Raw genomic sequence first — 230,686 nt, forward strand, 5'->3', positions numbered from 1 at the left:
CTCAAATTGTTGTTATCCTGCCCGGTGGCCATGGCGGGGCGCCCCCACCCGATCCCATCCCGAACTCGGAAGTGAAACGCCCCTGCGCCAATGGTACTTCGTCTCAAGACGCGGGAGAGTAGGGCGCCGCCGGGCATGATAACAACAATCAAAAACCTCTCCAACTGTCCAAGCCAATCAGCTTGAACACAAAACAAGGCCCAACCACGGGCCTTTTCGTGTCTCTTCATACACGAAACTAAAAGTTTGTCGCGGTGGAACAGCCCCGCATCGCCCGCAAGGCCACTGGCCTGAGTGAGGACGGGCAAACCAAAAAGACCGGGCAACGCCAACGCCCGGCTGGGCACAACAAAAGCCCAAAAAAGAAGTTTATCGCGGGGTGGAGCAGCCCGGTAGCTCGTCAGGCTCATAACCTGAAGGTCGTAGGTTCAAATCCTACCCCCGCAACCAAAGATTAACCCGCTAACTCATCGAGTTGGCGGGTTTTTTGTTCTACGGTCAGGTTCACAGATGCGTCTTCTGCAGTGCGCATGTGGGTAGCGACCTGACCTCGGCTGCCACAAAAGGCCCAAGGGCCCCGCATCACACGGGGCCTGTGGTTCTTGTCATTCCGTCCGGGTTTAGGCGCCGAAGCTCAGCTCTCTGTTTGTTCTTTGATCAACTGCATTGATGTTCTCTTATTGGTATGGAGCTTCTTGGCGAAGGCCAGAACAAACATTGCCGTCAGGATCAGGATGATCGTTGGTGCGGGGGCACTGTCGAGGAAAAAGCTCAGGTAAGTCCCAAGGATCATGGCAATCATGCAGCTGAGCACGGCTACAACAAGCATGTGGCCAAAGCGGCGGACCAGCAGGAATGCAATGGCACCAGGCGCGATCAGGAGACCGATCGCCAGAATAAGGCCCGCGGCTGCAAGGGTGGCAACGATGGTCAGGGATAGCGCGGCGAGCAGGCCGTAGTGCAAGACATTTACTGGTAAGCCTGCGGCCTGTGCCTGCGCCGGATCAAATGCATGCAGCAGAAGATCTTTCCATTTCAAGGCAATGGTTCCCGACACCAGCAGCGAGATGATGCCGGCGGTCCAGAGCTCGTGTGCTTCAACGCCCAGCATGTTGCCGAACAGGATGTGGTCCAAATGGGCGTTCGTCTCAATGGAGACATAGAGCACGATGCCGAGACCAAACATGCCTGAAAAGACAACGCCCATGACCGTATCTTGTTTCACTCGGCTGTTATGGGAAAGATACCCTGTGGCAAGGGAGCAGGTCATTCCCGCAAGAAAGGCACCGATGAGAAGCGGGATGTTGAGGATGTAGGCCAAGACAATGCCCGGCAAGACGGCATGGCTGACGGCGTCTCCCATGAGCGCCCAACCTTTCAGCACCAGATAACAGGAGAGCAGGGCTGTTGGCACCGCCACCAGCAGGGAGATGTAGAATGCGTTCTGCATGAACGGAAATTGAAACGGAAGGAGCAGCTCATCCATCGACATCAAAAGCTCTCCTTTGCTTCAGGGGTGCCGCCCTGTTGATCGGCCCTTGCAAGGGCAAGCCGCGCCTTTCGGCGTGCGGCAAGCAAGCCGTGTTTGGGCGCGAAGATGAAAGCAATGAGGAAAATCAGCGTTTGTAGGGTCACGATGATGCCCCCCGTCGCGCCATCCAGGAAGTAGCTGATATAGGCGCCGAAGAAACTAGTCAGGCTTCCAATCAAGACAGACAGGATGATGAGGCGCGGGAACCGGTCACAAAGAAGGTAGGCGGTGGCGCCGGGTGTGACCACCATGGCGATGACGAGGAACGCGCCCACAGTCTGCATGGCAGCCACTACAGAGGCCGAAAGCAACACGAAGAAGGTTGCTTTCAAGAGGCCGGGATTGAGACCGGTGGACCTAGCATGGTTTTCGTCAAAGAAGGTCACCATGAGATCCTTCCACTTTGCCAGGAGAACCGCGAGGGACACAAAGCCGATGATGGCCAGCTGCAAGGTATCTTCCGGCGTAATCGCCAGAATGTTGCCCATGGTGATCGTCTGAATGCTGACCGACATGGGGTTCACCGAGACCATGAAGAGGCCAAGGCCAAAGAAGGAGGTGAAGATCAGGCCGATGATGACGTCCACTTTCAACCCGGAGCGCTCGGAAAGGAAAAGCATGGCACCTGCTGCCAGTCCGCCAGCGATGAATGCTCCGAGAGAAAACGGTAAACCCAGAATGTAGGCCCCGGCGACGCCTGGCACTACGGAGTGGGAGAGCGCATCACCAATCAGAGACCAGCCCTTCAGCATGAGATAAGCGGAAAGAAACGCGCAGACCCCGCCAACAAGCGCGGACACCCACATGGCATTGGTCATGTAGCCGTAGTTGAATGGTTCCAGCAGGTACTCAAGCATCGTTGCGCTCACTTACTTGAGTCTGCTCGCCATATTGAACAAACGGGCGTTCATCATCTGTTAGAATGGTCACTTGACGGGGATCGCCATCCTCATGCAGAGCCGGGCCGCCGAGCGTGAAGTGACGAAGCGCGCCGCCAAAAGCGTGCTCCAAATTCTCGGGAGTGAAGGTGGTTTCCGTTGGCCCATACCCCAACACTGTGCCCTTCACCAGAACGGTTCGGTCACAGAACTCGGGAACAGACCCCAGATTGTGCGTGGATACCAACATCACACGGCCTTCGGCACGCAGCTCGCGCAACAGTTGGATGATCTGGTCCTCGGTCTTCACGTCCACGCCGGTGAAGGGCTCGTCAAGGAGAATAACCTGGCCATCCTGAGCCAGCGCGCGCGCCAGAAACACACGTTTTCGCTGACCGCCGGACAATTCGCCAATCTGGCGATGGCGGTAGTCCTGCATGTTCACGCGCCGAAGTGCCTGCTCCACGGCATCATGGTCTGCTTTGGAAGGGCGGCGCAGAAAGCCCATGTGCCCATACCGGCCCATCATGACCACATCTTCCACCAATACCGGGAAGGCCCAGTCCACTTCCTCTGATTGCGGAACATAGGCAACGAGGTTCTCTTTCAGAGCTTGTTTGACCGTCCGGCCCAAAAGGCGGATCTCGCCGCGGGCAGCAGGAACAAAGCCCATGATCGCTTTAAACAACGTGGATTTGCCTGCGCCGTTCACGCCAACAAGGGCGGTTACCGTGCCCCGTGGAATTTCAAAGCTGGCGTCAAAAAGAGCTGTATGGCCATTGCGATAGGTCACCGTAACGTTGTCGGCAAGAATGCCGCCGCCTGAGCCGTCGTCGGCGACCCGTGTTTGAATGTCTTCAGGCTTGGCTAACATGTGTTGGACCTCTGGAAGAATTGCTTCCGTAAAACCGGGAAAAGCCTTCGCGTCTCGCAAGTCGCGAAGGCAATAACTGTATTGGGAGCGACGACCTGTCAGTTTGTGTGGGTGGTAAGACCCTTGGCTACTGTCTCGGACGTCACGCGTAGAAGGTCCAGATAGGTTGGAACTGGGCCATCTGGCTCACTCAGTGAATCAACATAGAGCACGCCTCCGTAGTTGGCACCGGTTTCACGGGCCACCTGTTCTGCGGGCGCGCTGCTCACCGTGCTTTCACAGAAGACTACCGGGATATCGTTCTCCTTCACCCCGTCAATTACCTTGCGCACTTGCTGTGGGGTGCCGTTTTGGTCTGCATTCATCGGCCACAAATAGAGTTCCTTCATATTGAAGTCCCTGGCCAGATAGCTGAAGGCCCCCTCACAAGTAACAAGCCAACGGCTGTCCTCAGGGATTTGCGAGACCTGCTCGCGCAGCGGCTCGAGTGTTGCGCGTAGTTGGTCTTTGTAGGCGGCTGCGTTCTTCACATATGTCGCTGCGTTTTCCGGGTCGTGTTCAGAAAACGCTTCCACGATATTGTCAATGTAAATCAGAGCGTTGTCGAGCCCCATCCAGGCATGAGGGTTTGGCTTGCCTTCATAAGCACCGGACGCAATGGAAATTGGCGTAATGCCATCCGTCAGGGTTGCGGAGGGAACATCGCCCATGTTTGACAGGAACTGCTCGAACCACAGCTCGAGGTTCATGCCGTTCCAAAGGATCAAGTCAGCATCGCTGGCGCGGACAATGTCCCGCGGTGTGGGCTCATACCCGTGGATCTCAGCCCCGGGCTTTGTGATGGAGACAACCTCTGCCGCATCGCCTGCAACGTTTGAGGCCATGTCGGCCAGCACGGTAAACGTTGTGACGACTTTCATCTTTTCTTCCGCTTGCGCAGAAGACGCAATCATGGCCACGAGTGCTGTGCCTGCCGCCAGACCGCTAAGAATTTTTGACATGTAGTGACTCCTGATGATGCTTTGGTTGATCCGTATGATTCCGGTAGTTGCAATTGCGAGTGACTTGCAAGTATTATTGCAATTGCGAATGATTTGCAAGTTCAATAGTGGGCCACCGGCGCCGAGCCTCTTGCCTGAAGCCGGTTCGGGTAACGTGGAGGTGAGCTCTCCATGGCCACGTGTGCACCTCATCCAGAAATGTAAGGCTCGCAGTTAGCACTCCCAAGGCGATCCATCCTATTGATTATCCTCATGCGGCGGGCCATCCGACGGCAGCCATCAATCTGGCGAAGGATCAGCTCCAGAAGCCTACAGTATCCTGATCCTCTGTCCATCGAAGTCTGGCTTGGAAGGTGTCGGCGCAGACCGCGTAAAGCCTGCATTTACACGTCGTGACAGCCATCAAAAAGCTTCCGACCGCAGCCAGGTTGTCACCCTCTCAACAGACAGGGCCGCGAAGTCATTGAGATCGCGTCGGAAGAACTGCGTAGGCTCAGGGGAGTGTTCAATCAAAAGCCCAGCCGCGCGCATCACAATGGTTGGCGTGGTACACGGGGCGGGCAGATAACATCAAGGCAAGTTACTCGAACTTATCCTCGACAAAATGCGTGCTACTCGGCCTAACCTATTGAGAATGATAGTGAATAGCCGAAATGATTCGCTTCGTCCGCTAATCGGATGAATAGGGCGCGAACCCTGCGCTATTGGCGTCAATCTCGATGGACTTACCCACCATCGGAAAGGCGCGTTGCGTGCACTTTTCCCTTGGGCACATCTTGCAGCCCGCGCCGATTGGCGTAGCGGCCTCTGGGTCACTGAGGTCCAGACCCTTTGAGTACACCATGCGGCTCGCGTGTTGAATGTCGCAGCCAAGGGCGATTGAGAAGAACTTGCCCGGTGCGCCGTAGCTGCCATAGCCGCTGGCAACCGTGCGCGTCACCCAGAAGTAAGTACGCCCATCGGGCATTTGTGCAATTTGAGTCAGGATCTCTCCCGGCTGATCAAAGGCGGCATGGACCTTCCAAAGCGGACAGCTGCCTCCAACTTTGGAAAAGTGGAAGTCCGTTGCCGATTGGCGTTTTGAGATGTTGCCAGCCCGGTCTACCCGCAAGAAGAAGAAGGGGATGCCCTTCTGGGTGGGGCGCTGAAGCGTGCTGAGCCGGTGGCAGGTGGTCTCAAAACCGGCTCCGAATTGTCGGCTGAGCCACGCGATATCATAGCGGCTCTTTTCCGCCGCCTTCCAGAAGGCGTTGTAGGGCATGATAAGCGCCGCTGCGAAGTATTTGGCCAAGCCGATGCGCGCCAGTTCTCGTGTTTCGTTGGTCGCAAACTCCACCGTCGAGACTTGGCGTTCAATTTCGCTTTGTGCTTCCAGAAGGCCGATCTGGAGCGCGATCTGAAAGGCGCGCTGACCGCCACGCAGGCTTCTGGCAAGCTGCAGGACGTGCTCTTGCGCATTGTAGTGGCGTATCTGACCGCCCTCTGGCATGTCCACGAGCGCCACTTCAATGTCATGTCGGTTGCGCAAGCGCCGGGTTAGTCCATCCAGTGAGTGGCCAATGGACAGCGAGGCGTTTTCGAAGATGGCCTCCGCCTTGTTGTCGAGCTGCTCGAAATAGTTGCGCTTGTCGTAAAAGAAATCTCGCACGTCCTCAAAGGCGGTGCGAGCGTTTGCTGCTGAGTTGGCTGGCGTACCGCCCAGTACCTGAGTCTTTGCCAACTCGTCCGCCTCGCGATAATCGCGGTATAACCTAACAAAACGTCTAGCCACAGCCGGTGTGTTATCAACAAGGTCGCGTAATTGCGCGGCTGTAACAGCATCCTCTTGCATTTCTGTGTGAAAAACTTCACGCAGCTCTGCGAGCAATCGGGCGTCTCCCTCCTCCGAAAAGAACTGGATATCCAGCCCGAATTCCTGATTGATTTTGAGCAAAACCTGCACCGTCAACGGGCGTTGATTTCGCTCCAGTTGGTTCAGGTAACTTGCTGATATATCAAGACGTTGAGCCAGCGCCGCTTGTGTGAGTTTGTTTTGCTCACGGAGCTGTCTCAGACGCCCCCCAAGAAATGCCTTCTTCATCACTGCACCTTCGCAACCTTCGCACTTCGCAAGATCATGCTTTGCAAATCTTCGCTTTTTCAGGCGTTTCACACAAAATGCGCTGCAAATACAGTAATGGCAAGCCGCTTAACCGAAGGTAGGAAAAGGAAAAACAAAAACTACGTATGCGATCTTCGCAAATCGACACAAAGGTCGAAGTTTTTGTTTTTTACAAACCTGCCGAGACGTTTGAGGCGCCAGAAGAGAAGTTTGCAAAGGGCATGAGCTGGGAGGCTTTGACCCGGCGCACCATGAAATTTGAGGAGGACACAACATGGCTTCAACTTATTCCGAAATCCGTCAATCGGTACTGGAACGCTACCCGAGCGGTCAGACCCCGGGCGGCGTATCCGTGGACGACATCGTTCAGCTGAAAATCCAGAACACCTACGACACCCATCTGGATATCGCGCGCGACATGGCGAAGGTCATGCGTGAGGACATGGCGGCCTATGACGCAGATCCTTCACGTTTCACGCAGTCTTTGGGTTGCTGGTCCGGTTTCCACGCACAGCAGATGATCAAGGCTGTAAAGCGCCAGCGCGGCACGGCGAAGGGCACTTATGTCTATCTCTCCGGTTGGATGGTTGCTGGCCTGCGCAACACCTGGGGTCACCTGCCAGACCAGTCCATGCACGAGAAAACCGCCGTTGTTGATCTGGTTCAGGAAATCTATACCTCTCTGCGTCAGGCCGATGAAGTCGCTCTGAACGATTTGTTCAAGACACTGGCTGCGGCACGCAACGAAGGCGACGAGGTTGCCGAGAAAAAGGCGATCGCAGAGATCGACAACTTCGAAAGCCACGTTGTTCCGATCATTGCCGACATCGACGCAGGTTTTGGTAACGAGCACGCCACTTACTTGCTTGCTAAGGAATTGATCAAGGCAGGTGCATGCTGTCTGCAGATCGAGAACCAGGTTTCCGATGCAAAGCAGTGTGGCCACCAGGATGGTAAAGTAACCGTACCGCGCGAAGACTTCATTGAGAAGCTGCGTGCGTGCCGCTTGGCCTTTGAGGAACTCGGCGTTGATGAAGGGGTTATCGTTGCGCGCACCGATAGCCTCGGTGCAGGCCTCACCCAGAAGGTCCCAGTAAGCCAAGAGCCGGGTGATCTTGCGTCTGAGTACATCAAATGGCTAAAGACCGAGCCGATCACTGAAGAGAACCCAGCCCGTGATGGCGATCTGGTTCTGGCGCAGGATGGTGGCTATGTGAAGCCGGTTCGCCTGCCGAATGGTCTGTTTGCCTTTAAGGAGAACACCGGTCGCGAGCGTGTTATTGAAGACTGTATCTCTTCCCTTAAGCAGGGCGGTGCAGACCTTCTCTGGATTGAGACCGCAACACCGGATGTAACCGAAATTGCATCCATGGTTGAGGAGATCCGCAAGGAAATTCCGAACGCGAAGCTGACCTACAACAACTCTCCGTCCTTCAACTGGACGCTGAACCTTCGCAAGCAGGTTCGTGCTCAGTGGATCGAGGAAGGCATGATCAGCCCGGATCAGTACCCAGACAGCACGCAGCTCATGTCTGCAGAACTGGATGATACCGATCTTGGTCGTGAGGCAGACAAGCGCCTGCGTGACTTCCAGTACGACATCGCAACCCGCGCTGGGGTGTTCCACAACCTCATCACGCTGCCAACCTTCCACCTGACCGCAAAGGGCATGGATGAGCTGTCCAAGGGCTACTTCGGTGAGGACCGCATGCTGGCCTATGTTGCCACCATTCAGCGTGAAGAAATCCGCCGGAGCATCTCCGCGGTTAAGCACCAGCACGAAGTTGGTTCTGACCTCGGTGATACTTTCAAGGAAATGGTCGGTGGTGACCGCGCCCTCAAGGCCGGTGGAACCAAGAACACCATGAACCAGTTCGAAGCAGCTTAACCAAGATGGATCGCGGGCATCAAGACAGCCCAGCTATGAAAGGAATGCAATCATGACGAACCACGCATTTCAGCGCATTGACCTTCCAACGACCTCTGAGCAGGACCGTGCAGTTCAGCGCATTGCAGAAGCGACCCACCGGGTGAACGAAGCCGTTCAGCGTGCGGTTGACCTGGGTCTGTCCGTTGAGCTGATCCGCGTATCCCGCTGCCACAATGGTGGTGGCAGCTATGGCGATCAGGTTGTTCCAACCATTCGTGAAAAGACCAACGATCAATAAGATCGCAAAAGATTGACCGATTTTTTCCTCTAAGTGGTCGGTCAGTTGAATGGCCCCGTCGCATAGGTGACGGGGCCTTTTGCTGTTTTACGAAATGACGATTGAAATTGAATCGGGAAACTGGCATCGCAGCCTCATTCAACCGGTGGGGAGGGCGCGATGAGTATCGAGATCAAAAGGCTGGCGGAAGCGCGAAACACCCTGCCAGAACTGGCGGCGTTGTTTGAGGCTGAATGGAGCGAATGGTACGGAGCCGCCGGAAACGGCGATGCGCATGCCGATCTGGAGGCGTGCTGCAATGGGTCTTCTCTCCCAATTGGTCTTGTAGCTCTTGGTGAGCAGGGGCAGGTTTTGGGCACAGCTTCCTTGAAACAGGCGTCACTTGGCAGCGAGTTCGGTCATACCCCTTGGCTGGCCGCAATGGTTGTAATGCCAGCCCATCGCGGCAAGGGCATTGGTGACGCGCTGGTCGGCGCAATCGAGAGTGCCGCTCGTGAACTGGGGTACGGAGCGCTTTACACGACCACAGACAAAGCGGAACGGTTGATCCTGCGACGCGGCTGGGTGCCAACTGGGGAAGTGGCAACGTCACAGCGCGGCAGGATCAAAGTCTATCGCATCACTCTCTAAAGCCCTTTCAAGTGGCCACTTTTTATCCAGAGCCTTGCACCTTGGCTTTGGCTTTTTGCTTTAAAAACAGCGCCATCCGGGAGACGGAACCAGGTGCCAGTGGTCAGCAGCTCACCGCTTTCTTCGATTGATCCGTCTAGAACGTATCCTTCAAGACCTCCCGCGCAGTGCTGTGTTGCGACGGTGTTAGGGGCCCAGTCTTCCATCTGAACCGTTTCTCGCGCATCGTGATAAAGCGGCATGATGCTGACCCCCGGCCGATCTGCTGCGCATACGGGTTTCAAATTCTGAGTGGCGATGCGTACATGGGTTCGGTCTTCTGGATCAAACTGATTCAGTTTCACCAATATAGTACAGCCAAACTCGGAACCGGGTGTATGCCGTGATGTCGGCGGGTTGCGCACATAGGTGCCCGCAGTAAAATCGCCGTGTTCGTCTTGGAAGACGCCTTCCAGCACCAAAAACTCTTCTCCGCCGTCGTGGGTGTGGGCGGAAAAGTGACTGCCCGGCGCGTAGCGCACAATCGTTGTTGCTCGCGCGACCTCGTCTCCGATGCGGTCCAGCATACGACGTTCCACCCCCGCCATGGGCGAAGTGACCCAGTTCATCTTCGTGGTGTCTATGGTGACGCGTTGAGAAAAATCCGCGTTTATCTTCATGGCGTTTCCAATTGGTGATCGGTCTCTACCTACCAGTAGATAGAATGGTGCCGGTTGGTGTCAAGCACCCCGTCTTTCCAAGAATTGACCCCCGCCCTCTAAAGACTGAAAGCTAGGCGCGTTCGAGAACAGCGCTCATGGTGCCCACATGGTGCACCGAGTACTCTTGATCTGCCAACAGAGGTGTCATGGTCTGGCTTTGGGCGTGTTTGCTCCTGCTATTGATGTGGTTTGGTTTTGGCGTCGCCGTGACCACCATGATCGTCTATGGCGTTTTTGAAGGTGTCGCCCTTGGTCCGTCAGTCATGGCAACCATCGTTGCCACCGGCACCTGCTTCCTGTCCGCACTCGCTGTTCTTGTGGTCTTACTTTTGGTTCGGAAGGTTCGACCTCCCCAATAACTGGCGTAGAGGAACGCAAGACCATGGCAAAAGCCCTAACCAGACGTGCAATGCTAGTGTGGGCTCTGCTGTTGGCCGGCGTGTGGTGGGGCAATGCCAACGCGCAAGGTTGGGGGCAATATGGCGGCCAGCCGGGCGGTGGTCAGTACTCTGAAGCAGCGGAGATTACCCCGGCGAACATCAAGGACCTTGAACAGGTTTGGGTGTTTAACACCGGTGACTTTTCAAACGGCGAGAACGGCACGCGCAAGACCACGTTTGAGGCAAACCCGATCTATGCAGACGGCAAGCTCTTCATCTGCACGCCTTACAACCGCGTGATTGCCGTGGAACCGGAAACGGGCGGCGAACTTTGGAGTTTCGAGCCGTCTCCGCCCTTGCCGCGAGACTATGATCAGCAGCATTCTCTCATTTGTCGTGGTGTCAGTTACTGGGAAAGTGGCGTGGATGGGTCTTGCCAGAAACGGGTGATCGCACCGGTGCTGGATGGCCGTCTTGTGGCTTTGGATGCGCAAACGGGAGACCTTTGCACTGATTTTGCCGAGAACGGCGTACTGGATCTGAACACAACCTTCGATAATCAGGGGCAGGGCGTTGTAAATATCACGTCGCCTGCCGTGATCTTCGAAGACTTGGCCATCATCGGAACAGCCATTGGCGACAACCAGAATGTCGACATGCCGGATGGCATTGTGCGCGCGGTGGATGTGCGCTCGGGTATAGAGGTCTGGTCCTGGAATCCAATACCGGCGGAAGAGCGGAGAAAATCCGGCGCGGCAAATGCCTGGGCACCCCTCTCAGTGGATGAGGAAACGGCAACTGTTTTCATTCCAACCAGCAGCCCCAGCCCGGATTACTGGGGCGGTTTTCGAAAGAAGGACTTGGCACGAACCAACGCCGTGGTTGCACTCGATGCACGCACGGGAGAGGAGCGCTGGGTTCGGCAAATCGTTCATCACGACCTGTTCGATTTGGACATGCCCGCTCAGCCGGTGCTCGCCCACAAGGAGACGTTGGTAGGCCGCGTTCCTGCGGTGGTGCAGGTCACCAAAATGGGCAGCATCTACGTGCTCGACCGGGCAACCGGCGAGTACCTGTTCCCAACCCGCGAGCAGGCTGTGCCACAGACGGATGTTGAGGGCGAGCAGACGTCTCCAACCCAGCCAATTCCCATCCTTCCCAAGCCTGTTGCGCAGCAAGGCTTCTCGCAGGCGGATGCGTGGGGCATCACGCCTTTGGACAAGGCATGGTGTGCAGATGAAATGGCGGATATGCGGGCTGATGGGCTATACACCCCGCCCAGCCTGCGCGGTTCGGTGCAAATGCCTTTTTATGGCGGCGGCAGTAACTGGGGGGGTGCCGCCTATGATCCGGAACGGCGGATGGTGGTGACGAATGTCATGAACCTTGCGCAATGGGTTAGGTTGATCCCCGCGGACGCCAATGAAAGTCACGGAAGCGGGCCCGGCGAGCTGGGGCGTCAGAAAGGCGCGCCTTACATGATGCGTCGCGGTGTGCTGCTTTCGCCGTTAGGGGTGCCATGCAACGCCCCGCCTTGGGGCGAGCTCGCTGCGGTGAACATTGATAGCGGAGAGTTGAGATGGCGCGTGCCTCTTGGAAGGGTTCCGCTGGCCATGGGTCTGGAAGGTCCGAAGGCGTGGGGCAGCCCGAACATCGGTGGCGCGATCATCACGAAATCAGGCCTCGTCTTCATTGCAGCGACCATGGATGCACGAATCCGCGCTTTCAATATCTGGACGGGCGATGAGCTTTGGTCACATCCCATTCCCTTCGATGGCGCAGCAACGCCCATGACTTTCATATCGGAAGAGGATGGCCGCCAGTATGTTGTAATCGCAGCAGGAGGAAGTGCATTGCTCCGCCCGCGCTTGGGGGATGCCCTGGTCGCGTTCAGATTGCCGTGAACTCATGTGACGGAGGGCGTTTCGGCCTTTTCAAGTTGGCTGACAATCGGCGCTGCGACCGAGAGGATCGTGCTGAGTTCAACATTATCGTTGACCAGATCAGCGAGACTGATGCCATCCAGATAGCTGTAGAATGCGCCAAGCGCCCCCACCAGATAGGTTGGTAAACGGCAGCTGTTCGCCAGCGGGCACGTGTTGTGGTCTCGGTCGAAACATTCGGTAAGCGGCAAATGCGCCTCAAACTTCCTGAAAACAGCTCCAACGGAGATATGGTCTTTTGCCTTGGCCAGCCGGATGCCACCATTGCGCCCGCGTACGGTCTGCAAGTAGCCGGTCTGGCTCAGAGTGTTGACCACCTGCGCCAGATGGTTCTCCGAGGCGTTGCATGCCTTGGCCATTTCACTCTTCCGGACAATGCGGCCTTCGTTCACCGCACAGAACATCAGTGCCCGCATGGCAAGATTTGTCCGAGTCGTTAGACGCATCAATTGTTTCCCAGTTGCCGTTACGGTCAGCATATACAAAAGTACCTGCGACAGTTTGACATAGGTCATGCAACGCCACTCTTTAAGCGTTCTAACGAGAGGAGATGCATTTTCTGTTGAAAATCCTTCCTCAGTAGATGTTGAAGTTTCAGCCAACCCGCAGTAACCCCTGTCCTTTGAGAGTGGCTTAGGAGTTCAATGCCCGTGGCTGATGCTGCCAGTGAAAAGCTGAAACTGTTGCTTGCGCCCGTGCGCAAGAGGCTAAAGCTGTCTGGTTACCTGACAACTGTAGCGTCCTTGCTCTGGATCGGTCAGGCCGCGCTTGTCGCAATGCTTGTTGCCAGTTTGCTGCAGCCTGAGCTCCATGACCTTTCCGTTTGGGCAGCAGCGCTCGGTTTTCTCGCGCTCGGAGCCTGCCGCATTGCGCTGGACACAAGCGCCGGGCGGATCAGCTTCAATGCGGCAGATGACGTCATTTCCAAAGTACGGGCAGAGGTCGCTCAACAGGAAGCTCTGCGGTCGCCGCAATGCGCGGGCAATGAAAACTCCGCCGCCCTTGCATCCCTTCTTGCCGAAAAGCTGGACAGCCTTCGGGTTTACATCACGCGCTATCAGCCTGCGCAGGTTCGCGTTGGCATCGTGCCGCTGGTCATCCTCGGCTTCGCCCTTTGGCATTCGTGGGTCGTTGCCCTCATCCTGTTCATCGCAGGGCCGCTCATACCCGTTTTCATGATCCTCGTCGGCATGGCGGCACGCAGTGCCAGCGAAAAGCAGATGCAGGAAATCGGCAGTTTGAATGCTCTGCTCATGGAGCACTTGTCAGCAGCCGTTGACATTCGAGCCCTTGGTGCGGTGGAGCGCAGCGAAGATGCTTTTAAAGGCGCTGCGGATACGCTTCGCCAGCAAACCATGAAGGTGCTCGGCATCGCTTTTCTGTCTTCCACGGTTTTGGAGCTGTTCGCGGCGCTGGGCGTTGCAATGGTCGCCGTGTTCGTGGGCTTCACCTTGCTGGGAGAGATCACCTTCGGGTCCTACGCCACGCAGTTGACGGTGTATGAAGGCGTGTTCCTGTTGCTGTTGGCGCCAGACTACTTCCAGCCCCTGAGGGATCTGGCGGCTGCATGGCATGACAAGGCCTCGGCGGTGGCTGTTGCCGGTGAGTTGGCTGAACGAGAGAAGCAGGAGCTGAAGCCTATTCTGGGTAGGGGCGGTGCAGTGGAAATGCCACGCGCGCCAGCCCCTGTGGCGTGGTCTGGGCTGCACTTCAGCTATGGCTCGGAAGAGCCAATGCGATATCAGGAGGCGAAAGTGCCAGCAGGAACGTCTCTGGCGATTGTTGGCGCAAGTGGTTCAGGAAAATCGACCCTGCTGGCTTTGATCGCGGGCCTCATCCCGCCAAGTGGCGGCACCCTTCGCATTGGTGAGTTCGAAATGACTGCGGAAACGGCAGACCAGCTGCGCAGCAACATGGACTGGGTTGCGCAAACTCCGCATTTCCTGGCGGAAACTGTGCGCCGCAATCTTTCTCTCGCCAGAGGGCATATTCCCGCGGACGAGATTGATGAGGCGCTGCAATCTGCTCAGGCCAATGGCGTGGTTGAGCGCCTGCCAGATGGACTGTTTACTCGTTTGGGTGAAACTGGCGCCGGCGTTTCCGGTGGGGAGGCCCGCCGGTTGTTGCTCGCCAGAGCCATGCTTTCAGATGCCGGCATCATTTTGGCTGATGAACCCACTGCCGACTTGGACGGCGATACGGCTCGCCAGATTACCGAGAGCCTGCTTGCGTTGAAGGACAAGGGCGCAACGCTCATCGTTGCCACTCATGACAAGGCCCTTGCGGACAAGATGGACCAGCAGCTCGTTCTGGAGGCTCAAAATGCGTGACATTCTCACCATCTTCGGTCTCATCGTTCGTCAAGAGAAGCGCCCGTTTCTAACCGGTTTGCTGCTGTCCTATCTGGTGCTGATCGCAGGCCTTGCGCTGTTGGGCATCTCGGGCTGGTTCATCACAGCCACGGGCGCAGCGGGTCTCGTCGGCATCGGCATTCAATTTGATGTCTTCCGCCCAAGTGCCGCGATCCGTTTTCTCGCGCTGGGCCGTGCGGCTGCCCGCTATGGCGAGCGTATGCTCACCCATGATGCCACGCTGAAAAGCCTCACCATTCTTCGCCTTCAGCTGTTAAAGGCAATCAACCGATTTTCTTACAGCAAAATCATCGGCTTCCGAGGTGGGGAGCTGCTGAATCGCGTCACAGCAGATGTGGACGCGCTCGACGGTATTTCTCTTCGCCTGATCATCCCGATTCTGGCGGGCGGGCTCACTTACCTTACGGCGTTTGCAGCGCTTTATCTGTTTGTTGCACCCATAGTCGCTTGGGTCACCATTGGCCTGTTCCTTTTGGGGACCGGGTTAACACTATCCATCGCCATGAAACTGGCCAAAGCACCCTCGAACCGAATTGAGCGCGCTCATCAAAGCCTTCGCCTGCGTTTGATCGATCTGTTCCGCTCAAAAACGGACCTGATCGTTACGGGCAACCTTCAGGCTCAGCTAGCGAAGGTTGGCGGAGCTGACCAACGTTTGCGTGCCAACCAGCGCCACGTGGACACCATTGAGCTTGTTGTGGGTGTGGCGCTCTCCTCCACCAGCCTCATTGCTGCCGTCATGGCCCTCGCACTTGGCGCGGACTTGGCACAAGCTGGCAGCATCTCGGCAGCTCAGGCGGCGCTTGGCTTCTTTGCCATTCTGGCGCTCAATGAAACAATGGGGCCACTGCGCCGCGGTGTCACCGAATATGGCCGCATGCAAGCTGCGGCTTCGCGTGTAAACCGCTTGCTGGAGCAGGGGCCGGAGCAGCGTGAGCAGCAGCCTTGCGCGTCAGCATCTGCGGTTGGCGCGAACGCATCTCCAGCCCTCAGCTTTCAAGATGTTCACTACACGACGGAAAGTTCGGCCCGTGAAATCCTGTCGGGCATCAGCTTTGATCTGGAACAAGGTCAGCGCCTCGCTCTCACAGGCCCCAGTGGCGGGGGCAAGAGCACCGTTCTCCATTTGGCCGCGCGTCTGCTGCAGCCAACGTCTGGCAGTATCACGCTGTTCGGCGCGCCTTTGGCCAGCCTTGATGAAGCGGAACTGCGTGCCCGGCAAGCCTTTCTTCCGCAGCGCTCCATGCTCATGCATGGCACCATCCTGGACTGCCTGCGTCTTGCCAATCCGGCAATCTCAGAGGCAGAGGCTTGGGAGCTGCTGAAAGTGGTCGCGCTTGAGCGCACAATCAAGGAACGTGGCGGCCTCTCATGCGCTTTGGGTGAGTCCGGACTGGGGCTCTCTGGTGGACAAAAACGCCGTTTGTCCTTGGCTCGCGTTCTTGCGCGCCATCCGCGCCTTGTGCTTTTGGATGAGCCTACTGAAGGGTTGGATCAAGAGACAGCAAACGAAGTTTTGGCTGGAATTTCCGATTATCTGCCGAACTCCGCCATTTTAATCGCTTCGCACCGGGATGCTGAGTTAAATTGGGCTCACTCTGAGCTTAGAATTAGAAAGAATATATTTTGCAATTAGCGCGCTTATTTGATTGAGATCAACGCGCCATACCCCCTTTAAGAGCCACAAGGCCTGTGAAGTAGCATCTCAGATGCACCTTTAACCAGCTGTGTTCACAGGGGGTAAATCACCATGGAACTGGACATTGTGGAGCTCTCCCGGCTCCAGTTCGCCATGACCGCAATGTATCACTTCCTCTTCGTTCCGCTCACGCTTGGCCTGTCGGTCATCGTGGCGATTATGGAGACGGTCTATGTGATGACCAATCGGCCAATCTGGCGACAAATGACGAAATTTTGGGGAACGTTGTTTGGCATCAACTTCGTTCTCGGTGTTGCAACTGGCATCACCATGGAATTTCAGTTCGGCATGAACTGGAGCTACTATTCCCACTATGTCGGAGATGTCTTTGGCGCGCCTTTGGCCATTGAAGGTCTCATGGCGTTCTTTATGGAAGCTACCTTTGTCGGTCTGTTCTTCTTCGGATGGGACAAGCTCTCTAAGGTTGCTCACCTTGTGGTCACGTGGCTGGTGGCGATTGCCTCCAACTTCTCTGCGCTCTGGATTTTGATCGGCAATGGATGGATGCAGAACCCGGTAGGGGCCGAGTTCAATCCCATGACCATGCGGATGGAAATGACCAGCTTCTTTGAAGTGATGTTCAACGAGGTGGCGCAGGCCAAGTTCGTGCACACGGTTTCCGCAGGATATGTGGTTGCGGCCTTCTTCGTGCTCGGCGTGTCCTCTTGGTATTTGCTGAAGGGACGCCATATCGAACTGGCGCGGCGCTCAATCGCCATTGCCGCAAGCTTTGGTCTTGCGGGAGCATTGTCCGTGGTGGTTCTGGGCGACGAGTCCGGCTACTCCGTAACGCACTCCCAGAAGATGAAGTTGGCGGCTATTGAAGCCATGTGGGAAACGGAACCTGCACCAGCTTCCTTTACCGCATTCGGGATACCCGACACAGAAGCGCGTGAAACCAAGTACGCCATTCACATCCCTTACGTGATGGGTCTCATTGGTACACGGTCTTTTGACAAGGAAATTCCGGGCATCAAGGAACTGGTCGAACAGGCGGAACAACGCATTCGTTCCGGCCTGATCGCCTACGATGCGCTGATGGAAATTCGTGCCGATGTTCACAACATCGCCCCCGAGGTCCGTGCGCGGTTTGAAGAGCACAGTGCAGACCTTGGCTTCGCGTTCCTGTTGAAGCGCTACGTGGAAGATCCCCGTCAAGCCACCGAAGAACAGATACAGACGGCAGCAAATGATACAGTGCCGCAGGTTGGTCCCCTGTTCTGGGCGTTCCGCATCATGGTCGGTCTGGGCATGCTGTTCATCGTAACCATGGCCTTCTTCTTCTGGAAAGCCTCCGTTTCCGGCATGCAGTTCCCAAGATGGTCGCTCTGGTTGGCGGTGCTGCTAATTCCAACGCCTTGGATTGCCGCAGAAATGGGTTGGTTCGTAGCTGAGTACGGCCGTCAGCCTTGGACGGTAGACGGGGTCTTGCCGACTGCGTTGTCCGTCTCCCAGCTGAGCATAGGGCAGGTTGCCCTTACCCTTGCAGGCTTCACCCTGTTCTACTCCGTCCTGTTTGTCGTCGAGATGGGCTTGATGATCAAGTACATCCGAAAAGGGCCATACCTCGATACCGCAGAGACAGAAGAATGGTTTGAACAACGTGGCCGCATTGCGGCGCAGCCAGCGGAGTAAGCGCCATGATCATTCACGAATTCATTGACTTTGAAACGCTTCGCGTCATCTGGTGGGCCTTGTTGGGCGTGTTGCTCATCGGCTTTGCCATGACTGACGGCTTTGATATGGGCGTTGGGGCTCTGCTGCCCTTCGTCGCCAAAACCGACCTGGAACGCCGTGTTGTCATCAACACGGTGGGACCGGTCTGGGAAGGAAACCAGGTCTGGTTCATTCTCGGAGGCGGGTCCATTTTCGCTGCATGGCCACCACTGTACGCAGTCAGCTTTTCCGGCTTCTACCTTGCCATGTTTGTGATCCTTGCAGCGCTGATCTTGCGGCCGGTTGGCTTCAAGTTCCGCTCCAAGCGCGAAGATGTGCATTGGCGGGCGACATGGGACTGGTGCCTGTTTATTGGCGGTGCTGTTCCAGCGTTGATCTTTGGTGTCGCCGTGGGCAACGTTCTGCAAGGTGTACCTTTCCGGCTGACGGAAATCCTGATGCCGATCTATGAGGGCTCGTTCTTCGGTCTGCTCAACCCATTTGCGCTGCTGTGTGGTTTGACCTCGTTTGCCATGTTGGTCATGCACGGCGGGGCCTGGCTCACCTTGAAAACCGAGGGTATCGTTCAATCACGTGCCCGCGTGTTCGGGTCTTTTGCGGCAGTTGCGGTCATCGTGCTGTATGCGGTGGCAGGCATTTGGCTCACCTATGGGGTGGCGGCCTTTTCGTTCGCTGGTCCGGTAGTGACTGACGGGCCCTCCAACCCACTCATGTCTGAAGTGGTCCACGGCGGCTCTTGGATTGCAGCCTACAGCGAACGCCCATGGATCATCATCGCGCCCATACTCGGTTTTGTCGGCGCCATCGGTGCGCTGCTCGGCATGCGGGTTGGCAAGGAAGGCCTGACGCTGATCGCGTCAAAGCTCTCCATTCTCGGGATGATCTCATCCGTGGGCCTGACAATGTTCCCGTTCATTCTGCCATCAACGGCGGACCCGAACTCTTCGCTCACCGTTTGGGATGCGTCATCATCCCATCTCACCCTGTTCGTGATGCTGGTTGTCACCCTCATCTTCCTTCCGCTCATCCTCGCCTACACCTCTTGGGTCTACAAGGTGCTGTGGGGCAAAGTGACCGAGAAGGACGTAATCGAGCAGTCGGAAACTGTCTACTGAGCTGAAAGGAGAAGCACATGTGGTACTTCGCTTGGATTTTGGGGCTCGGTTTTGCCGCGCTGTTTGCAGTGGTCAACGCCATGTGGCTGGAGTTTCGTGAGGACGAGCGCAACGCGCCTGCCTTAAAAAAACAAGTCAGCCCTGAGCGGGTGCAACGCATCCAGTCTTGAGGATTATCTAGCATGAAACGGCGGGAAACCGCCGTTTCTCTTTTGTACTTTCGCTGTTTAAGGCTGAAGCCCTTTCAGGGCCTCCGGATCCACTTCCTGTGTGTAGTCAACATTCTCTAGGCCAAAGCCGTTGAGCGCCAGAAACTCTTGCTTGTATCCGGCATAGTCGCCAATCTCTGCAAAGTTCTCCGGCGTGATTTGAGAGAGCAGCTCCTTCGCCTCTGCCTGAACATCTGCGCGCAGTTCCCAGTCATCCAGGCGCAACAGATTTTCCTCATCCACGATATAGTCCTCAGGGCCGTAGATCTTTTCTACAAACATTCTTTGCATTTGCTCGATGCAGCCTTCATGCAAGCCCTTCTCCTTCATCACGCGGAACAGCACTGTAATGTAGGGAGAGAAGGTTGGGATGAAGACGCTGGCCTTGGTTACAAGCGCCTTGCATACAGCCACATGGGCTTGCCCGCCAACCGGCTTGAGCATCTCGGTGATCTGGTCCGCAGTGGCATGCAGATGAGCCTTGGCATGCCCCAATGTCCCGTCATGATAAATCTCGTAGGTGAACTCAGGGCCGACATAGGAGTAGGCAAGCGTTGCGCAGCCCTTCGCCAGAACGCCCGCATCCGCGAGTTCCGAAATCCAATCGCGCCAGTCTTCGCCGCCCATAACCCGAACAGTATCTTGGACTTCCTGTTCGGTTGCCGGGGGCAGGGTCATCTCATCCAGGCGGTCATGTTCCAGGTTGATGGTGGTCCCTGAAACCGGTTCGCCAAGGGGCTTGATAGTCGAGCGCATTCTCTCGCCCGTCTCCGGGTCGGGGCGCACGCCCGTGGCCAGGCTGTAAATCACCATGTCAACGGTGCCACCAAACTCCGTCCGGATGAAGTCAATCACGTCCGCCCGCATTTGCGGCGAAAAGGCATCCCCCACGAAGTTCTTGGCAATCAGGCCCTTGCGTTCGGCTTCCTCGCGGAAGAACACATTGTTGTACCAACCTGCCGTACCGATGCCTTTATCACTAGGGCCGCGTTCGAAGGAAACGCCGATCGTGTCCGCAGCGCAGCCGCCGAAAGCTAGGGAGATTCTAGATGCCAGCCCATATCCGGAGGAGGCACCGAGAATAAGAACCTTTTTGGGACCACCTGTTATCTGCGGAGCGCCTTCAACGAAAGCGATCTGATCAAGAACAGCTTGTTTGCAGCCCAGGGGGTGGCAGGTGCGGGCGACGACGCCGTCAATCTTGCTTTCGATAATCATGGCGGTTTCCTCAAATCTTGAAGTCAAAATGGCTTGATCGCTGCCTGCAAACCAATGCAGGCAGGCTCCATTGTGCACTGCATCATTTTTTCTTCAAGAGGAAATGACCGTTGGGGAAGTGGTTTACGAATAATAGAATTCTGTTTCCATATACAATTTTTGAGAGAACAGCATACTCCGGCATAAACGCCGCTGCAGCGGTCGATGCTGCATTGCACTGCTCTTGCAGGCAGCCTCTTGGCTGCGCTGATTCTGGCGATTCTGCTAAGTGGGTCTTGAAATCCTTCCCCAGAGAGAGGCAGGCCTGTTGGTACTGTAAAAAATGCGAATGCAAGTGTGGCAATGCCGCAACTGAGAGTCGCTCTTTAATGAATTCGAAGTCAACCAATCCCAAATTTCTTGGATTTTTAGGTGGTTATCGATGACATGTGCGTTAGGAATAGTTAATGTTTACGCAGCGTCAAAAATATGCATCTGACAATTCAAGTAAACATCTGGCGGCCGAAGAGCCAATATGGCTTGTTTGGAAGCTTTCAATTTTAACAAATCCCAACAAGTCAGTTGATAATAAACGCATTTCATGTTTTTACTAATGCCAACTTTTATTGGCATTATTCTGGATTATTGAGACTCCTTTGAAGGCGTGCTGGGGCAACGAACACGCAACATCAAGGAGGCAGGGGATATGCAGATCCACCTGCGACCAGGAGTAGATTGGAGAGTCGGGGGATGAATTTTAGGGGTCTAACCGTCGCAGTGGCGATTGCGATGCTGAGCACAGCATCTGCGCATGCGATTTCTATGCGTGATGCTGTAGAAGCAGCAGTTCATACAAACCCGGATATTCAAGAATCTTCCGCAAACCGCCGGGCGCGGGATCAGGAGCTGCGGGCCGCACAAGGTGCGTATTTGCCGAGCCTGTCCATTGCGGCTTCGTATGGCGCCGAGCAGCTGGATCGTCCTGCTGACAGCTCTGTGTCCGATGGCGAGTGGCGTGCAGCCAAACAGTTCGACATCACGGCGGAACAGCTGATTTTCGATGGCTTTGGTTCTGTAAACGAGATTTACCGTCAGGGCGCCCGTGTTGACGGCGCTGCTTACCGTGTTCTTGAGCGCTCCGAAGCGATCGCGCTGGATGCCATCGAAGCTTACATCGATGTGATCCGTCATCAGGAAATTCTGCGCAAGTCTCGCGAAAACACTGCAAAGCACGAGCGCATTTATAATGAAGTGCGGCAGCGCTTCGAAGGCGGCGAAACCGGTGCAGCCGATTTGGCTCAGGCGCAGGAACGTGTGGCCGCAACGCGCATCATCACATCGACCGTCCGCAAGTCCCTTCTGGACACCATGGCAAAGTACCGCCGTGTAATTGGATTGGATCCGAAGAACCTTGTGCCGGTTCAGGCTTCGTCCTTGCCGGGTGCCACTTTGTCAGCCACCATCGCGATGGCGCAGCAAAACAACCCGCAGATCCTTGCGGCACAGGCTGATACAGATGCTGCGGATTTTGAAGCAGAAGGCACCAACGCGCCGTTCCTGCCACGGGTATCCGTTGAAGGTCAGGCTTCCTTCGGCGATGACGTGAACGGCTACGATGGCCGGAACGATGAATATCGTGTCATGCTGCGCATGCGCTGGAACCTTTACAACGGCGGCACAGACACCGCGCGCAAGAACCAGGCTTACGAACAGCTTGCAGAAGCGCGTGCCCGTGTCGATCGCGCGCTTCGGGAGACCGCTGAAGGTGTAGAAGTCGCATGGGCGTCTGTTGACACAACGCGTGAACGTATCGCCGCTCTGCGTCAGACCGTTGCGGCGAACCGCAAGGTGGTTGAGGGCTACCGCGATGAGTACAATATCGGTCAGCGTACGCTGCTCGACCTCCTGAATGCTCAAAATGCGCTGTTCAACAGTGAGATTGATCTGGTGTCCGCACAGGCGATCCTGAAATTTGCGACCTATCAGCTTCAGGGAACCACGGGTAACCTTCTGGCACACTTCAACATTGAACCACCAGCCGAAGGCACTGCCGGGCGTCGCGAGACGGTTTCCGTCTTCCCGCAGCCAGCAGGGTTCAGCATTGAGCCGCTTCGTTAAGGCATTGCCAAGCGAAATAAATGAGATATGAAAGCAGCAGGGAAGCTCGGCAGAGTCTCCCTGCTGCTTTGTTTTATGGGAATGTGGTTTGGGGCAAGCAATGTCACAGGATGAAGGTGTGCAAGACGTTGGTGAACGTCTGGATCCGCTGGTTGAGGCCATCAAGTACATTGCAAGGACCTACGGCAACTTCGCGACGGACTCCGTAATTCTTGCGGGTTTGCCGCTGGACATGGGCGGGTTGCCCATCAAGCTTGTCGAGCGCGCCGCCGCCAATTGCGGAATGCGCGCGCTCACCGTCACGAAGTCAGTCACTCAGATTCCCGCGATCTCGTTGCCCGCCTTGCTGGTCATGGAAGATTCCACCCTGCGGGTGCTGGTGGACATCAATCAGGATCATGCGGAGGCCACGCTGGTGGACCCTCTGGCCCCTGATCAAAAGCAAACGGCATCCTTCGAGGCTTTGAAGGCGCTTTACAGCAACCACGCCATTTTCTTCAAGCCGACGTCCCGCTCCGCCGAGAACGAAGGACTAGGCAATGAAGGCGGCGGGCACTGGTTCTGGAGCACCATCAAGAGCTTTTGGCGCGACTACACCCATGTTGCCATTGCAGCTCTGGTCATAAACACGCTGGCGCTGGCCTCGCCGCTTTTTGTCATGAACGTGTATGACCGGGTGCTGCCCAACTTCGCCATTCCCACGCTCTGGGCTCTTGCAGCTGGCGTGATCCTCGCGCTTGTGTTTGACGCGGTTTTGAAAACCGCCCGCACATCAATCATCAATGTCACCGGCAAGCAGGCAGATCTGGCGCTGGCCTCAAAGATCTTTGCCCACGCCCTGTCAATCGACATGCAGAACAGGCCGTCGTCAACGGGTCAGTTCGCAAATCACATCAAAGAGTTCGAGGCAGTTCGGGAGTTCTTCACGTCCTCATCTCTCGTGGCTTTGATCGACCTGTGTTTCATTGGTCTCTTCCTTGCGATCCTCTTCGTCATTGTTGGACCCATTGCCTACGTCCCGATGGCGGCAGTGCCCATTGTCATCATCATCAATCTGCTCGTACAGCCCGCGCTCGCTGGCTCCGTTGATCAGGCAACCAAGGAAAGCGCGCTGCGCCACTCCGTGCTGGTGGAAAGTGTTGCGAACATGGACACCGTCCGCGCGCTGAACGCCGAAGGTGTCATGCAGACCAAATGGGAGCGCTCGGTTGCCTCCAGCGCCGCCGCCATGCTTCAGGGGCGCTTTTGGTCAACGCTCGCCCAATCGCTTACCGGGCTTGTTCAGGCCATGGTCTCAGTGGTGATCGTTATCTGGGGTGTCTATCTGGTCAACGAAGGGCTGATCAACATGGGCGGCATCATTGCGGCCATGATGCTGTCCGGGCGCGTGCTTGCGCCGCTTTCGTCTGTGGCCAACACACTTACGCGCCTGCGCCAGACCATTCATGCCTACAAGATCCTTGAGGACCTGATGGCCATGCCGGCCGAGCGTCGGCCGGGGCGGACCTATGTAAACAGCAAGATCGCGACCGGCGCCGTCAAGTTCGAAAAGGTCACGTTTCGCTATCCGGGTGCATCCGATGACTCCTTGCGCGATGTGTCGTTCTCCATCAACGCGGGCGAGACCATTGGCTTGATCGGCCGTGTCGGTGCGGGCAAGTCCACCATTGGGCGTCTGCTGTCAGGCCTTTATACGCCGACCAATGGGGCGGTCCTGGTAGATCTCATAGATACCCGGCAATACGACCCCGCTGACTTGCGTGATGGGGTCGGGTTCTTGTCTCAGGACAATGTGCTGTTCTCCGGATCGGTGCGTGAAAACATTGCCATCGGCCGCCTTCAGGCCAGCAATGAGGAAATCCTGCAAGCCGCGCGTATTGCAGGGGTCGAAGATTTCGTCAGCACCCATCCGCAGGGCTTTGACATGCAGGTGGGTGAGGGCGGTCGCTTGCTCTCCGGCGGTCAGAAGCAATGTGTAGCGCTGGCCCGCATGTTGTTGCGCAGGCCCAAGGTTCTGTTCCTTGACGAGCCCTCCAGCAACCTGGACATGGCATCCGAACGCCGCCTGTTGGCGCGTTTGGAGAAGTTCAATCAAATCGGCACGACCGTGATCATCAGTACCCATCGCACATCGCTGTTGAAGCTGACGCAGCGCATTATTGCCGTGGACTCCGGCCGTGTCGTTGCTGATGGGCCACGTGATGCCGTGCTCAGTGAGCTGAAGCAGCAAGGAGAGGCGCGCATGCGTACCCGCAAGTCGGAGGAGATGGTCTGATGAGCAACTGGGACTACGCCACAGACATTCGCGCAAGCCTGCAAACACGGCCGCCGCGCAGATCCGCCAACATCATCCTGATCTCGCTTGCCGTAATCATCGTGGCGCTGATCTGGGCGTCTCTGGCAGAGTTGGAAGAGGTCACCCGCGGCGATGGACGGGTGATCCCGTCCCGCCAGATTCAGGTTGTTCAGGCACCTGAGCGTGGCATCGTCAATCAGGTGCTGGTCGAAGAAGGGCAAATCGTTGAGGAAGGCATGGTGATCGTACGTGTAGACGACACCGGCTTTTCATCCCAGCTGGGCGAGATCCAGCAGCGTCAGAGCGCGCTTCAGGCCAAGGCGGCTCGGCTGGAGGCCGAGGCCCTCAACAAACCGCTAGTGTTTCCGGACGCGGTACGCACGCATGCGCTCCGGTTTGCTCTTGAAGAAGAACAGGTGTTTCTGGCCAACAAGCAACAGCAGGAAACCGACATTTCTGTCTTGAGCCTGCAGAAGCGTCAGAAGGAGCAGGAGCGCGAAGAGCTTCTTGCCGAGGAGCGCAAGCTTCAAAGCGTTCTGGAAACCATGGCCCGCGAGGTTGAAATCAACCGCGCCTTGTTTGAGCGCCGCGTGCTGCCGGAAATCGAGTTCCTGCGCTTGCAACGAGAGTTTCAGGAGCGAAGTGGCCAGCTGGAGATCATCAAGGCGTCGATCCAGCGAGTTAAGGCCAGTGAAGAGGAGTTGGCGGAACGCATTGAGAGCGCTCGGCGGACCTTCTATGCCAAGTCTCGGGCGGAGTTGGCCGACACCCGCGCGCAGCTCGCCATTGTCGATGAAACTATTAAGGCCGCTCAGGATCGCGTTAGTAGAACGGACCTGCGCTCCCCCGTTTATGGGGTGGTGAACACGCTGAATATCACAACTCTGGGTGCGGTTGTTCAGCCTGGTGAACCATTGGTGGAGATAGTGCCCCTAGATGACACACTTCTGATTGAGGCCAGAATCCGCCCTCAGGACGTCGCTTTTTTGCATCCCGGTCAGGAAGTGACGGTGAAGATAACTGCTTACGATTACTCAATTTATGGCGGTTTGAAGGGTAAGCTGGAGCGCATTGCTGCAGACTCTGTCGAGGATGAAAAAGGCAACCGTTTCTTCGAGGTGACAGTTCGTACCAATAAAAACTACCTGGGAACTAAAACGGATCCTTTACCAATAATGCCAGGAATGGTTGCTTCAATTGATGTTTTAACCGGTTTTAAGACCGTACTTCATTACCTTCTGAAGCCTATCAACAAGGTGCAATCGGAAGCGCTGAGGGAGCGGTAACCGAGGGCGCCTATTGAGGGGCGTTCAAAATGAATACAACCCTTGCGAGGGGCGCCGCCAAGCGCGGTGCAACAGGTGCAGAAGGTACAGTTGGATTCTCGGTTTCATACCGGTTGATCTTGGCGTGTTCTATTTGGCTTGTGATGGGTGTTTTAAGCCTTGCTTACGCCAAGGTCGCAGACGGCGATCATGCCGTTGAGAGCAGGGCTAGGCTTGCGGTAGACGAACCCGTGACTTGGTTTGCAGCGCATGTGCCGCAGCCCAGAGCCAAACCGCAACGCATTCACCTGACGAAGCTTGCCAGCGCGAACCCCGCGGTGACAACGAAAACCGTCAGTAAGGCAGACCTCTTGAACAGCCGCTGGGCTCAGATCAATGAAAAGATGGAGGGCTATCTAGCCGATCCGCAACATTGTCTGAACACCCTTGGAACCTGCAAGGATCCGGTCTTCAATCAGTGGGTTGGCCTTATGAAAAGCGCTGAAAAGCTTCGTAAGGCCCGGCGTCTACCCGTAATAAATCGCGGCATCAACGCCACGCTTTCTTACACGCTCGATCGCCAGAATTGGGGCGTGACGGATTATTGGGCGTCTCCGGAAGAAGCCCTTACCCGCAGGCGCGGTGACTGTGAGGATTATGCAATCCTCAAGTATTGGAGCCTGGCACTACTTGGATTCGATCGCGACGATATGGAGGTCGTGGCGGTTTTTGACCAACGCACGAAACAATATCACGCAATCCTGCGAATCAAGCAGGCAGGTGCAACGTACATCCTAGACAATCGAACCGCGCGAATCCGTTTGCCACAGGATTTACCTTTCTACAAGACAGTATTCACAACCTCCGAGGGAGCGGATTTTACGGTCGCGTCCAATTTCAGGACACTGTCTAGCCTCGTTGATATTGCGACATCTGGTTCAAAACAGGACAACTGAACAACGCAGACTCAGTAGAGTTATGTAAGGGCATTCCGAGGGCGTCTTCGGGGTGCCCTTTTTCGTAACTGCTTGTCTCAGTTGGTCAATCAACCTTCCAAAGTATCGCTAAAAACGCAGGCAGAAGCTTATACACCCATTAAGGTTATACAAAAGTTAACGGAACACAAGTGTTTCGTTGAGCCAAATTGAACCATCCCCGTGCCAGCCTGAAACGCCGTTTGCGCCAATTTACCCTGCGTATCGAGCCGTTTGCAGTTAACCCTAAGATACTCGTTAAAATTTTATAGTTTGACTTTTTTCGACCCAGATAACAGAACTCAATTTAATTAAAATTTTAGTCGTATCTGAATGAATTTGGGGTTGCGTACCATGACTGCTGACAATTCGGGAATCCAAACCTCTCCATTGCTCGTTGCACGGGTAGAAGGCACAGAAACCGCAGTCTTGACCCGCGCACCGGGGCAGTTGGTTGACTTCAGCGCAATGCTGGATGTCCCAGTCTCCCTCTTCCGCGTTGAGGACAGCCTGCAGGTCTTGTTCGGCGAAGGCGGCTCACTTGTCATCGAGGAGTTCTTCGTTGGCGATGAGAGCGCAGAAGTTGTGGTTGTCGGGCCAGAACGGGCCTTGTCTCTGGCAGACTTCGGAAGCCTTGTAGAAATCGTGCCGGTCGGTGAGTTCCAGACCGCAGCGGGAGAGGGGTCTCCGCTGGACAGCCAGTTGGATGGACCGCAGAGCAGTGGCTCCAACTTTGATGACGACGCCAATGCTGAAGACCTCGGTCCGGGGCTTGGTGTCACTGATCTGCTCCGCCCAGAAGAGCTTTCTGAAAACGCCGACGCCACTGATGATCTGGATGTTCTGGAAGGTGACAGCGAGCCCACACTGCTGGCGCCTGGCAGCTTTGATATTGGCGATCAGGATCTTTCCGAGGCAGACCTTGCAGATGATGGAACCGTAACGGCAATCGGCAGCCTTGGTGTCGATTTCGGCCGGGACGGCGATTTCGGTCGCGGAGTGGCTTTTGTTCTGGAAGACGGCGTGCCGGTTGATGCAGATGGCAACCCACTGGCGCTGACCTCGGACAATGTCGCGCTTGAGTACAACACCTCGACTGTTTTGGAATCCTCCGTAGAAAGCGGCTTCACGGCTCAGCGTCTTGAGGCGGTAAAAGCGGATGGCTCCGGCGAAGTGGTCTTCACCGTTGAGCTGACTTCAGACGGCAACGGCGGCTACACCTTCACCCTTGTTGGTAATCTCGATCACCTCGGTGATAACGGCGACAACGCTCCAGTCAGCTTTCAGGTACTCGCAACTGACCGCGATGGCGATGGTGTCGTAACAACACTGCTTGTGAACGTCGCTGACGACCAGGCCGTGATCAATGCGGTTGAGGCTCTCACAGTCTCTGAAGAAGCTCTGGTTGCGGCAGATGGCGATGGCATTGGCAGCCTCACAGGCACGCTCGACATCGATTGGGGCGCAGATGACAGCGATGCAGGAGACGTTGGCGGCCAGCAGGACACCCCCGGTGGCGTTGGCAATCGCTCCCTCACTTTTGCCGAAACAATGGCGGGCGACAGCGGTCTGACAAGTGCTGGCGAGCCTGTGACCTATGCGCTCAACGAAGCAGGAACGGAGCTCACTGCATCGGCCGGTGGCACAACCGTGTTCACCGTAACCCTGTCTGACGATGCATCCGGCGGTTATGTGTTCACTCTGTTTGAGCCGGTGGATCATGACGGCGACACGCTTCCTGTGTCCTTTGACATCCAGGCGACCGACGGAGACGAAGACGTCTCATCAGGTTCCTTCACCGTTGACGTGGCGGACACAAATCCGGCTTTTGGGGAAGCTCAAGCGCGCACCATTCAGGAAAATGATTTGCCGGACGGCACGTCTCCAGATGCAGGTTTGACCACCAAGACTGGGGAGCTGAACATCGATTGGGGTGCAGATGACGCCGACAACGACGCCCTGGAAGGCGCTACCGGCGACCGCACCCTCACATTCCAGTCCGTCGACAACCAGCCAGACGCAACGTCTGATGGTGTGCCTGTGCAGTATGTGCTCAGCGAAGACGGTACAGTGCTGACGGCTTATCGCGGCGACGAACGCGGCGAAGACGGCAAGGTCTTCGAAGTTTCCCTGAACGACGATGGCACCGGCTCCTACACATTTGAGCTTCTCGGCGCGCTGGATCACAATCCTCCGGGCTCCAACGGTCAGATGGTTTCCTGGAATCTGGACTTCAACATCACAGCCAAAGACGCCGATGGCGATACTGTCAACGGTGACTTCCGTGTGGTTGTGGCTGATGATGAGCCTGTCGTATCGAACCCGGATGGCGTTGCCCCGGGCGTCTCAAACGCAATCGTGAATGAAGCAGACATTGAGGCTGGCGTTGACAACAGCGCAAGCGGCTCGCTCAAGGTCGATTTTGGTGCAGATGGATTTGGCTCCGTCAAGTTCTCCGGCATGTTTGATGTGCCGAACGAAAAGAGCGGCACGCTGACAGAAGGTGGTGCGCCGGTAGATACAGGACTGACCTCAGAAGGTGTTCCAGTTGTCGTGTCCTTGTCTGAAGATGGGCTCACCCTCACGGGCTCTGCTGGTGGCGAAGACGTTTTTGTTGCGCAGCTTAATGAAAACAGTGCCGACTACACTGTCACGCTTTACGGCCCGATTGATCACCAGGCGGGTGCAGACGGACGTGGCAATGGCCAGTCGCTGAACTTCAAGGTCACTGCCACTGACGGGGATGGCGACCCACTTGAACTGACGCTTTCCACGCGTATCATTGACGATGCGCCTGTCGTATCGAACCCGGATGGCGTTGCCCCGGGCGTTTCAAACGCAATCGTGAATGAAGCAGACATTGAGGCTGGCGTTGACAACAGCGCAAGCGGCTCGCTCAAGGTCGATTTTGGTGCAGATGGATTTGGCTCCGTCAAGTTCTCCGGCATGTTTGATGTGCCGAACGAAGAGAGCGGCACGCTGACAGAAGGCGGCGAGCCAGTCGAGACAGGACTGACCTCAGGAGGTGTTCCAGTTGTCGTGTCCTTGTCTGAAGATGGGCTCGCCCTCACGGGCTCTGCTGGTGGGGAGGACGTTTTTGTTGCGCAGCTTAATGAAAACAGTGCCGACTACACTGTCACGCTTTACGGCCCGATTGATCACCAGGCGGGTGCAGACGGACGTGGCAATGGCCAGTCGCTGAACTTCAAGGTCACTGCCACTGATGGCGATGGCGACCCGCTTGAACTGACCCTTTCCACACGCATTATCGACGATGAGCCAACCGCGTCCTTCTCTGGCACCTACGATCTGCCAGAAGCAACGGATGCAAATGGCGATTTCGCTGCGCAGACCGTCACCGGCACCCTGAAGTTCGATGGCGGCGCAGACGGTGCGAAAGTCACCGCAGTCAATTATCGCTTCGACGGCACCATTATGGAAATGGGCGAAAACGGTGAAGGTATTGAGTTCCACCCGTTTGTCACATCCGGCGGCGAAGAGATTTCTGTAGTTAACTCTGCGGGTGAAAATGGCCCGATTGTCACCGGTTGGGCGATGATCGACGGCGTTGAAACCAAGATCTTTGAGTTCACTGTAACCAATGCAGAAACCGGTGCTTTCGAGTTCACTCAGTATCAGGCCATCATGCACCCTGACCAAGGCGCAGATGGTGTCGAAACCGGTGCATCAGATGAACTTCGCATGGTGTTCGACTTCCAGGTCACCGATGGCGACGGCGACACCACGGACATCTTCAATGAAGGAACCGTGCAGATCGACATCCAGGACGATGGCCCGTCCATTGGTACCCCTGAAGATGGCTCAGTGGACGAAGATGGTATCGTTCTTGTAGGCGAAAACCTCATCGTCAATGGCTCCTTCGAGCAGCCAGAGCTGGGCGATGGCAAGTGGCGCAATTACAAGGAAGGCCAGGGCGTTGAAGGCTGGGGCGGCACCGATGTCGAGATCCAGAACCAGTATGAAGGCCGCGTAGCTTCTGATGGCGAGCAGTATCTTGAGATTGATGCAGCTGGCGACGTCGATGTTGTCAGCCAGTCTGTTCAGACTGAAGCTGGCGTGTCCTATCAGCTCTCTTTTGATGTGGCTGCACGCGGCAATGGCGCAGAGACCATCGAGGTTTATTGGAATGGCGAGTTGGTCTCAGTTGAACAGGCAGAGGGCGCTGACTGGAGCACCTTGACGTTCATCGTCAAGGGTACAGGCGGTATGGATACGCTTGAGTTCCGCGAGCCAGCTGGTGAGAACAACAGTCGCGGCGGTTTCATTGACAACGTCAGCCTCTACAAGATTGCCACGCCGGATGCTGGTGATGCGATCATCGACGGCTTCGCGCGTCAAGCGGAAGGTGATCTGGGCATCGATTGGGGTGCAGACAACGCCGACAATGATGCACTGAACGGCGCCGATGGCGATCGCTCTGTCAGCTTCTCCGGAGCAAATTCGGAAGACGGGGCTCAGGTGCAAACGGTCAACAATGGGCCGCTGACGTCAAAGGGCCAGCCAGTGCTGCTGACCGAATTGGCAGATGGCACACTCGTTGGCTATACCGGCACCAAGCCTACGACTGCGGATGCAGATGGCGTCGTGTTCAAACTGAACCTGTCGGACGATGGGTCCGGATCCTACACATTCACGCTGGTTGGCAGCGTAGATCATCCGCTGGCTAACGTAGAGGATGATCTGGCCATCGATTTTGGCTTCACCGCCAAAGACAGCGACGGTGATACCGTTGAAGGTGATTTCACCATTACAATCAACGATGACCTGCCACTTGTTGGGGGTGTCTCCACAGGCACGGTCGATGAAAGCAACCCGTCAACTGCTGATGGCACGCTTGAGAGCGGCGAAAAACTGTCGCTGACTTCCATGGGCGACTACAGCGATCCAACCACGCATGTGTTCCGCGTCACCAACCCGACTGATGAACCGGTTGAATACACCTACGAAATCTACAAGGGACAAAAGGTTACGGCAGTTGCTCAGCCGGGTAACTCCTATTTCTCTGTTGAAACGAATGGGTACAAGCCAACAGTTATCATTCGCTACGACGTAGATGGCGTCGAAAAAAGCCAGACCAAAGCCGCAGGCAACCCGTCTCAGGTCGAAGGTGAAGCCATTGTTCCGATGAACGAAACGTATGGCACGCTGAACATCGACCTTGGAGCCGACGATCAGCCACTGGCAGATGCGTTCAGCTTCGACTTTTCTAATCTGGATGGCATCAAGACCTCTGCAGGTTCCGAAGTTACATTTACGCAGAGTGCAGGGGATCGGTTTGTAACGGCAACCGGCACAGATGCAGAAGGCAACCTGGTCGCAGAGCTGGTGTTCGATGGCCAGACACAGCAGTGGACATTCCGCCAGTTCGAGGCTCTTGAGCATTCTGACCAAACTGATGCGAATGACGGTCTGCCGCTGGACTTCGGCTACACAGTAACCGACGCCGATGGCGACACCGCATCCTCTTCCATCGTTGTGACCGTCAATGACGATGCGCCGACACTGGGTGAAGCTCAAGCGCGCACCATTCAGGAAAACGATCTTGCGGATGGCACGTCTCCAGATGCAGGTTTGACCACCAAGACTGGGGACCTGAACATCGATTGGGGTGCAGATGACGCCGACAACGACGCCCTGGAAGGCGCTACCGGTGACCGCACCCTCACATTCCAGTCCGTCGACAACCAGCCAGCCGCCACGTCTGATGGTGTGCCTGTGCAGTATGTGCTCAGCGAAGACGGTACAGTGCTGACGGCTTATCGCGGCGACGAACGCGGCGAAGACGGCAAGGTCTTCGAAGTTTCCCTGAACGACGATGGCACCGGCTCCTACACATTTGAGCTTCTCGGCGCGCTGGATCACAATCCTCCGGGCTCCAACGGTCAGATGGAATCCTGGAATCTGGACTTCAACATCACAGCCAAAGACGCCGATGGCGATACTGTCGATGGTGACTTCCGTGTGGTTGTGGCTGATGATGCTCCAACGGCTGACTACTCCGGTCGCATCACACTGACCGAGACAACTGATGAAGACGGCGATTTCGTCGAGCAATCTGCTTCCGGTCAGATGATCTTTGATGGCGGCGCAGATGGTGCGACAGTCACCGAGATCCGCTATGAATCCGGTGAGGTCGACGGTAATACCGCGATCATCGATGGTGATGCAGACAGCTTCACCCGGGTTGAGTTCACTTCTGGCGGAGAGGACGTCATCGTTACTCAATCCGCCGACGGTCTCACTCTTACTGGTGAAACCTCCAGTGGTCTCAAAGTCTTCACTCTGACAGTAGATAGTGTCGAAACTGGTGAGTACACCTTCACACAGCACGCCGCTATTGATCATCCAGATGCAAATGAAACAGGTGCTGAAGATCCGCTGCGCATGAAGATTGGCTTCACCGTGACGGATGGCGATGGCGATACGGCAAGCCGCAGTTTCCAGGTTGATATCAATGACGATGGCCCGTCTATCGGTGAACCAACCGCAAAGACCGTCTCTGAAGTCAATTTGGACTACGGTTCAGACACCGGCTACTCCATCAGCATGGACACCAATGGTGGGGCAAACAGGTTCTTCATCGAGCCGGGCGCTGACTTCTTCAAAGTTAGCGGGCAGGGTGTTGGGGGACAGCAGCCTGTAACTTTGGAACTCCTGGGTGAGCTGTGGAATGGTGAGATCGTCACACGTAGTAACGGTAGCGAAGTACGCGGGAACTTCTCCAAGAATGACCCTGACGCCAAGATCAGCGTGAATGACAACCACATCGTCAACATCGGTGGCAGGGACACCGGCGGCAACTACAAGTTCCGCTTTGATAATGAACAGGATGCCAAAAACTTTGCTGAGTTCCTTAAGGACATCAAGGCAGATGGGTATCTGAACGAACTGTTCTCCGATCTGGGCCAGCTCAAGGTGAAGGGTGATCTGGACATTGATTGGGGCGCTGACAGCGTTGATGCTGCTGGCGACAGCAAGACCGCGCAAGATGATGCTTCTGTACTGGAAGGCAACCGCGCAGTAACGTTCTCCGACACGCAAACGCCGGGCAACAACGTGGTTGTCAAGAACGGTGATGCCGTTGTCGATACACTCATGTCCCGCGGGGAAGAAGTCACTTACAGCCTGAATGGAGATGGCACCGTACTGACGGCTTCTGCTGGTGCACGCACGGTCTTCACCGTCACCCTGTTGGATGATGGCTCTGGCAAGTACATTCTTGAGATGGTTGACACTCTGGATCATCCAGCTGGGGCCGAGGACGATCTTGCACTCTCCTTCGACTTTACCGCACGCGATAGCGATGGCGACACAGCGGATGGCCGTTTTGTCGTGACCGTGAAGGACGATGTGCCGACCACATCAGACAGCGCGACGGTCGTGATTACTGAAGATGCGGAAGCGAATGGCGACTTCATCACTCAGTCCGACAAGGGACGCATGTTGTTCGAGGGCGGTGCAGATGATGCAGAAGTCACCGAGATCCGCTACGAGACTGACACCGTTGCGGGCAAGGCAGGCATTGCTGACGGCGAGAGCGGAGAGGCCATTGGCTTCACCTCTGGTGGTGAGGAAGTAATCATCACTGCGTCCGACGATGGCTTGACACTGACCGGTACCACGGTTGGCGGCACCAAGGTGTTCACCGTCACTGTCACCGACGCTGAGACCGGCCGCTTCACCTTCACCCAGTATGAAGCAATCGATCATCCGGACGCGAATGAGACCGGCGCTGCCGATCCTCTGTCCATGACCATTGGCTACACCGTGACGGATGGCGATGGCGACACAGCAAACGGCACCGTCGAGGTCACCATCAATGATGATGGCCCGTCCATCGGCACGCCGAGCTCCAGCACCATTTCCGAGGCTGACCTGGCTGTGCCAGGCGAAAACCTCATCGTCAATGGCTCCTTCGAGCAGCCAGAGCTGGGCAATGGGAAGTGGAGCAACTACAAGGATGGCGCGGGCATTGAAGGCTGGAATGGCACTGATGTCGAGATCCAGAACCAGTATGAAGGCCGCGTAGCTTCTGATGGCGAGCAGTATCTTGAGATTGATGCAGCTGGCCAAGTGGACACCGTAAGTCAGTCCGTCCAGACTGAAGCTGGTGCTCAATATGAGTTGTCATTCGACATCGCGGCTCGCGGTGATGGTGCTGAAACCATTGAAGTTTATTGGAATGGTGTACTGCTCTCTGCTGAACAGGCTGAAGGCAGCGACTGGACAACCGTCTCCTTCGTGGTGACGGGCACAGGCGGCGAAGACACGCTTGAGTTCCGTGAACCAGCCGGTGAGAACAACAGTCTCGGCGGTCTCATTGACAACGTCAGCCTCTACAAGATCGGCAACACCACGCCGGGCGGTGCCGTGGATGGCTATGCCCACAGTGTGGATGGCGACCTCAATGTGGATTGGGGCTCAGATAGCGCCGATGCCGGTGACGATGTGCAGGGCTCTCAAGACGACGCCTCTGTTGTTCTGGGTAACCGCGCGGTCCTGTTCACAGACGACAGTGTCTCGGTGACGCAGGGCGGTGAGGCAGTTTCCGAACTCACTTCCAAGGGCGAAAAGGTCGAGTTCGCGCTTAGCGAAAACAACACGGTTCTTACAGCGACAGCTGGTGGGCGTACGGTGTTCACCGTCACCCTGCTGGATGATGGCTCTGGCCAGTATATTCTTGACATGCTGGACACCCTTGACCATCCAACAGACAATCCGGGTGTTGCTGGCGAGGACCTGGAGCTAAGCTTCGAGTTTGTTGCACGCGACAGCGATGGTGATCTATCTGCACCTGGCGAGTTCACGGTAACTGTTGCTGACGATCCGCTTGCGGACCTCAGCGTGGTCAAGGTGGGTGACGGCGTTCGCAGCACCCACTACACCACCGACGAGCGGGACGCGGGCGGCTTGTCCGACAAGCTGGGCCAGCCGATCCAGCCAAACGCCGTTCCAAATGAAGCCGTGATCACGATGGAAGATGGGGTAGAGGTCGTCGCAGCGGACAGCTGGAATGCCGCGAAGAACGTCTTCTACACTTCAGGTACCGAGTCGTCTGACAAAGTGCGCCTTGAAGACTTCGTTCATGTGGATGCGGATACCCGCCTCAAGGACGAGGGTGTGTCCCTTGACATCGACAACGCAAAGCGCGGCAACATTGCCATGGGCGATGGCGACGATCAGCTCGACATCTCACTGGCAACCAACGGTTCGGGTTACTCCAACAAGTTTGTCATCGACACTGGTGACGGTAACGACGAGGTCATCATCCAGCCGGGTGAAGCCCAGCCATCCGCTGGCATCACCGATGGACGCTACACTGAAGTTGAAATCAAACTTGGTGATGGCGATGATGTCTATGAGAACACAACCGAGGCAAGCGACACTGTTTACGGCGGTGAAGGCAACGACATCGCAAGAACGGGCGCTGGTGATGACGCGATGTATGGTGGTAGCGGCAACGACACCTTCTACGGCGGTGCAGGTGATGACACCTACTTCATGACAGATGCCTTTGGCGATGATCATGTGGATGGCGGCTCTGCAGGATCTGACATGGATACTCTTGACATGTCAGCGGTGACGGAGGACCTGACCTTCACCGGCACCAATCTGTTTGAGACCAAGATGGCAACGGTTACCGGCGACGCCGGAACGGCAACCTTCACGGAAATCGAACAGATTGTCAGCGGTGGCGGAGACGACGTCTTTACGTCAGGCTACACTCTCAGGGATATCCAGAAGATCTCCATGGGTGGCGGCAACGACACCTTTGCATGGTTGACCTTCAACAAGGATCAGCTGGAAATCGATGCCGGTGAGGGTGACGACACAGTCAACGTTGGTGGCGCCATTGGCGCAGGGCACACTGGCCTCATTGATGGTACCGTAAACGGTGGTCTGGGAACGGACACACTTGCGGTCCAGTTCACCCTTGGACGCGGTACCGGATTTAACGTCGTCTTTGATGGCGACAACAGCGGGACTGTTGGCTACATCGACGGTGAAACCACCCAGACCCGGTTCGAAAGCTTTGAGGAGTTCACATTTGGTGACTTCAAGAATGACCAGTACAACCATGATCATGTGGACGCGAGCGCATCGAATGCTGATCTGAAGATCAGCACGGCACGAGGTGATGACACTGTCATCGGCGGCGCTGGTAACGACACGATCGATGGCGGTAAGGGTAATGATGTTCTTGAAGGCGGGGCTGGTGCCGATGCGCTTTACGGCGGTGAAGGCAACGACACGGCCAGCTATGCCGGCTCCAGTGAAGCGGTAACAGTTAACCTGGCGGATGGCACCGCTTCTGGCGGAGATGCAACCGGCGACACGCTGAGCAGCATCGAAAACCTCATCGGCTCTGATCACGACGACACTCTGACCGGCGATGATAATGCAAACCAGATTGAAGGTGGCCTTGGCGCCGACCTTCTGACCGGTGGTGAAGGCAACGACACCATCAAGGGCGGCGAAGGCACAGACACGGCGGTCTACACCGGTTCTGTTCTGGACTATCGCTTTGGCCATCAGACTGGCTTCATTGAAGTGGTCGACGGTGTTGCTGACCGCGATGGAGCGGACAAGGTCTCCGGCGTTGAGAAGCTCACTTTCGCAGAAGGCACTTATGTTTGGACCTATGGCCACAACGCAACGGACACGTTGGTTGCCGAAGACGGGGTGAACACCCTTCTCGTTGGCTTCCACGACAACGACACCTTGACCGGCGGCACGGGCGACGATGTTCTCTTCGGTGATCATGGTGTGGACTTCAATTGGCAGCCGGGCAATGACATTCTGGATGGCGGTGCTGGCAACGACATCCTCGTTGGCGGTGGCGGTGATGACCTGCTGACCGGTGGTGAAGGCAACGACACCATCAAGGGCGGTGAAGGCACAGACACGGCGGTCTACACTGGTTCTGTTCTGGACTATCGCTTTGGCCATCAGACTGGCTTCATTGAAGTGGTCGACGGTGTTGCAGACCGCGATGGAGCGGACAAGGTCTCCGGCGTTGAGAAGCTCACTTTCGCAGAAGGCACTTATGTTTGGACCTATGGCCACAACGCAGGTGACACGCTGGTTGCCGAAGACGGGGTAAACACCCTCCTCGTTGGCTTCCACGGCGACGACACCTTGACCGGCGGCACGGGCGACGATGTTCTCTTCGGTGATCATGGTGTGGACTTCAACTGGCAGCCGGGCAATGACATTCTGGATGGCGGTGCTGGCAACGACATCCTCGTCGGCGGTGGCGGTGATGACCTGCTGACCGGTGGTGAAGGCAACGACACCATCAAGGGCGGCGAAGGCGTTGACACGGTTGTCTACAGCGGCTCCGTGCTGGACTACAACTTCCAGCACTACGGCAAGATGATCAAGGTCACCGACACGGTCTCTGGCCGCGATGGCGTAGACAAGCTCTACGACTTCGAGAAACTGACCTTTGCTGAGGGCACCTTCACCTGGCTGCGCGGGCATAATGCTGGCGACACCTTGGTGGCTCAAAATGGGGTCAACACGCTTCTGGCTGGCCTGCATGGCGAAGACAAGCTTCAGGGCGGCACGGGCGATGATGTTCTGATCGGCGACAATGGCGTCAACTTCCACTATCAGGGCGGAAATGATGAGCTCGATGGCGGCGCTGGCAACGACATCCTGATCGGCGGTGCTGGCAATGATGTCATCCGGGGCGGCGAAGGTGTTGACACGGTTGTCTACAGCGGCTCCGTGCTGGACTACAACTTCCAGCACTACGGCAAGATGATCAAGGTCACCGACACGGTCTCCGGCCGCGATGGCGTAGACAATCTCTACGACTTTGAACAGCTGGTCTTTGCTGAAGGCACCTTCACCTGGCAGCGTGGGCACAACGCTGGCGACAACATGGTGGCTCAAGATGGGGTCAACACGCTTCTTGCTGGCCTGCATGGCGAAGACACGCTTCAGGGCGGTTCAGGCGATGATGTTCTGATCGGCGACAATGGCGTGAACTTCCACTATCAGGGCGGAAATGACGAGCTCGATGGCGGCGCTGGCAACGACCTCCTCGTCGGCGGTGGTGGCAATGATGTCATCCGGGGCGGTGAAGGCACCGACACGGCGGTCTATTCCGGCTCTGTTCTGGATTACCGCTTCGGCGATCAGACCGGCTTCACTGAAGTGGTGGACGACGTTGCGGGCCGCGATGGATTTGACAAGGTCTCGGATGTTGAGCAGCTCACGTTTGAGGAGGGCACCTTCACCTGGATGCGTGGTCACAACGCAGGCGACACAATGGTTGCCGAAGATGGGGTGGACACCCTCCTCGTTGGCTTCCACGGCAACGACACCTTGACCGGCGGCACGGGCGACGATGTTCTCTTCGGCGATCATGGTGTGAACGTCACTTGGCAGCCGGGCAACGATATCCTTGATGGCGGTGCTGGCAACGACATCCTCGTTGGCGGCGCAGGAAACGACACTCTGATCGGCGGCGCTGGCAGCGATACGCTGTACGGTGGAGACGGCGAAGATGTGTTTGTGTTCGCGGCCCTTGATGGGGGCATGGACACTGTCAAAGACTTCGATGTTTCCGCACCAGAGTTCGACCTTGACGGCGATACCATGGATGTTTCTGGCCTGCTGGATGCGATCTATGGCGATGCCACCGCCAAAACGGCTGATATGGTTCGTGCCATAGAGGACGGTTCTGGAACGGGCACCAACTTCCAGGTCGATACAAACGGTTCTGGCAACTGGCAGACCATCGCCTACCTTGATGGCGTTCACGATACCGACGTGATCAACGTGGTTCTGGACGATACACATCAGTCAGACACAGCGGTCATGGTTGGCTAAAAAACGCTTTAGCGAGTGAAAAAGAAGCCTCGGCATTTCGTGCCGGGGCTTTTTTGTGCGCTCGGCAACGCGTTCAACTTGTTCGCTGGGCACAGGCGCGTTAAGGCATTTGCAACGGCAGTTTGGTGCGGAGGCAACTTTCCATGATGGCGACAGGCGGCATTGATCTTGGAGGCTCAAAGATTGAAGCAACCGCCTTCTCGGAAAACTGGCAGGTGCTTGCCTCCCGCCGGGTGGCAACACCGGCAGGTTCTTTTGAGGCATTGCTGGATGTGCTCGCGGAAGAAGTCCGATGGCTCCTCACACACGCCGCCCAAGACCAATTGCCCATCGGTATTGGTACGCCGGGTTTGAAGGCACGGGAGCAGGGTTTCAGCTTTGCGGCAAACCTTTCTGGCGGCACACGCAACCTCAAACAGGAGCTGTCAGACCGGATCGGTTTTCCCATCTGGTTTGAAAATGACGCCAACTGTTTTGCCCTGTCAGAAGCAATGCTCGGCGCCGGGCGGAGGTATTCCTCTGTGTTTGGCCTGATCATTGGCACTGGTGTGGGCGGTGGCTATGTCTGCAATGGAACGCTGCCGCCAGACCGGAATGGCGCATGCGGTGAGGTGGGGCATCTCAGCATACCGGCCATTGAGGCGCAAAGGCTGGATCTTCCTTTGGTCACATGCGGCTGTGGCAAGACCGGTTGTTATGAGACATTGCTGCGCGGTCCCGGCCTGTCGCTGATCCATGAGCATTATGGGGGAAGGCCCCTCAGTCCCAAGGAGTTGATTTCTCTGGAGGCAGCAGGGGATCAGCTGGCAAGGCGCTCGCTTGCGTCATGGGCAGAGCTGCTGGCCAGCTTGGTCGCAGATTTGCAAGTCACCTTTGACCCAGAGGTGGTCATCTTCGGCGGGGGGCTGTCAAACCTCCCGGATCTGACCAACCAAATAGCCGAGCCCCTTTCAAAAAAGCTGCTGCCGAAGACAGAAGCCCCCGCGCTCTGCTTGGCGGAGCACGGGGACAGCAGTGGCGCATGGGGCGCAGCACTTGCAGCGCGTAATGCTTGGGCGGGCTAGTCCAAGGTGCGTTTGAAACGCAATAGGGCCAGCACGGCAAATCCCAGCACAAACGCAAGGAGCGCGTAGCTCGACGCTGCCACGTCAGGCCATTCGGCCCCTTTCAACATCACCCCTCGGATCACCCGCAGGAAATGGGTGAGCGGAAAGATCTCTCCCAGCACCTGCGCCCAGTCCGGCATCCCGCGAAACGGGAACATGAAGCCGGAAAGCAGCAGAGAGGGCAGAAAGAAGAAGAACGTGATCTGCATGGCCTGCATCTGGGTCTTGGCAATGGTGGAAATGAAGTAACCCAGCAGAACCAGCGCAAACACAAAGATGATGGTCGTGGCAAACAGCAGGCCGACGCTGCCCACAAACGGAATGTCAAAGACAAGCCGCCCCGCAACCAACACCACAACCACCTGCACGGCACCAACGCCCAGATAGGGCAACACCTTGCCCAGCATGATTTCGGCGGGCGTCGCGGGCATGGCCAACAGGTTCTCCATGGTGCCGCGTTCATACTCCCGCGTCAGCGCCATGGACGTCATCATCACCATCGTCAGCTGCAAGATCACACCCAGGAGCCCCGGAACCACATTGTATTGCGATATCGCCTCCGGGTTATAGCGCCGGTGCACCACCACCTCGAGCCCCCGCTGTTCTTCAGGGGCGGTCATGTTCACGCGGGAAAAGGCCTGACGCGCAATCTCCGGCAGGGCGGATATGGCAGCGCTGGACGCCGCAGGGTCGGTGGCATCTGCTTCCACGAGGATCTGAGGTTTTTCCTGCCGCTCCATGCGAACGGCAAGGTCAGAGGGAATGGTGACCACAAACGCCACCTCGCCGCGCACGAGCATTTGATCTGCCTCTGCAGCCGAGCCATTGACCGTGGTAAAACGGTAGTAGTCCGATACCTCCAGCGCCTGCACAATGGCGCGGGTGTAAGGCTCATTGCCTGTTGCGACCAGCGCGGCGGGCAGGTCGCGTGGATCGTTGTTGATGGCATAGCCAAACAAGAGCAGCTGCATGATCGGGATGCCCAGCATCATGCCAAAGGTAATGCGGTCCCGGCGCATCTGGACGAATTCCTTGAGGAACAAGGCCCATAAGCGGGTGAGAGAAAACCAGCCGGTCATGACATGTTGTCCTTGCTGTCACTCATGAATTTGATGAAGACGTCCTCAAGGCTTGTTTCGCCGGGTTTCACGGTAATGCCCGACCGGCCCTCCAGCTTGCCAAGCGCCCGTTCAAGCGCCGGTCTTTCCGTGCCAACCACATGGAGAGACGCGCCAAACGGGGCCACCTGTTCCACCCCGTCTTCTGCCAGCAAGAGAGCGCTCACGCCCTCCAGCTTTTCGCCGTGCACCAGATAGGTGACCAGACCGGAGTTGGCGATCACACTTTCAATGGTGCCCTCGGCGATCATCTTGCCGTAGGAAATGTAGCTGATGCGGTGGCAGCGCTCGGCCTCATCCATGTAGTGGGTGGAAACAAGCACCGTCATGCCTTCAGCGGCCAGATGGTGGATCTCATCCCAGAAGTCGCGCCGAGCTTTGGGGTCCACGCCTGCTGTGGGCTCGTCAAGCAACAGCAGTTTTGGCCGGTGCATGGTACAGGCGGCGAGGGCAAGGCGCTGCTTCCAGCCGCCCGAAAGCGAGCCTGCAAGTTGGTGTCGACGGGTCGTCAGGCCCAGTTGATCCAGCGTCGAACGCACTTGGTCTTTTGCTGCTTTGAGCCGGTAGAGCTTGGCGACGAAGTTCAGGTTCTCTTCAATGGTCAGATCCTCATAGAAGGAGAATTTTTGGGTCATGTACCCCACCTCCTTCTTGATGCTGAGCTGACTTTTCTCAAGGTCAAACCCCAGCACAGAGCCGCGACCGGCGTCCGGCCTCAGCAATCCGCACATCATGCGAATGCTTGTGGTCTTGCCGGAGCCGTTCGGCCCCAGAAAGCCGATGATTTCTCCGGTCTTCACCTTCATGGAGACGTTGTCGACCACCGTCTTGTCGCCGAAACGCTTGGTCAGGCCTGTAACATCAATGGCGTACATGGCATCAATCCAGCGTCACATCGACAATTTGGCCGGGTTTCAGCTGTTCCGAGCCAGATGTGGGGCGTGCCTCCACCAGGTAGACCAGCTTGTCTCGTGTATCGACAGAGAAAATCACCGGTGGGGTAAACTCAGGCTCTGCGGAGATGTAGGTCACAATCGCTTCAAGGCCGCTGGGGCACCCCGAGCAGGCAACTGATAGCTTGTCTCCCATGTCCACGGCGGAAAACGCAGCCTCCGGCACATAAAGGGTGAGTTTCGTAGCGCCATCTGGCAACACGGAGACGATTGGCGCACCGGGGCCTGCCATCTCGCCAACCCGGCGAATGACGTCGGAAACCTCGCCATCCTGCTGGGCGCGGATCACCCGTTTGTCGAGCAGCCATTGTGCCCGTTCCACACGCGTTTGTGCCTGCTCAAGCTTTTTTTCTGCCGCCTCAATCACAGAGGCCCGTGCAGGAAGCTGCGCCACAGCAAGGTTCGCCTCCAGCTCGGCCACGCGGGCGATGGCCATGTCATGGGCGGTGGACGCTTCGTCCAACTGCGCTTGCGAAGCGACAGCGCGGGCGTGCAGCCCCTCCAGTCGTTTCATCACGCGTTTGGCTTCCTTTGCCTGTGCTTCCGCGGAGCGCAAAGTGGCTTCAATCACCGAAATCTCTTCCGGCCGCTTGCCAATCAGCAAGTCTTCCAACTCGGCTTTCGCTGTGGCCAGTGACGCCTCCGCCTCACTTAGCGCAATCTCGGCATCTTCTGTTTCGAGACGGGCGATCACCTGCTCGGCTCCAACCCGCTCTCCGCGTTTTACGGCCAGCTCCAGAATTTCTGCCTGCTCATTGGCGGCGATGTGGGTGTATTCGCCCTCCACATAGCCAGGGATAACCACAGCATCCGCCCCGCATGAGCCTAGCAAACCCGCCAACACAGGGATCACGCAGAGATCAATCATCTTCAGCCTCCGACCTTGCAAGCGCCAGTGTCGCCCTCAGATTGAAAGTCACAGCGGTTGCCAGTTTCTTTGCCTCCACAGGGGTGAGGCTCTCCCAGTCCAAGCGCTGCAAGATCACATCCTGCGTCATGCGGAAGTAGAAGATCTGGCCAACAAAGGTAAAGACAGCAAGTCGAGTGCGTTCTTCCTCGGCCCCCCAGCCGGATGCCCTGGCAAACAGTTGGCAAATGGCCTTGTGCGCGGGCTCGATCAGGTTGCTGTAAACATGATCCACGACAGCGGAGGGGGAGGCCATTTCCATTATGAGAAAGCGCACAAACAACCGCGCCTTTGGGTCCAGCAGCACAAAGAAAACCATACGCTCCAGCTGCTGCAGCAGTTGCTGCTCTGCCTCCTCGGGCGTGCTTGTGGTCAATTCTTCCATGTAGCCATGCAGGTGCTGGATCAAAGCCTGCCGCATGACGGCAACAATGAACACGGAACAGGCATCTCGCAAGCCTTCCTTTCCTCCAAAGTGATAGGAAATGGCGGCAATGTTCGCCTCCGCCAAGCTGGCAATCTCGCGCGTAGACGTGGCGGCATAGCCGTTCTTGGTAAAGGCCTGCAAGGCGGCTTCAATCAACGCCACCTTGGTCCGGTCAGAGGCGGAGGTGGGGTTCAGCAACGCCTCTGCAGTCCCAAGGTTTAGGTGTTGGGTTTGGGCGGGATCGGCAGCTGCGTTGCTGAGACGGTCGGTGTCCACGAGGGCACTCCTTTCAATCAATCGAATGATTAAAACAAACGTTTGAATTGTTTGTAGAGGGATATTCGTCAAAACGCAATCGCATTTATCTAAGTAAGTTTACGGAAAAGGGGGCTTTCGTCAGGCACCGCATTGGGGCAGTCTGAACACAGCAAACTGCGGCACAGGCTCACGTCAGCCCTTCCGGTGCCTAACATCGAGCGTCCCGTCCAAGAAGGAACCGCCTGCAATGTTAAGACGGCTCTACAGTCCCGCTGCGTTTGATCCCAATTTGCCGGTTGGTACCTATTGGTCCGAAACCGTTGACGAAACTGGGGGGCGCTTCACACCGCCCGATGGCGCATTGGCGGTGGACTTCGCCGTGATTGGCGCAGGCTACACGGGCCTGAATGCAGCGCTCCGTCTGTCGCAAAAATTCTCCGCCTCTGTTGCGGTTTTGGATGCTGGTTGGCCCGGCTGGGGCGCGTCTGGGCGCAGTGGCGGGTTCTGCTGCATGGGCGGTGCGCGGCTCTCGGAAAGCCAGATTGAAAGAAACCACGGACTGGAAGAAGCGCAAAAGTTCGCGATGACCCAAGTCGAGTCCGTCGCGTTTGTCCGCGAATTGACCGAACTGCACGATATGGAAGTGGAAGCGCACGGAAACGGGGAGTGGGCCTTGGCCCATTGCCCCGAGGCTCTTGACGATTTGCGCTTGGAGGCCAACGCCCTTGAGCGCTATGCCGGGCTTCAGCCTGCGTTTTATGGCCCACATGCGCTGGCGGAGATCGGCATGGCTGGCCCGCACTTTCATGGCGCGGCGCATATTCCAGTTGGTTTTGCTCTCAATCCCGCACGCTATGTGGAGGGGCTAACTCGCGCCGTGTTGTGTTCCGGGGTGCAGATATTCGGTCACTCCCCGGTCACAGGCCTGTCCAAGGAGGGCAACCGCTACCTCTTGCATCTGCCCAAAGGGGTAATCTCAGCGGAGAACCTGCTGATTGCGGTAAATGGCTATGGGCAGGATGGACCCCATGACTGGTTCGCCGGTCGGCACTTGCCGGTCCTTTCCAATGTCATGGTCACGCGCGCTCTTTCCCCGCAGGAACAGGAGGCGCAAGGTTGGACGGCACATGAGATGGCGTATGATACCCGCAACCTGTTGCACTACTTTCGGCTTCTGCCCAACGGACGGTTCCTGTTTGGGATGCGTGGGGGCACCGATGCTGCGCCGGAAAAGCGCCAGCACATGTTCGAGCGCACGCGCCAGCACTTTGACCTCATGTTCCCTGCATGGTCCGATGTGGAGGCCACACACTTCTGGAGTGGTTTTGTCTGCATGAACCGCAGTCTGGCGCCCTACATTGGAGCCGTCGGGTCGCTGTCACGGGTTTGGACGGCGGCAGGCTACCACGGAAACGGCATTGCCATGGCCTCATGGGCGGGCAAGGCGCTTGCGGATTTCGCTGCAGGCTATCAGCAAGGCATCGACCGCATCCCCGCTGTTATGCAGCAAGTCCCAAAGCGCTTTCCGCTGTCCGCATTGCGCCTGCTGTACCTGAAAGCGGCCTACTGCCATTACCAATGGGTGGATGGAAAGCTCTAGAGCCGGTCCCGCAGGGCGTAGTACATCATGCCGAGCACCATCAACGGATAGCGCAGGTGACGCCCGCCGGGGAAAACCGGGCTCGGAATCTTCGCCATCACATCAAACCGCGCCAACTGGCCATCAATCGCTTCGGCCACCACCTTGCCGGCCATTGTCGCAATGCTGATGCCATGACCGGAAAAGCCGCCCGCACTCCACACGTTCGGTGCAAGGCGCATGAACAGGGGCAGGCGGTTGAGCGTAATGCCCAGTGTGCCGCCCCAGCCATAGTCAAGGCGCACATCCTTGAGCTGCGGAAACACGTCCAGCATGGGCTTTCGCACGAAGGCCTTTATGTCCTTGGGAAATGCAAAACGATAGTTTTCACCGCCGCCGAACAGCAGCCGATTATCGGCAGAAAATCGGTAGTAGTTGATCACGAAACGGCTGTCGGCCACTGCCACGCGCTTGGCAATCAGGCTCTGCACCATCTCTTGCGGCAACGGTTCGCTCGCCACGATGAAGTTATTGATGGGCATCAACCGGCGCGCCACTGGCTTGCTCAAGTTCTCGATGTACCCATTGCAGGCGTAAACCACGTGGTCTGCCCGGACCCGGCCTCCAGAAGAGCAATGCACAATGGCAGGGGTGGTCTGCTCCACCTTTCGCACCTGCGTTTGCTCATGAAAGCGCACACCCGCCGCCTTTGCCGCACGTGCCAAACCCAAAACCAGATTGAGCGGGTGAAGGTGTGCCGCGCCATGGTCCATGGTGCCGCTGAAGTAAGAGGGACTGTCGATCAGCGCGCGCGTGCGTTCCTCATCGTAGAACGCGATCTCATCATAGTGGTAGTCGCGGTGAAGCTTCTCCACCAGAGCCCTGCTGTGGGTTGAATAGCTGCGTTTGTGGTCGGCGTAAAAGATGCCCGGCGTCAAGTCACAGTCAATCTGATGCTGCGCAATCAGCTCTTTCACCAGCGCCTTGGCGTCCTCGCCAATCTGCCAAAGCGCCAACGCCCGTTCCGGCCCCACAAGGTCTTCCAGTTCATCCACGTCAACGCGCTGGCCGCTACCCAGCTGGCCCCCATTGCGCCCCGAGGCACCCCAGCCGATGCGGTGGGCATCCAGCACCACAACGTCATACCCGCGTGCGCGCAGGTGAAGGGCGGTCGAAAGACCCATGTAGCCCGCGCCCACAACACACACATCGCAGCGGGTGTCCTCGGCAAGAGGTGGAAAGGCCTCCAGAAACTCTGCGCTGGCATGGTAGTAAGAGGCCGGGTAGGTGCCCGCCTCATCATTGGCGTAAAGAAAACTCCCGCTCAGTCCCATGGTTGTTGCCCGGTCCTCCCCTCCAGATCAGACAGAGTGTAGCGCGCTTGAAACAAAAGGCGCAGCAAGATCATGCGCCTTTTGCCCTGCTTTTCCTATCCGCCGCATATGGGGCGTTGATCAGGCCGAAGGGCCCTCGGCTTTATCGCCGCCTGAGCCCGACTTGCCAGCTCTGTCTTCGATGAACTTGACGATGATCTGGGCCAGCTGGTCATTATCGGTCTTCTCATCCAGCGTGGACAATGCCGCGTCGGCCAGCTCATCGGTCAGCACTTCGCCGCGGCGGTTTTCAACCAGCGCTTTCGTGAAGGCCCGGTCAAACTCCGGATGGCCTTGGAAACTCAGCGCCCGGTCGCCGTAGGAGAGGGCGGCATAGGGGCAGAACTCTGATTTCGCCAGCACCTTTGCGCTCTCCGGAATTTCAACCACCTGGTCCTGATGGAATGTGTTTAGCGAGAACTCAGTGGCCTCCGGGAAGAGCGCCTTGCCGTCCTCGGTCACCTCGTAGGACTGCACGCCAAGGCCCCAGCCGCGCCGCGACTTCACAGCCGATCCGCCAAGTGCCTCGGCCAATATCTGATGTCCAAAGCAAATGCCGACTAAAGGAATGCCCTCCTCATAGGCTTCCTCAAGGAACTCCTTCAGTTCCTCGATCCAGTCCAGGTCATCGTAAACGCCGTGTTTGGAGCCGGTCACCAGCCAGGCGTCGCATTCGTCCAGTGTAAACGGAAACTCACCTTCATTGACGCGATAGGCTCGAAAGTCCCACTCCGGGGCCTCAATACACAACATGTCTGCAAACAGCTGAGGGTAGGAGCCGTATTCTTCTTCCAGCGCTTCAGGCGGGCGGCCGGTTTCCAGAATGCCCAGTGTAAAAGTCGTGCTCAATTGGAGTGCTCCTGATCCCGAAATGCTGCGAGGATTTTACTCAATGGTCTGTAGATGGGGCGTCATTGCATTGTCTGTCAACCGCTTGGCCGCATTCAGTTAAATGCATTCATTAAGTCCATCCTGTGAAACACTTTTGCAAACCCACCCCTCATAACAATAGGGGCTTCCTAGCAAGGCCAAACGGTGGCAATATCAAGACGGTCTTGATTTGGGGACTGGAATGATCATTGGAATAGTCGTTGCACTAACTGCAATAGCAGCACTTCTGATCTATACAATTCGCGGTTTGCACAACCTGCGTAAACCCACGAATGGTATGCCGATTACTTTGGCAGCGCGCCCCAATACCGCTCTGGTACTTGTGGATTTGCAGGAAGATTTTCTGCGGGCCGTGTCAGAGGACCGGCCGTTCTCCGAGGAAATCAACCGCGCATCCGCTGAAATAAGGCGGTTGACGTCCTACGCCCGTGCGCAGGGCTGGCCCGTGATCATCATTCGTCACATCTACAAGGGCTGGTACACCAACAAGGTCGTGCACATGGTGGACGATGGGCGCGGCGCAGCAGATTCCGACGGTCTTGGGTTGGACCCGCGCTTCAATGTGCAGGGCGATGCCGAGTTCATCAAACATCGCAGCGACGCGTTTTCCTCCCATGCCTTCAACGACTATCTGGAAGACCGGAAGATTGGCACGCTTGTTCTTGCCGGGCTGGATGGGAACCTGTGCGTGAAGAACACCGCACAAGGCGGCCTCAATCGCGGCTATCGCATTCTCTTCAGTGAAGATGCGGTCATCTCTCGCGACACCAACAAGTGGTGGGAGACCCGCCGCACCTATGGGGAGAAAGGGGTCAAGCCCTTCAAGCTTCCGGTGCCAGAGCCTGCCTGAGCGTGGGCGCAGTCCTTCTTAAATGGAATACTTATGTATGCCGTTTGTCCTTGCCCCAAGGCAGCTGAACTGGCAATACGGTCAGGTCCAAAGTTCAATCCCCTTGAACACCCCACATCGCACGCCTCGTAAGTGACTTGGCCTTTCGACCAGCCCAGACGTCCCTGTGCCGTGTTCTCTCATAAAGAGACCGTCCCTCCATACGGTCCCATGAGATGCCCATGACCCATACCGATAGCGCAGCCGGTTCTCCCGCGCGTTTTGCAGAGTTGTTCACGCCAAAGCTCCTCACCGTGTTGAGGGAGGGCTACGGCCTGAGCCATTTCAAGAGCGATCTGATCGCCGGGCTCACTGTCGCCGTTGTGGCGCTTCCTTTGTCAATGGCTATTGCCATTGCCGCTGGCGCAACGCCAGCACAAGGGCTTTATACGGCAATTTTCGGCGGGCTTTTCGTATCCGCGCTGGGCGGCAGTCGGTTTCAGATTGGTGGGCCGGCGGGGGCCTTTATTGTGCTCATGGCCTCCACCGTTGCCACCCATGGCATGGATGGGCTCTTGTTGGCCACCATGATGGCGGGTGTCCTGCTGCTTCTCATTGGCCTGCTTCGCCTTGGCACCTACATCAAGTTCATCCCCTATCCGGTAACGGTCGGCTTCACTGCGGGCATTGCCATCATCATCTTCGCAAGTCAGCTCAAAGAGCTGCTTGGACTAACGCTTTCTGGCCCCGAGCCCGGACCCCTTCTTGAAAAGCTGCCGGTTCTCGCGGCGGCTTTCTCCTCTTGGAATGCTGGCGCCGCCGCCATTTCGGTGGCAACAATCCTCCTCATTGTCGGGCTCAAGAGGTTCCGCCCCGCATGGCCGGGCATGTTGCTCGCGGTGTCCCTTGCAGCGCTTGCCACCGCGGTCTTCGACTTGCCGGTGGACACGATTGGCTCCCGGTTCGGCGGCATTCCCGCACAGATCCCAATGCCCCATCTGCCCGCGCTCTCATGGGAGAAGGCGGTGGCCGTCCTGCCCAGTGCAATCGCCTTTGCGTTGCTTGGGGCCATTGAGTCACTCTTGTCCGCCGTGGTGGCCGATGGCATGACCGGGCGTCGTCACCGGTCCAATTGCGAGCTGGCAGCGCAAGGCATCGCCAACATCATCTCACCGCTGTTCGGCGGCATTTGCGTCACGGGCACCATTGCCCGCACCGCCACCAACATCCGGGCTGGGGCTCATGGGCCTGTAGCTGGCATCGTTCACGCTGTGTGTTTGTTGTTGTTCATCGTGATTGCCGCGCCGGTGGCCTATTTCATCCCGCTTGCCGCTCTTGCTGGGGTTCTGGCCGTGGTGGCATGGAACATGATTGAAAAGTCCGCCATTGTCAGCCTGCTGCGTGCGTCCAGAGGAGATGCGCTGGTTCTCGGCTCCGTCTTCCTGCTCACCATTTTCCGCGATCTCACCGAAGCCATTGTGGTTGGGGTGGCGCTGGGGTCCGTGCTGTTTATCTCCCGTATGGCCCGCGCCACATCGGTCGAGATGTGCCCTTCCTTCGCGCAGGACGATCTGCCCGACAGCGTCGAGGCGCGCAGTGCCTATAACGGCCTAAACGTGGCCAGTTCCGATATCGTCGTCTACCGCATCACCGGGGCGTTCTTTTTCGGGGCCGCGTCAGCCGTCGGTGCGGCGCTGGATGCCATTGCCGATGACCGAAAGGCCTTGATACTGGACTTTACCGGTGTGCCCTTCATCGATTCAACTGCCGCGAAGACGCTGGAAGGCACCGCGGAGAAACACAACCGCCACGGCATCAAGGTCATTGTGGCAGGCGCCTCGCGGGATGTGATGCAGGCCCTGTTTGCGCAAGGGCTTAAGCCCCCTGTGGTCTCCTTTGAACGCTCGGTCGAAACCGCGCTTGCCAAGTGCAAAGGGTAGGGCGGGCATGAAGAAAAGCCGCTGCGGGGGTGTGCAGCGGCCTTCCTTGATCTGCGGCTCTGGGAGGTGTTACCGCAGCCGTTCTTCGTCCGGCGTAAACAGGAAAGCCTTGTTTGCTGGTATGCCAAGCGTCACGCTCTTGACCTTGTTGGAAAGGCGATTGTCGCGGAGCTCTGCGGTCACCTGCGTTCCGCCAGCCAGATTGGCATAGACGAAGGTGGACTCGCCTAGGTTTTCAACGAAGGCAACCGGCAGGTTCGTAGAGAACTCTCCTGCATCCGCGCCATTCAGGAAGTGCTCGGGGCGAATGCCAAGGGTGAGTTCGGAGCCCTGCGCCACAGCGGTTTTGATCCCCGGTATCTCAAGGGTCTGATCCCCAAAGCCTTCCACGGTCACCTTCAGGCCGGTCGCCGTGTTGCCTTCAGAGCGGGCTTTCAGGAAGTTCATTTTCGGCGAGCCGATGAAGCCAGCCACAAACTGGTTGGCCGGATCGTCATAGAGGTCAAGCGGCGCTCCGAACTGGCGCACATGGCCGCCTTCCAGCACCACAATCTTGTCCGCCAACGTCATGGCCTCCACCTGATCGTGGGTCACGTAGATCATGGTGGCATCCATCTGACTGTGCAGGCGGGCAATCTCGATGCGCATCTGCACTCGCAGTTCCGCATCAAGGTTGGAAAGCGGCTCGTCGAACAAGAACACCTTCGGGTTGCGCACAATGGCGCGTCCAATGGCAACGCGCTGGCGCTGACCACCCGAAAGCTGCTTGGGGAAGCGTTCGAGGAGCGGTTCGAGTTGCAGAATACGGGCCGCTTCATCCACGCGCCGTTTGATCTCCGCCTTGTCCCGTCCGGCCATTTTCAGGCCAAAACCCATGTTGTCGGCAACGGTCATGTGGGGGTAGAGCGCGTAGGATTGAAACACCATGGCCACACCGCGCAGCGACGCATCCACGTTGGTCACATCAACGCCATCAATCTCGATGGTGCCGCTGTTGGAAAGCTCAAGGCCCGCAATGGTCCGCAGCAAGGTGGACTTGCCACAACCGGAGGGCCCAACAAACACAACAAACTCTCCCTGTTTGATGTCCAGATTGATGCCATGCAGAATTTCAAGCTTGTCATAGCTTTTGCGCAGGTCGGTCAAACGCACCGTGGTCATAAGGTGTCTCCCAAAACGTCAGAAATTCGAAGCGCTCATGGTTGGCGCAAAACTACAAATTCATTGAAATCTCAGCACTGTGGGCAATCTGGCGTGCTGTCTCCTGCAGCGGTGCCAGATAGGTCGCCACCATCTGGTCCAGATTGGTAATCCCGGTGGTGCTGGTAATGGACATGGCGCCAATGGGTTCGCCGCGCCGTCCGAGTATGGGCACGGCAATGCAGATGATGGTCGGCTCATGCTCCTCATCGTCAAAGGCGTAGCCCCGCTGGCGAATGACGGACAGGTTGTCCCTCAGCATTTGCGGAGTCACCAGTGTTTTCGCCGTATGCTTTTGAAAAGACTGCGCCGCAATCGCGTGGTCCAACTGTGCGTCGGGCAGGAAGGCCAGCATCGCCTTGCCAACGCCGGTGCAGTAAGCCGGGCCGATCTTGCCGGGGCTGGAATACATCTGCACGGAGCGGGCGGGCAGGCGCTTGTCCACGTAAAGCACCTGGTAATTGTCGAGCACAGCCAGGTGAATGGTTTCGCTCACCTTGGCGCTCAGAATGTCGAGGGCGTCACTGGCTGCGCCCGCCAAGCTGGTGTTTGCCCACGCAGAGTGCGCAAGGCGCATCAGTCGAAAGCCCACGCGATAGGTGTGCTGCTCCGAATCGTAAGAGAGCATGCCCTCGTTGGTCAGTTGCCGAAGCATTCTGTGCAAGGTGGCGCGCGATAGCGGAACACTGCTCAAAAGCTCGACGAAACGGGGTGGGTGGTCCGCCGCAGCGACCGCGTCCAGCACCGCCAGCGCTTTCGAGATCGGGCTGGAAAGATCAACTTCCTGAGGGACTTGCGTGTCTGGTTCTATATTTTTCATGGTCATTGGCTTTCCACTCCCAAATGGAAAACCCTCCTCCCGTGTAGCAAAGGCCAGTCTTCACCTGTTGGTTGACAATTATGCATTTCTGGCTTTTAATTTCAATTGATAAAACGCAGTTCCATTGAATGAAACAGTTTTATCCTTATCACTCAAGGGAGGTTGTGCAGTGATTAGTAGTTTTAAATCCGCGCTTATTGGTGCAGTGGCAGGCGTTGCTTTTGCTTCATCCGCTCTGGCGGGCGAGCTGGTCATCAATCTTGATCAGGGCGATCCGGCACCAAAAAAAGCTTTTGAAGAAATGATTGCAGGCTTCAAGGCCGAAAATCCTGATGTTGAAGTCATCGTCAACTTCATGGACAAGGAAGGCTACAAGACTTCCATCCGAAACTTCCTGACCGCAGACGCACCGGATCTGGCAACCTGGTATGCCGGTAACCGTATGGCACCGTTCGTGGAGGCGGGCCTGTTTGAAGATGTGACCGATGTTTGGGAAGAGCACGGTCTCAACGAAACGCTTAGCTCCGCAGCGGCCTCCATGACCATCGATGGCAAGAAGTGGGGCGTGCCTTTCACCTACTATCAGTGGGGCATTTACTACCGCAAAGACATCTTCGCCGATCTGGGAATTGAAACGCCAGAGACCTGGGAAGAGCTTCTGGCCGCATCTGCCAAGCTGAAGGAAAACGGCATCACGCCATTCACCATTGGCACCAAGGCCCTTTGGCCAACCGGTGGCTGGTTCGACTACATGAACCTGCGCGTCAACGGTTACGAGTTCCACATGGACCTCACATCCGGCAAGGTGCCTTACACCGATGAGCGCGTGCGCGCCACATTCGACAAATGGGCAGAGCTGGTAGAGCCCGGTTACTTCATCGACAACCACGCAGCGTTGGACTGGCAGGATGCGGTTCCGCCGCTCGTGCAGGGCAAGGCCGCCATGTATCTGATGGGCAACTTTGCGGTAGACGTGTTCAAGAGCGGTGGTTTGTCAGAAGACCAGATCGGCTACATGCAGTTCCCGGTCATCGACCCGTCCATCCCAATGGCTGAAGAAGCCCCAACGGACACCATCCACATTCCATCCGGCGCAAAGAACAAGGAAGACGCCCGTAAATTCCTTGCCTACATGGCCCGCGCAGACGTTCAGACCAAGTTGAACGAAACCCTCGGCCAGCTGCCAGTCAACTCAAAGGCAACCCGCCCGGCAGACCCGATCCTTGCTCAGGGCTTCAACGTTTTGTCTGAAGCTTACGCACTGGCGCAGTTCTACGACCGCGATGTGCCTGCGCAAATGGCGAAGGCTGGCATGGAAGGCTTCCAGGAGTTCATGGTCAAGCCAGAACGCGTTGATCGCATCCTCAAGCGCCTCGATAAGGTGCGTGAGCGCGTCTACGACTAACATGCTCTGAGTGATGGCCCGGACCGGCTCTTGCGGACCGGTCTGGGCCCTCATGTCCAGCCTGACACGGCGGGGAGGCTGCCGTGGCAATGGCCTTTCAATTCATCTCAGGGATAAGCCGATGAGTGACTCCATACTGTCGCCAAATGTCGAACGCACCGCGGGCGGCAACGCCCAAGCTGCATCCACGACAACCCGGTGGCTGGTAAACCAACGCCGACTAGCTCCCCTTTTGTTTCTGGCGCCCGGCGCCTTGATGTTCATCATTTATGTGATCGCGCCCATCGCTCAATCCATCTGGGTCAGCTTTTACGAGTGGGACGGCATCGGCGCGAAGACCTTCATTGGGCTTGCAAACTACGTTGAGCTTTTGGATGACGAAGCCTTTTACGTCTCCTTGAAGAACAATGTGATCTGGCTGGTCATGTACATGCTGGCAGTGCCCGCCGGTCTGTTGATGGCAATTTTCCTCAATCAGACCATCACCGGCATTCGCATCTACAAGTCTTTGTTCTTCTTTCCCTTTGTGATTTCTCAGATCGTGGTCGGTCTGATCTTCTCATGGTTCTACGCGCCAAACTTCGGCCTCTTCACCCAGCTTCTGTCATTTCTGGGGTTCGGGGATGTCGCCGTTCTTGCTGACGAAACCTATGTCACCTACGGCATCATCATCGCTGGTCTGTGGCCGCAAATCGCCTACTGCATGATCTTGTACCTCACGGGTCTCAATAACGTATCGCCCGATCAGATCGAGGCCGCCCGGCTCGATGGGGCCAAGGGCTGGAAGATGCTCTGGTACGTGATTATTCCTCAGCTCCGCCCTGCGACTTTCATTGCCGTTGTCGTGACGGTGATCGGCGCGCTGCGGTCGTTCGACCTTGTCTCCATCATGACCGACGGCGGACCGTGGGGCTCAAGCCGTGTGCTTTCCTTCTACATGTATGAGCAGGCGCTTTCCGAATACGGCTTCCGTATGGGCTACGGTGCCTCAATTGCGGTTGTCCTGTTCGCAATCATGATGGTCTTCATTTCAATCTTCATCGTTCGGATGCTGAAAGACGAAAGGGAGGGCTACTGATATGTTCCCGACACCTGTCGAAAAAATCGCCGCTCCCTGGCGTTGGGGCTACAAGGTCGCCGTGCCGATCGTCCTGATCCTCTGGCTCCTGCCGCTCCTCGGCGTCATGATGACCTCCATTCGCCCTGCATCTGACTTGGCGCAGGGCAACTACTTCGGCGTGCCCTCGACCATTGCGCTGGGCAACTATCTGGAAGTGTTCGCCAACACTCCCATGGGCACCTACATCTGGAACTCCTTCAAGGTGACCATTCCAACCGTTATCGGTGCCGTGGCCTTGTCTTGTCTCACCGGGTTTGCGCTGGCGGTCTACAAGTTCAAGTCCAACCTGCTGGTGTTCTTCATGTTCGTGGCAGGCAACTTCGTGCCTTTTCAGATCCTGATGGTGCCCGTGCGCGATCTCACGTTGAACATGGGCCTCTATGACACCAGCATGGGCCTTGTCCTGTTCCACATTGCGTTTCAGACCGGATTCTGTACCTTGTTCATGCGAAACTTCATCAAGGCTCTGCCATTTGAGCTCATTGAAGCTGCCCGCGTAGAAGGTGTTTCCGAGCTGAAGATCTTCTGGTTCATCGTCTTGCCGCTCATGCGGCCTGCCATTGCGGCCTTGTCGGTTCTGATCTTCACCTTCATCTGGAACGACTATTTCTGGGCAACCGTTCTGGTTCAGGGCAGCCACGCTTTGCCGGTCACCGCTGGTATCTTCTCGCTGAATGGTCAGTGGGTCGCTCAGTGGCAGCTGGTGTCTGCAGGCTCCATCGTTGCGGCCATGCCTCCTGTCATCATGTTCTTCCTGATGCAGAAGCATTTCATAGCGGGTCTCACGCTCGGCGCGACAAAGGGCTGATCCTGCAATGGCAACCTTCGAACACGAGGAGAAAAACATGGAAACGGGCGAAGCTGGTGCGCGCTGCTGGCGTCTCGACGGGGCAGGGCAGACCATGGTGTTTGCCGCCTATGAGGACCGTGTTCCCGCCTTGATCTATATGGGCGAAGCGTTGCCGCTCCACGAAAATCTGGAGGCGCTGGCGGCCAGCCTGCGCCCCCCCGTCGGGCAGGTGATGCTCGACGAACCGTTGGACCTGACCTTGACCCCCGAAGCCGGCCGCGCCACGCCAGGCCACCCGGGCATTCGCGGCGACAGCCATCAGGGACAGAACTGGCACACTCAGTTCCGCTTGACGTCCGTACTCACGTCAACCTCACAGGCGGTCGAGTTTGAGCTTTCCGACAGCACCGTCGGGCTCACCCTCAACATCCATGTGACCCTTGATCCCGAAACGGGCGTTGCTGCTTTCCGGCAGAAACTCACAAACTCCGGGGGGCGTCCCTATGCGGTGGACTGGTTGAATGCTGCCTGCGTTCCAGTGCCTCAACATCTAGTCCAGCATCTCAGTTTTGAGGGCCGTTGGTGCAACGAGTTCCGCGAGCAGCGTGCTGACTGGCAAAAGGGCATCTATGCCCGCGAATGCCGCCTTGGTCGCACCTCCCATGAACACTTTCCCGGTTTTGTGGCGCTCAGCGCCAACGCCAATGACCTGGAAGGGCAGGCACTTGCCTTTCATCTGGGGTGGAGCGGCAACTACCGCATGGTCGCACAGGAACTGCCAGATGGCCGCCGGTCCGTTCAATATGGGGCCCTGCTGGAGATGGGCGAAGTCATGCTCTCCTCCGGTGAGAGCTATGAAACGCCGGTGCTCTATGTTGCTCAGTCCTCCCAGGGGCTCTCTGGCATTCGTCAACGCTTCCACGCGTTCTTGAGATCGCAGATCCTGCAAGTTCCTGAGTGGTACAAGTCTCGCCCGGTTCACTACAACTGCTGGGAGGCGGTCTATTTTGACCACTCCGTGGAAAAGCTTTCCGCCTTGGCAGAGAAAGCAGCCGATGCAGGCGCGGAACTGTTTGTTCTGGATGATGGCTGGTTCGGCAAGAGAGACGACGACACGTCTTCCCTCGGCGATTGGTTTGTTGATGAGAACAAGTATCCTCACGGGCTTACTCCTCTCATCAATCACGTAAAGTCTCGCGGTCTACGTTTTGGCATCTGGTTCGAGCCGGAGATGATCAACGAAGATTCAGAGCTTTATCGCGCCCACCCGGACTGGATCCTTCACGCTGAGGGCCGAGACCGCATGCTGGGTCGCAATCAGCTGGTGTTGGACCTCACCCGTTCCGAGGTTCAGGAATACCTGTTTGAGCGCATCCACGAGATCTTGTCGAACAATGCCATCGACTACATCAAGTGGGATATGAACCGCAGTATCGTATTGCCTGCGGATCAGTTCGGGCGACCGGCCAGCAATGCCTACGTGCAGGCGCTCTACAGTCTGCTTGGCCGTTTGCGCAAGGCCCACCCGGATGTCGTCATCGAGAGCTGCTCCTCCGGCGGAGGGCGGATCGACTATGAAATCTTGAAGTACACCCAACGTGTCTGGCTGTCTGACTCCAACGACGCCCGCGAACGCTGGCGCATGCAGGCCGCCGCAAGTCTGTTTCTCCCGCCAGAAGTCATGGGCTCTCATGTGGGGCCAGACGAGTGCCACACCTCCGGCCGCCGCCTCTCCATGAACTATCGTGGGGCTGTCGCCGCGAGTTGCCACATGGGCTATGAGGCGGACCTGACAGTCCTCGGCGAAAAGGACCTGTCTGAGCTGAAAGGCTGGAGTGCGTTCTACAAGAAACACCGTAAAATTATGCATGACGCGCACATCTACGTACATACCACGTCATCCCAAGATGTAATTGCCATGCAAATGGTGTCCAGAGATCAGGACCAGTTCCTGCTGTTCGTGGGGCAACAGTCCGTACCAGCATCCTCCTCCACATCGGCCCTGCGTCTGACCGGTCTGGCAGAGGACCAGAGCTACACCGTTTCGGCGCTGAATCCTGAAGGCATTTCAGTAACGGCGAACCGCGTTCTGGCGGGCGTCGATTGGCGCGAGCAAAGCCTGACGCTCTCTGGCGCTTCACTCATGCGGGCAGGCGTTGCGCTGCCGATCCAATTTCCGGAGACCATGCTGGTCTTCGAGGGCCGCGCGGAGAGGGACCGCTGACCTGCATGCACTTCTACCCACCAATAAGAAACTGAAAGACCCGTTCTCATGCTTCCACAATCACTCGGCGAAAAATTAGAGGGCGCGGCTGAGCCAGTCCTGCCTGTCGCCGGCGGGGCAGATCGCAGCATGCAAGTTCATGGGTCGATCCTCGACGGAGGCTTTGTCTGATGGCCGATACCCCTCTCAAACTGGCGGCAAGCAACGGCGACTGGATCGCCGTTGACTGGGGAACCAGCAGCCTGCGCGCTTGGTACGTTCAATCTGACGGTTTTATTCAAACCAACGCAAAATCAACGCAAGGTGCGGGCACCCTTTCCAGCGATGCTTTCGAGGGGGTGCTGCTGGGCCTCATCGACCCGTGGCTTGAGGGGGATAAGTCGCCCCTGCCCATTTTGATTTGCGGTATGGCAGGCAGTCGGCAAGGCTGGAAAGAGGCTGCGTACGTTGAGCTGCCAACACCATTCTCTGCCCTTGCTGAGCAGCTTGTGGAGGTTCCGGTCAAAGACCCGCGCATCCGCCCGTTCATCGTGCCAGGGGTCTGCCAGAACAACGAGTTTGGCCCGGACGTCATTCGCGGTGAAGAGACCTTGCTTCTTGGCGTCTTGGACGAGATGGAAACAGGCCGCCACATCTTTTGCTTGCCGGGCACGCACAGCAAATGGGTTCACACCGAAGACCAGCGGATTCTCCAGTCCCGTACGTTCCTGACTGGCGAACTCTTTGCTCTTGTCGTGAAGCATTCCATGCTGCGCCACTCTCTGGATGGTTCTGAAGGGGCCGAGCCCACACATTTTGCCAAAGGGGTGCGCGACGTTCATTCCGGCGCGGCACAGTTCTTGTCCGCCCTGTTCCCGGTCCGGGCAGCACAGTTGTTGAACGGCACCGATCCCAAGGCCGCCTATGCCTATCTTTCCGGCGTTACCATCGCCACGGAACTAAAAGAGCTGGCCGCCTCTGGCGGGGTTTCTCCGGGGGATCTGGTTGAAATCATTGGTAGTTCTTCGCTCGTGAAATGCTATGCGAGCGCCATGCGCATCTTCGGTATAGAGACACGGGTCCATGATGGCGACGTGGCCGCGCTGAAGGGGCTCTCCATCATTAGAAAGGAATCTGGGGTATGACCTCATCTCCAACTGATCACGCACGTAACATCATCGCAATTCTGCGCGGCATTACGCCGGATGAGGCTGAAGCCGTTGTTGAGGTGATTGTAGCCGCAGGCATCACGCAGATTGAAGTGCCACTCAACTCCCCCGAAGCACTCAAGAGCATCAGCCTCATGAAGGCCAAGGTTGGCCACAAGGCGAGCATTGGAGCGGGCACTGTCCTCACCGCAGACGATGTTCAGGCGGTTCGCAGCGTCGGCGGCGAGTTTATTGTCTCGCCAAACATGGACAAGGAGGTCATCCTGGCCACCAAGCGGGCCGGAATGATGTCCTGTCCGGGCGTCTTTACCCCAACCGAATGCTTTGAGGCCGTCAAACATGGCGCGGATATCTTGAAGATATTCCCCGCCTTCATCATGGGCCCTGCAGGCATCAAGGCCATGAATGCAGTCCTGCCGAAGGACAAGCCGGTCTATGCCGTGGGCGGCGTGGGCGCGAAGGACTTTGCTGACTATGCCGCAGCGGGCTGTGCGGGCTTTGGCCTCGGTGCCAACATCTACAAGCCCGGTGATACCGTCGCAGAGGTTGCCGCAAATGCTCAAGAAATGGTGGCTGCCTATGATGCCCTTCAGGAGCGTGGTGCTTGATGTCTGATCCCTTTGTTTTTTCAAAGGTTCTTTGCTCTTTAGGGGAAGGGCCTCTATGGTCGCCTGAACACCGCTGCCTGTTCTGGGTCGACATCGATAATCAGCGTGTGCTGCAACAGGGTGAAGCCGATGCCGACACCCGCATTTATGAGTTTGACCATCCTGTCTCAGCCTTCGCCCGCGAACCCGGCGAAAGCCTCATCGTGTCAACGTCTCGCGGTGTTCATCGCTGGCAGGTGGGAAGCGCTGCGCTGGACCTTGTTCACCCGGTGGAGGGGGATAACCCTGTCACCCGGTCCAACGATGGCCGAACAGATCGTCTGGGCGGCTTTTGGATCAGCACCATGGGCTACAACGCGGAAAAGGAGGCGGGCAGCCTCTATCGCTTCGGCGTAAGCGGCCTTCAGTTGATCAAAGACAAGATCTCCATTCCGAACTCCATTTGCTTCTCTCCGCAAGGAGAGTGGGCGTACTTTTCCGATACTCCATCCGGCTGCATCATTCGCTGGCCGCTGGACAAGGCAACCGGCCTGCCAGCGGGTGAGCCGGAGCTGTTTGTTGACATCAGCGCCACCGGTTTTGGTCCGGATGGCTCCGTGGTGGATGCGGAAGGACATCTATGGAATGCCCAGTGGGGCGGGGCGCGCGTGGTCCGCTATCGTCCTGATGGAACACAAGAACGCGTCATCGAACTGCCGGTAAGCCAGCCAAGTTGCCCCGCCTTCGGAGGTGCGGATGGCAAGACGCTTTTCATCACCACAGCGCGTCAGGACCTGAGCGAAGAGCAACTCGCCCGCGAGCCGCTGGCTGGCGCCACCTTTGCTGTGAAGCTTGAAATTGAGGGGCTTTTTGATCCCGTCATTGAGAGGATAACTGCATGACCCAGGAAAAGACCCTTGGCGTCTGCTACTACCCCGAACACTGGGATGAAGCCCTTTGGGAGCAGGACGCCCGCGAAATGGCGGAACTCGGCATCACTTGGGTGCGCATTGCAGAATTTGCATGGTCTCGGATAGAGCCTGAACCGGGCACTTTCCAGTGGGAGTGGCTTGACCGCGCTGTTGAGACCTTGGCGCGGAATGGATTAAAAATTGTCATGTGTACGCCAACGGCAACGCCGCCGCGCTGGATGCTGGACAAGCACCCGGACATGCTGGCTCATGATGAAAACGGCAATCCGCGCAAGTTCGGCTCCCGTCGTCACTATTGCTTTTCTCATGAGGGCTATCGTGAGGAAAGTAAACGCATTTCTCGCATCATTGCCGAGCGTTACGGTCAGCATCCTGCCGTAGCAGCCTGGCAGACCGACAACGAATATGGCTGCCATGATACCATCCGCTCTTGGTCTCCCGTCGCGCGGGTAGCGTTCCAAAGGTGGCTGGAAGTAAAGTATGGAACAGTAGAAAAACTAAACGAAGCCTGGGGCAACGTGTTCTGGTCCATGGAATATGGCAGCTTCGACAAGATAGACCTGCCATACCTGACGGTCACAGAGAGTAATCCCGCTCATCGGCTTGATTTTTATCGCTTTTCTTCAGACAAGGTAGCAGAGTTTAATCAGGCGCAGGTGGAGATGCTGCGCGAGCTTTCTCCGGGGCGTCCGATAATTCATAACTTCATGGGGCGCTTCTTCCACTTCGACCATTATAAGGTTGGGGATCAGCTTGATGTCGCCAGTTGGGACAGCTATCCCCTTGGTTTCCATAGCTTAAATCAGATGGAGTCGGGCACGGAAATGGCCCCGGAGTTCTGGCGCGACTTCTTCCAGCAAGGCGATCCGGACTTCCAAGGCTTCCACCACGACCTATATCGCGCCGCAGGCAATGGCCGCCTCTGGATCATGGAGCAGCAGCCGGGGCCGGTGAACTGGGCCCCTTATAACCCCTCGCCACTTGATGGCATGGTGCGCTTGTGGTCATGGGAGGCTTTCGCCCATGGTGCTGAAACGACGAGCTATTTCCGCTGGAGGCAGGCCCCTTTTGCGCAGGAGCAGATGCACGCTGGCCTCAAACGGCCTGACAATGCCCCCGCGCAGGCCTTCAAGGAGGCCGGGCAGGTGGCTAGGGAACGGGATGCTCTTGGCGCGTTCCACATCGCACCAGCCCCCGTGGCCTTGGTGTTTGACTACGAGAGCCAGTGGGCCCACGAAACCCAGCCGCAAAGTCAGGATTTTACCTACAGTCTGCTGGCCATGAATGCCTACCGCGCTCTTAGGGAGCTGGGTGTGGATGTCGACATCGTTCGGCCCTCCGAGCAGGACCTGTCGAGATATAAAGCTGTAATTGTTCCAGGGCTTTATGCGGTAAGTGCGGAGTTCTCCAGCTGTCTGGCCACCTACGCTTCGCAAGGGGGGCTTGTTGTAGCAGGACCGCGTTTTGCTCAGAAGAATGAGCATTATCAAATCTCGCAGGAAACCTCAGCGCTGCCAGCGCCTTTTGAAGCGGTTGAAGTGGCCCGCGTTTCCACCATGCCCAAGCTTTTTGGTGAAACGCTGTTGAGCCGGGATGGGTCAAAGTTCGGCGAGGCCACCATTTGGGTGGAGGAACTCGTCAGTTCACTGCCAACAATTCTTGCACTCGAGAATGGTGATCCAATCGTGGTTGGCAACGAAAGCGTTGTCTACACAGGCGCTTGGCTTCGTCCTCAAACACTGAAGAAATTCCTCGCGCAGGTTCTGGAACCAAAGGGGATTGAACCAGTGGACTTGCCGCAAGGCCTGCGTCGCCGGAAAACCAGCATCGGCACGTTCTATTACAACTACGCCAAACATCCTCAGGATCTCAGGGCACTGGGGCTCGCCGAAGCGGCCGAACTTGATGGTTTGAAAATTCCAGCGGCAGGGGTGTCACTGGTGCGCTGAGGCTCCAGCCTCCAATAGTGTTTTGAAATCGCGGCGTTTCCTGAAATGGAAATGCCGCTTTTTTGTGCGCTGCTTACCTCTGTTTTTGACAGGGCGGATTTTGTAGCTGGCCCTTTTAGGGGTTTGAAACCATGAGGGTTTTGGCGCTGACTACCGCTGAGGACAGGGGTGGTTGCGTGACTCAGGAAAAGACAGCTCTCATAACCGGCATCACCGGGCAAGACGGTGCCTATTTAGCGGAATTGCTGCTCAGCAAGGGGTACAAGGTGCACGGGATCAAGCGGCGATCCTCCAGCTTCAACACGGAGCGCATCGAGCACCTCTATCAGGATCCTCATACACAAAATCAGCGGTTCTTTTTGCACTACGGCGACATGACAGATGCGACCAATCTGATCCGCATCACTCAGGAAATTCAGCCAGACGAAATCTATAATCTTGCGGCCCAATCCCACGTGCAGGTGTCCTTTGAGACGGCCGAGTACACCGCCAATGCAGACGGCATGGGGACACTGCGGCTGCTGGAGGCGATCCGGCTTCTGGGCCTTGTAGAAAAAACGCGGTTCTATCAGGCTTCAACCTCGGAGCTTTATGGCAAGGCACAGCAGGTCCCACAAAACGAGCAGACCCCATTCTATCCCCGTTCCCCCTATGCCGCTGCAAAGCTTTATGCCTACTGGATTACCGTCAACTACCGTGAAGCCTATGGCATTCATGCGTCCAACGGCATTCTGTTCAATCACGAAAGCCCGGTTCGCGGGGAAACCTTTGTCACCCGCAAGATTACTCGTGCGGTGGCGGCCATCGCCCATGGGCTGCAGGACCGGCTTTACATCGGCAACTTGGAAGCGCAGCGCGATTGGGGGCATGCCCGCGACTATGTGGAGGGCATGTGGCGCATGCTGCAGCAACCCATTGCCGATGACTACGTGCTTGCAACGGGAGAGACCCACAGCGTTCGTGCATTTGTGGAACGCGCATTTGCCGAAACTGGCACTGAATTGATCTGGCGTGGTGAGGGCCTGGACGAAAAAGGCATTTGCGCAGCCAGCGGCAAGCTGCTTGTGGAGGTGGACCCGCGGTACTTCCGAGCAACAGAGGTCGATCTGTTGAAAGGTGACCCCAGCAAGGCGCGGGAAAAGCTTGGTTGGGCGGCAAAGGTAAGCTTCGAGGAGCTGGTTGCCGAAATGGTCAAAGAGGATCTGGCAGAGCTTCAACGAACAACACGCCAGCATGAGAAAGACGCCGCTCGGGAGGTGGAGCATGTCTAGGGAACTCTTTGACCTAGCAGGAGAAAGAGTTTGGGTCGCGGGGCATGGCGGCATGGTTGGTTCAGCGCTTTTACGCCGTCTTGAACGGGAGCCCTGCGAGGTTGTCACCGCACCGCGCGACGAGCTGGATCTCAGAGACCCGCAGGCAGTCGATTTCTGGCTTGCGACCCGAAAACCCACGGCGATCTTTCTTCCCGCCGCAAAGGTTGGCGGTATTCTTGCCAACAACACCTACCCGGCAGATTTTCTCTACGATAACCTCATGATCGCAGCCAACGTCATTCATTCTGCGCACAAAGCACGGGTGAAAAAACTGCTGTTTCTGGGCTCAAGCTGCATATATCCAAAATTTGCGCGCCAGCCGATTACCGAGGCCTCCTTGCTAACAGGTCCATTGGAGCCCACAAATCAATGGTATGCATTGGCCAAGATTGCAGGGGTGAAGCTCTGTCAGGCGTATCGACGCCAACATGGCTGTGACTTCATCAGCGCCATGCCAACGAACCTATATGGTCCCGGAGATAACTTCGATCTGGAAACTTCTCACGTTATCCCGGCCTTGATGCGCAAGGTGCACGAAGCAAAGGCAAACGGAGAGCAAAAGATCGTAATGTGGGGCACCGGTGCGCCCCGCCGCGAGTTCCTCTACGTGGAAGATTGCGCCGACGCGCTGGTCTTTCTCATGAAGAACTACAGCGAAGAAGAGCATATCAATCTGGGCAGCGGCGAGGAAGTGAGCATCAAGCAACTCGCTGTAATGATTTGCAAAGCTGTCGGTTTTGAAGGACGTATCACGCACGATCTGTCCAAGCCCGATGGCACACCAAGGAAGTTGATGGACAACGCGCGTCTTCAGGCGATGGGGTGGCAGCCCAGCATTGGGTTGGAGCAGGGGCTAAAGCTCGCCTATGCGGCTTTCTTGAAGTCTCGCGAGGTTCCCGACGATCTTAAGCTATCGTTGGAACAAGCCCTGAGAGATCTCGGGGAGCCTGTGACAGAGCCAGAGCCTACCTAAGGCCCGCGCCAAAGCAACCCTAGAGGATTACGGCGCGTATCCCGTAGGAAATGATCCCCACGACTGAGATACCCAGACACCAAAGCAAGATGAACCATCCCACCTGCTTCAACGCTGTGAGGGGGGCGTCTTTGTCCGCGTGCTTTGTCTTCTTGCCTTCAATCTTTTCGCCGGTGTTACTCACTAGTGGTAGCCCTCCGTTGACTTGGTCTTGCCTCGGAACACCCAATAGGCGTAGCCGGTGTAGGCAAGGATCATGGGGATCAGCACCACGGCACCAACCAGCAGAAACTTCAAGCTGCTGTCGGGCGCTGCAGCCTCCCAGATGGTGAAGTTGTGTGGCACGACGTAGGGATAGAGATTGATGCCAAGGCCGATATAGGTGACGAGAAACAGGCCAAGCGTTGCGAGGAACGCGGTCGCGTGATGATGGTCATAGGTGATGCCGCGCCAAATGACAAAGGCGAGAGCAGCTACCGCAATCGGTACCGGCACCGTGTAAAGCACATAGGGCATGCTGAACCAAAGTCTGACAATGCCCGGGTCGATAAACGGCATCCAAATGCTGACAATCCCAATGAACATGAGCAGCAAAAGCGCGCAGGGACGTGCCACACGGCGGAAATGCTCCTGCGCCGTGCCTTCTAGCTTCATGATGAGCCACGTTGCGCCAAGCAGGGCATAGCCTGAAACAAGAGCGAAGCCGGTCATCACGCTAAAGGGTGTCAGCCAATCAAACCAGCCACCGGCATAAGAGCGTCCTTCGATTTCAATGCCTTGGATCAGGGCACCAAGGGCGACGCCCTGTGAAAGTGCCGCAACGAGCGAGCCAAGGAAGAAAGCCAGATCCCAGTAGGGACGGCGTTTGTCGCTGGCCTTGAAGCGATATTCAAACGCAACCCCTCGGAAGATCAATCCGATGAGCATGAGAAGGATCGGCATGTAAAGGGCTGGCATGATCGTGGCGTAGGCCAGCGGGAACACGGCAAACAGCCCGCCGCCGCCAAGGATAAGCCAGGTCTCGTTGCCATCCCATACCGGCGCAACAGTGTTCATCATCAAGCTGCGTTCATCCTGATCCGAGGTTGTGGGGTAAAGGATGCCAATGCCAAGGTCGAAACCATCAAGGCACACATAGGCAAAGATGGCGAACGCGATCAACAGACCCCAGATGAGCGGATAATCGAGTTCCATCAGTCCTTCTCCACGGTATCTGGGGTGAGAGCTGGAGCAGGGGTGATCCCGGCGGTTCGCGTTGGTATGCCCGGCTCAGGTCCAATGCTGGCATGAGGTGACTTCCGCATGGACTTCAGGATGTAAGCGATGCCGGTTCCGAACACGATGAAATAGACAACAATGAATATGGTCAGCGAAGTCGCGACCGCTGGCGCATCTATGGGAGACACGGAATCCGAGGTTCGCAGCAGGCCGTAGACGGTAAACGGTTGGCGTCCGACCTCTGTTGTGATCCACCCAGCAAGAACCGCAATGAAGCCCGATGGCCCCATAACGAGCGCTGCCCGTTGGAGCGCACGGTTGTCAAACAAGGTCCCACGGTAGCGGTTCCAGAGGCTCCACAGGCCTACCAAGGTCATAAGCAGCCCAATCCCCACCATGACGCGGAAGGACCAGAATACAATGGTGGCGTTGGGCCAGTCTTCACGGGGGAACTCTTTGAGTCCGGGAACCGCGCCGGTCAGTGTGTGGGTCAGTATGATGCTGGAAAGATAAGGCACTTCAATCTTGTAGAGCGTCTCGGCCCTCTCCATGTCAGGCCAGCCGAACAGGATGAGCGGCGCGGGTGACTGCGTTTCAAAATGACCTTCCATGGCGGCGATCTTGGCAGGCTGGTGCTCAAGTGTGTTAAGGCCATGCAGGTCGCCGGCGAACATTTGCGCGGGCGCAACAAACGCGATCAGCCAAAGCGCCATGGAGAACATGGTTCGCGCGGCTTGGTTCGTTTTGTCTTTCAGCAAGTGGTAGGCCCCAACTGCGGCCACGACGAATGCGGTGGTCAGATAAGCCGCAAGCATCATGTGAACGAAGCGGTAGGGGAAGGAGGGGTTGAAGATGATCTCCCACCAGTCCTCGGGGATAAACTGGCCCGCCTCATTGATGCTGAACCCAGCAGGCGTTTGCATCCAGCTGTTCACCGAAAGGATCCAGAAACCGGAAAGCGCAGTGCCAAAAGCAACGATCAGCGTTGCCGCAAAGTGCAAGTTCTTGCCTACGCGGTTCATGCCAAACAGCATGATGCCCAAAAAACCGGCCTCCAAAAAGAAGGCGGTCAGCACTTCATAACCGATTACCGGACCAAGCACCGGGCCCGTTTTGTCAGAGAACTCGGCCCAGTTGGTTCCAAACTGGTAGGTCATAACGACGCCAGACACCACTCCCATGCCAAAAGCGATTGCGAAGATTGTCAGCCAGTACTTGAAAAGCTGAAGGTAAACCTCCCGCTTGGTCCACAGCCACATGCCTTCAAGCACCGCCAGATAGCTGGCCAATCCAATCGAGAAGGCTGGAAATATGATGTGAAACGACACTGTGAACGCGAACTGGAAACGCGCAAGGTCTACTGCGGAGAAGTCCATGGAGCACCTGATGCTGTTTGCGTCTTGGTCTCTAGACTAGGGTGTGGGAGCGGCTCCTCAAGTCAAGGTTTTGAGTCCGCTGCGGTAGTTTGGGGGGCAGAGTTTCCTTCAATCAGGTTAGGAAATCCTTTTTAGTGCAGGCAAAAATGCTCACGACCCGGCGGTTGAGTATTGGTTGGGTCCCCCGGTGCCCGGCTGGATGTAAAAGTAAAGCAGCACCAGAAGGCCAATGATGGGAATCAGATGAAGGAGCAACCACCAACCTGAGCGGTCTGTGTCATGCAGGCGGCGCACGGAAACAGCAAGGCCCGGGATCAGCAAGAACAAACCCGTCAAAGCCGAGATGGGCTGAAGTTCCATGGTGCCCGGATCGGGTAGGCCCAGCAGCGGAGCTACAACAATCATGTCCACCAGCTGTGCGACAGAAAGAGTGATGATCGCAAACAGCGTCCACCACCAAAATTCGGGCCGTGCGGCACGGCCCTGAAACTCGGTGTATTTGCTAAGGCAGGTGCGAATGGCTTCTGGAAAGGTCATGGCTCTGCACATCCAGTTGTTTTTCTGAATGGGACTATGACGCCATGACTGATCTTAGGGAACCCGCAGTTTGGTGCCTCTGATTTTTAAGGTACTTATTCCGCGCAGGTTCTGACAGGCGGTCTGGGAAGGGTCGTGTAACCAGGTTTTTGAGCAGTAGGGCACGCCGTGCACGCGCCGCATGTAACCTTGTAGACCTGACCGATGCTTTCAAGTCGATCGAGCATCGCCTGTGCAAAATCCTCAGCAACATTCAAGGCTTCCGCGACATCTGACGATGTCGCGTATCCTGTTTTTGCGATTGTTTTTTTTACTTTACCGAGCATGTACTACCCTGTCGTGGTCGCCAGTCTCACCTCGTCTGCACCCGTACGGACGAAATATTTGCTCGCGATAATCACCATGGCGATCAAAGATACAAGCCCCAATATCCAAACTAAGGAACTTCCCGGATGTCTGGCAAAGGTGCCGATTTGATAGGTGATCGTGGACCCTGAGTAGGCAAGCAGGCTGGTCCACGCCACGGCAAACAGCGTCCATTCGCGGCCAATTTCACGCCAGATGGCGGCCACTGCTGCAGCGCAGGGCATGTAAAGCAGCACTGCAACCATGAACGCGAAGGCTCCGACCTGACCGTCGAAATGCGCACGAAGGGAAGCAAAAACCGCTGCATCCACTTCCAGTTCATCGGCAGCAACCTGCTCACTTGAGATGTCGCCCACGCTGATTCCGAGCGGATCAAGCGCAGCGGCGCTCAGGTCCATCAGCCCACCTGACAGGGCGTCGAACGCCCCTGCCAAAGCTTCCAGAGGCGCTGGGCCACCGGCTTCTTCTTCGGCTGCCGGTTCGACGTAGAGTTCTTGCAAGGTGCCCACCAAGGCTTCCTTGGCGAAAATGCCGGTAACAAGGCCAACAGTTGCCTGCCAATTGTCCTCAGTGATGCCCAAGGGGCTGAGAACAGGGGTGACGGCCTTGGAGGTTACTGCCAGTACCGAGGTTCCGTTGCTCTCGTTCCCGGTGGAGCCGTCGAAGCTGACGGAGTTCAGCACAGCGAGCACGGCAACCATCATCACGATCACGCGGCCCGCGCTCATGATGAACATGTAAAGGCGCGCCCAGACGATCCGGAAAAGGGAGGTCCAGTCCGGCAGCTGATAGGTGGGCAGTTCAATCGCAAGGGCGGAGCGCTCTCCTGGAAACACTGTGGTGCTCAGGACAAGGCCGGTGAAGATCGCTACGGCAATACCCATCAGATAGAGCAGGAAAACAATGTTCTGGCCGTTGTCTGCAAAGAATGCCGCTGCAAAAAGCGCATAGACCGGAAGGCGCGCGCCGCAAGACATGAACGGCGTCATCATGGCGCTCATGATGCGCTCCCGGCGGTTTTCCAAACTGCGGGTGGCAATCACGGCGGGAACGGTACAGCCAAACCCGAGGATCATGGGCAGGAAGGCCTTGCCCGGCAAACCAAGCTTGCGCATCAAGCGGTCCATCACGACAGCGGCACGGGCCATGTAGCCGCTCTGCTCAAGGAACACCTGACACAGAAACAGCAGGCCCACGACCGGGATGAATGTGAGAACGGTCTGCACACCGCCGCCAATGGCAAGAACAATTGTTTCCAGCATACCGCCGCCGAGGCCGAGGGTCTCAAGAGCAAGTGCGGGGGTCTGGACGAAGAATGCATCGCCAATGCCGTCAAAGAAGTCGATGAACGGGCCGGAAAAACTGATGGCGATGAAAAACATGGCGTACATCACCGCCATAAACACCGGGACGCCAAACCAAGAGGAAAGGGCAATGGAGTCCAGCTTGTCGGAGACGTAGCGCACAGAGGCCGGGTCTGGCAAATCAAGCACCCGGCCCAACTCGAATGCGCGGGTATAGTAGGCATCCGCAATGTCGAAGTTCAGTGCGTTTTCTGTCTGCTCTTCATAGGAAATTATCAGCTCTTGAGCCTTGTGACGCGTTTTAGCGCTGACCATTGTGCTGGCCAGTTTGTCGCCTTCCAGCAAGCGATAGGAAAGCGCGCGGGCCCGGCGAGGTTTGATCTGCTCATTTGAGGTTATGAACTTCTCCAGCTCGGTTACCTGCACATCAACTGATGGTAGTGTAACAGCCGGATCTTTGAGGCAAACCTTGTTGCGCGCTGCATCGGCTAGGGTCGCCAACAGGGCCTCGCGGCCTGCGCCCGTATTGGCGGAAACAGCAAGCACCGGAATACCGAGATTGTCGGCGAGGCGATTGGCGCCAGCTACGGCTTCTTCCTCTGGCCACATATCTGCCTTGGTCAAAACGCCAATGGTTGGCAGACCGTAATGCAGGCCTTGCAGCAAGATTGAAAGCGCGCGCTCGGGGCTCAGGGGGTCGATTGTGACCACAAGCGTTGAGGCCGGGCTCTCCAGCAGCACTTGCCGTGTGATTGTTTCATCCAAGCGCTCGGTATGGTCACTGGCGAGGCTCGCAACACCGGGCAGGTCAACAATGTTGAAGACCTGGCCGTTGTGGCGCGCCAAACCGCTCTTCTTGTCAACGGTTACACCCGGCCAGTTGCCGACGGTCTGCTGATTGCCCGTTAGAAGGTTGAACAGCGAGCTTTTGCCGGAGTTGGCCGTGCCGAGCAGCAACACATGTTGCGCGTTTTCCGGAACCTCGGTGACGGTTGTGTCATGACATCCCATGATCAGGCGACCTCCACTTTGATGGTGCGCGCCAGATCAACGCCCAAAGCAACGCGATTTGCACCACTGGCGATGATGCGTGGTTCTGTGTTCCGGCCTCGCAGAACGGTCAGCGCCTGCTTTTCCGAAAGGCCGAGGCTGCGCAAGTGAAGTACTTCTTGCCGACTGTGGCCGAGGCGAGTGATGCGAACCTCGGTGTTTAAAGGAGCATCGCTCAGCCAGGTGAGGCTGGGGGAGCTGTGGGCAGCTGGATTATGTTCTTGAGCGTCATGGGTTGGCGCCAAGGCATTGGTCACTTGCCTTTGCATGGAGTGTGTCTCCGAAGGTGAAAAGGTGCAGTCTAGTTGACCTCAATGGACTGCTAATGCGAACCATTCGCATTGATAATTATCAAAAGTGCTAGGTTGTCACACACGGAAAACCCTTACATTTCAATCATTTGGAATGGTTTTAAAGTAGAGGGCAGGGCTAAATCAAGATCTCAAGCACTTGAAGTTGCACATCAATTGCAGGAGCTGAGCTATCTACTTTCGTCCAACTGATTTCTCCGGTTACGTAGCCTTCCTGAGCACGCACAACTGCTGCATTTGCATCGGATGCGTCGCCTTTTCGGTCGGTGACGCGTCTCTCTTTCACATCCACCGGTGCTTCAAGCCAAATACCTGAAAAGCTGGCACCTGCTGATTGTGCGATTTCCGCCAGTTTTTCCCGTTCTTCTGGAGCGGCAAAAACGCCATCCACCACCACGGAATGTCCGGTGGCAAGAACGGCTGCGGCCTTGCGGTAGACCTGTGCGTAGACCTGATCCGAAACCTCTTTGCTGTAGGTTTCCGCCGGGGCCTGTTGGGTCTCCTGCAAACCCAGCAGCAGCTTGCGTTCCACATCCGTGCGGATGTGCACCGCGCCGGGCATGGCCCCGATAAAGGGCGCGACGCCGCGAGCAACCGTTGTTTTTCCGGTGCCGGAAAGCCCGCCAATACCAACCAAGCGGGCAGGCTCGGGGCTCAGTGCCTCAAAGGCGATGCGGAAGTACTTGCTGGCGCTTTCCTCCGCATCGCTCTTGTCTTTGCCGGTCTTGTGCAGGCTTGCAGCGGCCACAACCTTGGCCCGGATTGCCGCGCGCATCATCATGAAAAATGGAAGGAGGGTGAGGGCAGAAAGGTCGTCGTCCCGGTGCGTGACAACTAGATAGCGGTTCAAAACACGGTTTGCAGCGCGGGTTTCCTCCCGCTCCCACAAGTCGAGAAGCAGGTATGCCAGATCGTAGAGCACATCTCCCGTTGCGATGATGTCGTCAAACTCCACGGCATCAAACAGCTTCGGCTCTCCATCAATAAGCACGATGTTGGACAGGTGCGCATCGCCATGGGTAAGGCGAATGTATCCCTGTTCTCCCCTTTTCTTCAGGAGCGGGGCAATGCGGTCATGCTCGGCACAGGCTCTGCGGTAGAGCTCCTCCGCCAGATCTTTGGGAAAAAACTGCGGGAACTCACTGAATGCCTCTCGGTTCTGTTCCACATAGTTCCTGAGGTCCGCAATCCAGCGCGCGGCATCAGAGGGCGCAGCAGCACCATGAGCGCGGGCCATCAGGCGCGCGAGGTCCTCAGACAGTTTGTCATCAATGCCCCGTTCGGTTGCGATGAGGTCAAGGCCCTGGCTTTCGTCAAAACGCAGCATGTGAACCACCCATTCTTCGGGGGTGCCTGATCCATTCAGCGCAAGTGTTCCGTTGGCCTCTCGGGTCAACGGAACCACGCCGAGGTAAATCTCTGGAGCGTATTGGCGGTTCAATTCAATTTCGCGGCCACAGGCGTACCGGCGTTTTTCGAGCGTGGAATAGTCGAGGAAGGGGTACTTGACCGCTCGTTTCATCTTGTAGGCGTTGTTTCCCGCAAGAAAGACCACGTTTGCATGAGTATCGATCCGTTTGACCGGACACCCACCGTGTGTCTCCGGGGCTTCCATAAGGGCAAAGGCCTCGGACTGGTCGCGGACGGTGTGAGGATCTTTCATTCTCTACGCCTTTCCGGTGAGGGGGTGCTCCTGAACCATGTGCTGGTGTGGTTACCCGTTGTGATTGAGGGTTCTGCTGCTTTCAGGTGTACTGGCCACCTGCGATTCCGCAACCGCGAAAGAAGTCTCAATGTGATTTTGCATCATTCCATATGGGAATGAACCCACAACGGCTTTCCGGTTTCAAAGCGAAACGAACGCGCATAGCTTACACCGAAACAAACCTACGCAAATGCCCGTGGAGCCCCTGAATGGAACGCAAGACAAAAACCGGTGGTCAGCTCATTGTTGAAGCGTTGGAGGCGCAAGGCGCAGAACGCGTGTTCTGTGTGCCGGGGGAGAGCTACCTCGCCGTGTTGGATGGGCTTTACGACAGCCAGATCCCGGTGACTGTTTGCCGACAAGAGGGCGGCGCAGCCATGATGGCCGAGGCCTATGGCAAGCTTACAGGGCGGCCCGGCATCTGCATGGTCACCCGCGGGCCAGGCGCAACCAACGCGGCCGCAGGCGTTCATGTCGCGCAGCAGGACGCAACGCCCATGATCCTTTTCGTTGGGCAGATTGAGACCGGCATGCGCGAGCGGGATGCGTTTCAGGAAGTGAACTACCGGCAGATGTTCGGCGGTATGGCCAAGTGGGTGGCTGAGATCGACCACGCCGCACGCGTGCCGGAATTCATCTCAAGAGCCTATCATGTGGCCACATCCGGTCGGCCTGGGCCAGTGGTTCTGGCACTGCCGGAAGACATGCTGGTGGAAGAGGTGCATGCACAAGTCGCCCCCATGATGCAGCCTGTAGAAAGCTACCCTTCTGCCCAGCAGATGGCAGATCTGGACATGATGCTGAAGGCAGCAAGGAACCCGATGGTGATCATCGGCGGCTCCCGCTGGACAGAAACTGCGCGCGATCAGCTAACCCGCTTTGCCGAGCGCTATGATCTGCCAGTGGCTGTTGCGTTCCGCCGCCAAATGCTCTTCGACCACCTTCATCCCAACTATGCCGGTGACGTGGGCATTGGCATCAACCCGAAGCTGAAGGCGCGGGTAGAGCAGGCGGATCTGCTGCTGGTTGTTGGCGACATTCTCTCCGAAATGGCCAGTCAGTCCTACACGCTGTTGGAAATCCCTGTGCCGCAGCAAAAGCTGGTTCATGTCCATCCGGGTCCGGAAGAGTTGGGTCGGGTGTACGCACCAACGTTAGCCATCAATGCCTCACCGCTTGCATTTGCCAGCATGCTGGAAGACCTGAGACCGTCAGTTGCGCCTGCGTGGTCCGCCCACCGCGACGAGGCTCATCAGGATTATCTGGCGTGGTCGGGTGCACGGCCGGAGGTGCCGGGTGACCTGCAGATGGCACAAGTGGTGGACTGGCTGGAAAACAATCTCCCGGATGATGCCATCATTGCCAATGGCGCAGGCAACTACGCCACTTGGGTGCACCGCTTCCATCGATTCCGCAGGTATGGATCACAGCTTGCGCCAACCTCCGGCTCCATGGGGTACGGCCTGCCCGCAGCCATTGCAGGCAAGCTGAAGCACAAGGAGCGTATGGTTCTATGCTTTGCAGGGGACGGCTGCCTTCAAATGACCATGCAGGAGCTGGGGACGGCGGCTCAGGAGAATGCCAATATCATTGTTATCGTGGTCGACAACGGGATTTACGGCACCATTCGTATGCATCAAGAGCGGGAGTATCCGGGTCGCGTCAGCGCGACCACACTGCAGAACCCGGCATTCGCCCGCATAGCTGAGGCCTATGGCTTCTACTCGGCAACAATCCGCAGTGCTGAAGAGTTCGGACCAGCGTTTGAGCAAGCGGCGGCTGGAAACAGGCCTGCGCTCCTCCATCTGCTGCTCGACCCGGAAGCCATCACACCAGTGAAGTCGCTGACGGCCATCCGGGAGGAAAGCCAGAAGGCCTGACTGCCCTAGAGAGAGTTGTCGGCGTGGGTATCCAAGGTGACGATGGTCAGAGCATCGTCATCCAGTGAGCGCTTGATGTTAAAGCCGAGGCTGCGGCACATCTCCAACATTGTGGAGTTCTCACGAAGGACTTCCCCTTTGATGATGTCAATGCCATCGGCTTTGGCGTAGCGGATCATCAGGCGCATCAAAAGCCAGCCCAAGCCTTGCCCTTTCATGCCCGACTGGACCATCACCGCGTATTCACCCTCTGTGTGATCGGGGTTGGCGTGAATGCGCACGACACCCAACATCTCGCCAGTGTCGGGACGAAAAGCGCCGAACGCCATGGCGCGGGCATAGTCAAGCTGTACAAGGCGGGCAAGGAACGGCTGGTTGAACTCCTTGATTGGGGAGAAGAACCGCAGGCGCATGTCCTCTTGGGTCACGTGCTTGAAGAACTCCAGCAGAGCCCCCTGATCCTCCGGCCTCAGCGGGCGAATGAAGATGGGAGAGCCATCCTTCAGGTTGTCACGCAGTTCCCATTCTTTCGGATAGGGCGTGATCGCCATGCGTGAGGCGCCCTGACGGCCCGGCCGCTGGTGCGGCGGCTGAACGGCAACGCGCGCGTCGAGCGCGATCAGGCCGTCAGCGTCGGCCACGACAGGGTTGAGATCCAGTTCCCGGATCTCCGGAAAGTCGATGGCGATCTGCGAGAGCTTCACCAGAAGCCGCGCAATCTCATCGGTCTTAACCGCAGGTCGGCTGCGGAAGCCCTTGAGCAGTTTAGCCGTTTCTGTCCGCTCTATGAGGGCACGAGCAAGGTTCATGTCCAGTGGCGCAAGATCGATAGCGCGGTCACCGACAATCTCGACGGAAGTGCCACCCTTGCCGAAAACCACGGCCGGGCCAAACACGGGATCATCGGCAATGCCCACATAAAGCTCAACACCGTTTTGCCGAACGATCATGGGCTGAATTTCAATCCCCGTGATGCGGGCCGTCGGGTGCTGTGCCTTCAGGCGGGTGAGCATCTGATCTGCGGCTTTGTGCACGGCCTCACCCGTTTCGAGGCCCAGAACAACGCCGCCCACATCCGATTTGAAAATCAGGTCTGGACTGGAGATTTTCAGCGCGACCTGAGTGTAATCCTTCAGGAAATCTTGCGCCGCGATAACAGCCTCTTCAATCGTTGCCGCCAGATGTAACGGCACCTGCGGTATGCCATAGGCACGCAGCAGATCGCGGGTTTGCAACGGCGTCAGCCAACGCTGCTTTTCCAGCAGTGCGCCTTGCACCGATTGCCTTGCAAGGCGCAGGTTGGGTGTAAAGTCCGCTGCGATGTTCTCTGGCGCCGACATCAGCAGCTCTTTGACCTCGCGATAGCGGATCAGGTGCATGAAGCTGGCGATAGCCTCGGAAGGGCTCGCGTAACAGGGAACTTTTGCCTCATCAAGCGCCGCGCGAGGCAGGGTGTTGCCACAGGCAAGCGTGGCAATGAGGGCGCGTTTCTTGCCGTAGCCTTTCATGTGGTCTTTGCCGGCCTTGGCGATGGCCTCAGCAATTTGTGTAAAGTCCACGAAGGCGGTGGGGGCAGCGATTGCCAGAACGCCGTCACAGTTCTTGTCGGCAAGCAGCGTATCAATACCTTCTTTGAACTCCTCTGGACTTGCATTCTCGCGCAGGACGACCGGGTTGGCGGCATGGGCATCGATGCGCGTCAGCCTGGTGAGCTTTTCGCGGCTCTCCTCATTGATCGTTGCCAACTGACCGCCTGCAGCTTTCAGGCGGTCGGCAGCGATGGTTGCCAGCGTTCGGCCGTTTGCGATTATGGAAAGCCGCTTGCCTTCAGGTGGTTTGACACGGCTGATGGTTTCAACGGCCTCAAACATCTCCCCGATATCGTCTACGCGCAGCACGCCTGCGCGTTGAAGCGCGGCGTCATACACCGCGTCTTGTGTGGCCAGACGCGCTGCATGGGTGTGGCCGGAACTCTTGCGGTCACGGCTGGCACCCGAGCGGATCACAACAACAGGTTTGGAGCGGGCGGCGGCGCGGGCAGCGGAGAGGAACTTGCGTGGGTTCTCGATGGTTTCAAAATGCACGAGGATCGCACGGGTTCGATAGTCTTGGGCGAACCAGTCGAGCAAATCAGAGACATCAACATCTGCACGGCGTCCCAGTGAGGCCACGCCAGAGAAGCCAATAGAACTGGAGCGCGCCCAAGCCATGGTGGCATTGAAGATGGTGCCGGAGCGAGAAATCAGCGCCAGATCGCCCTTGAGTGGCTGGTCTGAGGTCAGCAGGGCGGCAAAGCCCGCATGCGGGGCAGCCATGCCCAGACTGCCGGGACCAAGGACGCGCAGGTTGAAGGGTTTGGCGGCATTCAGCACGCGCTGGAGGTCTTGAGGTTCCCAGTCATCAAATCCGCTGGAGGGGAACAACGCACCGCGCGCGCCATGTTCTCCCGCAGCAGAGATGACATCGGCAGCGCTCTCCTTGTCGCCCATGTAAACCAGCAGGTCGACAGGGTGCGGCAATTCCCGAACCGACTTGGCGAACTTGAACCGATCGGCGTGTTCTTGCGGCAGAAGTGAAGGGGCGAGGCCCACCGTTGTGATGGACCCGGTAAAGCCGCTGTCGATGATGCCTTGAAGCATCTTGTGCGCCAGTACTTCCGGGGTGCGGTGCGATCCCACAACAACAAGGGCTTTGGGCCAGAACAGGCTGTCCAGATTGCGGATGGTCATGCACTAGCGCTCCGAATGGTTAGAAACCGGCAGGCTCATCAAAAAGGTGCACGCCGCGATTTGCAACGTGCACCGTGATCTCGAAAATGTAGCAGCAATAAAGACTTAGTGGGTCATGATGACCGGTACGGTCATGCTGCTTAGGATGTCACGGGTTGCGCCGCCCAGAATGTACTCGCGGAACCGGCTCGTGCCATAACCACCCATGACGACCAGGTCCATGTTCTGTTCAGAGACATAGTTCAAGAGCGCGTCAGAGACGGACACTTGCGGGTTCGCGATCACCTGCACGTTAACTTCAATGTTGTGACGTGCAAGGTAAGTTGCAATATCAGCGCCGGGCTCGCCCACAAAAGTTTTCCCCTTGTCGACAATGACCACGTTCACGTCATCAGCCTTTTCCAGCATTGGCATGGCCGCATGAACGGCGCGGGCGCAAGTGGCACTGCCATCCCATGCAATCATGACCTTCTTGGGTGCAAACTCACCCTTGGAGATGTAGGGCACGAGCATGACGGGCACGCCGGTGTCAAACAGCAGAGCTTCAATGATCAGTTCACGCATTGGCTCCGGATCATCCGGGTTGTCCTGCCCAACCACGATCATGTCGGTTAGGCGGGCCTGGCGCAGAACTGGGTCGAGGGAACCACCCGTGACCATTTCTTCCGTTCGGGTTTCGCCGCTGATGCCGGCCATCTTGACATAATGGTCGAACTTTTCGAGAGATTTTTTAGCTGCGGAGACTGCCTGGTCGTGGGCCATCTGCAGGAAATCAGCGGGCATTGGGGCTGCGATGAAGCCGGGAACGATTGGCTCAAATGCCAAGGCCAAACCAGTCGCATGCGCGCCTTCTCTTGCGGCAAGTGCGACGCCAACTTGGGATGCTGGCTGCTCACCATTCAAGTCCGTGACAACAATAATGTCCTTGATTGCCATTTGCTTTTCTCCCTGCCTTTTTTGGCGGTGCTGAGTTGGGTATTAGACCCAGCGGTACTTATACTATCTGCACGCGCGAGGATGCTCCTTGATGCTTATCAAAAGGAGCATTTTATTATCTCTCTGAAAAACAATAGTTTATTCAGAAAATCATATATCAGTACTATCAAATATACTGTGATATATGCCAAGCTAGTGCAACTACGTGCAACAATTTATCTAGAGTTTAGTGCTCTCTCTAGGTCACTCTTTGTGCTGGGTGATTTTTGCTGAATGATCCTTGCGGAAGCACATTAAACCTTCGGATGAAACGGTTTTCTTTTTGCATCCATGTGTTAGAAATAGTCACCTATACCTATAGGGGTAACCCGTATGCATTGGGAGATTGGTGCGGGCGGGAGACGAATAATGGGAGCAAAACACAATGAATCTGATGAAAAGCGCCACCGCCGTCCTAGCGCTGACCATGGGCGCATCCTTCACTGCCGAAGCATTCGCCGCAGACTTGACATGGAACGTGTCTCTTTGGGGTAAGCGCCGGGCGTTTACCGAACACATCGAGAAGCTTGCCTCCGAAGTTGCGACCCGCACGGATGGCCGCTTCGAAATCAAGCTGCACTACGGCGGCGCACTGTCCAAGTCTCGCGAAAACCTTGATGGCATTGCCATTGGTGCGTTTGAAATGGCCCAGTTCTGTGCCTCCTACCATGCCGACAAGAACCCGACGCTGACCGTGACCGAGTTGCCTTTCCTCGGCGTTCCTGATCTTGAAACCCAGATCAAGGTTGATCTCGCGCTCTATCAGCACCCAGCCGTTCAAAAGGATCTGGCGCGCTGGAATGCCAAGCCGCTGATGTCCTCGCCGATGCCGCAATACAACATTCTCGGGGCAGGTGATGCGCCGCAGACTGTTGCGGACTTCGAAGGAATGCGCGTTCGCGCGCTGGGTGGCATCGGAAGTGCAATGGAGATTGTCGGTGCGGTTCCAACATCCGTAACCGCCGCGGAAGCTTATCAGGCGCTTGATTCCGGCACAGTCAGGGCCGTGTCCTTTGCGCCCCATGCACACCTGTCGTTCAACACGATCGAGGCAGGTAACTGGTGGACCACAAACCTGAATCCAGGCACCGTCCATTGTCCTGTGGTGGTAAACATGGATGCCTATGACATGTTGCCGGATGACTTCAAGCAGGCGCTGAATGAGAGCATCCAGCCTGCGCTTGACCACTACGTTGCAACCTACGCAGCGGTCTATGAGAAGTTCTATCCAGCGCTGGAAGAAAACGGTGTGGCTCAGATCTCTTTCTCACAGGAAGAGCTGGCGTCCTTCAAGGAAAAAGCAGGTCAGCCTGTTTGGGATGCGTGGTTGGCAGATATGGAATCCAAGGGGGTTCCGGGTGACGAGCTTCTGAAACTCGTACAGGACACCATGTCCCAGTAAGAGCTTGGAAAACGTTGTTGGGGCCCCCCGTCCAAGGCGGTGGGGCCTCTTTGCTTTCTTGCGCTCAATGGGCAGGCGCACTTACCTCTGATTGGTGGAAACCTATCAATGACAACAGTTCATACCTCGGGTGGAGACGGAGAAGACCGGCGCTACCTGAAATTTACGGGAGCTCTGGGCAAGCTCGAGAACTTCTTCAATCTGATCGCTGCGACGAGCATTTTGCTGCTTATGTTTCTCGCCGTGGCGCAGGTGGTTGGCCGCAACCTCTTCAACCAGCCTGTTCCCGGTTTCATTGACTTCACAGAGCAGGCCATGGCCGTCTTTGCATTTCTGGGCGTGGCCTACTGTCAGCGCGTCGGCGGTCATATTCGAATGGAGTTGTTGCTAGGCACCTTCAAGGGCCGCGGGCTCTGGATTGCCGAGTTCTTCGGAGTGCTGATCATTCTGTTTGTGGTGACCATCCTGATCTACGGTTCTTATCTCCATTTCGATCGTTCCTGGTCTTTGGGTGACAGCACCATTGATGTGGGGCTCCCAACCTGGCCGTCCAAGCTGCTGGTGCCGCTCGCACTTTCATTGCTGTGGCTGCGTCTTTGCCTGCAGCTTTATGGCTACAGCCGCCTGATCATCGATCCATCTCGGCCCCTGCTCGACCTACCTCACAAGCATGATGCGGCAGAACATGCCAAAGCAGAGATCGAAGAAGCGTTCCTTGAGGAACATCAGGAAGGGGGTGCGCGATGACACCGTTCGACATCGGTTTGATCATGACCGGCGTACTGCTCGTGCTGGTCGTCTTCGGCGTTCGGGTTGCTTTTGCTGCGGCCTTTGTGGGTCTGGTAGGCATGATCGCCATCTTCTCCATGCGGATGGGCTTTGAACGTGGTTTTATGGTGGCGCTCAAGATGGCAGGCACCATTCCGCACTCGAAATCAGTAACCTACGCCCTGTCTGTGTTGCCGACCTTTATTCTGATCGGCTTTCTCGCCTACTACGCAGGCCTGACGAAACACCTGTTTGAAGCGTCAAAGCGTTGGCTTGGCTGGCTGCCTGGCGGAATGGCCATCGGTACCGTGTTTGCAACCGCCGGCTTTGCAGCGGTCTCGGGTGCATCCACCGCGACCTCAGCCGTATTTGCGCGCGTGGCCATTCCGGAAATGCTGAAAGCAGGCTATTCACCACGCCTTTCTGCGGCTGTTGTCGCCGCAGGTGGTACCTTGGCCTCTCTGATCCCTCCCAGTGCGATCCTCGTGATCTACGCCATCTTGGTGGAAGAGTCCGTTGGCAAGTTGCTGATGGCGGGTTTCCTGCCAGGTGTCGTTTCGGTCATCATTTATGGTCTCATCATTTACTTCATGGCCAAGTGGAAGGGCGGGGCCCCCGCTATTGGCGGCTTCACGTGGGGCCAACGCTTCAGTGCGGTGCCGGGGACACTCCCCATCATCGGCGTGATCCTGATCATTTTTTCCAGTCTCTACTTTGGCTTTGCCACGCCAACAGAAGCGGGCTCACTAGGGGCCTTCGTGGTGTTGCTGACAGCTTTCTATAAAGGCATGCGCACCAAGCAGTTGTTCCAAGCGCTGCACGAAACCGCACGGCTGACGGTGATGATCTTCACGCTCATTTGGGGCGTGCTGGTCTATGTTCGCTTCCTTGGGTTTGCCGGTCTGCCAGATGCCTTTAAGGACTTCATCGTTGGCCTTGACTACGCACCGCTCTTGATCGTGATCTGCATTCTTCTCGGCTATGCGGTGCTGGGCATGTTCATGGACGCCATTGGCATGTTGGTGCTCACGCTGCCTGTGGTCTTTCCTGCAATCATCGCTTTGAACGGTGGGCCAGATGTTTCTGCCGCAGACAGCGCGCTTGGCATGTCCGGCGCGGCCTGCGCCATCTGGTTCGGGATTATCGTGGTGAAAATGGCGGAGCTCTGTCTGATCACGCCACCTATAGGGCTCAACTGCTTTGTCGTCTCGGGTGTGCGCCCGGACATTCCGGTTCAGGAAGTGTTTCGCGGCTGCATGCCCTTCTTTGTGGCAGATGTTGTAACCGTGGCCGTGCTGGTCGCTTTCCCGGCAATCATCACCATCCTGCCCTCTTTGATGTAGAGCCTACGCAGAGTTGAATGTAAAACGGCGCGGCTTTCATGTGAGAGCCGCGCCGTTCCTTCTACTGATGCATGTTCCTTAAATTTTAGAACAAGCTGCCCTGAGCATCGTCGGTTTTCTTTGGTTTTGCAGGGCGAGTGCTTTTCTTGCGGACGGGCTTCGCTTTTTCCTCGGGCTCTTCTAAAGTCGGCTCTTGTGGGGCGCTGCTCGGCGGCGGCACGGGATCTGAGCCTTTGCCACCAGCAATGGCGTCAACAATCCCACCCTTCATCTGCAGCTTCAGCGCCTGTCCTTCGCCTACCGCTGTGGCGGACCCAATTGGCGTGTCATGCTCATCCCGAACAACGGCATAACCACGCTCGATCACGCGCTCGTAGCTCAGGGAGTTCAGCAGTTGCGTCACCCCATCCAACCTCATGCGCTGGCGATTGATGAGGTTTCGATAGGCTTGGACACTCCGCCCTTCAAGGCTGCGAAGCCGTTCATGGTTGAAGGCGATCTGGCGGGATAGAGTGATCGGGCTGAGCCCGCGTGTTGCCGTATCAAGGCGTGTGCGATGGCTTTGCGTGTTCATGCGCAAGCCGTACTCAAGCCGTCCCGCGACAACATCAAATCTTTGGCGGGGAAGGGCGAGCAGGTCACGCGGCGCAGGTAGAGAGGCGGCAGCTGCACGCAGCTCAGTCTTGCGGCTTTGCAAAAGGCGTAACAAGCCTGTCGACAGGCGACGTGACAGGTCATCCGTCATCGCCTTCAACTCAGACTTCACTGGCACCACAAACTCGGCAGCGCCCGTTGGCGTTGGTGCCCGAACGTCGGCTGCCAGATCGATCAGCGTCCAGTCAGTCTCGTGACCCACCGCTGATACCAGCGGGATTTGCGAGTCTGCGGCTGCGCGCACGGCTTCTTCATCGTTGAAACCCCAGAGGTCTTCCAGGCTCCCGCCGCCACGGGCCACTATAAGCACGTCGGGACGGGGGATTGGTCCGCCTTCAGGTAGTGCATTGAAACCACGAATACCGTTGGCAACTTCAGCCCCGCATGTTTCACCTTGCACACGCACAGGCCAAACGATCACATGCAGCGGAAAACGGTCTGAGATCCGGTGCAGAATATCGCGAATGACAGCCCCGGTGGGCGAAGTGACAACGCCAACAACGCGAGGCATGCGGGGAAGTGCCCGCTTGCGTTCAGGATTGAACAGTCCTTCCGCGCCAAGTTTCTTCTTCCGTTCTTCCAACAACGCCATCAGGGCGCCAGCGCCTGCTGGCTCCATGGACTCGATGACCATCTGGTATTTGGATTGTCCGGGGAAAGTGGTGACCTTTCCGGTCGCGATCACTTCCAGGCCCTGTTCCGGCTGCACTTTAAGGCGGGCAGCGTTCCCCTTCCAAATGATGCCAGCAAGAACCGAACGATCATCTTTCAGGTCCAGATAGACGTGGCCCGAAGCTGGGCGGCTCACCCGTCCCAGCTCACCGCGTACGCGAACGTAGTCAAAGGAATCCTCAATAGTCCGCTTAATTGCGTTGGAAACCTCTGAGACAGAAAACTCGGCAACGTTCGATTGTTCGGACAAAATGCACTAACTCTCGTCAACCTGTAAAATATCGAATCCATTCTATAGGCTATTCGCTCAAACACACCAAGCGCTGCAGACGTTTCCCCTCCATGAAATCGTTAGAAACGCAAAGGTGCACTCTGTTCGGACCTCCAAAAATCCCTTAGACAAGACGAGACCTATCAATGCGACGGATTGAATTATGCCTCGTTCGGAATTCCGCATGCAGCGGCTTTATCTTGACCATCCGCTGGAAGAAAAAACACGCGTAGAAGCCGACCGGGCGCAGGCAAACTATTTGCTCAATGTTTTACGCATGAAGGATGGCGCTGAGCTGTTGGTTTTTAATGGTCGCGACGGCGAATGGATGGCAGAAGTTCAGGCCACTGGTCGCAAGTCATGTGATCTCATCGTCACCAAACTGATCCGCGAACAAAGCCCAAAGCCGCAGCTGGATTACATTTTTGCACCCCTGAAGCTGGCTCGGCTGGATTACATGGTGCAGAAGGCTGTCGAGATGGGGGCAGGGCGCTTACGCCCGGTGTTGACCCAGCACACACAAAACCCAAAGCTGAACCTGCAGCGCATGAATGCGAATGTGATTGAAGCCTGCGAGCAATGTGGGGTGCTTCACATTCCAGAGGTTCTGGAGCCAGTCAAGCTGACCGCGCTTGTGGCGGATTGGACACAAAACGATGCGGAGCGCGCGTTGATCTTTTGTGACGAGGGTGAACGCTCTCAGAACCCACTCCCCGCGCTGGAGAATGTGCCCGATGGTCCGCTGGCTCTGCTTATTGGTCCTGAAGGTGGCTTCTCGGAAGAAGAGCGCAAAATGCTGCGCGATCAATCATTTGTCCATCCTATGCCGTTAGGTCCTAGAGTACTGAGAGCCGACACCGCAGCTGTCGCTGCCATGGCTGTTGTTCAAGCCAGGATGGGTGACTGGTTCTAAAACCTGGGAGACGCCGGAATGCCTGACGCCACCAACCAGAAGACACAAAGCGAGCGCCATTGGCGGCTGCCAATTACCTGGGTCTTGGGTGGCGGTTTTGGACTTCTCCTGCTGGCTGTTGCCGGCACCATGTTGCTGTTCATGACGTGGACTGCGGAGCGCCAAACCTCTCGCATGATGGCAGAGATCGGCGAACTCATGCTCGAGCGCAGTCTTGAGGTGGTCGACGAATTCTTCTCGCAAGAGGAGACAATCGGATTGATTATTGCCGACATCATGACGGATCGGGAGCTGATGAAAGCGCCGGAGGGATTGCAGCAGCACCTTGCCCGTATTCTGGCTCGTCAGACCAACATCGGCCGCATCAGCTATACCTATCCAGACGGGCGCACCATCGTGGTGCGCTTGAGCGAAGACGGAAGCGAAAACTACGTCAAGCTTGGCAAGCCGCTTTCAGTGCCAGAGCAAGCCCAGCATGGGACAAAGATCTGGGCCCCGCCATACTTCGACAGTGAGTTGAACGAGACTTATCTGCGGTTGATTGTTTATTTGAAGCCGGAGTTTGAGACTGCGCTTGCGCGAATAACTGTCGACTATCCGGTGCGTGATCTGGAGCATCTCCTCGACCGCATGGTCTGGCGCGACGGACAGAAGCCATTCATTTTGTTCGCAAAGGACAAAGTGTTGGCAAGCACCGAGCCGATATTTGACGACATCGCGCACACCGTGCTTCATCCCGTTCCCAAACTCTCTGACATGACCGGCACGCCACTTCCCCGCATCTGGGACCGAAGCGGGAGACAGCAAATGTTGAGGGTGGATTTTGGCGCTCACGTTGACCAGTCCCTCGAGCAGCACATGCTGTTCATCTACGCGCCGTTGAACAGGCACCAGAACATTCCGCTGCTCGTTGGAAGTTACATGTCCGCTGCTGAGTTTGGCCAGCCGTTGACCAACCTCAATCGTATGGTGATGGTTGCTGTTGCGGTGCTGATTGTGGGGCTTGTGGCACTGGTGTTCTTTGGCCGTGCTCTGGGACGGCCAATCCGGGCGCTTGCAGAGAAGGCGATGGATATTCGGCATTTGGATCTGGAGGGTAAACCACCACTGCCGCGCTCTCATCTGCGCGAGTTGGATGAGACCAATGCCAGTTTCAATGCAGCAATTGGAGCGCTTGAGGCCTTCTCCCGGTATGTGCCGCGTGATCTGGTTCGGGTGCTTCTGGAACGCGACTTCAGAGGCTTGAAGAATACTGAACTTCGAACCATGACAATCATGTTCTCTGATATCGCCGGCTTCACTACTGTTGCGTCGCGGTTGTCGGCAGAAGAAACAACAGCCCTACTCAACGCTCATTTTGAGGAGATTTCGAAGCTGATCACCTCAACTGGCGGCACGATCGATAAATATCTGGGGGATGGGGTTATGGCCTTCTGGGGAGCGCCCGAGGAAATGAAAGACCATGCCGAGCGCGCTGTCGAAGCGGTGAAACTGATTGAGAGGGAGCTTCTTGCACGCGCGGGCGGCCCTGAACCTTGTGACAAGCTGCGTGTGCGTATCGGCCTTCATACTGGAACTGTGGTTGTAGGCAACATCGGCTCCAGCGAACGCATGGACTACACAGTAATCGGGGATGCCGTGAACGTGGCTTCTCGACTGCAAGAACTGGGCAAGACGGTGGAAGCGAACGCCAAGGTGCTCGCGCTTGCCAGTGAAGAAACAGTGAAACACTTGTCAGAGGCTGAACGTGGTGATCTCGTTGGCTCATTTGAGCTTCGCGGACGGGACGAGCCGGTCAACGTTTTCCGTCTCGTTTGAGTGAATTGATCAGCTGCTGGCTAACGTTCTCTCAGAAAGTCTGAGTTACCTAAGGCGCAATTCGTGTCACACTACCCCAGCGTTGAAGAGCTGAGGGAGTGCGGCATGGCTGGGACCTATGATCGGGAACTGTTCTATCCGGGACAGGATGCCATGTCGCATCATTTCCAGAAGCTGATGGGAGACTATCTGGCTCAAATGGCCGCTCAGCACGCCAACCCCCAGATGGCTTTGCCAAACAAATACCCCACGCCCGATGAATTGCAGCGTTTGGGAGAACAGATGCTGGCGTTCATCCAGATTTGGGATGGGCAGCAGCGCCTTGCGAAAAAAGGCGTACCTCAGACCTACGAAGAAGTGCGGGATTTTTGGTATGACGCGGTGCGTGTCGTACCGGATTGGGCATGGAAGATGGGCCCTGTGTTCTCAGTTCTTTTTGTCGGCAACGCCGTGAAAGAACACCTGCCGGAAGAGCACAAGGAAATGCTTGAGGCATTCCTCAAAGGCTATGCGCGCGGACGGCCATCGCCCGCCATGGACAGCATGCTGGCTTTTAATCCATTTCTTCAATCACAATATGCTCTCTGGAAGTCGTTTATGCCGTGACACCTTGCCTCCATATGCAAATAACGCGTGTGCATAATTGCGGGATTGCGCCCTTGGACCTATAAGATGAGAAGGGTTGTAATTGCGGTGGAACGGGTGCTTCCCTGTCGACACTTGGTTTGCAGATTGGGCATAAAATGGCAACATTGGATCTAGATCAGCTACGAACGCTAACTGCAATCGTGGATACTGGCAGCTTTACCCGCGCCGCTGAGAAGGTGCATAAGACCCAATCTGCAGTCTCAATGCAGATGAGGCGCCTTGAGGAAAAGCTTGGCCGCGACATTTTCACCAAGGATGGACGCCAGTCGAAGCTCACTGAAGATGGTGAGCGGCTGCTTCATCATGCGCGCCGAATGCTGAAGTTGAATGATGAAACTCTCGCAATGTTTGATGAGAGTGAAGTGTCAGGCGTCGTGCGCATCGGCACACCCGACGACTATGCCGACCGGTTCCTACCCATGATTATGGCGCGCTTTTCCCGCTCCTATCCCGGAGCCGAGGTGTCTGTTACTTGCGCACCGACCCCAGACCTGCGGGCGGCGCTGGCAAATGATGAACTGGATATTGCAATCGTCACGCATGTGCTGAAGTTTCGGCAAGAGACTGACGAGATCATCCGTCGTGAGCCGCTGTTGTGGACAGCCTCTGAACAGCATTGCGTTGAAAGTGAAACGCCGCTGCCATTGGCGCTGGGCAGGCCAAGTTGTGATTGGCGTCAGGCGGCTTTGGCGGCACTCGACAAGCAGTCGCGCAACTTCCGCATTCTTTACACCAGCTGGAACTCTACCGCGGTCTCCGCAGCCGTTCTTTCGGGACTTGCGGTGTCGGTACTACCAGAATCAGCCATCCGTCCGGGTATGCGCATTTTGGGCGAGGCGGAAGGTTTTCCTGATCTTCCAAGCTGTGAAATTGCGCTCATTCGCAATCCCAACGCTTCGGCAAATGTGACGAATGCACTTGCCGAGCACATCAAATCATCGTTGAACAATCTGAGCGTGACCCGCATTGCCGCAGAATAAAAATAAAGCTGGTTTCGGTTGAAACCAGCTTTTTGCCTTTGCGTTTGATCGTGCGAGCGAAGTGTTAACGCATGGTGCGGGTTTCGCGCATCTGATCCAGATAACGCTCATTCGCGCGGCAGGTCAGATACCAAGACGGATCGATGCCTTCATGGCTGGCAAGGGCGCTGTCAACGTCAGATCTTGTCAGACCCACGTCTTGGAGCAGCCGGTCTTCTTGTTCAGCCAAATGAGCAATTGCACGGCGGTTGCGGTACGCCCGTAACTGATCGACAATTACGTGAAACAGACCCAGCAGTGTGCTCTTTAAAGTAAGTGGTTCGAACGTACCAGCATTCGCACGATTAGGGTTGCGGTACTCGGTAGGGGTAGGGAAAGCTAATGTCATTGTGCCACTCTCCGCGTGATCTGCACAGGCGTTAGATAATTGGAAATACAGGGTTTTCCTGATGAAGTTGCCTTCTATGTGATATATTGGAGGGTCTGACTAATTCTACAAATGAATGTTTCTGATCAAATTAGATAAGCGTCTTTGATCAGTTCTGTCGGACACACTTTAGGGAGATGCAGGGTGGCCGTTTCGCTTGATATCGATCAGCTTAGGACTTTCGTAGCAATTGCCGAATTGGGCAGTTTCAGGCTTGCAGGTGAGGCGGTGCACAAGACCCAGTCTGCAGTCTCCATGCAGATGAAGAAGCTTGAAGAACGACTGGAACTAAAGCTTTTTTCCAAGAGCGGGCGCCAGTCGGTGCTATCTGAGGATGGGCGCCGCGTACTGGAGTACGCGCGCAGAATGGTAGCTCTGAACGACGAAACGGTAAGTGCGCTCAGCCTCACCCAAATGGCAGGCCGCATTCGACTTGGTTTGCCAGATGACTATGCGGAGCGTCTGCTGCCACGCGTTCTTGCGACGTTCAGCCGCATCAATCCCTCGATTTCGATTGAGGTCAGCTGTGAGAGCAGCATGACGATTGGCGAAAGAATCAAGCAAGATCAATTAGATGTCGGTATTGTTACGGATGATGATTGCGGTGTGCATGGACACATCATTCGCCGTGAGCCCCTGCATTGGGTGACTGCATCCGACAACGGCTTGGGCGATGTGCGGCCTGTTCGTCTTGCTGTTGGACCTGTCACGAGTTCGTGGCGGAAGGAAGCAATTAGAGCATTGGACGCCGCCAATGTCCCCCACGTAGTCACCTATACCAGCGCCAGCGCGGCGGCTCTCTCAGGTGCTGTGATGGCTGGCTTTGCTGTCGCGGTGCTGCCGGAGTCAGCCATTCGAAAGGGGCTGCATGTTCTTGGAGAGAAGGACGGACTTCCCCGGCTTCCTTATTGCAGTATCACGATGGTGCGCTCTACAGGCGCGAGGGAACCCATCCATGATGCATTATGCAGTCATATCATGACCGCGGTCGGTAACCTCAGCTATGAAACCGAGGTTACCGAGTAGGGGTTAGGAGCGACGCTTGCCGAGCACGATGAGATTGCCCGACAACACACATGCCAGGCCCAGCAAGGCGTCCGCACCCCACGTGTATCCCTCCAGCAGTGTGGAGACGCTGAGAGCCACCAGAGGGAACATGACTGTGGCATAGCCAGCTCGCGCTGAGCCAATGCGGCCCAGAAGCGTGAGATAGGCACCAAATGCAATGACAGAGGCGATTATCGAAAGATACGCCAGTCCACCAAGATATTCTGGTGTCCAGAGTATGTTGAAGCTGCGGCCCATGATCATGGCCTCAAGGCCCAGGAAAAGAGTGCCGTAGAGCATGCCCCAAGCACTGGCGGAGATGACAGAAATTCGCCGTTTCTGAAGCCGTGACGACACCATGTTGCCGCTGCAAAAACAGAGCGTTCCAAAGATGCACAGGCCAAGACCCAATAGGGCACCATGATCCAGGCCGTCCTGCATGATCTGAGGTCTGAACATCAGAGCTACGCCAGCAAAACCGGTCACCGCTCCCAAGATGGTGCGTCTGCTTGCCCGCTCTCCAAAGAACAAAAAGGCCAGAAGAATATTGAAAACGGATGCCAGCGAAAACACCACCGACAAAAGTCCCGACGGTATATAAGCTGAGCCGTAATAGAATACGAGAAAGTTGGTCGAGAACAGCAATACGCCCAAGAGCGCAAATATCGCATGATTTGAGACCGAAAACTTCAGGGGATGTCTGCCGATCACAGCCCAACCCCACATGCAGGTTGAGGCGATCACAAATCGCCAGAACAAGGAGACTTCAGGTGGTACGCCTAACTGCATTTTCATAGCGTACCAACTGAAACCCCAAGAAAAGACACAGGCGCCATACAGCGCCAGGTCCTTTGTACTTAGTGCCACTTCGGCTTGGCGGAGTTGGGGGAGTGACGAACTTTGCGTTTCGGACATGGGAGGCTCCGCGCATTCTTGTTGAAGCCCTTTATTCCCGAAATTTCCTCTTCACTCAAACGAATAATTATTATCCAATCAATCATTATTTGTGATAAGTTGGGCGCCCGATGGCTGTTTGGTGCCACTCCGGTTTGTAACCCGATCCGAGAATGGCGAGAGTGATAGGCGGCGTGACCAGCTCCACCGTGGATGGGAGTGCCATTGCCAGCGGTTTGTAGCCATCGGTCGTCCATCGCAACCATCCATAGGGGCCTTTAGCCGCAAAAATTTTCTCGTTATCCTGTTGGAACGTGAGCACTGCACCTTCTGGCAAAGCATCCATTTGGCTGCGCAAGGGGTGCGTTTGCTGGCGCTGACTTGATAATGCCCTGTCCATTTCGTAGGCACTGGCGCGAGGAGGTCCCCAGTTGGCAGTATGAGGCGTTTGCCGGGTAAATAGCTCGGCGTACTCCAGCGCTCGCCCGCGTCGGCACTCGAAACAGGGGCGATGCCCAGCAGCCAGAGCCGTGACCTCATCCAGAAAGAACAGCTCTGTATAGCTGTCTCCCCAAACCGAACGCTGTCGGTCCTTGAAACTCAGCCGACAACAAATCCAGCGTTTGCTGTGAGGGTAGGGTTTAAGGAGGCATTTTGTTTGCGGGTCGTGGTGGCGCCCGCCGCGATTGCCCATCATCGTTCCACGACTGGGTATGGCAACGAGGGTGCCATCTGGAAGGACACGGTTTTGAAGTGGCATCGATACGTCTCTAGATCACGCTAGACGACGTTATCCTAATGCAAGAATGCCGAGGGCTGGAACTACAAAAAACGCCAGTGCGAGGTAGGTTATGATCCAAACACGCTTGCCTTGGGTCGCTGTGCTCAAACGCTCTGCAAGCGCGGCGGGCAAATATCTGAGTTTTGGAACTGCCAGAACAATGCTGACGCCAAGCACATTGTAGAGGAGATGGATAAAAGCCAGCTCAAAGGCCTCATTGCGCGCCCCTGTAACAGCGAAGGCCGCAAGAATAGCGGTGATACAGGTGCCAATATTTGCCCCCAGAGTGAAGGGGTACACTTGCCGTGTTGTCAGGGCACCCGAGCCCACAAGCGGAACTACAAGCGAGGTGGTGGTTGACGAAGACTGCGTTAGCATTGTCGCTGCGCAGCCAGAAGCCACACCGGCAACCGGGCCATGGTTGAGGGCCGTCTCGGCAATGCGCTTGGAAGAACCTACCAGCAGAGCGCGCAGAAGGCTCTTCATAAAGTGAATGCAGAATACAACGAGGCAAAGCCCGATTGCTATCAAGGAAGCCCCTGCGCCGGGATAAGGCAGGGTTGAAACACCATTGGCAACTTCCTGCACAAATGGCGCGGTTGCTGCGCTGATGAAGTTGAAGGTCTCCGTCAGATCATGATGAACGAAACTGGCATTGGGCAAGATAGACAAGATGCCATGGATCATCTTTTCAAAGATGCCGAACATCAGCTCAAGCGGCAAAAAGAACGCAATGCAAAGCAGATTGAAGCAGTCATGGACGGAAGCGGCAGCAAAGGCGCGCTTCAGTTCTTCCCTGTTTGCCGCAAACCCGAGCGCAACAATGGTGTTCGTGAGGGTCGTGCCGAAGTTTGCACCCATAACGATCGGGATCGCCACCTCAATGGGAAGGCCGCCAGCGACGAATCCAACAAGGATTGAGGTTGTTACCGATGAACTTTGGACAAGTGCTGTCGCGAGAATGCCGACACATACACCCGTAATAGGGTTGGTTGCCGCCTGAATCAGGTGTTCTGCATGATCAGCATAGAGGGTGCGGAAGCCTGCTTCCAGCAGTCCTACGGCGCAGAGCAGGAAATACGCCAGAAACAACACAGAGACCCAGTTCAGTAAACTGATGCCTAGCGCTGCATTACTGTCATCATCCTTAAATGAGTCTAGTTTACTCACTGAGCTCTTTCCGTAGCGCCTGCTTGAACTTGGCGAGAAGCTTAGTCTGCTTAGCTCACGTGCTCTTCAGGACCGCAAAAAATTATCCAGCATCTCAAATGGTAAAGTTATTTGCCGGATAATCTATCACTATTTGTTTATTGGCGTTTGCACTATACTTTTTCAGTGCTTCCTTAATCGCTCCTATTGCCTACCAACCCCCGGCCTGTCAACAATCACGGTGCTGATTCAGTAGGTTTTGGGGCAACTCAGCCACAGGCTGGGATAAAAAAGGACAACTTCACAGATGAACAGGATGAAAGCAGTTCTTGCAGCGGCCGCTGCCTTTGTAACCTTTGGCATGACCTCTGCGGGTGCCGCCGAGTTGCCAGACTTGGGGGGTCGGACCGTGGTCGCCGTGACGGAGAACGCTTATGCGCCGCTGAATTTTGCGGATCCTGCCACAGGTGAAGGCATCGGCTGGGAGTACGATGCTTTCAACGAGATTGCGAAACGCCTGAACCTCAAGGTCGACTGGCGGCTGTCTTCTTGGGACACGATGATCGAATCTGTTCGTCAGGGCCAGTTCGATGTGGGCATGGACGGCATCACCATTAACGAAGAAAGAAAAAAGCGCGTCGATTTCTCCGAGCCCTACATGACTTCCGAGATGTTCATGCTCGTGCGTGCAGATGAAAATCGATTCGATGACGCAGAAAGCTTTGCCGCCAAACCAGACCTGCTGGTGGGGGCTCAAACCGGTACTACGAATTTTTACACAGCTGTTTACTCAGTGCTTGATGGCGACGAGAGCAATCCGCGCATCAAGCTGTTCGAAACCTTTGGCGCATCTGTCATGGCACTGCGGGCACAGGACGTAGACACGGTATTGATGGACGCAACATCAGCGCGTGGCTACATGGGCGCTTCTCCAAACAGCTTCAAGGTGGTCGGTGGTCCGCTGGGCTCAGAGAATTTTGGGTTCATTTTCACGCCAGGGTCCGACCTTGTTGAGCCGGTGAATGCAGCGATTCAGAGCATGCGCGAAGATGGAACACTTGATGCGCTCAACAAAAAGTGGTTCTACGAGTACAACTCGCAGCACTGAGCGCTGACCCGCGATTGTTTCTAGCAACATCTTGAGGACAGCATCGCCATGAAAGTGGCCGTGCTGTTTTCTTTTGAGCTCTTTGGATCAAATATGCCTCAAGCCAAAAAACGCGAACTTCCCATCTGGCTCCTTGTCGCCATTCTGCTGGCCGTTGTGTTTTTCTGGCTCATAACAACCAATGGGCAATACGCCCAGATCCTGAACACGCTCCAAAAGGGCATCGGCGTCACACTTTTCGTGACGTTCGTTTCGTTCGCTCTTGCTTGCATTCTGGGGCTTGCCGTCGCCATGGCGCGGGGCGCGCGCAACAGAGCCATCCGTGAGATCGCAACGTTCTATACCGAGATCGTGCGCGGTGTTCCGATCCTTGTTCTCCTGTTCTACATTGCGTTCGTTGGCGCCCCACAATTGGTTGCGCTCTACAACTTCGCTATGAGCCCTTTGGTTGATGCCGGTGTGATCGAGAAGCTGCTGGTACGCGACCTCTCTATGACGTGGCGTGCCATTATCGCGCTGACTATAGGCTACTCTGCTTTTATCGCGGAGATATTCCGGGCCGGTATTGAAAGCGTGTCATCCGGCCAGGTAGAGGCTGCAAGAGCGCTTGGCCTAAGTCGGTGGCAGACATTCCGCTTCGTTGTATGGCCGCAAGCGCTGAAGAACATTCTGCCGCCGTTGGGGAACGATTTTGTCGCCATGATCAAGGACAGCGCCTTGGTGTCTGTGCTGGGTGTTCAGGATATCACCCAGCTTGGAAAGATCTATTCGTCCTCCACTTTCCAGTTCTTTGAAACCTACAACGTGGTGGCGTTCCTTTATCTCACCATGACGGTATCCCTGTCACTGTTCGTAAGGGCTCTGGAGAACCACCTGAAGCGCAGCCACACCAACCAACAGAATTGACCGCGAAAGGGAAAAGCCCGGCATGAAACCGGGCTCTCCTCATATCTAGCTTGTGTTTTGGGCGGCGTTATTGTGCCAGTGACTTTCCGGCACAGCGCAGGTCTTCGCAGGCTTCACCAAGGCGCTCAATGATGCCTTGCTCACCAGCGCGCAGCCATTTGCGCGGATCGTAGAGCTTCTTGTAGGGAGTACCGTCTTCCGGGTCGATCTGATACTTGAAAGCCGCAGCGTTTTTCTCAACATACGCACCAACTGGGTTTGCAAAGGCAAACTGTGTGTCGGTGTCGATGTTCATCTTGAAGACGCCGTAGTTGAGGCTCTCTGCGATCTTGTCCTTGTCAGAACCAGAGCCGCCGTGGAACACCAGTGCCAGCGGGTTCTCAGGCAAATTGTGGGTCTCGGCGACCAGCTTTTGGCTTTCCCGCAGAATTTCTGGACGCAGTTTAACGTTGCCCGGCTTGTAAACGCCGTGAACATTACCGAATGACGCGGCAACGGAGAAATGACCCAACTTGTTCAGGCGGTCATAGGCCTGCAGGACATCTTCAGGCTGAGTATACAGCTTCGGATTGTCTGCGCCGATGTCTTCATCAGAACCGATGCCATCTTCTTCGCCACCAGTGACACCGAGTTCAATTTCAAGGCTCATCTGCAGCGGTGCCATCATCTTCAACAGGCGCTCGCTCTCGGAAAGGTTGTCCTCAATGCTCTCTTCGGAAAGGTCGAGCATGTGAGAAGAAAACAACGGCTTGCCGGTGTCCTTGAAAAACTGTTCGCCATGCTGGATCAAAGCTTCAAGCCATGGCACCAGCTTGCGGTTGGCGTGGTCTGTATGCAGGACCACTGCCACGCCGTAGTGTTCTGCCAGCAGGTGGACGTGGCGAGCTGCGGAGACTGCACCCAGAACCTTCGCCTGGAAAGCATCTTCCATGCCGAGGCCAGCGTTAAACTGTGCGCCACCGTTGGAGAGCTGAACAATGATGTCTGATTTGTTTTTTGCAGCTGCCTCAAGAACAGCATTTATGGAGTTGGTGCCAACCACGTTGACGGCTGGCAGAGCGTATTTTCCTTCTCGGCACGCATCGATAAGGGTTTTGTAGTCTTCACCGAAGACAACACCAGGCTTAAGCTTTCCCATGATTGATTTGCTCCCGAGGTTAGCTGTTATCTAGATCTTGCATATAGTCAAACGTGCCTGCAAAAACAGGTGTGTACGGCCTTTGCCGTGTGCGCGTACCCTAATGGTAGTCATTGGTGTGAGCAACTGAAACAGGTTACGCGCAGCAGTACACTAATCGATTTTAAAAAAGTTATCCTGCGGAAATTGGGTGTGAAAACAGTGCTCCGTGCAATTGCGCGAAAGGTTATCTGTCTGGCGCAGGGCCATGCAACTTTCCGGCTTGCTTCAACCACCGACGCCAATCGGCGCACTCTTGATCCTGCCTGCAAGAACCTCTGCAATATGGCGCAGTTCAACGCCAGACCCGAGTGCTTTCAAGGGGCCGGACAGGCTCATGAGCATGCCGAGATCTTCGGCCACAAAAAGCCCTGCACCAGAACGGTGAATACGGCGGGCAAGCCCGTTGATCTGTGTTTTGTCAGAGAGCAGCGCTTTGGCGTTTGCCGGGTCTGAGCCAATGTCTGGGAAATCCAGCAGCTCCACGCCTTCAAGGCTGGCCAGCAGATGACGTCCCGGCGTATCGCTGCCAAACAGAGTGGGCCGATGGCTGGTGGCCAAATAAGCAAGGCGTCCATGATAGGCACCAAACGGTCTTTCAGGGCGATAGTGATCCCAAAGAAACTGAGTGAGGGAATAGATCCGCGGCGCAGAATTCCCAGCAGCTGCGGCCTCAAGAGAGCGCGCACAAGTGTGCGATATAGCGACCACCACGTCATACTCAGCGAATCTGGCCAGTGCATCCGAAGCCATGTCTTTTGCACTGTCGGCCTCCCCGGAAGTCTCAGCGGTACAGCCGCAGCAGCTCTGGCCGCGCGGCATGCCAAGCCTACAGCCCGTCTTCTCCAGCAGATCAAGTGCGGCCTGAACAATCTGCGGCCTGAACGTATCTGCAAGACAAGTGGAGAAAAGCCCGACATGAGGGCTGGGAGCATTCGACATGGGTAAGCTTGTGGCTTGTTTGCTAAAGACGTGTGATCGTAACACAGCAGACAGTCCGCCGGAACGAAAAGAGGGGGCCGCCAGCCCCCTCATGATCACATATTCAAGCCTTTGCCAAGCTTATTTGGTCGTACCGTCCAGATTGTACTGGTTGAGATACGCGATCACGTTTTCAATGTCTGCGTCCTTGCGAAGGCCCGCAAATGCCATTCGGCCCTTCGGTATGACATCCTTTGGCTTGCGCAGGTATGCAGACAACGTTTCCATGTCCCACACGCGGCCTTCTTCTTTGCCAGCCAACAGTGGTTTTGAATACCGATAGCCATCAATATGGCCCCAGCCAGCGCCAACAACGCCGTTGAGTACCGGGCCGACTTTGTTTTTCGCGTCCTCTCCAACGGCGTGGCAAGCTTGGCACTTGCGGAATACCTTTTCACCTGCTTCTGGATCGCCTTCAGCCATGGCCGAGGTTGCGGCCAGCGCAACACCAAACGATACCAGCGCGCCTACAAGTCTCTTCATTCGGACAAATCTCCCTCGATTGTCGGGCAGTCTGGGACTGCCCACTCCACTAAACCTTTAAGAGCTCTTCTAAAGGTGCCACCACTTTCCCTTTAAGGTAAGCGGAATGGATGACGACATGTTGTCGCAGATTTAGAACGGCTCAAATCAAAAACAAGCCTAATTGATCGAATTGCCGATCTCCGGGAGGTCCGCATCCCAATAGGGACGGGGGCTGTAGAGCGTGGCAAGGAACTCCACAAAAGCCCGAAGCTTTGCGGGAACGAAATGGCGAGATGGGTAGACAGCCTGAAGGGCAATGTGCCGAGAAGCGCGATAAACCGGCAGTATGGTGACCAGTTTGCCCTGCCGGAGCTCTTCTCCCACATCCCACGTGGAGCGAAGGGCAACGCCAACCCCGGCCAATACCGCCTCGCGGACTACTTCACTTGAGTTGGTGCGCAGCGGACCACGGGAGTGAACGGTAACATCTCCTTCTGGTCCTTCCAGCCGCCAAAGCTCCTGCTGGGTCGCAGCCAGACACACATGGTTTTCCAGAAGATCTTCGAGAGAATACACCGGTCCATGACGCTCCAGATATCCGGGCGCTGCACAGAGAATCCGGTGTATCGGAGCGAGGCGCCTGGCAACGAGGCTGGAATCTTCCAAATGCCCGATACGGATCGCCACATCATACCCCTCCCCAACAATGTCCACGAAGGTGTCGGAGAGATCGAGCTGCAGGGTAACTTCCGGGTGGTTCAACAAGAACTGGTTCAGATGCGGGGCAATGTGCATCCGCCCAAATGATGTGGGTGCCGAGACGCGCAGCAGGCCTTGAACAGCTGACGACCGGCGGGAGACATACGCCTCCGCTTCATCTATGGAAGCGAGAATTTCGAGTACCCGCTCATAGTAGCCTTGCCCAGCCTCCGTGAGAGCGATCTGCCGCGTTGTTCGTTGCAACAGACGAGTGCCGAGCCGCTGTTCAAGCTTGCTGAGCTTTTTTGAAACAACCGCTGGCGAAAGCCCGAGTTCACGCGCTGCTGCCGACATGCCGCCGCTTGCAACCACCTGCGTGAAAATCTCCATTTCAGAAATAGTGCTCATTCTCTCTCTTACGGGCTCACTAATTCTCTCAGGGAAAGAGTAGTTCGACATTATTGCTATATCGGCATGTATTGCTTTGTGCCACATTTACGGGAAACTACCAAAACGAAAACGAAGGGCCATTTAAGAGCCACAGGGGACAAAGACACGCGCACTGGGAGGAAGCCCATGTCCGGCATTGCCATGCCAAAGCCCTCTGAAAAGCTGCTCCGAAACAAGATGAAAATTGTTCAGGACTTGCAGCAGATCATCCCGGGAGAGGGGGTGATTTCGGAGGAAGTTGAACTTCGGCCATATGAAACTGATGCGCTGACAGCGTACCGTCAGGTGCCGTTGGCCGTGGTCCTGCCAGAGACTGTTGATCAGGTCTCTAGAGTTCTCAAGTATTGCTATGATAACGATGTGAAAGTGGTTCCTCGTGGCGCAGGGACTTCGCTTTCCGGCGGCGCACTGCCGTTGGCTGATGGCATCCTGATGTCCATGATGAAGTTTAATCAGGTGCTCGATATCGACTTCGAGAACCGCGCCGTTGTGGTCCAGCCCGGCGTGACCAATCTGGGTATTACGCATGCGGTCCAACATGAAGGGTTCTACTACGCACCAGATCCGTCCTCTCAGATAGCTTGTTCCATCGGTGGCAACATTGCCGAGAACTCTGGAGGCGTGCATTCGCTGAAGTATGGCCTCACGACCAACAATGTGCTGGGGCTGGAAATGGTGCTTATGACTGGCGAAATCATTCGCCTTGGCGGCAAGCATCTGGATAGCGAAGGCTACGATTTTCTGGCGCTGATGACCGGCTCGGAAGGGTTGCTGGGCGTTGTGACCGAAGTCACCGTTCGCATCCTGCAGAAGCCTGAGACTGCTCGTGCCGCACTGATCGGGTTTCCGACCTCCGAAGAAGCGGGGCAGTGCGTAGCGGAGATCATCGGCGAAGGCATCATTCCAGGTGGTATGGAGTTGATGGACAAGCTCGCCATCGATGCGGCAGAGGACTTTGTTCATGCAGGCTATCCTCTGGATGTGGAAGCCCTAATGATTGTTGAGTTGGATGGGCCGGAGGCAGAGGTAGATTACCTGCTTGATCGGGTCAGCGCCATCGCCACAGCCAACAACTCCACCTACCTGCGTGTGTCGCAGAGCGAAGAGGAGCGCAACACTTTCTGGGCGGGTCGGAAGGCCGCTTTCCCCGCAGTGGGCCGCATTTCGCCCGACTACCTATGCATGGATGGCACCATTCCACGGAAGGCTTTGCCCGAAGTTTTGCGCCGTATGCAGGATCTGAGTGTGAAGCACGGTCTGCGCTGCGCCAACGTCTTTCATGCCGGAGACGGCAACCTGCACCCTTTGATCCTGTATGATGCAAACAAGCCGGGAGAGCTTGAAGCAGCAGAAGCCTTTGGGGCGGATATCCTTCGTCTATGCGTGGAGGTCGGGGGTGTGCTGACCGGTGAACATGGCGTTGGCATTGAGAAACGTGATCTGATGCCAGAAATGTTCACGGAAGATGATCTCAAACAGCAACAACGGGTGAAGTGCGCTTTTGATGAAAAGCAGCTTTTGAACCCAGGAAAGGTGTTTCCTGTGCTGCATCGCTGCGCAGAGTTGGGCCGCATGCATGTTCACAAAGGGCAGCTGCCGTTCCCCGACATACCTCGGTTCTAGTCAGCTGAAAAACAGAAAATCGGCTTTGGGAGGTCGACAATGGGAGAAAGCTTCAGGCCCAAGAACGCGGCCGAGCTGGAAGAACTGGTGAAGTGGGCAGCTGCCGAACGCGAACCGCTCGAAGTGGTGGGTACCGGCACGAAAACAGCGCTGGGCAGGCAGGTGCAGGGCGCACACACACTGGCGCTTTCGGAGTTGAAAGGCATTGTCGACTATGAGCCCTCCGAACTCGTTTTGACCGCAAAGGCGGGCACGCCTCTCGCGGAGATTGAGACCCTTCTTGAAAGCGAAGGCCAGGAACTCGCCTTTGAACCCGTAGACTATGGTCCAGTGCTGGGCGGGGAAGTGGGAAAAGGCACCTTCGGCGGTGCGCTGGCGGCCAACCTCGCGGGCCCGCGCCGCCTCAAGGCTGGCGCCGCACGCGATCATGTGCTCGGCTTGCAAGCGGTGGCCGGTCGCGGAGAGCTGTTCAAGGCAGGCGGACGCGTGGTCAAAAATGTAACGGGCTATGACCTGGCCCGAGCGTTTTGTTCTTCCTGGGGCACGCTTGCCGTCGCCTCCGAAATCACCGTCAAAGTGGCCCCAAAGGCCGCGCAAGAAAAAACACTCTGCCTGTTTGGGCTGGATGGCCAGCAGGCCACAAACGCCATGTCGGCGGCCATGGGGTCTTCTGCTGAGGTTTCCTCTGCGGCCTACATTCCACCAGCGCTAGCAGCCTCTGTGAAAGGCGAGTTTGCGGGGACCCAAAGCATCACAGCTCTCCGACTTGAGGGCATTCCTGCTTCCGTCGAATATCGCATTGGTACCTTGAAGCGAGAACTCTCTGGCTTTGGGGCCATCGATGTGCTGGAAGCGGATGGCTCGAGAAAGCTATGGCGCTCACTACGTCAGCTGGATGCGTTCACGGGAAGCCAGACGACCCTTTGGCGTGTCTCGGTTGCGCCTACAAACGCCGAGAGTTTCATCTCCGGCCTGTCTCAGGATGCTGTGGTGCTTCGCGATTGGGCTGGAGGCTTGCTTTGGGTCAGTGACCCCGCCGAAAACGATGGTACTGCGTTGCGTGAGGCCTTAAGAAAATGCGGGGGAGGGCATGCCACTCTGGTGCGCGGCAGTCCAACCTTGAGGGCTAGTGCGGAAGTTTTCCAACCGCTCGATCCCGGTCTTGCGGCCCTGACCCGTCGCTTGAAGCAACAATTTGATCCGCATGGGATACTGAATCCCGGGCGCATGTATCCGGGAGTCTAGGTCATGCAAACCAACTTTACCCCCGAGCAGCTGCAAGACCCTCATCTAGCGGAATCTGAGAAGATCTTGCGCAAATGCGTTCACTGCGGATTTTGCACCGCAACCTGTCCCACCTTCACCTTGCTGGGGGATGAGTTGGACAGTCCGCGCGGACGAATTTATCTCATCAAAGACATGCTGGAGAACGATCGCCCAGCGGATGCGAAAGTGGTCAAGCACATTGACCGGTGCCTGTCTTGTCTGGCGTGTATGACCACCTGTCCCTCGGGTGTTCATTACATGCATCTGGTCGATCATGCGCGGATGCACATCGAAAAAACCTACAAGCGTCCGTTTCACGACCGGTTGTTGCGGGCAATTCTGGCGCTGATTCTGCCTTTTCCAAGCCGCTTTCGCTGGGCGTTGATTGCTGCCTCCTACATGAAGCCGCTGGGTGGACTGTTCAGTAAGCTGGGCGGGCCGTTCCTCCGCCTCGCGGCCATGTTGTCTTTGGCTCCGTCGAAAGCGCCGAAGCCTTCAGCGTTTGCTGGTGCAGAGAAAGTCCCTGCCACCGCCGTCAGAAGGGGGCGTGTGGCGATTTTGCAAGGCTGCGCGCAGCCGGTGTTAAAGCCTTCCATCAACGATGCCACCGTGCGGCTGCTAACGCGTATGGGATACGACATTGTGTTTCCCAAAAATGAGGTGTGCTGCGGGGCATTGGTGCATCACATGGGCAAGGAACAGGCATCCCTTGAAAATGCGCGCCGCAATGTAGACGCATGGATAGGCGAGATGGACGGCGATGGGCTGGATGCGATCATCATTACAGCGTCAGGGTGCGGCACCACCATCAAGGACTACGGATTTATGCTTCGAGAAGATCCGGCGTATCGTGCCAAAGCAGACCGGGTGTCTGCAGCTGCCAAGGACATTGCTGAGTTTCTCAAAGACAAGGAGCTTGGCCCGCCAGAGCGACAGCCTGCGCTGACCGTTGCCTACCACTCTGCATGCTCCATGCAACATGGCCAGAAAATAACCCGAGAACCAAAGGATCTGCTCAAAGCCGCTGGGTTCACGGTCAAGGATGTACCAGAAGGGCATTTGTGCTGTGGCTCTGCGGGGACCTACAACATTCTGCAGCCAGAAATCGCCGTGAAACTGCGAGATCGCAAGCTGGCAAATATTGCACGCACAGATCCAGACCTTATTGCGACCGGTAATATTGGCTGCATCACTCAACTTGGCGTTAAGGCAGGCGTTCCGGTCGTTCACACCGTCGAGTTGTTGGACTGGATTTATGGAGGTCCAGCACCCGAAGGACTGGAGGCCTGACTTGTGGTTCTGGGTAGCGCGCACTAACTTTAAACGAATAACAATCGTGTTTATTCGGATAACAAGGCGCCCATCATGTCAGCTGCCGGACAAAACACTGCCGTTGTCAGTTTAGGCATTTCATGCCAAAGCGCACGACAGATAAGAACACACGTCGAGCTGATTTCGAGCCTCATTGGCGAGCCCGTGCAGCACGTCTCCCACTTTTTTGACGGTTTGATCACGCCGCCGGAAGGTCTGGCAAAGTTGCTCGACGATGGCTTTCCGCTCTTTACCCGAGAGCAGATTGAAGAGGGGGCCGGCCACCCAACCTGGCACCCTTATGGCATTCGTTTCTTTCATCATTTTCGCGGTGAAGATGGCATCGCAGACGTCAATCGGTACTTTGAGAACGAGACCTCCCGGTTCAGCTATTTAAAGAACCGTTTTCTGGAATTGCGGAACGCGCAGCATCTGCTGTTCGTGCTTTCAAACTCTCAGAACAACCTGGATGAGGTCGCGGAAGAAACGGAACTTGGCCCGTTTCATTTCGAGCAGCGACATCTTGAAGAGCTGAAAGCGAGCCTGCGCGCCTTTTTTGCGAAAGACTGCGACCTGCTTGTGGTGTCACACGAGGAAAAGGTCGTGGATGTGGAGTATGACCACCTGCACATCCTTGAGCCAGATTCAAGCGAATGGACCGGAGATAAACGCCAATGGGCTGAGGTGTTCCGCAAACACCTGACGATACATGAGACGCTGAACTTTGTTTGAAGCAGCGTCTCTTGCCATCCCGCAGTTAATCTACTGAACGATGACAGTCGCGCCGACCGGTATCTGGGTGTAGAGCTCCATGACATCTTCATTGCGCATTCGGATGCAGCCGGAAGAAACGGCCTGACCGATGGTCCAAGGTTCGTTTGACCCATGGATTCGATAGAGGGTCGAGCCTAGGTAAAGCGCGCGCGCACCCAGTGGGTTTTTAGGGCCGCCGGGAACAAAACGGGGCAGATCAGGGCGGCGCTGCAGCATGGACTCCGGCGGCCGCCAGTCTGGCCACTCCGCTTTCCGTGTCACCTTGTGTGTTCCAGCCCATTCGAAGCCTGGACGACCAACGCCAACCCCATAGCGGCGCGCTTTTTTGTTCGGCAACACATGGAAGAGATAGCGGGCGTTCGTATCGATGATGATCGTTCCCGGCTTGTAATTTCCGGTATAGTTAACCGTCGTTGGCAGATACTTCGAGGGAATTTGGCGGCGCTGCGGCTGCGCAAAGCTTCGCTGCTGCGTTGGCGGCGGGGTCGCAACGACTTGGCGCTGCCTCTGGTTGAAAACGCGATTGCTCTGTGGCGCGATTTGCATGACCCACGGATCAGATAGGTTTGGGCTTAGAACTGGTGGCGGAGCAGAAGCGCGCGGTGTGAACTCAGCATGAGCTGAAAACCCCAATGTCAGCGCGGTAAAACCCGCAGAAAACGCCAAACAGAATTGTCCAAAGCGGATCATCAGTGTTCCCCAAAGCTGCAGCAACTACCCATAAGCTAAACGCCAACTAGAAACCATGGGTTAAGAGCGCAAGTATATCTCCGCAGATATTTAGCCATGGTAAATAAGAGGTAAACTATTAATAGTTTAGCCTTTATTGAATAGTTTAGCTCCATGTTATATGAAGTGCGCAATTGAGGCGTAATTCTTGTGCGCATCAACAGGCAAATCGGCGGTCCCTCCGTGAAGAAATCAATTCTTAAGGGGGCGCTGATTAGCCTTCAGAAAACTGGTGTGATTCGAGGTTTTGGTGGTCCTGGGGCGACTCGATTGAGTTGTAGGCCAAAGATATCCTCGGAAAAAGTGTGGTGCACTAAGCGCTATTGCTGAGACTGAAGGGAAGTCTGGAGTGGGAATGGTAGTTGCAAGACGGGCGTATCGCGCTGAAGCCCATTTCGATCGCAGCATGGGCGATGACGCTGACATTGGTGTAGGCGATACTTTGCGGCACCGCGAAGTCATGCGTGAGCTGGCTGAACTGAAGACGTTAATTCAGCCGCAGCCGGATGCGGGCACCATCTCTGAACATCTCACGAGTGCACTTCGTCAAGAACTTGGCGAAGCCGCGAAGTTGAAGGTGGAGCTGGATGCCATCCACGATGCGATCGCGAAGACGAAAACCGAAATCGCGGCGTTGCATCGCAAAGCGGCTCAAAACGAGCCAGCCCGCAGCCACGTAGCCAATGAGCTCGACGCTATCGTGCGGGGCACTGAAGGGGCGACCGAGCAAATTCTGGGTTCTGCGGAACACATTGATGAAATTGCTGCGACGTTGGGAGGTTTCATTCCTGACGAGCATCAGGGGATGGTGAATGACATTCAGGAACGAGTGATCACCATTTTCGAGGCCTGTAACTTTCAGGATCTCACCGGCCAGCGCATCACCAAGGTGGTGGCAACGCTCTCCTTCGTGGAAGAGCGCATCATTCGTATGATGGAAATCTGGGGTGGGCTGGAGAGCTTCAAGGATGTTGAGGTGCCGGAAGAGCCGCCAAAGGATGAAAATGAGGCCCTGCTTCATGGTCCATCTTTGGATGGCGAAGAAGGTGTTGTCTCTCAGGACGATATCGACGCACTGTTTGCTTAATTAAGCACGATTTGAGGCTTCAACAGGGATGAGATGCTCATTGTTGTTGAAGCCTTTCCTTTTTGTGTTAGAACAAACAATGAACGAATAGGCGGGGGAGCAAGAGGATGTCTGAGATTGAAGAGGCACCGAAGGGATTGCTGCGCGGTGAAGATGGTGCGTGCACCTGCTGGTGGCATGGGGGCGATCCATTTTACAAGGACTACCACGACAAGGAGTGGGGGCGGCCTGTCTTCAACGATCAACGCCTTTTTGAGAAGATTTGTCTCGAAGGGTTCCAGTCAGGTCTCTCGTGGATCACGATCCTGAGAAAGCGGGAGAACTTTCGCTCTGCATTCGCTGCCTTCGACTTTGAGAAAGTTGCCCTGTTCGATGAAAACGATGTCGAGCGTCTCGTTCAAGATGCGGGGATCGTCCGCCATCGCGGCAAGATCAACTCCACCATCAATAACGCCAAGCGTGCTCTGGAGCTGCGGGAAGAATTTGGTTCGCTGGCCAAGTACTTCTGGTCATGGGAGCCCGGTGCCGATGAGCGGCCTGAAAAAGCTGACTATGAAGCCCTCTCAGCACTCGGCAAGACAGTCACCTCCACAAAGCTGTCCAAGGACTTGAAAAAGCGTGGCTGGAGCTTCGTAGGCCCGACCACCGTTTATGCGTTCATGCAGGCCATGGGCATGGTCAATGACCATGTGGAAGGGTGTGCCTTTCGTGAAGTGGTTGAGGCGGCGCGGTCTGCAGCCGAGCGCCCATAATGACGCTGCGCTCCAGCTATCGCTCAAGCAAAAGCCGCCTCGAGGCGGCTTCTACTGGCATTCAACTAAACCTCGACCTCAGATGAAGGTCCGCAGTTAACTGGAGACCCGCTTTTTAAGTGGGTCGAACAGCGGATTTTCAGTGGTAAAGACATAATCCAGCCCAGCAACGCTGACCAATGGCGCACCCTTGGCGCGCAGCCAGCCAGCCACCTCGGCCACAGCCTTTGACGGGCAATGTAGGGTAAGAACGGCATCCTTCGCGCTTCCAAAAGGAGCGCTGCAGCCGAACTTCTGAACGGCTTGCTTGGCAACGCTTTCTGCATCTTTCACGGTGCAGCGTATTTCCTTGAGCTTCTGCGCTTCATCTTGTGCGGCGATTTGGTCAAGGACCTGCCGCGCTACTTCAAGGTTCTGCGAAGACCAACGCGCGGTCAGAGACGCAACAAGGTGGGCCTGTGATTGCATCATCACGCCGTCCTCGGGCACCTTTAGCGCATTTGCCTCCAACGTTGAGCCAGTGGAGGTAATGTCCACGATCATCTCGGCTGAGCCTGCAGCCGGAGCCCCTTCCGTTGCGCCTGCACTCTCAACAATCCGGTAATCCAGAATGCCGTGGCTGGCAAAAAACTGCCGCGTGATGTTCACATACTTGGTTGCAATGCGCATGCGGGAACCGTGGCTGGCGCGGAAGTCAGACGCCACATCTGCCAAATCGGCGATGGTCGTTACATCAATCCATGCCTTTGGCACGGCGATCACAACATCTGCATGGCCGAAGCCAAGCGGTGTGACGATATGCGTTTTTTCTTCCGGGCGGTCGATGTTCTCGCGAACAAGATCTGTGCCGGTAATGCCAAAGTGCACGGTCCCAGCGGCGATCTCACGCGCAATTTCGGAGGCGGAAAGGAAAGCGATCTCGAGACCGCCGATGCCTTTGATGTTCCCCCGGTAGTTGCGTTCACCGCCCGGACGTTCGATTTTCAGGCCTGCTTTGGCGAAAAAGGCCTCTGTCTTTTCTTGAAGCCGCCCTTTGGAGGGCAGTGCAACGATCAAATTCTCACTCATCGATTTGCCCTCTCTCAGATGCGATCCAGCCAGGTGGTGAAGCCAACCGCTGGCACCGGCTTTGCCGCGCCGAGCAACTCCACCAGCTTGTCATAGCGGCCTCCGCCCATGAACTGGCCAAGATGTGCGGTGCACTTCGCATGCATTTCGAAGACGAACCCGGTGTAGTAATCAAGCCGACGACCGAAGTCGCCGGAATACTCCAGCTGGGAGATATCAATGCCACGCTCGGCCATCAGGTCCGTACGTTTCGCGAGCCGCTGAATGGAGGCATCAAGTTCCAAGCCAGTTTCCCGAGAGAAGGCATGCAGCGTTTCAACAGCGCGGTCCGGCGGTGGGCCGGAGATGTCGAGATAGGCCTTCAGGCGTCCGAGCGCATCCTTGTCGACACCGGACCCAGAACGGAGCGAAGCCTGTTCCATGAAACGCTCGGCGATTTCGTGAGCCGTGCGCCCACCAACAGCAGCAACGCCTGCGATGGAGAGCAGATCTTCCACCACGGCCACAGCTGCTTCCGGATCCTGTCCTTCCATGGCGGCCAGCAGGCCAAGCTTGCCTTCAGGCGCGGTTTCGTCGCCTGTCATGCGTTCGATAACCGCATCAAGGCTCGGGCGGGTGCCAAACACATCCCGCAGTCGGCGTTGCCAAACCGTTGGAATTTCGAGCGCTTTAAGAACCGCGACAAACAGGCCCTCATCACCAATGCGCACCCTGTAGTCTTCCGCATTCAGAAGCTCTGCTGCTTCCAGAGCAAGGCTCAGCATGTCCGCATCAGCCTGCTCTTCATCGGTTCGGCCAATGGACTCCACCCCTGCCTGCAAGGTTTCACCGCTAGTGCCAGCGCGCTGACGGAACACCGGACCGGCATAGGAGTAGGCGGCAATGCGATCTGACGCTCCGCTCTGCAGGTAATGTCGTGCAACGGGTATGGTGAAATCGGGCCGCAAACATAGTTCATGACCATCCTCACCATGTGTGAGGAACAGGCGACGACGCAGGTCTTCGCCGACCAGATCAAGGAACGTTTCAGCAGGCTGCAACAGAGGAGGGCTCACCTCCTCATAGCCTGTCGATGTGAACAGTCGGCTCAATGCCGTGATGCGTGCGTCGCCCGAAGTCATGTGCTCAGCTCTCGCGTTCTTTTTGTCGGTCTTCTTCCTGAGACTTCAAAAGCTTCAGGACTTCCTCGACCAGGTTTTCCGTCTTAACAGCGAACTGTGCCGGACGGCTCTCCCGCCAGGTCTTGTTGTCTTCAATTTCTTCAGAAAGACGCTTGCCTTCGATCAGATCCTTGATCTGAACTTCGCCGGTTTCGCGCTCCTGAGAGCCTTGGATGATGGCGCAAGGGGAGTTGCGTTTGTCTGCATACTGCAGCTGCTTGCCGAACTGCTTGGGGTTGCCCTGGTACATTTCGGCACGAATGCCTGCATCCCGCAGCTCTTGCACCATACGCATATAGTGGGCGAGACTTTCCGTATCGCGATCCATGACGCAGACAACAACTGGGCCTACGATTTGCTCGTCACCCAGCTTGCCCAGCACCTTGAGCGCTGCCATGAGGCGGGAAACACCGACGGAGAAGCCGGTGGAAGGCACAGGCTGGCTCATGAAGCGAGAGACCAAGCCATCATACCGGCCGCCGCCACCAACGGAACCAAAGCGGACCGGATTGCCCTTTTCGTCTTTCACCTCGAAAGTCAGCTCCGCTTCATAGACCGGACCTGTGTAGTATTCGAGACCGCGAACCACGGAAGGGTCGATCAGAACCCGGCCATCAGAGTAGCCAGAGGCATCGAATAGAGCTGCCATAGTGGCCAGTTCTTCAACGCCTTCTGCGCCAACGGCGCTGTCTGCAATCAGCTTGCGCAGGTTGTCGATTGTGCCAGAGGCCGTATCGGCACCTGCCTCCACAAACGCCAGCACAACATCTGCCGCTTTCTCATCAAGGCCTGCGCCCTTGGTAAAGTCGCCGCTCTCATCTTTGCGGCCTTCACCGAGCAGCAAGCGAACGCCTTGGACGCCAAGTCGGTCGAGTTTGTCGACGGCGCGCAGAACCGTCAGACGGCGCTCTGCATGTTCGTCACCAGCAAGGCCGATAACTTCCATCACACCATCAAGCACCTTGCGGTTGTTGACGCGAATGATGTAATCGCCCCGCGCGATCCCCAGGCGTTCCATCGTATCGGAAGCCATCATGCAGATTTCCGCGTCCGCAGAAACGGAGGGCGCGCCGATGGTGTCCGCGTCAAACTGCATGAACTGGCGGAAGCGGCCCGGCCCCGGCTTTTCATTGCGGAATACATATCCAGCGCGGTAGCTGCGATATGGCTTTGGAAGATGGTCAAAGTTTTCAGCCACATGACGGGCGAGGGGCGCGGTCAGGTCATACCGCAGGCTCATCCATTGCTCATCGTCATCCTGCAGCGAGAAAACGCCTGCGTTCGGGCGGTCCTGATCAGGCAGGAATTTTCCAAGCGCATCCGTATATTCGAACTGTGGGGTTTCAACAGGTTCAAAACCGTAGAGCTCATAGGTCTCCTTGATGACCTTGAGCATGCGATCCATTGCCAGAAGCTCAGTAGGCCCCCGGTCCACAAAGCCGCGGGGCAATCTTGCCTTTAGCTTTGCACTCTTTTTCTTTGCCATGAGGGTTACTCATCCCTAGGAACTGTGCGGACTGTTTTAGGCGGCGACTGTAAAGCCACTCGTTAAATGTCTCCTAGACCATACAGGTATCAAGGGCAAGGCAAGAGCGCGCTGGAATCCCGAGTGATCTTATTAAACAGTGCTTGCATTATCGATATTTACAGCTAACGTCCCGCCCAACAAGTGCTCCGCGTTCCGCTGAGAACCTGACGATTTCCAACTGGAGAATTCACGTGTCCGGCTCGACCCTGACCGCAGAAGCGACTTCCAGCAACCTCACTGGTCAAAATGCCATTGCTGAGGTGTCCATTGTTCTTCCCACATATAATGAGAGCAAAAACATTCCACTCGTTTTTGAGGCGCTGAAGCAGTGCCTTAAGGGCGTTGCTTGGGAAGTAATTGTTGTTGATGACAATTCCCCAGATGGAAGCGCGGAAGTTGCCAAGAAGATCGGTCAGCAAGACAGCCGCATGCGGGTAATCAGACGCGTTGGCCGTCGTGGCCTGTCAGGCGCTTGCATTGAGGGCATGCTTGCCTCTTCAGCCAAGTTTGTGGCGGTCATGGATGCCGACCTTCAACACGATGAGACGCTGCTGCCGCGTATGCTCGAAGAGCTTCGAAGCGACCAGCATGATATTGTGATTGCCTCTCGCCATGTGGAAGGCGGGGAGGTTGGCGACGGTCTGTCGGCATTCCGCGAATGGGGATCAAATCTCGCCAACTCTCTAGCCCGCCGTTTCCTGAAAGTTGAACTCTCTGATCCCATGAGTGGGTTCTTCATGCTGCGCCGTGAGGCTTTCGAGGAGCTGGTCCCATCGCTGTCTTCTCAGGGTTTCAAGATCATGTTGGATATCGTGGCCACCTCCAATGGTTCGCTTCGCATCAAGGAACTCCCATTTGTTTTCAGAGAGCGCCTTCATGGAGAGAGCAAGCTGGATACGCTGGTGACCATGGACTATCTCGGCCTGCTTATGGCCAAGTTGTTCCATGATCGTCTGTCCATCCGCTTCCTCATGTTCTCTTTTGTTGGTGCAACCGGTGTCATCGTTCACCTTATCGTTCTAAAAACACTGCTTTCGACACAGATCGCAGAGTTCAGCGCAGCCCAGCTTGCGGCCACTTTCGTGGCCATGACCTCCAACTTTTTTCTCAATAATCGCCTGACCTATCGAGACCGCCGGCTCAAGGGCGCAGCATGGTTCAGGGGGCTATTGACCTTCTATCTTGTCTGTAGCTTCGGCGTTCTCGCCAATGTGGGTGTCGCAGAGCTGATCTACGCTCAACAGCCATTGTGGTGGCTGGCGGGGGCCGCCGGTGCGCTTATGGGGGCTGTGTGGAACTACGTGGCAAGCAAAACGCTCACTTGGCGCCAGAGTTAAAACCACCGTATCGCTTCGGGGGATAAACGGGTGACTGAACGCACGCCTTTGCCTTGGTATCTGCAGCCATTCAATCTGATGTTGGTTGTCGCCGTTCTGAGTGTCGCCCGCCTTGCAACGGGCATGAACATCGGCCTTGTAGAAGATGAGGCCTATTATCGGCTGTGGGGACTATACCCTGCTCTTGGCTATTATGATCATCCGCCCATGGTCGGCTGGTGGATTTGGCTGGGGCAGTCCCTCGTGGGCGACATTGCCCTTGGTGTGCGGCTGATCAGCATCTTGAGTGCGGCTATCGGGTCCGTATTTCTTTGGCGTACAGCAGTTCTGCTGTTCGATGAACGCGTTGCCGGATGGTCGGTCTTGCTTCTCAACGCCAGCATTCTGGTCGGAGTGGGCTCGCTGATCTCTACTCCAGATGCCCCTTCCGTGTTGTTCTGGGGCATGGCGTTGTGGGCGCTGGCTGAACTCCACCACTCGCAAAACCCATACTGGTGGCTTGTTGTCGGCGTATGTGCGGGCTTCGGACTGCTCTCCAAATACTCCGTACTCTTTCTCGGCGTGGGTATCGTGCTGTGGCTGCTCTGGGTTCCTCAAAACCGGCGCTACTTCCTCAGATGGCAGCTCTGGGCTGGAGGCGCGCTGGCTGTTCTTGTCTTTTCTCCCGTGTTGATCTGGAACGCCAACCACGAATGGATCTCTTTCACCAAGCAGTTTGGCCGGGTTGTCGCGCGCGAGTACACCCTGAAGTATATCGGCGAATACGTTGGTGCAGTTGCTGGTCTTTTAAACCCGCTGATTTTCATTCTGGCTGTTGCGGGCGCGGTGCCGTTGGTCAAACGGTTCATGCGAAAAGACAGTGTGGGCAGCCTTTTGGTGCTCACAATTCTTCCGTTCCTCGTCTACCTGACGCTGCACTCTTTTCATTCGCGCGTCCAGGGCAATTGGCCAGCGCCCCTATACCCAGCCTTTGCGTTGTTTGCCGCCTATGCCATAGCGCGTGCTTCCGCCAAGCGCGCCGCATGGCAGGAAAAGCTGGCGTTCGGTGCGCTGGGGCTCGGCTTCATCGCTGCATTCCTAGTGTACATCCACGCCCTCTCTCCGCTCTATGATGGTTTGGCTCGAAAAGACCCAACGCACCAGTTGCGCGGTTGGCAGGAGATTGGCGCGGCAGTAGAAGAACTGGCCCTTGCATCAGACGCTGAATGGGTGATCACGTCCAGCTATGGTATGACGGGGCAATTGAGCAACGCTTTGAAACGCTCCGGACTTGGCGTCTATCAGTTCAACGAGCGCTTGCGCTATGCAATGATCCCTGAGGGCCTACAAGAGCCCAAGGGCGAGCGCCTGCTCTATGTCGTAGAGGAGCGCCGGGATCGTTCATCTGAGCTGGAGAAATATTTCGAGAAAGTGGAGCGACTCACTGAGATACCCCGCAAAACGGGTAGTGCTCGCATAGAGGGAATCCGCATTTATCTTCTAGAACATCCTGAGGATACTGGTGGTTTTGTGCCGCCACCCCTCAAAAACGAGTGATATGGGAGCTATCACCTTGCGTTATCTCCTCCGTGCGTTTTAATTGAAATGCTCGGACAAGGTGAGTCCGCAAAGGCGGGGCCCCATGAAACGCATACTGCTCACCAGCTTGGAGTTTGGCACAAGCTTTGGTGTGGATCGGGCGATCTGTGATCTGATCATCGCAGGCCGCTTGTCCGCAGTGGGATGCGTTGTGACAGGCGACTTGTGGCAAAAAGAGTTCTATCAGCTGCGTGATGTTGTCTCTTGGGCCGAGCAAAACACCAAGGTCGGTGTCACCATTCGGCTGTCGAAAAGCGCAGCTCCTCTCACGCTGATGGGAGAAAGTGCCTTCGGCGCTCAGTTCCCCTCAAAACTCTGGTACTATATGCGGGCACCATTAAATCTGTTGCCCGATGAGATCTTGGAAGCAGAGATCGCTGCCCAAATTGAGCTGTTTCAACAAATCTACCTCCGTGCGCCCGCATTCATCGCACTTGATCAGGATTTGATGGCCTTCAGCGCCGTTGCGCAGCGTGTGCTCAACGTTGCATCTTTGATGAAAGCGCCAAAGCCCGCTCTGGTGGGGCCAGCAGGGGATCATGACAAGAATTCACGTTTCCATCGGGGCGCCAAGAAAGCCGGGCTGGAGACCATTTTCTCTGGCCCAACTGTGCCAGTTGACGGAGATGAAACCGATCTGCGCGAGTTTTTCTGGCATGGGCTGGACGTTCCCTTTGACCACTCAATGGTTTTTTGTCAGCCGGCTTACTCCGAGAACAAGGGCGACAAGAAAGCAATCAAAGATGAAAATGCCCGCGAGCGCCAACTGCGCTTTCTAAGCAGCGAAGAGTTTCCTTACTTGCTCAACGAAAAAGATATCTTCTTGTTTTGATTGGGGTATTCATCATAGGGGCTGGTTGCTCTGCGGCATTCATGTGTTTGTGAAGCGAAGCCAGACAAAAAACAGACGGCTTGGGTTGACTAGCATAGCTGAAATAAACAATATCCGGCTGATGCAGTGACAGCCGTCACAGATGTGCAATCTACCAAATTTCGCCACATGTTTGGGTATAACCGACAGGCAATCGTAGACTTGGGCAATTCTCGCGTTCTTCGCAGTTGACGGTAGTCCTTTTGCAGGGCGACATAGGACACAGTGTGACATGCAAGAATTCATAGAGCTTCTGAAACAGGAGCCTGATCTTTCTGTTCTACCAGACGCTTTCTCCGAAGAGCTCTCAAAGATTGTGCAGCCGATGAACGTCAAGTCAGGCACCGTGCTGTTTGAGGCAGGGGATCCTGGCAACGGGTGTTACGCACTTATTGAGGGTACGGTCAAAGTGTCGGTACTGTCTGTTGACGGCAGTGAGCAGTTGCTTGCGGTTCTGGGTCCGGGCAGTGTGGTCGGTGAGGTCGCCCTTCTTGATGATCGTCCACGCTCCGCGACGGTCACGGCGCTGAAAAACTGCCGCCTTGGATTTATCTCGAAAAATGCCTTCTATCGGTTCGCGGACGACAATCCGGTCGTTTATCGACATATGCTATCAATTGTCGCAGGTCGCCTCCGGAACTCAAATGATGCGCTGGCAGCGCGCTCATTTCTGCCGCTGACCGGTCGGGTGGCGCAGACCTTGTTGCAGCTTGCCGAAACCTTCGGCAAGGATCTTGGCGATGACAGAATCCTTATACATTATAAGCTTAGCCAGGCAGAAATCGCGAATATGGCAGGCGGCGCTCGCGAAAACGTTTCCCGAGTTTTGAACAGCTGGAAGAGAGAAGGCACAATAAGCAGGCTCTCTGGTTACTATGCTCTGGAAAAACTAGGTGTGTTACGGGCACAAGCCAAACTTTGATAAGTGAAACTGCTATGACGCAGCGCACAATAATAGTACTATAGTAGTACCTGTTGTTGCTATAAACAAAATCAAAGTGAGTAATCGCTATGCACACTGAACTCTACGACATCCGCCCGTTGGCGGAACGTAGCCCGGTTCACGCTTCTTTGGAGCATGAACACGTCAACGCTCTGGTTTCTTCTCTGGTAGAGCTTTTGGAAGATCACTCTTCCCTAAAGGAAAGACTTGCTGAGGTATCTGGTGGCGACTGGTCAGACCATGTCTATCGGATGACCCAGTTCTGGAAGACGGCGCTTTTACGCTGCCAGAGCTACACTGGCCGGCCCGCATATCTGTTTTCAAACAAGGCGCATTTGTTCCAACAGGATGATCTGGACCAATACAAGGCTTTGTTCCGCGCGGCATGCGCAAAGACCATTCCCCTGCCGGCTCAAGCGGCTGTGGTCAAGGTTGCCGACACTGTTGCAGATAGCCTCAGTCAAGCTATGTTCGGTACTCCACGGACGATGGCAGCTTAACGGTCGGTATCATCCAGACCAACGCTGCTGGAATGAGAGGAATACTGATCGAATGACAGATGCTGCTAAACAAGCAGAGGTCGAGCTGCCGGTGGGCGAGTTGACCACGCGCACGATGGCAATGCCAGCAGACACAAATGCCTCCGGCGACATTTTCGGCGGCTGGGTTGTGTCTCAGATGGATATTGCCGGGGGTATTTGTGCAGGACAGTTTGCACAGGGCCGCGTTGTTACAGTTGCCATCGACAGCATGACCTTCATCCGGCCAGTAAAGGTTGGTGACGTTTTATGTGTCTACACTGAGGTGACCAAGGTAGGCCGTAGCTCAATGGAGCTGAACATCGAAGCCTGGGCCTTGCGCCACCGCTTTGGCCATCGCGAACGCGTGACACGCGCCAAGTTCACCTTTGTGGCAGTGGATGACGAGGGACGTCCGCGCGAGATCAGCGAAGAACAGCGCAAAGCCTTTCCGGACTAGTTTGAACGGCGGTTGGGCTTAAAACGGAAGAGCCTGCGCGCTTAGAGGGCGGGCAGGCTGAGTGGCTTGCGACGAAATTTGCTTCGCAGGGCGTCATACTCACGCGGTCGGCGCAGCACTGTCTCCGCGAACAATCCCTCATCGATCACTGTCGAGCATCCCTTGCTCCACAGATTGACCAAGGTGCCATAGCGCTCAGCGCGTTCCTCTGCTGACAGGAGAGGGATTGCATCGTTCTCGGCTGGTTTGGGAAGGCGGCTCACGATGCCCTTGTGCAGCACAAGGCAATCGAGCAAATAGGCGGCTGTGAACTCACCGCGAAGATGCGCCACCGCTTCACGCAGTGCAGACGGCACATGGTCGTGAATGCGAGTTTGCCACTGGGAGTGGGGCTGTCCTGTAAGATCTAACAAATAATCCTCCATCGGTTTCCCGAGGAGGACTGGCGCAAATTCCATTTCAGTACCGCTTTGTTGCCGATCTCTCGAAGTTGCCTTCAAGTTTCAGCCGCATCCCGATTGCGGAAACCACCTTGCCCGGTAAGGCAGGTTGGCGAGGGCGCCAGCCCTTCTCTTGATGATGCATTCGGTATGCCACTGGAACTTGAATAAATCAAGACCTCGCGTCGGCGGTTTTCTATGGTCTGTGTATAGCGTCAGTGCCATCTCAGGCGACTTTAGCAGCCAAACGTCAGAGTCTCGTTAAAACTGGGCAACTTAGGGGCATTGGCCGGTTGAAGCCGCCTCTCTCCGCAGGTTTTGTGGTTCTTCCCCAAGAGTTCTTCATAGATACGCGTTGCGCACTGCAATCGGGCCTTTGCGGCAAGACGGTACCAGACAGCGCGAATGCGGGCGCCGGATAGAGCTGCCGCCCCTATGGAGAGCTAAGTCGCAGGCAAACAAAAAGGCGGTCCTGCAGGACCGCCTGGATCGTTCTTACTCGGCCAAGCCTTACAGCTCGCTAACCTTTATGGTGAGCTTTCCCTTGTTGCTGCCGTCAAATAGTTTGTTGATGGCAGTTGGGGCGTTCTCCAGACCTTCAACCACATCAAGGCGGTATTTCAACTGGCCTTTCCCGAGATACTCACCGACTTTACCCAGGATTTCCCCAAAGCGATGCCAGTGATCAGTCATCACAAAGCCTTTCATGGTAAGCCTTTTCTTGATCATGGCGCTTAACTCAGGACCAGAAGGTGCCTCTGTGGAATTGTAGGTCGAAATCAATCCACAAAGCGCGATCTTGCCGTGGGCCTTCATGTTGTAGAGCGCCGCCTGAAACGGAGCGCCGCCGACGTTTTCAAAATGGATGTCCAGACCGTCTGGGGCAAAGTCGTGAATGCCCTTCATCAGGTTGTCGGTCTTGTAGTTCAGCGCCGCATCAAAGCCGAGCTCGTCCGTCAGCCATTTACACTTCTCTTCGCTGCCTGCAATGCCGATAACCTTCAGGCCGTCGGCTTTTGCCATCTGTCCCACCAGAGAGCCTACCGAGCCGGCCGCCCCGGTAACGCATAGGGTCTGGCCCGCCTGAGGCTCCAGAATCTCCTTATAGCCACAGTAGGCTGTGGCACCCGCGAGCCCCAAAACGCCCATATAGGCATCCATTGGAACGGCCTGTGGAAGCACGTTCACTTCCTCCGGTGCTACATCAGCATACTGTGTCCACCCCAGAAAGCCTGAAACCCAGTCGCCTTCCTTCAGCTTGTCGGTCTTGCTCTGCGCCACGATGCCAGTGGCAATGCCGCGCATGGTGCTTCCAAGCGGAATTGGCGGCACATAGCTGTTTTCATCCGCACTCATCCAGCCGCGCATTGCCGGATCAAGAGAGAGGTAAACAACACGAATGCGGGCCTTGCCCTCTTCCAGCGCCTCCAGCGTTTCGGTGCGAGCTTCAAAGTCCGTTGGCTTGATGTCGCCAATTGGGCGTGCCGCCAAGAGAATGCGTTGGTTTTGCATCTATGCCTCCTATAGGTGTATCTGCATACACATTGCCATTTGCAAAAAGTTACCTCTATAGTCGATTTGGAAAGCTAAATTTGCAGAAAGTGCAAAAGTGAAATCTACCCGGTTACTCTGTTTCATCAAGACCGCAGAGCTTGGCAGCTTCTCGGCAACGGCCACAGCGTTGAACATGCAAGTGTCGTCGGTGACGCGTCATGTCACGGCACTGGAAGAGGAGCTGGGTGCGCGCTTTTTCAACCGATCACGCAAACGCATCACGTTGACTGAGGCAGGTGGCTTGTTCCTGCCATTTGCCAAGAGGATCTTGGAGGAGGAGAGGCGTGCAAGAGAAGCGGTCAACGGGCTGCAAACCGCGCCAACAGGTGAACTGACCATCAGCTGCACACGTGCTTTTGGCGAATATTGGCTTGCCGCGCGCCTGCCGAAATTCATGGAGGCCTTTCCCCATGTGCAGCTAGCGCTTCAGTTTGACGATCGCGTCATAGACCTGAGTTCAGAAGGGGTTGATCTTGCCATTCGCATTGGCGCTCTTACCGACAGTGGCTTGATCGCACTGCGAATTTTGGAAAATGAGTTTCTTTTGGTGGCGTCGCCGGACTATTTGGAGCGGCACGGGACGCCACAAACGCTGGCTGATTTGGCAAAGCTCCATGGCGTCTGGCTTGCCTACCCCAGGTGGTCGAACTTCCGCGTGCTTGGTCAAAAGGACATGGATTTGGTTCTACCGCAGCGCATCGAGCTGAACACGCCAGCCTCCATTCATCAGGTCGTCAGAAATGCGGGCGGCATTTCCGCGCTGCCAACGTGGATGGTGTCGGAGGATGTGGCGTCGGGCCGCCTTGTCCCGCTTCTCACATCCTACCGATTTTCACCTTACGAGAGTGACAACAGCGCGGTTTACGCAGTTTATCAGGAACGGCGGTTCATGCCGCCCAAAATCCGGGCCTTTCTGGATTTCCTGAAAGGGGAGGCCGCGCACACCAAGCCTAGTTGATGTGTTTGTAGGCCTCGTCACCCCAAAGCTGGTTGACACGCTGGTCACGTCCACAGCGAAAGCGGTAAAATTTGTACTTTATCGGGCTCTTTTTGTAGTAGTCCTGATGATAGTCCTCTGCGGGATAAAACATCGCGGCGCGTTCAATCGGGGTTACGATTTGCCCCTCTGCTTTGCCGGAGGCGTTAAGGGCCTGCTTGGAAGCTTGCGCTGCGCGCAATTGTTCTGCGCTTGTGGCGTAGATGGCAGTGGAATAGCTGAAGCCACGGTCACAGAACTGCCCTCCTGCATCTGTCGGGTCAACGCTGTGCCAGAACACGTCCAACAGTGTGTCGTAGCTCACCCTTTCCGAGTCGTAGGTGATCCGCACCGCCTCCCGGTGCCCTGTCCCACCCGCGGTAACCTGCTGGTAGGTTGGGTTCTGCACGGAGCCACCGATGTAACCCGACGTCGTGTCCAAAACGCCCGGCAGCTTGTCAAAGTCTGATTCAACACACCAGAAACACCCGCCTGCAAAAATGGCTGTTTGCGGCGCGGCGCTTGCTGGCGAGGCGGCAAAAAAAGATGCGGAGATCAAGGAAAGAGTGACAGCGCGGCGAAGGTTCAAGGCAAGCTCCCATTACTTGATGAAGATGGACTGGATACTACTCGCTGGGGGTACGACCGCCTAAACACCTCGGTTCACAAATGGGTGACGCTCGCAACTGGGCCGAGGTTCTCACAACTTCGGGCGAGAAACGTCAACGCCCATACTGTGAGACGTCCTGATGCGAGATTTTTCATCTCGCGAGAAGAAGGAGAGTGATGGGATGCCAGTGCAAAACAATGCAAGCCTCCAGATCATCAATGTAAACAACATTGGCTTCGGCACCATCCGGCTTCAACCGCAGGCGTATGTCAGCCAGTTTCGCTACAATCTGGAATTTGAGGACGGTCAGTTGCCCAGCATCTATTTTGCTGCCAACCCGACCGTGTCAAACAACTCAATGCGTTTGCGACCTTTACATGAGCATGGCTTCTGTCCCACTAACGGCGGTACGCGTATGTATTTTGCAGTTGCTGGTTTGCAGATGGAGAATCCTCGCAATGCTTTAAGCAGCAATCTGGAGCAGGTGACGGGGAGCATCTACAAGAGCAAGTATTATGTTTTTATAAAGCTCGGTGTCACGCAGACTGATTTCATAGCAGCGATTGCTGCCCTACAAACATCCTCAACCCAAATGTCCACGCAGGAGTTGCAGGAAGCCAACGCAGCGAAGAACGTGACCGGGGCAACTCGAACGGTCTATGTGAACGAAGGGACTTTGGCAGGCACGTTCTGGGCGCATAAGCATTCTGGTTGGGAGAGCGGCCTTATGGGTTCCAGCGCAAACAAACTCTATCGACCCATGGAACTGATGGATTTCTCGATTCAGGGTGGAGATGTGGCGCAAGCTCAAGGTGTAGGGGATCAGTACGCGAACAGTTTAAACCTCATTCCCACCGACAGCGCTAATGTGCACTCAGGCCATTCCTTGATTGATCCGGAGAAGCTGCGTGCCTACTACATTGCACGGGCTGATCCAGCGGGCACGGGTAACATCACAGGCACAGAGATTTGGAACAACCTGTTTCGGTTGGGACAGTACCAGCAGTTTCACTCGCTCTATGCCAATAACGGGCAGGTATCGAGAACGGAAATTGTACCTGGGTCCCAAACCTTCCCCTTAAGCATGTTCCGCTACTACCCAAGCTATAACCGCAATATTGACACAGCGACCATGTCAACGACACAGCGACAGTACATTTGTTCGCTGATCGGAGGTTTTGTGAACAACTGACGGTAATCAGGGTTGCCCCCAAACCACTAGGTTAAAGAGCGGCAATTTCCTCGTTTTGATAGATCGCAAGGCCCTCAGCCGGGTGCGCTGCGACTTCGATCATCGCTTTGGCGACTTGTTCTGCCGCAATCGGGCGGTAGCGTTTGAGCGGGCCCAACAGGAACAAGCCCAAAGGGCTCAAGATCGCTGCCGCAAGGCTCTCCTTCAGGCGGTACTCATTGCGCTCCCCGATCAGAAGCGAGGGACGAAAAATGCTTGTCCGCGGAAATCCAAGGTCGGCGACCGCCTGCTCAACTTCCCCTTTGGTACGTAGATAAGCGCTACGGCTTCCCGGGTTTGCGCCGAGAGAAGACACCAGGAGCAAGTGCGTCACCCCATTGCCGCGCGCAATCTGTGCCAAGGTATGAACCAAGGTGAAATCAACGGCCTGGAACGCCTCCCGTGAGCCTGCCTTCTTGTGGGTGGTGCCAAGGCATGAAAACGCGTCATCGCCCCTGATGAGCGTGTTAAGAGCATTTGTATTGGCAAAATCTACGAGATGTTCGTCCAGCTTGGCATGTTCGATGCCAAGAGAGCGGCGCACAAGCACTGTAACCTTGTGGTAGCTCTCATTTGCCAACAAATGGCGCACCAGGTTTGAGCCAATCAATCCACTTGCGCCAAACACAATGGCGGTTTTCTCAGTCATATCGGCTCCTTCATAAAGGGGCATCTCAACGGCGGGTGAGGATGTCTGTTCTAAACTTGGGGTTTAGGCTGGGTTCCTGCAACGAAAAAGTATGGCCTGCGACCCACGAAAAAGGGCGCCCCGAGAGACGCCCTAAATCAGTCAGCTCAGCTGCGGCTTCGTTAGAAGCCCATGCCGCCCCCTGATCTTGTCCTTGGACAAGTCGAGCCTTCAAATGCATGGCGGCAAGCCACGAAAAAGGGCGCCCCGAGAGACGCCCTAAATCAGTCAGCTGAGCTGAGACTTCCTTAGAAGCCCATGCCGCCCCCTGATCTTGTCCTTGGACAAGTCGCGCCTTCAAAGGCATGGCGGCAAGCCACGAAAAAGGGCGCCCCTAGGGACGCCCTAAATCAGTCAGCTGAGCTGAGGCTTCCTTAGAAGCCCATGCCGCCCCCTGATCTTGTCCTTGGACAAGTCAAACCTGCAAAGGCATGGCGGCAAGCCACGAAAAAGGGCGCCCCGAGGGACGCCCTAAATCAGTCAGCTGAGCTGAGACTTCCTTAGAAGCCCATGCCGCCCATGCCGCCCATGTCGCCGCCACCCATTGGAGGCATTGGGGAGTCCTTCTTAGGAAGTTCGCCAACCATTGCTTCTGTGGTGATCAGCAGGCCGGAAACGGATGCTGCATCCTGCAGAGCTGTACGAACAACCTTGGTTGGGTCGATGATGCCGGCCTCAACCATGTTCACGTACTCTTCGGTCTGAGCATTGAAGCCGAAGTTGCCGTCGGTGTTTTCCATAACCTTGCCAACTACGATGGAGCCTTCAACACCAGCGTTTTCAGCGATCTGACGGATTGGAGCTTCCAGAGCGCGCAGAACGATCTTGATACCAGCTTCAATGTCAGCGTTGTCGGAATGCAGCTTTGCAACAGCATCCTTCGCACGCAGAAGAGCGGTACCACCACCTGGTACGATGCCTTCTTCAACCGCTGCGCGGGTTGCGTTCAGAGCATCGTCGATGCGGTCCTTGCGCTCCTTAACTTCGATTTCGGTTGCACCGCCAACGCGGATAACTGCAACACCGCCAGCAAGCTTTGCAAGACGCTCCTGCAGCTTTTCGCGGTCGTAATCGGAAGTGGTTTCTTCGATCTGAGCCTTGATCTGAGCAACGCGTGCTTCGATGTCGCCCTTGTCGCCAGCGCCGTCAACGATGGTGGTGTTTTCCTTGGAGATGTTTACCTTCTCAGCAGTGCCCAGCATGTCGATGGTGACGTTTTCCAGCTTGATGCCCAGATCTTCAGAGATCACGGTACCACCGGTCAGGATCGCGATGTCTTCGAGCATTGCCTTGCGGCGGTCGCCGAAGCCAGGAGCCTTTACAGCAGCAATCTTCAGGCCGCCGCGCAGCTTGTTGACAACCAGAGTTGCCAGAGCTTCACCTTCAACGTCTTCTGCAATGATGAGCAGAGGACGGGAAGACTGAACAGCGCTTTCAAGGATTGGAAGCAGAGGCTGAAGGTTGGAAAGCTTCTTCTCGTGGAGAAGGATCAGTGGCTTTTCCAGGTCAGCGATCATCTTTTCAGCGTTGGTTACGAAGTATGGAGACAGGTAACCACGGTCGAACTGCATGCCTTCTACGACTTCCAGTTCGGTTTCCAGAGACTTGGCTTCTTCTACGGTGATAACACCTTCGTTGCCAACGCGCTGCATTGCTTCTGCAATGTCTTTACCAACCTGCTCGTCGCCGTTAGCGGAGATGGTGCCAACCTGAGCAACTTCGTCAGAAGTGGAGATCGCCTTGGAGCGTGCTTCCAGATCTGCAACAGCTGCAGCAGCAGCCAGATCAACGCCGCGCTTCAGGTCCATTGGGTTCATGCCAGCCGCAACAGCCTTGGCACCTTCCTTGACGATTGCCTGAGCCAGAACGGTTGCAGTTGTTGTACCATCACCAGCGATGTCGTTGGTCTTGGAAGCAACTTCACGCACCATCTGTGCGCCCATGTTTTCGAACTTGTCTTCCAGTTCGATTTCCTTCGCCACGGAAACACCATCCTTGGTGATGCGTGGTGCGCCGAAGGACTTGTCCAGAACAACGTTACGGCCCTTAGGACCGAGCGTTACCTTTACAGCGTTTGCGAGGATGTCTACGCCCTTGAGCATCTTGTCGCGGGCTTCGGAACCAAACTTGACTTCTTTAGCAGCCATCAGTCTTGTCTCACTCTAAAATTCGTTGAAATTGAAGGATTTGGATCGGACAAATGGGGGGCGAATTACGCCACTACGCCCATGATGTCGGATTCCTTCATGATCAGCAGATCTTCACCGTCGATCTTGACTTCGGTGCCGGACCACTTGCCGAACAGAACGCGATCACCAGCCTTAACGTCGAGAGCGATCAGCTCACCGTTATCCTTGCGTGCGCCTGGGCCTACTGCAAGAATCTCGCCTTCCTGAGGCTTTTCCTTAGCGGTGTCTGGGATGATGATGCCACCAGCAGTCTTTTCTTCAGACTCGATGCGGCGAACGACTACGCGGTCGTGTAGCGGACGAAACTTCATCTTGGTTCTTCCTCTCATGCGGGGCGTCCCTCTTAGGCAACGCCGGAACGCAACTGTGAAACTTGTGTTTTGAGAGTTCGCGGAGCGAGCTCCGCAGCAATTAGCACTCCCTCATGCAGAGTGCTAACAGCCAATGCGGATGTAGTTTTAGGGCACGTCAGTGTCAAGAACGCTTCCGGAAAATTTTTAAAATAATCGCGCAAGTGCGCGGGCCGGAATGGACACCGAGGTTGAGGGAATGTGCGCTTCAAACGTGACAAAACCGTGATGCATCACGAAAATTGCGTAGATGCACCACCTTAGATTCAACGGGGGACGGTTTGGGTTATTCTACTGGGCCATTCATGGAGAATGGCAGTTCGAAGGACCCGGTTTTGTTGGAGTTCAGGTCGTTGATTCGAACCATGAGTGTGTAGTCACCTTCTTGCAGACCCTGCAGGCCGAATTGGAGTGACGTCTGGAACTCGTGTACCCGTTTGCGGCTGCTGTTTTGCAGTTGCGCGAAATCTTTCTGAGAAGCGAGGATTTGACCGGTCATGTTGCGCAGCTCAAAATCAACGCTAAGGTTGATGTTATAGGCGCCATCTGCCTCGCGAAATGCGTAGCCGACAGGTTCAGCGTAAACGATGATTGGCTCATTCTGATCGAAGACCGCTGCGTCAACGGGATCAAAATCGCCGTATCCTTGCGCCGCGGCCTTTGCAAAGGTCTTTTCAGTAAAGCTGAGGGGGGATTGGTCCCACGCGTTTTGGAACACCTGCTGCGCGCTCGCTAAGCTGTTAGATGGCTCAGTGCCTGCGGTCTCGGAAGCTTGAGCCGGACTCAAGGCAAGCATGGCCAACAGTGCGGGCACAGCCGCATACTTCACAGTGTTCTTTTTTGCTACCAGGTCGCGTGGCATCCCTAAGCCCCCTTAAAACCAACGGCGTCGGTTTTGAATAGTCTTGGGCGGTGCATATACCGCTTAAACCTAGACAGCACAATAACCTAGGACAATTTGAAGGGCTTAGGTGGGAGGGGTGGTTAACAGGCCTGACGTTCAGCCCACGATTGTTTTTTGCGATAAATGGTTGAAGGGCTGATTTCCAGAGCTGCGGCAGCCTGTGCGATGTTGCCTTCAAAAACGGCGAGTGCGTTTTCAATGATGCGCTTTTCCTGCGACCAGAGCGGCTCAACTGAGCTGAACCGTTCAGATATGGTTTTGCGCATGTCGAGCGGGTCATCTAGCGGCGTAAAACCAACCTTTTCAGCAGGGCGAAGGTGCGCGGGCAGCATGTCCGCCGTAACTGCCAGACTGTCGTGCATGACGGTAATCTGGCGGATCGTGTTTTCCAGCTCGCGTACATTCCCCGGCCAGTTATAGGCCCGCATCAGTGCCTCCGCATCGGCCGTGAAGCCTTGAAAGCGCTTGCTTTCTTCGCCTGCAGAGCGGAGCAGGAAGGTTTTTGCAAGCTCAATCACATCGTCCTGGCGCTCACGGAGAGGCGGAAGGTGGATCGGCAAGACATGGAGGCGATAGAACAGATCTTCCCGAAAACGGCCTTCATGAACTTCAACAAGCGGGTTGCGGTTGGTTGCGCAGATAATGCGCACATCCACCTTGCGAAGAGAGGTTTCTCCAACGCGCTGATAAGTCCCGGTTTGCAGGAAGCGCAACAGCTTGGTTTGCAGCTTCAGATCCAACTCACCGATTTCATCCAGAAATAGAGTGCCGCCATCGGCCAGTTCAGCTGCACCTCGGCGATTTTCAGTCGCGCCAGTGAAAGCGCCGCGAACATGGCCGAAAATTTCGCTTTCCATAAGCTCGTGAGGAATGGCAGCGCAATTGATGGCGATGAAAGGCTTGGAGCTGCGCGGAGATCGGTTGTGAAGGGCTTGGGCTGCCAGCTCTTTGCCCGTGCCGGACTCTCCGGTAATGAACACAGGCGCTGAGGAGCCAGCCATTTTCGTAATCTGGTCGTAGACCGCTCTCATGGTGTCACAGGAGCCAACAAAACGCTCAAAACGACATTCTGAGACTTGCGGTACCTTGGAAGCCGGTGGAGCAGGGCGTTTCGCCGGCGCGGACTTGCGTCGCCGCCTGGTGGACAGGTGCGCCTCCAGCTTGTCGGAAAGCGCCTTTTGCGAAAACGGCTTGATGATGAAATCGTGAGCGCCAGCGCTCATGGAGCCTAGTGCACGGGACACGGAGCCCTTGCTGCTCATGGCCAGCAGGATAGCCTCCGGACAGGCCATCGTGATGTCCACGAGTGCTTCTTCCCCGCCAAGCTTTTCAAGATCCACCAGAACAACGTCAACGGCGGCAACGCTCAGCTGATCAATCAGCGCATTGCCTTCTTGAAACAGGAGCGGCGTCTCGTCGATGAACCCCGTGCCTTGCAACAGTTTTGCCGTTTGCGCGGCACTGGCGAGGTTTTGGTCCAGCACACATGCGGAAAACCCATGCATACCACTTGTGTAGCTTCCCATAACGCGGGGGACCTCCATGCTTTGGCCATTTGAAATTCATTAGGTGCCTATTGCATGGGCTAAGTTTCTAAAAACAGGGTAAACAAAGTGTTGCCAGAACAAGTCTAGACTCCTGTTTTGGCTTGAAAACTCCCGATACAGCGAAAAAATGAAGGAAGCTAGGGGGATGCGGCGGCACAATTTGCGTAAACGTCGCTGCCGCCATTGCGTTCAATGCCAACGCCCAGCTCATTGAGTGAAACATAAAGCTGCTGAGTGAAGGCTGTTTGGCCGAGTTGTTGTCGCAAGATACATTGCGGATGCGCAAAAATTTCCGGCTCTGTGGCCCGCAGCGCATTTGCGAGCTGCTCCACTTCGTCGTCCTCGCCTTTTGCATCTGCCACAAGAATTTTCACCAGCCAAGCCAGAGGGTAGCTCTCTGGCCTTAAGCGCAGACCTGTTGTGTAGGCCTCATCGCTGCGCCCTCGGGAGTAATATGCCAATGCCAGAAGCGCATCAAACCGGTCTGGGTAAGTGATGTTTGGCGTGGTGATGGAGTTGAGGACTGTAATTGCCTCTTCCCAGTCGTTAAGGATCAAGAGCTGCTGGCCGTAGTCGGAAAGCACTGTTGGATCGAACTGGTTGAGCTGCATCGCGTTCTGACCGCGCACGCGGGCTTCCTCAAGTTCGCCTTGAGCAAGTGCATGTAGCATCTGTGTTGACTGGTATTGGGAGGTGAGCTTGCTTGCAGGCTGTATCCGGTCGATCAGAATCTCAGCGCGTTTTATCTCCTCGCCGCTGCTGCTGCCCTCAAGAATAGCGCGCAAAAGCAAGATGTTTGCCGAAGCAAGCAGGGCCGGGTCAAAGTCTGGATGGTCTCTCGTCAGCTTGGTCAGGCAATCTTCAATGTCCCGGATCTCATGGGGATATGCAAACCGGTTGGCCACCACATACTCGGCGTCCACAACGCAGCTGCGCCCGCGATAGGGGGTCAGGCTGTAGGCGCTGGAGTTGCGGTCAACCTGCGGGCGCAACATGTCCGGGCTCATCATGGCCTGCACCGCAGAGCGCACGAGTTGAGCGCGCGTTTGCCACGGTGATATCGCTATGGAGCCCTTCGAGTTGAACCGCCGACGGATAAACGGGATGCTGCTTTCTGGCTCATCTACGCGAAACGAAAATGCCGTGGTCCCGTTATGCGCATAGTAGATGGCACCGGAGATAATCTGCGCGCCTTCCTCTTCTGCGGAAAAGGCTTCTTTTGCCATCGGCATCCGTTGAACTGTAGACTTCAGCAGGCCTTTGATCTCTTGAGCGGACTGAACCATTTCGGTGCGTGTTGAGCCAGAAGCAATTTGATCAACAAAAAGGCTGGGCATGGAGATCGCACCCGGCGTAAAGACAATGGTTTCGTGACTTTCGCCGTAAAGATAGCTGAACAACGCCTGGCCGGGCTTGCTGAGAACCGCAGCTACAACCAGCAACATCAGCACCAGCATGGACAAGCCGATACTTAGAGCCAGCCGTTGCCTGTAGAGTTTTTGCTGCTTGCCCAACAGATAGGCGACTGTGTCGTGGCCGCCGCCTCCGGGCAAGGTGGACACGGGCGAATGCACCGCTTGCTGGACTTCGTGTGTCTGACTGGGCGCGGGGTCATCACGCCTCGTGAACTGGGGCGAATACGTTCCAACCGGCATGGCGATGTGAATGGGATCATTGCGCCCACTGCCATTGTAGTATTCCTCAAGCCGTTTTCGAAGCCGGGATGCTTCCACTCGGACGATCGGATCGTTTGCCGGATTGAACGAGGAAGGGCGCCCCAAAGCTGTGGTCGCAATCGTGTAGCCTTTGATCAGGTGACCTTCGCCACCCAGTTTGGCCTCAACAATAAATCGGAGAAACTGACGCAGTTGACTAACTGAGTTGAATTCATCACTGCCAAGAATGCGCTCTAAAGCATCGCGAATTTCTTTTTCCAAGATTTCCGCAGGTTCAGCGGGCTTCGCATCGGCACTCTGCCCATGCGGTAACTCTTTTAATTCCGCAAAACCATTAGTTTGGTCCATACAAGTGGCCTGTTTTCATTCTTATATTTGCATGATGTAGACTTGCAGCGATCCTAAACCACCCTGTGCATCATCACCACATTTTATGTCTTTATCATTTAAGCAGATGAAATTTACGCAAAATTGCGGAAAAAAAGTGATGAACTCTCCGTCAGCTTTCCCCGTTAAATTTTAAACCTTGAAATACTAGGGATGTTACGGGGGACAACGCTGGTTTTCCCCCCAATTAAAGCGCTTGGGATTCGAACGTGTCGTGCAAATGCGGCAAAATCCCTGCACATTGGGCGCGATTCGACGCAGGGTATTAAAAAACGGTATGACCAGGTCAGCGACACTCTTTATTTTTGGATGCATGATGATTGTGGCCGTCTCATGTGGACTGGTCCTGGTATTCCAATTTCAGCGTCCTTTTGGGGAGGCTGCTGCGGTATCTCTGGCCTTGATGTGCACCATGATGGTCATTCATCTGGTCATGTCTCGCACGCAAGAGAAAGACGATATCGCTGATACGGTTGAGCGACTGGAAGACCGCCTTTCAGAAATTGATGATGATGTGGTTAACCTCGAAGGTCGCATGAGCGGTATGGAGACAAACCTGCCACACCGCACCCGTCAGGAAATCGACCCGTTGTTTGCTGAGGTGGAGGTTATCGGCACGCTGGTAAAGCAGATGGCGGAAGCCATGGCCGACATCGAGACGCGTGTTGAAGATCAATCGGCAGCAACAGCGGCATTGGCTGGCGCCTATCCCGCGCAACAGGCCTTGCCAAATGCGCAGGCCCAGATTGCTCAACATCCGGCAGCAGTTCAGCCACAGCCTGCAGCCTATCAGCAGCAGCCAGCAATGGCTGGAGGTGGTGTAGCGGAAGCGGTTGCAGAAGCACAGGTGCACGCCCAAGCCCAAGCCCAAGCTGCGCAGTCTCAACCTGCTCCGGAAGCAGTACAATCAGCTCCTCGCCGACCAGACCCGCGTATTCCACGCCCGGATCCCGCCATGGCGGCAGAAATCAGCGCCGCGCTGGATGCTGGCCGCGTTGATCTGTATCTGCAACCCATCGTGACGCTGCCGCAGCGCAGGGTTCGCTACTACGAAGCTTTAAGTCGCCTGCGCCGTCTGGATGGCGAAACACTGGAACCTGTCGAGTTTCTTGCAGAGGCAGAACGCACTGGTCAGATGCCTGCCATCGACAACCTGCTGCTGTTCCGCTCCTTGCAGATTTTGAAGCGCCTATCCTCACGCAGCCGAGAGGCCGGTCTTTTCTGCAATCTTTCGCCAGCAACCTTGGTGGATGAGGACTTCTTCCCCGGCTTCCTAGAGTTTGTACGTGCCAACGAGAGCTACTCTGACCTGCTGATCTTTGAGTTTTCTCAGGCGCATGTTGCGTCCATGGGTCTCCTTGAGAACGAGAGCCTTGCCGCGCTGGCTGATCTTGGTTTCCGTTTTTCCGTGGACCAGATCACGGACCTTCGTATGGACTTCCGCGGGCTTGCGGACAAGGGGTTCCGCTTTGCCAAACTCAACGCGGCGCGCTTGCTGCAACGAGATGACAGTTTGGCCCAAGGCAATATTCACCCGGCAGACTTCGGCAGCTTGTTGCAGCGTTATGGCATCGAGCTGATTGCGGACCATGTGGAGCAAGAGGGTGAAGTGACCGAGCTGCTGGATATGGACATCCGCTGCGCTCAAGGCTTCCTGTTTTCGCCGCCTCGTCCAGTGCGAGCAGACATTTTGCAGGGGGCGCCAAATCCACGCCCTATAAAACGCGCTCAGGCCGGATAACGCAGAAAGTTACCCGGCCTGGCATTGTTCAGTTCGTCAAAAAGAGGCGCTTACTGGCCCGCTGCGTTTGCCTCATCGCCGAAGGGGCCTACGGTCACAATGGCGGGCTCAACCCCACTCAGAAGCTTTTTCGAGACAGCCTTTACGTCGTCAAGCGTAACTTCGTTGATCAAGTCGTTGCGCGTGTTGATGTAGTCGATGCCAAGCTCCTCGGTCTGAATTCCAACCAACTGGTTTGCGATGGCGCTGGAACTGTCGAAACGCAGCGCATAGGAGCCGGTGAGGAATGCCTTGGCCTTGGTTAACTCATCCTCTGTTGGTCCTTCTTCCGCAAGACGCACCAACTGCTGTTTGATCAAATCGACAGCGAGGGGTGCCTTGTCGCCTGCTGTACCCGTTGAGCCCATCCAAAGAGCGGTATGCTGGCGTGGTACCAGATACGAGCCAACCCCGTACGCAAGGCCGCGCTTTTCCCGGATTTCTTCATAAAGCCAAGAGGAGAACGTGCCGCCGCCCATTATGTGATTGGCGATAAAGGCATTTACGAAGTCAGGGTCGCTGCGCTTCAAGCCCGGCAGCGCAAACATGATGGAGGTCTGCGGGGTGTCGAAAGCAATGTGCTCGACAACGCCGGTTTGGGGCTCCACATCCTCAATGGTCGTCAGATTGCCAGTCTCAGGCAAGCCACCGAACACCTTGTCTAGAAGCGGTGCAAGGTCTTCTGCACTGATGGCCCCAACAACGCCCACGGTCAGACCATCACGGGCAAAGATCTTTTTGTGCTGGTCCGCAAGATCATCTGCTGTCAGAGTTGTCACTGTTTCCAAGGTGCCGCTGCTGGGCCAGCCGTAAGGATGGTCAGGGAACAGGGCTTTGGAAAAGGCCAGTCCGGCTACGGAGTCCGGGCGCTTTAGAGAGCGCTCAATTCCAGCAAGAGCCTTAGCCTTCATCCGTTCAAGAGGCTGCTGGTCAAATCGAGGGCTTGTCAGTGCGGCATGGACGAGGGCACTGGTCTCGTCTTTGTTTGCCGCAAGCGTCTTGTAAGACCCATAAAAGTAATCTCGGCCCGCCGAGAACGACAGTTCCATGGTTAGGTCTTCCAGCTTTTGCTGAAATGCCTGCGAGTCCATCTCTCCGGCACCCTCATCCAGCATTGTGGTAAGGAGGGAGGTCAGACCAAGCTTGTCCCCGGGGTCTTGCGAAGTGCCGCCCTCAAAGGCGAAATCCATAGCAATGATTGGAACTGTATAGTCCTCGACAAGCCATGCCTTGATCCCGCCGGGGCTTTCGACTTCCTGAATCTCAATGGCCGCAGCAGGTGTTGCTGTCACGCCTGCAAGGAAACCAAGGCCAACGATCGTCCCAACCGCACCTGCGCGCAGAGACTTCCATACATTTTTGATGTTGTGATACATGGGATCTCCGGTCTACTGGGTCACGGTGTTTTCTGCTGTCTCGCCCTGTGGCGGCAGCAGATAAGCCCGAATGGATGGGCCTTCCAGATACTTCGCGGCCACACGCTGCACGTCTTCAGGTGTCACAGCCGCGATTGATTGAGGCCATTCCTGAACTTCTGCAACGCTTGAGCCAGTCGTCAGGGCTGTCCCGAAAATACGCGCCATGGTTCCCTGATCATCTTGAGCGTAGATGGTTGAAGCGAGCATGGAACGCTGACTGCGTGCCACTTCCTCTTCAGTCACGCCGTTGGTAATCAAGTCTGCAATCACTGCCCGGATCTCGCGTTCCAACAGCTCAAAATTGGCAGGATCCTTCGGGATGCCATAGATGCGAAACTCACCGGAATCCAAAGCGGTAGATCGATAGTAACTCCCCACCTCAGTGGCAAGCTGGTCTTCAACCGCAAGCTTCCTGTAAAGGCGGCTGTTGGTGCCTCCGCCCAAAATGTCAGCGAGCACATCAATTGCTGCCGCCTCAGCTTCGGTGTCGGAGTTGTAACTCGGTACTAGCCACGCCTCTTGAAGCGTTGGTTGAGCGACCTGAGGGTCTTCCATCGTAACGGTTCGGTTGCCCGGGAGGATCTGAACTGCAGGTCTGACACGTTCGCCGGGTTCGGCTCGGCGCGCTACTTTGCCGTAAGTACGTTCCGCAGCGCCCATCACTTCTTCTGGGCTAACATCGCCAGCCACGATCAATATGGCGTTGTTTGGCGTGTAATACCTGTCGTAGAACGCGATTGCGTCCTCAAGGTTGAGCTGCTTGATTTCGCTCTCCCAGCCGATAACCGGAACACCATAGGGGTGGTTGGGGTAGAGCATCTGGTCAAGAGTTTCTCCAAGGCGGGCGCTCGGGCGACGGTCGGTACGCTGCGCACGTTCTTGCAAGACCACATCTCTCTCAGGGGCAACTTGCTCGTCGGTCAGGACGAGATTTTCCATACGGTCCGCCTCATAGCGCATCATGGTCTCCAGATGCTCTTTGGCCACGCGCTGGAAATAGGCGGTGTAATCTTGGGAGGTAAAAGCGTTTTCGCGCCCACCGACCTCAGAGATCACGCGAGAGAACTCTCCCTCGGGCGCATTCTTGGTGCCTTTGAACATCAAGTGCTCAAGAAAATGAGCAATGCCAGACTCGCCCGGTGGCTCATCTGCCGCGCCGACCTTGTACCACACCATATGGGTCACGACGGGTGCGCGATGATCTGGAACAACGACAACCTTCATGCCGTTTTCCAATTCGCTTTCAAAGACATCGCCCCCAATGCGAATTTCGCTGAAATCCTTCGCATTCAGCAACTGAACGGGCTCTGCCGAGGCCGGCATGGCTAATCCGAGTGAAAGGATGAGGAGGGCAGCGGTTTTTATTGCTTTACGAGTGCCAACCACGAAAGGGTCTCCTTCATTGTTTCTGCAATTCACTGCATGCCTTCGATATAGACCGAAAACCCGTTTAGACACCGTGAAATTTTCGTAATCTTGTTACGCCTTCGGGAAACTGGCACATAAAAAAGGCGCGGAGCATGCTCCACGCCTCAATAAAACTTGATAAGCCGTAAGTGGTCAGTCGTAACGGCTCAGATCTATCGGTTTGCCAGACTCGATCGCGTCTTTCTCGCGGCGGGCGCGAATTTCTTCGCCTTGGTCGATTTCAGGCGCAACCACTTCGAAACCCTCAGCTGGAGTGCTGTAAGCAAGTGGCGGCTCGGTCAGGTACCGGCGCTGTGGCTTACACTCTTCTGGGTTTTCAATGCAGTAGTTTGTTGTCTCGGCAACCTTTTCGCCCTTGGCAGAGCGGTAGCGCTCGTGAAGGGCGCGCATTTCTTCCGGAGTGAGTTTTTCACCATCCAGAAGCTCTTCCTCTCGGCGTTCTGCCGCATAGTCGCGCTCTTTGCGCTGCCTTGGATCGCCATACTGCTCACGCAAGGCGAGGTGGCCTTGCATCTGCTCTGGCGTCAGTCGGCCGTCGTCACCGGTCTTGTAGAACTCACGCAGCTTAGCGATTTCCGCTGCGCGACGATCTTCAGGCCAGTTTTCTGCCTGTGCGGTCAGGTTGATCTGCTCAGGGGTCGGCAGGTTCTCCATGTTTGGTGGCATCACCAGAGAACCGCGCTCCTTATATTCAATTGGTGCTGAACTACCGCTCGTGCCGATGAGCGTCTTCTGAATGATGCCGCTCAAACCTGCATCTGGATCTTCCGTTCCATCGCTGAAGTTGTCGGCGCTCATGCAGCCGGCGAGTCCCAGCCCGATGGCGCACAGAACAGAGCTTCGAAGAATGAATTGTCTCGTTGTGTTCTGCACTTTTAAAAATCCCTGATTGCAGCAACGGTGCCCGACCGTTCAAGTGCCCCAAAACCCACAGCGCACTGAAATAGTTCACAAAGGCATGCACCAGACTCTTGCACGACGTCAAGCGCTCTTCCGATAAAACTGATTGCCCTGAATACCTCTGGTACCATGTATACCACATTTTGAGGCAGCATTAGGGCTATGACTTCTCGGATTTCTTCACGAAAAAGCTGTCATAGATGAGGCCAATGGCGCCGACTACAATGAAAACGTCCGCAATGTTGAAGACGTACCAAGAAAAAGTGCCCACGTGGAAATGCACGTAATCCACCACCATCCCGTAGTAGATGCGGTCAACGCCGTTGCCAAGCGCCCCGGCAAGAATGAGGCCAAGGCTCACCGCGAGCAGCTTATCCTTTGTTTTGGCACCCCAAATCCAAATGAATACGGAGGCCAGTACCGTGAAAATCGCAAGTGCCCAGCGGCCGAAGTCGCTGTCCTGCTGAAACAAACCATAGGAGACGCCCCGGTTCCAAACCAAGATGATGTCGAGAAACGGCAACAGGGAGATGGGCGGGTTTTCAGCCATCCGATAGATGTGGACGACCCATATCTTAACGGCCTGATCTAGGACCAGGCCGATAACTGCAAGTGTCGCGATCAAGGAACTAAAGCGTCCCCATAAGAATCGGTCTTTCAGAGCTCTATCCCTCAAGTGCTTTTGCGAGGATGAAAAAGTGCTGCGTTACGCAGCACCTTCCAACTCACGCATTGCCTGAGCGTCGCGCAATGTCAGCTCAGGATAATCTGCATCCGTGCCAACTTCCGGCAGGATCTTCCAGGAACGGGCGCATTTCTGTCCCACTGCAAGACCCGGAACCACGCCAACACCTGCAACGTCTTCCAAGGTGAAAGCGTCCGCTGGTGCGGCTTCAGTTGAAACGGTTAGCTGAGATGTAATGGAGATCTCAGCAAGATCCAGACCCTCCAAGGAAGAAAGCAGCTCTGCATCGGTGATGTGAACCACCGGATGTGCTTCCAAAGAGGAGCCAATGCGCTTTTCACGGCGTTCGATTTCAAGCGCACCCGTGATCACGCGGCGAACCTTGCGTACCTTGACCCATTTAGAGGCCAGCTCATCATTGCGCCATCCCGCCGGAACTGCAGGGAACTGCTGCAGGTGCACGGACTGTGCATCCTGACCGTAGCGATAGCCCCAGCACTCTTCAGTGGTGAATGGCAGAATTGGTGCCATCCAGGTCACAAGATGACGGAACAGCTGTTCGATGACATGGAGCGAGCCCTTGCGCTTTACCGAAGAGATCGGGTCACAGTAAAGCGTATCCTTGCGGACATCGAAATAGAACGCGGAAAGCTCAACAGTCATAAAGTTGAACAGCACGGAGAACACGCGTTTGAAATCAAAAGCGTGGTAGGCATCGCGAACCACGGTGTCCAACTCGGCCAGACGGTGCAGCATTAGCTGTTCCAGTTCCGGCATGTCCGTAACCGCAATTTCCTCGCCTTCAAAGTGAGCAAGTGAGCCCAGCATGAAGCGCAGGGTGTTGCGCAGCTTGCGGTAGGCGTCCACGTTGGTCTTGATGATCGCAGGGCCGATGCGTTGATCTTCAGCATAGTCAACAGAACCAACCCAAAGACGCAGGATATCTGCGCCGTACTGCTTGATCACATCCTGAGGGGCGACGGTGTTGCCCAGAGACTTGGACATCTTGCGGCCATGTTCATCCATGGTAAAACCATGGGTCAGAACCGCGTCGTAAGGCGCGTGGCCTCGAGTGCCGCAGCTTTCAAGCAGGGAAGAGTGGAACCAACCGCGGTGTTGGTCAGTGCCTTCGAGGTAAAGAACATAGTCTTCACCGCCCAAGCCCTTGCGGTTTGGGTTCAGGTCTTCGCGGCGCTCCATGCAGAAGGCATGGGTGGAACCGGAATCGAACCAAACATCGAGAATATCATCAACCTTCTCGAACTCTTCCGCGTTGTAATCGTTACCGAGGAAACGCTCTTTTGCGCCTTCTGCAAACCATGCATCGGCACCTTCTGCGCGGAAAGCCGCGCTGATGCGGGCGTTCACTGCTTCGTCTTTGAGAACGTCGCCGGTCGCCTTGTTGACGAAGATGGAGATGGGCACGCCCCATGCACGCTGACGAGACAATACCCAGTCCGGGCGCGTCTCGATCATGTTGTGAATGCGGTTTTGGCCACTTGCAGGCACAAAGCGGGTCTCGGAAATCGCCTTCAGGGCGCGGCCGCGCAATGTGTCCGTTTCACTTTCCAGCTTCTTGTCCATGTAGACAAACCACTGAGGTGTGTTGCGGAAGATCAGTGGAGCCTTGGAGCGCCAAGAATGCGGATAGGAGTGCTTTACCTTACCTCTTGCGATCAGAGCGCCAACTTCCGTCAGCTTTGCAATCACAGCCTTGTTGGTGGAGCCTTCACCGCCCTTGCGGTTCAGGATGTATTCGCCCTGGAACAGCGGCACATGCGGGTAATAAGAGCCATCTTCCTGAACGGTCAGCGGAACCTGCTCCGTACCAGCCTTGGCAAAGGCTTCACGGTTGTCGAGGAACATCTGAAAGTCATCCGCGCCGTGACCTGGTGCTGTGTGCACGAAGCCCGTACCGGCGTCGTCCGTAACATGGTCGCCCGCCAGAACTGGCACGAAAAAGTCGAAGTACCCATCGGTGCCGTCAACGCCGCGGAATGGATGGCCGCAATATTCGATCTTGGATGGGTCAACATCAGAAACACGCTCAAAAGCCGCAACGCGGGCGGACTTGAACACGTCCTCAGCCAACTTGTCAGCGATGATCAGTTCATCGCCGACTTTGGCCCAGTTGTCTTCCGCAGCCTCGGTGACCTTGTAAAGGCCATACTCAATCGCCTTGGAGAAGGAGATTGCGCGGTTTGCTGGGATCGTCCATGGCGTTGTGGTCCAGATTACCACGCTCTTGCCAACCAGCGCGTCATCCCCGGTCAGCACCGGGAAACGAACCCAGATGGTGTGAGATTCGTGGTCCTGGTACTCAACCTCAGCTTCTGCCAGTGCGGTCTTTTCTACGATGGACCACATGACCGGCTTGGAGCCACGATAAAGCTGACCGGACATGGCGAACTTCATCAGTTCTTCGGCGATCACCGCTTCACTGTCGAAGTTCATGGTCAGGTATGGATTGTCCCAGTCACCCTCAATGCCAAGGCGCTTGAACTCTTCGCGCTGCACGTCAATCCACTTGGCTGCGAAATCACGACATTCCTTCCGGAACTCGTTGATTGGGACAGCGTCTTTGTTCTTGCCCTTTTTGCGGTACTGCTCTTCGATCTTCCATTCGATTGGAAGGCCGTGACAGTCCCAGCCTGGCACGTAGTTGGAATCGTAGCCCTGCATCTGCATGGAGCGGGTAACGATGTCCTTTAGCACCTTGTTCAGGGAGTGGCCGATGTGGATGTTGCCGTTTGCATAAGGAGGGCCATCGTGAAGCAGAAATTTTGGCTTGCCAGCGGATTGCTGACGCATCACGCGGTAAAGGTCCTGATCTTCCCAGCGCTTCAGAATATTGGGCTCATTCTTTGGCAGCCCGGCACGCATTGGGAAATCGGTTTTAGGTAGATTGAGCGTCTCGGAATAGTCTCGGCTCACGGTCTCGGTCATCTTTAGGATCCGCAGTTCAGGGCTTTAAGCCCTCTAACAATTGGGCAGTAATGCGCAGTGCTCGCGCATCAACTCATAGAGAAGGGCTGTCGCATGGAAAGTGCGTTGAGCCCATTGTGTCCCGGTCCTTCTGGGCGCGTCAGTAAGCGCAGCCACGGAAGGCCGGGCCGATAATTCGAAATGCGGCTCCAACATCAATGGGCAGACAGGAACTCATGTGATTTACCAGTTCACGCAACATGATCAGAGCATTTAGCAGTGATTTTGGCCAGAATAAAGGGCTGACTTCCCCAAGCCAAAGATTTCCTCCATCGCAGATCTCAAAGGCTTGCCAAGGAAACATCAACTACAAGATCGATAATCCGAGCTACTGCTTACCCGCTTCCCGCTTCCCGCTTTGCGGTCACCCGCTCTCGGTGCGCAATGTAAATGCCTCCGCCAGCGATCAGCGCGACACCGCACCAAACAATTGGTTCTGGGACATCCCCAAAGACAATGAAGCCAATCAGGGTCGCGCTTACAATCTCAACATAGTTGAGCGGGGCAAGCACGGAGGCGGGGGCCCGTTCAAAGGCCATCACAATGAGCCCATGGGATACCAGTGAAATTGCGCCGACAAGCAGGAACAGCGGTACAAGTTCCAAGGCAGGCGTGGTCCACGCTGCCGGTTCAAAGCCGAACAGTGTTGAGACAAGGACCAGCGGGCCAAGGACAAAGGCACCTGTAAAACCTGTTGTGAACTGCGTGCCAAGCAGGCTGGCTGTGCCCGACAACTTGCGGGTCAACATCAGGTAGATGGCAAAAGAGGTTGCTGCGATCAGCGGTAAGAGGGAGTAAAGGCCAATGGCATTTGACCCCGGTCTTATGATGATCAGCGCACCAATCAGGCCGATGCCCACCGCTGACCAGCGGCGAACGCCAACCTGTTCTTTCAAGAACACGGCAGAGAGCATGGTCAGGATCATGGGCTGAACAAAAAAGATCGCGATGGCATCAGCAAGCGGCATGTATTTAACGGCGCTGAAAAAAAACAAGGAACCAATCGCAAGGAACAATCCGCGCAGCATTTGGCCGCGGTCAAACTCTTTCATCATGGAACCGAAGCTGCGGCCCATGATCAGAGCGATGGCCAGCGCAAACACCCCCTGCAACAAGAAGCGTATGAAGGACACCTGAACGGGGGAGACATAGTGTGCCAGATATTTGGCCGTGCCATCCATGGCAGGCAGGATCATCATGCCCCCAGTCATCAGCAGCATGCCTGTAAATGCAGACGCGGTCGGTGCCCCCTTTGCAGGAGCGGAACTTGAAAGTGTCATGGGGCAACCTGAAAGTGATACAGCACCCTTCTTAGACAGCACTGCATGAACTCAGCAATGCCTTAGCATGTGCCTAAGATCCACGGTGAAAGCAAGAGAAGAAGAAAAGCGCATAGCAGCTCTGTTGAAATATCAGGGCTGATGCCCCGAAAAGGAGCTGTGCGTTTGGGGGATCTGATCTGCTATGACTTATTAAGTGCTCTGCGAGCGGCGTTTGCAGCGGCGCGTTCACGGTGCGCCAGATAAATGCCGCTGGCGACAAGGATGGAGACGCCGAGCCACACCATGGCATCTGGGACTTCGTTGAAGAAAACGTAGCCGATCAGCGATGCAGAAATGATCTCGGCATAGTTGAGCGGCGCCAGCAACGAAGCTGGAGCCCGCTCGAAAGCCGTGATAATCAGGCCCTGACCAAACATGCCAACGAAAGCCAGCAAGCCGAGAAGCGTGAGTGGTAGCCAGAGTTCTTCAATGCCGGCGGCGCTGGAGAGTATCGGAGTTTCTGTTATCCCAAAAATCGAACCCAAGATCAAAAGGGGGATCACGATGACAGACCCGGTGACGCCAATGACAAACTGCGCGCCCATCAGGGATGCTTGCCCTGAGAGCTTGCGTGTCACCATCAGGTAGAGTGCAAAACACGTGGCCGCTCCAATTGGCAGCAGCGCATAGGCGCCAAAGATGCCAGAGCCGGGACGTACGATGACCATAATGCCCACAAATCCCATCAGAACAGCGATCCAGCGCCTTGGTCCAACGTCTTCCTTCAAAACCACCGCTGAAAGGATGGTCAGCACCATGGGTTGAATGAAGAAAATTGCAATCACGTCTGTGAGTGGCATCACCTTGAAAGCAACGATTATCTGCAAGGAGGCCAGCACAAGAAACACGCCCCGAAGGACTTGCGGCCAGGAAAATTCTTTGATCAGACCGCGCAGGTCAGACCCCTTGAAAGAGGCGATGGCCCATACGATCAACACCTGCATGGAAAATCGGCAGGCCGCAATGGTCAACGGCGAGAAAGTTTGTGCAAGATACTTCACCATGCCGTCTGAGACAGAAAGGACAAAGAGCCCAGCCAGCATGAGCAACACCCCCTCAAGGGACGGATTCAGATGGCCTGCCTGCTGATTGTGGGATTGGTTTGCGGCCATCGGGTTTCCTGAGAGGGCTAGGGGGTGTCTTGGAAATGAAGCGTTGTATCCAGATCAGAGAGGGTGCGCATGCTTTCAATCATGGCGCGTGCCTCAGCACTGTCCTTGTGCATTTGCGCAATGAGCGCATCTACTCCATCAAACTTCATTTCGGAGCGAATGAAACCAATGAAGTAGACGGTTAGCGTCTTGCCATAAAGGTCGCCGGAAAAGTCAAAGACATGCACCTCGCAAAGCGGGGCACCATCATCGAAGGTGGGACGGCGGCCAAACGAAGCGACACCCGGATGGATCTTTCCGTCGATTTTGACCTGAACCGCGTAAATGCCTTGTTTGAGCTCTGAGTTTTCCGCAAGAGGCAGGTTGGCGGTCGGATAGCCCAGTTCTCGTCCGCGCTTCGCACCGTGTTGAACTACAGCCTCAGCAAAGTAGCGATAGCCCAGCAGACCATTGGCAAGCGCCAGGTCACCTTCCGCTAGAGCCGCGCGCACGCGAGAAGAGGAAATTGCCTCGCCGCCTTCATCTTCCTGCGCACTTACAATGCGAACGGAAAAGCCATTGGCCTCGCCCGCAGAGCGCAAAAATTCCGGTGTTCCCTGACGGGCCTTGCCGAAGTGGAAGTCGTATCCGGTAATGCTTTCGCTGATGCCAAGCGCGTCGACCAGTATGTCGGATACAAACGCATCTGCGCTCATGCTGGCAAATTCTTTGGTGAAAGGCAGCTCGATCATGCCATCAAAGCCGAGCGATTTCAGAATCTCGGCCTTCGCGTGACTTGGCGTTAGCCGGAAAACAGGGGCGGATGGCTTGAAGAATGTCCGAGGATGCGGCTCAAAGGTCATCACCAGGGCGGGAACACCACGCCGCGCGGCTTCATCCAACGCCATTTGCAGCACGGACCGGTGGCCTCGGTGTACGCCATCAAAGTTTCCTATGGCGACTACGCCACCCTTCAGGCCCTGCGGAAAGGCGTTGAGGTCTGTAATGTGATGAAAGGGCTTCGACGTTGCGAGCGCATCATTCATGAAGAACGGGTCCCGGTTCTACAATGTTTGTTACTGGCGACACATGACGGATGGGCGTTCATCCGTCAAGCATCACCAAATGCCAAGATGCTCTCAAAAGAGCAAGTCCAGACCATCAAGAACCGGAATCGAGGCCCTAGTGGTCCTTATGCTTTTCCGGGGTGTGTTCCGCAAGCGGCACTTTTACAAGCGCTTCGCCCTCGAGCACCACAGTATCGCCAACTGTACAGGTACAATTGAGTCGCGCCCGGTGCCCCTTTTCGATGAGCTCAGCTACGGTCACGACCACGTGAATCTCATCTCCAATGTGGACAGGTGCCTTAAAATTTAGAGTTTGAGATAAATAAATAGCACCGGGCCCCGGAAGGCGTGTGCCAAGTATGGCTGAGATAAGGCTCGCGGTGTAAAGCCCATGCGCAATACGCGTTTTAAATGGGGTTTTGGCCGCAAAATGTTGAGATAGATGAATAGGATTACGATCACCTGAGACCTGAGCAAATCCGACAATGTCTTGTGAGCTAACGGTTTTTACCAGCTCCTCTGACATGCCGACATACAAATCCTCGAAGGACAAAGCGCGTAGATTTAGCATCGGGGAACCTCTGGGTTCGGTTGGGGAAATGTAATATGTTGCAGTGCAGCATGAGCACCTTACGCCGCCTGTTAATAAACTGCAATTGCTTTAAACCGTGGAATGGCTGCAATTGTAATATTAACCTAACCTTCAGAGGCGGGTGATAGTTGACAAGAGAGCAGGTCGGCGGATCTGTCCTTGAAATTACGTAGAACCTACGTAGAAGGACCAGAGCTGCACCGCCGACTAGCCGAGTGGTAGTGCGACGGGCAAGCAGGCCCAGCTGACAACATGGAGAGATACATGGCACTTGATCTTCAGATGCCAATTTTGGTTGTTGATGATTACAAGACCATGATTCGGATCATCCGTAACTTGCTGAAGCAGCTTGGCTTCAGCGATATCGATGATGCGGCGGATGGAGCTGAAGCATTTGAAAAGATGAAGCAGCGTCGGTATGGCCTGGTGATTTCTGACTGGAACATGGAGCCAGTAACCGGCTACGAGTTGCTCAAGCAGGTGCGTCAAGACGCAAATCTGAGCAAAACGCCATTCATCATGGTAACTGCCGAATCCAAGACTGAGAACGTTATCGCGGCCAAAAAGGCTGGCGTGAACAACTACATCGTTAAGCCGTTTAACGCTCAGACCTTGAAAGGCAAGATCGAGGCAGTGTTCGCCGAATAGGCGACCTCTCGTTTCACAAGTGGTTTAAATGAGAGGTCACGCGCCGGCGTAGTGGCGCGGTTGATGCGTGACCTGGCCGCGGTGACTTTAAGATGACACAGCTGTGCTGCAACCATCTTTGATCCCATGTGGGTGGGGAAGGATGGAAACAGAACAGGACACGTGCGTCCTGATGAGCGCTGCAATACCGGGAACCAGTGGCATGGCACTAAAAAAAGCCGATGTGCAAAGTGTAATCAATTTTCTGGAAGATACACGGATGCGCAATGCCGAGATCACGTTGAATGACGTGATCCATTTGGCGGAAATCATGGCATCCTCCATCAGAGAGGCCGTCCATACATCCAGACCGTCCATCACCAATGAATTTTCGGCGATCAGTACCGAAATCAAGCGGATGAAGGACGAAATCGGCCGCCTTCGTGTTTCCGACATGAAGCATAATCGCATTCCCGAAGCCGGCCGCGAATTGGACGCTATTGTCACTTCTACAGAAGAGGCAACCAACTCCATCATGGAGGCGGCGGAATCAATCATGGCCGCCGACCCGTCCGACCATGACGCCTATCAAGAGCTGGTGACCAAGCAGGTCATGGACATCTTTGAAGCTTGCGCATTTCAGGACATAACCGGTCAGCGCATTTCGAAGGTGGTGAGCACACTCAACTTCATTGAGCAGCGTGTGTCCAAGTTCATTGAGGAAATGCGTCTTGCCGCTGAACAGGAAGAGCACCTCATTGAAGAAACCGCGGAAGAGCGCCGCGCCCGAGAGCTCATTCTTCATGGACCTCAGCACGAGGGTGAGGGGGTTTCGCAGGATGACATTGACGCCCTGCTGAATGGGGATGCGTCAGGGGCGACAGAAAAATCTACTGATGGAACCAGTCAGGACGATATCGACAAGCTCTTTCCCTAAAAGTTCATCGATCATTTTGATAGACGAAAATCGGCGCCCTTTGGCGCCGTTGTTCGTTTCAGCTCACTGTGGAAGCCTCACCACACCAAGCGCGGTATGGCGGCCTTGGCTGTCAAGCCGCTGTCGCCAAGCAGCTTCATCACATCATCAGCCGAGTGCTCCTCACCCAGTTCCTCTGCATGGATACCGAGGCTCACAAACAGCACATCCAGATTTTGAGCATTGGCGCCCTTGATGTCCGTTGGCATGCCGTCGCCAATGGCCAGAATGCGATCCGGCGCGATCTGCTTGCCGGCCACTGCATTCAGCTTGCGCTTTGCAAGATCATAGATTGGGGCATAAGGCTTGCCCATGATGATCGAGGTGCCGCCCATTTGGCTGTAAAGCTGTGCCAGAGCGCCTGCGCACCACACCAGCTTGTCTCCCTGCTCGGCAACCACATCCGGGTTGGCGCACAAAAACGGCAGCTCGGACTTTAACAGCTCTTCAAACAGGGGGCGGTAGTGCTCAGGCTCTTCCACGCGCCGGTCGTAGAGACTCGTGCACAGGATCAGCTCAGCTTCGTCCTGTTCCGTGAAGGTTACGGGCAGATCGGTATAGTGGGCGAGGTTGTCGTCGCGGCCAATGTGAAACACTTTCTTCGGCGCGCTGTCGATCAGGTGCTGGCGGACCACATCGCCTGAACTGGTTATGTCGTCATAAACGCTGTCCGGAATACCCATTTCAGCCAGGTGCTCCGCAATGTGCGTGTCCGGGCGCGGGGCGTTGGTAATCAGCACCACTTTGCCGCCCTTTTCCTCCCGATATCGGGTCAGCGCTTCAACCACCCCGCGACGTGGCCGCTGTCCGTTGTGTAGAACGCCCCACACATCGCAAAGAACGCCGTCATACGCTTCACAGATCTCGGAGAAACCGTTAATCAAAGGGATTGGGGACATGTACACGCTCCTGAGCCAGACGTCATCTGGACTTGAACTTTTTTGAGATATCCCGAACCTTGCCCGAATGGTCAGCCCGGGAGTTTTGAGCAACAGCACACCTGCGGTAACCGAGACACAAGCTAATGTCCAGCCCGCAGCGAACCCAAGTGAAGCATCCGGAGTGAGAATGGCCGTTAGACAGCTCAGTGATACTGTGATCAATAAAATTGCTGCAGGGGAGGTGATCGAGCGCCCTGCCAGCGTGATCAAGGAGCTGGTTGAAAACGCGGTCGATGCGGGCGCAACCCGTATCGAGGTGGTTACCGCTGCGGGGGGCAAGAGCCTTATGCGGATCACCGATAACGGTTCCGGTATGACGCAGGAAGATCTCTCACTTGCCGTTCAGCGTCACTGCACCTCAAAGCTGCCGGAAGATGATCTCATGCTGATCAAGACCATGGGGTTCAGGGGAGAGGCGTTGCCCTCCATAGGCTCCGTGGCCAAACTTGAGATTTCCACCCGGCATCAAAGTGAGCCGCATGGCTGGAAGATTGAGGTGAACGGCGGCAAAAACAGCGAGGTGACGCCTGCAGCGCTGAATCAGGGAACGCGGGTTGAAGTGAAAGACCTGTTCTTTTCCGTTCCAGCTCGCTTGAAGTTCCTGAAGACTGACCGTGCTGAGGCCATGGCCATAACGGAGGTGGTCAAGCGAGTGGCGCTTGCCAATCCCGGCATTCGGTTCTCTTTGGCCGGGCCAGACCGCCGGGCCGTTGAATATCCAGCCTGTCAGGGTGAAAACGCGCACCTTGCGCGGATCGGACAGATTCTAGGCGCAGACTTTACCAAGAACGCGCTGGAAATTGACGCCGAACGCGAGGGTGTGCATCTCTACGGGTTTGCAGGCCTGCCCACCTTTCACCGCGCCAACGCGCAGCATCAGTTCTTCTTTGTGAATGGGCGTCCTGTGCGAGACAAGTTGTTGCTCGGGGCATTGCGAGCGGGCTATTCGGATGTGCTCGCACGTGACCGTCATCCCGTTGTTGTGCTCAATATTGACCTCGACCCTCACCATGTTGATGTGAACGTGCATCCAGCGAAGGCAGATGTGCGTTTTCGTGATGGTCAGCTGGTGCGTGGTCTTCTGGTGGGCGCATTACGCCACGCGTTTCTGGCCTCTGGACACCGTGCGTCTTCGGCCAATACCCAGTCAGCTGTTGATGCCATTCGTCCCATGGGCGGCGGTGCAGGTACCGCACCCATGCGCTCTCATTCCGGGGCCAGTACCTATCGCCCTCCACGGGAAAACTTTGCCCCTCGCGACTACACTTGGCAGCAGTCTGATTTCAGGCCTGCAGAGCCAGCGCCCGGCCCCGCAGCAGATGTGATGCCAGCTGAGGCAGCGGGCACACAATCTTCTTTCTTCTCGGCTGAGGAGGGCAGCGACGCTCATGTTGCGCCGGGTTTGCAGGAAGAGCAGGCCCGGTTTGATGCGGTCACCCAACCCTCCGCAGATGCTCGGGCTCATGACCACGAACTGCCAGTAGACCGCGAAGCCTTCCCGCTTGGAGCCCCTCGTGCCCAGCTGCATGAGACCTATATCATTTCGCAGACCAAAGACGGCTTGGTGATTGTGGATCAGCATGCTGCCCACGAGAGGCTCGTCTATGAACGCCTGAAAGCAGACCTGGCCAAAGATGCTGTGGCGCGCCAGCTGCTGCTCATTCCTGAGATTGTCGAGTTGCCTGAAGATGAGGTCTCACTTCTGGAAGAGCGAGCACCTGAACTGGAAGAGGTTGGCCTTGTGCTCGAGCGCTTTGGACCGGGTGCCATCGCCGTACGCGAAACGCCTGCCATGCTGAAGCGCCTTAACATCAAGGCGTTGGTCAAGGATTTGGCGGACGACTTTGCTGAATGGGAAGCCTCATCTCGCTTGCGGGAGAAGCTGGACCTGGTGGCTGCCACAATGGCCTGTCATGGGTCGGTGCGCGCGGGTCGTCGAATGCGTCCCGAAGAGATGGACGCTCTGCTCCGCGAGATGGAGGTCACGCCAAAATCTGGGCAATGCAACCATGGCCGTCCCACTTGGATTGAGTTGAAGCTTAGTGACATCGAGCGGCTGTTTGGTCGCTCGTAGTCAAGCGTCCAGATGCAGGGCGATGTGGACCCTCACTTCGTCTCCTGTGGTGATGCCTTCCACTTTTCGGACTTCGGCTTTGATGGGAAGTATGTAGCTTTCCTGCTTCTTGTCGGGAAAGATTGAGGTTTTCCAAGATGTTCCGCCAATGGTGACTGTCACAGGGACTGAGCCCCAGCCGCGTGCGTTATCCCCGGCCATGAACCTTATTTGATCGGCACGGTCCTTCGGCAGGGTGATGAAATGCCAAGTGGCTTTCTGCGTGCTGGCAATCCATAGAGGTGCCGTGAAATGGAACTTCTCATCGAGCATGTAAACGGGCTTCCATCAAAGCAGTGTAGTCTCGGTAGGTCTTACCTTTTTCATCTCGGAAGACCTCACCTGTTTCAGTAGAGTTCATGATGCGATCGGCGCGAAACACGCGAAAATCATCGCGTAGCTCACACCATGCGGTCACGGTCCAGACGCTTCCCCAGTATTCGAGCCCAAGTGGTCTGATCCGGCGTTGTGTCAAACCGCCCGCAGCATCAGAGTATGTGACCTCTATACACTCTTTGCGTTCGATGGCGTTGCGAAGAAGCAGCAGCGTTGCTTTCGTCTCCTCGGCGGTGAGGAAATAGACACTGCCGGCCTGCGGCAATTGTCGCTGGCCGGAGGAAGAGGGAAGGGCATCGGCAACCTTGATGGCAGCTTCCTGCGCAGCCTTGGCAATTTCGGCATCTGCAGCAGCGCGTGCCATATCAAGTCCAAGCTGTATTGCTTTCAGCTCTAAAGCCGTAAAATGGAGGGGTGGGAGTTCAATGGGCTGCTGGATGAGGTAGCCAACGCCTCTTGCCCCTTCAATTGGAATGCCGGAGGCTATGAGCGCCTGAATGTCTCGATAAACCGTACGGACAGAAACGCCGAGCTCACCGGCGATGAACTCGGCTGTTCGCAAGCGTTGACCGCGCAAAAGCTGAATGATTTCAAAAAGGCGATCAACTTTGCGCATTCTACATCTTCATGTGCGTGCTGAGGTGCTGCATTCGGGTGCTATCCATGTCGATGAAAGAGCAGAATTCCACTACATGTTCGCAGGCCATGAACTTCTTTCCAGCTTCCTTGGCCGCAGCCATGTCTCGCCACTCAACGACATCCAGCCAAGTGTTATCCGCGCTACACGATAGCGTGCGGTTCACAAAACCATCAAGGCCGCGAACGAACGCTTCTGTTTTGTGTGCTGCCGCCATAAAAGCCTCTCGGTTGGCCCCCTCTTTCAGTTTGAACTCAACAACTTCCAATGCCTGCTTTGTCATCTCTAATCCTCCTGCTGGGCTGGTGATGACAAAGACCTAGCATGGCCCAACTGACAGGTATTGTCAGTAGACTTGTTCCCGTGCGCTGATTTCTGTGCGCGGGAAAGGCAGTTGAACCGGAGATGCACAATAAGCGATGCCAGCAGCGGGGCGTGGGGGGGCGTGGATGCGGGAAGAACGCGATCAGGTTGTGAAAAACGCAGAGAGAAGTTCAGTCTCAATGGTTTACCAGCAGGAAATAGGCTCATCGTGAATGCCAGCGTGCACGGGTGTTGCTCCCTGCACTTTCACAGTAGCCCCCGAGTTGTGGCCGGCTCCCGCGAAAAACTAATCCCCCTTGCGGAAAGAGCGAGCAGACTTCTTCGCAGAGTTTAAACCTACCAGGAGCGGGCAAGCGGGAGAGGAAAGTCATGAAAAACAAAGGCTCGTGCCATCCAGATACACAGGAGATTCAGGTCCGCATCAAGGGGCGAAGTGGCCGTAGAGCCGCTACTTGGAAGGGGGCTGGCATGGCGCCACCGGTGAGAGATGTCGCTGATGAGCGGCAGCCTCAGGGTACAAACGTTTTCAGCCGCGCAACGGATGCTGCGCGGCTGACGGGTTCTGCTAAGTGGCCTCAGAAGTCCCTTTGAACTCGGATGAGTACTGTGATGATGTCGTTGTCATCCGGTGTTTCCAGGTCAGATCCGCGTGGAGATACCGCGTTATCGAAGGAAACGTTACGATATCCAAGCTCCGTACCGATTTCGAAGCCGCTGACCGGCGTCCAACCGATCTTCGCGTTCAAGTCGAACTGCTCGAAGTCGTAGAAGTTCGCGTTGTCAGCTTCAGCATAGGAAAGCTGCAGTGCGGAGTTCCACTCTGGAGTCCACTCGGTGAAGATACCACCTGCAATGGACCAGCCCTCAGACGTATCAGCGCGACGACGGTCAGATTCGCCACCAAGCCCGGTTGGGAACACGTCCGTAGCGTCAAACACCGTTCCGCCCCAGTCACTGTGGATGTAACCCAGTGCGCCGTCAGCGTAGGCACCCTGCAAGGCGAAGAAGGAGCCAGACAGGAAGTCGGAGAGATCAAACTCCACACCGGCACCAATTGCCCAGCCCACTTCACCGTCAGCAACGGACGAGAGGTAGCGGATTTCCTGGACGGCACCCATCAACTGCGCGCTACCCCAACCTTGGTCAACCCGCAAGTTACCAACGAAGCTAGGCCAGCGGTGACCGCCGTAGCCCTGACTGTAGATGTCAGCACCTGCAGGCTGCGGGAACAGGTAGGAACCCACATAGAGACCCTGCTCACGGAAGGCGCGATCTTCAACCGCGATAGATGCGGAGAAGCCGTTTCCGAAGTCTGCCGTGTAACCGGCAACCCATGGGTTTTCATCGGAGTAGGCAACTGTTGTGATGGCACCGTAGGCATAACCGGTCCAGAAGTCGAAGAACGACTTCGCTTTACCAACTGTCAGGCCGCCAAACTGAACAAACGCGTAGTCCAGAGTGAGCGACGTGTCGCCTTCGGAACCAAAGGAACCGTCTGCGTTGTCATTGGATGGACGGTCAACGACGTCATCGTCGTTCCCGGTAAAGCCTGGTGTGTCAACGGTTGCAAACATATCAATGTAAGCACGGAGCAGACCATATTCCGTCTGAGTGCGAGCATCCATACGCAAGTAACCACGAGCACGTGTAGAAGTATCGTTCTCCGTACGGCGATCCCAGTTATTGGGCTCGTCACCGAAGTCATTCCAACGATATTCCGCACGAACACGACCGCGGATACGCAAACATGTTTCCGTGCCCGGGATGAAGAAATAGCCAGTTCCGTAAGCATCACAGATCTGGACATAGTCGATTGGCTCGGGAGCGACGGGCAAATCCGCCGCAAAAGCCGGAACGGCACCCATGACGAGTGCAGCTGTAGTGAGTGTAAGTTGGCGCATTATTCGACTCCTGGTTTGGGTTCTTACCCACTCCTTTTACTAGGTAAAAATCACGTTATACTTAGAGCTGCCGAATTGCTGCCTAAGCAAACCATATTTTTATTGTAATACGCGAATTCCCTGCGCCAATTGATTGCACTTTAGCTCTTAATCATCAATAACCGCGCCAAAAATAACGCAGGGTAAGTGATGTTGAGTGGGGTGCTGTTTCATTCCTGCAACGGTTTTTTGGCTAAACTGTAAATACTACCTAATAGGATGATTAGGGGTGCCTCATGTTTGAATTAACCTGTTGTTATTAAATGAAAACAGTAGGGAGTAGGCCGCCCATCCGATTTGGCCTGCTCAGCAGAGTTTCAGCCCCAAAATCCAGAATCATTCGATGATGGCGAGTCGCTCCTGTGAATCGGTCGGTGTTGATTATACATGTAAAAAGAAACTAATTAAAAGTAGATGGTAAGTAATAATCTAATGATGAGAGTTCTGTTTTGTCGATGCCAGTTGGGCGTGGGAGAGGGGGCGAAGGGGGATAAGTGACCGCTGTTGGCTGCGTTATGCGCTGCGTTGGTTTGCGTTGGTTTGCACGAAACTGACATTGCGAGCGTTGTCGGGGCGGGTTTCAGCGCAAAGGGCGCGCAGGAGGGCGTTCTGAGGCGGCATCGTTGGTTGGGTGCGCTGGGCCTTCTGGCGCGCTGTGGCGGGAGAGGCGTCAATGCTCGCCCCTCCCTCATGCTCTGAAATGAAGTCTGAGATACAGAAAGAAGGGCCACAGCAAGCCATGACCCTTCTCTTGCGCCAAATACTAACCAGAGGGACGACTAGAAGTCCCGCTGTACGCGAATGAGCCAGGTCCAAATGTCCTGATCTCGCGGCGAGGAAATTGGATCCACGCCATTGGGAGCGGTTGCGCTGCTGTACTCGATATTCCGATAGCCCACTTCCGTCCCAATTTCGAAACCTGAGACGGGGGTCCAGCCGATCACACCTTGAATGTCGAACTGATCCACATCCCAGTAGAGCTTGTTGTCGGCTTCTGCGTAAGACAGTTCCAGAGCGGAATAGAACTGCGGGCTCCACTCGGTGATGATGCCCCCTGCAACAGACCAGCCTTCACCCGTACCGTCGCCGCGAAGCGTCGAGCCGACGCCGCCTGTTGGGAAGACGGAGCTGGCATCAAAAACATCTCCACCCCAGTCACTGTGTACATAACCAAGAGCCCCGTCGGCATAGGTTGCCTGCAGCGCTGCCTGGCTTTCGCCAAGGTAAGGAATGTTGACCTCAACGCCACCGCCGATGGCAAAGCCGACTTCGCCATCAGGAATGGAGGAAAGATAGCGAACCTCGCGAACGGCACCCATGATCTGAGCGCTACCCCAGCCTTGATCAACCCGGAAGTTACCAACCAGTTCAGGGAAGCGATGGCCGCCATAGTTTTGAGAGTAGTCCGGGTCCTCATTCAGATAAGAGCCCACAAACAGGTCCTGGTCTCTGTAGGTGCGATCCTCAACGGAGATGCTCGCGGAAAAGCCATTGCCAAAATCCGCCGTGTACCCGGCAATCCATGGCTTCTCATCGGAATAGGCAACCGCCGTAATCGCACCGTAGGTATAGCCCGTCCAGAAATCATAGAAGGACTGGGCTTTACCCACTGTAAGGCCGCCAAACTGAATAAAGGCGTAGTCGAGTTCCAGTTCGGTATCGCCTTCAGACCCGAATGAACCTTCATCGTCGTCGTTGGATGGACGGTCAACAACAGTCCCGTCGCCGCTCGCGAAGCCCGGCGTATCCACCGTCGCGAACATGTCAATGTAGGTTCGCAGCATGCCGTACTCCGTTTGTGTGCGCGCATCGAGGCGCAAATACCCACGGGCACGGGTGGAAGTGTCGTTCTCGCTGCGGCGATCCCAGTCATTCGGTGCATCGCCGAAGTTGTTGAAGCGATACTCTGCACGAACCCGGCCACGGATACGCAGGCACGTTTCAGTGCCCGGAATGAAGAAGTAGCCGGTTCCGTATGCATCACAGATCTGTACATACTCTACAGGGTCTGCAATAGGCAGGTCTGCCGCTTGGGCGCTCATGGGAACGAGAGCTAGCGCAGCGACGCCTGAAGCAATATGGCGCATCTATATTCTCCGATCTCAAATGTGAGGTTCAGAACTCACCAAAGGTTCAGCGACGCGAGGCATGCCCCAAGGAGCGCGCTACTCACGCTGCAAACAGCTTTAGTTCTGTCGGAGATGAGGGTCTTGTAAATATAAAAGGGATTCTTGGGTGATTAAGCTCAGAGGTAATTTCAATTATTTACAGTAGTGTCATAAACTAGCGAGATACATATAATAACTAATTGTGGTGTTATATGTATAAAATGCATAAATATTACTGTTATATTAGATAATAACTAGTGCCAGGGTGTGTTTTATATTTTGGGGGCTGTGAATCGCTATGAAAAAAGCGCACTGTGCACACAGCGCGCTTCTAACATTCTGATTTATTAGGCGGCTCAGCCGTTGTAGCGCAAGATCGCTATCTGGCTGTCGCCCTGTTTGCGCTGGTCCAGAAGTTCGCAGCCTTCCGGGGGAAGGAGTGTTGCTTTCACATCTTCCTCCCAAACAACAATGGCGTTTTTTGCCAGCCAGCCACCGGGAATGGCGCTGGCCAAGGCGGCCTCGCCCAGCTCTTTAAGGTAGGGCGGATCCATGAAGACCAGAGTGAATGGCTCCATGGTGCCAACAATGCCCAGATCGGTAGCGTCTCGGCGCAAGATCTTGGTTGCACCCATCAGCCCGGTCGCCTCAACGTTACGGCGTATCAGGCCCCGTCCTTCAACGCCCATTTCAACAAACGTACAAAACCGGGCACCGCGGCTCATGGCCTCAATGCCCAGAGCACCCGTGCCGGCATAAAGGTCCAGAACGCGGGCGTCCTGAACCGGATTGTCAAAGGCATGGGCCAGTACATTAAAAATCGTTTCACGCAGGCGGTCGCTTGTTGGGCGTGTTTCCTGCGTCTTCGGGGTGGCAAGAGCCGTGCCCCGAAAACGTCCCCCTACTACGCGCAAGGCTTACCTCCTGCCTTTTGGCGGACCAGAACGGTTCGGGCCAGAGCGGTTCGGGCCAGAGCGGTTCGGACCTGAGCGGCCCGGGCCACTGCGACCAGAGGAAGGCTTGTCAGAGCGTGCGCCACCCGGACGTCCGCCGTCAGAACGAGCGCCGCCGGGGCGACTGCCTCCAGGCCGTCCGCCGCCTGGACGGTCTCCGCCGGAGCGCGCATCAGGGCGATCTCCACCTTGCGGGCGACCGGAGCTGCGAGGACGATCTTCACCGGAACGGGCTCTTTCAGAGCGGTTGCCTGAAAACGGCTTGCCAGATCCGCGTGGGCCGCCTGGACCACGTGGTCTGGAGTCACCGCGGTCGCCATAAGTCTTAGGTCCGTCACCGGAAGGGCCGCGCTTTCTTGCCGGAGAAGAGAAAGAGCGACGCTCCTGCGTTCCTTCCTCGTTTTCTGCGGCTTTGCGAGCCACTGGGCTCAAACGATCGAACCCCCCGCGCTGGGCGCGAACACCGCTACGGCGTTCGTTGTTCTTGCGCGGCTCATCAGTCGGGCGGTCACGTTCCTGCTTGGGTGAAACGTACTCGGCTTCGGCACCATCTGAAGACCAGACACGCATCGGCTTGGCTGGGGCGCTGCCCCGCTCATTGCTGCCATAACGGCTTGGCGCGGAGCGGCGGTCATCACGTCCGCCACGCTCGAACCTGCCACCGCGCTCTCCGCCGTCGCGGCGTTCAAAGCGCTGTCCTTCGCTTCTTTCTCTGCGTTCGCCACCTTCATGGCGCTCAGAGCGCCCGCCTTCGGCGCGATCTTTGAATACACCCTTACGCTGCCCAAACGGATTGTCTTCCCTGTTGGACGTGTCCGGGGTGGAGCGCATGGCTGCTTTCTTCTCAGACTTGCGTTTTTGCGCAGTAAGGGCGGCCTCTGCTTCTTTAGCGGACATCCAGCCACCGCCAGTGCCGCCTTTTTTCTTCTTGGCCAGCTTCGACTTGTCGTCCTGTGCCTTGTTCGGATCGGCCTGATGGATGATCGGTGCATCGAAATCCAGATCTGCCTCGGAAATGAGTCGCTCGCCCAACTGATCACGAAGAACGCGGCCGCGAATTTCACGCGCTTCACCTTCGGCAATGTCGCCGAGCTGGAACGGACCAAAGGAGATACGGATCAGGCGGTTCACGGAGAGGCCGAGATGCTCGAGGATCTTTTTCACCTCGCGGTTTTTGCCTTCCCGCAGACCCAGTGTCAGCCAGACGTTGTCCTTGCGAACGGTGTCGAGGGTGGCTTCGATGGCACCGTAAAGTACGCCGTCAATGGCCACACCATCCTTGATGGAATCAAGCTGTTCCTGAGTGACCTTGCCGAATGCGCGCACGCGGTAACGGCGCAGCCATCCGGTCTGAGGCAGTTCGATAACACGAGACAGACCGCCGTCATTGGTCAGCAGCAGAAGGCCTTCGGTGTTGATGTCGAGGCGTCCAACGGTCACAACCCGAGGCAAGTCCTTGGGCAGAACGTCAAAAACGGTCTGACGGCCCTCTGGGTCGCTGTTGGTGGTCACAGTGCCGCGTGGCTTGTGGAAGAGCCAAAGGCGCGTGCGCTCACGGGTTGGCAAAGGCTCGCCATCCACCAGCACCTTGTCCTTGGAGGTCACGGTAAAAGCAGGCGTTTCCAGAGTGGTGCCGTTGACACTGACGCGTCCGGCTTCAATCCAGGTTTCTGCTTCACGGCGGGAACACAGACCAGCGCGCGCAATCGCCTTGGCGATACGCTCTCCAGAAATTACAGGTGTTTCCGCAGGCTTCCCAGCCTTCGTCTTGTTGTCTTTTTTCGCTGCCGCTGGTTTGTCGGACTTACGATTGGCTTTGTCTTTTGGCTTGTCAAAGCGCTTGGTCATTTTCTGGCCTGTCTAGAATGTTGGCCGCCGTGGCCGAAGAGGGTCCGCGCTGGCTAAGGATAAAACCTGCCACTTTGCGCTCTGTGTGCCCTGAATTTAAATTGTGGTCGCCGCGTCATAGCAGACGCAAGAAATAAGGCAACTGTTGCACAAGGCCACAGGCCAAATTTAAGCAAAAAATGCACGGGGGTAAGCGGTTCTGCAACAATTGTGTCTGATGACAGCGGTTTCAACACAGGCTAGCTTGCGGCCATGATGAATAGCCCTCGATATTCCGGCTACATGGATTTGGCCCTGGATGAAGCCCGCGCAGCAGAAGCGCGTGGTGAAGTGCCCATAGGCTGTGTCATCGTCAAGGATGGCGAGGTGATTGCCCGCGCTGGAAACCGCACGCTGGAACTCAACGACCCAACCGCCCACGCTGAAGTGCTGGCCATTCGCGAAGCGGGCACAAAGCTGGAGTCTCAGCGCTTGGAAGGCTGTGATCTCTACGTGACGTTGGAGCCCTGTACAATGTGCGCCGGGGCCATCTCGTTTGCCCGCATCCGCCGCTTGTACTATGGGGCCGCAGATGAGAAAGGCGGCGGGGTCGATCACGGGGCTCGATTCTTTACACAAGCCACATGCCATCATGCGCCGGAGGTCTACAGCGGCCTTGCCGAACAGGACGCTGCGTTGTTGCTGACGCGCTTCTTTGAGGGACGGCGCTAAGCCTGCGCGCAACCCAATGTGCGCCCTAGGGGCATTGTAGAGTTGAGTTTAAGCTCCGTTGCGTTACGATTGGCCAGCTTCAATTTCCATGTGCCCTGTGCCGTGCGCGCAGGACCAAGCGCGGAGGAAAGACCATGTTGAAACTGATTGTGACCATGCAGGCTGAAGACCCCAAGGCCTGGGTAGAGGCTCATAACACCCGTGTTGAGCGCTTCAAAAGCGTGGCAACTGACATTTCCAGCTATCTCGACCCAGCGGGCGGCAATCAGGTCGGCCTGTCAATGACCGTCACCGATCAGGCGGCGTTGAACGAGATCATCATGTCGGAAGAAACCGTGGAGCGCATGAGGAAGCACGGCGGTGCCAGCGAACCCAAGTTTCTAGTGGGCGTTTAACCGGCATCTGCCGGCAGGGGGGCCGCGAGAGAGATGGTTTTTCTCGCCGCGCGCTCATCCTGCTGGCTTGCCTTTAGGTATCCCAGGGCTTCAAGCTCGTTTATGGCCCTGAGAACGAGGGCGTGTGCCTCATCCAGATCCCGCGCAAGACGCCCGGAATCCAGAGAGCCAAACAGTTCCGCTAGTGCCAGAATGACCACATGAAGTGGGGGCAAGTCCGGCAGGGCGTGTCCGAGCGCTTCCACGCGTTGGGGCAGGTGGGCGGCAATTTCTTCAGCAGTTGGGGTCACCATCAGCCCCCCTGAGCCTTGCGCACAACCACCGGAATCGATTTGGAGGTTGGGGTGTTTGACGCCGTACCTGTGGCATAGAGCGGCACCAGAACGTTGGTCTCCGGATAATAGGAGGCCAGACATCCCTCGGGAATGTCGTAGGGCACGACCTTGAAGCCGCGTGCCTCGCGCTTGCGCCCGTCTTCGCTGATGGTTTCCATGTCCACGCGCTCGTCTTCCGCAAGGCCTGCACGCTCCATGTCCTTTGGGTTCATGAAGACAACAAGCCGCTCACCAGTAACGCCCCGATAGCGATCATTGGCGCTGTAAACGGTGGTGTTGTACTGATCGTGGGAGCGCAGGGTCTGCAACACAAAGGCGTTGCCTTTGGCCTTGCGGGTCTGTTGGTAGACAGTTTCCTCCGGTAAGGGCGCTGAGGAGAACTCGGCCTTGCCTGTGGAGGTGAGCCAGCGGTGCTCCGCCGCCGTGTTGCCAAGATAAAACCCGCGCGGCTCGCGCACCCGTGTGTTGTAGTTCTTGAAGCCGGGAATGGTGGCGGAAATGCAGTCGCGGATCTTGTCGTAGTCGGCGATCATCTCATCCCAGTTCACCAGATCAGAGCCAAGGGTTGCCTTGGCGATGCCCGCAACAATGGCTGGCTCGGACTTGAGGTCCGGTGAGGCAGGGGGATTGATGCCACCTGAGGAATGCACCATGGACATGGAATCTTCCACGCTGATGATCTGCCGCCCGCCTTCCTGTTCGTCAAACTCTGTGCGGCCAAGGCAGGGCAGCACATAGGCCTTCTTGCCCACCATCAGGTGACTGCGGTTCAGTTTGGTTGCAATGTTGACGGTGAGGGTGCAGGCCCGCAAGGCCTCTTCCACCAACAGGGTATCCGGGGTGGCGCGGGCAAAGTTCCCGCCAAGGCTGACAAAGACCTTGGCCTTGCCGGACCTCATCATCTTGATGGCCTGAACCGCGTCGGCCCCATGCTCTCGCGGTGCCTTGAAGCCGAAGTAACGCTCCAGAGCTTGCAGGAACATCTCGTTTGGCTTTTCGGTGATGCCCATGGTGCGGTCGCCCTGCACATTGGAATGCCCGCGGACGGGACAGGCCCCTGCGCCGGGTTTGCCAATGTTGCCGCGCAGCAGCAGGAGGTTGGCAATCTCGCGAATGGTGTCAACGGAGTGCTTGTGCTGGGTAATGCCCATGGCCCAGGTGATGATGGTGCGGTCTGACTGGACGTAGATGACCGCTGCCTGTTCCATCTGTTCGCGGGTAAGGCCCGATTGGTCTTCAAGCTCGGCCCAAGAGGTTTCTTCTAGAGTTTTCTCATAGTCTTCAAGGCCCGTCGTATGGGCCTCAAGGAAAGCGCGGTCCAGCGCCCCGCCGCCGCGCACACGCTCGTAATCCAGCGCAAACACGGCCTTGGCAATGCCGCGCACCGCCGCCATGTCGCCGCCAAGCTTGGGCGCAAAGAAGTGGCTGGCAATGGGCGTGGAACCGCGGGCGATCATCTGCGCCTTGTCTTGCGGGTCGGCGAACTTCTCCAGCCCACGCTCCTTCAGCGGATTGAACGACACCACCTTGGCCCCGCGCTTGGCAGCATCTTTCAGCGCGGCCAGCATGCGCGGATGGTTGGTGCCCGGATTCTGACCGAAGACGAAGATGGCCTCTGCGTGCTCAAAGTCTTCTAGCTTGACGGTGCCCTTGCCAACGCCAATGGCCTTGGTGAGCGCAACCCCGCTTGCCTCGTGACACAGGTTGGAGCAGTCGGGGAAGTTGTTGGTGCCAAACACCCGGCCAAACAGCTGATACAGATAGGCCGCTTCGTTGCTGGCGCGGCCGGAGGTGTAAAACAGCGCCTCATTGGGGGAGGCGAGCGCCTTCAACTGCCGGCCGATGTCCGCAAAGGCCTCTTCCCAGCTCACCGCCTCAAAACGGTCGGTATCGCGATTGTAGCGCAGGGGCGTTGTCAACCGCCCCTGATTTTCCAGATCGAAATCCGAGTAGGTCAGCAGCTCGGAAAGGGTGTGCCGGGCAAACAGCTCCGGCGTTGCCCGCTTGGACGTGGCCTCCCATGTGACCGCCTTCACCCCGTTCTCGCAGAACTCGAAGGACGAACCGTGCTCCGGATCCCCCCAGGCGCAACCGGGGCAATCAAACCCGTCAGGCTGATTGGCCTTGAGCATGGTCTTTACACCCGAAACCACACCGGTTTCCCGCAGGATGGATTGCCCTACGCTTTTCAGAGCGCCCCACCCCCCGGCGGGGCCTTTGTAGGTGTTTAGATCCCGCTCATCGGCCATGTAGTTCCCTCCCGCTTGTTCTTCTTTGATGCTATTTTGCTTGAGTATAGCAGATGATGCCGTGCCCACGCTGGCACGACAAAAGGTTGAGATTGGCGTTCTCCGACAGCTTGACCGCAAGGTCGCTGGGGCTTGCCATCACAACCAGACTTGGCACGCCGCAGGTGACCGTTTTCTGAACGAGGTCCGCACTGCACCTGCTTGTGGTCATCACAAAGTCTATGGCCACGCCGGTCTTGAGGCCCGCGCCCAAAGCCTTGTCCAACGCATTGTGGCGGCCAATATCCTCCCGCACCGCATACTCGCCATTGGCAAGGGCTGCCACTGCCGCATGAAGACCGCCGCCATAGGTGTCGGAAAGGTGCTGGCGCTCGGTGAGCGTGCGCAGCGCTTCCTGAATGCGGTCATCCTCTGGCAGGTCCGTGCCTTGAAGCGGGGAGAGGGGACGCATGGCGGCAGACAGGCTGTCCACCCCGCACAGCCCGCATCCAGCGGTGCCGGTGAGCATGCGGCGACGGCGCAACGCCTCGAAGAAGCGATCATCATCGATCTGCAAATCGACGGTAAAGCCGAGCGCGTCATGGGCCTGCAGATGCACGGCGGCAAGATCAGCCGCGCTGGGCAAAATGCCTTCGCTCACGGCAAAGCCGATGGCAAAGTCTTCAAGGTCCTGCGGTGTGGCCATCAAGACCGCAAAGCCTTCCCCGTTCAAGGTGAAGGCGACCGGCGCTTCCGGTGCCAGCGTCAGCCCGCAGGCCTTGGCCTCCTCAGGCGTGTGGACGTGATGTCCTGTCATAAGCCCCCCCGAATAAGTGTCGGATCAATGCCCGATGGATCTGTTCAGTTTGCTCTCAATCACATGATCCAGCTTGCGCTTCACGTCCTCCCGAACCGGCGCGCTGGCGGACAAAATCTCGTCCGATTTCAAGAAGTCCATGACCTGAAACCGTTCAATGTCTGGACGCACAAGAATGTCAGGATGGCGGACCTGCAGCTTGCCAAGTGTAATGGACTGCATGAGGATCTGCATGGCGCCAAACATGGACTCGGTGCCCTTTGGCATGGAGCGGTCCTCACGGCGGATTGGCCTGCCCACCACATCCACCGCCACCACCACATCGCAGGTTTCCGGCAAGACGTCGAACGGCAACGGGTTCACGACCCCGCCATCAATCAGAACGCGCCCCTCCCAGTCCACCGGTTTGAACACATAAGGAATGGCGATACTGGCAGCTACGGCCCGCTTGGCAGGCCCGGCGCGAATGATCAACTCGCTGGAGTTGTAATAGTCCGCCGTGATCACGGACATGGGAATGGGGCACTCTTCAAGGCTTTCGGGAAGCGCACCCTCCGTGAAGATTTCGAGAACCTTCTGGGTGTTGAACTGCATCAGTCCGCTGCCGGAAAACATTTCGGAGATTTTCTTGGGTCGCAGCGCCCAAAGTTTGGACATGAGCGCGTTGCGCTCGCCAAAAACCCGCTGCACCAGCGCGTAGATATCGTCGCCGGACATGCCGCCCGCATAGCCGGTGCCAATCAGCGCACCAATGGAGGTGCCGGACATGGCATGTGGCTTCAGGCCCAGATCATCCAGCGCCTGAAGCACAGGAATGTGTGAGAGACCGCGGGCCCCGCCCCCACCAAGAGCAACACCAATACGAGGTTGAGACATTCGACTTTCCGCTGCCATCTCGTTGATTTCAAACTATCTCCAGCATAAGCAACGAAACGCCCGCTGCCAAACGCATAAATGGTCGAGCAACAGGGTTTGAAACGCAAGGCCTGCGCTGACACTATCGGTCAGAACTCAGTGCTTGGGGTTTTGCGTTCGCAAGTGCTCACGCGCCTTGCGCTGGATCCCGGATCTGCGTCTCGCTGCGCTCGACTTGTCCGGGATGACACGGGAGGGGGCTAAGCCGTTTACACCTCAATGCCGATTTTGCCGATATAGCCCTTGGCGAGGAACGCCTTTTGCGCCTCAATCAGGTCTTTCAACGGGTACTTGGCGGCGATGAGTGGCTTGATCTCGCCATTTTCAATATAGCGCACCAGATCCTCAAAAACCTTGTCCGGCTGCCGGGTGCTCCCCATCAGCGTGAGGTCTTGCAAGTACAATGTCCGTACGTCCAATTCAACGATTGGGCCCGCAATGGCACCAGACGCCACGTAGCGGCCCCCACTGACCAGCGTGTCGATGAGCTCCGGCCAGCGCGGGCCTGCCACCAGATCGACCACCACGTCGAACGCATGTTTTGGGTAAGCGCCATCCCGGTCCAGAACCGCGTCAGCACCAAGAGCTTTCAGGTCTTCCGCCTTTGCCAGTTTGGAGAGCGCGGTGACATGAGCCCCCCGGCGCTTGGCCAACTGAATGCCAGCAGACCCCACTCCGCCAGAAGCCCCGGTGATCAAAACGCGCTCTGCACCCACATTGGCCTTCTGCATCATGCCCTCAGCGGTGGAATAGGCGCAGGGGAAAGACGCCAACTCCAGATCAGAGAGCGCGGAGGAAACCTTCAAGACATCGTGGGAAGGCGCCGTGGCATACTCGGCAAATCCGCCGTCGTATTCAGAGCCAAAAGTGATAAGGGGCACGCCAAGGCGGGCGGCATTGAAGGTCTGCATGGGGCGCACCAGCACACGTTCGCCAACGCGCGATGCATCGACACTCGCTCCGACCGCAACAATGGTGCCGCAGCAGTCAGCCCCCTGAATGCGGGGAAATTCCAAAGGCTTGCCGGACCATCCGCCATCCTCGAAGTCAGACCCGTCAGCGCCAGAGGCGGTGCTCTCCGTGGTGCCGCGAACGGCCTTGGAGTACCAGCCCACGCGGGTGTTGATGTCGGTGTTGTTGACAGAAGCAGCTCCGACCTTGATGAGCACCTCATCGGCCTTGGGGGTGGGAACCGGCAAATCCTCCCGCCATTCCAACGCCTCAAAGCCGCCATGGCCCGTTAACACCATACCCTTCATTGTGCTCGGAACAGTCACAGGAACCTCCTTTGCGTTCGTAAAACGATCGTTCTACTTGAAAGGGGTAGAGCAATCGTTCTACTGTTGTCAACCATGAACGAGACACAGATAAAAATCGCGCGCGGACTGGAGCAGGCCTTCGTGCAACACGGCTTTGCCGAGCCGGGCGTGGACGACCTGAAAGCGGCCTCCGGCGTGAGCTTGCGCACGCTCTACAAGTATTTTCCATCCAGAGAAGACATGGTGTTGGGCGCACTGGAGTTTCGCCATCAACGCTATCTGGCGCTGCTGACCCAAGACCTGCCAGGCTCGCCTGAAGCGGCGCTCGATCCGCTTATCGATAGAATTGCACAATGGATGTGTGAGGAAGCAAGAAACGGCTGCCTTTTTCATGGTGCTGTCGCGGCCCATCCAGATAATGTGAAATTGCGACGGCTTCTTGAGACTCACAAACGTGAGGTGACCGGGATCCTTGCCGAGAAGCTGGACCTGCCAACGTCACATGAAGAAATTGCGGTAATTCACGAGGGGCTCCTGCAAGCATGGGGCCTGCACGGAAAAAGCGCGGCTGCGGCTGCCAAAAGACTGCTGGCGTTGATGCTCAACGTGAAAGAGGCAGCTTGAACATAGAACTGGGGATGCGCATGGCGCAGGAAGTCAGCAGCAAGACGGTGTCAATCACCTCTTGCAGTGAAGCGTGGGAAGTGATGGTGCTGGAGCCGCAAACCCCGAAACGTCTGGTAATCTTCGCTGCCGGGCGCGGCGGTGACCCTGAACGGCACCGGCCCTTGCTGACAGCGCTGGCGGGCAAGGGCGCTATCGTACTGGCACCGCATTTTGACCTGATGGTGTCGCCTGTACCCAGCGACCATGACCTGCGCGAGCGGGCTGAAATCATCCGAGACGCTCTGTCAAAGCTTTGTGACACAAACCTGCCTCTGGTCGGCGTCGGGCACTCCATTGGCACAACCATCTTGCTGTTGCTTTCTGGTGCCCATGCCATGCTTTCCTCGGGCGACAAGGTGGTGTTGAGGCGCACGCTGGACTTTGAGCGACTGGTGCTCATGACCCCACCAACGGACTTCTTTGGGATACCGGGGGCCTTGGATCAGGTGTCGGTGCCCATCCAGACGTGGGCAGGAACCGAAGATGAAGTGACCAGTGTGGATCAGGCTGAGCGGATTCGCGACCTTCTGGTTCCGCGGGTGCCGGTGGACCTGCGCATTGTGGAAGGAGCAGGGCACTTTACCTTCATGGATGCGCCGCCGCCATATGTGCGCGACAGCTACCCCAATCGCGGCGCTTTCAGCACCCGCCTTGCCAAGGAAGTGGGCGCGTATCTGGGGCTCTGATGCAAATCAGCCCCGCTTTTGGCGGGGCTGAAAGGAATTTCTTCAGGTCTTGAAAAGCCTTAGCTTTGCTGCTCGCGTTCAATGGCGCGCCAGCCAATGTCGGTGCGGTTAAAGCCCTCTGGCCACTTGATCTTGTCAATAGCGGCATAGGCCTTTGCCTGAGCCTCGGACACGGTCTTGCCACGGGCGGTGATGTTCAGAACCCGGCCACCTGAGGCCGTGATGGCACCATTGATGAGCTTGGTGCCAGCGTGAAAGATTTCTACATCCGGATCGCTAGACGCTTCTTCAAGCCCTTCAATCACGCTGCCGCGCTCATAGCTGCCCGGATAGCCCTTGGCTGCCATGACAACGGTAATGGCAGGCTCGTCGGTCCAGTTGGTTTCCAGATCGTCCAGAATGCCTTCCGAACAGGCGAGAAGAAGGGGCAGAACATCGCCCTTGAGACGCATCATCAGAACCTGACACTCAGGGTCGCCAAAGCGCACGTTGTACTCAATGAGCTTCGGTCCGTCCTTTGTGATCATGAGCCCGGCGTAGAGCACGCCCTTGAACGGGCACCCTTGCGCCTTCATGTCGGCAATGGTTGGCTTGATGATCTCGCGCATGACGCGCTCAACCATCTCTTCGGTCATGACGGGTGCTGGTGAATAGGCCCCCATGCCGCCCGTGTTCGGGCCTTCGTCATTGTCGAAGGCGCGCTTGTGGTCCTGTGCGGTGGGAAGCGGAAGGGCGTTGTCTCCATCAGAAAGCACGAAGAAGCTGGCTTCTTCTCCTTCAAGGAACTCCTCGATCACCACTTCCGCGCCTGCTTCGCCAAAGGTGCCGTCAAAGCACTCGTCGATGGCAGCAAGCGCTGTGGCTTCATCCATGGCAATGGTGACGCCCTTGCCGGCAGCAAGGCCATCTGCCTTGATGACGATTGGCGCACCTTGTTTGACCACGTATGCCTTGGCCTCATCGGCTTTCACAAAGCGACCATAGGCGGCAGTGGGAACGCCGGCGCGCATGCACATTTCCTTGGTGAAGGCTTTTGAACCTTCAAGGCGGGCAGCGGCCTTGGATGGACCAAACGTGCGGATGTTGTTTGCTTCCAGCGTGTCTGCGATGCCGTCAACCAGGGGCACTTCCGGGCCGACCACGACAAAAGTGATGCCATGTTCTTCGCAGAACTCCACCACCGCCTTGTGGTCTGTTACGTCCAGCGTCACGTTCTCAGCGATCTCGGTGGTCCCTGCGTTACCCGGCGCAAGATAGAGCTTGTTGAGAACAGGAGACTTGGAAAGCGCCCAAGCCAGAGCGTGTTCACGGCCGCCAGAGCCGATGAGAAGGACGTTCATGGTGGTGTAACCCTGAATTTTGAGTGTGGGACAGGTGGTGTCCCGATCCGTCTTTTTATGCAGGAGCCTGTAGCAGGTTTGCTGCGGCTCGTAAACGCGACAACCCGAAGGATCTTGTAGAATGCCGCTCTCTCCGTTCGAGGCGCACAGCGTATCGCCCTTCAACCAGCAACAGTTCCTCGCTTTTGTTCGTGAACAGGCAGCACTGGGCCGCATTGATATGGACGAGGAACAGATTGCCACCCTTAGGGTTCTGCTGGTGGACGCCTCAGAAGGGCAGGCGTGGCTGCTCACCCGCGATGGGGTGGCTTGTGGCTTTGCGGTCTGCGGATTCTTGTTGTCGGTGGCGGTTCAGGGCCGGATCGCCGTCTTCGATTATCTGGAGGTAACAGCGCGAGAGGAAGCGTTGCTGGCCTGGGCCACCCTGTTGGCGCAGATTGAGGACGATCTGCAAACGCTGGACATTCACCAGATGGTTTTGGAAGTGCGCAGCGGTGAGGCAGACAAGCATCAGGTCATGGATCAGCGCGACTATTCCCCTTCCGAACCATTGGTGATGCGCAAGCCGCTGAGGGGCAACCGCGACTTCAAGGTACGCCTTTGAAGCGATCCCGAAGCGCGGGGCGCTCTGCGATAAACACGGGGCATTGTTGAAAACACCCACAAGCCCCGCTTGACGGCAGCGGTCTGGGGCACGAAAACGTGTGCCAGATGCGATTTTGCTTTACGGACCAGCGCGGGGACCTTGGGATGTTCAACATCTTTGGCACGAAAGACACCGGACCAGTGGCAGATGCGGTGAAACGCCATTGGGTGGACACCACGCTGCCAGCGTATTTGCGTCCCTATGCGCGCCTTGCCCGCTGGGAGCGCCCAATCGGCTGGTGGTTACTGCTCTGGCCATGCCTGTGGTCCTTGTCCATGGCAACGGTGGCATCTGGCCAGACCATGCCGAACTTCTGGTACATCTTCCTGTTCTGGGCGGGCGCAGTGGCCATGCGTGGGGCGGGCTGTACCTATAACGATCTGGTGGACCGGGACATTGACGACAAGGTTGAACGCACCCGTTCCCGTCCCATCCCCGCCGGTCAGGTCACGCCCAAGCAAGCCCTCCTGTTTCTGGTGCTTCAGGCGCTGGTAGGGTTGGTGGTTCTGCTTCAGTTCAACACCTTCACCATTGTCTTGGGTGCAAGCTCCCTGCTGGTCGTGGCGCTATATCCGTTCATGAAGCGCGTGACCGACTGGCCACAGTTGTTCCTGGGCCTTGCGTTCTCATGGGGGGCGTTGGTCGGGTGGTCTGCCACAATGGGCTCGTTGAGTGCCGCGCCGTTCCTTGTGTATGCAGGTGGCATTTTATGGACCATCGGGTATGACACCATCTACGCCCATCAGGACAAGGAGGACGACGCACTGGTTGGTGTGCGCTCCACTGCGCGGCTGTTTGGTGAAAAGACCAAGCTCGCGCTCGTGCTGCTGTATGGCGGGGCAACGGTGCTGTTCGCCCTTGCGTTTTACATCGCTGGCATGGGCTGGATCAGCTACGTTGGCCTTCTGGCAGGTGCGGCGCATCTGGGCTGGCAGATGAACGCGCTTGACATCGACAACCCCGATGAGTGCCTGCGCCTGTTCAAGTCCAACACCCAATATGGCTGGCTGCTGTTTATCGGTCTTTTGCTTGATCTCTGGATCTAGGAGAGCTCCAGCGGTGCCACCTGAAAGTTGCTGACGTGCTTCATGCGGGTGAGGTCACCCGGCTGGCGGCCCACAAGAAACCGCGGACGGTTCTTGGTGTGTCCGCGGGTCTTGCGGCGCGGCAAAGGATTGCGCCGATAAAGGCTCTGAGGGGCATTGGCCACCTTGCTCAGACCCGTGTCTTCATCCACCAGCAGCAAGGGCAGGGCCAGCGCCTTGGCCCAAAGCTGCCATTCGGCCACGATATCTGCTAGGTCATTGGCTTCGAACAGAGGAACGCGCAGACCCGGACGGGGGTGGCGCAACTCCAGAACCATGCGCGGGCGGCCCGCCAGCTGCGCTTCATCAGACCGCAGCACAACGGCCACCCCGTCAAAGGCGGTGGTGGGGTAGGACCGGCGCACAAGAACCGACCCAATAAATTCGGTGATTTCGACTTGCTCTCGGCTAATGGTAACACCAACTGTAGCGCTGACACGGATGCAGCTCTCGATCGGTTCTACCGTTGCCGTAAATGAGATTGGAAGCTGGCCAGGATTTGCAATTGAAACAAACCCTGGCGCTGATGCTTCCATCGAATGATGGTGACGCCCCACGACACTGCCCTGTTTGATTTGCCCGTCTGTTTATTCTTAGTGCGGGCTGGTTATGGAGTTCAGTTTACGGGGGCTTGTTAGGCATCTGCTTAAGAAACACGGTTAAATTTCCGTGTCTTTGAAGAGGGTTAGCAAATGGTGACCGAAGTGAGACGAACAGGGACGGGCATGTGCGCATCCCCAGTCTGTTGACGCTGTCGTCAAGCGGGGCGGAAATATTCGCGCTTCAAACTTGCCCGCTTGGAAAATGCAGCCTAAACACCAATGACGAGTGATGGAGGCCGATGACTGATGACTGACGTAAAAGCCAAAACGCAACTGGAAGAGCACGCCCTGCAACTTGTGGAAGCTGCCATGAAAGCAGGAGCAGATGCTGCCGACGCCGTGGCTGTGACCGGCTCCTCCCTCGGTGTTCAGGTGCGGGAAGGCAAGGTGGAATCTACCGACCGTGCGGAAGGCGAAGACTTCACGCTGCGCGTCTTCATTGGAAAGCAGGTTGCCAGCGTCTCCAGCAATGGCATCGCAGACCCTAAAGGACTGGCGGAACGCGCCGTGGCAATGGCCAAGGTGGTGCCTGAAGACCCCTACACCAGTCTGGCTGATGCAGACCGGCTGCTCAAAGACATCCCTCAGCTTGATTTGAAAGACCCGCGCGAAGTCACAGCGCAGGAGTTGACCGAACTGGCGCTTGAAGCCGAAGCCGCTGGCCTTGCCGTCGATGGCGTGACCAAGTCTGGCGGAGCGGGCGCTGGCTGGGGCACCTCTGGCCTTGTGCTGGCCACCAGCCATGGTTTCCTCGGCGCTTATGAACGCTCTCGCACCAGCTTTTCCATGACCGCAGTGGCGGGGGATGGCACGGCGATGGAGCGCGACTACGAGTTCGATTCCCGCACCTACTGGGATGAGCTTACCGACCCGAAAGACGTGGGCAAAATTGCGGGAGAGCGGGCGGTTCGTCGCCTGAACCCAAGAAAGATAAACACCACCCAAGTGCCCGTTATCTATGAGCCGCGCACGGCGCGCTCCCTGCTGGGACACTTTGCCGGTGCCATCAACGGTGCAAGCATTGCCCGTGGCACAAGCTTCTTGAAAGACCGCATGGGTGAGCAGGTGTTTGGCACAACCATCAAGATCACCGATGATCCGCACAAGCCGCGTGGCGGGGCAACCATGCCCTTTGATGCGGAAGGAACGGGCGCTCAGAAGCTGGAGCTGATCATTGACGGTGTGTTGCAGACGTGGTTGCTGGATGGAGCCGCCGCAAAGGAACTGGGACTGACGCCCAACGGCCGCGCACGCCGTTCCGGCTCCACCACATCGCCGGGTGCGACCAACCTGACGCTTGCTCCCGGGACCAAGACACCTGAAGACATGATGAAAGAGATCGGTACGGGCCTTCTTGTCACAGACCTGATTGGTCATGGTGCTAATGGCATTACCGGTGATTACTCACGCGGCGCCTCCGGGTTCTGGTTTGAAAACGGTGAGCTGCTCTATCCGGTGAGCGAAATCACCATTGCAGGAAACATGAAGGACATGTTCCTGAACCTGACACCTGCCAGCGATCTGGATGATCGCTACGCCGTTGCAACCCCCTCCGTAGCCATTGAAGGACTGACGATTGCAGGAAGCTGATAACGAAAACCTCGAGGATCTTGAGCTTCTTGTCGATTGCGCCCGAGAAGGGGGCAAAATCGCTCTCAAGTACTTTGGCAACAACCCGCGCAGCTGGCTCAAGGCAGGCGATAGCCCTGTGAGCGTGGCGGACATTGAAGTGGACCAGTTCCTGTCTCGCGAGTTGCGCGATGCACGCCCGGACTATGGCTGGCTTTCAGAGGAGACCGAGGACGACCTCAGTCGCCTTGATCATGCACGCATCTTCGTGGTGGACCCTATCGACGGAACGGGTGCTTTTTTGGGCGGCCAAACCGAGTGGTGTCTGTCCCTTGCCGTGGTGGAAAACCAGCGTCCCAGCGTTGGCGTCATTTACTGCCCGGTGCGCGATGAACTGATCACCGCCGTGACCGGAGGCGGGGCGTTCCTGAACGGCGACAAGATCAAGGCCTCAAATCTCGGCAGTCTGGAAGGGGCCAAGGTGGCCGGGCCGAAGACCTTGCTGGATTCTGAAGAAGCCAAAGCCTCTGGCCTGATCTACGCCCCGTACATCCGATCTCTGGCCTACAGATTCGCCATGGTCGCCGCTGGACGGCTGGATGCAGGCACCGCACGAGCTCGAGCGCGGGACTGGGATCTGGCTGCAGCCGATCGTATCCTTACGGAAGCCGGTGGACAGCTGGTGGATATGAACGGAAATGCGCTTCTCTACAACAAATCGACCACAAAACACCCGGCTTTGGTGGCATCTGCGCGCGGACTGTTTAATAAGCTTCAGGTAATGGCTACTACGCATTAGTAGGGTCACTTAATTTTCGACATAACTGCGCAACTTGGTGTTGGAGAGAAACATGACTGGGCAAGAAAACACTACACAGCTTCTGCATCTGGTATTCGGTGGTGAGCTGGACGATCCAAGCGAAATTCACTTCCGCGATTTGAATGATCTGGACATTGTAGGCATCTTCCCAAACTACGCTGAAGCTCACGTTGCCTGGAAGGCAAAGGCACAAAGCACAGTGGACAATGCCCACATGCGGTACTTTATCGTCCACATGCACCGTTTGCTCGATCCGCAAAACGAGGGTAAATAAGCGCCGGCGGCAAGGGCACGCCGTAACGCTCATATGAATGGATAGAAATGCTGAAGAAGTTGGGGCGCCATCCCATTGTTCTGAAATTGCTGGGCAATGCGTTGGCCTATTATTTGTGGCTGGTGCGCAGAACAAGCACACTTACCATGGAGCCAGCCAACTTCTATGAGGCGCACGCCTCTGACCAGCCTTTCGTTCTCGCCATGTGGCATGGCCAGCACTTTATGGTGCCGTTTGCGCGGCCCAAAGACTGGCCATGCAGTGTCATGATCTCTCGCAGCAATGACGGGGAGATCAACGCCATTGCCGCTTCCAAGCTTGGCATTGGCCTTATCCGTGCCTCCGGCTCTCAGCGTCAAGACCAGATCGCCAAACGTGGCGGTGTTCGTGGGTTTGTCGCCGCATTGCGCGCCCTCAAGCAGGGCATCACCATGGGGATGACCGCAGATGTGCCAAAGGGCCCTGCGAGAAAAGCGGGCATGGGTATTGTTCAGCTTGCAAAACACTCAGGTCGCCCGCTGCTTCCCATTGCTATTGCAACCAGCCGACACTACGATTTTAACAGCTGGGACAAAGCCAGCCTGAACCTGCCTTTCAGCAAGATCGGTCTGGTTTTTGGTGAGCCCATTCCAGTGCCAGAAGATGCCAGTGAGGCTGATCTGGAAATGTATCGCCTGAAACTGGAAAACGCCATGAATGAGGCCACGGACAGAGCCTATGCCATTGCAAAGGGACGCAAGTCCTAGAATGGCGTCCATGTTGCTGACGACCTACAGAGCGCTGGGCGCTGCGGCGAACCCTCTGCTCCGCGTGTTCCACAGAAGGCGCGTCAAATCAGGCAAGGAAGACGTCTCCCGGCGCGAAGAACGTTTTGGCCGTGCATCCGTTGCGCGCCCGCAAGGGCGTCTGGCTTGGATCCACGCCGCGAGTGTGGGAGAGGCCAATGCGGTGTTGCCATTGGTGCGCGCGACAATCGAACGGGGCTTCAAGGTGGTGATGACCACCGGAACGCTGACCTCCGCACAGGTCGTGGCGCAGATTGAACTGGAGGGCCTTATCCACCAGTTTGTCCCTTATGACACGCTGCCAAACATCAATCGGTTTCTCGATCACTGGCAACCTGAACTCGCGATCACCGTCGAATCTGAAATTTGGCCAGTGATGATCACCGAGCTGGAACGCCGCAAGGTGCCGCTGATTGTCATCAATGGCCGTATGTCTGAAGGCTCGTTCCGCAACTGGCAGCGCGTTGGCGGGCTCGCTCGATCCGTATTCGGCGCACTGAAGATGGTTGTGGCCCAATCCGACGCCGACGCGGAACGCTTCAAGCGGCTGGGTGTGGCGAGCGCAGTCAACGCAGGCAACATCAAGTTCGACGGGAAAGCGCCCTCGTTCGACCCTGAGGCGGTGCAGGAGCTGCAACAGCGCATTGGTCAGCGCCCTGTCTGGGTGGCCGCAAGTACCCATCCGGGTGAAGAAACACAGGTGCTTGAAACGCATCGCTTGCTCACGCGGGCCTTCCCGACGCTGCTGACAATCATTGTGCCCCGCCACCCCAAGCGGGGGCAGCTGATCGCCGAGGAGATCGCAGGCTTCGGGCTCTCAGTGGCGCAGCGCTCCAAGGGCGAAGAGATCACGCCGGACACCGATGTGTATCTAGCGGATACGCTGGGCGAACTTGGGCTGTTCTACAAGCTGGCTTCCATTGTGTTTGTTGGCGGATCGCTGGTGCCCATTGGGGGCCACAACCTGCTCGAACCTGCTCAACTGCATTGCGCAATCATATCTGGTGGCAACACGACGAACTTTGCAGCCGTCTATCGGCAGTTCAACCGCGAAGGCGGGGCTCTCAAAGCCAGCAATCCGGTGGAGCTTGCCGCTGCAGTGGAGCGGCTTCTGAACTCCCCGGAAGAGACAGAGCAACTGGCTGTGAAGGCTGCTGAGTTGGTTGCCGCCGGAGCCGGTGCCTTGAACCAGACGCTCGAGGCGCTTGAGCCTTTCCTGCGACAGGAAACCTCCCGACAACGAACTAAGGGCGAGGTCTGACGTCGTGCCTAGAAAAGCTCCCGCATTTTGGTGGTCACCGACACAGACTTGGCAGTCTGTTGCCTTGGCTCCGCTCGGCGTGGCCTATGGTTTGATCACCAGCGGACGCATGAAGCAGGCATCCCAGTACACGTCCCGCCTGCCGGTCATCTGCATTGGCAACTTCACGGTTGGTGGCTCCGGCAAGACACCATTTGCCTTGGCGCTGGCGAAAATGTTGAAGGCGGCAGGCTACAAGCCGGCTTTCTTGCTGCGCGGCTACGGCGGCACGCAGAAGGGCGCAGTGCATGTGGACACCGCCAAGCACAGGTCAAAGGATGTGGGCGATGAAGCATTGCTGCTCTCGCGCTGTGCACCAACCTATGTCAGCATCGACCGCGTGCAAGGCGCCAAGCTCATCGAACAATCGGATGCAGAGGTGATCTTGATGGATGATGGGTTTCAGAACCCATCTCTGCACAAGGACATCTCCCTCGTTGTGGTGGATGCAGCGACGGGCGTTGGCAACAACATGTGCCTGCCCGCAGGCCCGCTAAGGGCTCCGGTCAAGTCGCAGATCAAGCATGCGGATATGATGGTTCTGGTCGGTGAAGGCGCGGGCGCGGATCGGGCGCTGCGCTATGCGGCGCGCAGCGGTCTGGAGGTCATGCGGGCCCAGATCGAAGCGCAATATCCGGGCAGCGTCGATGGGGAGCGCGTGGTCGCCTTCGCTGGCATTGGCCGACCGCAAAAGGTGTTTGATACGCTCAGAGAAGTCGGTGCCGAGCTGGTGGAGACCATCGAATATCCCGACCATCACTCCTACACCGAAGAGGATGCAGAATACATACTCTCGCTGGTTGAGGGCAAGGATCTGCTGCCGGTTACCACCTCAAAGGACTTTGTTCGCATCAAGAACAGTCCTGAGGATATGCTGGCGCGGCTTGCAAACAAAACGGCAGTGCTGGATGTGGAAATGAAGATAAGCGACGCGGAGCGGCTGATGAAACACATCACCACAAAGCTCCAGGACCGCTTGTATGATCTTCCGCGCGGCTAGCAGCGCGTTGGCGCTTTAAGCGACGCCTCCGGCTTCTTCGTAGCGCTTTACGGAGGCAATCACGTCCACATAGGCTTCCTGACGTGAAACGCTCCAGTACTTCAGCTCGTCCAGCGGAATTGCTTCGCCAGTCACGGCGCAGCGCACGAAGTCACCCGGAGAAAGCACCTGATAGTCACCATCCAGATAACGGATTTTGGCTTCGCCCGGGATGCGTGGTGTGTCCAGTTTGTTCATCATGGTTTTCGTAATTCCTGTTTTATCGTTTCATAACGCGTGACGTATGAAAACGCCAGCCCTAGCGCGTGCGGATGGGCTGTTGGGATTGGAGCGCATCGGCGGGCAGGTCCGCCGTTGCCGCTTCGCTGGACACCGCCGCGTTCTCGTTCTTGCTGCGCAACTTGGCAAGCACCCGCCAGCAGATGATCTGGGCTGCAATTGCAAACAGCACGCCGCCAATCGCCTGACCGGCCAGCACGCCGTTGGCGCCGAAGTAAGCTCCGCCAACCCAGGTGAACGGAATGGTGCCCAGAGTAGCCCGGCCCCAGTTGAACAGGGTGGAATAGAGCGGGAAACCCAGATTGTTGAACGCGGCGTTGGTAACGAAAAGAGCTGCATTGAACAGGAACCCAGCGGCGGCAAAGGTGCAGAAGAAGGCCAGAAGATCCCGGCTGTCCCCTGTCGCGTTGAACAAATAGGCCAGAGGTTCTTGCAGCAGGAACAAAAGCGCCCACGCCAACAGCGAATAGATGATCACGAAGATCAGCGCATCCTTGAGGGCCCGGTTGAGCCGGTCAAACAGGCCAGCCCCAAGGTTCTGGCCAAGGATCGGGCCAACCGCGCCTGACAGCGCGAACAGCGCCCCAAACGCCACAGGGATGACGCGGCCCACAATCGCCCATCCGGCGACGGCTTCATCGCCAAAGGCGGCGATTTCCATGGTGACCCACGCGTTCCCGACCGGGGTTGCCACGTTGGTCAAAACGGCAGGCAGGGCAACAGCCATTAGCGCCTTCAGGTCTTCGCGGGCGTGCAGAAGTTCAGGCTTGCCCAGAAGGTTGTGAATGTGAATGGTGGCCCACAATCCCACCGCAACCATGGCGACGCGCGACAAGACAGACACGATGGCAGCGCCGTCGATGCCGAGGCCGAACAGAAAGATGAAGACGGGATCGAGCAGGGCAATGATGACACCACCAAGGAGCGTCAGGTACATCGCCCGTTTGGCGTCTCCCACGGCGCGCAGCAGCGCAGAGAGCACCATGCCCATGCACAACAGCGGCATGGATGGGACGACGATTTGCAAGTAGCCGAGCGCGAAGTCATAGGTGGGGCCCGAGGCACCGAGAACGGCAATCAGGTCTCCCAGAATGGGAAAGAGCGCCGCTGCCATCAGGCATGCCACCGTGAACGATGCCGCCAACGCCACACCAGCCATACGGCGCGCGGCCTTTGCATCGCCAGCCCCCAAGCGACGGGAAACAGTCGCACTGGCTGCAATGGAAAGGCCGATGCCCACAGCGGTGTTGAAGAACATGATGGTGCCAGCGTAGCCAATGGCCGCTGCCAGCTCTGCCACGCCAAGCTGCGAGATGTAGAACAGGTTCGCGAAGTCAACAATGAAGATCGCAACCAGACCGATGGAGCCGGTAGAGGTCATCACCAGCACATGGTGCATGGTCGAGCCCTGCGTGAACTTTGCCTGGCTTCGTGCTGCCGGGGAAGGGGAGGTCATGGGGTGTCTTATCTCGATTGTTTGGGTGCAGGCATGGGCGTGTCCGCAGAGAGTGTTTCAATCACGCGGCATTCACCAATGCGGCCTTCGCAGCTGTGGTCCAGCATGCGCGTAAGCTCGGTACGCAACATCTCCAGTCGGCGGATCTTTTCTTCCACCTCCGAAAGATGCGCGGCGGCAATTTTGTCGGCATCCTTGCAAATGGCTTCGGGGTGTTCGCTAAGCTCCATGAGCTCGCCGATCATCTCCAGTGAAAACCCAAGATCTCGGCCATGGCGAATGAAGGCAAGACGGCGCAGATGGTCTTCGCTATAGCGCCGCTGACCACCCTCGGTGCGCGGCGGTGCTGGCAGCAGACCGCGTTGCTCATAGAAGCGGATGGTCTGCACCTTGGTGCCCGTGCATTGGGCCAAAGTGCCTATCGAGTAGTCTTGCGGCATGAGTGCGCTTTCAAAATCCTTCAATGACTGAAGGTTTATTTGGCGCAGCCATGCCCACAAATCAAGTTGGAATTACGGATGGTTGCTTTCTTGCGGCCTTGCGTGAGAAGCGGCGCTCTGGCTTGGCGTGCGCTGGTGAAGCTTTTCAGAGCCCGCATAGGTGCCGCCCTCAAGCTGCATCTGCAAGCGTTCCTCGTCACGTGCCCGTACATCGGCTTCGATCTCGGAAATACGGTCCTGTGGCAGGCCAAGGAACGAGAGCGCCGTGCGTCCGAACACCAGACTGGATTCAAACGTCTCGCGGATCTGAAAGTCCACACCAAGGCGATGCAGATCAAGCGCATGGGCCCGGTCTGTCGCGCGGCAATAGATGGCAGCTTTCGGAAACTCAGCACGGATCTGCTTCACGGCTTGGCGCATCACCTGATCGTTCTCGATACACAGGGCAATCAAGGTTGCAGTGTCACCGCCTGCCGCCTTTAGCACGTCAAGACGCGTGGCATCACCGTAGTAGATGCTGTAGCCAAGTTTGCGCGCGTAGTTGATGCGGTCCGGGCGGTTGTCCAGCGCGGTAATCGAGATGCCTTCAGAAGTCAGCATCTGAGAAACCATCATGCCAAAGCGACCGAAGCCGACGATCAACACGCTTGGGTGCGCTTCACTGAACCCTTCAATGTGTTCTGACGTGACACCGGCCTTGTTGAGGCGTGCAGCTACAAAATCCAGTCCCATCCCGGCGATCGGAGTGAGCAGCATGGACAGGATCACGATTGCGGTCAGGATGTTGTTGGTTTCAAGCGGCAGAATGGCGCTGCCCGCAGCTGCGGCAAACAGCACAAAGGCAAACTCACCCCCTTGAGGCAGCGTTACCGCAATACGAAGCGCGTCCGAGTTGTTGGAGCCGAAGGTGCGGGCCAGCGCCCAGATGATGATGCCTTTGATCAGCATCAGGGCCAGCACACCCACAGCCACAATCAACCAGTTGGCTGCAATGATATCGAGCTGAAGGGCCATGCCCACGGCAATGAAGAACAAACCCATCAAAAGAGAACGGAAGGGCTCAATGTCTGCTTCGAGCGTATGGCGGAAGCTTGATTCAGCAAGCATGACGCCAGAAAGGAACGCACCAAGCGCCATCGACAGGCCCACCAGCTGCATCAAGCCTGCACTACCCAAGGCGACAAGCAGAGCCGCAGCCAGCATGACCTCTCGAGCGCGGCTGGACGCCAGAAAACTGAACACCGGAGAAAGCAGATACCGCCCTGCAAGAACAACACCGGCCACCGCACCCACGATCATCACCACTTCAAACGCCAGTTCGGCGTAAGAACTGGGGCCCATTTTCGGCGACAGCAACGCGACCATGGACAGCAGCGGCACGATGGACATGTCCTGAAACAACAGAATGCCGAAGGCGCGCTGACCATATGGCGCACCAAGTTGGCCGCGTTCCTGCAAGATCTGAATGGCAAATGCGGTTGAAGACAGCGCAAGCCCAAAGCCTGCCACCAGCGCCACGTTCATGGGCTGGCCAATGAGCCACAACAGCGCGCAGAGGACGATCCCCGAAACAATCACCTGAGAAGACCCAAGGCCGAATATGTCTCGTTTCATCTTCCAGAGGCGGGCTGGCTCCAACTCCAGCCCGATGACAAATAAGAGGAGGACGACCCCCAGTTCGGCAAAGGTCAGAATTTGGTGCGCATCACTGAAGAAATTTAGGCCGAAGGGGCCAATCGCAAGCCCGGCGAGCAGATAGCCCACCACCGAACCGAGACCAATGCGTTTGGCCAGCGGAACCGCGACGACGGCTGCCGACAAGAACATGATGGTTTCGACGAAAAACGGCGGGACGTGGGGCTCGGCCATTGAAGGGCTAATTCCTGTGAGTATGCGGTTAATTTCAACGTACTGGCGGTCTTCATTGAAGGATAGCCAGAAATACTCAACGAGCAATTACAGTTTCTTGACCGTTTGGCCAAAGAAAGGTGGTGTTGCTCCTTAAGTACAACCGCGAGCGCAGGGAACAGGGCGCGAGGGGCGTTCTGCTAGGTATTGAGAAGCTTGTAGCGGGTCAAAATCGCCTTGAGACTCTGTGGATCCTCATAAAGGTGTGATTTAAGACCCGCTTCCTGTGCGCCGTGCACGTTCGCTAACTTATCGTCAATGAAAAGTGTGGCGTGGGTAGGGTAGCCGTAGTGCTCACAGATTCTGCGGAAAACCTGTGGATCAGGCTTTTTGCAGAAAAATTCCGCTGAAACATGGATGTTGTCGCCGAAAATCTCGATGGCTTCCGGCGCGCATGTCTCCAGTCCGGCCTTGTAAAGAAAGCCATTGTTGGTCAGCACGGCGGCGTCAACGTTCTCGGCAACCTGATTGGCCAAAGCAAGCACCTGCGGGCGAGGGCGCATCATGGACCGGCGTATGCGAAAGAACTCCTCCATGGTGATGGGGTAGCCCAGACGTTCTGCAAACCCGGCCAAATGACCTTCGGCTGTGTCGGGGTCGCCCGCGTCGGCCCCTTCATCAAATCCAGAGCCCCAGATGGCGGCTTCGACCTCCGCGCTGGGGCGATCTGCGAGCCGCGCATACGCTTCTACACGGCCAGGCTCGTCGAAATCGTAGAGGACGCCGTCTTGGTCGAAAACGACAAAATCAACGCGTTCCATTATCGTGGCCATTTGATCTCGCAGAGTGCCGTTGAGCTATCAGGTTGCGGTGCCGCCCACAGTCATGGCGTTGATGCGCATGGAGGGCTGGCCGACGCCAACAGGCACGCCTTGCCCAGCTTTGCCGCAGGTGCCGATGCCAGGGTCCAGTTTCATGTCATTGCCGATCATGGCGACGCGGGTGAGAGCGTCCGGTCCGTTGCCAATGAGCATGGCCCCTTTGATGGGCGCACCCACCTTGCCATTTTCGACCTTGTAGGCCTCAGTGCAGGAGAACACGAATTTGCCGGAGGTGATGTCCACCTGTCCGCCGCCGAAGGAAACGGCATAAATGCCATCCTTGACGCTTTCAATGATTTCCTGCGGGTCCTTGTCGCCATTCTCCATGATCGTGTTGGTCATGCGCGGCATGGGCTGGTGTTCAAACGACTCGCGACGACCATTGCCGGTCGGTTCCACGCCCATCAGACGGGCGTTCTGGCGGTCCTGCATGTATCCGACAAGAATGCCGTCCTCGATCAAGGTCGTCCGGTTGGTTGGCGTCCCCTCATCATCGACAGACAGCGAACCGCGGCGGTTGGCAATGGTGCCGTCGTCTACAATGGTGACGCCTTTGGCGGCAACGCGTTCGCCCATGAGACCGGCGAAAGCTGAGGTCTTTTTGCGGTTGAAGTCACCTTCCAGACCATGGCCAACAGCTTCATGCAGCAAAATGCCCGGCCACCCGCTGCCCAGCACCACATCAAAGGTGCCAGCAGGCGCGGGAATGGCATCCAGATTGACCAGCGCTTGACGAAGGGCTTCATCAACTGCCTGTTGCCAACTGGTTTCGGCAATAAACTCACCAAAGCCCTCACGGCCACCCATGCCAAAGCTGCCGGATTCCTGCTTGTCGCCATCGCCTGCCACGATCGACACGTTGAAGCGCACCAGTGGGCGTACGTCGCGGACCCGGTGTCCGTCTGCGCGCAGGATGTCGACGGTTTTCCAGTTGCCAACAATGGAAACGGTTACCTGCTTGACCCGCGGATCTTTTGCTCGGGCATAGGCATCCACCTGTTGTAGCAGGTGCACCTTCTCTTCAAAGGTTGGGGAACCGATTGGGTTCTCGTCGGTGTAGAGCTTCTGGTTGGTCCGCGCCGGTGCCGCCGCATACGTGCCGGAATGGCCGCTTTGAACGGACTTGACCGCGTCAGCTGCGCGTCGCAAGGCGCCTTCGGAAATTTCGCCAGAGTGCGCGTAGCCGCTGGCTTCACCGGCAACGGCGCGCAGGCCAAAACCTTGCGTGCTGTCGAAACTGGTGGACTTCAAACGGCCATTGTCAAACACCAGACCTTCGCTCTGGGTGTACTCCAGATAAAGCTCGCCGTCATCGGCTCCGGCCAGCGCGTCTTTGGTGAGGGCAAGGGCCCGCTCTTCACTCAAATCAGCGGAAGCTAACAGGTCGATACGGTGCTCGCTCATGGAACGGTCTCCTCGGGGTGTTGTGTTTCTCTGCTCGGCCATTAGTCACATAGGGGCTGGCTCTGCCGCATTCCAGAGTGACAGGGATGCACCTTTGCTGAGCGCGATGCAAGTCGGTTTACGTAAAACGTCATGCCACAGGCGGATGGGGGAGCGGAACCTGTGAGGACTGGGGGAGGTACATTAAAGGGTCGTGAGGGGCACGGCGTAACGAAAACGGCCAGCGCGAGGCTGGCCGAAAGCACTTTTGGCGGTGAAGTCGCTGTTAGGCTCAAGGAAGCGCCTTGTAGCCCTCAGAAAACCCGCTCAGGGAGATCGGAATGCCAATTCCTTCTTCCGGTGTCTGGAAAATGATGAACGTGGCCATGGAGCCGGCCTGCAGCTTGGCTACCAGATCGTCGCGCAGGATCACCTCAGACACGCAGCCATTGGGCAGGCAGCGAACGAATGCAGCGTTGCCAATGTCTTCGTCGTCAATGCGCAAGCCAAGGCCAGATGGCAACAACACGCCAAGAGGGGCGAGAACGCGCAGGATGCTGCCCTGCTTGTCGGCCGTGTTGAGCACGATCACGGTGAGGCCCACATTTTCGCGGTCTTCAGCGGTGACGTTTTGAATGAGCGCACACTGCTCACTTTGTGCCCCGGGAGGCGTGTCGCAACGAAGCTGCCAGTCGTTATAGACCGCTTTGACTTCCCCTTGCGCGAGCGCGGCCCCGGACAGACCCATCGAAACAGTTGCCGTGACGATCACGGCCATTAGCCCTCTAACAAAGCGGTTCAGGCAATTCAAAGCTCTTCCTCCGATATCGGGTGTCGTCCGGGCATTCGTGTTGAATGCACGAATCGAAAAGTGGGCGCCCCACACTTCGAAACATTACCGAGACCGTGCCCTTAAATCTTACTGTGCTGCAGCAACGTATAGCACCAAGCACGCGATAATGACATCAATCGGGCAAGGGATATCCAAAAATAGCTTTTCTCATAAGGTTTTCGTGGCGACACGCTTCCCTATAGTCAGAAGTATGTATGTAAAAGCGCATAGCGAAGCTTGCGGGTTTCGGAAACTTATGATTTGTCTTTGGGGCATTGATATTAATCAAAAATAGATGCGACAGAACGTCGCTACGACCTACGTGCAATCGCTTATCCGGGGAGGGTGAGCTAAAGTGCCGCTTCGTAAAGTGCCTCTGATATATCGAGGCGGTGATTTCTACCCTAGGGGTAGAGCAAGAGGTGCGCAATGAATTTACAGCTGTTCTACGGCTGACAAAGGATAGGGAGCACTAGACGTGACGAAGCTCTTCAAGCGTCATCTTACAAAACTGGCGAGCGCAGTCGCTTTTGCTGCGGCCCCCGGTTTCGTTGGGTCGGCGATGGCAGCACAGCCGGAGCCTTGGCAGATGGGCATGCAGGCTGCAGCAACGGAGGTCATGGAGGACGTCCGTTGGTTCAACGATTTCACGCTGATCATCGTGACGGTCATCACTCTGTTCGTGTTGGCATTGTTGATCTACTGCGTTGTGCGCTTCAACCGACGCGCCAATCCTGTGCCATCTCGCACTTCCCACAACACCATGATCGAGGTGGTTTGGACAGTCGTTCCGATCCTTATTCTCGTCGTCATTTCCGTCCCGTCTTTCCGGCTGCTGTTCAAGCAGTTGGACATTCCGGAGTACGAGATGACCATCAAGGCAACGGGCTACCAGTGGTATTGGGGCTACGAGTACGTCGATGAAGGCATGCAGGATGTCTACTTCGATGCGATCATGTTGAGTGATGAGCAGCGCGCTGAGTTGAAGGCGGAAAAAGGCCTGACAGACCGGGAAGTGCCGCGTCTGCTGGCAACCGACTACAACGTGGTTGTGCCTGAGGACACCAACATTCGCGTGCTGGTTACCGCCGCTGATGTGATCCACGCCTTCGCCATGCCTGCCTTTGGCGTGAAGATCGATGCGGTGCCGGGTCGCTTGAATGAAACGTGGTTCAACGCAACGGAGCCCGGCATGTACTACGGCCAGTGTTCCGAGCTGTGCGGCAAGGACCACGCCTTCATGCCGATCGCCATCCAGGTGGTGACCAAAGAGCAATACGCCGCTTGGTCTGAGGCAGCAAAGCAGGACGTTGATGAAGCCAACAGTCTGCTCGCATCCATGATCGAAGAAGAAAAGAACAAGACCGCTGAACTGAGCGCGTCTTCTGAACTGAAAGTCGCCACTCGCTAACATGCGCGCGAGGGTCTTGGTGGCGTGTCGGCCTGCGCTGACACCCACGAAAGAACTTACGAGGGAGCACAAATATGGCTGCGTACGGCGCGCAATCACATGATCACCCAACCGGATGGACGCGTTGGGTCTATTCAACAAACCACAAGGATATCGGTATCCTTTACCTGATCTTCGCCATCATGGCGGGCATCGTGGGGGGAGCCCTGTCCGTTGGCATTCGTCTGGAGCTTCAGGATCCGGGCATGCAGTACTTCTCTGATCCGCACATGTTCAACGTGTTCACCACGTCGCATGCGCTCATCATGATCTTCTTCATGGTGATGCCAGCCCTGATTGGCGGATTTGCGAACTACTTCGTTCCAATCATGATCGGTGCGCCAGACATGGCGTTCCCGCGCATGAACAACATCTCCTTCTGGCTGTTGCCGCCAGCGTTCATCCTGCTGCTGATGTCCCTGTTCGTGCCCGGACCTCCCGGCGCAAACGGTGTGGGCGGTGGCTGGACCATCTACCCGCCGCTTTCCACCTCCGGGCAGCCGGGGCCGGCAATGGACTTTGCCATTCTGTCCCTGCACGTGGCCGGTATCTCGTCCATTCTGGGGGCAATCAACTTCATCACCACCATCTTCAACATGCGTGCACCGGGCATGACACTACACAAGATGCCATTGTTCGTGTGGTCGGTGCTGGTCACGGTGTTCCTGCTGCTGCTCGCCCTGCCGGTTCTGGCGGGTGCGATCACCATGCTGCTGACAGACCGTAACTTCGGCACCACGTTCTTCGAAGCTGCAGGTGGCGGTGACCCGATCCTGTTCCAGCACCTGTTCTGGTTCTTCGGCCACCCGGAAGTGTACATCCTTATCCTGCCAGCGTTCGGCATCATCTCACATATCGTGTCCACCTTCTCGAACAAGCCGGTGTTCGGCTACATCGGCATGGCCTACGCCATGGTGGCCATCGGTGTTGTCGGGTTCGTCGTTTGGGCGCACCACATGTTTACCGTGGGTCTGTCCGTGGACACGCAAGCCTACTTCCTGTTCGCAACCATGGTGATTGCAGTGCCAACGGGCATCAAGATCTTCTCATGGATCGCGACCATGTGGGGTGGTTCCATCGAGTTCCGCACGCCAATGGTCTGGGCAATCGGCTTCATCTTCCTGTTCACCGTTGGTGGTGTGACAGGCGTGCAGCTGGCAAACGCAGGTCTGGACCGCGCGCTTCACGATACCTACTACGTTGTGGCGCACTTCCACTACGTGCTGTCGCTGGGTGCCGTGTTCGCAATCTTTGCAGCCTGGTACTACTGGTTCCCGAAGATCTCCGGGTACATGTACAATGAGTTCATCGGCAAACTGCACTTCTGGGTGACATTCGTCGGCGTGAACCTTGTGTTCTTCCCGCAGCACTTCCTGGGTCTGGCCGGTATGCCGCGCCGCTATGCGGACTATCCGGACGCCTACCACGGTTGGAACTACGTCTCTTCCATCGGGTCGTACATCTCCGCTTTTGCTGTCTTCATCTTCCTTTATGGCGTGTTTGAAGCCTTCATGAAAAAGCGCAGTGCAGCCAACAACCCATGGGGTGAAGGGGCAAAGACCCTGGAGTGGACGCTGTCCTCACCACCACCATTCCACCAGTTCGAAACCCTGCCGAAGATCAAATAGCAGGGTGAGACGCGATCTTCCTTCGGGGCTCTGACGCGGGGCTCCGAAGGGCGGTGCCAACAAACCAGCGGCACCAGAAGGCGAAAGTGGAGGGCGGACCCGCTGGGCGCGGTCCGTGCGAGGCAAGGGCTCAAGGCACGAAGAGAGCCCGGAACAAAACAAGAGGTAAGTGCATGACGCTCCTGGAGCGAACACAGTCATATACCGAGGAAGCTGCAGACTTCGGCGGCATGGGATCCGTGCGCGACTACATCGCGCTGCTCAAGCCTCGTGTCATGTCTCTGGTCATCTTCACAGCACTTGTGGGAATGGTGCTGGCGCCCACCTCTCAGCATCCTGTGCTCAGTGCCATCGCTCTTTTGTGTATCGCCATCGGGGCCGGGGCCTCTGGCGCTTTGAATATGTGGTGGGATGCGGACATTGACCGTGTCATGTCCCGCACCAAGAACCGCCCGATCCCGGCGGGCAAGATCACGCCCTCGGAAGCGCTCGCCTTTGGCGCAACGCTCTCTGGCGGCTCCGTACTCGTACTTGGCCTTGTGGCCAACTGGGTCGCGGCGGGACTGCTCGCCTTTACGATCTTCTTTTACGTGGTGATCTACACCATGTGGCTGAAACGCTCCACGCCGCAGAACATCGTCATCGGCGGTGCTGCTGGTGCGCTGCCGCCCGTTGTGGGTTGGGCAGCCGTGTCCGGCGTTGTCAGTCTGGAAAGCATTGCGCTGTTCATGATCACGTTCACCTGGACGCCGCCACACTTCTGGGCTTTGGCGCTGGTCAAGAACGGTGACTACAAAGAAGCTGGCATTCCGATGATGCCGGTGGTGGCCGGTGAGACCGCGACCCGCCATCAGATTGTGCTTTATTCTCTGATCCTTCTGCCCGTTGGCATGGGGCCGTTCCTGCTTGGCTATGCAAGCCTTTCTTACGGCATCGTTGCTGGCCTGCTTGGCACCGCGTTTCTCTATTACGCCGTGCGCGTCTGGCAGAACCGCGAAGGCGAGCAAGCCCGCAAAGCGGCCATGTCTCTCTTCAAATTTTCTCTGCTTTACCTGACAGCTTTGTTCGCTTGGCTGCTGGGTGAAAGCGTGATCGCCGGAGTTCTTTAACCATGGCTGGAAAAGCACAGGTGCCAGTTCAGAACCTGACACCAGAACAACACGAAAAACGCCGCATCCGGTCCATCGCTCTGGCCGTTGCTCTCGCCGCATTGGCGGGGATCTTTTACGTGGTGACCATCGTCAAGCTTGGTCCCGGCGTAATGGATCGCCCACTGTAAAAGGGGCAAGGGAAGGGATCAGGGACGATGACGCAAAAGGACGTTCAGCATCAGAACCGAAGCAATGCCAAGGTGGCCTTCATCTGCGTTGGCGTGTTCTTCAGCATGGTTGGTCTGTCCTTTGCGGCGGTGCCGCTCTATGACCTGTTCTGCCGCGTCACCGGCTATGGCGGAACAACACAACGCGTTGACATTGCAAGCGAAACTGTGTTGGACCGGGAGATTATCGTTCGCTTTGATGCAAACACCAATCCGAACCTGCCTTGGGAGTTCGAGGCCAAGACACGCGTTGTTCGGGTGAAACTCGGACAAATGGCAGAGGTGTTCTACTCGGCCGAAAATGTGTCCAGTCGCAAAACGGTGGGCACCTCCACGTTCAATGTCTCCCCCGCGGAGATGGGGGGCTACTTCAACAAGATCGACTGCTTTTGTTTCACCGAACAGCCGTTGGTGGCTGGTGAGCAGGTGGACATGCCAGTCCTGTTCTTCATCGATCCCGCGATGGTTGAAGACGAACGCCTCGACAACATCCGGGAAGTGACGCTGTCCTACACGTTCTTCCCGGTGACGACAGACGGTGAAGAAGAAACAGCAGCAACGGTTTTGGACGACGCCGTTGCAACCGAAGCAAAGCTATAGAGCGCACCATGACTTTGAGGGATGCGCGTCGAGAATATTTGGGAGCATAGGTATGGCTGAAGCTCATAGCAAAAACCACGACTATCACATCATAGACCCGAGCCCATGGCCGTTCATCGCCTCGATCGGGACTTTGATTCTGGCGATCGGGGCCATCGGCTACATGCGGATGTCCAACGAGGATGTTCTGGGGTTCTTCCCATACACCGCTGAGGACGGCTCATTGGCGTATGGCATCGACCTGACCGGCTGGGGACTGTTTGTTATCGGATTGGCAATCGTGCTCTACACCATGTTCATGTGGTGGCGTGATACGGTGCGTGAATCCCATGCCGGGCATCACACGCGCGTCGTATCCCTGCATCTGCGTTATGGCATGATCCTGTTCATCGCGTCAGAGGTGATGTTCTTTGTTGCATGGTTCTGGGCGTTCTTTGATGTTTCCCTGTTCTTTGCTGAACCTGCACAATATGCGCGCGTCGAGCACACCGGCGGTGTGTGGCCGCCACAGGGCATTGAAACCTTTGACCCTTGGCACCTGCCCCTTTTGAACACCTTCATTCTGCTGTTGTCAGGTACAACCGTAACCTGGGCTCACCACGCCATGCTGCATGATGATCGTGAGGGCCTGAAATGGGGGCTGATTGCCACCGTGACTCTGGGGCTCTTGTTCACCACACTGCAGGCCTATGAGTACAGCCACGCCGCTTTCGGGTTTTCCGACAACATCTACGGGGCAACCTTCTACATGGCCACTGGCTTCCACGGCTTCCATGTGATCGTGGGTACGATCTTCCTTGCTGTGTGCCTTTTCCGTGCCTTGGCGGGCCACTTTTCCGCAAAGAAGCACTTCGGGTTCGAGGCGGCAGCTTGGTATTGGCATTTCGTTGACGTTGTCTGGCTGTTCCTGTTCGCCTCCATCTATGTTTGGGCGGCTTGATCAGGTTTTGACAGGTAAAGTAGAAAGGGCGGCGCGGCCGCCCTTTTTCGTTGCAATGGTCAGCTTCAGACCGTGTTAATGTTCTAGTAGGTTTTGCGGAGGACGCCATGGCGGACCGGCACAAGCATGCAAGCGCTGGTTACAAGGGGTATGTCGACAACCCCATTTCGACCGGTTTGCGCTGCAAATGCCCGCGTTGCGGGGAGGGCCAACTGTTTCGCGGTATGTTGAAGCTGCGCGAGGCCTGCCCTGTATGTGGTCTATCTTATGCTTCTGCCGACTCTGGTGATGGACCGGCCGTTTTTGTGATCATGATTATCGGCTTTGTGGTTGTAGGCCTCGTATTGCTGGTGGAACTTGCCTATCAACCGCCTATCTGGGTGCATATGGCGCTTTGGCTTCCTCTGACAGTGGGGCTCGCCCTTGGCCTGCTAAGGCCGCTCAAGGGGCTGCTGATTGTATTGCAGTACAAGCACAATGCGGCGGAGGGGAAGATCGATGAAGATTAAATGGCCTTGGAAAAAGGCAGAGGACAGCCCGCCTGAAAAAGAGGTGGACGGCGAGGAGGATCTTGAGTTCCGCCCCCTGCCGGACGAGGACGACGAGGAACTTGAGCTGCCGGTCACGCCAAAAGGCAAGCCGTTCTACCTGCAATATCTTTGGTTGACGCTGTTCACCCTCGTTGCCTTTGGTGTTCTGCTTTCTCTGGGCTTCTGGCAGTTGGATCGGTTGGCGTGGAAAGAGGCGCTGATCGAGCGGGCCACCGAACGTGTTACAGATAAAGCCGTTGTCGCGCCGGGTCCGAAAGAATGGAAACAGCTGACCACTGAGGAGATTGACTATCTGCCGGTCACACTTAAAGGCCGTTTCATCCTTGGTGAGCTTTACTACTTCGACACATTGAACAACCCGCGTGGCCGATATGGTGGGCAGGGTTACTTCGTCTACACGCCGTTTGCCACGAGCGAAGGCTGGGTGGTGCTGGTAAACCGAGGGTTCGTGCCTATCGATCGCCGGGACCAGTCCACGCGCCTTGGGTCGGCGCCGCCAAAAGAGACCATCATTTTGACTGGTCTTGCCCGCAGAGCCGAAACGCCAAGCTTCTTCTCACCTGCCGGTGATGAACACACCGGCGAATGGTTTGTGCGAGAACCGAAAAAGATGGCGGAAGCACTGGGGCTGGATGCGAGCAGGACGGCGCCCTACACGGTTGATATCAACGAACTCACCGCATCTGCGGGGGACTTGCCACAGCCCGGCGAGACCCGCTTGACGTTCTCCAACAACCATTTGCAGTACGCATTCACATGGTTCGGTCTCGCTGCCACACTGATCGCGATGTACATCGCCTTTCGCATCAGCATGTGGCGCAAGAGCAAAAAGCCTGCCCCTGTTGTTGGGGATGAGGACGAGGATGATTGGGATCTGCCGCCGCCGGATGTGGAAGACCGGCCCATCCGAGATCCCAAGGCTGAACTGGAAGCTGAATTCCAGAACATCAAGAACAGCAAGAAACTCTAATAGAAAGGGGAGAGGCGATGCCTCTCCCCAAAATCGTCTGGCCTGTGGATGAGCTTAAAGCAGCTCGAGCACCGCATCAGCACCGGATGTGGTTGCTTCGCCGGGAGAATCTTCAACGTTCAGCGCGGTAACGGTGCCGTCCTTCACCACCATTGCATAGCGCTGAGACCGCAGCCCCATGCCAAAGCCAGAGCCATCAAGCTCAAGCCCAATGGCCTTGGTAAAGTCGGCGCTGCCGTCCGCAAGGAACAGGATATCGTCACCTGCGCCGGTTGCCTTTGCCCATGCGTCCATGACGAATACGTCGTTGACCGACACGACGGCGATCTCGTCTACGCCCTTCGCTTTCAGGTCCGCTGCCTTGTTTTGGAAGCCCGGCAGGTGGTTCATGTGGCATGTCGGGGTGAAAGCGCCTGGAACAGCGAACAGGACAACGGTCTTGCCGTCGAAAATCTGCTTTGTGGTCAGGTTCTGCGGGCCGTCAGCGCCCGGTGTCTTGAAGCTGGCGTCCGGCAGTTTGTCGCCGATAGAGATTGTCATGGGTTCAGTCCTCCGATCCGGAATTGCAGGCTTTTGGCTGCAAAAGGGGGTAGAGCGCCGCGCGCACTGTTTGTGGAAAGCGCGCTAACGCACCTTTGGGGTGTGCTCGCTCATTGCCAGCCACCCACGGTACACCTAGGAATTTAACTTAGAAACGCAAGTTCCGCAGTCGTCCACTACGATCTTTTTTCCTTGGCTCTCGGCGGCAAGGAGAGGGCTGCTTCCTGTTCAACGGCCCCTTGCGGGGTGATCAGCGTAAGCCGCAGGTCAAGTTCCTGCAGGTCTTTGGGGAAACCGGTCAGCGGCAACTGCCAACGCGCAATGTGATCACTGCTTTCAAGACGCTTGGGAACGCTGTTGTAAGATCCCTCCGGCCCCTCAACAAACAGGTCGTAGGCGGTGCTCTCCGTAGTGCTTACCGGAGCAGAGAAAGTAATCACGGGGGCGCTGTCCGTCGGCACAACTGCAATCTCGGTGACAGGCGCATTGCCGTTTGCCTGCGCAGGCAATTTGGCAAAGGCGGCCTCAATGATGGCGTCTGCCTCGGCATCTTCTGTCGTATGACGCGGCAGCACCAATGACAGCTCTTGCTGTTCTGGAATGCAGATGTGCTGACACACGCCAAAGGTGACGGTCATGTTGAGTACGGTGGTTCGCGCATCGCTCTGACGCTGCAACTTAAGCGGGAGGATGACGTTTCCGTCATAGATAAGCGATGTGGAGAAACCGTCGCTGTAGCGCTTGGGGGCGGGGAACAGGAGTTCCGCATTCGCAAGGTTCGTTGAACCGTTGAAACTGGCTTCTGTGGGAATGCCTGCCTCTCCCGGATAGCGCCAATAGGTGTGCCAACCCGGCTCCAGCTGAAACTCGAGGCCGGCCTTATAAGTGCCGTCATCTTCCGGTGTGCTGGCTCTGATGAGCCGCACAGCGCCGCCTTCTACTTCGAACCATTCCGTGCCGATGGCACGGTCTGCAAAAGCGGGTGTGGCCGCCACGGCAGCACTAAGGTAAACCAGAGAGAGAGCGAGTTTTTTGATCATGGTCTCCGTTTACAAGGAGCTTTTAACAAGTGCCAGTTACATTCATTGAACCGAGGTCAACTCTTTGAGAGCCACTGTTAGTAGTGAGGACCAACTGCCATGATAATTGGGAAATCGACCTAAGAAGCCGTTAATTTTACAAGTGGCAGATTGCAAAGCCGCTGCAATGCGGTAGGCTCTGATTCGAATGGAGCTTCGTAAAAAGGAGATGAGGCTGGTATGTCCTCTGAAGCCGACGGCAGCTATATGGATGGACAATTTCTGATTGCGATGCCGACCATGGAAGACGGTCGCTTTGCGCATTCAGTAATCTACCTGTGCGCGCATTCCGATGAAGGTGCCATGGGAATTGTGCTCAATCAACCGGCCAACAACATCACCTTCGAAGAGCTTTTGAGCCAGCTCGAAATCATTCCCGAGGATGGCGGCATCTTGCTGCCGAACGAGCTGCAGGACATGCAGGTTCATCGCGGCGGCCCGGTTGAAACCGGGCGCGGTTTCGTTCTGCACACGGATGATTTTTACATCGAGAGTTCCAGTCTTCCCATCAACGATGGGGTATGCCTGACGGCGACCGTGGAAATCCTGCGCGCGCTGGCGGAAGGCCGGGGGCCAAAGCAGGCCATGTTGGCGCTTGGGTATGCCGGATGGGCGCCCGGGCAGTTGGAAGCCGAGATACACGCAAATGGCTGGCTGACGTGCCGTGCGGACCCTTCGCTGATTTTCGATGTGGACTCCGAAGACAAATGGCGCACAGCCCTTGGCATCCTCGGCATTGATCCGGGCATGCTCTCCAGCGAAGCCGGGCACGCCTGATCTCCCTCAAATGTGATGGGTATCCCCAAGGTGCGTGTTCGCTAGTGCGCGAACTCTGGAAAACTGCTATCTGATTTGACGGGCGAGTGGATCTGGCGTTTAACGCTGACCCGCTGGCTTGCCTGTTGGCGTCCCTAACGGTAGTGTGCGCCGGCTAAAACGGCGAAAGACTGAAATACGCAGTCGCAAAGGATTAAGAGTGGTGAAATACGTAAGCACGCGCGGTGAAGCTCCGGAACTCAATTTTTCCGAGGTGTTGCTCACAGGTCTGGCGCGCGATGGAGGGCTTTACGTCCCAGCGGAATGGCCGGAACTTTCCGCCGAAAAAATCGCCAGCTTCGCAGGTAAACCATACACGCACGTTGCCTATGAGGTGATCGCTCCCTTCGTTGGTGATGCGATCCCGGAAGCCGATCTCAAGCGCATGATTGCCGAAGCCTACGGCACGTTTGCGCATCAGGCGGTAACTCCTCTGGTTCAGACCGGACCCAACACCTTTGTGCTGGAACTCTTCCATGGCACCACGCTGGCCTTCAAAGACGTGGCCATGCAGTTGCTTGGGCGTCTCATGGACTATGTTCTGGCGGAGCAGGGAAAGCGCGCCACCATTGTGGGTGCCACCTCAGGTGACACGGGCGGCGCAGCAATTGACGCGTTCCGAGGCCGAGAACGCACCGATGTCTACATCCTGTTCCCCAATGGACGGGTTTCCCCGGTTCAGCGCCGTCAGATGACCACTGCAGAAGATGCAAACATTTACGCATTGGCGCTCAATGGTAACTTCGATGACTGCCAAGCCATCGTGAAGGACCTGTTCAATGACTTCACGTTCCGTGAAAACGTGTCTCTGGCGGGTGTGAATTCCATCAACTGGGCGCGCATTGTGGCCCAGGTTGTATACTATTTCGTGGCTGCAACGGCTCTTGGTGCACCGGGCCGCAAAGTTTCCTTCACCGTGCCAACCGGCAACTTCGGCGACATCTTTGCAGGCTATGTAGCCAAGAAGATGGGGCTGCCAATTGATCAGCTTGTGATTGCAACCAACACGAACGACATTCTAGCCCGCACGCTGGAAACTGGCCGCTACGAGACCCGTGGTGTTGTTGCAACGACTTCTCCGTCCATGGACATTCAGGTTTCGTCCAACTTTGAACGCCTCCTGTTCGAAGCTGGCGATCGGGACGGCGCAATGATCCGCCGTCACATGTCAGGCCTCAAGCAATCCGGCGCATTTGAACTGAGCGAACCTGTTCTGGAGCGTATCCGCGCCGATTTTGGTGCAGGCCGTGCCACCGAAGACGAGGTGGCAGAAACAATCAAAACAACGCTGGACCAGTCCGCATATCTTCTCGACCCGCACACTGCAACCGGTGTGCATGTGGCAAAAGCCTATGAGAAGGATGGCGTGCCCATGGTCGTTCTTGCGACGGCCCATCCAGCAAAATTCCCCGATGCGGTAGAGCAAGCCAGCGGACAGCGTCCCGGCCTTCCGGCGCATCTCAGCGACCTATTTGAGCGCGAAGAAAAATACACTGTCTTGCCTGCCGATACGGATGCGATCAAGGATCATGTTCTATTGACTGCTCGTGCCGTGAACGCGCAGGTATAAAGAATGACAGTAAAAACGACACGTTTAGACAACGGACTCATTGTACTCACTGATGACATGCCACACCTGAAGACAGCCGCTTTGGGCGTCTGGGTGAAGACCGGCTCCCGCAGCGAAGATGCCGCCGAGAACGGCATCACGCACCTGCTGGAGCATATGGCATTCAAAGGCACGCAAACCCGCTCCGCTCTGGATATTGCTGAGCAGGTGGAAGCTGTTGGCGGCGAAGTGAACGCCTCCACGAGCGTGGAACACACCAACTACTATCTTCGAATGCTGGCGGAAGATGTGCCGCTTGGCGTGGATATTCTCTCAGACATCCTGCAGCATTCCGTGCTGGACCTTGAAGAGCTTACCCGAGAAAAGCAGGTGATCCTTCAGGAAATCGGTGCCGCCATGGATACGCCGGAAGATCAGGCCTTTGATCTGCTCCTGGAAACCGCATGGCCCGATCAGTCCCTCGGCCGTCCGATCCTCGGTACACCCGAGACGGTAACCAGCTTCACGCCAGAAGCCATTCGCGCCTACATGGACAAGCACTACACCGCCTCCAACATGGTGCTCTCGGCAGCAGGCCGGGTTGATCATGACAAGTTCGTCGCCATTGCCCAGGAAAAATTTGGTGACCTGACAGCAAACGAGGCAACGGCACCAGTCGCCTCCAAATACGTCGGCGGCGAGGCTTCGGTAGAGCGTGATCTTCAGGAAGTTCAGATTATTCTGGGTTTTGAAGGGTGCTCCTATCAGGACAAGGACTATTATGCCGTTCAGATCCTGGCGTCGGTGCTGGGCGGCGGCATGTCGTCCCGCCTGTTTCAGGAGATACGCGAGAAGCGCGGTTTGTGCTACTCGATCTATTCGTTCCACTGGGCGTTCGACGACAGTGGGATGTTCGCAATTCACTCGGCCACCAGCGCTGAGCACACAGCCAAGCTGATGGATGTGCTTATTCAGGAGCTGAACGCGGCTGTTGCGAATATCGAAGACAAGGAAATTGACCGCGCCAAAGCGCAGACCCGAGCAGGCTTGATGATGGCGCTGGAAAGCCCGGCGGCCCGTGCGTCTCAGATCGCCCGTCAGACCCTGATCTTTGGCGAGACCATCGATGCGGAAGAACTCCGCCGTCGGGTCGATGCGGTTACCAGAGAGGACGTTTGCCGTGTTGCACAGCGCGTGTTTTATGGCAAACAACCAACACTGGTTCATGTGGGGCCAAAGTCCGAGATGCCAACATTGGCTCAGATCTCGCAGAGATTGAACGAGGCAGGTGTGGTGTCCTAGGCAAAGAGGGGAGGCATGGCTTTGGATGTCATGTTCTTTCGCTTTTCTGGAGGCGAGGAGCAGCCAACGCTGCTGACAAAAGATGTGATCCTGCGCCCGCCGTCCGTCTCGGACTATGAGGCGTGGTCGCAGGTGCGTCTTGAAAGCCGAGAGTTCTTGCAGCCATGGGAGCCGACCTGGCCACCAACGGACCTGCTTCGCACGGCTTTCAAGACGCGCATTCGCCGCTATTCCAGAGAACGCCGTGATGGGACGGGTTACGCCTTTTTCCTGTTCAATCGACATAGTGAAGAGCTGATGGGCGGCTTGACTCTGTCTAATGTGCGCCGCGGAGTGACTCAGGCCTGTACCCTCGGTTACTGGATGGGGGTTCGGTATGCTGGCAAAGGGTTCATGCGCCAATCTGTGAGCCGCTTGCTGCCATTCGTTTTTGAGGAACTCAAGCTGCACCGGCTGGAAGCTGCTTGCTTGCCGCACAATGAAGCCTCCATCAACCTGTTGAAGCGCGTGGGATTTCAGCAGGAGGGCTATGCGCGGCGCTATCTTTACATCAACGGCCAGTGGCAAGATCATTTGTTGTTCGCCATCCTCAAAGATGACGCTGAGTATTCTGACACAATCTCGCCGCAAACTCAGCCGGATGGGGAAAACGGCCACTAGATTAGTCTTACCCACGTGAACCCTTAGCCATAGCGCTGTAAACAAAGCATGGCTAATATTCGGGCGAATTATTTGGGGCGTTCGTCGGGGCGACTTCAACGGAGTTATGCGGTGCGCGATTTTACAACGCGATTTTTAGTTCTGGTTTGTGCATTCTTCGCTTTCTTCGGAGCGCGAGCGATGGCGCTGGAAGCCGTGGTGGTCCCTCAAGATGTGGACGCTCTGGAACTGACGGACGTGATCGACATCTACGCCGCTCGGTCCTCCAGCATTCAGGTTTCCACGGCACCGGGCATGGACGGCATCGTGCGCCGGATCGAGGTGCGCTCGACAGACGATAAAGCGTCCTATTGGGGCGTGTTTGCCCTTTCCAATCCGGGTAACGAGCAGATCGACCGCCTTCTGGTGGCGCCCAACTACAAGATGGTGAATGCAGGGGTGCTGCGCCCGGACCTTGGCGCAGACCGCATCATCTCAGTAACGCCAAGTCAGGGCATTCCGCCAGAACGCCAGACCAGCTCGGAAGCGGATGTGTTCAACATCACGCTTGATCCGGGCGCGGTGGTGACGTTCGTGGTGGAAATGAACTCCTCGCGCCTTCCCGAGCTGCGCTTATGGAAGCCAGACGCCTACAAGGACAACATCAACGCTTACTCGCTGTACCGAGGGATTGTTCTGGGTATTGCCGGTTTGCTGGCGCTGTTCCTGACAATCCTGTTTGTGGTCAAGGGCACGGTCCTGTTCCCTGCAACAGCGGCCATGGCGTGGGCCGTCATGGCTTATCTGTGTATTGATTTCGGGTTCTGGAGCCTTGTGTTTGGCCGAACTTTTGCGCAGGTGCAGCTTTATCGCTCCATTGCGGAGATCAGCTTGACCGCGGCAATGGTCGTGTTCCTTTACGCCTACCTCAACCTGAACCGCTGGAATATTCACTACACCCATTTGGCGCTCTCCATGCTGATCATGGTGCTCGGCCTGTTTGGCTTGGCCCTGTGGGACCCAACAATTGCTGCTGGCGTCTCCCGCATCCTGTTCAGCGTCTTTGCCGTGGGCGGTTTCGCGCTGATCCTCGTGCTCGCTTTCCAAGGCTTTGAGCGCGCGATCATGTTGATCCCGACATGGTTCTTGTTGCTGGTCTGGATGATGGGCGTTTGGGCAACCGCGACAGGCGCGCTCAGCTCTGATCTTGCCCAGCCAGCATTGTCTGGCGGTCTCGTTCTCATCATCATGCTCATTGGTTTCACGGTGATGCAGCATGCCTTTGCAGGCGGCTCTCTGAACAATGGCATGGTGAGCGACATGGAGCGCAAGTCTCTCGCGCTCACCGGGTCCGGTGACATCATCTGGGACTGGGATGTGGACCGCGATCGCATCTACACAAGCCACGAACTTGAGGAAAGCCTAGGCCTGCAAGAAGCCGCGCTGGATGGCCCGGCGCGTGAGTGGCTGGAGCATTTGCACCCGCAAGATCGAGATCTGTTCCGGGGAACGCTGGACGCCGTGATCGACCAGCGCCGGGGCAAGGTCAATCAGATCTTCCGTTTGCGCGGTCTTGATGGTCACTACCGCTGGTTCCGCCTGCGCGCCCGCCCGGTGATCGGGTCTGATGGCGAAGTCATCCGCTGCGTGGGCACCCTGTTTGATGTCACCTCGCAGAAGATGGCCGAAGAGCGTCTGATGCATGACGCGGTACACGACAACCTGACCGGCTTGCCAAACCGTGAGCTGTTCATGGACCGAGTGGCCGCGGCTATTGCACGCTTCAGGGCTGAGGGAACCGGCTGCCCAACCCTGATCTTGCTGGATCTGGACCGCTTCAAGCAGGTCAATGACAGCATCGGTCAGGCAGCAGGCGATAGCATGCTGTTGACAGCAGCGCGCCGCCTGTCTCGCCAAATGAAACCACAGGACTCTTTGGCGCGCATTACGGCTGACACCTTTGCCATTCTCATCGTTTCCGAGCAGGAGGCTGAAAACATTGCCAGCTTCTCTGACCAGCTGCGCACGATCTTGCGCACGCCGGTCACGTTTGGCGAGCAGGAAGTGTTCCTCACTGCGTCGATCGGGACGGCCATTCTGGATGGCGCGGAGGATCGGGCCTCTGATCTCATGCGCGATGCGGAAATTGCGCTGAACCACGCCAAGCGTCTGGGCGGCGACCGTGTAGAAGTGTTCCGCCCAACCCTGCGCCCGATTGCACAGAACACGCTGGCTCTGGACAATGATCTGCGCTCTGCCATGCAGAAAGATCAGATCAAGGTCTTCTTCCAGCCAATCGTGCGACTGGCTGACAAGTCGATTGCCGGTTTTGAGGCGCTTGCCCGCTGGGAGCATCCAACACGTGGTCTGATCCCGCCTGCGGATTTCATTCCGATTGCAGAAGAAACGGGTCTCATCAACGAGCTTGGGCTTCTTATCCTCGATAAGGGCGCGACACAGCTTGCCAAATGGCAGCGGTTGTTCAAGCACAATGTGCCGCTGTTCATCTCCGTGAACATCTCCTCGCGCCAGCTCCTTAAGCACGACCTGATCAATGACGTGAAAGCGGTCCTGTCCCGCACGGCGCTGACACCGGGCTCCCTGAAACTGGAGTTGACCGAGTCACTCGTCATGCAGAACCCGGAGTTTTCCGTGAAGGTGCTGGAGCGTCTGCGTGGTCTGGGCGCGGGGCTGTCGCTGGATGACTTCGGTACGGGCTATTCTTCCTTGAGCTATTTGCAGCGCTTCCAGTTCGACACCATCAAGATTGACCAGTCATTCGTGCGTCCTAACGGCCAAAGCGCACGCCCTGTCATTCTGCGGTCCATTATCGCGCTGGGGCATGACTTGGGCATGGAAGTGGTTGCCGAGGGCGCAGAGACGGAATCTGACTCTCTAGAGCTGTACCAGATGGGCTGCGAGTATGCGCAGGGCTATCTATATGGTCAGCCAATGACAGCGGTGGATGCGGACAAGCTGCTGAAGGATCAGTATCACCATCACGCTTGAGGCGGGGGGCTAGCTGTAGAAACTAGAAAGGGACCTCAGCGGTCCCTCTTTAGTGTGTCTTAGGCCGTTGCGAGGATGGGCAGGGTTGTTCGCCCTACCGTGATTTCCAAGGGCGTTCCGCCATAGGGCTCCCCGTCAATCTGGACGGCTGCGGGCTTGTAGGATTCAATGTAGGCCTGCTTTGTCTGCAGGATCTGGACATCCTTGGCCCGGTGCAACGTACCCATCCAAAGCCGGATACCATAACGCATCAGTGCCACTGGGTTGTCCTTTGCCAGCAGGACGAGGGTCAACCCGTCTTCCAGCACCGAGCCCTCCTGAAACAGCCCGTAGCGGCCGCCATAGTGCTTTCCATTGGCGGCAATCACCATTCGGCATTCGATCATTTCACCTTCAGTCTTCACGCGGAAGATGCAGCGCCGACGTGTCCATGCCAAGCGCAACGCCGTGTTGATGTAGGCGAGCTTGCCGAGTTTCCGTTTCAAGCGTAGCGGCAAAAGATGCACCACTTCTGCATCAAAGCCAGTGGAGGCCATGATGTAGAAGGGGCGCCCATTCGCCAGGCCGTGATGCAGCTTGCGGGTCTTGCCGGTGGCAAGAAGGTGAGCCAAATCCTTGGGATTGCTTGGGATGTTCAACTCACTGGCGAGCACATTCGCTGTGCCGAAGGGGATGATCGCCAAAGCGGGTTTGAACGCGCGTTCCTGAAGCGCTTGCGCCGCCTCATTGATGGAGCCGTCCCCACCCGCAACGGCGACAATGTCCACATCAAGTTCCGGGTGAGCACAGGTTTCGGCAATTTCACCCACATGGCGGGTCAAGCGAAGCTCTACTTTGCTGCCAATAGCTTCAAGCCGCGTCACGATCTCAGAAAGGGTCTGAGTTTTGAAGTGACTTGCAGTCGGGTTGGCGAGTATGAGAATGCGGCGCGTAAACTCGGGTGGCGTTTGGGTCCTGCCTTGCACATCAGGCGTAGGAAGCGGACCTGTCATCACTCGTCATCCTTGAGATTCTTGGCATTTTTGCCTTGATAAGGCTTCATTCCCGCCCGTGCAAGTGCATCTGCGCGCTCGTTTTCTTCGTGGCCGGCATGGCCTTTGACCCAATGCCACGTCACATCATGCAGTTTGGCGGCTGTATCGAGCTCTTGCCACAGGTCCGCGTTCTTCACTGGAGAGTTGGACGCAGTGCGCCAGCCCTTGCGTTTCCAGTTGTGCATCCATTGGGTGATGCCGTTTTTCACGTAGGAGCTGTCAGTGTAGATGTCGATGGTGACCGGGCGCTTCAGTGCGCGCAGGGCGTTGATCGCAGCTTGCAACTCCATACGGTTGTTCGTGGTGCCGGGCTCGCCGCCGCACAGCTCCTTTTCGTGCTCACCAAAACGCAATAGAACACCCCAGCCGCCGGGGCCCGGGTTGCCAGAGCATGCGCCATCAGTCCAGGCTTGCACCCGTGTGTCTGCGCTCATTGATCGAGTCCGTATGCCTGCGCGCTCGTCACGTCGCGGTGGAAACGCAATTTGCGAAGGTATTCCATTGGATCTTTTGGCACCACCAGCGCCCCTGCAGGAACACTGAGCCAGTCGTAAAGGCGCGTCAACAGGAACCGAAGCGATGCACCACGGCACAGCAGCGGCAGGCTGTCAAACTCCTCGGTTGTGAAAGGGCGCAGGCTGCGATAGCCATCAAGCAAGGCGCGGGCCTTGGTCACGTTGAACGATCCGTCCACCTCGAAACACCATGCATTCAGGCAGATTGCCACATCGTAGGCAAAAGCATCGGTGCAGGCAAAATAGAAGTCGATGAGACCGGAGAGCTTCTGACCAAGGAAGAACACGTTGTCGGGAAACAGATCCGCGTGGATCACACCGCTCGGCAGATCGCTTGGCCACTTTGCCTTCAACTCTTCCAGCTCTGCCGTCAGCTCCTCGGCAAGGCCTTCCATCACCTCATGGGCGCGGTCGCGGCTTGCATCAAGCAGCGGTTGCCAGCCATCAACGGAAAGTGAATTGGGGCGCGACATGTCAAAGTCGCTTCCGGCCAGATGCATCTGCGCCATGCCCGCACCAAGCTCAGCACAGTGCTCGATGCGCGGACGGCGCACCCACATGCCGTCCAGAAAGGTAACCATGGCAGCAGGGCGGCCCGCCAGTTCGCCCAGCATTTCGCCGTTGTCACGAACCAGTGGCGTCGGGCAGTTCAGGCCGCGCTTGGAAAGATGTTGCATCAGGCCCAGGAAGAACGGCAAGTCCGCTGGGTTCACACGCTTTTCGTAGAGCGTGAGGATGAAGTTTCCCGTTGTGGTGTGAACGAGAAAGTTCGAGTTCTCGACACCTTCGGCAATGCCTTTGAAGGAGAGCAGGTCACCCACGTTGTAATGTGCGATGAACTCTGACAGCTCCTCATCGGAAACTTCGGTATAAACGGCCATTTGTTACTCTGCAGCAGCGCCCATATCGCGCAATTCGCGGGGCAAGTTGAATGCTATATCCTCGCGGGCTGTTGTAACCGTTTCAACCGTGACATCAAATTGCTCGCGGAAGGCATCAACAATTTCCTCAACAAGCACTTCGGGTGCAGACGCACCGGCGGTGATGCCAAGGGTTGAGATGCTCTCAAAATCAGTCCAATCCAGATCGGTAGCGCGCTGGATGAGGACAGCCTTCTCACAACCGGACCGCTCCGCGACCTCTCGCAAGCGCTGGGAGTTTGATGAGTTTGGCGCGCCAACCACCACAACGGCGTCGGACATGGGCGCGATGTGCTTCACGGCCTCCTGACGGTTGGTGGTGGCGTAGCAGATGTCGTCCTTGTGGGGCTCTGCGATATCCGGGAAACGTTCCTTCAGGATGCGGACGATCTCCGCAGTATCGTCCACTGACAGAGTTGTCTGCGAAATCCAGGCGAGCTGCTTCTCGGTCTTCGGTTGGTAGCTGCGTGCATCCTCATCAGTTTCGATCAAGGTGACTGCGCCCTCTGGCAGCTGTCCCATGGTTCCGATGACTTCCGGGTGGCCTGCATGGCCAATCAGGAGGATTTCACGGTCACGCTTGTTATGGATCATCGCTTCCTTGTGTACCTTGGAAACCAGCGGGCAGGTTGCATCAAGGTAGAAAAGGTTGGCCTGCTGGGCCGCTTCCGGCACGGATTTCGGCACACCATGGGCGGAGAAGATTACCGGGCGATCCTTTACGGGGATTTCATCCAGCTCTTCAACGAACACCGCGCCCTTGTTGCGCAGCGACTCCACCACAAACTTGTTATGGACGATCTCATGACGCACATAAACCGGCGCGCCATACTTCTGCAGGGCCAGCTCCACAATCTGGATGGCGCGATCCACACCGGCGCAAAAGCCGCGCGGCGCGCACAAAAGGATTTTCAGATGAGGTTTGGTAGCGGTCTCGCCCTGCATCAGCTTGCCTTGCTTTAGAGAATGACGTGTTTTGACGAATATGTCATTCAGTGGGGCCTGTGCAAGGCCTAACCGGTTAAATCCAGCGTGTCTGTTGCCCCAGTGTTCAACAGAAACCCTTGGTGATTTGGCGGAAAAACGCCAACTGGCGTGCAAACAACCGTTTTGCCTGCTATAGAACCTTCAGTTTTTCGATGAAATATATGGGATTCGCATGGTGGGAAAGGCGTTTACCGGGGGCTTTTTAAGTAAAGCCAAAACCGCATCCATGATTGCCGTGGTCAGCGCTGGTCTGGCCGCCTGTGGTGTCATGGGCGGTGGTGATGACGAGCTTGAAAGCGCGAGTTCAGCAGGTCCAGCCCCGGCAGCACAGAATGAAAACATGCCTGATGTGGACTTTTCGGTCTTTAACGTATCCGATTTCTGTCCGCGTCTGGAGCCGCTAAACGGCACAACAATCATTCAGGAATATGCGCGCGGCAAGCAGGATGACCCGCGTGGTCTGCGCTACCAGGCAACCTTGGTTGAATGGGCGCGCACCTGTTCCGATGCGCAAGATCAAGCGTCCATGAAGCTCGGACTGGCCGGTCGCGTGACACCGGGCCCTGCATGGAAAGGCGGCGAACTGCTGCTTCCAATCCGCGTTGCGATTGTTTCTTCCGGTGATGATGAAGAAAAGACCGTTTACTCCAATCTGTTCCGTGTTCCGGTGACGTTGGGTGAAGGCTCTCCAAGTGAAGGCTGGACGCTGGTTGAGGAGGGCATCGTCCTTCCTGATGAGCCGGGCTACAAGGTCATTTTTGGATTCGACGAGAAGTAAAAAACAGGTTACAGAGATATCAGGTCTCAGGCGAACTACTTAGCTTCGCCCTGAGGTCTGGGACCTTGACGGGACGTCGGCTGCGTGTCTTGTCAGGCTCACTTGTCAGCGGTGAAAGGCCGGTCTGACAGGACTTATAACCGCCCAAGCGGGAGAGATCGCTAGGTCACCTTAGGTGATAGCAGGCGACGCCGAAGGAGCAACCGCCCCGGAAACTCTCAGGCCGCAGGACCGCTTGGTAAGCAGCACTCTGGAAAGCAGGCAATTTCGGCATGTGCCGGGGGGAGCCTCACCGAAGGAGTAATCGGGCGCGAGCCAACAGGTTTCGCGCTCGGGAAATCTCTCAGGTTGTCAGGACAGAGGGGGCGCACACGGGCTTTTCAACAGAAAGGTTCGGATTTGCTTGCGCTCTGTTTAGTCGAGGACAACCATGGTTGAACAAACCACAGACCTTTTGAAGACCCCCCTTTACGACCTGCATGTGGAACTCGGTGGGAAAATGGTTCCCTTCGCAGGCTATGCCATGCCGGTCCAGTATCCCCTCGGCATCATGAAGGAGCACCTTCACACCCGCGATGCCGCAGGTCTGTTTGATGTCTCTCACATGGGGCAGGCCGCCCTCAAGGGGCCAGACCACGACACGGTTGCCACCTTTCTTGAAACCCTCGTGCCTTCCAACATCAAGGAGCTCAAGGCCGGGAAACAGCGCTACACCGTTCTGCTAAATGGCGAAGGCGGCATCATTGACGATCTCATGGTGTCCCGTCCGGCCGAACCATCCCGTGAAGGTGAGTTGCTGCTCGTTGTAAACGCAGCGCGCAAGTCGGTGGACTATGATGTGATCCGCGCTCGCCTGCCGGAAGGCATCTCACTGGAAACATATGAGGACAAGGCGCTGCTTGCCCTTCAGGGCCCAAAGGCGGCAGAAGTGATGGCCTTGCATGCGCCAGAAGCGGCAGAACTGGGCTTCATGTCCGTTGCGTCCATGGAGTTTGACGGGGTTGCTGTTCACGTGTCTCGCTCCGGCTACACTGGGGAAGACGGCTACGAAATTTCCGTTCCAGCGGGCGCAGCAGAAGCGGTAGCAAAGGCTCTGCTTGCCGACGAGCGGGTCGAGGCCATTGGCCTAGGAGCCCGCGACAGCCTGCGTCTTGAAGCGGGGCTGTGCCTTTACGGCCACGACATTGACGAGACCACGTCGCCGGTTGAGGGCGACATCACCTTCTGCATGCAAAAGCGCCGCAAGGAAGCCGGAGACTTCCCTGGTGGTGCGCGCATTTTGAAGGAACTTGCGCAAGGGCCGAAGCGCAAGCGTGTTGCATTGAAGATTGATGGACGCGCGCCAGCCCGCGAAGGCGCGGAAATTCGTGTGCCGGGCAGTGACGAGGCCATCGGAACCGTGACCTCTGGCGGCTTTGCACCAACCTTGGGCGCGCCCATTGCCATGGGATATGTACCAACCGAATTCAGCGAGGTGGGGACAGAACTGGCCCTTGTGGTCCGTGGGCGAGAACTGCCCGCGACCGTGACCACAACGCCGTTCGTGCCTCAGCGCTATTACAGAAAACCAAAATAAAGGGACCAGCCAACTTAAAGACGCTGGCACCTGTTTCGATTGACGATCCAGACGAGAGGACTGCAAACCAATGAGCACCTATTTTTCAGAGGACCATGAGTGGCTCAAAGTAGAAGGCGATGTGGCAACTGTTGGCATCACCGACTACGCACAGGCCCAGCTGGGCGACGTGGTTTTCGTTGAACTTCCAGAAAACGGCAAGACCCTTTCCAAGGGGGACGAAGCAGCAGTGGTTGAATCCGTAAAGGCAGCCAGTGAGGTTTACGTGCCGGTTGACGGTGAAGTTGTCGAAGGCAACGAAGCCTTGGTTGAGGAGCCAGGAAAGGTCAACGAAGACCCTGAAAACTCAGCATGGTTCTTCAAGATCAAGCTTTCTGACAAGGGCCAGCTTGAAGGCCTTATGGATGAAGCAGCCTACAAGGCATACGTGGAGACCCTATAACGGTCTTGAGTGGATCCGCTGCCGGTAAACCCGGCAGCCCCGGTGCTTCTAGTGTTACCTTTGCAAGAGAGGGTCTATGCGGTATCTCCCGCTTTCGGATAGCGATCGCGCGAACATGTTGGCGCAAGTAGGCGTTGGCACCATTGATGAGTTGTTCGCAGACATCCCAGAATCTGCCCGGCTGAAAGAGCTGGAAAACCTGCCTCGCCGCAAGAGCGAGATGGAAGTGGAACGCCACCTCAACAAGCTGGCCTCTAAAAACACAAGCGCAAGCTCCGTGCCGTTCTTTGTGGGAGCAGGGGCTTACAAGCACCATGTGCCCTCAACAGTGGATCACCTGATCCAGCGCTCGGAGTTTTTGACCAGCTACACGCCTTACCAGCCGGAAATCACACAGGGCACCCTGCAGGCGCTCTTCGAGTTCCAGACGCAGGTGGCAGAGCTGACCGGCATGGAAGTGGCCAACGCCTCCATGTATGACGGCTCCACCGGAACAGCTGAAGCAGTGCTTATGGCCCACCGTGTGACCCGCAAGAAGAAGGCGGTTCTGTCTGGTGGCCTGCACCCGCAATACCGGGAAGTGGTAGAGGGCATCACAAGTCAGCTGCCGGGGGGCGAAGTTGTGTCTCTGCCAGCCGACCCCATGGGCACTGAGGACATCCTTGCTCAGATCGATGATGAAACATCCTGCGTCGTGGTGCAGTCGCCATCCTTCTACGGTCAGCTCATTGACCTGAAGCCGATTGCGGACAAGGCGCATCAACACAAGGCATTGTTGATCGCTGTCTTCACGGAAGTGGTGTCGCTGGGCCTGATCGAAAGCCCCGGAGCACAGGGTGCGGACATTGTGGTCGGTGAAGGCCAGTCCCTTGGAAATCCGCTCACCTTCGGTGGCCCCTACGTTGGGTTGTTCGCCACGCGCCAGAAGTATGTGCGCAACATGCCGGGGCGCGTCTGCGGTGAAACGGTGGATGCGGAAGGCAAGCGTGGCTTCGTGCTGACCCTGTCCACCCGCGAGCAGCACATCCGCCGCGACAAGGCGACCTCCAACATCTGCACCAACTCCGGTCTGTGCTGTCTGGCCTTCTCCATTCACATGACCCTTTTGGGCGGTACAGGTCTCTCCCGTCTTGCCCGCATCAACCACGCCAACGCGATCAAGTTGGCGGATGCGCTGGCCGCAGTGGACGGTGTGGAGGTGCTGAACGAGGCCTTCTTCAACGAGTTCACCATCAAGGTTCCTGCAAACGCCAATGACGTGATCGAAGCTCTGGCGGTGAACGGCGTGCTCGGCGGTCTGCCGGTCTCACGTCTTGAGCCGGGTCAAAGCGAGCTGGAAAACCTCATCGTTGTCGCTTCCACGGAAGTGAACACGGATGAGGACCGCGCAGCCTTTGTTGAGGCGCTCAAGGAGGTGCTTGGATGAGCCATTTCTCGGAGATCCTTCGGCCTCTGGCCAACGATCTGGCCGTGAAACTCATCACAGGCAAAGATGACCTGTCCATGCGCCTTGCCGAAGTTCTGCATGAAACTGTTTTTCATGAGAACTGGCGCGAGCTGGGCCCGGCAGGCCACGACACCTATGAGCGTGTCGCCGAGCTGCTGGAAGTGGACTACGTGAACACCTCCGTAGAGCTTTCAGCAGTGATTGCACAATTGGACGAGACAAAACGGAACGCTCTTGTGGCGCAGACCGTCAACGCACTGTTTGACGTTGTCGATGATTACGCAAGACGCGACCAAGTGGGTGAGGAATTGCCATGAGCATGAACACACAAGGACGCCCAACCGCACCGGGCAAAGCCGACGCGCCCGTGCACACCACGTTTACGGGCAACAAGGCGCTGAACATGGAAGAGCCGCTGATCTTTGAGGTTGGCCGCTCCGACATTTGCGGCGTTGATCTGGATGAGCCGGAAGAGTTCACCCCGCGCCTTGGCAGCCATGCGCGCCAGAGCAGTCTGGACCTTCCAGCGTTGTCAGAGCCGGAAACCATGCGCCACTATGTGCGTATGTCCCGCAACAACTACGCAATCGACAGCGGGCTATATCCGCTGGGCTCTTGCACAATGAAGCACAACCCGCGTCTCAACGAAAAGATGGCGCGTGTGCCGGGCTTTGCAGATGTGCATCCTCTCCAGCCGGTCTCCACTGTGCCGGGCGCGTTTGAGGTGATTGCCGAGCTTGCGGACTGGCTGATGAAGCTGACCGGCACTTCTGCTGTGGCCATGAGCCCGAAGGCCGGTGCCCATGGTGAGCAGTGCGGCATGATGGCCATCAAGAAGGCGATCATGGAAAAGGGCGAGGACCGCTCCATCGTGCTGGTGCCGGAAAGTGCCCATGGCACAAACCCGGCAACTGCCGCGCTTCTGGGCTTCAAGGTGGTGTCCATCCCGGCCCGCGACAACGGCACCGTAGACCCATCTGCTGTGATCGAAAAGATCAAGGAGAATGAGGGCAAGGTGGCGGCATTGATGCTGACCAACCCGAACACCTGCGGTCTGTTCGAGCCGGACATAATCGCAATCGCAGATGCCATCCATGAGGCAGGTGCCTACTTCTACTGCGACGGCGCGAACTTTAACGCCATCGTCGGCAAGGCCAAGCCGGGTGATCTGGGCGTTGATGCCATGCACATCAACCTGCACAAGACCTTCTCCACCCCCCATGGTGGAGGTGGCCCGGGTTCCGGTCCGGTGGTGCTCTCCGAGCGCCTGGCGCCGTATGCACCGCTGCCGTTCATCCGGCAGAAGGACGATGCACTGGAAGTGGTCGAGACAGAGACCCAGCTTGAGCCGGGGGAAGTGCCGTTCGGTCGCATGACCGCCTTCCATGGCCAGATGGGCATGTTCGTTCGGGCGCTCAGCTACATGCTCTCTCACGGCTCGGATGGCCTCAAGCAGGCTTCGGAAGATGCAGTGCTGAATGCCAACTACGTGCGAGTGGGCCTTCAGGACCTGATGACCCTGCCATATGGCGAGAACCCGTGTATGCACGAAGTGCTGTTCGACGATACCTTCTTGAAGGACACAGGCGTTACCACGCTGGACTTCGCTAAGGCCATGATCGACGAGGGCTATCACCCGATGACCATGTACTTCCCGCTGGTTGTGCATGGGGCCATGCTCATCGAACCAACCGAGTCCGAGAGCCTTGCCTCGCTGGACTTGTTCGTTGCTACACTGCGCGATCTGGTCATGAGCGCAAAGCGGGGCGAGACGCAGCGGTTCGAAGGTGCTCCATATCTGGCCCCGCGCCGCCGTCTGGATGAGACGCAGGCAGCGCGTAAGCCAATCTTGAGATGGACGCCGCCGACGCCCACTGACGTGGAGCCAAAGGCTGCTGCTGAATGACAACAGAACCCCGGAGCCTCCTCCGGGGTTTTCTTTTGTTTGATGGGCTTCTCGTCGCGCCCGAACCACCTGTTTTAAAGGATGTTCTTGCCCCTATCGCCCGAGTAACACTGACTGCGGGAACAGGGGGCGATGACATGCGGCGGGCACCATGGTGGCGGCGAAATATTCCAACTTCACGGCAAATGAGGTTTGCCGTGCAATCCCAACTGGCCAGCAGATGGCCAAAGCTTGGCCGTGCCTTTAATTTCTTCCCCGCTGAAGCCTCGCGGCAGCTTCTTGAAAGCAAACTTTTGGAGCGCTTTGTGGAGCAGAGCACCTGTTCCATGCCCGCTGACCGTGTTGATTTTCTCCAAGCCCATGGTGCGCTGGAGCAGTCCCGCTACCCGCTGCCCATCACCTTGAAGGGCAGAGCGGAGATCAGCTTCTATCGTTTGGGGCCGTGCTACGTGCTTGGGCACAGTGGCTCAACGGTCCTCATTGAGGTTGGTGCCCAGATCCAGAGCATCGCCCGGAACACAACCAAGTTTCAACGGCTGGTGACCCGAAAGGTTGAAGGGCTTGTGATCAACCGCCTCGGCATGCGACGGGGTCACAAGCACTACTACCACTTCATCATGGATGGCCTGTACCCGCTTCTGGTGGCGCTGGAGCGTCACGCCCATCGGTTCGATGCAATCACGGTTCTGGTGCGCCCTGAACTGGCATCCTATCAGTTGGCTGCCTATGCGCATCTCACCTCACTCTATCCGCAGCTTCGTCTTGAGGTGGTTGAGGAGCGTGAACGCATCGTGTGCGACGAGCTGCTTCATATCGATGAAGCACAGAACTGCGAATACCGGGCCCCCTTCAGCGAACGCGCCATCGAAAAGCTGGCCGCCACCTTTCGAGCGGCCTATGGCATTGTAGCAAGTGGGAGGCCACATCGCCGGCTCTACCTGTCGCGCAAGGACGCTAAAATTCGTCATATCTTGAACGAGAACGAGCTGATCCTGAGGCTGACCATGCTCGGTTTTGAGGTGGTGTGCCCCGGAGAGATGGATCATGCAACGCAGGTGCGCACCTTCAGCGAGGCGGAGATGATTGTCAGCGCCCATGGGGCGGCCCTCTCCAATCTGGTGTTTACGCAGGCGGGCCGATGCCATGTGGTGGAACTGTTCTCCAGTGATTACATTCAGAGCGCCTACATGTGGCTGGCCACGTTGAAAGGGCATCGCTACACACCTCTCGTTTGCGGAGAGGGGCAGTCTCATCAGCATTTCGAAGTGCCGCATCAGGTGCTTGAAGAACTCGACGCCGTGTTGGAAACAGAGTTAACCTAAAGCAGAATCCAGCTTGGCAGCATCAGGTGGTCAGCCCCTTGATTGGCTGCCTTGAACCATTGCTTGGGCGCAATAACGCGCTTCTCCTTGGAGGGGTTCAGGAACGCGGCCCACCAGCTGAAAGAACTGTTTGCAATGATATGGTGCTGGCATCTGGACATCAGCATCAGGTCTTCATGGTCCTTGCCATCCGGTTGTGGCTCCAGAACGCGCAGATTGCCTGATGTCTTGAAGAAGTCCTTGGCCCAGCACGGATCATCGGTGAAGACGAAAAACTGCGCTCCGGGCATGTCCTGCTCCATGCGCTTCTTGGCTTCCAGATAGTAGTCCGGGCTGCAGAGGCCATAGCTGGCAAGATTCTGCGGCTTCAGATAGTCGCCGCGGCGGATGTGCAGGGAGACGCTCCGCGCCCGCTCAATGTGGCTGAGGGTCTTTTGACGAGAAAGTGCGAACGGACGCTTCAAGCTCAAATCCCGGCGCAGCGTATTTTGGATGCTCAAAGGGATCAGCGCCCGTTGGAAGTACCCATCGAGATAGGTATTGCGGGAAATCCGCGGCGCGTCGGGCGCATAGGCCCAATCCTTCTCATGGGCGCAGCGGCTCTTGTAGAACGGGTAAACCTTGCGCAGAAGCTGGGCGGTGCGGCCAAACTCCTTTGCGGGCCACAGCACACTGGCGCATTCCTCGTGCTGGGCCACATCCCCCGCCACGTTGAAGTGCTCCAATGCATAGCGCCGCTCCGGGTACAGGGAGTATTCCGTTATATCAAACCGCAACTGGCTACCCGTTTCCAGTGCGGCCTTCCGACCAATGGCATATTGGAAGAACTGATTGCCGATGCCTCCGCGCAGTCGCACAATGATATAGGGCCCCGTCGCTTTTCCGGGTCTCTTCATTGTGTGATCTGCCAGTAATGACATGGTCCGTCTCCTTTGTCAGATGGAAGGATAGGAGCTTTGCGAAAAAGCGTCCTCCGCCCGAAGCCACTAGTCAGAAATGGGAGGAGCCACTGGTGGGGGCTCGATCAAAGCCGAAGCCATGTCGGCGGCAACAACCGGTCTTCATCAATGGAGCCATCGCGAAACCATATCTTTGGCGCGATAACGACCTTGCGGGGAGACCGGTTCAGGTAGGCCCCCCACCAGCTGAAGGAGCTGTTCGCGATCACGGCGTGATCGCAGGCTGCGATCAGCAGAATGTCTTCATGGTCCCGGTGGTCGCCAAGAGGTGCGACGATCTGGATGTACCTCTTGCCGCCCAAATGCGCCCGTGCCCACTCAGGATCATCGCTGAAAAGGTAGAAGGTGTTCACACCGTAGGTGTTGCGTAACAAAGTGATGGCCTGCGTGTAATAGGAAAGATCGCAGGAGCCGAATGCCTCCTGGTGCGCAGGCTCCAGATAATCCCCCCTGCGGATATGCAGCGCGGCGCTAGGCCCAGAGCGAATCTGATGAAGGATATGACGTCGCTGCGGTGCCATCTCGGTCTTCAAGATCAGGTCTTGTCGCAATGAGGCACCAAGAGCATCCGCAGCTTCAAAATTCTGGAAGAACCCGGAGAGGTGCAGCGGGCGCGTCATTGGCTGCGGTAACGCGAGAGAGGTGGGCAGTTCATCCTCTATAAACCGCTGCGCATACCCGGCCAGAAACTCACGGCACAGCCGATGTTTTTGCCCGCGCGGCTTGCTCGCTGGCCAGAAACAGCGCCTCAGGTCCTGCTGACTGGCCAGCCGCGCTTGGGTTTTAAAGTGCAGCAGGGTGTTGGGAATGGTGCCAACATCCTTGGCATCCTGATAAACCAACAGTTCTGCATCTATCTGCTGAGAAAGGTATTTCCCGGCTGCATATTGAAACAATTGGTTCCCGGTCTTGCCCTTCAATTGCAACAGCACTTGGCGGCCGTTGCGGATGGTGCCTTCACGCTGGGTACTCTTCAACACCTCAAGCTGCATTGCTGCTCCTCCCACTTCCCTTCTGGAGATTACGGAGCTGGTTCGGGGGCGTCGTCCCAAACAAATGAGGGGGCATTGTCATCGCCGGGGACAAGCTGCGTAACGTGTTGAAACAGAATTTCATTTGCGGGGCAGGGTGTGTCTGCGTAGGGTGCCGCACGGGAGCCAAGGACTAACTGAAGGAACGTAAAGATCATGGTTGATTTGATCATTTGGGACTGCGATGGCTGCCTGATTGATAGTGAGCATCTGTCCGCTGAGGCAGAGGCCGAGTGCCTGCGGGAAGTCGGACTGAAAATTGATGCGCAGGGCGTCATCGATCGCTTTACGGGCATGACAGGCCGTGACTTGTTCGTGGCACTGGAAGCTGAGCTGGGACGTGATGTGTCGGGGCACCCGGCCTTCGATCGCCTTTATGAGCGGGTCTTTGAGATTTTTGAACGAGAGCTTCAGGCTGTTGCCGGTGTTCATGAAGCACTGGCGGAACTGGACCACATGCCGATGGCGATTGCTTCTGGGGCGTCTCACCGCCACCTGAAATTCGGCCTTTCTCACACGGGTCTTTATGACCGGTTTGAAGGCAAGATCGTGTCTGCGCAGGACGTGGCGCGGGGCAAACCGGCTCCGGACGTTTTCTTGCGTGCAGCCGAGCTGATGAAGACCGAGCCGAACCGCTGTCTGGTCATTGAAGACAGCCCGCGCGGCATGCAGGGCGCCCATGCAGCAGGCATGCACTGCTTTGGGTTTACAGGCGCGACACACGGCGGAGAGCGCCTTCACAAACAGCTTGCGGACCAGAATCCGGTGCTGATCTTCGATCATATGCACCAGTTGCCGGGCCTTTTTGCTGAGTTCAAACAGTAGGTTATACTTTTTGCAATAGAACCTGAGAGAAAGTCTCTTGACTTTCTCTGCAGGTCCTCGCTATCAAATTGGTATGACCCAGATGCAGTTCATGATCACCTCTGTTTATTACTACGCAAGCCACATACCTGCGGCTTGTGTTCGATCGTGCTCATGACAAAAAGCATCAACTGAACAACCAAGCCGCCGCCAGGCGGCTTGTTCATTTTTGGGCCCCTGCGTGGCAACAGGAGACCTGAAAATGACCATTCACACCACCATCGACAACAGCCGGAACTTTCGTCCCAAATCGGAGGCCCTCCAGCTTCTGATCGAGCGCGGCTTTCTGCACCAATGCACAGATCTGGAAGCGCTGGATGCGCGCCTCATGGAAGGTCCCATCACCGCGTACGCTGGTTTTGACGCCACCGCAGACAGCCTGCATGTGGGGCATTTGCTGCCGCTCATGGCCATGCGCTGGCTTCAGAAACTGGATCACAAGCCCATTCTTCTGGTTGGCGGTGGCACCACGCGCATTGGCGACCCAAGCTTTCGCAGTGAAAGTCGTCCCATGCTGGATGACGCCCAGATTGAGCATAACCTCAACGGTATCCGCGCCACAGTAGAGCGTCTGTTTGACCTGTCAGAGGGCGAAGGCCGTATGGCAAACAATGCCGACTGGTTGGACGAGTTCCGTTTTTTGGAGTTCCTGCGCGAGTTCGGCACCCACTTCACCGTCAACCGCATGATGACCTTCGACAGCGTGCGGTCCAGGCTGGAAGCACAGCAGCCCCTGTCGGTTCTGGAGTTCTGTTACATGATGCTTCAGGCAGTGGATTTTGTGGAGCTGAACAAGCGGTTCGACTGTGTTTTACAAATTGGTGGGTCTGATCAATGGGGCAACATCGTCAACGGCGTTGACCTGGGACGGCGCGCAGGAAAGCAACTTTTCGGTTTTACCCTCCCGCTTCTCACCACCGCCTCTGGATCCAAGATGGGCAAAACCGCCGACGGTGCCGTCTGGCTTAGCCCCGAGCGGTTATCCAGCTTCGGCTTCTGGCAATTCTGGCGCAATACGGCAGATGGGGACGTGGTCCGCTTCCTCAAGCTGTTCACCGATCTGCCCTTGGCAGAAATCGGCCGCCTCTCCAAGCTGGAAGGGCAGGAGCTGAACGAGGCCAAGAAGATACTGGCAACACAAGTCACCAGCATTGTTCACGGGCCGGAGGCCGCACGCGCTGCAATGGAGCAGGGTGAGGCCCTGTTCTCTGGCAATGATGAGGGTACAGAACCAACGCATGAACTGCCGCTTGCGCTGCTCAGCACCCGCATTGGCCTGCTGGAGCTGATCGTGAAAATTGGCTTTGCTGGCTCCAACAGCGAGGCCCGCCGTCTTGTTCAAGGCAGCAGCGTCAAACTCAACGGTACGCTCATTCTGGATGAAAAGCGGCAGATCTCAGAGGGCGATATTCGGACTGGCGATCGCATTTCCCTTTCGGTAGGCCGCAAACGCAAGGCGTTGGTTCAGTTCAAGTAACGTCAAAAGGGCGCCAGCTGGGCGCCCTTTTGTCCTTCCTCACACAAAGCTGCTGATGAACTGGATCATGGCCGCGCGCTGCGCATTGGCGTCACCTTCAAACCAGTCCAGCGGCATGTATTGGGCGTCGGTCACCAAGGTCACTTGAGGCGCTATTGCAGGCTGTACGGTGAACAGCGGGCTTTGAGCGTTCACACCAAGGTTCATGAGGTGGGCAAACAAACCCGGATAGGTGTTGTTGTAATAGGCAATCAACTCCTGTGCGCGGATCACCGCATGGCCCCAGTGCGAGCGTTCCGGGTGGCCCGGCGAGTAGTCGCGAATGTGTAGGGCATTGCCATCCGCTGGCAGGTTCGGACCCTGAACGTTTTGGTAGTGCAGGTAAATGCCCGAAGGCATGCGTTCCACTATGCCGCCAAACACGGTGACGTGGTTCAAAAGGTCCATCCACTCCAACACTTCATCACGGGTGTTGCCCGGCGAAAAGGAGAAGCTTGGGTTCGCCTGTCCGGGAGGGCGGGCATAGAGGGAAATGTGCCGGGCGGGTTTTGGAAACATGCCAAAGCCGGCTACGTGCAAGGGGCGCAAGCGCAAAAAAGCCCCGCCATTATCCATGAAGTAAATGCTCGGCAGCTGGTTTGGGGCAATGTCATTGGTCGGCGTCAGCCTTACGGTGCCAAACACAATGTTGTTTTGATTGATCAAGGGAACTGGTGTCTGCATGGCTCTGTACACTCCGCAATCTTGAAGGAGAAGAAGGCGTGCCTCACGTGGACAGGCCGTTTATGAACGCACTGATGAATTGGAATTGGGCGTTGGCATCAACAAAACTGTCTTCAGGAAAGTAACTGAGGTTGGAGCTGATGTTGAACGTCTGCTGCGTTTGGTCTGCCATTTGAACTGTCACGCTTTGGGCCTTGGTGCCAAGGGCAAGCAACTTGTTCAGGTAGCCGGGGTAATTGTCATTGTAGAAATTAATCAGAGCATTCTTGGAGATCAGCGAATGACCCAGATGGGGGGCGCGGGTCCGATCGGTAAAGTCGCGCACCACCACCGGGCAGAGCGTGTTTTGCGTTGTGGGGGAGGTGAACCACATGGTGCCGTTGAACGCGCCGTCGGTCACATAATAAAGGTTCAGGCCACTGGGGTTCTGCGGTTTTGCTTGCACCTGAGTAACAGGCAAGGCCTCCAAAGTGGCCTGAATGCCCGCTTTGGTGTCACCAAGTTCACACTGGTAGACTGCCGTCTTTGGATTGCCATAGGACGCTTCGATGAAAATGAAACGGCTTGGCCGATCCACAATGCAAAACCCTGAACGGTGAAACGGGCGCAGCCGAACAAAGCGGTTGTTGTCCGCCATGAAGTAAAGGCTGGGAAATTGCTGGGCTTCATAGCCCGTCCCTGTCAGGCGGATCGTGCCAAACAGCAGGTTGTCCATGGAGATGACGGAAATGGGTGTCGGATTGACAGACATCGCTGGGAACTTCCTCGCAAGTGATGAAGATCACCCACGCCCTCCCCATGGGACAGAAGGCCGGCAAGGTGCGGGCAGGTGATCGCGTGAACGCGATACTCAAGTGCTAAGGAAGACGCGCTTTGCGGTAAGGCGTGAAACCTAATTTAAGAAGAACCTGCAAGTGCCCGGCGTAAAAAGAAAAAGGCCCCGCGTCCCAAGTGGGAGGCGGGGCAAGGCAATATGGCCATTATAAAGTTGTTATCTAGCGCGGCATGTTTGAGCGGACGATGTCTCGTAGGGCGTCCACGGGTTCAAGCGAGGTGCCGCGCTTGATGTGCCAGAAAGTCCAGCCGTTGCAGGCTTGTTGGCCTTGAACAAGAGCGCCAACCTTGTGGATCGAACCGGAGTGCTCACCGCAGATCAGCGAGCCATCGGCGCGAACCGTGGCCTTGTAACGGCCCCGGGCGTCAGTCAGTTCTGCCCCCGGTTTCAAAAGGCCGGTTTCCAGCAGGTTGCCGAACGGCACACGAGGCTGAGCCCGCTTGCCCCTGGTCATCTGCAGGAAGTCATCGTTTGCCGGGGTAACCCGGTCGATGCGTTCGGAAGCTGCCTTGATGTAGGCGTCTTCCCGTTCAATGCCGACGAAGTGGCGGCCGAGCTTCTTGGCAACTGCACCCGTGGTGCCGGTGCCGAAGAACGGGTCAAGGATCACATCGCCCTGGTTCGAAGTGGAGAGCAATACGCGATACAGGAGGCTCTCCGGCTTCTGGGTCGGATGGACCTTGTCGCCGTTTTCGTCTTTCAGGCGTTCGTGACCCGTACAGAGCGGCAGAACCCAGTCTGAACGCATCTGGACGTCGTCGTTGAACGTCTTCATGGCATCGTAGTTGAACGTTGGCTTGCTGTTCTGGTTGGGGGTCGCCCAAATCAGCGTCTCGTGTGCATTGGTGAACCGCTTGCCACGGAAGTTCGGCATTGGGTTCGTCTTCAGCCACACGACATCGTTGTTGATCCAGTATCCCAGATCCTGCAGAACCGAGCCGACGCGGAAAATGTTGTGATAGGAGCCGATGACCCAGAGTGAGCCATTAGGCTTCAGAACACGTTTGACGGCGAGGAGCCAAGCCCGCGTAAAGGCGTCATACGCCTCGAAGCTAGCAAACTGGTCCCAATGATCGTCACAGGCGTCCACCTTTGAATGGTCTGGCCGATGAAGATCTCCGCCAAGCTGAAGGTTGTATGGAGGATCAGCAAAGACAAGATCAACAGAGTGTGCTGGCAGCTTGTTAAGGGCCGCTACACAGTCCCCTTTGATGATGGTGTCGAGCCAATCCGGCTTTGATGAATGGTGGGGTGCCGCCATGGACACCCCGGTACGCTGTACTCTCATTGCGACGCATTACCTCACGCAAATCTTGAGGCTTATGGTTACCGGATATGGTAAATCGGAGGTAAACGTCGAAATTCTTTTATTTTAATGGATTCAACGGTTTATTTAGACTTTCAAAGAAGCGCCATTAAGTTAAAGCCGGTTAACTATTAGCCTTGGGATACCTTGGGTCAAAAGTTTCTGATTGCTTAAGTGCGTCTCAACTCGCTTGCAAATTGCAGAGCTGATCGCCGCATATTTTTTTGTCCAAGGCGTGGAACTGGTAAATATAAACAGCCTGAAGAAGCGGGAAAAGCCAAATCAGTTAACCGGCAGCTGCTCGGGAAGGGGCAAATCACCCACTCGCCAGATCTTCAATAAGCTCAAGGAGGTGGTGATTTGTTTTGAGGTACCGGGCGAAGCAGGACATTTGTTTGTGCAAGAAACGGCAACGAACCATGATTGCATTGCGTGCGATGCTGCCCGCGGTTTTCGGCTTGCTCCGTGAACCAGATCAGAGCACCACAAAAAAAGCCCCGCCATAAATGGCAGGGCCGTATTCTCCAGGGTTTGAAGCGCGTCTTGGCTTCAAGGGCCAATTAGGCGTCCGGGCAGGCCCGCGACCACACAGAACGGGGCAACAGGTGCACACCATGTTCGGCCCTTTCACCTTCACCCAGAATATGGCCGATCCCTTCAGCCAGAATGGCAAGGGTCAGGTCAAAGGCATTGAGGCTGTCGCCTTCGCCAGCCGTCAGGTTCGCCATGGCCCCACCTGCAAACAGATGCACATGTGCGCCAGAGGCGAGGCGGTATCGGGTGACAAACGGCACGGGCTCTTCTGAAGGGCAGCCGCCGAACGCGCTGAGGTCAATCTCATCGATCTTGTGACCGGAATTGAGAATGAAGCAGCCGTCTTTTAGCTTTGCAATCACGTCTCCGGGCAGCACGTGATGCGCGCCAGTCCCGGTGACAATGACATCGGCATGGGGCGCAAGTTCCTCAACCGTGCCTGTTTGCCATCCGTCATATCGAGCCTGAAGCAGCCGGGCGGGATCGACTTCCGCAACCATCACGGTGCCACCATAGGCCCTTGCGCTTGCGGCCAGCCCTTGGCCAACCGTGCCGTAGCCAACCACCAGCACCCGCTTTTCGTGCAGGCTGACCAAGGTTGCGTTATAGAACGCATGCCATGTTGTCAGGCCCACCATATGGCGGTTGTGCAAGCCTTCCTTCACTGGAACATCGTCCCAGTTGAAAATCGGCCAAGGCGGGAGCTTGCCCTGCAAACGGTTGATGCCAGAGCCAGTCGCCTCAAGGCCTGCTTTGATCTCAGGAAACGCGAGGCCGTTGGCGATCAGATAGTGGGTGTAGTCCGACCCCATTTCACTGAAGTGGGTTGGGCCCCAGTCAAGACCGCCTGCAATGGCCGACTGCCAGTCCGCATCGCTCATGCCTTCGCCCGCTTCAACCTGTGCTCCGGCCTTGCGCATGCCTTCCACCACATCATCGCGTACCGTCGTCGGATTGCATGTGGTGATGTAAAGCTCTGCTCCTTTGCGGGCGAGCCCTTTCACAAGGGGGAGGGTCTTGATGTCCAAATGCATGCTCATTGCAAGGCGGACACCGGCGAGGTCTGGCAATGCCTCAAGCGAACGGCGGGTGCGTGGCATGTGCTGCTCAACCCACTCGATGGGAAATCTGGATTTTGGCATGATGGAATTTCAACGTTTGATTTGAAGGGGACAGCGCAGGATCTGACGCTCTACGTATTTTGGCGCAAAGTATTTGTCAGGAGGGCGTTTGTCCAGACGAGAAGCCCAGTTACTCCTCATGATATGCAGCATTCAGCCTTTATGGATCAACATGGTACGCTCTCTGCGGTCCGAAGCGCTTGCGGTAGGCTGCCGGACTGGTGCCAGTTTGCTGCAGTCGAAACTGGTGAGATCTAAACCGGTGTGTAGGACTGGCCATGCGGCCCTGTCCAAGCCTTGGGCTTGCCGTTCTTGGAAAGCAGGAACAGACCGGGGGCAGGGGCATCCAGCCCATGAGCCTCATGGAAGGGATAAACCCGCGGGGATTCATTGCTGAGCCAAACGGCGTCAGAAGCCAGCATTGTCTCGGCAAAGGCCTGACGTTGCGCAGCATCCTGCACATAGTTCAAGACGGCGCTATGGAACACCACCAGCGTCGCGTCCGGTGGCACGGTTTCCATCAGGCCGTTCAGGTCTTTAGTAAGGTCGCCTTTGTGGAGTGGTGGCTTGATCTGCCGCGCGATCTCAATCGCGCCGTTCAACCGCTCCAGACGCGCTGTCTGTTCTGGCCACACCAGTGTGCGTAGCCAGTTCGCTTCTTCAACGCTTCTCAGGTCTATGGGCGCAAGATCAAGGCCCGCGCGCCACGCCACCTCCAGGTGTGCACAGGGCAGCTCATAGGCTTCTGGTGCCTCGCAATGAAGCATGACTGAGGGAACGCCAGACGCCTGCGGGTTTGGCGCGGCAAGTTTGCGGCCGCCAATCTCATAGTCATAGTAGTCCGGCAGCAGGCAAAGGCCTGCCGACGCCCCCACTTCAAGCAAGGCAAGGGGCTGCGGAAGCGCCAACAACTGTGGCAGCAGAACAGCACAACGGTTGGGCTCGTTGGTTTGTGTCATGCGTGCTGCCATCACAGCTCGAATGTCAGCGGATTGGGTTTGCAGCAGACGCGGCAGGTCATCGGCCTCTGGAACGGTGCCCGTAACAGCTCTGATGGCGGCAAACAGAAGGTTGGGTTGGCGCTTCTCAGGCGGCAGGTTCAGCAGAAACTGATGAGCTTCAAAGCTCTCCGCGATCTTTAGGGCCCATGCCTCATAGGTTGGCGAATGCCCGTGAGCTTCTCGTGTGGCAAAGGCCCTGTAGCCTGTCGTGATAGCTTCATCCAAAACCTGCATAAGTCCACCGCCGAAAGCTCAAATAAAGCTTAAGTCTAACAGGTAGACTACACCTGTAAATAGGCCCGGATGCATGCAGTGCGCCCTGTGATGTGCCAATTAGTGCTTTTTGATTGAAAAAGCTGACCTTAAAATCTCGGGATAGTTGTGAAAAATATCTCGTTGGCGGCAAAAATATTCAAAACGCTAGGTAATTGTCTTGACGTTGTCATTGACCTAAGGCAGACATAGAGCGACACGAACTAGGAGAAAAAGACGTGTCGACTATATCCGGTAGCGACGTTCAGATGGAAAACCGTTCCATCCTGATACCCGACCAAAAACCCTTCCGTAAATTTGAAGATGCCAAAGCCGCTGTCAGCTATCTCGTTGAGTTGTTTGACACCAGCACCGCTTTTCTGCGTGCCGAGTTTGAGCGCATCGCCAAAGGCTCCACCCCTGAAGGGCGTGTAAGAGCCTTCTATCCCGAGCTTCGCTTTGAACTGGCAAGCCACAGCCGTGCCGATGGGCGCCTGTCCTATGGCTTCGTTGCGGGGCCTGGTAAATACACAAGCACAATCACGCGGCCTGACTTGTTCCGTTCCTATCTGGAAGACCAGATCGAGCTATTGCTCAGGAACCACAATGCTCCGGTGGAAATTGGCTACAGCGATACGCCCATTCCACTGCACTTTGCGTTCTACGATGGGGCCCATGTAGAGGGCGCCTTCGCTGCAAATCCTGAGTTTACATTGCGCGATATCTTTGATGTGCCCGACCTTGCCGTCATGGATGATGCCATTGCAAACGGAACGTTTGATCCGGGCGAGGGGCCGCAACCGCTGGCGCCGTTCACGGCACCGCGCGTGGACTACAGCCTCCACCGCTTGCAGCACTACACGGCGACCGCGCCGAAGTATTTCCAGAATTTCGTGCTCTTCACAAACTATCAGTTCTACATTGATGGCTTTGCCCAGATGGCGCGTGAGCTGGTGAAGGACCCCAACAGCGGATACAAGGCCTTTGTCGAGCCCGGCAATCTGGTCACCCGCTCCGGTGAGAGTGAGCCATCCTCCGGCGAACCTCTGGGGCGCTTGCCGCAAATGCCCGCCTATCACCTGGTGCGTGAAGACAACTCCGGCATCACAATGGTGAATATCGGTGTGGGGCCATCCAATGCCAAAACCATCACTGACCACATTGCCGTGCTGCGTCCGCATGCGTGGTTGATGCTTGGTCACTGCGCAGGGCTGCGCAACAGCCAGCAGCTCGGTGACTATGTGTTGGCCCACGGCTATGTGCGCGAGGACAAGGTACTGGATGCGGATCTGCCAACATGGGTGCCGATCCCGCCACTGGCAGAAGTGCAGGTAGCGCTGGAAGAAGCCGTTGAAAAGGTGACGGGTTACGAGGGCTTTGAGCTGAAAAGCGTCATGCGCACCGGTACCGTGGCCTCCATTGATAACCGCAACTGGGAACTGCGCGACCATCGCGAGCCGGTCCAGCGTTTTTCTCAGTCCCGCGCCATCGCTCTGGATATGGAGTCCGCCACCATTGCGGCCAACGGTTTCCGCTTCCGTGTTCCTTATGGCACGCTGCTGTGTGTCTCCGACAAACCTCTGCATGGCGAGTTGAAGCTGCCGGGCATGGCGACAGATTTCTACCGCCGTCAGGTTTCGCAGCATTTGGAAATCGGAATCAAAACCATGGAAATCCTGCGGGAGATGCCGCTGGAGCGGTTGCATTCCCGCAAACTCCGCAGCTTTGCCGAGACTGCGTTCCAATAGGGCCGCAAATCTACCAAAATTTTCAGGAGCCTCGCGGGAGTTCAGTTTCCCGCGAGGTTTGTTTTTTATAGCTCAAGGCAGATCTTAGATCCGGCAAGCTTCAGGCGCGCACCCAAAATCCGTGTGCTGCGTTGAAAGTCGCGCCGAAACTCGGGAGTCCGCCTTGAATCGTCGTAGGTTTCTGAAAACAGCTGGTGCAATGGTTGGCGCAGGCGCGGTTGCCGCGCCACTCGCAGCTCCTGCTCAGGTGATGAACCGCCGCCAGCTCAGCATGGTTACATGCTGGCCTCGTACCCTGCCGGGCTTTTCCGTCGCGGCCGGACGCATTGCCGAGCGCATCAATGCCGGCTCTGGTGGCCGGTTTGAGGTGAATGTCTATCCGGCAGGCGAACTGGTGCCAGCGTTTGAAGCCTTTGACGCCGTATCTTCCGGCGCGGCTGAGCTCTATCACGCCTCAGATGACTATTGGAACGGCAACCACAAGGCCTTCAGTTTCTTTGGTGGCGTGCCCGGCGGCATGACGCACACCGAATATCAGGCCTGGATCCACTGGGGTGGCGGGCAGGAGCTTTGGGACGAAGTTGCGGGCCAGTTCGACATCAAGCCGTTCATGGCCGGTCACACCACCCACACGGTGGGCGGTTGGTTCAGCCGCGACATTGAGACCGTCAACGACCTGCGCGGGTTCAAGATGATGTTGCCGGGGTTGGCCGGTGAAGTGCTGCGCCGCTTGGGCGGCATGGCCATCACCATTCCGGCAAATGAAATTCGCACCGCCCTGAAGTCCGGCGGACTTGATGGGGCAGACTGGGCCGGACCGTGGGCAGCCATGGGGCTTGGCCTGCATGAAGTCACAAAATACTGCGCCTATCCCGGTTTCAACGGCAGTGGCATTGCTTGCTCCATGGGGGTGAACCTCAACTTCTGGCGTTCGCTGACACCGGAAGATCAGCTGCTGTTTGCCTCAGCTGCCCATGCTGAAAACGACCTGTTGGCCGCTGAGTTCACCTGGCAAAACGCCGTTGCACTTCAGTCCTTGCAGGAAGACAAGAAATTCCCCGTCCGCCCCTTGCCGCAGGAAGTTCAGGAAGCGTTCATGGACACCTGTGAAGACGTGATGATGGGCTATGCCGGGCAGGATGGCCTCACGGAGCGTGTCTATCAAGGCTACAAGTCTGCTCAGGCGCGGCTGGTCAACTTGTCTCGCGTGGCGCAGGAGCCATTCAGTGCTTTGCGCAACAGCTCAACCGAAACATAGGAACCCTACCCCCAGGGCGACCGGACCGGAAGTGCACCCCTTTGGCGATCAGGCCAAAGGGGTCCTGACGGCTTTTTTCATGACAGTCGGCAAAGCTTCTCCATCAAGTTCTTCCTGAGTTGACCACCAGTAACCCTCAGGTATTTCCAAAGCTTCATTTACCTCGGCAAACCAGATTGCCAGCTCAAGATGAAAGTGCGTAAAAGTATGTTTAACTTGCGTGCTGGCACGTATCCATTCAAGGTTGAACGGCGCTAAACTTAAATCATCTTGTGACATATCTTCAGCCCAGATCGATGTAGGCGGTTCACTCATTCCGGCCAGCAGCCCCTTGTCCGGGCGGCGTCGCAAGAGGGTCGCACCATCCGCTCTCCTGACAATGAAGGCCATTCCCTTTCGTGTGGGCTTGACTTTCTTTGGTGCCTTGCGCGGAAGGGTCTCATGAATGCCTTGTTTGCGCCCTACACATACGTCAACCCACGGACAAATCGTGCATGCTGGCGATCGCGGAGTGCATACGGTAGCGCCCAGATCCATGACAGCCTGAGCGAAATCTCCGGGCCGATCGTGTGGAGTAAGTGTCCCCATATGGGACTTAATCACATGTTTTGCACCAGGTAAGGGGTCAGTTATTGCATGGAGCCGGCTAATCACACGCTCCACATTGCCGTCAACGACAGCCGCGTGTTGGTTGAACGCAATTGCAGCAATCGCGGCAGAAGTGTAAGGTCCAATTCCCGGAAGTGCTTGTAATTTATGCTCTTCTTCCGGAAAACGTCCGTTATACTCGCGCATTACTAGTTTTGCGCAGCGATGCAGGTTTCTCGCCCGGGAATAATATCCAAGACCTGCCCAAGCTTTCAACACATCTTCTTCTTCTGCCTCCGCAAGATTTTCTAGGTTGGGCCATTGAACTGTAAACTTTAAAAAGTAGTCTATGACTGTAGCAACGGTAGTCTGTTGCAACATGATTTCCGAAAGCCAAACGTGATAAGGGTTTGGTTTTGCACCGGAAAGATCCGCGTTTGGCGCAGTGCGCCATGGAAGGTTACGGAAATTTCTGTCATACCAGTAAAGTAGTGTTGTAGTTTCTTGCATGAGTTAGTCAGAGCTCTTGTAAGATTGCCCCCCAGATTATCAAGGAACCCTTGGTAATTTGAGGTACCGCGAAAGTTAGGGCTCAATTAGAACTAATAGGAATAGCAGGACACATAAGTGCCTTATTTCCATGGCGTGGTTTAAATTATGAAGACAACTGCACAGGTCAAGCGTTCCGGAGCAGATGGTCGACAGCTAGGAGAGCTGATTGGCCAGACAATGCATCCGGTCGCGCGAAAAAGGGGCTTCGCGACTTCCGAGTTGCTGAGTGCCTGGCCGGAGCTGGTCGGAGAACGATACGCAGAACGCGTACAGCCCGGACAGCTTATTTGGCCTCGCCGCAAGACGGCGGATGGCGAGCCGGTTCTTGAACCTGCGACGCTCCTTGTATATGCGGATGCCCCATCGGCTCTGCTTCTGTCTCACGAGCTCCCCCAGTTGCGTGAACGGATCAACGCGTTCTTTGGTTGGAACGCGGTAGAACGTATCCGTATCATGCAACGCACGTTGGTGCGCAAGCCAAAACCGGTTGCTCCCAAGCGTAAAGAGCTTTCCAGTGAGGAAAAGCAGAAGATCAAGGAACAGGTTGAACGGGTAGGTAACCCGCGCCTGCAGGCGGCTCTGGAGAAGCTCGGTCTTGAGATCGCAGCGCGCGTTGAGGACTAACTCCGCAACGAGCCCAAATTAAGAAGTACCGGGGCGCGTCATTGCCCCAGCTGCGGCCCTTTTGCGGCCCAACAGCAGCCTAGTGGCCAAGACCGGCGCTCACTTCACACGAAAAAAAGCGCACCGTCTCCGCTGCGCCTCTCTCATCAAAATCGATAATGGATTGTTCGTGGTTTACTGGCCTATTGCGTGGCTCACAACCAGATCAGCGCCATTTGCTGTATAGCCGAGCAGCAAATCTGGGCGTTCCATCAAAAGGTAGGCCGTTGTGCCGTTCGTCGCGGAGTGCAGTTCAATGCTGTCACCGGTAATGCTCCAGTAGCTGGCCTTGGCCAGTTCCGCGCTGGTGCAGCCGTCTGCATTCACGCTTCCGCTATAGACGCCTGCGCCAAGGGTGCGCAGCACTTGTCCCTGCTCGCTGTTGGCTTTGGAGAAGCTCAGGAAACATGTTCCGGCCGGAGCGCTATCCCCTTCTTTCACTTCCCAGCGCATGCCGGTCAGGGAGTCCAGATCTGTAGAGCCGGCATAGGCCTGCGGTGTAAAGCTGGGCAAGGTATCGGTGGCGGCGGCGACGTTTTCTTCAGGTGCGGGGGCCTGCGCTACTGGTTCAACGAAGTCTTCCTTCATGGAAGCTTGACATCCAGCCAAGGCAATCGCCGTGACCAACATAGTAGTAATCCGCACCATGTCACCCGCTCGTTAGTTAACAAATCGTATATGAAATCACCCTGTCTTCTAAATGCCTGACTCTTAGTACAAAAGTAAAGGTGTTATGCCGGTTTTGCCCATAACTACGTCTCGAAATGGGATTCTTGTTAGCAGTGCCACAGCTTTGTCTTGTAAGAGCAAGGTGACCTAGGGGCTTTCAGCGTGCCGCGCGCGTTAGTAAGTCGCAGGAAAGTGTCGCGATTAGCACTCAAATTCGGGCTAAAGACGGAAATGGGCAAGTTGGCAGGCGGTGCTGATGCTGCAATCCGACTAGTTTGAAGGGCAGGGCGCTTGTCTTGAAGCGCCAGAATGGATCAAAGGATATTTGACGTGAACCAGAGCCGTAGACAATTCCTTAAGGCAACCTTGGCGGCCGCTGTAGTGGGCGTGGTCATCTCCGCAGGTATGCCGAGCGCATGGGCGCAGGAAACTTTTGATCCAGCAGAGCTGGCAGTCCCCAGCCCATTGGGCGACATTTCTTATGGCAGTGAAGAAGCACCGATCACCATGATCGAGTATTCATCCCTGACTTGCGGGCACTGCGCAACGTTCAAGACCACCGTCTTCCCTGAGATCAAGGCGAAGTACATCGATACGGGCAAGGTTCACTACATCGTGCGTGAATTTCCGCTGGATGCGGTTGCAACAGCTGGCTTCATGATGGGCCGTGCGCTTCCTGCGGACCGGTATCCGGAGTTCCTTCAGTTCATGTACGAAACTCAAAAGGACTGGGCCTTTACCGACAACCCATATGAAGCGCTTCAGAAGATCGGACAACAGGTTGGCTTGTCCAAGGAAAAGCTGGATGCGGCCATCACCGACCAGACCGTGCTTGATGCGCTGACGGAAACGCGGGACCGTGGCAACAAGGAGTTCAATATCACGGGCACGCCAAGCTTCTTCGTCAATGGTGAAAAGGTGGTCGGGTACCGCGGCATGGAAGAATGGGAAAAGATCTTCCAGCAATACCTTTAAGCGGTCAGGGTCCAACCCTCGGATGTGATGGCAGATGTTCACGGCACCGTGAACATCTGTGAGTGGAACGCACTGTTCACTGGCGAGATGTGAACACAATTGAACGGTCTGGTTGACCAGAACCGGGCATGCTGCCATTCATATCTACCGAGTTTAACGGATACAGGACCGACAAAGTGACACTGACCAGAAGAAGTTTCTTGGAGCGCACCGCCATTGCTACTGTGGCTGGTGCGGCTTTCCTCGCCGCAGGGCCGGTTGCATGGGCTCAGTCTGTGAACGAAGACGATCTGATGACACCAGGCCCGCTGGGAGACAAGGCCATTGGTCGGGAAGATGCGCCTGTCACTGTCATCGAGTATGCATCGCTCACCTGTAGCCACTGCGCCACCTTCCATCGCGAGACCTACAAGGCCTTCAAGGAAAAGTACATCGACACCGGCAAGGCGCGTCTGATCTTCCGCGAGTTCCCGCTGGATACTGTCGCCGCAGCAGGCGCAATGCTTGCGCGCTGCTCTGCTGACGACAAGTATTTTGATGTTGTTTCTCTGATGTTTGAGCAGCAGCGCAACTGGGCTTTCACCGACAACCCGTATAACGCCCTGTTGAATATGGGCAAGCAGATTGGCTTTACCGAAGATGAGGTGAAAGCTTGCTTGACGAATCAGGAAATTCTGGACGGAGTGACCGCAAGTCGGGATCACGCAAGCAAGGCGCTTGATGTAAGGTCAACACCGACATTCTTTATCAATGGCGAAAAAGTGAGCGGGGCGCTCTCAATTGAAGAAATCAGCGAGTACGTGGACAAACACCTTTGATGTGTTTGCCGGCACGACGTGTCGGCTCCATGGCTTTGCATATGCTGATTTCCACCTGAAACAAAGGCGCGGGGCATGAAGTTTGAACGGCTCCGCGTTCTTGGGTTCAAATCCTTCGTTGAACCCATGGAATTTGTCATTCAAGACGGGCTCACCGGTGTGGTCGGGCCAAATGGATGTGGCAAGTCCAACCTTGTAGAAGCGCTGCGCTGGGTGATGGGAGAAAACTCCTACAAGAACATGCGCGCCTCCGGCATGGACGATGTCATCTTTTCCGGCAGTCTCAATCGTCCCGCCCGAAACACTGCTGAAGTCACACTGTTTCTGGACAACTCACTCCGTCTGGCCCCCACGGGGTACAATGACGCCGACAAGCTCGAAGTAACCCGCCGTATCGAGCGCGAAGCTGGCTCGGTCTACAAGATCAATGGCAAGGACGCCCGTGCCCGAGACGTGCAGCTGCTGTTTGCAGATGCGTCCACCGGTGCGCGTTCGCCAGCCATGGTGCGACAGGGGCAAATCGGCGAACTGATCTCTGCCAAGCCCACCTCGCGCCGCAAGATCCTTGAGGAAGCAGCAGGCATTTCCGGTTTGCATAGCCGCAGGCATGAGGCGGAAATCCGCCTGCGTGCCGCTGAGGGGAACTTGGAGCGCCTTGAAGACGTGTTGGTGCAGATTGAAGCCCAGCTCGAGGGCCTGAAGCGCCAGGCCCGCCAAGCAAGCCGCTACCGAAATCTGTCTTGGGACATTCGCCGCACTGAGGCCACCATTCTTTATTTGCGTTGGAAGGATGCCAGCGCCGCGCTTCAGGAAGCTCAGGCCCAATACGCCGAAGCCGAGTTCGCTCTCACCGACATTGCAGGCCTTCAGGCGCGCACGGCCAAGGATCAGGCGATCGCGGCGCATGAGGTGCCCAAGCTGCGTGATGCGGCTGCTGAAGTTGGTGCTGCACTCCAGCGCATTGTCATTGCCAAGAACCAGCTGGATGCGGAGGATCGCCGGGTGCGGGAGCGCCTGACCGACCTCAATGAGCGTATCCGCCAGCTGGATCAGGACATAGAGCGCGAAGAGCAGCTCACCTCGGAAAACGCCGAGCGACTGGAAGCGCTGGAAGAAGAAGAGCAGCTGCTGACGGAAGAAAATGAGAGCGTGGAAGAGCGCGCCATGGTCGCTCAGGAGCGCGCAGAGGAGGCGCAGCGCACCGTTTCCGCTCTGGAAGCTGATCATGCGGAGAAGACCCGGGACCATGCCGGTCTCATGGCCAAGCGCCAGCAACTCCTTCGCTCTATCGAAGATGGCAAAGGGCGGCTCACCCGTCAGTCTGAGCAAATGTCCCAGCTCAAGGCTACCCTCGACGCAATTTCTGAAGAGCTTTCCATGGCAACGGAAGTGGCTGAGCAGCGGGAAGCCTTGGAAATGGCTCAAGAAGAACTCACCGAGGCGGAAGAAGTTGCCGCTGATCTGGAAGAGGCTCTTCAAGAAGCCCGAGAGCGGGAAGCCGCGCTGCGACAGCCGCTCTCTGATGCACGCGGGGATGTCACGCGTCTGGAAACGGAGAGCCGAACCCTGGAAAAAATCCTCGCCAGCACCATCTCTGGCGACTGGACACCCGCCGTTGACGAGCTGAAAGTTGCCAGGGGCTTGGAAAAGGCCTTGGGGGCGGCCTTGGGGGAAGATCTTGAGGTGCCGCTCGACGAACAGGCTCCAGCCCACTGGGGCGGCGCAGATCGTGACTTTGATGATCCGGCCTTGCCAGAAGGCAGTGAGCCGCTCGTTCAATACGTGGAGGCACCGCAAAAGCTGATCCGGCGTCTCGACCAGATCGGTCTGGTGGAAGCTGCCGAAGGCCCTGGTCTCGCCAGAAAACTGAAGGTGGGGCAGCGTCTGGTTTCCCGAGAGGGAGATCTTTGGCGCTGGGATGGTCTTCGCGTTGCCGCGGAGGCACCAACGCCTGCCGCACAGCGGCTCGCCCAAAAGAACCGGCTTCAAGAGCTTGCCGGCGAGATTGAAGCCGCGCAAGAACGGGTGATGGAAGTTCAGGCGCAGGCCGATCAAGCCGCGCAGGCCGTCAAGCACCTGTCCGGGCAGGAGCAGGGAGCCAAGCAGAAGGTGAGGGAGGCCCAGTCCTCTGTCACCCGTGCCCGCGATGCCGTGACACAGGCCGAACGGGCGCATTCTCAGCTTACCGTTAAAAAAGAAGGGTTGGAGGAGCAGGTCGCGCGCGCTGAAGAGGCTTTGGAAGAGCTGCGCGCAGATCTTGAGGAAGCCCAGATGCAGTTGGAAGAGCTGCCAGCGCTTGATGAGCTTTCCGAGGAACTTCAGGGCCTTGCCGAGCAGCTGTCAGAAGCGCGCAGTGTGCTGTCCAGTGCGCGCGCCAGCGTTGAAAGTACTCGCCGCGAGAGCGAGCTTCGCAAAAGCCGTCTCGTTTCCATTCTGCGGGAACGGCAAAGCTGGATGCAGCGGGCACAAGGCGCCGACAAGCAAATTGAAACCCTCCGCCAGCGCCGCTCCGAGAATGAGGAAGAGCGCCAAACATTGCTGGAGCGTCCTGAGGAGATTGAGGAAAAGCGTGTAGAGCTGACCCGTGAACTGGCGAAGTTGGAAGAGCGCAAACGCGCTGCCGATGACGCTCTGGTGGAAGCTGAAAAGGCGCTAGCCGAAGCCGACCGGAAGGCCAAGGAGGCCATGGAAGGCCTGTCAGGTGCGCGTGAGCGGAAGATTCGCGCCGAAGAGCGCCTTGAAGCTGCACGCCTGCGCAAGAAAGAGACCGAGACTCGGGTCGACGAGGCGCTGGAGGTTTCCATCGCGGAGCTGCCGGAAGTTGCCGGTTTGAAAGAAGGAGCACCGCTACCCGATGCCGCAGCCACCGAAAAAAGGTTGGAGCGGCTTAAGGGAGAACGCGAACGGCTTGGCGGCGTTAACCTTCGGGCAGAAGAAGAAATGCGCGAAGTTCAGGAGCGCCGCGACACTTTGGTTGTGGAGCGTGACGACCTCATCGAGGCGATAAAACGCCTCAGAGGCGGCATTTCCAACCTCAATCGCGAGGCCCGAGAGCGCCTTTTGCAGGCTTTTGAAGTGGTAAACAACCACTTCCAACGTCTGTTTTCACACTTGTTTGGGGGTGGTACGGCAGAACTGAAGCTGGTTGATTCTGAGGATCCGTTGGACGCCGGTTTGGAGATCTTTGCCCGCCCTCCCGGCAAGAAGCCACAGACAATGACGCTCTTGTCAGGTGGAGAGCAGGCACTCACGGCGATGGCGATGATTTTCGCAGTTTTCCTCACGAATCCAGCCCCTATCTGTGTGCTGGATGAGGTCGATGCACCGCTTGATGATGCCAATGTGGAACGCTACTGCGCCCTGCTTGAGACAATGGTTCAAGATACTGAAACGCGCTTTGTGGTGATCACCCACAACCCGATCACGATGGCCCGGATGGACAGGCTCTTCGGCGTTACGATGGCAGAGCGCGGGGTCTCACAACTTGTTTCAGTAGATCTACAGACAGCGGAAAGCTTTCGCGAATTTGACTGAGTCTGAGTAAAACAACGTAAAACTCGGAGGATGCCGTAAGCATTCTCTGTTAATTCTCCCAAATTTTCTAAATATTTCAATCGGTTAATGTATACCTGATGTATCTTGACACGGGAGTGCCTGCCAACTATGGTTCCGGCGACTTCAAGGAGTCGGTGGTTTTTCTGCTGCACATAATAAGGGGTTATTCGTGTGATGGCTTCAGACGACCCAGAGCAGACCAAGAAAAATCCAGCTGCTTCTGACAGTCACCTGACTGAGCGACTAGAGCAACTCGGGAAAACGCTGGAACAGCATCAAGAGACCGAAACGTCGAAAGACGCCAAGGCTCAGGATACATCCGGTGCACTGTCCGGGGTAACTCAGGCTTTGAAGCTGTCGTCAGAGTTTGTCGCCGGCGTACTTGTGGGTGCGGGGATAGGCTGGATGGCTGATACTTGGCTCGGTACCAAGCCTTGGGGGCTGATTGTGTTCCTGATGCTTGGCTTCGGTGCGGGGATTTTGAACCTGCTTCGGGCTCTCGGCAGAGTTGCTGAGCCGGAGCGGAGAATGAATTCTCACAAGAAGCAGGACTAATCCGAACAGCGCTTGCGCTAAATTTGGGCACTTCAGGGGATAAAACCTGTGGCTGGAACATCAAGCAACGGAATTGATCCGATCCATCAGTTTCATATCAATAAGATTTTTGATTTGAACATTGCTGGAATGGACTTCTCCTTTACCAACGCCACCTTGTTCATGGTTGTGACCGTTGCTGTGGCAACACTCTTCTTGGTCCTTTCAACCAACGGACGAGGCCTGGTGCCAAGCCGCATGCAGCTCATGGCCGAAATGTCCTATGAGTTTGTTGCAGCAACCCTACGCGGTTCCGCCGGCAACGAGGGAATGCGGTTCTTCCCTCTGGTATTCACCCTCTTCATGTTCGTCTTCACGGCAAACATGCTCGGGATGATTCCATTCTTCTTCACAGTAACCAGTCAGATCATCGTGACCTTCGCTCTGGCGATGCTCGTCATTCTGACGGTGACAATCTACGGTTTCTTCAAGCATGGCACTGGCTTCCTGAAGCTCTTCGTGCCAAGCGGTGTACCGGCCTATGTTGTGCCGCTCGTGACCGCGATTGAAGTGATCTCTTTCTTGTCTCGTCCAGTCAGCCTTTCTGTTCGTCTGTTTGCGAACATGCTGGCCGGTCACATCACACTGAAGGTGTTTGCAGGCTTCGTAGTCATGCTCACCGGTGCAGGTGCCATCGGCATCGGCGCTGCAGTGCTGCCTCTGTTGCTCACGGTTGCCATCACGGCGCTTGAGTTCCTGGTAGCCTTCCTTCAGGCCTACGTCTTTACCGTTCTTACCTGTATGTATCTGGCAGATGCGCTCCACCCGAGCCACTAACAGAGCCTGCAGTTCCCGGGTTGTCTAACCCAAAATCAAACGTCACAGACGACGAAATTTGCTAGTTTTTAGGAGCACGTGTCATGGAAGCAGAAGCTGCAAAATATATCGGTGCTGGTATCGCTTGCCTCGGAATGGGCGGCGCAGCTCTCGGCCTCGGCAACATCTTCGGTAACTTTCTTGCTGGCGCACTGCGCAACCCGTCCGCAGCTGACGGTCAGTTCGGTCGCCTCATCCTCGGCTTTGCTGTGACAGAAGCACTCGGCATCTTCTCGCTTCTGGTCGCTCTTCTTCTGCTCTTCGCTGTATAAGCGACAGACTTTAGATCCAGACGTGTTACCGTTTCGGCGATGCTCTCATGAGCATCGCCGTATTCAAGGTAAACCGTCTACCGAGCGTTTACGGAGAAGGTGATGTCGAATACCCAGGGCGAACACACTACTGGAACCTTGGTTGCTACTGAGGCGCATGGGGGCGGATCCAATTTCCCTCCTTTCGACAGTACGACCTATCCCTCTCAGCTGTTGTGGTTGGCGATTACTTTTGGCGTGTTCTATTGGATCATGTCCAAGGTCGTTCTTCCACGGATCGGCGGCATCCTTGAAGACCGTCGTGATCGTATTGCTGGTGATATGGCAGAAGCGGGCCGCTTGAAGCAGGAAACCGACGATGCAATCGCAAGCTACGAGAAGGCTCTGGCGGATGCGCGCAAAAAGGCCAACACCATGGCCAATGACGCGCGTGAAAAGCTGAAAGCGGAAACCGAAGCAGCTCGTGCAGCTGCCGAAGCAAAGCTTGCAGCTCAGCTCGCTGAATCAGAGCAGAGCATCTCCAAGATCAAGGCTGATAGCCTCGCTCAGGTTGGGGATATTGCTGCTGACACGACGGGCGAACTCGTTAAAGCGCTGATCGGCGGTCGGGCACCTGCGAAAGCAACCGTGTCTAAGGCCGTTGAAAAAGTAATGAACTAAGGAGAACGAAGGTATGTTTAACGATACCATTTGGGCATTCGTCGGCCTCATTCTCTTTTTTGCATTGCTGCAGTGGCTGAAAGTTCCGTCCAAGATCGGCGGCGCGCTGGACAAGCAGGCTGACAACATCAAGACCGAACTTGATGAGGCCCGCAAGCTTCGTGAGGAAGCTCAGTCTATCCTGGCTGAGTATCAGCGCAAGCGCACTGAAGCCGAAGCAGAAGCCGAGCAAATCGTTGCTGATGCCAAGCTTGAAGCAGAGCGTATGGCTGCTGAAGCGAACGAAGCACTGGAAGAGATGATTGCACGCCGCACAAAAGCGGCTGAAGCAAAGATTGGTCAGGCGGAAGCCAACGCAATCGCTGAAGTCAAGGCACGTGCAGCGGAAGTCGCTGCTGCTGCTGCTGAAGAAATCGTCACATCCAGCCTCAGCGATGCGGACACAAAGAGCAAAGTTGTGTCTGAGAGCATCAAGCAGATTTCTGCCCGCTTGAACTAAGCGGTCATTAAGCTGACAAGAGTTTTGAAGAAGGCTCCAGCGCTAGCGCGGAGCCTTTTTTATTTCATGTCCTTGATCGGCCGGAACGAACGGCGGTGATGGACACTCGGGCCCAGCTTCAGGAGCGCTTCCTGATGGTCCTTCGTGCCGTAGCCCTTGTGCTTGGCAAAGCCATATCCCTGACAGCAGGCATCAAGCTTCACCATCAAGCGGTCGCGGGTTACCTTCGCCACAATGGAGGCTGCCGAGATCGCCAGACAGCGGCCATCCCCCTTCACCAGTGCCTGTGCCTCAACCGTTACCCCTGATGGGACATCCCGGCCATCGAAGAATGCCTTGACGGGCATGATGGGCAGGGCACGGATGCAGAGGGCCATCCCGGCAAGGGTCGCCCCACGGATGTTAAGTCGGTCGATTGTCTTTGGGGACTGAACGCAGACGCTTACCTGCGCCTTTTCCATGATTTCGCTGTAGAGCGCTTCACGCTTTGCTTCACTCAGCTTCTTGGAGTCATTAAGGCCCACGGGCAAATTGTCATAGTCAAGCACCGCAGCGGCAATCACCACCGGCCCGGCCCAT

General features: G+C 56.4%; 200 protein-coding genes, 1 tRNA gene, 1 rRNA gene and 2 riboswitches (1 of these 204 cut by a window edge). Of the genes, 106 read left to right on the plus strand and 96 right to left on the minus strand.

Annotated features, from left to right (window positions below; genetic code table 11):
* The first annotated feature begins 20 nt into the window (after positions 1-20).
* Positions 21-135: ribosomal RNA gene (gene rrf, locus Q3Y58_RS04765) — 5S ribosomal RNA — on the plus strand.
* A 238-nt stretch (positions 136-373) separates the two neighbouring features.
* Positions 374-450: transfer RNA gene (locus Q3Y58_RS04770), tRNA-Met, on the plus strand.
* A gap of 184 nt (positions 451-634) precedes the next feature.
* On the opposite strand, the gene Q3Y58_RS04775 is transcribed toward Q3Y58_RS04770, so the two are convergent.
* From Q3Y58_RS04775 to Q3Y58_RS04795, 5 genes are all read right to left on the minus strand, one after another.
* Positions 635-1,492 carry a metal ABC transporter permease gene (locus Q3Y58_RS04775; protein WP_274220290.1) on the minus strand — a complete coding sequence of 286 codons (858 nt, stop codon included), beginning with the start codon at positions 1,490-1,492 and terminating at the stop codon, positions 635-637.
* Positions 1,492-2,388 carry a metal ABC transporter permease gene (locus Q3Y58_RS04780; RefSeq protein WP_319621571.1) on the minus strand — a complete coding sequence of 299 codons (897 nt, stop codon included), beginning with the start codon at positions 2,386-2,388 and terminating at the stop codon, positions 1,492-1,494. Before Q3Y58_RS04780 ends, Q3Y58_RS04775 begins: the two co-directional genes overlap by 1 nt.
* Positions 2,381-3,283 carry a manganese/iron ABC transporter ATP-binding protein gene (locus Q3Y58_RS04785; protein WP_274220291.1) on the minus strand — a complete coding sequence of 301 codons (903 nt, stop codon included), beginning with the start codon at positions 3,281-3,283 and terminating at the stop codon, positions 2,381-2,383. Before Q3Y58_RS04785 ends, Q3Y58_RS04780 begins: the two co-directional genes overlap by 8 nt.
* A gap of 98 nt (positions 3,284-3,381) precedes the next feature.
* The gene (locus Q3Y58_RS04790; protein ID WP_413697791.1) at positions 3,382-4,236 is read right to left on the minus strand and encodes a metal ABC transporter substrate-binding protein; all 855 of its coding nucleotides are present in this window, start codon (positions 4,234-4,236) and stop codon (positions 3,382-3,384) included.
* A 718-nt stretch (positions 4,237-4,954) separates the two neighbouring features.
* Complete coding sequence (locus tag Q3Y58_RS04795; RefSeq protein WP_319621253.1) at positions 4,955-6,364, minus strand: short-chain fatty acyl-CoA regulator family protein; 1,410 nt, start codon at positions 6,362-6,364, stop codon at positions 4,955-4,957.
* A 295-nt stretch (positions 6,365-6,659) separates the two neighbouring features.
* Between Q3Y58_RS04795 and Q3Y58_RS04800 the strand changes: the two genes are divergently transcribed.
* The 3 genes from Q3Y58_RS04800 to Q3Y58_RS04810 all read left to right on the plus strand — a co-directional run bounded on the left by Q3Y58_RS04800 (position 6,660) and on the right by Q3Y58_RS04810 (position 9,183).
* On the plus strand, positions 6,660-8,273 hold the full coding sequence (locus tag Q3Y58_RS04800; RefSeq protein WP_319621255.1) for an isocitrate lyase: 1,614 nt from the start codon (positions 6,660-6,662) through the stop codon (positions 8,271-8,273).
* 52 nt (positions 8,274-8,325) lie between these two features.
* Entirely contained in the window at positions 8,326-8,553 is a 228-nt protein-coding gene (locus Q3Y58_RS04805) for a hypothetical protein (protein ID WP_274220295.1), read from the plus strand.
* Between the two features lie 159 nt (positions 8,554-8,712).
* Positions 8,713-9,183, plus strand: a complete 471-nt coding sequence (locus tag Q3Y58_RS04810) for a GNAT family N-acetyltransferase (protein ID WP_319621256.1) — start codon at positions 8,713-8,715, stop codon at positions 9,181-9,183.
* Here the strand turns inward: Q3Y58_RS04810 and Q3Y58_RS04815 are convergent.
* Positions 9,180-9,842, minus strand: coding sequence for a cupin domain-containing protein (locus Q3Y58_RS04815; protein ID WP_319621257.1), 663 nt, complete (start codon positions 9,840-9,842; stop codon positions 9,180-9,182). The two genes, Q3Y58_RS04810 and Q3Y58_RS04815, sit on opposite strands and share 4 nt — an antisense overlap.
* 188 nt (positions 9,843-10,030) lie before the next feature.
* Here Q3Y58_RS04815 and Q3Y58_RS04820 point away from each other — a divergent pair, with 188 nt between their 5' ends.
* On the plus strand, positions 10,031-10,243 hold the full coding sequence (locus Q3Y58_RS04820; RefSeq protein WP_319621258.1) for a hypothetical protein: 213 nt from the start codon (positions 10,031-10,033) through the stop codon (positions 10,241-10,243).
* A 23-nt stretch (positions 10,244-10,266) separates the two neighbouring features.
* Entirely contained in the window at positions 10,267-12,168 is a 1,902-nt protein-coding gene (locus Q3Y58_RS04825) for a pyrroloquinoline quinone-dependent dehydrogenase (RefSeq protein WP_319621259.1), read from the plus strand.
* 2 nt (positions 12,169-12,170) lie between these two features.
* Here the strand turns inward: Q3Y58_RS04825 and Q3Y58_RS04830 are convergent, their stop codons facing one another.
* Positions 12,171-12,653 (minus strand): Rrf2 family transcriptional regulator, encoded by a 483-nt coding sequence (locus tag Q3Y58_RS04830; protein WP_319621260.1) that lies wholly within the window; start codon positions 12,651-12,653, stop codon positions 12,171-12,173.
* Positions 12,654-12,851: 198 nt separating this feature from the next.
* Between Q3Y58_RS04830 and cydD the strand changes: the two genes are divergently transcribed.
* The 5 genes from cydD (at position 12,852) to cydX (ending at position 19,240) form a co-directional block, all read left to right on the plus strand.
* Positions 12,852-14,537, plus strand: coding sequence for a thiol reductant ABC exporter subunit CydD (cydD, locus tag Q3Y58_RS04835; protein ID WP_319621261.1), 1,686 nt, complete (start codon positions 12,852-12,854; stop codon positions 14,535-14,537).
* Entirely contained in the window at positions 14,530-16,215 is a 1,686-nt protein-coding gene (cydC, locus tag Q3Y58_RS04840; protein WP_319621263.1) for a thiol reductant ABC exporter subunit CydC, read from the plus strand. The genes cydD and cydC overlap by 8 nt, the downstream gene beginning before the upstream one ends.
* 114 nt (positions 16,216-16,329) lie before the next feature.
* On the plus strand, positions 16,330-17,913 hold the full coding sequence (locus Q3Y58_RS04845) for a cytochrome ubiquinol oxidase subunit I (protein ID WP_274220303.1): 1,584 nt from the start codon (positions 16,330-16,332) through the stop codon (positions 17,911-17,913).
* Positions 17,914-17,918: 5 nt separating this feature from the next.
* On the plus strand, positions 17,919-19,070 hold the full coding sequence (gene cydB / locus Q3Y58_RS04850; protein ID WP_319621264.1) for a cytochrome d ubiquinol oxidase subunit II: 1,152 nt from the start codon (positions 17,919-17,921) through the stop codon (positions 19,068-19,070).
* 17 nt (positions 19,071-19,087) lie between these two features.
* Positions 19,088-19,240 (plus strand): cytochrome bd-I oxidase subunit CydX, encoded by a 153-nt coding sequence (cydX, locus tag Q3Y58_RS04855; RefSeq protein ID WP_274220305.1) that lies wholly within the window; start codon positions 19,088-19,090, stop codon positions 19,238-19,240.
* 57 nt (positions 19,241-19,297) lie between these two features.
* On the opposite strand, the gene fabV is transcribed toward cydX, so the two are convergent.
* Both fabV and Q3Y58_RS04865 read right to left on the minus strand, forming a co-directional pair.
* Positions 19,298-20,497 carry an enoyl-ACP reductase FabV gene (gene fabV / locus Q3Y58_RS04860; protein ID WP_319621265.1) on the minus strand — a complete coding sequence of 400 codons (1,200 nt, stop codon included), beginning with the start codon at positions 20,495-20,497 and terminating at the stop codon, positions 19,298-19,300.
* Between the two features lie 82 nt (positions 20,498-20,579).
* Complete coding sequence (locus tag Q3Y58_RS04865; protein ID WP_319621266.1) at positions 20,580-20,885, minus strand: hypothetical protein; 306 nt, start codon at positions 20,883-20,885, stop codon at positions 20,580-20,582.
* Between the two features lie 413 nt (positions 20,886-21,298).
* Between Q3Y58_RS04865 and Q3Y58_RS04870 the strand changes: the two genes are divergently transcribed.
* From Q3Y58_RS04870 to Q3Y58_RS04895, 6 genes are all read left to right on the plus strand, one after another.
* The gene (locus tag Q3Y58_RS04870) at positions 21,299-22,594 is read left to right on the plus strand and encodes a TolC family outer membrane protein (protein ID WP_319621267.1); all 1,296 of its coding nucleotides are present in this window, start codon (positions 21,299-21,301) and stop codon (positions 22,592-22,594) included.
* Between the two features lie 100 nt (positions 22,595-22,694).
* Positions 22,695-24,869, plus strand: coding sequence for a type I secretion system permease/ATPase (locus Q3Y58_RS04875; RefSeq protein WP_319621268.1), 2,175 nt, complete (start codon positions 22,695-22,697; stop codon positions 24,867-24,869).
* Positions 24,869-26,176, plus strand: coding sequence for an HlyD family type I secretion periplasmic adaptor subunit (locus tag Q3Y58_RS04880; RefSeq protein WP_319621269.1), 1,308 nt, complete (start codon positions 24,869-24,871; stop codon positions 26,174-26,176). Before Q3Y58_RS04875 ends, Q3Y58_RS04880 begins: the two co-directional genes overlap by 1 nt.
* A 230-nt stretch (positions 26,177-26,406) precedes the next feature.
* The gene (locus Q3Y58_RS04885; RefSeq protein WP_319621270.1) at positions 26,407-27,111 is read left to right on the plus strand and encodes a transglutaminase-like cysteine peptidase; all 705 of its coding nucleotides are present in this window, start codon (positions 26,407-26,409) and stop codon (positions 27,109-27,111) included.
* Between the two features lie 372 nt (positions 27,112-27,483).
* Positions 27,484-39,993, plus strand: coding sequence for a T1SS-143 repeat domain-containing protein (locus Q3Y58_RS04890; protein WP_319621271.1), 12,510 nt, complete (start codon positions 27,484-27,486; stop codon positions 39,991-39,993).
* Between the two features lie 143 nt (positions 39,994-40,136).
* Positions 40,137-41,057 (plus strand): ROK family protein, encoded by a 921-nt coding sequence (locus tag Q3Y58_RS04895; RefSeq protein ID WP_319621272.1) that lies wholly within the window; start codon positions 40,137-40,139, stop codon positions 41,055-41,057.
* On the opposite strand, the gene Q3Y58_RS04900 is transcribed toward Q3Y58_RS04895, so the two are convergent.
* The 4 genes from Q3Y58_RS04900 to Q3Y58_RS04915 are packed head-to-tail and all read right to left on the minus strand — an operon-like array spanning position 41,054 to position 44,780.
* Entirely contained in the window at positions 41,054-42,178 is a 1,125-nt protein-coding gene (locus Q3Y58_RS04900) for an ABC transporter permease (RefSeq protein WP_319621273.1), read from the minus strand. The genes Q3Y58_RS04895 and Q3Y58_RS04900 overlap by 4 nt on opposite strands.
* Positions 42,175-43,092, minus strand: coding sequence for an ABC transporter ATP-binding protein (locus tag Q3Y58_RS04905; protein WP_319621274.1), 918 nt, complete (start codon positions 43,090-43,092; stop codon positions 42,175-42,177). The genes Q3Y58_RS04900 and Q3Y58_RS04905 overlap by 4 nt, the downstream gene beginning before the upstream one ends.
* Positions 43,093-43,096: 4 nt before the next feature.
* Positions 43,097-44,038 carry an HlyD family secretion protein gene (locus Q3Y58_RS04910; protein WP_319621275.1) on the minus strand — a complete coding sequence of 314 codons (942 nt, stop codon included), beginning with the start codon at positions 44,036-44,038 and terminating at the stop codon, positions 43,097-43,099.
* Entirely contained in the window at positions 44,031-44,780 is a 750-nt protein-coding gene (locus tag Q3Y58_RS04915; protein WP_319621276.1) for a CerR family C-terminal domain-containing protein, read from the minus strand. Before Q3Y58_RS04915 ends, Q3Y58_RS04910 begins: the two co-directional genes overlap by 8 nt.
* Before the next feature lie 229 nt (positions 44,781-45,009).
* Here Q3Y58_RS04915 and Q3Y58_RS04920 point away from each other — a divergent pair, with 229 nt between their 5' ends.
* Positions 45,010-46,362 (plus strand): NAD(P)/FAD-dependent oxidoreductase, encoded by a 1,353-nt coding sequence (locus Q3Y58_RS04920; protein WP_319621277.1) that lies wholly within the window; start codon positions 45,010-45,012, stop codon positions 46,360-46,362.
* Here the strand turns inward: Q3Y58_RS04920 and Q3Y58_RS04925 are convergent.
* Together Q3Y58_RS04925 and Q3Y58_RS04930 are read right to left on the minus strand one after the other, a co-directional pair.
* The gene (locus Q3Y58_RS04925) at positions 46,359-47,675 is read right to left on the minus strand and encodes an NAD(P)/FAD-dependent oxidoreductase (protein WP_319621278.1); all 1,317 of its coding nucleotides are present in this window, start codon (positions 47,673-47,675) and stop codon (positions 46,359-46,361) included. The genes Q3Y58_RS04920 and Q3Y58_RS04925 overlap by 4 nt on opposite strands.
* A 120-nt stretch (positions 47,676-47,795) precedes the next feature.
* Positions 47,796-48,563: a type 1 glutamine amidotransferase gene (locus tag Q3Y58_RS04930; RefSeq protein ID WP_319621279.1), complete on the minus strand. Its 768-nt coding sequence runs from the start codon at positions 48,561-48,563 to the stop codon at positions 47,796-47,798.
* 223 nt (positions 48,564-48,786) lie between these two features.
* Between Q3Y58_RS04930 and Q3Y58_RS04935 the strand changes: the two genes are divergently transcribed.
* Together Q3Y58_RS04935 and Q3Y58_RS04940 are read left to right on the plus strand one after the other, a co-directional pair.
* Positions 48,787-49,455, plus strand: coding sequence for a cysteine hydrolase family protein (locus Q3Y58_RS04935; protein ID WP_274219569.1), 669 nt, complete (start codon positions 48,787-48,789; stop codon positions 49,453-49,455).
* 221 nt (positions 49,456-49,676) lie between these two features.
* On the plus strand, positions 49,677-51,374 hold the full coding sequence (locus tag Q3Y58_RS04940) for a SulP family inorganic anion transporter (RefSeq protein ID WP_319621280.1): 1,698 nt from the start codon (positions 49,677-49,679) through the stop codon (positions 51,372-51,374).
* Positions 51,375-51,443: 69 nt separating this feature from the next.
* Here the strand turns inward: Q3Y58_RS04940 and Q3Y58_RS04945 are convergent, their stop codons facing one another.
* Both Q3Y58_RS04945 and Q3Y58_RS04950 read right to left on the minus strand, forming a co-directional pair.
* The gene (locus Q3Y58_RS04945) at positions 51,444-52,535 is read right to left on the minus strand and encodes an ABC transporter ATP-binding protein (protein WP_319621281.1); all 1,092 of its coding nucleotides are present in this window, start codon (positions 52,533-52,535) and stop codon (positions 51,444-51,446) included.
* A gap of 52 nt (positions 52,536-52,587) precedes the next feature.
* Positions 52,588-53,400, minus strand: a complete 813-nt coding sequence (locus Q3Y58_RS04950; protein ID WP_274219566.1) for an IclR family transcriptional regulator — start codon at positions 53,398-53,400, stop codon at positions 52,588-52,590.
* A 166-nt stretch (positions 53,401-53,566) separates the two neighbouring features.
* On the opposite strand from Q3Y58_RS04950, the gene Q3Y58_RS04955 reads away from it, so the two are divergent.
* The 10 genes from Q3Y58_RS04955 to fcl all read left to right on the plus strand — a co-directional run bounded on the left by Q3Y58_RS04955 (position 53,567) and on the right by fcl (position 65,835).
* On the plus strand, positions 53,567-54,799 hold the full coding sequence (locus Q3Y58_RS04955; protein ID WP_319621572.1) for an ABC transporter substrate-binding protein: 1,233 nt from the start codon (positions 53,567-53,569) through the stop codon (positions 54,797-54,799).
* Between the two features lie 121 nt (positions 54,800-54,920).
* Positions 54,921-55,877 (plus strand): carbohydrate ABC transporter permease, encoded by a 957-nt coding sequence (locus Q3Y58_RS04960; RefSeq protein ID WP_425313779.1) that lies wholly within the window; start codon positions 54,921-54,923, stop codon positions 55,875-55,877.
* Position 55,878: 1 nt separating this feature from the next.
* Entirely contained in the window at positions 55,879-56,727 is an 849-nt protein-coding gene (locus Q3Y58_RS04965) for a carbohydrate ABC transporter permease (protein ID WP_319621284.1), read from the plus strand.
* A gap of 37 nt (positions 56,728-56,764) precedes the next feature.
* The gene (locus tag Q3Y58_RS04970) at positions 56,765-58,933 is read left to right on the plus strand and encodes an alpha-galactosidase (RefSeq protein ID WP_319621285.1); all 2,169 of its coding nucleotides are present in this window, start codon (positions 56,765-56,767) and stop codon (positions 58,931-58,933) included.
* Positions 58,934-59,103: 170 nt separating this feature from the next.
* Positions 59,104-60,057 (plus strand): 2-dehydro-3-deoxygalactonokinase, encoded by a 954-nt coding sequence (locus tag Q3Y58_RS04975; protein WP_319621286.1) that lies wholly within the window; start codon positions 59,104-59,106, stop codon positions 60,055-60,057.
* Positions 60,054-60,689 (plus strand): 2-dehydro-3-deoxy-6-phosphogalactonate aldolase, encoded by a 636-nt coding sequence (locus tag Q3Y58_RS04980; protein ID WP_274219562.1) that lies wholly within the window; start codon positions 60,054-60,056, stop codon positions 60,687-60,689. The genes Q3Y58_RS04975 and Q3Y58_RS04980 overlap by 4 nt, the downstream gene beginning before the upstream one ends.
* On the plus strand, positions 60,689-61,570 hold the full coding sequence (locus Q3Y58_RS04985) for an SMP-30/gluconolactonase/LRE family protein (RefSeq protein ID WP_274219561.1): 882 nt from the start codon (positions 60,689-60,691) through the stop codon (positions 61,568-61,570). Before Q3Y58_RS04980 ends, Q3Y58_RS04985 begins: the two co-directional genes overlap by 1 nt.
* Positions 61,567-63,549, plus strand: coding sequence for a beta-galactosidase (locus tag Q3Y58_RS04990; protein ID WP_274219560.1), 1,983 nt, complete (start codon positions 61,567-61,569; stop codon positions 63,547-63,549). Before Q3Y58_RS04985 ends, Q3Y58_RS04990 begins: the two co-directional genes overlap by 4 nt.
* 176 nt (positions 63,550-63,725) lie before the next feature.
* The gene (gene gmd / locus Q3Y58_RS04995) at positions 63,726-64,820 is read left to right on the plus strand and encodes a GDP-mannose 4,6-dehydratase (protein ID WP_274219559.1); all 1,095 of its coding nucleotides are present in this window, start codon (positions 63,726-63,728) and stop codon (positions 64,818-64,820) included.
* Complete coding sequence (gene fcl, locus Q3Y58_RS05000) at positions 64,813-65,835, plus strand: GDP-L-fucose synthase (protein WP_274219558.1); 1,023 nt, start codon at positions 64,813-64,815, stop codon at positions 65,833-65,835. Before gmd ends, fcl begins: the two co-directional genes overlap by 8 nt.
* Positions 65,836-65,854: 19 nt before the next feature.
* On the opposite strand, the gene Q3Y58_RS05005 is transcribed toward fcl, so the two are convergent.
* The 8 genes from Q3Y58_RS05005 to Q3Y58_RS05035 all read right to left on the minus strand — a co-directional run bounded on the left by Q3Y58_RS05005 (position 65,855) and on the right by Q3Y58_RS05035 (position 73,660).
* Positions 65,855-66,019, minus strand: a complete 165-nt coding sequence (locus Q3Y58_RS05005) for a hypothetical protein (RefSeq protein WP_274219557.1) — start codon at positions 66,017-66,019, stop codon at positions 65,855-65,857.
* Positions 66,019-67,029 (minus strand): cytochrome d ubiquinol oxidase subunit II, encoded by a 1,011-nt coding sequence (gene cydB / locus Q3Y58_RS05010; protein WP_274219556.1) that lies wholly within the window; start codon positions 67,027-67,029, stop codon positions 66,019-66,021. The genes Q3Y58_RS05005 and cydB (Q3Y58_RS05010) overlap by 1 nt, the downstream gene beginning before the upstream one ends.
* Positions 67,029-68,429, minus strand: coding sequence for a cytochrome ubiquinol oxidase subunit I (locus Q3Y58_RS05015; RefSeq protein ID WP_319621289.1), 1,401 nt, complete (start codon positions 68,427-68,429; stop codon positions 67,029-67,031). Before Q3Y58_RS05015 ends, cydB (Q3Y58_RS05010) begins: the two co-directional genes overlap by 1 nt.
* Before the next feature lie 150 nt (positions 68,430-68,579).
* Positions 68,580-68,966: a DUF805 domain-containing protein gene (locus Q3Y58_RS05020; protein ID WP_274219554.1), complete on the minus strand. Its 387-nt coding sequence runs from the start codon at positions 68,964-68,966 to the stop codon at positions 68,580-68,582.
* A gap of 95 nt (positions 68,967-69,061) precedes the next feature.
* Positions 69,062-69,292 (minus strand): FeoC-like transcriptional regulator, encoded by a 231-nt coding sequence (locus tag Q3Y58_RS19490; protein WP_413697784.1) that lies wholly within the window; start codon positions 69,290-69,292, stop codon positions 69,062-69,064.
* Positions 69,293-69,295: 3 nt separating this feature from the next.
* On the minus strand, positions 69,296-71,647 hold the full coding sequence (feoB, locus tag Q3Y58_RS05025) for a ferrous iron transport protein B (RefSeq protein ID WP_319621290.1): 2,352 nt from the start codon (positions 71,645-71,647) through the stop codon (positions 69,296-69,298).
* Positions 71,648-71,649: 2 nt separating this feature from the next.
* Complete coding sequence (locus Q3Y58_RS05030; RefSeq protein WP_319621291.1) at positions 71,650-71,955, minus strand: FeoA family protein; 306 nt, start codon at positions 71,953-71,955, stop codon at positions 71,650-71,652.
* Positions 71,956-72,115: 160 nt separating this feature from the next.
* Positions 72,116-73,660: a bifunctional aminoglycoside phosphotransferase/ATP-binding protein gene (locus Q3Y58_RS05035; RefSeq protein ID WP_319621293.1), complete on the minus strand. Its 1,545-nt coding sequence runs from the start codon at positions 73,658-73,660 to the stop codon at positions 72,116-72,118.
* Positions 73,661-73,911: 251 nt separating this feature from the next.
* Between Q3Y58_RS05035 and Q3Y58_RS05040 the strand changes: the two genes are divergently transcribed.
* A complete protein-coding gene (locus tag Q3Y58_RS05040; protein ID WP_319621294.1) occupies positions 73,912-75,582 on the plus strand; it encodes a thiamine pyrophosphate-binding protein in 1,671 nt (556 codons plus the stop codon).
* Positions 75,583-75,587: 5 nt separating this feature from the next.
* Here the strand turns inward: Q3Y58_RS05040 and Q3Y58_RS05045 are convergent, their stop codons facing one another.
* Together Q3Y58_RS05045 and Q3Y58_RS05050 are read right to left on the minus strand one after the other, a co-directional pair.
* On the minus strand, positions 75,588-78,311 hold the full coding sequence (locus Q3Y58_RS05045; protein WP_319621296.1) for a bifunctional acetate--CoA ligase family protein/GNAT family N-acetyltransferase: 2,724 nt from the start codon (positions 78,309-78,311) through the stop codon (positions 75,588-75,590).
* Between the two features lie 105 nt (positions 78,312-78,416).
* Positions 78,417-79,247 (minus strand): universal stress protein, encoded by an 831-nt coding sequence (locus tag Q3Y58_RS05050; RefSeq protein WP_319621298.1) that lies wholly within the window; start codon positions 79,245-79,247, stop codon positions 78,417-78,419.
* A gap of 424 nt (positions 79,248-79,671) precedes the next feature.
* Between Q3Y58_RS05050 and Q3Y58_RS05055 the strand changes: the two genes are divergently transcribed.
* The 3 genes from Q3Y58_RS05055 (at position 79,672) to Q3Y58_RS05065 (ending at position 82,799) form a co-directional block, all read left to right on the plus strand.
* Positions 79,672-80,688 carry a C4-dicarboxylate TRAP transporter substrate-binding protein gene (locus Q3Y58_RS05055; RefSeq protein ID WP_274219547.1) on the plus strand — a complete coding sequence of 339 codons (1,017 nt, stop codon included), beginning with the start codon at positions 79,672-79,674 and terminating at the stop codon, positions 80,686-80,688.
* 108 nt (positions 80,689-80,796) lie between these two features.
* A complete protein-coding gene (locus tag Q3Y58_RS05060; protein WP_319621299.1) occupies positions 80,797-81,435 on the plus strand; it encodes a TRAP transporter small permease subunit in 639 nt (212 codons plus the stop codon).
* Positions 81,432-82,799, plus strand: coding sequence for a TRAP transporter large permease (locus Q3Y58_RS05065; RefSeq protein WP_319621300.1), 1,368 nt, complete (start codon positions 81,432-81,434; stop codon positions 82,797-82,799). The genes Q3Y58_RS05060 and Q3Y58_RS05065 overlap by 4 nt, the downstream gene beginning before the upstream one ends.
* An 85-nt stretch (positions 82,800-82,884) precedes the next feature.
* Here Q3Y58_RS05065 and xseA read toward each other — a convergent pair whose 3' ends face one another.
* On the minus strand, positions 82,885-84,375 hold the full coding sequence (xseA, locus tag Q3Y58_RS05070; protein ID WP_319621301.1) for an exodeoxyribonuclease VII large subunit: 1,491 nt from the start codon (positions 84,373-84,375) through the stop codon (positions 82,885-82,887).
* 184 nt (positions 84,376-84,559) lie between these two features.
* On the opposite strand from xseA, the gene Q3Y58_RS05075 reads away from it, so the two are divergent.
* From Q3Y58_RS05075 to Q3Y58_RS05090, 4 genes are all read left to right on the plus strand, one after another.
* On the plus strand, positions 84,560-85,309 hold the full coding sequence (locus Q3Y58_RS05075; RefSeq protein WP_319621302.1) for a 16S rRNA (uracil(1498)-N(3))-methyltransferase: 750 nt from the start codon (positions 84,560-84,562) through the stop codon (positions 85,307-85,309).
* Positions 85,310-85,327: 18 nt separating this feature from the next.
* On the plus strand, positions 85,328-87,127 hold the full coding sequence (locus Q3Y58_RS05080; RefSeq protein ID WP_319621304.1) for an adenylate/guanylate cyclase domain-containing protein: 1,800 nt from the start codon (positions 85,328-85,330) through the stop codon (positions 87,125-87,127).
* A 105-nt stretch (positions 87,128-87,232) separates the two neighbouring features.
* Complete coding sequence (locus Q3Y58_RS05085) at positions 87,233-87,733, plus strand: hypothetical protein (RefSeq protein ID WP_274219541.1); 501 nt, start codon at positions 87,233-87,235, stop codon at positions 87,731-87,733.
* Positions 87,734-87,870: 137 nt separating this feature from the next.
* Positions 87,871-88,755 (plus strand): LysR substrate-binding domain-containing protein, encoded by an 885-nt coding sequence (locus tag Q3Y58_RS05090; protein ID WP_274219540.1) that lies wholly within the window; start codon positions 87,871-87,873, stop codon positions 88,753-88,755.
* 64 nt (positions 88,756-88,819) lie between these two features.
* Here Q3Y58_RS05090 and Q3Y58_RS05095 read toward each other — a convergent pair whose 3' ends face one another.
* Complete coding sequence (locus Q3Y58_RS05095) at positions 88,820-89,143, minus strand: DUF1127 domain-containing protein (RefSeq protein ID WP_274219539.1); 324 nt, start codon at positions 89,141-89,143, stop codon at positions 88,820-88,822.
* Positions 89,144-89,326: 183 nt separating this feature from the next.
* Between Q3Y58_RS05095 and Q3Y58_RS05100 the strand changes: the two genes are divergently transcribed.
* On the plus strand, positions 89,327-90,208 hold the full coding sequence (locus tag Q3Y58_RS05100) for a LysR substrate-binding domain-containing protein (protein WP_319621305.1): 882 nt from the start codon (positions 89,327-89,329) through the stop codon (positions 90,206-90,208).
* A gap of 3 nt (positions 90,209-90,211) precedes the next feature.
* On the opposite strand, the gene Q3Y58_RS05105 is transcribed toward Q3Y58_RS05100, so the two are convergent.
* From Q3Y58_RS05105 to Q3Y58_RS05115, 3 genes are all read right to left on the minus strand, one after another.
* Complete coding sequence (locus tag Q3Y58_RS05105; RefSeq protein ID WP_319621306.1) at positions 90,212-91,144, minus strand: DMT family transporter; 933 nt, start codon at positions 91,142-91,144, stop codon at positions 90,212-90,214.
* A gap of 85 nt (positions 91,145-91,229) precedes the next feature.
* Complete coding sequence (locus Q3Y58_RS05110) at positions 91,230-91,883, minus strand: hypothetical protein (RefSeq protein ID WP_319621307.1); 654 nt, start codon at positions 91,881-91,883, stop codon at positions 91,230-91,232.
* A gap of 30 nt (positions 91,884-91,913) precedes the next feature.
* A complete protein-coding gene (locus Q3Y58_RS05115) occupies positions 91,914-93,074 on the minus strand; it encodes a Na/Pi symporter (protein WP_274219535.1) in 1,161 nt (386 codons plus the stop codon).
* A 286-nt stretch (positions 93,075-93,360) separates the two neighbouring features.
* Here Q3Y58_RS05115 and Q3Y58_RS05120 point away from each other — a divergent pair, with 286 nt between their 5' ends.
* Together Q3Y58_RS05120 and Q3Y58_RS05125 are read left to right on the plus strand one after the other, a co-directional pair.
* Positions 93,361-94,161 (plus strand): transporter substrate-binding domain-containing protein, encoded by an 801-nt coding sequence (locus Q3Y58_RS05120; protein ID WP_274219534.1) that lies wholly within the window; start codon positions 93,361-93,363, stop codon positions 94,159-94,161.
* A 93-nt stretch (positions 94,162-94,254) separates the two neighbouring features.
* A complete protein-coding gene (locus tag Q3Y58_RS05125) occupies positions 94,255-95,067 on the plus strand; it encodes an amino acid ABC transporter permease (protein ID WP_319621310.1) in 813 nt (270 codons plus the stop codon).
* A gap of 67 nt (positions 95,068-95,134) precedes the next feature.
* Here the strand turns inward: Q3Y58_RS05125 and fbaA are convergent, their stop codons facing one another.
* The 4 genes from fbaA to Q3Y58_RS05145 all read right to left on the minus strand — a co-directional run bounded on the left by fbaA (position 95,135) and on the right by Q3Y58_RS05145 (position 98,797).
* Complete coding sequence (gene fbaA, locus Q3Y58_RS05130; RefSeq protein ID WP_319621311.1) at positions 95,135-96,205, minus strand: class II fructose-bisphosphate aldolase; 1,071 nt, start codon at positions 96,203-96,205, stop codon at positions 95,135-95,137.
* A gap of 267 nt (positions 96,206-96,472) precedes the next feature.
* Positions 96,473-97,186, minus strand: a complete 714-nt coding sequence (locus Q3Y58_RS05135) for a (Fe-S)-binding protein (RefSeq protein ID WP_319621313.1) — start codon at positions 97,184-97,186, stop codon at positions 96,473-96,475.
* A 120-nt stretch (positions 97,187-97,306) separates the two neighbouring features.
* Positions 97,307-97,708, minus strand: a complete 402-nt coding sequence (locus Q3Y58_RS05140) for a c-type cytochrome (protein ID WP_319621314.1) — start codon at positions 97,706-97,708, stop codon at positions 97,307-97,309.
* A 159-nt stretch (positions 97,709-97,867) separates the two neighbouring features.
* A complete protein-coding gene (locus tag Q3Y58_RS05145) occupies positions 97,868-98,797 on the minus strand; it encodes a LysR family transcriptional regulator (RefSeq protein ID WP_319621316.1) in 930 nt (309 codons plus the stop codon).
* A gap of 168 nt (positions 98,798-98,965) precedes the next feature.
* Here Q3Y58_RS05145 and Q3Y58_RS05150 point away from each other — a divergent pair, with 168 nt between their 5' ends.
* The 4 genes from Q3Y58_RS05150 to Q3Y58_RS05165 all read left to right on the plus strand — a co-directional run bounded on the left by Q3Y58_RS05150 (position 98,966) and on the right by Q3Y58_RS05165 (position 103,771).
* Positions 98,966-100,462, plus strand: coding sequence for an FAD-linked oxidase C-terminal domain-containing protein (locus Q3Y58_RS05150; protein ID WP_319621317.1), 1,497 nt, complete (start codon positions 98,966-98,968; stop codon positions 100,460-100,462).
* Positions 100,463-100,501: 39 nt separating this feature from the next.
* Positions 100,502-101,707, plus strand: a complete 1,206-nt coding sequence (gene glcE, locus Q3Y58_RS05155) for a glycolate oxidase subunit GlcE (protein ID WP_319621318.1) — start codon at positions 100,502-100,504, stop codon at positions 101,705-101,707.
* A 3-nt stretch (positions 101,708-101,710) separates the two neighbouring features.
* Entirely contained in the window at positions 101,711-103,018 is a 1,308-nt protein-coding gene (gene glcF / locus Q3Y58_RS05160) for a glycolate oxidase subunit GlcF (RefSeq protein ID WP_319621319.1), read from the plus strand.
* Positions 103,019-103,093: 75 nt separating this feature from the next.
* Positions 103,094-103,771, plus strand: coding sequence for a hypothetical protein (locus tag Q3Y58_RS05165; RefSeq protein ID WP_319621320.1), 678 nt, complete (start codon positions 103,094-103,096; stop codon positions 103,769-103,771).
* Between the two features lie 30 nt (positions 103,772-103,801).
* Here the strand turns inward: Q3Y58_RS05165 and Q3Y58_RS05170 are convergent, their stop codons facing one another.
* Positions 103,802-104,503 (minus strand): L,D-transpeptidase, encoded by a 702-nt coding sequence (locus tag Q3Y58_RS05170; RefSeq protein WP_319621321.1) that lies wholly within the window; start codon positions 104,501-104,503, stop codon positions 103,802-103,804.
* A gap of 394 nt (positions 104,504-104,897) precedes the next feature.
* Between Q3Y58_RS05170 and Q3Y58_RS05175 the strand changes: the two genes are divergently transcribed.
* Both Q3Y58_RS05175 and Q3Y58_RS05180 read left to right on the plus strand, forming a co-directional pair.
* On the plus strand, positions 104,898-105,629 hold the full coding sequence (locus tag Q3Y58_RS05175; protein ID WP_274219523.1) for a protein phosphatase CheZ: 732 nt from the start codon (positions 104,898-104,900) through the stop codon (positions 105,627-105,629).
* Positions 105,630-105,736: 107 nt separating this feature from the next.
* Positions 105,737-106,381, plus strand: coding sequence for a DNA-3-methyladenine glycosylase I (locus Q3Y58_RS05180; protein ID WP_319621322.1), 645 nt, complete (start codon positions 105,737-105,739; stop codon positions 106,379-106,381).
* 96 nt (positions 106,382-106,477) lie between these two features.
* Here the strand turns inward: Q3Y58_RS05180 and hisG are convergent, their stop codons facing one another.
* From hisG to hisS, 3 genes are read right to left on the minus strand one after another with little or no spacing between them, the layout of a single operon-like run.
* Positions 106,478-107,449, minus strand: a complete 972-nt coding sequence (gene hisG / locus Q3Y58_RS05185) for an ATP phosphoribosyltransferase (protein ID WP_319621323.1) — start codon at positions 107,447-107,449, stop codon at positions 106,478-106,480.
* 14 nt (positions 107,450-107,463) lie between these two features.
* Positions 107,464-108,570: an ATP phosphoribosyltransferase regulatory subunit gene (locus Q3Y58_RS05190; RefSeq protein WP_319621324.1), complete on the minus strand. Its 1,107-nt coding sequence runs from the start codon at positions 108,568-108,570 to the stop codon at positions 107,464-107,466.
* A 4-nt stretch (positions 108,571-108,574) separates the two neighbouring features.
* Positions 108,575-110,095, minus strand: coding sequence for a histidine--tRNA ligase (hisS, locus tag Q3Y58_RS05195; protein ID WP_319621325.1), 1,521 nt, complete (start codon positions 110,093-110,095; stop codon positions 108,575-108,577).
* A 248-nt stretch (positions 110,096-110,343) separates the two neighbouring features.
* Between hisS and Q3Y58_RS05200 the strand changes: the two genes are divergently transcribed.
* The 6 genes from Q3Y58_RS05200 to Q3Y58_RS05225 all read left to right on the plus strand — a co-directional run bounded on the left by Q3Y58_RS05200 (position 110,344) and on the right by Q3Y58_RS05225 (position 115,844).
* Positions 110,344-111,474 (plus strand): glycosyltransferase family 2 protein, encoded by a 1,131-nt coding sequence (locus tag Q3Y58_RS05200; protein ID WP_319621573.1) that lies wholly within the window; start codon positions 110,344-110,346, stop codon positions 111,472-111,474.
* A gap of 30 nt (positions 111,475-111,504) precedes the next feature.
* Positions 111,505-113,010, plus strand: a complete 1,506-nt coding sequence (locus tag Q3Y58_RS05205) for a glycosyltransferase family 39 protein (RefSeq protein ID WP_319621326.1) — start codon at positions 111,505-111,507, stop codon at positions 113,008-113,010.
* Positions 113,011-113,095: 85 nt separating this feature from the next.
* The gene (locus Q3Y58_RS05210; protein WP_319621327.1) at positions 113,096-113,884 is read left to right on the plus strand and encodes a ChbG/HpnK family deacetylase; all 789 of its coding nucleotides are present in this window, start codon (positions 113,096-113,098) and stop codon (positions 113,882-113,884) included.
* Between the two features lie 271 nt (positions 113,885-114,155).
* Complete coding sequence (locus tag Q3Y58_RS05215) at positions 114,156-114,845, plus strand: Crp/Fnr family transcriptional regulator (protein ID WP_274219516.1); 690 nt, start codon at positions 114,156-114,158, stop codon at positions 114,843-114,845.
* 89 nt (positions 114,846-114,934) lie between these two features.
* Entirely contained in the window at positions 114,935-115,366 is a 432-nt protein-coding gene (locus tag Q3Y58_RS05220) for a globin family protein (protein ID WP_319621328.1), read from the plus strand.
* A gap of 52 nt (positions 115,367-115,418) precedes the next feature.
* Positions 115,419-115,844 (plus strand): acyl-CoA thioesterase, encoded by a 426-nt coding sequence (locus tag Q3Y58_RS05225; RefSeq protein WP_319621330.1) that lies wholly within the window; start codon positions 115,419-115,421, stop codon positions 115,842-115,844.
* Between the two features lie 41 nt (positions 115,845-115,885).
* On the opposite strand, the gene Q3Y58_RS05230 is transcribed toward Q3Y58_RS05225, so the two are convergent.
* Together Q3Y58_RS05230 and Q3Y58_RS05235 are read right to left on the minus strand one after the other, a co-directional pair.
* The gene (locus tag Q3Y58_RS05230; protein ID WP_319621331.1) at positions 115,886-116,257 is read right to left on the minus strand and encodes a hypothetical protein; all 372 of its coding nucleotides are present in this window, start codon (positions 116,255-116,257) and stop codon (positions 115,886-115,888) included.
* A gap of 46 nt (positions 116,258-116,303) precedes the next feature.
* A riboswitch (SAM-I-IV-variant riboswitch) is annotated at positions 116,304-116,429 on the minus strand.
* Positions 116,430-116,794: 365 nt separating this feature from the next.
* A complete protein-coding gene (locus Q3Y58_RS05235) occupies positions 116,795-117,796 on the minus strand; it encodes an NADP-dependent oxidoreductase (protein WP_319621333.1) in 1,002 nt (333 codons plus the stop codon).
* A 97-nt stretch (positions 117,797-117,893) separates the two neighbouring features.
* Between Q3Y58_RS05235 and Q3Y58_RS05240 the strand changes: the two genes are divergently transcribed.
* Positions 117,894-118,796 (plus strand): LysR family transcriptional regulator, encoded by a 903-nt coding sequence (locus Q3Y58_RS05240; RefSeq protein ID WP_319621334.1) that lies wholly within the window; start codon positions 117,894-117,896, stop codon positions 118,794-118,796.
* Here Q3Y58_RS05240 and msrA read toward each other — a convergent pair.
* Positions 118,789-119,403 carry a peptide-methionine (S)-S-oxide reductase MsrA gene (gene msrA / locus Q3Y58_RS05245; protein ID WP_319621335.1) on the minus strand — a complete coding sequence of 205 codons (615 nt, stop codon included), beginning with the start codon at positions 119,401-119,403 and terminating at the stop codon, positions 118,789-118,791. The two genes, Q3Y58_RS05240 and msrA, sit on opposite strands and share 8 nt — an antisense overlap.
* A gap of 160 nt (positions 119,404-119,563) precedes the next feature.
* Here msrA and Q3Y58_RS05250 point away from each other — a divergent pair, with 160 nt between their 5' ends.
* Positions 119,564-120,616: a hypothetical protein gene (locus Q3Y58_RS05250; RefSeq protein WP_319621336.1), complete on the plus strand. Its 1,053-nt coding sequence runs from the start codon at positions 119,564-119,566 to the stop codon at positions 120,614-120,616.
* A 31-nt stretch (positions 120,617-120,647) separates the two neighbouring features.
* Here Q3Y58_RS05250 and Q3Y58_RS05255 read toward each other — a convergent pair whose 3' ends face one another.
* The 6 genes from Q3Y58_RS05255 to Q3Y58_RS05280 form a co-directional block, all read right to left on the minus strand.
* The gene (locus tag Q3Y58_RS05255) at positions 120,648-121,304 is read right to left on the minus strand and encodes an NAD(P)H-binding protein (protein ID WP_319621337.1); all 657 of its coding nucleotides are present in this window, start codon (positions 121,302-121,304) and stop codon (positions 120,648-120,650) included.
* 539 nt (positions 121,305-121,843) lie between these two features.
* A complete protein-coding gene (gene groL, locus Q3Y58_RS05260) occupies positions 121,844-123,490 on the minus strand; it encodes a chaperonin GroEL (RefSeq protein WP_274219507.1) in 1,647 nt (548 codons plus the stop codon).
* A 65-nt stretch (positions 123,491-123,555) separates the two neighbouring features.
* Entirely contained in the window at positions 123,556-123,843 is a 288-nt protein-coding gene (gene groES, locus Q3Y58_RS05265) for a co-chaperone GroES (RefSeq protein ID WP_274219586.1), read from the minus strand.
* Between the two features lie 325 nt (positions 123,844-124,168).
* Positions 124,169-124,744 (minus strand): hypothetical protein, encoded by a 576-nt coding sequence (locus Q3Y58_RS05270; RefSeq protein ID WP_319621338.1) that lies wholly within the window; start codon positions 124,742-124,744, stop codon positions 124,169-124,171.
* 122 nt (positions 124,745-124,866) lie between these two features.
* Entirely contained in the window at positions 124,867-126,312 is a 1,446-nt protein-coding gene (locus tag Q3Y58_RS05275; RefSeq protein ID WP_319621339.1) for a sigma-54 dependent transcriptional regulator, read from the minus strand.
* A gap of 158 nt (positions 126,313-126,470) precedes the next feature.
* Positions 126,471-128,357 (minus strand): tetratricopeptide repeat protein, encoded by a 1,887-nt coding sequence (locus Q3Y58_RS05280; protein WP_319621340.1) that lies wholly within the window; start codon positions 128,355-128,357, stop codon positions 126,471-126,473.
* Between the two features lie 451 nt (positions 128,358-128,808).
* Here Q3Y58_RS05280 and Q3Y58_RS05285 point away from each other — a divergent pair, with 451 nt between their 5' ends.
* Positions 128,809-130,137 (plus strand): EAL domain-containing protein, encoded by a 1,329-nt coding sequence (locus tag Q3Y58_RS05285; RefSeq protein WP_319621342.1) that lies wholly within the window; start codon positions 128,809-128,811, stop codon positions 130,135-130,137.
* A gap of 50 nt (positions 130,138-130,187) precedes the next feature.
* Here the strand turns inward: Q3Y58_RS05285 and Q3Y58_RS05290 are convergent, their stop codons facing one another.
* The 9 genes from Q3Y58_RS05290 to Q3Y58_RS05330 form a co-directional block, all read right to left on the minus strand.
* On the minus strand, positions 130,188-131,552 hold the full coding sequence (locus tag Q3Y58_RS05290; RefSeq protein WP_319621343.1) for a M16 family metallopeptidase: 1,365 nt from the start codon (positions 131,550-131,552) through the stop codon (positions 130,188-130,190).
* A 12-nt stretch (positions 131,553-131,564) separates the two neighbouring features.
* Complete coding sequence (locus tag Q3Y58_RS05295) at positions 131,565-132,917, minus strand: M16 family metallopeptidase (RefSeq protein WP_319621344.1); 1,353 nt, start codon at positions 132,915-132,917, stop codon at positions 131,565-131,567.
* A 237-nt stretch (positions 132,918-133,154) separates the two neighbouring features.
* Complete coding sequence (locus Q3Y58_RS05300) at positions 133,155-133,820, minus strand: hypothetical protein (RefSeq protein ID WP_274219500.1); 666 nt, start codon at positions 133,818-133,820, stop codon at positions 133,155-133,157.
* Positions 133,821-134,082: 262 nt separating this feature from the next.
* Positions 134,083-134,547, minus strand: coding sequence for a signal peptidase II (gene lspA, locus Q3Y58_RS05305; RefSeq protein ID WP_319621346.1), 465 nt, complete (start codon positions 134,545-134,547; stop codon positions 134,083-134,085).
* Positions 134,548-134,628: 81 nt separating this feature from the next.
* The gene (gene ileS, locus Q3Y58_RS05310; protein ID WP_319621347.1) at positions 134,629-137,553 is read right to left on the minus strand and encodes an isoleucine--tRNA ligase; all 2,925 of its coding nucleotides are present in this window, start codon (positions 137,551-137,553) and stop codon (positions 134,629-134,631) included.
* A gap of 374 nt (positions 137,554-137,927) precedes the next feature.
* Positions 137,928-138,872 (minus strand): DMT family transporter, encoded by a 945-nt coding sequence (locus Q3Y58_RS05315; RefSeq protein ID WP_319621348.1) that lies wholly within the window; start codon positions 138,870-138,872, stop codon positions 137,928-137,930.
* 182 nt (positions 138,873-139,054) lie between these two features.
* Positions 139,055-140,026 carry a DMT family transporter gene (locus Q3Y58_RS05320; protein WP_319621350.1) on the minus strand — a complete coding sequence of 324 codons (972 nt, stop codon included), beginning with the start codon at positions 140,024-140,026 and terminating at the stop codon, positions 139,055-139,057.
* A gap of 17 nt (positions 140,027-140,043) precedes the next feature.
* A complete protein-coding gene (locus Q3Y58_RS05325) occupies positions 140,044-141,051 on the minus strand; it encodes a bifunctional riboflavin kinase/FAD synthetase (RefSeq protein WP_319621351.1) in 1,008 nt (335 codons plus the stop codon).
* Positions 141,052-141,187: 136 nt separating this feature from the next.
* Positions 141,188-141,643: a MaoC family dehydratase gene (locus Q3Y58_RS05330; RefSeq protein ID WP_319621352.1), complete on the minus strand. Its 456-nt coding sequence runs from the start codon at positions 141,641-141,643 to the stop codon at positions 141,188-141,190.
* Positions 141,644-141,928: 285 nt separating this feature from the next.
* On the opposite strand from Q3Y58_RS05330, the gene Q3Y58_RS05335 reads away from it, so the two are divergent.
* Complete coding sequence (locus tag Q3Y58_RS05335; RefSeq protein ID WP_028482492.1) at positions 141,929-142,312, plus strand: response regulator; 384 nt, start codon at positions 141,929-141,931, stop codon at positions 142,310-142,312.
* Positions 142,313-142,454: 142 nt separating this feature from the next.
* Positions 142,455-143,228: a protein phosphatase CheZ gene (locus Q3Y58_RS05340; protein ID WP_274219493.1), complete on the plus strand. Its 774-nt coding sequence runs from the start codon at positions 142,455-142,457 to the stop codon at positions 143,226-143,228.
* Between the two features lie 77 nt (positions 143,229-143,305).
* Here Q3Y58_RS05340 and Q3Y58_RS05345 read toward each other — a convergent pair whose 3' ends face one another.
* Positions 143,306-144,166, minus strand: coding sequence for a TIGR01459 family HAD-type hydrolase (locus Q3Y58_RS05345; RefSeq protein WP_319621353.1), 861 nt, complete (start codon positions 144,164-144,166; stop codon positions 143,306-143,308).
* Positions 144,167-144,335: 169 nt separating this feature from the next.
* Between Q3Y58_RS05345 and mutL the strand changes: the two genes are divergently transcribed.
* Entirely contained in the window at positions 144,336-146,282 is a 1,947-nt protein-coding gene (mutL, locus tag Q3Y58_RS05350) for a DNA mismatch repair endonuclease MutL (protein ID WP_319621354.1), read from the plus strand.
* Here the strand turns inward: mutL and Q3Y58_RS05355 are convergent, their stop codons facing one another.
* The 7 genes from Q3Y58_RS05355 to Q3Y58_RS05385 form a co-directional block, all read right to left on the minus strand.
* Positions 146,283-146,594 carry a DUF1905 domain-containing protein gene (locus Q3Y58_RS05355; RefSeq protein ID WP_274219490.1) on the minus strand — a complete coding sequence of 104 codons (312 nt, stop codon included), beginning with the start codon at positions 146,592-146,594 and terminating at the stop codon, positions 146,283-146,285. It lies immediately after the preceding gene.
* Positions 146,584-147,273 (minus strand): helix-turn-helix transcriptional regulator, encoded by a 690-nt coding sequence (locus Q3Y58_RS05360; RefSeq protein ID WP_319621355.1) that lies wholly within the window; start codon positions 147,271-147,273, stop codon positions 146,584-146,586. Before Q3Y58_RS05360 ends, Q3Y58_RS05355 begins: the two co-directional genes overlap by 11 nt.
* A gap of 1 nt (position 147,274) precedes the next feature.
* On the minus strand, positions 147,275-147,577 hold the full coding sequence (locus tag Q3Y58_RS05365; RefSeq protein ID WP_319621356.1) for an antibiotic biosynthesis monooxygenase family protein: 303 nt from the start codon (positions 147,575-147,577) through the stop codon (positions 147,275-147,277).
* A 616-nt stretch (positions 147,578-148,193) separates the two neighbouring features.
* Entirely contained in the window at positions 148,194-149,519 is a 1,326-nt protein-coding gene (locus Q3Y58_RS05370) for a porin (RefSeq protein WP_274219487.1), read from the minus strand.
* Between the two features lie 818 nt (positions 149,520-150,337).
* A complete protein-coding gene (locus Q3Y58_RS05375) occupies positions 150,338-151,645 on the minus strand; it encodes a porin (protein ID WP_319621357.1) in 1,308 nt (435 codons plus the stop codon).
* Positions 151,646-152,022: 377 nt separating this feature from the next.
* Positions 152,023-152,580, minus strand: coding sequence for a 16S rRNA (guanine(966)-N(2))-methyltransferase RsmD (gene rsmD / locus Q3Y58_RS05380; protein ID WP_319621358.1), 558 nt, complete (start codon positions 152,578-152,580; stop codon positions 152,023-152,025).
* A gap of 3 nt (positions 152,581-152,583) precedes the next feature.
* Positions 152,584-154,467, minus strand: coding sequence for a pseudouridine synthase (locus tag Q3Y58_RS05385; protein WP_319621359.1), 1,884 nt, complete (start codon positions 154,465-154,467; stop codon positions 152,584-152,586).
* Between the two features lie 252 nt (positions 154,468-154,719).
* Between Q3Y58_RS05385 and Q3Y58_RS05390 the strand changes: the two genes are divergently transcribed.
* Together Q3Y58_RS05390 and Q3Y58_RS05395 are read left to right on the plus strand one after the other, a co-directional pair.
* Entirely contained in the window at positions 154,720-155,178 is a 459-nt protein-coding gene (locus Q3Y58_RS05390; protein WP_413697785.1) for a nucleoside deaminase, read from the plus strand.
* Between the two features lie 134 nt (positions 155,179-155,312).
* On the plus strand, positions 155,313-155,573 hold the full coding sequence (locus Q3Y58_RS05395; RefSeq protein ID WP_319621360.1) for a hypothetical protein: 261 nt from the start codon (positions 155,313-155,315) through the stop codon (positions 155,571-155,573).
* Here the strand turns inward: Q3Y58_RS05395 and Q3Y58_RS05400 are convergent.
* From Q3Y58_RS05400 to Q3Y58_RS05420, 5 genes are all read right to left on the minus strand, one after another.
* Positions 155,570-155,866 carry a hypothetical protein gene (locus Q3Y58_RS05400; protein WP_319621361.1) on the minus strand — a complete coding sequence of 99 codons (297 nt, stop codon included), beginning with the start codon at positions 155,864-155,866 and terminating at the stop codon, positions 155,570-155,572. The two genes, Q3Y58_RS05395 and Q3Y58_RS05400, sit on opposite strands and share 4 nt — an antisense overlap.
* Positions 155,866-158,157 (minus strand): FdhF/YdeP family oxidoreductase, encoded by a 2,292-nt coding sequence (locus Q3Y58_RS05405; protein ID WP_319621362.1) that lies wholly within the window; start codon positions 158,155-158,157, stop codon positions 155,866-155,868. The genes Q3Y58_RS05400 and Q3Y58_RS05405 overlap by 1 nt, the downstream gene beginning before the upstream one ends.
* Before the next feature lie 31 nt (positions 158,158-158,188).
* Positions 158,189-158,953, minus strand: a complete 765-nt coding sequence (gene fdhD / locus Q3Y58_RS05410) for a formate dehydrogenase accessory sulfurtransferase FdhD (protein WP_319621364.1) — start codon at positions 158,951-158,953, stop codon at positions 158,189-158,191.
* Positions 158,954-158,977: 24 nt separating this feature from the next.
* Positions 158,978-159,829 carry a patatin-like phospholipase family protein gene (locus Q3Y58_RS05415; RefSeq protein ID WP_319621365.1) on the minus strand — a complete coding sequence of 284 codons (852 nt, stop codon included), beginning with the start codon at positions 159,827-159,829 and terminating at the stop codon, positions 158,978-158,980.
* Positions 159,830-160,077: 248 nt separating this feature from the next.
* Positions 160,078-161,145, minus strand: a complete 1,068-nt coding sequence (locus Q3Y58_RS05420; RefSeq protein WP_319621366.1) for an alcohol dehydrogenase family protein — start codon at positions 161,143-161,145, stop codon at positions 160,078-160,080.
* 75 nt (positions 161,146-161,220) lie between these two features.
* On the opposite strand from Q3Y58_RS05420, the gene Q3Y58_RS05425 reads away from it, so the two are divergent.
* Both Q3Y58_RS05425 and Q3Y58_RS05430 read left to right on the plus strand, forming a co-directional pair.
* Positions 161,221-161,751 (plus strand): TetR/AcrR family transcriptional regulator, encoded by a 531-nt coding sequence (locus Q3Y58_RS05425; protein WP_274219477.1) that lies wholly within the window; start codon positions 161,221-161,223, stop codon positions 161,749-161,751.
* A complete protein-coding gene (locus Q3Y58_RS05430; RefSeq protein WP_319621367.1) occupies positions 161,748-162,479 on the plus strand; it encodes an alpha/beta hydrolase family protein in 732 nt (243 codons plus the stop codon). Before Q3Y58_RS05425 ends, Q3Y58_RS05430 begins: the two co-directional genes overlap by 4 nt.
* 59 nt (positions 162,480-162,538) lie before the next feature.
* Here the strand turns inward: Q3Y58_RS05430 and purD are convergent, their stop codons facing one another.
* Positions 162,539-163,819 (minus strand): phosphoribosylamine--glycine ligase, encoded by a 1,281-nt coding sequence (gene purD, locus Q3Y58_RS05435; protein WP_274219475.1) that lies wholly within the window; start codon positions 163,817-163,819, stop codon positions 162,539-162,541.
* 121 nt (positions 163,820-163,940) lie between these two features.
* Here purD and Q3Y58_RS05440 point away from each other — a divergent pair, with 121 nt between their 5' ends.
* Positions 163,941-164,423, plus strand: coding sequence for a hypothetical protein (locus Q3Y58_RS05440; RefSeq protein ID WP_274219474.1), 483 nt, complete (start codon positions 163,941-163,943; stop codon positions 164,421-164,423).
* A gap of 146 nt (positions 164,424-164,569) precedes the next feature.
* Entirely contained in the window at positions 164,570-165,511 is a 942-nt protein-coding gene (gene ubiA / locus Q3Y58_RS05445) for a 4-hydroxybenzoate octaprenyltransferase (RefSeq protein WP_319621370.1), read from the plus strand.
* Here the strand turns inward: ubiA and Q3Y58_RS05450 are convergent.
* Entirely contained in the window at positions 165,508-166,086 is a 579-nt protein-coding gene (locus Q3Y58_RS05450; protein WP_319621372.1) for a DUF6101 family protein, read from the minus strand. The two genes, ubiA and Q3Y58_RS05450, sit on opposite strands and share 4 nt — an antisense overlap.
* 312 nt (positions 166,087-166,398) lie before the next feature.
* Between Q3Y58_RS05450 and Q3Y58_RS05455 the strand changes: the two genes are divergently transcribed.
* Genes Q3Y58_RS05455 through lpxK form a run of 6 tightly spaced genes read left to right on the plus strand, consistent with a single transcriptional unit; the run spans position 166,399 to position 171,900 of the window.
* On the plus strand, positions 166,399-167,742 hold the full coding sequence (locus Q3Y58_RS05455) for a TldD/PmbA family protein (protein WP_319621373.1): 1,344 nt from the start codon (positions 166,399-166,401) through the stop codon (positions 167,740-167,742).
* Positions 167,729-168,520 (plus strand): 3'(2'),5'-bisphosphate nucleotidase CysQ, encoded by a 792-nt coding sequence (locus Q3Y58_RS05460; protein ID WP_274219470.1) that lies wholly within the window; start codon positions 167,729-167,731, stop codon positions 168,518-168,520. The genes Q3Y58_RS05455 and Q3Y58_RS05460 overlap by 14 nt, the downstream gene beginning before the upstream one ends.
* A 52-nt stretch (positions 168,521-168,572) precedes the next feature.
* Positions 168,573-168,815, plus strand: coding sequence for a DUF4170 domain-containing protein (locus Q3Y58_RS05465; protein WP_274219469.1), 243 nt, complete (start codon positions 168,573-168,575; stop codon positions 168,813-168,815).
* Between the two features lie 47 nt (positions 168,816-168,862).
* Positions 168,863-169,561, plus strand: coding sequence for a lysophospholipid acyltransferase family protein (locus Q3Y58_RS05470; protein ID WP_319621376.1), 699 nt, complete (start codon positions 168,863-168,865; stop codon positions 169,559-169,561).
* On the plus strand, positions 169,533-170,861 hold the full coding sequence (locus tag Q3Y58_RS05475) for a 3-deoxy-D-manno-octulosonic acid transferase (RefSeq protein ID WP_319621378.1): 1,329 nt from the start codon (positions 169,533-169,535) through the stop codon (positions 170,859-170,861). Before Q3Y58_RS05470 ends, Q3Y58_RS05475 begins: the two co-directional genes overlap by 29 nt.
* A gap of 4 nt (positions 170,862-170,865) precedes the next feature.
* On the plus strand, positions 170,866-171,900 hold the full coding sequence (gene lpxK / locus Q3Y58_RS05480; protein WP_319621379.1) for a tetraacyldisaccharide 4'-kinase: 1,035 nt from the start codon (positions 170,866-170,868) through the stop codon (positions 171,898-171,900).
* 15 nt (positions 171,901-171,915) lie between these two features.
* Here the strand turns inward: lpxK and Q3Y58_RS05485 are convergent, their stop codons facing one another.
* The 7 genes from Q3Y58_RS05485 to Q3Y58_RS05515 form a co-directional block, all read right to left on the minus strand.
* Positions 171,916-172,140 carry a DUF2093 domain-containing protein gene (locus Q3Y58_RS05485; RefSeq protein ID WP_274219465.1) on the minus strand — a complete coding sequence of 75 codons (225 nt, stop codon included), beginning with the start codon at positions 172,138-172,140 and terminating at the stop codon, positions 171,916-171,918.
* Positions 172,141-172,198: 58 nt separating this feature from the next.
* A complete protein-coding gene (locus Q3Y58_RS05490) occupies positions 172,199-173,635 on the minus strand; it encodes an MATE family efflux transporter (protein WP_319621380.1) in 1,437 nt (478 codons plus the stop codon).
* An 8-nt stretch (positions 173,636-173,643) separates the two neighbouring features.
* On the minus strand, positions 173,644-174,075 hold the full coding sequence (locus Q3Y58_RS05495) for a MerR family transcriptional regulator (RefSeq protein ID WP_274219463.1): 432 nt from the start codon (positions 174,073-174,075) through the stop codon (positions 173,644-173,646).
* Positions 174,076-174,147: 72 nt separating this feature from the next.
* A complete protein-coding gene (locus Q3Y58_RS05500) occupies positions 174,148-175,944 on the minus strand; it encodes a monovalent cation:proton antiporter-2 (CPA2) family protein (RefSeq protein ID WP_319621382.1) in 1,797 nt (598 codons plus the stop codon).
* A 179-nt stretch (positions 175,945-176,123) separates the two neighbouring features.
* Positions 176,124-176,744, minus strand: coding sequence for an HAD-IA family hydrolase (locus tag Q3Y58_RS05505; RefSeq protein ID WP_319621384.1), 621 nt, complete (start codon positions 176,742-176,744; stop codon positions 176,124-176,126).
* 39 nt (positions 176,745-176,783) lie between these two features.
* Positions 176,784-178,208: a metalloprotease TldD gene (gene tldD / locus Q3Y58_RS05510; RefSeq protein ID WP_274219460.1), complete on the minus strand. Its 1,425-nt coding sequence runs from the start codon at positions 178,206-178,208 to the stop codon at positions 176,784-176,786.
* Between the two features lie 271 nt (positions 178,209-178,479).
* On the minus strand, positions 178,480-178,965 hold the full coding sequence (locus Q3Y58_RS05515; protein WP_274219459.1) for an invasion associated locus B family protein: 486 nt from the start codon (positions 178,963-178,965) through the stop codon (positions 178,480-178,482).
* 532 nt (positions 178,966-179,497) lie between these two features.
* Between Q3Y58_RS05515 and coxB the strand changes: the two genes are divergently transcribed.
* The 8 genes from coxB (at position 179,498) to Q3Y58_RS05555 (ending at position 186,476) form a co-directional block, all read left to right on the plus strand.
* Positions 179,498-180,430: a cytochrome c oxidase subunit II gene (gene coxB, locus Q3Y58_RS05520; protein ID WP_319621386.1), complete on the plus strand. Its 933-nt coding sequence runs from the start codon at positions 179,498-179,500 to the stop codon at positions 180,428-180,430.
* Between the two features lie 74 nt (positions 180,431-180,504).
* On the plus strand, positions 180,505-182,097 hold the full coding sequence (ctaD, locus tag Q3Y58_RS05525; protein ID WP_274219458.1) for a cytochrome c oxidase subunit I: 1,593 nt from the start codon (positions 180,505-180,507) through the stop codon (positions 182,095-182,097).
* Between the two features lie 173 nt (positions 182,098-182,270).
* A complete protein-coding gene (locus tag Q3Y58_RS05530; RefSeq protein ID WP_274219457.1) occupies positions 182,271-183,206 on the plus strand; it encodes a heme o synthase in 936 nt (311 codons plus the stop codon).
* Positions 183,207-183,208: 2 nt separating this feature from the next.
* On the plus strand, positions 183,209-183,376 hold the full coding sequence (locus Q3Y58_RS05535) for a hypothetical protein (protein ID WP_319621387.1): 168 nt from the start codon (positions 183,209-183,211) through the stop codon (positions 183,374-183,376).
* A gap of 27 nt (positions 183,377-183,403) precedes the next feature.
* The gene (locus Q3Y58_RS05540; RefSeq protein ID WP_319621388.1) at positions 183,404-184,015 is read left to right on the plus strand and encodes a cytochrome c oxidase assembly protein; all 612 of its coding nucleotides are present in this window, start codon (positions 183,404-183,406) and stop codon (positions 184,013-184,015) included.
* Between the two features lie 52 nt (positions 184,016-184,067).
* The gene (locus Q3Y58_RS05545; RefSeq protein ID WP_319621389.1) at positions 184,068-184,955 is read left to right on the plus strand and encodes a cytochrome c oxidase subunit 3; all 888 of its coding nucleotides are present in this window, start codon (positions 184,068-184,070) and stop codon (positions 184,953-184,955) included.
* Between the two features lie 107 nt (positions 184,956-185,062).
* A complete protein-coding gene (locus Q3Y58_RS05550) occupies positions 185,063-185,464 on the plus strand; it encodes a DUF983 domain-containing protein (RefSeq protein WP_274219453.1) in 402 nt (133 codons plus the stop codon).
* Complete coding sequence (locus tag Q3Y58_RS05555; RefSeq protein ID WP_319621391.1) at positions 185,454-186,476, plus strand: SURF1 family protein; 1,023 nt, start codon at positions 185,454-185,456, stop codon at positions 186,474-186,476. The genes Q3Y58_RS05550 and Q3Y58_RS05555 overlap by 11 nt, the downstream gene beginning before the upstream one ends.
* Before the next feature lie 54 nt (positions 186,477-186,530).
* Here Q3Y58_RS05555 and Q3Y58_RS05560 read toward each other — a convergent pair whose 3' ends face one another.
* Positions 186,531-187,016, minus strand: a complete 486-nt coding sequence (locus Q3Y58_RS05560; protein WP_274219451.1) for a peroxiredoxin — start codon at positions 187,014-187,016, stop codon at positions 186,531-186,533.
* Between the two features lie 176 nt (positions 187,017-187,192).
* Positions 187,193-188,056: a protein-disulfide reductase DsbD domain-containing protein gene (locus Q3Y58_RS05565; RefSeq protein WP_319621394.1), complete on the minus strand. Its 864-nt coding sequence runs from the start codon at positions 188,054-188,056 to the stop codon at positions 187,193-187,195.
* Between the two features lie 219 nt (positions 188,057-188,275).
* Between Q3Y58_RS05565 and Q3Y58_RS05570 the strand changes: the two genes are divergently transcribed.
* From Q3Y58_RS05570 to Q3Y58_RS05590, 5 genes are all read left to right on the plus strand, one after another.
* Positions 188,276-188,872: a YqgE/AlgH family protein gene (locus tag Q3Y58_RS05570; protein ID WP_274219449.1), complete on the plus strand. Its 597-nt coding sequence runs from the start codon at positions 188,276-188,278 to the stop codon at positions 188,870-188,872.
* A gap of 202 nt (positions 188,873-189,074) precedes the next feature.
* On the plus strand, positions 189,075-190,481 hold the full coding sequence (thrC, locus tag Q3Y58_RS05575) for a threonine synthase (protein WP_274219448.1): 1,407 nt from the start codon (positions 189,075-189,077) through the stop codon (positions 190,479-190,481).
* A gap of 3 nt (positions 190,482-190,484) precedes the next feature.
* Positions 190,485-191,762: a M16 family metallopeptidase gene (locus Q3Y58_RS05580; RefSeq protein ID WP_319621395.1), complete on the plus strand. Its 1,278-nt coding sequence runs from the start codon at positions 190,485-190,487 to the stop codon at positions 191,760-191,762.
* A 15-nt stretch (positions 191,763-191,777) separates the two neighbouring features.
* Positions 191,778-192,422 (plus strand): GNAT family N-acetyltransferase, encoded by a 645-nt coding sequence (locus Q3Y58_RS05585; RefSeq protein ID WP_319621397.1) that lies wholly within the window; start codon positions 191,778-191,780, stop codon positions 192,420-192,422.
* 111 nt (positions 192,423-192,533) lie between these two features.
* The gene (locus Q3Y58_RS05590; RefSeq protein WP_413697786.1) at positions 192,534-195,410 is read left to right on the plus strand and encodes an EAL domain-containing protein; all 2,877 of its coding nucleotides are present in this window, start codon (positions 192,534-192,536) and stop codon (positions 195,408-195,410) included.
* 59 nt (positions 195,411-195,469) lie between these two features.
* Here Q3Y58_RS05590 and Q3Y58_RS05595 read toward each other — a convergent pair whose 3' ends face one another.
* The 4 genes from Q3Y58_RS05595 to ispH are packed head-to-tail and all read right to left on the minus strand — an operon-like array spanning position 195,470 to position 198,824.
* The gene (locus tag Q3Y58_RS05595; RefSeq protein ID WP_319621400.1) at positions 195,470-196,402 is read right to left on the minus strand and encodes a diacylglycerol/lipid kinase family protein; all 933 of its coding nucleotides are present in this window, start codon (positions 196,400-196,402) and stop codon (positions 195,470-195,472) included.
* Positions 196,402-196,878: a ribonuclease HI gene (gene rnhA / locus Q3Y58_RS05600; RefSeq protein ID WP_274219443.1), complete on the minus strand. Its 477-nt coding sequence runs from the start codon at positions 196,876-196,878 to the stop codon at positions 196,402-196,404. The genes Q3Y58_RS05595 and rnhA overlap by 1 nt, the downstream gene beginning before the upstream one ends.
* A complete protein-coding gene (locus Q3Y58_RS05605; protein ID WP_319621401.1) occupies positions 196,875-197,840 on the minus strand; it encodes a homoserine kinase in 966 nt (321 codons plus the stop codon). Before Q3Y58_RS05605 ends, rnhA begins: the two co-directional genes overlap by 4 nt.
* A gap of 3 nt (positions 197,841-197,843) precedes the next feature.
* On the minus strand, positions 197,844-198,824 hold the full coding sequence (gene ispH, locus Q3Y58_RS05610) for a 4-hydroxy-3-methylbut-2-enyl diphosphate reductase (RefSeq protein WP_319621402.1): 981 nt from the start codon (positions 198,822-198,824) through the stop codon (positions 197,844-197,846).
* A 214-nt stretch (positions 198,825-199,038) separates the two neighbouring features.
* Between ispH and Q3Y58_RS05615 the strand changes: the two genes are divergently transcribed.
* From Q3Y58_RS05615 to Q3Y58_RS05645, 7 genes are all read left to right on the plus strand, one after another.
* On the plus strand, positions 199,039-199,644 hold the full coding sequence (locus Q3Y58_RS05615; protein ID WP_274219440.1) for a hypothetical protein: 606 nt from the start codon (positions 199,039-199,041) through the stop codon (positions 199,642-199,644).
* A 139-nt stretch (positions 199,645-199,783) separates the two neighbouring features.
* Positions 199,784-199,888: riboswitch (glycine riboswitch) on the plus strand.
* A 186-nt stretch (positions 199,889-200,074) separates the two neighbouring features.
* On the plus strand, positions 200,075-201,220 hold the full coding sequence (gcvT, locus tag Q3Y58_RS05620; protein WP_319621403.1) for a glycine cleavage system aminomethyltransferase GcvT: 1,146 nt from the start codon (positions 200,075-200,077) through the stop codon (positions 201,218-201,220).
* 70 nt (positions 201,221-201,290) lie between these two features.
* On the plus strand, positions 201,291-201,662 hold the full coding sequence (gene gcvH / locus Q3Y58_RS05625; RefSeq protein ID WP_274219438.1) for a glycine cleavage system protein GcvH: 372 nt from the start codon (positions 201,291-201,293) through the stop codon (positions 201,660-201,662).
* A gap of 76 nt (positions 201,663-201,738) precedes the next feature.
* Positions 201,739-203,088: an aminomethyl-transferring glycine dehydrogenase subunit GcvPA gene (gcvPA, locus tag Q3Y58_RS05630; RefSeq protein ID WP_319621406.1), complete on the plus strand. Its 1,350-nt coding sequence runs from the start codon at positions 201,739-201,741 to the stop codon at positions 203,086-203,088.
* Positions 203,085-203,426, plus strand: a complete 342-nt coding sequence (locus tag Q3Y58_RS05635) for a hypothetical protein (protein WP_274219436.1) — start codon at positions 203,085-203,087, stop codon at positions 203,424-203,426. The genes gcvPA and Q3Y58_RS05635 overlap by 4 nt, the downstream gene beginning before the upstream one ends.
* Positions 203,423-205,015, plus strand: a complete 1,593-nt coding sequence (gene gcvPB / locus Q3Y58_RS05640; protein WP_319621409.1) for an aminomethyl-transferring glycine dehydrogenase subunit GcvPB — start codon at positions 203,423-203,425, stop codon at positions 205,013-205,015. The genes Q3Y58_RS05635 and gcvPB overlap by 4 nt, the downstream gene beginning before the upstream one ends.
* A 197-nt stretch (positions 205,016-205,212) precedes the next feature.
* Positions 205,213-206,337: a glycosyltransferase family 61 protein gene (locus Q3Y58_RS05645; protein WP_319621411.1), complete on the plus strand. Its 1,125-nt coding sequence runs from the start codon at positions 205,213-205,215 to the stop codon at positions 206,335-206,337.
* On the opposite strand, the gene Q3Y58_RS05650 is transcribed toward Q3Y58_RS05645, so the two are convergent.
* Positions 206,334-207,257 carry an alpha-1,2-fucosyltransferase gene (locus Q3Y58_RS05650; RefSeq protein ID WP_319621414.1) on the minus strand — a complete coding sequence of 308 codons (924 nt, stop codon included), beginning with the start codon at positions 207,255-207,257 and terminating at the stop codon, positions 206,334-206,336. The two genes, Q3Y58_RS05645 and Q3Y58_RS05650, sit on opposite strands and share 4 nt — an antisense overlap.
* 104 nt (positions 207,258-207,361) lie before the next feature.
* Positions 207,362-208,288, minus strand: coding sequence for an alpha-1,2-fucosyltransferase (locus Q3Y58_RS05655; protein ID WP_319621417.1), 927 nt, complete (start codon positions 208,286-208,288; stop codon positions 207,362-207,364).
* A 195-nt stretch (positions 208,289-208,483) separates the two neighbouring features.
* On the opposite strand from Q3Y58_RS05655, the gene Q3Y58_RS05660 reads away from it, so the two are divergent.
* Complete coding sequence (locus Q3Y58_RS05660) at positions 208,484-209,152, plus strand: HAD family hydrolase (RefSeq protein WP_319621418.1); 669 nt, start codon at positions 208,484-208,486, stop codon at positions 209,150-209,152.
* A gap of 241 nt (positions 209,153-209,393) precedes the next feature.
* Positions 209,394-210,668, plus strand: coding sequence for a tyrosine--tRNA ligase (gene tyrS, locus Q3Y58_RS05665; protein WP_319621419.1), 1,275 nt, complete (start codon positions 209,394-209,396; stop codon positions 210,666-210,668).
* A 39-nt stretch (positions 210,669-210,707) separates the two neighbouring features.
* Here the strand turns inward: tyrS and Q3Y58_RS05670 are convergent, their stop codons facing one another.
* The 3 genes from Q3Y58_RS05670 to Q3Y58_RS05680 form a co-directional block, all read right to left on the minus strand.
* Positions 210,708-211,391 (minus strand): hypothetical protein, encoded by a 684-nt coding sequence (locus tag Q3Y58_RS05670; protein WP_274219429.1) that lies wholly within the window; start codon positions 211,389-211,391, stop codon positions 210,708-210,710.
* Between the two features lie 43 nt (positions 211,392-211,434).
* On the minus strand, positions 211,435-212,142 hold the full coding sequence (locus Q3Y58_RS05675; protein ID WP_274219428.1) for a hypothetical protein: 708 nt from the start codon (positions 212,140-212,142) through the stop codon (positions 211,435-211,437).
* A 244-nt stretch (positions 212,143-212,386) separates the two neighbouring features.
* Positions 212,387-213,514, minus strand: coding sequence for a site-specific DNA-methyltransferase (locus tag Q3Y58_RS05680; protein WP_274219427.1), 1,128 nt, complete (start codon positions 213,512-213,514; stop codon positions 212,387-212,389).
* A 208-nt stretch (positions 213,515-213,722) separates the two neighbouring features.
* On the opposite strand from Q3Y58_RS05680, the gene Q3Y58_RS05685 reads away from it, so the two are divergent.
* Positions 213,723-214,001, plus strand: a complete 279-nt coding sequence (locus Q3Y58_RS05685) for a hypothetical protein (RefSeq protein WP_319621421.1) — start codon at positions 213,723-213,725, stop codon at positions 213,999-214,001.
* A 91-nt stretch (positions 214,002-214,092) separates the two neighbouring features.
* On the opposite strand, the gene Q3Y58_RS05690 is transcribed toward Q3Y58_RS05685, so the two are convergent.
* Positions 214,093-215,208 (minus strand): adenosylhomocysteinase, encoded by a 1,116-nt coding sequence (locus tag Q3Y58_RS05690; protein ID WP_319621422.1) that lies wholly within the window; start codon positions 215,206-215,208, stop codon positions 214,093-214,095.
* Between the two features lie 233 nt (positions 215,209-215,441).
* Complete coding sequence (locus Q3Y58_RS05695; protein ID WP_319621423.1) at positions 215,442-216,422, minus strand: DUF2332 domain-containing protein; 981 nt, start codon at positions 216,420-216,422, stop codon at positions 215,442-215,444.
* A 287-nt stretch (positions 216,423-216,709) separates the two neighbouring features.
* Between Q3Y58_RS05695 and Q3Y58_RS05700 the strand changes: the two genes are divergently transcribed.
* Complete coding sequence (locus Q3Y58_RS05700; RefSeq protein WP_319621574.1) at positions 216,710-218,188, plus strand: AMP nucleosidase; 1,479 nt, start codon at positions 216,710-216,712, stop codon at positions 218,186-218,188.
* 163 nt (positions 218,189-218,351) lie between these two features.
* Complete coding sequence (locus Q3Y58_RS05705) at positions 218,352-219,446, plus strand: TRAP transporter substrate-binding protein (protein ID WP_274219423.1); 1,095 nt, start codon at positions 218,352-218,354, stop codon at positions 219,444-219,446.
* Positions 219,447-219,494: 48 nt separating this feature from the next.
* Here the strand turns inward: Q3Y58_RS05705 and mutY are convergent, their stop codons facing one another.
* A complete protein-coding gene (gene mutY / locus Q3Y58_RS05710; protein WP_319621424.1) occupies positions 219,495-220,544 on the minus strand; it encodes an A/G-specific adenine glycosylase in 1,050 nt (349 codons plus the stop codon).
* Between the two features lie 147 nt (positions 220,545-220,691).
* On the opposite strand from mutY, the gene Q3Y58_RS05715 reads away from it, so the two are divergent.
* A complete protein-coding gene (locus Q3Y58_RS05715) occupies positions 220,692-221,210 on the plus strand; it encodes a DUF721 domain-containing protein (protein WP_274219421.1) in 519 nt (172 codons plus the stop codon).
* Positions 221,211-221,384: 174 nt separating this feature from the next.
* On the opposite strand, the gene Q3Y58_RS05720 is transcribed toward Q3Y58_RS05715, so the two are convergent.
* Positions 221,385-221,858 (minus strand): hypothetical protein, encoded by a 474-nt coding sequence (locus Q3Y58_RS05720; protein WP_319621427.1) that lies wholly within the window; start codon positions 221,856-221,858, stop codon positions 221,385-221,387.
* 369 nt (positions 221,859-222,227) lie between these two features.
* On the opposite strand from Q3Y58_RS05720, the gene Q3Y58_RS05725 reads away from it, so the two are divergent.
* The 8 genes from Q3Y58_RS05725 (at position 222,228) to Q3Y58_RS05760 (ending at position 230,107) form a co-directional block, all read left to right on the plus strand.
* The gene (locus tag Q3Y58_RS05725; RefSeq protein ID WP_274219419.1) at positions 222,228-222,893 is read left to right on the plus strand and encodes a thioredoxin domain-containing protein; all 666 of its coding nucleotides are present in this window, start codon (positions 222,228-222,230) and stop codon (positions 222,891-222,893) included.
* A 176-nt stretch (positions 222,894-223,069) separates the two neighbouring features.
* A complete protein-coding gene (locus Q3Y58_RS05730; RefSeq protein ID WP_319621430.1) occupies positions 223,070-223,711 on the plus strand; it encodes a thioredoxin domain-containing protein in 642 nt (213 codons plus the stop codon).
* Between the two features lie 75 nt (positions 223,712-223,786).
* On the plus strand, positions 223,787-227,245 hold the full coding sequence (locus Q3Y58_RS05735; RefSeq protein ID WP_319621431.1) for a chromosome segregation SMC family protein: 3,459 nt from the start codon (positions 223,787-223,789) through the stop codon (positions 227,243-227,245).
* Positions 227,246-227,440: 195 nt separating this feature from the next.
* Positions 227,441-227,821, plus strand: a complete 381-nt coding sequence (locus Q3Y58_RS05740) for an AtpZ/AtpI family protein (RefSeq protein ID WP_274219416.1) — start codon at positions 227,441-227,443, stop codon at positions 227,819-227,821.
* A 48-nt stretch (positions 227,822-227,869) separates the two neighbouring features.
* The gene (locus Q3Y58_RS05745; RefSeq protein WP_274219415.1) at positions 227,870-228,637 is read left to right on the plus strand and encodes a F0F1 ATP synthase subunit A; all 768 of its coding nucleotides are present in this window, start codon (positions 227,870-227,872) and stop codon (positions 228,635-228,637) included.
* 83 nt (positions 228,638-228,720) lie between these two features.
* Positions 228,721-228,948 (plus strand): F0F1 ATP synthase subunit C, encoded by a 228-nt coding sequence (locus Q3Y58_RS05750; RefSeq protein ID WP_008549639.1) that lies wholly within the window; start codon positions 228,721-228,723, stop codon positions 228,946-228,948.
* Positions 228,949-229,050: 102 nt separating this feature from the next.
* The gene (locus Q3Y58_RS05755; RefSeq protein WP_274219414.1) at positions 229,051-229,608 is read left to right on the plus strand and encodes a F0F1 ATP synthase subunit B; all 558 of its coding nucleotides are present in this window, start codon (positions 229,051-229,053) and stop codon (positions 229,606-229,608) included.
* Between the two features lie 13 nt (positions 229,609-229,621).
* Complete coding sequence (locus Q3Y58_RS05760) at positions 229,622-230,107, plus strand: F0F1 ATP synthase subunit B family protein (protein ID WP_274219413.1); 486 nt, start codon at positions 229,622-229,624, stop codon at positions 230,105-230,107.
* Between the two features lie 59 nt (positions 230,108-230,166).
* Here Q3Y58_RS05760 and Q3Y58_RS05765 read toward each other — a convergent pair whose 3' ends face one another.
* Positions 230,167-230,686 carry the 3' portion of a ribonuclease HII gene (locus Q3Y58_RS05765; RefSeq protein WP_319621435.1) on the minus strand. 125 nt of this gene lie beyond the right edge of the window, so 520 of the gene's 645 nt are visible here — the last part of the coding sequence; its start codon lies off the right edge, out of view; it ends in the stop codon at positions 230,167-230,169.

The organism is Nesiotobacter zosterae (assembly GCF_033843645.1).
GTDB classification, from domain to species: Bacteria; Pseudomonadota; Alphaproteobacteria; order Rhizobiales; family Stappiaceae; genus Pseudovibrio; species Pseudovibrio zosterae.

Coding starts and splice junctions, on each gene's coding strand:
- Q3Y58_RS04775 (WP_274220290.1), bottom strand. CDS start 1,492: ATGTCGATGGATGAGCTGCTCCTTCCGTTTCAATTTCCGTTCATGCAG.
- Q3Y58_RS04780 (WP_319621571.1), bottom strand. CDS start 2,388: ATGCTTGAGTACCTGCTGGAACCATTCAACTACGGCTACATGACCAAT.
- Q3Y58_RS04785 (WP_274220291.1), bottom strand. CDS start 3,283: ATGTTAGCCAAGCCTGAAGACATTCAAACACGGGTCGCCGACGACGGC.
- Q3Y58_RS04790 (WP_413697791.1), bottom strand. CDS start 4,236: ATGATTGCGTCTTCTGCGCAAGCGGAAGAAAAGATGAAAGTCGTCACA.
- Q3Y58_RS04795 (WP_319621253.1), bottom strand. CDS start 6,364: ATGAAGAAGGCATTTCTTGGGGGGCGTCTGAGACAGCTCCGTGAGCAA.
- Q3Y58_RS04800 (WP_319621255.1), top strand. CDS start 6,660: ATGGCTTCAACTTATTCCGAAATCCGTCAATCGGTACTGGAACGCTAC.
- Q3Y58_RS04805 (WP_274220295.1), top strand. CDS start 8,326: ATGACGAACCACGCATTTCAGCGCATTGACCTTCCAACGACCTCTGAG.
- Q3Y58_RS04810 (WP_319621256.1), top strand. CDS start 8,713: ATGAGTATCGAGATCAAAAGGCTGGCGGAAGCGCGAAACACCCTGCCA.
- Q3Y58_RS04815 (WP_319621257.1), bottom strand. CDS start 9,842: ATGAAGATAAACGCGGATTTTTCTCAACGCGTCACCATAGACACCACG.
- Q3Y58_RS04820 (WP_319621258.1), top strand. CDS start 10,031: ATGGTCTGGCTTTGGGCGTGTTTGCTCCTGCTATTGATGTGGTTTGGT.
- Q3Y58_RS04825 (WP_319621259.1), top strand. CDS start 10,267: ATGGCAAAAGCCCTAACCAGACGTGCAATGCTAGTGTGGGCTCTGCTG.
- Q3Y58_RS04830 (WP_319621260.1), bottom strand. CDS start 12,653: ATGCGTCTAACGACTCGGACAAATCTTGCCATGCGGGCACTGATGTTC.
- cydD (WP_319621261.1), top strand. CDS start 12,852: ATGCCCGTGGCTGATGCTGCCAGTGAAAAGCTGAAACTGTTGCTTGCG.
- cydC (WP_319621263.1), top strand. CDS start 14,530: ATGCGTGACATTCTCACCATCTTCGGTCTCATCGTTCGTCAAGAGAAG.
- Q3Y58_RS04845 (WP_274220303.1), top strand. CDS start 16,330: ATGGAACTGGACATTGTGGAGCTCTCCCGGCTCCAGTTCGCCATGACC.
- cydB (WP_319621264.1), top strand. CDS start 17,919: ATGATCATTCACGAATTCATTGACTTTGAAACGCTTCGCGTCATCTGG.
- cydX (WP_274220305.1), top strand. CDS start 19,088: ATGTGGTACTTCGCTTGGATTTTGGGGCTCGGTTTTGCCGCGCTGTTT.
- fabV (WP_319621265.1), bottom strand. CDS start 20,497: ATGATTATCGAAAGCAAGATTGACGGCGTCGTCGCCCGCACCTGCCAC.
- Q3Y58_RS04870 (WP_319621267.1), top strand. CDS start 21,299: ATGCGTGATGCTGTAGAAGCAGCAGTTCATACAAACCCGGATATTCAA.
- Q3Y58_RS04875 (WP_319621268.1), top strand. CDS start 22,695: ATGTCACAGGATGAAGGTGTGCAAGACGTTGGTGAACGTCTGGATCCG.
- Q3Y58_RS04880 (WP_319621269.1), top strand. CDS start 24,869: ATGAGCAACTGGGACTACGCCACAGACATTCGCGCAAGCCTGCAAACA.
- Q3Y58_RS04890 (WP_319621271.1), top strand. CDS start 27,484: ATGACTGCTGACAATTCGGGAATCCAAACCTCTCCATTGCTCGTTGCA.
- Q3Y58_RS04895 (WP_319621272.1), top strand. CDS start 40,137: ATGATGGCGACAGGCGGCATTGATCTTGGAGGCTCAAAGATTGAAGCA.
- Q3Y58_RS04900 (WP_319621273.1), bottom strand. CDS start 42,178: ATGACCGGCTGGTTTTCTCTCACCCGCTTATGGGCCTTGTTCCTCAAG.
- Q3Y58_RS04905 (WP_319621274.1), bottom strand. CDS start 43,092: ATGTACGCCATTGATGTTACAGGCCTGACCAAGCGTTTCGGCGACAAG.
- Q3Y58_RS04910 (WP_319621275.1), bottom strand. CDS start 44,038: ATGATTGATCTCTGCGTGATCCCTGTGTTGGCGGGTTTGCTAGGCTCA.
- Q3Y58_RS04920 (WP_319621277.1), top strand. CDS start 45,010: ATGTTAAGACGGCTCTACAGTCCCGCTGCGTTTGATCCCAATTTGCCG.
- Q3Y58_RS04925 (WP_319621278.1), bottom strand. CDS start 47,675: ATGGGACTGAGCGGGAGTTTTCTTTACGCCAATGATGAGGCGGGCACC.
- Q3Y58_RS04935 (WP_274219569.1), top strand. CDS start 48,787: ATGATCATTGGAATAGTCGTTGCACTAACTGCAATAGCAGCACTTCTG.
- Q3Y58_RS04940 (WP_319621280.1), top strand. CDS start 49,677: ATGACCCATACCGATAGCGCAGCCGGTTCTCCCGCGCGTTTTGCAGAG.
- Q3Y58_RS04945 (WP_319621281.1), bottom strand. CDS start 52,535: ATGACCACGGTGCGTTTGACCGACCTGCGCAAAAGCTATGACAAGCTT.
- Q3Y58_RS04950 (WP_274219566.1), bottom strand. CDS start 53,400: ATGACCATGAAAAATATAGAACCAGACACGCAAGTCCCTCAGGAAGTT.
- Q3Y58_RS04960 (WP_425313779.1), top strand. CDS start 54,921: ATGAGTGACTCCATACTGTCGCCAAATGTCGAACGCACCGCGGGCGGC.
- Q3Y58_RS04965 (WP_319621284.1), top strand. CDS start 55,879: ATGTTCCCGACACCTGTCGAAAAAATCGCCGCTCCCTGGCGTTGGGGC.
- Q3Y58_RS04970 (WP_319621285.1), top strand. CDS start 56,765: ATGGAAACGGGCGAAGCTGGTGCGCGCTGCTGGCGTCTCGACGGGGCA.
- Q3Y58_RS04975 (WP_319621286.1), top strand. CDS start 59,104: ATGGCCGATACCCCTCTCAAACTGGCGGCAAGCAACGGCGACTGGATC.
- Q3Y58_RS04980 (WP_274219562.1), top strand. CDS start 60,054: ATGACCTCATCTCCAACTGATCACGCACGTAACATCATCGCAATTCTG.
- Q3Y58_RS04985 (WP_274219561.1), top strand. CDS start 60,689: ATGTCTGATCCCTTTGTTTTTTCAAAGGTTCTTTGCTCTTTAGGGGAA.
- Q3Y58_RS04990 (WP_274219560.1), top strand. CDS start 61,567: ATGACCCAGGAAAAGACCCTTGGCGTCTGCTACTACCCCGAACACTGG.
- fcl (WP_274219558.1), top strand. CDS start 64,813: ATGTCTAGGGAACTCTTTGACCTAGCAGGAGAAAGAGTTTGGGTCGCG.
- cydB (WP_274219556.1), bottom strand. CDS start 67,029: ATGGAACTCGATTATCCGCTCATCTGGGGTCTGTTGATCGCGTTCGCC.
- Q3Y58_RS05015 (WP_319621289.1), bottom strand. CDS start 68,429: ATGGACTTCTCCGCAGTAGACCTTGCGCGTTTCCAGTTCGCGTTCACA.
- Q3Y58_RS05020 (WP_274219554.1), bottom strand. CDS start 68,966: ATGACCTTTCCAGAAGCCATTCGCACCTGCCTTAGCAAATACACCGAG.
- Q3Y58_RS19490 (WP_413697784.1), bottom strand. CDS start 69,292: ATGCTCGGTAAAGTAAAAAAAACAATCGCAAAAACAGGATACGCGACA.
- feoB (WP_319621290.1), bottom strand. CDS start 71,647: ATGGGATGTCATGACACAACCGTCACCGAGGTTCCGGAAAACGCGCAA.
- Q3Y58_RS05030 (WP_319621291.1), bottom strand. CDS start 71,955: ATGCAAAGGCAAGTGACCAATGCCTTGGCGCCAACCCATGACGCTCAA.
- Q3Y58_RS05035 (WP_319621293.1), bottom strand. CDS start 73,660: ATGAAAGATCCTCACACCGTCCGCGACCAGTCCGAGGCCTTTGCCCTT.
- Q3Y58_RS05040 (WP_319621294.1), top strand. CDS start 73,912: ATGGAACGCAAGACAAAAACCGGTGGTCAGCTCATTGTTGAAGCGTTG.
- Q3Y58_RS05045 (WP_319621296.1), bottom strand. CDS start 78,311: ATGACCATCCGCAATCTGGACAGCCTGTTCTGGCCCAAAGCCCTTGTT.
- Q3Y58_RS05050 (WP_319621298.1), bottom strand. CDS start 79,247: ATGGCAATCAAGGACATTATTGTTGTCACGGACTTGAATGGTGAGCAG.
- Q3Y58_RS05055 (WP_274219547.1), top strand. CDS start 79,672: ATGAATCTGATGAAAAGCGCCACCGCCGTCCTAGCGCTGACCATGGGC.
- Q3Y58_RS05060 (WP_319621299.1), top strand. CDS start 80,797: ATGACAACAGTTCATACCTCGGGTGGAGACGGAGAAGACCGGCGCTAC.
- Q3Y58_RS05065 (WP_319621300.1), top strand. CDS start 81,432: ATGACACCGTTCGACATCGGTTTGATCATGACCGGCGTACTGCTCGTG.
- Q3Y58_RS05075 (WP_319621302.1), top strand. CDS start 84,560: ATGCCTCGTTCGGAATTCCGCATGCAGCGGCTTTATCTTGACCATCCG.
- Q3Y58_RS05080 (WP_319621304.1), top strand. CDS start 85,328: ATGCCTGACGCCACCAACCAGAAGACACAAAGCGAGCGCCATTGGCGG.
- Q3Y58_RS05085 (WP_274219541.1), top strand. CDS start 87,233: ATGGCTGGGACCTATGATCGGGAACTGTTCTATCCGGGACAGGATGCC.
- Q3Y58_RS05090 (WP_274219540.1), top strand. CDS start 87,871: ATGGCAACATTGGATCTAGATCAGCTACGAACGCTAACTGCAATCGTG.
- Q3Y58_RS05095 (WP_274219539.1), bottom strand. CDS start 89,143: ATGACATTAGCTTTCCCTACCCCTACCGAGTACCGCAACCCTAATCGT.
- Q3Y58_RS05105 (WP_319621306.1), bottom strand. CDS start 91,144: ATGTCCGAAACGCAAAGTTCGTCACTCCCCCAACTCCGCCAAGCCGAA.
- Q3Y58_RS05110 (WP_319621307.1), bottom strand. CDS start 91,883: ATGCCACTTCAAAACCGTGTCCTTCCAGATGGCACCCTCGTTGCCATA.
- Q3Y58_RS05120 (WP_274219534.1), top strand. CDS start 93,361: ATGAACAGGATGAAAGCAGTTCTTGCAGCGGCCGCTGCCTTTGTAACC.
- Q3Y58_RS05125 (WP_319621310.1), top strand. CDS start 94,255: ATGCCTCAAGCCAAAAAACGCGAACTTCCCATCTGGCTCCTTGTCGCC.
- fbaA (WP_319621311.1), bottom strand. CDS start 96,205: ATGGGAAAGCTTAAGCCTGGTGTTGTCTTCGGTGAAGACTACAAAACC.
- Q3Y58_RS05135 (WP_319621313.1), bottom strand. CDS start 97,186: ATGTCGAATGCTCCCAGCCCTCATGTCGGGCTTTTCTCCACTTGTCTT.
- Q3Y58_RS05140 (WP_319621314.1), bottom strand. CDS start 97,708: ATGAAGAGACTTGTAGGCGCGCTGGTATCGTTTGGTGTTGCGCTGGCC.
- Q3Y58_RS05145 (WP_319621316.1), bottom strand. CDS start 98,797: ATGAGCACTATTTCTGAAATGGAGATTTTCACGCAGGTGGTTGCAAGC.
- Q3Y58_RS05150 (WP_319621317.1), top strand. CDS start 98,966: ATGTCCGGCATTGCCATGCCAAAGCCCTCTGAAAAGCTGCTCCGAAAC.
- glcE (WP_319621318.1), top strand. CDS start 100,502: ATGGGAGAAAGCTTCAGGCCCAAGAACGCGGCCGAGCTGGAAGAACTG.
- glcF (WP_319621319.1), top strand. CDS start 101,711: ATGCAAACCAACTTTACCCCCGAGCAGCTGCAAGACCCTCATCTAGCG.
- Q3Y58_RS05165 (WP_319621320.1), top strand. CDS start 103,094: ATGTCAGCTGCCGGACAAAACACTGCCGTTGTCAGTTTAGGCATTTCA.
- Q3Y58_RS05170 (WP_319621321.1), bottom strand. CDS start 104,503: ATGATCCGCTTTGGACAATTCTGTTTGGCGTTTTCTGCGGGTTTTACC.
- Q3Y58_RS05175 (WP_274219523.1), top strand. CDS start 104,898: ATGGTAGTTGCAAGACGGGCGTATCGCGCTGAAGCCCATTTCGATCGC.
- Q3Y58_RS05180 (WP_319621322.1), top strand. CDS start 105,737: ATGTCTGAGATTGAAGAGGCACCGAAGGGATTGCTGCGCGGTGAAGAT.
- hisG (WP_319621323.1), bottom strand. CDS start 107,449: ATGAGTGAGAATTTGATCGTTGCACTGCCCTCCAAAGGGCGGCTTCAA.
- Q3Y58_RS05190 (WP_319621324.1), bottom strand. CDS start 108,570: ATGACTTCGGGCGACGCACGCATCACGGCATTGAGCCGACTGTTCACA.
- hisS (WP_319621325.1), bottom strand. CDS start 110,095: ATGGCAAAGAAAAAGAGTGCAAAGCTAAAGGCAAGATTGCCCCGCGGC.
- Q3Y58_RS05210 (WP_319621327.1), top strand. CDS start 113,096: ATGAAACGCATACTGCTCACCAGCTTGGAGTTTGGCACAAGCTTTGGT.
- Q3Y58_RS05215 (WP_274219516.1), top strand. CDS start 114,156: ATGCAAGAATTCATAGAGCTTCTGAAACAGGAGCCTGATCTTTCTGTT.
- Q3Y58_RS05220 (WP_319621328.1), top strand. CDS start 114,935: ATGCACACTGAACTCTACGACATCCGCCCGTTGGCGGAACGTAGCCCG.
- Q3Y58_RS05225 (WP_319621330.1), top strand. CDS start 115,419: ATGACAGATGCTGCTAAACAAGCAGAGGTCGAGCTGCCGGTGGGCGAG.
- Q3Y58_RS05235 (WP_319621333.1), bottom strand. CDS start 117,796: ATGCAAAACCAACGCATTCTCTTGGCGGCACGCCCAATTGGCGACATC.
- Q3Y58_RS05250 (WP_319621336.1), top strand. CDS start 119,564: ATGCGAGATTTTTCATCTCGCGAGAAGAAGGAGAGTGATGGGATGCCA.
- Q3Y58_RS05255 (WP_319621337.1), bottom strand. CDS start 121,304: ATGACTGAGAAAACCGCCATTGTGTTTGGCGCAAGTGGATTGATTGGC.
- groL (WP_274219507.1), bottom strand. CDS start 123,490: ATGGCTGCTAAAGAAGTCAAGTTTGGTTCCGAAGCCCGCGACAAGATG.
- groES (WP_274219586.1), bottom strand. CDS start 123,843: ATGAAGTTTCGTCCGCTACACGACCGCGTAGTCGTTCGCCGCATCGAG.
- Q3Y58_RS05270 (WP_319621338.1), bottom strand. CDS start 124,744: ATGCCACGCGACCTGGTAGCAAAAAAGAACACTGTGAAGTATGCGGCT.
- Q3Y58_RS05275 (WP_319621339.1), bottom strand. CDS start 126,312: ATGGGAAGCTACACAAGTGGTATGCATGGGTTTTCCGCATGTGTGCTG.
- Q3Y58_RS05280 (WP_319621340.1), bottom strand. CDS start 128,357: ATGGACCAAACTAATGGTTTTGCGGAATTAAAAGAGTTACCGCATGGG.
- Q3Y58_RS05285 (WP_319621342.1), top strand. CDS start 128,809: ATGATGGTCATTCATCTGGTCATGTCTCGCACGCAAGAGAAAGACGAT.
- Q3Y58_RS05290 (WP_319621343.1), bottom strand. CDS start 131,552: ATGTATCACAACATCAAAAATGTATGGAAGTCTCTGCGCGCAGGTGCG.
- Q3Y58_RS05295 (WP_319621344.1), bottom strand. CDS start 132,917: ATGCCGGCCTCGGCAGAGCCCGTTCAGTTGCTGAATGCGAAGGATTTC.
- Q3Y58_RS05300 (WP_274219500.1), bottom strand. CDS start 133,820: ATGAGCGCCGACAACTTCAGCGATGGAACGGAAGATCCAGATGCAGGT.
- ileS (WP_319621347.1), bottom strand. CDS start 137,553: ATGACCGAGACCGTGAGCCGAGACTATTCCGAGACGCTCAATCTACCT.
- Q3Y58_RS05315 (WP_319621348.1), bottom strand. CDS start 138,872: ATGACACTTTCAAGTTCCGCTCCTGCAAAGGGGGCACCGACCGCGTCT.
- Q3Y58_RS05320 (WP_319621350.1), bottom strand. CDS start 140,026: ATGGCCGCAAACCAATCCCACAATCAGCAGGCAGGCCATCTGAATCCG.
- Q3Y58_RS05325 (WP_319621351.1), bottom strand. CDS start 141,051: ATGAATGATGCGCTCGCAACGTCGAAGCCCTTTCATCACATTACAGAC.
- Q3Y58_RS05330 (WP_319621352.1), bottom strand. CDS start 141,643: ATGCTAAATCTACGCGCTTTGTCCTTCGAGGATTTGTATGTCGGCATG.
- Q3Y58_RS05335 (WP_028482492.1), top strand. CDS start 141,929: ATGGCACTTGATCTTCAGATGCCAATTTTGGTTGTTGATGATTACAAG.
- Q3Y58_RS05340 (WP_274219493.1), top strand. CDS start 142,455: ATGGAAACAGAACAGGACACGTGCGTCCTGATGAGCGCTGCAATACCG.
- Q3Y58_RS05345 (WP_319621353.1), bottom strand. CDS start 144,166: ATGTCCCCAATCCCTTTGATTAACGGTTTCTCCGAGATCTGTGAAGCG.
- mutL (WP_319621354.1), top strand. CDS start 144,336: ATGGCCGTTAGACAGCTCAGTGATACTGTGATCAATAAAATTGCTGCA.
- Q3Y58_RS05355 (WP_274219490.1), bottom strand. CDS start 146,594: ATGCTCGATGAGAAGTTCCATTTCACGGCACCTCTATGGATTGCCAGC.
- Q3Y58_RS05360 (WP_319621355.1), bottom strand. CDS start 147,273: ATGCGCAAAGTTGATCGCCTTTTTGAAATCATTCAGCTTTTGCGCGGT.
- Q3Y58_RS05365 (WP_319621356.1), bottom strand. CDS start 147,577: ATGACAAAGCAGGCATTGGAAGTTGTTGAGTTCAAACTGAAAGAGGGG.
- Q3Y58_RS05370 (WP_274219487.1), bottom strand. CDS start 149,519: ATGCGCCAACTTACACTCACTACAGCTGCACTCGTCATGGGTGCCGTT.
- Q3Y58_RS05375 (WP_319621357.1), bottom strand. CDS start 151,645: ATGCGCCATATTGCTTCAGGCGTCGCTGCGCTAGCTCTCGTTCCCATG.
- Q3Y58_RS05385 (WP_319621359.1), bottom strand. CDS start 154,467: ATGACCAAGCGCTTTGACAAGCCAAAAGACAAAGCCAATCGTAAGTCC.
- Q3Y58_RS05390 (WP_413697785.1), top strand. CDS start 154,720: ATGATGAATAGCCCTCGATATTCCGGCTACATGGATTTGGCCCTGGAT.
- Q3Y58_RS05395 (WP_319621360.1), top strand. CDS start 155,313: ATGTTGAAACTGATTGTGACCATGCAGGCTGAAGACCCCAAGGCCTGG.
- Q3Y58_RS05400 (WP_319621361.1), bottom strand. CDS start 155,866: ATGGTGACCCCAACTGCTGAAGAAATTGCCGCCCACCTGCCCCAACGC.
- Q3Y58_RS05405 (WP_319621362.1), bottom strand. CDS start 158,157: ATGGCCGATGAGCGGGATCTAAACACCTACAAAGGCCCCGCCGGGGGG.
- fdhD (WP_319621364.1), bottom strand. CDS start 158,953: ATGACAGGACATCACGTCCACACGCCTGAGGAGGCCAAGGCCTGCGGG.
- Q3Y58_RS05415 (WP_319621365.1), bottom strand. CDS start 159,829: ATGTCTCAACCTCGTATTGGTGTTGCTCTTGGTGGGGGCGGGGCCCGC.
- Q3Y58_RS05425 (WP_274219477.1), top strand. CDS start 161,221: ATGAACGAGACACAGATAAAAATCGCGCGCGGACTGGAGCAGGCCTTC.
- purD (WP_274219475.1), bottom strand. CDS start 163,819: ATGAACGTCCTTCTCATCGGCTCTGGCGGCCGTGAACACGCTCTGGCT.
- Q3Y58_RS05440 (WP_274219474.1), top strand. CDS start 163,941: ATGCCGCTCTCTCCGTTCGAGGCGCACAGCGTATCGCCCTTCAACCAG.
- ubiA (WP_319621370.1), top strand. CDS start 164,570: ATGTTCAACATCTTTGGCACGAAAGACACCGGACCAGTGGCAGATGCG.
- Q3Y58_RS05450 (WP_319621372.1), bottom strand. CDS start 166,086: ATGGAAGCATCAGCGCCAGGGTTTGTTTCAATTGCAAATCCTGGCCAG.
- Q3Y58_RS05455 (WP_319621373.1), top strand. CDS start 166,399: ATGACTGACGTAAAAGCCAAAACGCAACTGGAAGAGCACGCCCTGCAA.
- Q3Y58_RS05465 (WP_274219469.1), top strand. CDS start 168,573: ATGACTGGGCAAGAAAACACTACACAGCTTCTGCATCTGGTATTCGGT.
- Q3Y58_RS05470 (WP_319621376.1), top strand. CDS start 168,863: ATGCTGAAGAAGTTGGGGCGCCATCCCATTGTTCTGAAATTGCTGGGC.
- Q3Y58_RS05475 (WP_319621378.1), top strand. CDS start 169,533: ATGCCATTGCAAAGGGACGCAAGTCCTAGAATGGCGTCCATGTTGCTG.
- Q3Y58_RS05485 (WP_274219465.1), bottom strand. CDS start 172,140: ATGATGAACAAACTGGACACACCACGCATCCCGGGCGAAGCCAAAATC.
- Q3Y58_RS05490 (WP_319621380.1), bottom strand. CDS start 173,635: ATGACCTCCCCTTCCCCGGCAGCACGAAGCCAGGCAAAGTTCACGCAG.
- Q3Y58_RS05495 (WP_274219463.1), bottom strand. CDS start 174,075: ATGCCGCAAGACTACTCGATAGGCACTTTGGCCCAATGCACGGGCACC.
- Q3Y58_RS05500 (WP_319621382.1), bottom strand. CDS start 175,944: ATGGCCGAGCCCCACGTCCCGCCGTTTTTCGTCGAAACCATCATGTTC.
- Q3Y58_RS05505 (WP_319621384.1), bottom strand. CDS start 176,744: ATGGAACGCGTTGATTTTGTCGTTTTCGACCAAGACGGCGTCCTCTAC.
- tldD (WP_274219460.1), bottom strand. CDS start 178,208: ATGAGCGAGCACCGTATCGACCTGTTAGCTTCCGCTGATTTGAGTGAA.
- Q3Y58_RS05515 (WP_274219459.1), bottom strand. CDS start 178,965: ATGGCCGTGATCGTCACGGCAACTGTTTCGATGGGTCTGTCCGGGGCC.
- ctaD (WP_274219458.1), top strand. CDS start 180,505: ATGGCTGCGTACGGCGCGCAATCACATGATCACCCAACCGGATGGACG.
- Q3Y58_RS05530 (WP_274219457.1), top strand. CDS start 182,271: ATGACGCTCCTGGAGCGAACACAGTCATATACCGAGGAAGCTGCAGAC.
- Q3Y58_RS05535 (WP_319621387.1), top strand. CDS start 183,209: ATGGCTGGAAAAGCACAGGTGCCAGTTCAGAACCTGACACCAGAACAA.
- Q3Y58_RS05540 (WP_319621388.1), top strand. CDS start 183,404: ATGACGCAAAAGGACGTTCAGCATCAGAACCGAAGCAATGCCAAGGTG.
- Q3Y58_RS05545 (WP_319621389.1), top strand. CDS start 184,068: ATGGCTGAAGCTCATAGCAAAAACCACGACTATCACATCATAGACCCG.
- Q3Y58_RS05550 (WP_274219453.1), top strand. CDS start 185,063: ATGGCGGACCGGCACAAGCATGCAAGCGCTGGTTACAAGGGGTATGTC.
- Q3Y58_RS05555 (WP_319621391.1), top strand. CDS start 185,454: ATGAAGATTAAATGGCCTTGGAAAAAGGCAGAGGACAGCCCGCCTGAA.
- Q3Y58_RS05560 (WP_274219451.1), bottom strand. CDS start 187,016: ATGACAATCTCTATCGGCGACAAACTGCCGGACGCCAGCTTCAAGACA.
- Q3Y58_RS05565 (WP_319621394.1), bottom strand. CDS start 188,056: ATGATCAAAAAACTCGCTCTCTCTCTGGTTTACCTTAGTGCTGCCGTG.
- Q3Y58_RS05570 (WP_274219449.1), top strand. CDS start 188,276: ATGTCCTCTGAAGCCGACGGCAGCTATATGGATGGACAATTTCTGATT.
- Q3Y58_RS05580 (WP_319621395.1), top strand. CDS start 190,485: ATGACAGTAAAAACGACACGTTTAGACAACGGACTCATTGTACTCACT.
- Q3Y58_RS05585 (WP_319621397.1), top strand. CDS start 191,778: ATGGCTTTGGATGTCATGTTCTTTCGCTTTTCTGGAGGCGAGGAGCAG.
- Q3Y58_RS05595 (WP_319621400.1), bottom strand. CDS start 196,402: ATGACAGGTCCGCTTCCTACGCCTGATGTGCAAGGCAGGACCCAAACG.
- rnhA (WP_274219443.1), bottom strand. CDS start 196,878: ATGAGCGCAGACACACGGGTGCAAGCCTGGACTGATGGCGCATGCTCT.
- Q3Y58_RS05605 (WP_319621401.1), bottom strand. CDS start 197,840: ATGGCCGTTTATACCGAAGTTTCCGATGAGGAGCTGTCAGAGTTCATC.
- ispH (WP_319621402.1), bottom strand. CDS start 198,824: ATGCAGGGCGAGACCGCTACCAAACCTCATCTGAAAATCCTTTTGTGC.
- Q3Y58_RS05615 (WP_274219440.1), top strand. CDS start 199,039: ATGGTGGGAAAGGCGTTTACCGGGGGCTTTTTAAGTAAAGCCAAAACC.
- gcvT (WP_319621403.1), top strand. CDS start 200,075: ATGGTTGAACAAACCACAGACCTTTTGAAGACCCCCCTTTACGACCTG.
- gcvH (WP_274219438.1), top strand. CDS start 201,291: ATGAGCACCTATTTTTCAGAGGACCATGAGTGGCTCAAAGTAGAAGGC.
- gcvPA (WP_319621406.1), top strand. CDS start 201,739: ATGCGGTATCTCCCGCTTTCGGATAGCGATCGCGCGAACATGTTGGCG.
- Q3Y58_RS05635 (WP_274219436.1), top strand. CDS start 203,085: ATGAGCCATTTCTCGGAGATCCTTCGGCCTCTGGCCAACGATCTGGCC.
- gcvPB (WP_319621409.1), top strand. CDS start 203,423: ATGAGCATGAACACACAAGGACGCCCAACCGCACCGGGCAAAGCCGAC.
- Q3Y58_RS05650 (WP_319621414.1), bottom strand. CDS start 207,257: ATGTCATTACTGGCAGATCACACAATGAAGAGACCCGGAAAAGCGACG.
- Q3Y58_RS05655 (WP_319621417.1), bottom strand. CDS start 208,288: ATGCAGCTTGAGGTGTTGAAGAGTACCCAGCGTGAAGGCACCATCCGC.
- Q3Y58_RS05660 (WP_319621418.1), top strand. CDS start 208,484: ATGGTTGATTTGATCATTTGGGACTGCGATGGCTGCCTGATTGATAGT.
- tyrS (WP_319621419.1), top strand. CDS start 209,394: ATGACCATTCACACCACCATCGACAACAGCCGGAACTTTCGTCCCAAA.
- Q3Y58_RS05670 (WP_274219429.1), bottom strand. CDS start 211,391: ATGCAGACACCAGTTCCCTTGATCAATCAAAACAACATTGTGTTTGGC.
- Q3Y58_RS05675 (WP_274219428.1), bottom strand. CDS start 212,142: ATGTCTGTCAATCCGACACCCATTTCCGTCATCTCCATGGACAACCTG.
- Q3Y58_RS05680 (WP_274219427.1), bottom strand. CDS start 213,514: ATGAGAGTACAGCGTACCGGGGTGTCCATGGCGGCACCCCACCATTCA.
- Q3Y58_RS05690 (WP_319621422.1), bottom strand. CDS start 215,208: ATGCCAAAATCCAGATTTCCCATCGAGTGGGTTGAGCAGCACATGCCA.
- Q3Y58_RS05695 (WP_319621423.1), bottom strand. CDS start 216,422: ATGCAGGTTTTGGATGAAGCTATCACGACAGGCTACAGGGCCTTTGCC.
- Q3Y58_RS05700 (WP_319621574.1), top strand. CDS start 216,710: ATGGAAAACCGTTCCATCCTGATACCCGACCAAAAACCCTTCCGTAAA.
- mutY (WP_319621424.1), bottom strand. CDS start 220,544: ATGCAAGAAACTACAACACTACTTTACTGGTATGACAGAAATTTCCGT.
- Q3Y58_RS05715 (WP_274219421.1), top strand. CDS start 220,692: ATGAAGACAACTGCACAGGTCAAGCGTTCCGGAGCAGATGGTCGACAG.
- Q3Y58_RS05725 (WP_274219419.1), top strand. CDS start 222,228: ATGGATCAAAGGATATTTGACGTGAACCAGAGCCGTAGACAATTCCTT.
- Q3Y58_RS05735 (WP_319621431.1), top strand. CDS start 223,787: ATGAAGTTTGAACGGCTCCGCGTTCTTGGGTTCAAATCCTTCGTTGAA.
- Q3Y58_RS05740 (WP_274219416.1), top strand. CDS start 227,441: ATGGCTTCAGACGACCCAGAGCAGACCAAGAAAAATCCAGCTGCTTCT.
- Q3Y58_RS05750 (WP_008549639.1), top strand. CDS start 228,721: ATGGAAGCAGAAGCTGCAAAATATATCGGTGCTGGTATCGCTTGCCTC.
- Q3Y58_RS05755 (WP_274219414.1), top strand. CDS start 229,051: ATGTCGAATACCCAGGGCGAACACACTACTGGAACCTTGGTTGCTACT.
- Q3Y58_RS05760 (WP_274219413.1), top strand. CDS start 229,622: ATGTTTAACGATACCATTTGGGCATTCGTCGGCCTCATTCTCTTTTTT.